The 230,686-nt window shown below is 45.4% G+C and carries 214 protein-coding genes and 2 tRNA genes (2 of these 216 running past the window's edge); 135 read left to right on the forward strand and 81 right to left on the reverse strand.

What is annotated here, in order from left to right; translation table 11 throughout:
* Positions 1–676: the 3' portion of a magnesium transporter gene (locus MTR11_RS18520; protein ID WP_203343389.1), read on the forward strand. 170 nt of this gene lie to the left of the window's left edge; only the last 676 of its 846 coding nucleotides appear in the window; its start codon lies beyond the left edge, outside the window; its stop codon occupies positions 674–676.
* On the opposite strand, the gene dacB is transcribed toward MTR11_RS18520, so the two are convergent.
* Positions 655–2,076 carry a serine-type D-Ala-D-Ala carboxypeptidase gene (dacB, locus tag MTR11_RS18525; protein ID WP_243328182.1) on the reverse strand — a complete coding sequence of 474 codons (1,422 nt, stop codon included), beginning with the start codon at positions 2,074–2,076 and terminating at the stop codon, positions 655–657. The two genes, MTR11_RS18520 and dacB, sit on opposite strands and share 22 nt — an antisense overlap.
* Before the next feature lie 186 nt (positions 2,077–2,262).
* Positions 2,263–3,273 (reverse strand): porin, encoded by a 1,011-nt coding sequence (locus MTR11_RS18530; protein WP_012841444.1) that lies wholly within the window; start codon positions 3,271–3,273, stop codon positions 2,263–2,265.
* 545 nt (positions 3,274–3,818) lie between these two features.
* Between MTR11_RS18530 and greA the strand changes: the two genes are divergently transcribed.
* The gene (gene greA, locus MTR11_RS18535) at positions 3,819–4,292 is read left to right on the forward strand and encodes a transcription elongation factor GreA (protein WP_005380065.1); all 474 of its coding nucleotides are present in this window, start codon (positions 3,819–3,821) and stop codon (positions 4,290–4,292) included.
* Between the two features lie 84 nt (positions 4,293–4,376).
* On the opposite strand, the gene yhbY is transcribed toward greA, so the two are convergent.
* Positions 4,377–4,673, reverse strand: a complete 297-nt coding sequence (gene yhbY, locus MTR11_RS18540) for a ribosome assembly RNA-binding protein YhbY (RefSeq protein ID WP_005380066.1) — start codon at positions 4,671–4,673, stop codon at positions 4,377–4,379.
* 138 nt (positions 4,674–4,811) lie between these two features.
* Here yhbY and rlmE point away from each other — a divergent pair, with 138 nt between their 5' ends.
* The 17 genes from rlmE (at position 4,812) to MTR11_RS18625 (ending at position 22,890) form a co-directional block, all read left to right on the forward strand.
* Positions 4,812–5,441, forward strand: a complete 630-nt coding sequence (gene rlmE / locus MTR11_RS18545; RefSeq protein ID WP_005388985.1) for a 23S rRNA (uridine(2552)-2'-O)-methyltransferase RlmE — start codon at positions 4,812–4,814, stop codon at positions 5,439–5,441.
* A 108-nt stretch (positions 5,442–5,549) separates the two neighbouring features.
* A complete protein-coding gene (gene ftsH / locus MTR11_RS18550; protein ID WP_041852890.1) occupies positions 5,550–7,523 on the forward strand; it encodes an ATP-dependent zinc metalloprotease FtsH in 1,974 nt (657 codons plus the stop codon).
* A 52-nt stretch (positions 7,524–7,575) separates the two neighbouring features.
* Positions 7,576–8,406, forward strand: coding sequence for a dihydropteroate synthase (folP, locus tag MTR11_RS18555; protein WP_065645530.1), 831 nt, complete (start codon positions 7,576–7,578; stop codon positions 8,404–8,406).
* Between the two features lie 19 nt (positions 8,407–8,425).
* Positions 8,426–9,766, forward strand: a complete 1,341-nt coding sequence (gene glmM / locus MTR11_RS18560; RefSeq protein WP_243328183.1) for a phosphoglucosamine mutase — start codon at positions 8,426–8,428, stop codon at positions 9,764–9,766.
* A gap of 221 nt (positions 9,767–9,987) precedes the next feature.
* Positions 9,988–10,326, forward strand: a complete 339-nt coding sequence (secG, locus tag MTR11_RS18565) for a preprotein translocase subunit SecG (protein WP_005380080.1) — start codon at positions 9,988–9,990, stop codon at positions 10,324–10,326.
* 16 nt (positions 10,327–10,342) lie between these two features.
* A tRNA-Leu gene (locus MTR11_RS18570) sits at positions 10,343–10,426 on the forward strand.
* 56 nt (positions 10,427–10,482) lie between these two features.
* A tRNA-Met gene (locus MTR11_RS18575) sits at positions 10,483–10,559 on the forward strand.
* Between the two features lie 225 nt (positions 10,560–10,784).
* Complete coding sequence (gene rimP / locus MTR11_RS18580) at positions 10,785–11,240, forward strand: ribosome maturation factor RimP (RefSeq protein WP_005394659.1); 456 nt, start codon at positions 10,785–10,787, stop codon at positions 11,238–11,240.
* Between the two features lie 36 nt (positions 11,241–11,276).
* Complete coding sequence (nusA, locus tag MTR11_RS18585; RefSeq protein ID WP_109169499.1) at positions 11,277–12,764, forward strand: transcription termination factor NusA; 1,488 nt, start codon at positions 11,277–11,279, stop codon at positions 12,762–12,764.
* 22 nt (positions 12,765–12,786) lie between these two features.
* A complete protein-coding gene (gene infB, locus MTR11_RS18590) occupies positions 12,787–15,495 on the forward strand; it encodes a translation initiation factor IF-2 (RefSeq protein ID WP_012841448.1) in 2,709 nt (902 codons plus the stop codon).
* A 114-nt stretch (positions 15,496–15,609) separates the two neighbouring features.
* Entirely contained in the window at positions 15,610–16,005 is a 396-nt protein-coding gene (gene rbfA / locus MTR11_RS18595) for a 30S ribosome-binding factor RbfA (RefSeq protein ID WP_005380087.1), read from the forward strand.
* Positions 16,005–16,958, forward strand: a complete 954-nt coding sequence (gene truB, locus MTR11_RS18600) for a tRNA pseudouridine(55) synthase TruB (RefSeq protein ID WP_243328184.1) — start codon at positions 16,005–16,007, stop codon at positions 16,956–16,958. Before rbfA ends, truB begins: the two co-directional genes overlap by 1 nt.
* Before the next feature lie 141 nt (positions 16,959–17,099).
* Positions 17,100–17,369 (forward strand): 30S ribosomal protein S15, encoded by a 270-nt coding sequence (gene rpsO, locus MTR11_RS18605; protein WP_005380094.1) that lies wholly within the window; start codon positions 17,100–17,102, stop codon positions 17,367–17,369.
* 292 nt (positions 17,370–17,661) lie between these two features.
* The gene (gene pnp / locus MTR11_RS18610) at positions 17,662–19,797 is read left to right on the forward strand and encodes a polyribonucleotide nucleotidyltransferase (protein WP_005394655.1); all 2,136 of its coding nucleotides are present in this window, start codon (positions 17,662–17,664) and stop codon (positions 19,795–19,797) included.
* Between the two features lie 179 nt (positions 19,798–19,976).
* Positions 19,977–20,897: a lipoprotein NlpI gene (gene nlpI / locus MTR11_RS18615; protein ID WP_150919371.1), complete on the forward strand. Its 921-nt coding sequence runs from the start codon at positions 19,977–19,979 to the stop codon at positions 20,895–20,897.
* Positions 20,898–20,995: 98 nt separating this feature from the next.
* Positions 20,996–21,418 carry a MarR family winged helix-turn-helix transcriptional regulator gene (locus tag MTR11_RS18620; protein ID WP_005394653.1) on the forward strand — a complete coding sequence of 141 codons (423 nt, stop codon included), beginning with the start codon at positions 20,996–20,998 and terminating at the stop codon, positions 21,416–21,418.
* 125 nt (positions 21,419–21,543) lie between these two features.
* Positions 21,544–22,890, forward strand: a complete 1,347-nt coding sequence (locus tag MTR11_RS18625; RefSeq protein WP_109169503.1) for an MATE family efflux transporter — start codon at positions 21,544–21,546, stop codon at positions 22,888–22,890.
* A gap of 53 nt (positions 22,891–22,943) precedes the next feature.
* On the opposite strand, the gene MTR11_RS18630 is transcribed toward MTR11_RS18625, so the two are convergent.
* The 3 genes from MTR11_RS18630 to MTR11_RS18640 all read right to left on the reverse strand — a co-directional run bounded on the left by MTR11_RS18630 (position 22,944) and on the right by MTR11_RS18640 (position 27,029).
* Positions 22,944–23,822, reverse strand: a complete 879-nt coding sequence (locus MTR11_RS18630; RefSeq protein ID WP_053809267.1) for a U32 family peptidase — start codon at positions 23,820–23,822, stop codon at positions 22,944–22,946.
* A gap of 20 nt (positions 23,823–23,842) precedes the next feature.
* Complete coding sequence (ubiU, locus tag MTR11_RS18635; RefSeq protein ID WP_243328185.1) at positions 23,843–24,856, reverse strand: ubiquinone anaerobic biosynthesis protein UbiU; 1,014 nt, start codon at positions 24,854–24,856, stop codon at positions 23,843–23,845.
* A 133-nt stretch (positions 24,857–24,989) separates the two neighbouring features.
* Positions 24,990–27,029, reverse strand: a complete 2,040-nt coding sequence (locus tag MTR11_RS18640) for a bifunctional diguanylate cyclase/phosphodiesterase (protein ID WP_005394646.1) — start codon at positions 27,027–27,029, stop codon at positions 24,990–24,992.
* 363 nt (positions 27,030–27,392) lie between these two features.
* Here MTR11_RS18640 and ubiT point away from each other — a divergent pair, with 363 nt between their 5' ends.
* Both ubiT and MTR11_RS18650 read left to right on the forward strand, forming a co-directional pair.
* Positions 27,393–27,920, forward strand: a complete 528-nt coding sequence (ubiT, locus tag MTR11_RS18645; RefSeq protein WP_005394645.1) for a ubiquinone anaerobic biosynthesis accessory factor UbiT — start codon at positions 27,393–27,395, stop codon at positions 27,918–27,920.
* Entirely contained in the window at positions 27,904–28,407 is a 504-nt protein-coding gene (locus MTR11_RS18650) for a GNAT family N-acetyltransferase (RefSeq protein ID WP_012841450.1), read from the forward strand. Before ubiT ends, MTR11_RS18650 begins: the two co-directional genes overlap by 17 nt.
* Before the next feature lie 64 nt (positions 28,408–28,471).
* Here MTR11_RS18650 and MTR11_RS18655 read toward each other — a convergent pair whose 3' ends face one another.
* Entirely contained in the window at positions 28,472–28,918 is a 447-nt protein-coding gene (locus MTR11_RS18655; RefSeq protein ID WP_243328186.1) for a hypothetical protein, read from the reverse strand.
* 150 nt (positions 28,919–29,068) lie between these two features.
* Between MTR11_RS18655 and MTR11_RS18660 the strand changes: the two genes are divergently transcribed.
* The 10 genes from MTR11_RS18660 (at position 29,069) to deoD (ending at position 39,197) form a co-directional block, all read left to right on the forward strand.
* Positions 29,069–29,479, forward strand: coding sequence for a DNA polymerase III subunit psi (locus tag MTR11_RS18660; RefSeq protein ID WP_005394642.1), 411 nt, complete (start codon positions 29,069–29,071; stop codon positions 29,477–29,479).
* Positions 29,480–29,534: 55 nt separating this feature from the next.
* Positions 29,535–29,990 (forward strand): ribosomal protein S18-alanine N-acetyltransferase, encoded by a 456-nt coding sequence (gene rimI / locus MTR11_RS18665; protein ID WP_005394641.1) that lies wholly within the window; start codon positions 29,535–29,537, stop codon positions 29,988–29,990.
* 146 nt (positions 29,991–30,136) lie between these two features.
* Positions 30,137–31,726 (forward strand): peptide chain release factor 3, encoded by a 1,590-nt coding sequence (prfC, locus tag MTR11_RS18670; RefSeq protein ID WP_012841453.1) that lies wholly within the window; start codon positions 30,137–30,139, stop codon positions 31,724–31,726.
* A 95-nt stretch (positions 31,727–31,821) separates the two neighbouring features.
* Entirely contained in the window at positions 31,822–32,019 is a 198-nt protein-coding gene (locus tag MTR11_RS18675; RefSeq protein WP_046875042.1) for a DUF5363 family protein, read from the forward strand.
* Positions 32,006–32,779: a TatD family hydrolase gene (locus MTR11_RS18680; protein ID WP_243328187.1), complete on the forward strand. Its 774-nt coding sequence runs from the start codon at positions 32,006–32,008 to the stop codon at positions 32,777–32,779. The genes MTR11_RS18675 and MTR11_RS18680 overlap by 14 nt, the downstream gene beginning before the upstream one ends.
* 204 nt (positions 32,780–32,983) lie before the next feature.
* Positions 32,984–34,267 carry a NupC/NupG family nucleoside CNT transporter gene (locus MTR11_RS18685; RefSeq protein ID WP_006742377.1) on the forward strand — a complete coding sequence of 428 codons (1,284 nt, stop codon included), beginning with the start codon at positions 32,984–32,986 and terminating at the stop codon, positions 34,265–34,267.
* Positions 34,268–34,848: 581 nt separating this feature from the next.
* Complete coding sequence (deoC, locus tag MTR11_RS18690; RefSeq protein ID WP_006742378.1) at positions 34,849–35,625, forward strand: deoxyribose-phosphate aldolase; 777 nt, start codon at positions 34,849–34,851, stop codon at positions 35,623–35,625.
* A 96-nt stretch (positions 35,626–35,721) separates the two neighbouring features.
* The gene (gene deoA, locus MTR11_RS18695) at positions 35,722–37,050 is read left to right on the forward strand and encodes a thymidine phosphorylase (RefSeq protein ID WP_243328188.1); all 1,329 of its coding nucleotides are present in this window, start codon (positions 35,722–35,724) and stop codon (positions 37,048–37,050) included.
* A 68-nt stretch (positions 37,051–37,118) separates the two neighbouring features.
* Positions 37,119–38,339 (forward strand): phosphopentomutase, encoded by a 1,221-nt coding sequence (locus MTR11_RS18700; RefSeq protein WP_243328189.1) that lies wholly within the window; start codon positions 37,119–37,121, stop codon positions 38,337–38,339.
* A gap of 138 nt (positions 38,340–38,477) precedes the next feature.
* On the forward strand, positions 38,478–39,197 hold the full coding sequence (gene deoD / locus MTR11_RS18705) for a purine-nucleoside phosphorylase (RefSeq protein WP_006742381.1): 720 nt from the start codon (positions 38,478–38,480) through the stop codon (positions 39,195–39,197).
* Between the two features lie 97 nt (positions 39,198–39,294).
* On the opposite strand, the gene MTR11_RS18710 is transcribed toward deoD, so the two are convergent.
* Positions 39,295–39,900, reverse strand: a complete 606-nt coding sequence (locus MTR11_RS18710) for a YtjB family periplasmic protein (protein ID WP_041852892.1) — start codon at positions 39,898–39,900, stop codon at positions 39,295–39,297.
* A gap of 91 nt (positions 39,901–39,991) precedes the next feature.
* On the opposite strand from MTR11_RS18710, the gene serB reads away from it, so the two are divergent.
* Positions 39,992–40,972, forward strand: a complete 981-nt coding sequence (gene serB / locus MTR11_RS18715; protein WP_006742382.1) for a phosphoserine phosphatase — start codon at positions 39,992–39,994, stop codon at positions 40,970–40,972.
* 64 nt (positions 40,973–41,036) lie between these two features.
* Here serB and MTR11_RS18720 read toward each other — a convergent pair whose 3' ends face one another.
* Positions 41,037–43,385 (reverse strand): PilZ domain-containing protein, encoded by a 2,349-nt coding sequence (locus MTR11_RS18720; protein WP_243328190.1) that lies wholly within the window; start codon positions 43,383–43,385, stop codon positions 41,037–41,039.
* 136 nt (positions 43,386–43,521) lie between these two features.
* Here MTR11_RS18720 and radA point away from each other — a divergent pair, with 136 nt between their 5' ends.
* Together radA and fusA are read left to right on the forward strand one after the other, a co-directional pair.
* Positions 43,522–44,901 (forward strand): DNA repair protein RadA, encoded by a 1,380-nt coding sequence (gene radA / locus MTR11_RS18725; RefSeq protein ID WP_012841458.1) that lies wholly within the window; start codon positions 43,522–43,524, stop codon positions 44,899–44,901.
* A gap of 215 nt (positions 44,902–45,116) precedes the next feature.
* Positions 45,117–47,207, forward strand: a complete 2,091-nt coding sequence (fusA, locus tag MTR11_RS18730) for an elongation factor G (RefSeq protein WP_012841459.1) — start codon at positions 45,117–45,119, stop codon at positions 47,205–47,207.
* Between the two features lie 118 nt (positions 47,208–47,325).
* Here the strand turns inward: fusA and MTR11_RS18735 are convergent, their stop codons facing one another.
* Positions 47,326–48,276, reverse strand: a complete 951-nt coding sequence (locus tag MTR11_RS18735; RefSeq protein ID WP_065645470.1) for a LysR substrate-binding domain-containing protein — start codon at positions 48,274–48,276, stop codon at positions 47,326–47,328.
* A gap of 98 nt (positions 48,277–48,374) precedes the next feature.
* On the opposite strand from MTR11_RS18735, the gene MTR11_RS18740 reads away from it, so the two are divergent.
* Positions 48,375–48,584, forward strand: a complete 210-nt coding sequence (locus MTR11_RS18740; protein ID WP_047008935.1) for a DUF1127 domain-containing protein — start codon at positions 48,375–48,377, stop codon at positions 48,582–48,584.
* Between the two features lie 68 nt (positions 48,585–48,652).
* On the opposite strand, the gene MTR11_RS18745 is transcribed toward MTR11_RS18740, so the two are convergent.
* Together MTR11_RS18745 and MTR11_RS18750 are read right to left on the reverse strand one after the other, a co-directional pair.
* Positions 48,653–50,344: an AMP-binding protein gene (locus MTR11_RS18745; protein ID WP_012841461.1), complete on the reverse strand. Its 1,692-nt coding sequence runs from the start codon at positions 50,342–50,344 to the stop codon at positions 48,653–48,655.
* A gap of 148 nt (positions 50,345–50,492) precedes the next feature.
* The gene (locus tag MTR11_RS18750) at positions 50,493–51,218 is read right to left on the reverse strand and encodes a helix-turn-helix domain-containing protein (RefSeq protein WP_085342678.1); all 726 of its coding nucleotides are present in this window, start codon (positions 51,216–51,218) and stop codon (positions 50,493–50,495) included.
* Positions 51,219–51,548: 330 nt separating this feature from the next.
* Between MTR11_RS18750 and MTR11_RS18755 the strand changes: the two genes are divergently transcribed.
* The 14 genes from MTR11_RS18755 (at position 51,549) to MTR11_RS18820 (ending at position 63,973) form a co-directional block, all read left to right on the forward strand.
* A complete protein-coding gene (locus tag MTR11_RS18755; RefSeq protein WP_031781043.1) occupies positions 51,549–51,722 on the forward strand; it encodes a Flp family type IVb pilin in 174 nt (57 codons plus the stop codon).
* Entirely contained in the window at positions 51,722–52,210 is a 489-nt protein-coding gene (locus tag MTR11_RS18760) for a prepilin peptidase (protein ID WP_041852894.1), read from the forward strand. Before MTR11_RS18755 ends, MTR11_RS18760 begins: the two co-directional genes overlap by 1 nt.
* 61 nt (positions 52,211–52,271) lie before the next feature.
* On the forward strand, positions 52,272–53,585 hold the full coding sequence (locus MTR11_RS18765; RefSeq protein WP_243328191.1) for an AAA family ATPase: 1,314 nt from the start codon (positions 52,272–52,274) through the stop codon (positions 53,583–53,585).
* A 13-nt stretch (positions 53,586–53,598) separates the two neighbouring features.
* The gene (cpaB, locus tag MTR11_RS18770) at positions 53,599–54,354 is read left to right on the forward strand and encodes a Flp pilus assembly protein CpaB (RefSeq protein ID WP_006742389.1); all 756 of its coding nucleotides are present in this window, start codon (positions 53,599–53,601) and stop codon (positions 54,352–54,354) included.
* A gap of 7 nt (positions 54,355–54,361) precedes the next feature.
* Positions 54,362–55,825: a type II and III secretion system protein family protein gene (locus MTR11_RS18775; protein WP_243328192.1), complete on the forward strand. Its 1,464-nt coding sequence runs from the start codon at positions 54,362–54,364 to the stop codon at positions 55,823–55,825.
* A gap of 13 nt (positions 55,826–55,838) precedes the next feature.
* On the forward strand, positions 55,839–56,063 hold the full coding sequence (locus MTR11_RS18780) for a hypothetical protein (protein WP_012841463.1): 225 nt from the start codon (positions 55,839–55,841) through the stop codon (positions 56,061–56,063).
* Between the two features lie 25 nt (positions 56,064–56,088).
* Entirely contained in the window at positions 56,089–57,357 is a 1,269-nt protein-coding gene (locus tag MTR11_RS18785; RefSeq protein WP_109169524.1) for a pilus assembly protein TadG-related protein, read from the forward strand.
* Between the two features lies 1 nt (position 57,358).
* Positions 57,359–57,823, forward strand: a complete 465-nt coding sequence (locus tag MTR11_RS18790) for a TadE/TadG family type IV pilus assembly protein (RefSeq protein WP_012841464.1) — start codon at positions 57,359–57,361, stop codon at positions 57,821–57,823.
* Positions 57,820–58,338, forward strand: coding sequence for a TadE/TadG family type IV pilus assembly protein (locus MTR11_RS18795; RefSeq protein WP_041852895.1), 519 nt, complete (start codon positions 57,820–57,822; stop codon positions 58,336–58,338). The genes MTR11_RS18790 and MTR11_RS18795 overlap by 4 nt, the downstream gene beginning before the upstream one ends.
* 12 nt (positions 58,339–58,350) lie before the next feature.
* Positions 58,351–59,559 carry an AAA family ATPase gene (locus MTR11_RS18800; RefSeq protein WP_006742392.1) on the forward strand — a complete coding sequence of 403 codons (1,209 nt, stop codon included), beginning with the start codon at positions 58,351–58,353 and terminating at the stop codon, positions 59,557–59,559.
* 12 nt (positions 59,560–59,571) lie between these two features.
* Positions 59,572–61,017, forward strand: a complete 1,446-nt coding sequence (locus MTR11_RS18805) for a CpaF family protein (protein ID WP_006742393.1) — start codon at positions 59,572–59,574, stop codon at positions 61,015–61,017.
* A gap of 9 nt (positions 61,018–61,026) precedes the next feature.
* A complete protein-coding gene (locus MTR11_RS18810) occupies positions 61,027–61,995 on the forward strand; it encodes a type II secretion system F family protein (protein ID WP_006742394.1) in 969 nt (322 codons plus the stop codon).
* Between the two features lie 2 nt (positions 61,996–61,997).
* Positions 61,998–62,939, forward strand: a complete 942-nt coding sequence (locus tag MTR11_RS18815) for a type II secretion system F family protein (RefSeq protein ID WP_047008928.1) — start codon at positions 61,998–62,000, stop codon at positions 62,937–62,939.
* Positions 62,940–62,959: 20 nt separating this feature from the next.
* Positions 62,960–63,973 (forward strand): tetratricopeptide repeat protein, encoded by a 1,014-nt coding sequence (locus MTR11_RS18820; protein ID WP_134647091.1) that lies wholly within the window; start codon positions 62,960–62,962, stop codon positions 63,971–63,973.
* Between the two features lie 120 nt (positions 63,974–64,093).
* Here the strand turns inward: MTR11_RS18820 and MTR11_RS18825 are convergent, their stop codons facing one another.
* Together MTR11_RS18825 and chrA are read right to left on the reverse strand one after the other, a co-directional pair.
* Positions 64,094–65,209 (reverse strand): phosphatase PAP2 family protein, encoded by a 1,116-nt coding sequence (locus MTR11_RS18825; RefSeq protein ID WP_243328193.1) that lies wholly within the window; start codon positions 65,207–65,209, stop codon positions 64,094–64,096.
* A 100-nt stretch (positions 65,210–65,309) separates the two neighbouring features.
* Positions 65,310–66,449, reverse strand: coding sequence for a chromate efflux transporter (chrA, locus tag MTR11_RS18830; protein ID WP_243328194.1), 1,140 nt, complete (start codon positions 66,447–66,449; stop codon positions 65,310–65,312).
* A gap of 112 nt (positions 66,450–66,561) precedes the next feature.
* Between chrA and MTR11_RS18835 the strand changes: the two genes are divergently transcribed.
* The gene (locus MTR11_RS18835) at positions 66,562–67,482 is read left to right on the forward strand and encodes a LysR family transcriptional regulator (protein WP_025534324.1); all 921 of its coding nucleotides are present in this window, start codon (positions 66,562–66,564) and stop codon (positions 67,480–67,482) included.
* A 47-nt stretch (positions 67,483–67,529) separates the two neighbouring features.
* On the opposite strand, the gene MTR11_RS18840 is transcribed toward MTR11_RS18835, so the two are convergent.
* From MTR11_RS18840 to ebgR, 4 genes are all read right to left on the reverse strand, one after another.
* A complete protein-coding gene (locus MTR11_RS18840; RefSeq protein WP_005456559.1) occupies positions 67,530–68,963 on the reverse strand; it encodes an amino acid permease in 1,434 nt (477 codons plus the stop codon).
* A gap of 78 nt (positions 68,964–69,041) precedes the next feature.
* Positions 69,042–69,494: a beta-galactosidase subunit beta gene (locus tag MTR11_RS18845; protein WP_020835434.1), complete on the reverse strand. Its 453-nt coding sequence runs from the start codon at positions 69,492–69,494 to the stop codon at positions 69,042–69,044.
* Between the two features lie 3 nt (positions 69,495–69,497).
* On the reverse strand, positions 69,498–72,596 hold the full coding sequence (gene ebgA, locus MTR11_RS18850; RefSeq protein ID WP_243328195.1) for a beta-galactosidase subunit alpha: 3,099 nt from the start codon (positions 72,594–72,596) through the stop codon (positions 69,498–69,500).
* A 346-nt stretch (positions 72,597–72,942) separates the two neighbouring features.
* Positions 72,943–73,929 carry a transcriptional regulator EbgR gene (gene ebgR, locus MTR11_RS18855; protein ID WP_005494135.1) on the reverse strand — a complete coding sequence of 329 codons (987 nt, stop codon included), beginning with the start codon at positions 73,927–73,929 and terminating at the stop codon, positions 72,943–72,945.
* A gap of 380 nt (positions 73,930–74,309) precedes the next feature.
* On the opposite strand from ebgR, the gene galE reads away from it, so the two are divergent.
* The 4 genes from galE (at position 74,310) to galM (ending at position 78,810) form a co-directional block, all read left to right on the forward strand.
* Complete coding sequence (gene galE / locus MTR11_RS18860) at positions 74,310–75,329, forward strand: UDP-glucose 4-epimerase GalE (protein WP_054390467.1); 1,020 nt, start codon at positions 74,310–74,312, stop codon at positions 75,327–75,329.
* Positions 75,330–75,413: 84 nt separating this feature from the next.
* Complete coding sequence (locus MTR11_RS18865) at positions 75,414–76,466, forward strand: UDP-glucose--hexose-1-phosphate uridylyltransferase (RefSeq protein ID WP_243328196.1); 1,053 nt, start codon at positions 75,414–75,416, stop codon at positions 76,464–76,466.
* 109 nt (positions 76,467–76,575) lie between these two features.
* A complete protein-coding gene (galK, locus tag MTR11_RS18870) occupies positions 76,576–77,736 on the forward strand; it encodes a galactokinase (RefSeq protein WP_005456582.1) in 1,161 nt (386 codons plus the stop codon).
* Positions 77,737–77,745: 9 nt separating this feature from the next.
* Positions 77,746–78,810: a galactose-1-epimerase gene (gene galM, locus MTR11_RS18875; protein ID WP_180818754.1), complete on the forward strand. Its 1,065-nt coding sequence runs from the start codon at positions 77,746–77,748 to the stop codon at positions 78,808–78,810.
* Between the two features lie 73 nt (positions 78,811–78,883).
* On the opposite strand, the gene MTR11_RS18880 is transcribed toward galM, so the two are convergent.
* Positions 78,884–79,909 carry a LacI family DNA-binding transcriptional regulator gene (locus MTR11_RS18880; RefSeq protein WP_243328197.1) on the reverse strand — a complete coding sequence of 342 codons (1,026 nt, stop codon included), beginning with the start codon at positions 79,907–79,909 and terminating at the stop codon, positions 78,884–78,886.
* A gap of 212 nt (positions 79,910–80,121) precedes the next feature.
* Here MTR11_RS18880 and MTR11_RS18885 point away from each other — a divergent pair, with 212 nt between their 5' ends.
* Positions 80,122–81,192, forward strand: coding sequence for a cellulase family glycosylhydrolase (locus MTR11_RS18885; protein WP_243328198.1), 1,071 nt, complete (start codon positions 80,122–80,124; stop codon positions 81,190–81,192).
* Positions 81,193–81,262: 70 nt separating this feature from the next.
* Entirely contained in the window at positions 81,263–82,651 is a 1,389-nt protein-coding gene (locus MTR11_RS18890) for an MFS transporter (RefSeq protein WP_109169546.1), read from the forward strand.
* A gap of 90 nt (positions 82,652–82,741) precedes the next feature.
* Here MTR11_RS18890 and MTR11_RS18895 read toward each other — a convergent pair whose 3' ends face one another.
* The gene (locus MTR11_RS18895; RefSeq protein WP_243328199.1) at positions 82,742–83,740 is read right to left on the reverse strand and encodes a substrate-binding domain-containing protein; all 999 of its coding nucleotides are present in this window, start codon (positions 83,738–83,740) and stop codon (positions 82,742–82,744) included.
* 176 nt (positions 83,741–83,916) lie between these two features.
* Between MTR11_RS18895 and MTR11_RS18900 the strand changes: the two genes are divergently transcribed.
* Complete coding sequence (locus MTR11_RS18900; RefSeq protein WP_005494151.1) at positions 83,917–84,249, forward strand: tRNA-binding protein; 333 nt, start codon at positions 83,917–83,919, stop codon at positions 84,247–84,249.
* A 145-nt stretch (positions 84,250–84,394) separates the two neighbouring features.
* Complete coding sequence (locus tag MTR11_RS18905) at positions 84,395–84,991, forward strand: outer membrane beta-barrel protein (protein WP_048625919.1); 597 nt, start codon at positions 84,395–84,397, stop codon at positions 84,989–84,991.
* A gap of 38 nt (positions 84,992–85,029) precedes the next feature.
* On the opposite strand, the gene MTR11_RS18910 is transcribed toward MTR11_RS18905, so the two are convergent.
* A complete protein-coding gene (locus MTR11_RS18910) occupies positions 85,030–85,581 on the reverse strand; it encodes a gamma-glutamylcyclotransferase family protein (protein ID WP_114323574.1) in 552 nt (183 codons plus the stop codon).
* Positions 85,582–85,765: 184 nt separating this feature from the next.
* On the opposite strand from MTR11_RS18910, the gene MTR11_RS18915 reads away from it, so the two are divergent.
* Positions 85,766–86,950, forward strand: a complete 1,185-nt coding sequence (locus tag MTR11_RS18915; RefSeq protein ID WP_243328200.1) for an NnrS family protein — start codon at positions 85,766–85,768, stop codon at positions 86,948–86,950.
* 72 nt (positions 86,951–87,022) lie between these two features.
* Here the strand turns inward: MTR11_RS18915 and MTR11_RS18920 are convergent, their stop codons facing one another.
* From MTR11_RS18920 to MTR11_RS18940, 5 genes are all read right to left on the reverse strand, one after another.
* Complete coding sequence (locus tag MTR11_RS18920) at positions 87,023–87,976, reverse strand: CorA family divalent cation transporter (protein WP_243328201.1); 954 nt, start codon at positions 87,974–87,976, stop codon at positions 87,023–87,025.
* Between the two features lie 284 nt (positions 87,977–88,260).
* A complete protein-coding gene (glpD, locus tag MTR11_RS18925) occupies positions 88,261–89,820 on the reverse strand; it encodes a glycerol-3-phosphate dehydrogenase (RefSeq protein WP_006742413.1) in 1,560 nt (519 codons plus the stop codon).
* Positions 89,821–89,996: 176 nt separating this feature from the next.
* Positions 89,997–90,788 (reverse strand): DeoR/GlpR family transcriptional regulator, encoded by a 792-nt coding sequence (locus tag MTR11_RS18930; RefSeq protein ID WP_006742414.1) that lies wholly within the window; start codon positions 90,786–90,788, stop codon positions 89,997–89,999.
* A gap of 159 nt (positions 90,789–90,947) precedes the next feature.
* A complete protein-coding gene (gene glpK, locus MTR11_RS18935; RefSeq protein ID WP_006742415.1) occupies positions 90,948–92,465 on the reverse strand; it encodes a glycerol kinase GlpK in 1,518 nt (505 codons plus the stop codon).
* Between the two features lie 59 nt (positions 92,466–92,524).
* Complete coding sequence (locus MTR11_RS18940) at positions 92,525–93,379, reverse strand: MIP/aquaporin family protein (protein ID WP_046875005.1); 855 nt, start codon at positions 93,377–93,379, stop codon at positions 92,525–92,527.
* An 897-nt stretch (positions 93,380–94,276) separates the two neighbouring features.
* Between MTR11_RS18940 and glpT the strand changes: the two genes are divergently transcribed.
* Positions 94,277–95,641, forward strand: coding sequence for a glycerol-3-phosphate transporter (gene glpT, locus MTR11_RS18945; protein WP_006742417.1), 1,365 nt, complete (start codon positions 94,277–94,279; stop codon positions 95,639–95,641).
* A gap of 56 nt (positions 95,642–95,697) precedes the next feature.
* Positions 95,698–96,753 (forward strand): glycerophosphodiester phosphodiesterase, encoded by a 1,056-nt coding sequence (glpQ, locus tag MTR11_RS18950; protein ID WP_243328202.1) that lies wholly within the window; start codon positions 95,698–95,700, stop codon positions 96,751–96,753.
* Positions 96,754–96,830: 77 nt separating this feature from the next.
* On the opposite strand, the gene dapD is transcribed toward glpQ, so the two are convergent.
* From dapD to MTR11_RS18965, 3 genes are all read right to left on the reverse strand, one after another.
* Positions 96,831–97,862, reverse strand: a complete 1,032-nt coding sequence (dapD, locus tag MTR11_RS18955) for a 2,3,4,5-tetrahydropyridine-2,6-dicarboxylate N-succinyltransferase (protein ID WP_012841475.1) — start codon at positions 97,860–97,862, stop codon at positions 96,831–96,833.
* A gap of 329 nt (positions 97,863–98,191) precedes the next feature.
* A complete protein-coding gene (locus MTR11_RS18960; RefSeq protein WP_041852896.1) occupies positions 98,192–98,488 on the reverse strand; it encodes a YebG family protein in 297 nt (98 codons plus the stop codon).
* 128 nt (positions 98,489–98,616) lie between these two features.
* A complete protein-coding gene (locus tag MTR11_RS18965; protein WP_243328203.1) occupies positions 98,617–99,543 on the reverse strand; it encodes a LysR substrate-binding domain-containing protein in 927 nt (308 codons plus the stop codon).
* A 109-nt stretch (positions 99,544–99,652) separates the two neighbouring features.
* On the opposite strand from MTR11_RS18965, the gene MTR11_RS18970 reads away from it, so the two are divergent.
* A complete protein-coding gene (locus tag MTR11_RS18970) occupies positions 99,653–100,627 on the forward strand; it encodes a TDT family transporter (RefSeq protein ID WP_025533968.1) in 975 nt (324 codons plus the stop codon).
* A 75-nt stretch (positions 100,628–100,702) separates the two neighbouring features.
* On the opposite strand, the gene MTR11_RS18975 is transcribed toward MTR11_RS18970, so the two are convergent.
* A complete protein-coding gene (locus MTR11_RS18975) occupies positions 100,703–102,526 on the reverse strand; it encodes a DUF3413 domain-containing protein (RefSeq protein ID WP_243328204.1) in 1,824 nt (607 codons plus the stop codon).
* 252 nt (positions 102,527–102,778) lie between these two features.
* On the opposite strand from MTR11_RS18975, the gene recC reads away from it, so the two are divergent.
* The 3 genes from recC to recD all read left to right on the forward strand — a co-directional run bounded on the left by recC (position 102,779) and on the right by recD (position 112,419).
* Complete coding sequence (recC, locus tag MTR11_RS18980; protein WP_243328205.1) at positions 102,779–106,270, forward strand: exodeoxyribonuclease V subunit gamma; 3,492 nt, start codon at positions 102,779–102,781, stop codon at positions 106,268–106,270.
* A gap of 327 nt (positions 106,271–106,597) precedes the next feature.
* Positions 106,598–110,272: an exodeoxyribonuclease V subunit beta gene (gene recB / locus MTR11_RS18985; protein ID WP_243328428.1), complete on the forward strand. Its 3,675-nt coding sequence runs from the start codon at positions 106,598–106,600 to the stop codon at positions 110,270–110,272.
* Positions 110,272–112,419, forward strand: coding sequence for an exodeoxyribonuclease V subunit alpha (recD, locus tag MTR11_RS18990; RefSeq protein ID WP_243328206.1), 2,148 nt, complete (start codon positions 110,272–110,274; stop codon positions 112,417–112,419). The genes recB and recD overlap by 1 nt, the downstream gene beginning before the upstream one ends.
* A gap of 34 nt (positions 112,420–112,453) precedes the next feature.
* Here recD and MTR11_RS18995 read toward each other — a convergent pair whose 3' ends face one another.
* Both MTR11_RS18995 and argA read right to left on the reverse strand, forming a co-directional pair.
* Positions 112,454–112,642 carry a hypothetical protein gene (locus tag MTR11_RS18995; protein ID WP_005380230.1) on the reverse strand — a complete coding sequence of 63 codons (189 nt, stop codon included), beginning with the start codon at positions 112,640–112,642 and terminating at the stop codon, positions 112,454–112,456.
* A 400-nt stretch (positions 112,643–113,042) separates the two neighbouring features.
* On the reverse strand, positions 113,043–114,380 hold the full coding sequence (gene argA, locus MTR11_RS19000; RefSeq protein WP_053809817.1) for an amino-acid N-acetyltransferase: 1,338 nt from the start codon (positions 114,378–114,380) through the stop codon (positions 113,043–113,045).
* A gap of 162 nt (positions 114,381–114,542) precedes the next feature.
* Between argA and MTR11_RS19005 the strand changes: the two genes are divergently transcribed.
* From MTR11_RS19005 to MTR11_RS19025, 5 genes are all read left to right on the forward strand, one after another.
* Positions 114,543–114,998, forward strand: a complete 456-nt coding sequence (locus tag MTR11_RS19005; protein WP_005380234.1) for a DUF2850 domain-containing protein — start codon at positions 114,543–114,545, stop codon at positions 114,996–114,998.
* Positions 114,999–115,271: 273 nt separating this feature from the next.
* Positions 115,272–116,375, forward strand: a complete 1,104-nt coding sequence (gene mltA / locus MTR11_RS19010; RefSeq protein ID WP_012841480.1) for a murein transglycosylase A — start codon at positions 115,272–115,274, stop codon at positions 116,373–116,375.
* A 99-nt stretch (positions 116,376–116,474) separates the two neighbouring features.
* Complete coding sequence (tcdA, locus tag MTR11_RS19015) at positions 116,475–117,284, forward strand: tRNA cyclic N6-threonylcarbamoyladenosine(37) synthase TcdA (protein WP_243328207.1); 810 nt, start codon at positions 116,475–116,477, stop codon at positions 117,282–117,284.
* Between the two features lie 19 nt (positions 117,285–117,303).
* Positions 117,304–117,732: a cysteine desulfurase sulfur acceptor subunit CsdE gene (gene csdE / locus MTR11_RS19020; protein WP_124008446.1), complete on the forward strand. Its 429-nt coding sequence runs from the start codon at positions 117,304–117,306 to the stop codon at positions 117,730–117,732.
* A 309-nt stretch (positions 117,733–118,041) separates the two neighbouring features.
* Positions 118,042–118,962: a GGDEF domain-containing protein gene (locus tag MTR11_RS19025; RefSeq protein WP_243328208.1), complete on the forward strand. Its 921-nt coding sequence runs from the start codon at positions 118,042–118,044 to the stop codon at positions 118,960–118,962.
* Between the two features lie 33 nt (positions 118,963–118,995).
* Here MTR11_RS19025 and csdA read toward each other — a convergent pair whose 3' ends face one another.
* The 4 genes from csdA to MTR11_RS19045 form a co-directional block, all read right to left on the reverse strand.
* On the reverse strand, positions 118,996–120,207 hold the full coding sequence (gene csdA, locus MTR11_RS19030) for a cysteine desulfurase CsdA (RefSeq protein WP_243328209.1): 1,212 nt from the start codon (positions 120,205–120,207) through the stop codon (positions 118,996–118,998).
* Entirely contained in the window at positions 120,207–120,806 is a 600-nt protein-coding gene (locus tag MTR11_RS19035; protein WP_006742560.1) for a DJ-1 family glyoxalase III, read from the reverse strand. Before MTR11_RS19035 ends, csdA begins: the two co-directional genes overlap by 1 nt.
* Complete coding sequence (panE, locus tag MTR11_RS19040) at positions 120,803–121,693, reverse strand: 2-dehydropantoate 2-reductase (RefSeq protein WP_243328210.1); 891 nt, start codon at positions 121,691–121,693, stop codon at positions 120,803–120,805. The genes MTR11_RS19035 and panE overlap by 4 nt, the downstream gene beginning before the upstream one ends.
* A gap of 108 nt (positions 121,694–121,801) precedes the next feature.
* Positions 121,802–122,599 (reverse strand): outer membrane protein OmpK, encoded by a 798-nt coding sequence (locus MTR11_RS19045; protein ID WP_005385292.1) that lies wholly within the window; start codon positions 122,597–122,599, stop codon positions 121,802–121,804.
* A 323-nt stretch (positions 122,600–122,922) separates the two neighbouring features.
* Between MTR11_RS19045 and MTR11_RS19050 the strand changes: the two genes are divergently transcribed.
* Genes MTR11_RS19050 through MTR11_RS19065 form a run of 4 tightly spaced genes read left to right on the forward strand, consistent with a single transcriptional unit; the run spans position 122,923 to position 126,159 of the window.
* Positions 122,923–123,519 carry an LON peptidase substrate-binding domain-containing protein gene (locus MTR11_RS19050; protein WP_005380253.1) on the forward strand — a complete coding sequence of 199 codons (597 nt, stop codon included), beginning with the start codon at positions 122,923–122,925 and terminating at the stop codon, positions 123,517–123,519.
* The gene (locus tag MTR11_RS19055; protein WP_243328211.1) at positions 123,516–124,874 is read left to right on the forward strand and encodes a DUF4397 domain-containing protein; all 1,359 of its coding nucleotides are present in this window, start codon (positions 123,516–123,518) and stop codon (positions 124,872–124,874) included. Before MTR11_RS19050 ends, MTR11_RS19055 begins: the two co-directional genes overlap by 4 nt.
* Before the next feature lie 44 nt (positions 124,875–124,918).
* Positions 124,919–125,503, forward strand: coding sequence for an RNA polymerase sigma factor (locus tag MTR11_RS19060; RefSeq protein ID WP_005380255.1), 585 nt, complete (start codon positions 124,919–124,921; stop codon positions 125,501–125,503).
* Complete coding sequence (locus tag MTR11_RS19065) at positions 125,500–126,159, forward strand: ChrR family anti-sigma-E factor (protein WP_048625904.1); 660 nt, start codon at positions 125,500–125,502, stop codon at positions 126,157–126,159. The genes MTR11_RS19060 and MTR11_RS19065 overlap by 4 nt, the downstream gene beginning before the upstream one ends.
* 63 nt (positions 126,160–126,222) lie before the next feature.
* Here MTR11_RS19065 and MTR11_RS19070 read toward each other — a convergent pair whose 3' ends face one another.
* The 4 genes from MTR11_RS19070 to MTR11_RS19085 form a co-directional block, all read right to left on the reverse strand.
* Positions 126,223–127,575 carry an AmpG family muropeptide MFS transporter gene (locus tag MTR11_RS19070; RefSeq protein ID WP_006742554.1) on the reverse strand — a complete coding sequence of 451 codons (1,353 nt, stop codon included), beginning with the start codon at positions 127,573–127,575 and terminating at the stop codon, positions 126,223–126,225.
* A 72-nt stretch (positions 127,576–127,647) separates the two neighbouring features.
* Positions 127,648–128,193, reverse strand: coding sequence for a peptidylprolyl isomerase (locus tag MTR11_RS19075; protein WP_176320099.1), 546 nt, complete (start codon positions 128,191–128,193; stop codon positions 127,648–127,650).
* Positions 128,193–128,762 carry a YajG family lipoprotein gene (locus MTR11_RS19080; protein ID WP_012841484.1) on the reverse strand — a complete coding sequence of 190 codons (570 nt, stop codon included), beginning with the start codon at positions 128,760–128,762 and terminating at the stop codon, positions 128,193–128,195. The genes MTR11_RS19075 and MTR11_RS19080 overlap by 1 nt, the downstream gene beginning before the upstream one ends.
* Positions 128,763–128,794: 32 nt before the next feature.
* Positions 128,795–129,949, reverse strand: coding sequence for a methyltransferase (locus tag MTR11_RS19085; protein WP_243328212.1), 1,155 nt, complete (start codon positions 129,947–129,949; stop codon positions 128,795–128,797).
* A 243-nt stretch (positions 129,950–130,192) separates the two neighbouring features.
* Here MTR11_RS19085 and bolA point away from each other — a divergent pair, with 243 nt between their 5' ends.
* The 11 genes from bolA (at position 130,193) to dinB (ending at position 139,839) form a co-directional block, all read left to right on the forward strand.
* Positions 130,193–130,501, forward strand: a complete 309-nt coding sequence (bolA, locus tag MTR11_RS19090; RefSeq protein ID WP_145473557.1) for a transcriptional regulator BolA — start codon at positions 130,193–130,195, stop codon at positions 130,499–130,501.
* Between the two features lie 473 nt (positions 130,502–130,974).
* On the forward strand, positions 130,975–132,315 hold the full coding sequence (locus tag MTR11_RS19095; RefSeq protein WP_041853022.1) for a Na(+)-translocating NADH-quinone reductase subunit A: 1,341 nt from the start codon (positions 130,975–130,977) through the stop codon (positions 132,313–132,315).
* Positions 132,316–132,320: 5 nt separating this feature from the next.
* Positions 132,321–133,565, forward strand: coding sequence for an NADH:ubiquinone reductase (Na(+)-transporting) subunit B (locus tag MTR11_RS19100; RefSeq protein WP_006742551.1), 1,245 nt, complete (start codon positions 132,321–132,323; stop codon positions 133,563–133,565).
* A complete protein-coding gene (locus tag MTR11_RS19105; RefSeq protein ID WP_006742550.1) occupies positions 133,555–134,325 on the forward strand; it encodes a Na(+)-translocating NADH-quinone reductase subunit C in 771 nt (256 codons plus the stop codon). The genes MTR11_RS19100 and MTR11_RS19105 overlap by 11 nt, the downstream gene beginning before the upstream one ends.
* Positions 134,325–134,957 (forward strand): NADH:ubiquinone reductase (Na(+)-transporting) subunit D, encoded by a 633-nt coding sequence (locus MTR11_RS19110; protein ID WP_005380269.1) that lies wholly within the window; start codon positions 134,325–134,327, stop codon positions 134,955–134,957. Before MTR11_RS19105 ends, MTR11_RS19110 begins: the two co-directional genes overlap by 1 nt.
* Before the next feature lie 7 nt (positions 134,958–134,964).
* Complete coding sequence (nqrE, locus tag MTR11_RS19115; protein ID WP_005380270.1) at positions 134,965–135,561, forward strand: NADH:ubiquinone reductase (Na(+)-transporting) subunit E; 597 nt, start codon at positions 134,965–134,967, stop codon at positions 135,559–135,561.
* A gap of 33 nt (positions 135,562–135,594) precedes the next feature.
* Entirely contained in the window at positions 135,595–136,818 is a 1,224-nt protein-coding gene (gene nqrF / locus MTR11_RS19120) for an NADH:ubiquinone reductase (Na(+)-transporting) subunit F (RefSeq protein WP_005380271.1), read from the forward strand.
* A gap of 155 nt (positions 136,819–136,973) precedes the next feature.
* On the forward strand, positions 136,974–137,978 hold the full coding sequence (locus MTR11_RS19125; protein WP_065645499.1) for an FAD:protein FMN transferase: 1,005 nt from the start codon (positions 136,974–136,976) through the stop codon (positions 137,976–137,978).
* Between the two features lie 22 nt (positions 137,979–138,000).
* Complete coding sequence (gene nqrM, locus MTR11_RS19130; protein ID WP_005436655.1) at positions 138,001–138,234, forward strand: (Na+)-NQR maturation NqrM; 234 nt, start codon at positions 138,001–138,003, stop codon at positions 138,232–138,234.
* 231 nt (positions 138,235–138,465) lie between these two features.
* Complete coding sequence (locus MTR11_RS19135) at positions 138,466–138,699, forward strand: DUF2789 domain-containing protein (RefSeq protein WP_243328213.1); 234 nt, start codon at positions 138,466–138,468, stop codon at positions 138,697–138,699.
* 75 nt (positions 138,700–138,774) lie between these two features.
* The gene (gene dinB / locus MTR11_RS19140; protein ID WP_413777601.1) at positions 138,775–139,839 is read left to right on the forward strand and encodes a DNA polymerase IV; all 1,065 of its coding nucleotides are present in this window, start codon (positions 138,775–138,777) and stop codon (positions 139,837–139,839) included.
* On the opposite strand, the gene MTR11_RS19145 is transcribed toward dinB, so the two are convergent.
* On the reverse strand, positions 139,836–141,761 hold the full coding sequence (locus tag MTR11_RS19145; RefSeq protein ID WP_243328430.1) for an ATP-dependent DNA helicase RecQ: 1,926 nt from the start codon (positions 141,759–141,761) through the stop codon (positions 139,836–139,838). The genes dinB and MTR11_RS19145 overlap by 4 nt on opposite strands.
* Before the next feature lie 76 nt (positions 141,762–141,837).
* Here MTR11_RS19145 and MTR11_RS19150 point away from each other — a divergent pair, with 76 nt between their 5' ends.
* The gene (locus MTR11_RS19150) at positions 141,838–142,317 is read left to right on the forward strand and encodes a GreA/GreB family elongation factor (protein WP_225461942.1); all 480 of its coding nucleotides are present in this window, start codon (positions 141,838–141,840) and stop codon (positions 142,315–142,317) included.
* Positions 142,318–142,378: 61 nt separating this feature from the next.
* Positions 142,379–143,122, forward strand: coding sequence for a YggN family protein (locus MTR11_RS19155; RefSeq protein ID WP_005385316.1), 744 nt, complete (start codon positions 142,379–142,381; stop codon positions 143,120–143,122).
* 126 nt (positions 143,123–143,248) lie between these two features.
* On the opposite strand, the gene MTR11_RS19160 is transcribed toward MTR11_RS19155, so the two are convergent.
* Positions 143,249–145,795 carry an Ig-like domain-containing protein gene (locus MTR11_RS19160; protein WP_243328214.1) on the reverse strand — a complete coding sequence of 849 codons (2,547 nt, stop codon included), beginning with the start codon at positions 145,793–145,795 and terminating at the stop codon, positions 143,249–143,251.
* 377 nt (positions 145,796–146,172) lie between these two features.
* On the opposite strand from MTR11_RS19160, the gene MTR11_RS19165 reads away from it, so the two are divergent.
* The gene (locus MTR11_RS19165) at positions 146,173–147,537 is read left to right on the forward strand and encodes a sodium-dependent transporter (RefSeq protein WP_243328215.1); all 1,365 of its coding nucleotides are present in this window, start codon (positions 146,173–146,175) and stop codon (positions 147,535–147,537) included.
* 105 nt (positions 147,538–147,642) lie between these two features.
* Here MTR11_RS19165 and MTR11_RS19170 read toward each other — a convergent pair whose 3' ends face one another.
* From MTR11_RS19170 to tsaA, 5 genes are all read right to left on the reverse strand, one after another.
* Entirely contained in the window at positions 147,643–147,834 is a 192-nt protein-coding gene (locus MTR11_RS19170) for a DUF4250 domain-containing protein (RefSeq protein ID WP_243328216.1), read from the reverse strand.
* Positions 147,834–148,040, reverse strand: a complete 207-nt coding sequence (locus MTR11_RS19175; protein WP_005391765.1) for a YaeP family protein — start codon at positions 148,038–148,040, stop codon at positions 147,834–147,836. The genes MTR11_RS19170 and MTR11_RS19175 overlap by 1 nt, the downstream gene beginning before the upstream one ends.
* A 111-nt stretch (positions 148,041–148,151) precedes the next feature.
* Entirely contained in the window at positions 148,152–148,820 is a 669-nt protein-coding gene (locus MTR11_RS19180) for a tellurite resistance TerB family protein (RefSeq protein WP_243328217.1), read from the reverse strand.
* Positions 148,821–148,996: 176 nt separating this feature from the next.
* The gene (locus MTR11_RS19185; protein WP_006742543.1) at positions 148,997–150,712 is read right to left on the reverse strand and encodes a proline--tRNA ligase; all 1,716 of its coding nucleotides are present in this window, start codon (positions 150,710–150,712) and stop codon (positions 148,997–148,999) included.
* Between the two features lie 111 nt (positions 150,713–150,823).
* Positions 150,824–151,519 carry a tRNA (N6-threonylcarbamoyladenosine(37)-N6)-methyltransferase TrmO gene (gene tsaA / locus MTR11_RS19190; protein WP_053809825.1) on the reverse strand — a complete coding sequence of 232 codons (696 nt, stop codon included), beginning with the start codon at positions 151,517–151,519 and terminating at the stop codon, positions 150,824–150,826.
* 123 nt (positions 151,520–151,642) lie between these two features.
* On the opposite strand from tsaA, the gene MTR11_RS19195 reads away from it, so the two are divergent.
* From MTR11_RS19195 to MTR11_RS19205, 3 genes are all read left to right on the forward strand, one after another.
* Positions 151,643–151,903: a type B 50S ribosomal protein L31 gene (locus MTR11_RS19195; protein WP_012841491.1), complete on the forward strand. Its 261-nt coding sequence runs from the start codon at positions 151,643–151,645 to the stop codon at positions 151,901–151,903.
* Positions 151,904–151,906: 3 nt separating this feature from the next.
* Positions 151,907–152,032 carry a type B 50S ribosomal protein L36 gene (ykgO, locus tag MTR11_RS19200; RefSeq protein WP_005593337.1) on the forward strand — a complete coding sequence of 42 codons (126 nt, stop codon included), beginning with the start codon at positions 151,907–151,909 and terminating at the stop codon, positions 152,030–152,032.
* 230 nt (positions 152,033–152,262) lie between these two features.
* Complete coding sequence (locus tag MTR11_RS19205; protein ID WP_006742541.1) at positions 152,263–153,849, forward strand: AbgT family transporter; 1,587 nt, start codon at positions 152,263–152,265, stop codon at positions 153,847–153,849.
* A gap of 108 nt (positions 153,850–153,957) precedes the next feature.
* Here the strand turns inward: MTR11_RS19205 and MTR11_RS19210 are convergent, their stop codons facing one another.
* From MTR11_RS19210 to MTR11_RS19245, 8 genes are all read right to left on the reverse strand, one after another.
* The gene (locus MTR11_RS19210) at positions 153,958–155,031 is read right to left on the reverse strand and encodes a hypothetical protein (RefSeq protein ID WP_243328218.1); all 1,074 of its coding nucleotides are present in this window, start codon (positions 155,029–155,031) and stop codon (positions 153,958–153,960) included.
* Positions 155,028–156,140, reverse strand: coding sequence for an ATP-grasp domain-containing protein (locus MTR11_RS19215; RefSeq protein WP_243328219.1), 1,113 nt, complete (start codon positions 156,138–156,140; stop codon positions 155,028–155,030). The genes MTR11_RS19210 and MTR11_RS19215 overlap by 4 nt, the downstream gene beginning before the upstream one ends.
* Complete coding sequence (locus MTR11_RS19220) at positions 156,128–157,387, reverse strand: F390 synthetase-related protein (RefSeq protein WP_243328220.1); 1,260 nt, start codon at positions 157,385–157,387, stop codon at positions 156,128–156,130. The genes MTR11_RS19215 and MTR11_RS19220 overlap by 13 nt, the downstream gene beginning before the upstream one ends.
* On the reverse strand, positions 157,384–158,247 hold the full coding sequence (locus MTR11_RS19225; RefSeq protein WP_243328221.1) for an MBL fold metallo-hydrolase: 864 nt from the start codon (positions 158,245–158,247) through the stop codon (positions 157,384–157,386). Before MTR11_RS19225 ends, MTR11_RS19220 begins: the two co-directional genes overlap by 4 nt.
* Complete coding sequence (locus tag MTR11_RS19230; protein ID WP_243328222.1) at positions 158,216–159,202, reverse strand: NAD-dependent epimerase/dehydratase family protein; 987 nt, start codon at positions 159,200–159,202, stop codon at positions 158,216–158,218. The genes MTR11_RS19225 and MTR11_RS19230 overlap by 32 nt, the downstream gene beginning before the upstream one ends.
* The gene (locus tag MTR11_RS19235) at positions 159,199–160,188 is read right to left on the reverse strand and encodes a ketoacyl-ACP synthase III (protein WP_243328223.1); all 990 of its coding nucleotides are present in this window, start codon (positions 160,186–160,188) and stop codon (positions 159,199–159,201) included. Before MTR11_RS19235 ends, MTR11_RS19230 begins: the two co-directional genes overlap by 4 nt.
* 194 nt (positions 160,189–160,382) lie before the next feature.
* Complete coding sequence (locus tag MTR11_RS19240) at positions 160,383–160,832, reverse strand: YaiI/YqxD family protein (protein WP_005380310.1); 450 nt, start codon at positions 160,830–160,832, stop codon at positions 160,383–160,385.
* Positions 160,829–161,122, reverse strand: coding sequence for a hypothetical protein (locus MTR11_RS19245; RefSeq protein ID WP_012841496.1), 294 nt, complete (start codon positions 161,120–161,122; stop codon positions 160,829–160,831). Before MTR11_RS19245 ends, MTR11_RS19240 begins: the two co-directional genes overlap by 4 nt.
* A 934-nt stretch (positions 161,123–162,056) precedes the next feature.
* Here MTR11_RS19245 and MTR11_RS19250 point away from each other — a divergent pair.
* Complete coding sequence (locus MTR11_RS19250; RefSeq protein WP_080936742.1) at positions 162,057–162,542, forward strand: GNAT family N-acetyltransferase; 486 nt, start codon at positions 162,057–162,059, stop codon at positions 162,540–162,542.
* On the opposite strand, the gene MTR11_RS19255 is transcribed toward MTR11_RS19250, so the two are convergent.
* Positions 162,502–162,801 (reverse strand): DUF3301 domain-containing protein, encoded by a 300-nt coding sequence (locus tag MTR11_RS19255; protein ID WP_012841498.1) that lies wholly within the window; start codon positions 162,799–162,801, stop codon positions 162,502–162,504. The genes MTR11_RS19250 and MTR11_RS19255 overlap by 41 nt on opposite strands.
* A 13-nt stretch (positions 162,802–162,814) precedes the next feature.
* Positions 162,815–163,852, reverse strand: coding sequence for a DUF3549 family protein (locus tag MTR11_RS19260; protein ID WP_237308253.1), 1,038 nt, complete (start codon positions 163,850–163,852; stop codon positions 162,815–162,817).
* A gap of 76 nt (positions 163,853–163,928) precedes the next feature.
* Between MTR11_RS19260 and MTR11_RS19265 the strand changes: the two genes are divergently transcribed.
* Both MTR11_RS19265 and truC read left to right on the forward strand, forming a co-directional pair.
* On the forward strand, positions 163,929–164,243 hold the full coding sequence (locus MTR11_RS19265; protein WP_005391784.1) for a YqcC family protein: 315 nt from the start codon (positions 163,929–163,931) through the stop codon (positions 164,241–164,243).
* Between the two features lie 4 nt (positions 164,244–164,247).
* The gene (gene truC, locus MTR11_RS19270; protein ID WP_171343217.1) at positions 164,248–165,018 is read left to right on the forward strand and encodes a tRNA pseudouridine(65) synthase TruC; all 771 of its coding nucleotides are present in this window, start codon (positions 164,248–164,250) and stop codon (positions 165,016–165,018) included.
* Between the two features lie 92 nt (positions 165,019–165,110).
* Here truC and MTR11_RS19275 read toward each other — a convergent pair whose 3' ends face one another.
* The 3 genes from MTR11_RS19275 to map all read right to left on the reverse strand — a co-directional run bounded on the left by MTR11_RS19275 (position 165,111) and on the right by map (position 169,248).
* Positions 165,111–165,494, reverse strand: a complete 384-nt coding sequence (locus MTR11_RS19275; RefSeq protein WP_005380322.1) for a DUF3461 family protein — start codon at positions 165,492–165,494, stop codon at positions 165,111–165,113.
* Positions 165,495–165,636: 142 nt separating this feature from the next.
* A complete protein-coding gene (glnD, locus tag MTR11_RS19280; protein WP_104974891.1) occupies positions 165,637–168,261 on the reverse strand; it encodes a bifunctional uridylyltransferase/uridylyl-removing protein GlnD in 2,625 nt (874 codons plus the stop codon).
* Between the two features lie 108 nt (positions 168,262–168,369).
* Positions 168,370–169,248, reverse strand: coding sequence for a type I methionyl aminopeptidase (map, locus tag MTR11_RS19285; protein WP_005380326.1), 879 nt, complete (start codon positions 169,246–169,248; stop codon positions 168,370–168,372).
* 384 nt (positions 169,249–169,632) lie between these two features.
* On the opposite strand from map, the gene rpsB reads away from it, so the two are divergent.
* From rpsB to MTR11_RS19390, 21 genes are all read left to right on the forward strand, one after another.
* The gene (gene rpsB, locus MTR11_RS19290) at positions 169,633–170,361 is read left to right on the forward strand and encodes a 30S ribosomal protein S2 (RefSeq protein ID WP_012841501.1); all 729 of its coding nucleotides are present in this window, start codon (positions 169,633–169,635) and stop codon (positions 170,359–170,361) included.
* Positions 170,362–170,493: 132 nt separating this feature from the next.
* Complete coding sequence (tsf, locus tag MTR11_RS19295) at positions 170,494–171,339, forward strand: translation elongation factor Ts (protein ID WP_012841502.1); 846 nt, start codon at positions 170,494–170,496, stop codon at positions 171,337–171,339.
* Positions 171,340–171,486: 147 nt separating this feature from the next.
* A complete protein-coding gene (pyrH, locus tag MTR11_RS19300) occupies positions 171,487–172,212 on the forward strand; it encodes a UMP kinase (RefSeq protein WP_005380329.1) in 726 nt (241 codons plus the stop codon).
* Positions 172,213–172,311: 99 nt separating this feature from the next.
* Entirely contained in the window at positions 172,312–172,869 is a 558-nt protein-coding gene (frr, locus tag MTR11_RS19305) for a ribosome recycling factor (protein WP_005380330.1), read from the forward strand.
* A gap of 96 nt (positions 172,870–172,965) precedes the next feature.
* Positions 172,966–173,721 (forward strand): isoprenyl transferase, encoded by a 756-nt coding sequence (locus MTR11_RS19310; RefSeq protein ID WP_006741661.1) that lies wholly within the window; start codon positions 172,966–172,968, stop codon positions 173,719–173,721.
* A gap of 12 nt (positions 173,722–173,733) precedes the next feature.
* The gene (locus tag MTR11_RS19315; RefSeq protein WP_048625888.1) at positions 173,734–174,576 is read left to right on the forward strand and encodes a phosphatidate cytidylyltransferase; all 843 of its coding nucleotides are present in this window, start codon (positions 173,734–173,736) and stop codon (positions 174,574–174,576) included.
* A gap of 50 nt (positions 174,577–174,626) precedes the next feature.
* Entirely contained in the window at positions 174,627–175,832 is a 1,206-nt protein-coding gene (gene ispC, locus MTR11_RS19320; protein ID WP_243328224.1) for a 1-deoxy-D-xylulose-5-phosphate reductoisomerase, read from the forward strand.
* Positions 175,832–177,190 carry a sigma E protease regulator RseP gene (gene rseP, locus MTR11_RS19325; RefSeq protein ID WP_085344093.1) on the forward strand — a complete coding sequence of 453 codons (1,359 nt, stop codon included), beginning with the start codon at positions 175,832–175,834 and terminating at the stop codon, positions 177,188–177,190. The genes ispC and rseP overlap by 1 nt, the downstream gene beginning before the upstream one ends.
* Positions 177,191–177,234: 44 nt before the next feature.
* Positions 177,235–179,649, forward strand: coding sequence for an outer membrane protein assembly factor BamA (gene bamA, locus MTR11_RS19330; protein ID WP_006741664.1), 2,415 nt, complete (start codon positions 177,235–177,237; stop codon positions 179,647–179,649).
* Positions 179,650–179,662: 13 nt separating this feature from the next.
* Positions 179,663–180,172: an OmpH family outer membrane protein gene (locus MTR11_RS19335; protein WP_005391804.1), complete on the forward strand. Its 510-nt coding sequence runs from the start codon at positions 179,663–179,665 to the stop codon at positions 180,170–180,172.
* Between the two features lie 6 nt (positions 180,173–180,178).
* Positions 180,179–181,210 (forward strand): UDP-3-O-(3-hydroxymyristoyl)glucosamine N-acyltransferase, encoded by a 1,032-nt coding sequence (gene lpxD, locus MTR11_RS19340; RefSeq protein ID WP_065645509.1) that lies wholly within the window; start codon positions 180,179–180,181, stop codon positions 181,208–181,210.
* A 232-nt stretch (positions 181,211–181,442) separates the two neighbouring features.
* The gene (fabZ, locus tag MTR11_RS19345; protein ID WP_005380349.1) at positions 181,443–181,895 is read left to right on the forward strand and encodes a 3-hydroxyacyl-ACP dehydratase FabZ; all 453 of its coding nucleotides are present in this window, start codon (positions 181,443–181,445) and stop codon (positions 181,893–181,895) included.
* 1 nt (position 181,896) lies between these two features.
* Entirely contained in the window at positions 181,897–182,685 is a 789-nt protein-coding gene (gene lpxA, locus MTR11_RS19350; RefSeq protein ID WP_005380357.1) for an acyl-ACP--UDP-N-acetylglucosamine O-acyltransferase, read from the forward strand.
* A gap of 119 nt (positions 182,686–182,804) precedes the next feature.
* Positions 182,805–183,944 (forward strand): lipid-A-disaccharide synthase, encoded by a 1,140-nt coding sequence (gene lpxB / locus MTR11_RS19355; protein ID WP_047008877.1) that lies wholly within the window; start codon positions 182,805–182,807, stop codon positions 183,942–183,944.
* A gap of 9 nt (positions 183,945–183,953) precedes the next feature.
* Positions 183,954–184,589 (forward strand): ribonuclease HII, encoded by a 636-nt coding sequence (rnhB, locus tag MTR11_RS19360; protein ID WP_243328225.1) that lies wholly within the window; start codon positions 183,954–183,956, stop codon positions 184,587–184,589.
* A gap of 81 nt (positions 184,590–184,670) precedes the next feature.
* Positions 184,671–188,150 carry a DNA polymerase III subunit alpha gene (gene dnaE, locus MTR11_RS19365; RefSeq protein WP_006741668.1) on the forward strand — a complete coding sequence of 1,160 codons (3,480 nt, stop codon included), beginning with the start codon at positions 184,671–184,673 and terminating at the stop codon, positions 188,148–188,150.
* Positions 188,151–188,196: 46 nt separating this feature from the next.
* Positions 188,197–189,156, forward strand: a complete 960-nt coding sequence (gene accA, locus MTR11_RS19370) for an acetyl-CoA carboxylase carboxyl transferase subunit alpha (protein WP_005380365.1) — start codon at positions 188,197–188,199, stop codon at positions 189,154–189,156.
* 106 nt (positions 189,157–189,262) lie between these two features.
* A complete protein-coding gene (gene tilS, locus MTR11_RS19375; RefSeq protein ID WP_109169619.1) occupies positions 189,263–190,573 on the forward strand; it encodes a tRNA lysidine(34) synthetase TilS in 1,311 nt (436 codons plus the stop codon).
* 70 nt (positions 190,574–190,643) lie between these two features.
* Positions 190,644–190,958: a c-type cytochrome gene (locus tag MTR11_RS19380; RefSeq protein WP_012841507.1), complete on the forward strand. Its 315-nt coding sequence runs from the start codon at positions 190,644–190,646 to the stop codon at positions 190,956–190,958.
* A 187-nt stretch (positions 190,959–191,145) separates the two neighbouring features.
* Entirely contained in the window at positions 191,146–191,484 is a 339-nt protein-coding gene (glnB, locus tag MTR11_RS19385) for a nitrogen regulatory protein P-II (protein WP_005436810.1), read from the forward strand.
* A gap of 139 nt (positions 191,485–191,623) precedes the next feature.
* On the forward strand, positions 191,624–192,469 hold the full coding sequence (locus tag MTR11_RS19390; RefSeq protein ID WP_243328226.1) for an endonuclease/exonuclease/phosphatase family protein: 846 nt from the start codon (positions 191,624–191,626) through the stop codon (positions 192,467–192,469).
* A 1-nt stretch (position 192,470) separates the two neighbouring features.
* Here the strand turns inward: MTR11_RS19390 and MTR11_RS19395 are convergent, their stop codons facing one another.
* The 3 genes from MTR11_RS19395 to gloB form a co-directional block, all read right to left on the reverse strand.
* Positions 192,471–193,157: a YIP1 family protein gene (locus MTR11_RS19395; protein WP_243328227.1), complete on the reverse strand. Its 687-nt coding sequence runs from the start codon at positions 193,155–193,157 to the stop codon at positions 192,471–192,473.
* Positions 193,154–194,737: a LysM peptidoglycan-binding domain-containing protein gene (locus MTR11_RS19400; protein WP_243328228.1), complete on the reverse strand. Its 1,584-nt coding sequence runs from the start codon at positions 194,735–194,737 to the stop codon at positions 193,154–193,156. The genes MTR11_RS19395 and MTR11_RS19400 overlap by 4 nt, the downstream gene beginning before the upstream one ends.
* Positions 194,738–194,992: 255 nt before the next feature.
* Positions 194,993–195,751 carry a hydroxyacylglutathione hydrolase gene (gloB, locus tag MTR11_RS19405; RefSeq protein ID WP_006741673.1) on the reverse strand — a complete coding sequence of 253 codons (759 nt, stop codon included), beginning with the start codon at positions 195,749–195,751 and terminating at the stop codon, positions 194,993–194,995.
* Between the two features lie 37 nt (positions 195,752–195,788).
* Between gloB and MTR11_RS19410 the strand changes: the two genes are divergently transcribed.
* Positions 195,789–196,535, forward strand: coding sequence for a class I SAM-dependent methyltransferase (locus MTR11_RS19410; RefSeq protein WP_012841508.1), 747 nt, complete (start codon positions 195,789–195,791; stop codon positions 196,533–196,535).
* On the opposite strand, the gene rnhA is transcribed toward MTR11_RS19410, so the two are convergent.
* Positions 196,532–196,996: a ribonuclease HI gene (gene rnhA, locus MTR11_RS19415; RefSeq protein ID WP_012841509.1), complete on the reverse strand. Its 465-nt coding sequence runs from the start codon at positions 196,994–196,996 to the stop codon at positions 196,532–196,534. The genes MTR11_RS19410 and rnhA overlap by 4 nt on opposite strands.
* Positions 196,997–197,055: 59 nt before the next feature.
* Between rnhA and dnaQ the strand changes: the two genes are divergently transcribed.
* The 5 genes from dnaQ to MTR11_RS19440 all read left to right on the forward strand — a co-directional run bounded on the left by dnaQ (position 197,056) and on the right by MTR11_RS19440 (position 200,736).
* Positions 197,056–197,778, forward strand: coding sequence for a DNA polymerase III subunit epsilon (dnaQ, locus tag MTR11_RS19420; RefSeq protein ID WP_243328229.1), 723 nt, complete (start codon positions 197,056–197,058; stop codon positions 197,776–197,778).
* Positions 197,779–197,786: 8 nt separating this feature from the next.
* Positions 197,787–199,037 (forward strand): TIGR03503 family protein, encoded by a 1,251-nt coding sequence (locus MTR11_RS19425; RefSeq protein WP_243328230.1) that lies wholly within the window; start codon positions 197,787–197,789, stop codon positions 199,035–199,037.
* Between the two features lie 202 nt (positions 199,038–199,239).
* Positions 199,240–199,797, forward strand: a complete 558-nt coding sequence (locus MTR11_RS19430) for a hypothetical protein (protein WP_243328231.1) — start codon at positions 199,240–199,242, stop codon at positions 199,795–199,797.
* 51 nt (positions 199,798–199,848) lie between these two features.
* Positions 199,849–200,241, forward strand: coding sequence for a DUF1353 domain-containing protein (locus tag MTR11_RS19435; RefSeq protein ID WP_243328232.1), 393 nt, complete (start codon positions 199,849–199,851; stop codon positions 200,239–200,241).
* Between the two features lie 84 nt (positions 200,242–200,325).
* Complete coding sequence (locus MTR11_RS19440; protein ID WP_114323537.1) at positions 200,326–200,736, forward strand: GNAT family N-acetyltransferase; 411 nt, start codon at positions 200,326–200,328, stop codon at positions 200,734–200,736.
* 73 nt (positions 200,737–200,809) lie between these two features.
* On the opposite strand, the gene MTR11_RS19445 is transcribed toward MTR11_RS19440, so the two are convergent.
* On the reverse strand, positions 200,810–202,585 hold the full coding sequence (locus MTR11_RS19445) for a SulP family inorganic anion transporter (protein ID WP_006741676.1): 1,776 nt from the start codon (positions 202,583–202,585) through the stop codon (positions 200,810–200,812).
* A 211-nt stretch (positions 202,586–202,796) separates the two neighbouring features.
* Positions 202,797–205,241, reverse strand: a complete 2,445-nt coding sequence (gene fadE, locus MTR11_RS19450; RefSeq protein ID WP_243328233.1) for an acyl-CoA dehydrogenase FadE — start codon at positions 205,239–205,241, stop codon at positions 202,797–202,799.
* Positions 205,242–205,616: 375 nt separating this feature from the next.
* Here fadE and lpcA point away from each other — a divergent pair, with 375 nt between their 5' ends.
* Together lpcA and MTR11_RS19460 are read left to right on the forward strand one after the other, a co-directional pair.
* Positions 205,617–206,192: a D-sedoheptulose 7-phosphate isomerase gene (gene lpcA / locus MTR11_RS19455; RefSeq protein ID WP_005380392.1), complete on the forward strand. Its 576-nt coding sequence runs from the start codon at positions 205,617–205,619 to the stop codon at positions 206,190–206,192.
* A gap of 51 nt (positions 206,193–206,243) precedes the next feature.
* On the forward strand, positions 206,244–207,089 hold the full coding sequence (locus tag MTR11_RS19460) for a class II glutamine amidotransferase (protein ID WP_243328234.1): 846 nt from the start codon (positions 206,244–206,246) through the stop codon (positions 207,087–207,089).
* Between the two features lie 372 nt (positions 207,090–207,461).
* On the opposite strand, the gene purN is transcribed toward MTR11_RS19460, so the two are convergent.
* Positions 207,462–208,118 (reverse strand): phosphoribosylglycinamide formyltransferase, encoded by a 657-nt coding sequence (gene purN / locus MTR11_RS19465; RefSeq protein ID WP_074191686.1) that lies wholly within the window; start codon positions 208,116–208,118, stop codon positions 207,462–207,464.
* Positions 208,119–208,269: 151 nt separating this feature from the next.
* Positions 208,270–209,310: a phosphoribosylformylglycinamidine cyclo-ligase gene (gene purM / locus MTR11_RS19470; protein ID WP_243328235.1), complete on the reverse strand. Its 1,041-nt coding sequence runs from the start codon at positions 209,308–209,310 to the stop codon at positions 208,270–208,272.
* A gap of 179 nt (positions 209,311–209,489) precedes the next feature.
* Here purM and upp point away from each other — a divergent pair, with 179 nt between their 5' ends.
* Positions 209,490–210,116, forward strand: a complete 627-nt coding sequence (gene upp / locus MTR11_RS19475) for a uracil phosphoribosyltransferase (RefSeq protein WP_041852906.1) — start codon at positions 209,490–209,492, stop codon at positions 210,114–210,116.
* Positions 210,117–210,237: 121 nt separating this feature from the next.
* Here the strand turns inward: upp and MTR11_RS19480 are convergent, their stop codons facing one another.
* On the reverse strand, positions 210,238–211,491 hold the full coding sequence (locus MTR11_RS19480) for a uracil-xanthine permease family protein (protein ID WP_047008859.1): 1,254 nt from the start codon (positions 211,489–211,491) through the stop codon (positions 210,238–210,240).
* A 365-nt stretch (positions 211,492–211,856) separates the two neighbouring features.
* On the opposite strand from MTR11_RS19480, the gene MTR11_RS19485 reads away from it, so the two are divergent.
* Positions 211,857–213,065, forward strand: coding sequence for a DUF2066 domain-containing protein (locus MTR11_RS19485; RefSeq protein WP_006741683.1), 1,209 nt, complete (start codon positions 211,857–211,859; stop codon positions 213,063–213,065).
* Between the two features lie 140 nt (positions 213,066–213,205).
* On the opposite strand, the gene MTR11_RS19490 is transcribed toward MTR11_RS19485, so the two are convergent.
* From MTR11_RS19490 to MTR11_RS19505, 4 genes are read right to left on the reverse strand one after another with little or no spacing between them, the layout of a single operon-like run.
* Positions 213,206–213,646 carry a DUF2069 domain-containing protein gene (locus MTR11_RS19490; RefSeq protein WP_012841511.1) on the reverse strand — a complete coding sequence of 147 codons (441 nt, stop codon included), beginning with the start codon at positions 213,644–213,646 and terminating at the stop codon, positions 213,206–213,208.
* 22 nt (positions 213,647–213,668) lie between these two features.
* Entirely contained in the window at positions 213,669–214,238 is a 570-nt protein-coding gene (gene wrbA / locus MTR11_RS19495; protein WP_012841512.1) for an NAD(P)H:quinone oxidoreductase, read from the reverse strand.
* Entirely contained in the window at positions 214,239–214,589 is a 351-nt protein-coding gene (gene arsC, locus MTR11_RS19500; protein WP_005380410.1) for an arsenate reductase (glutaredoxin), read from the reverse strand.
* A 16-nt stretch (positions 214,590–214,605) separates the two neighbouring features.
* Positions 214,606–216,057 carry a tetratricopeptide repeat protein gene (locus MTR11_RS19505; protein ID WP_012841513.1) on the reverse strand — a complete coding sequence of 484 codons (1,452 nt, stop codon included), beginning with the start codon at positions 216,055–216,057 and terminating at the stop codon, positions 214,606–214,608.
* 257 nt (positions 216,058–216,314) lie between these two features.
* Here MTR11_RS19505 and MTR11_RS19510 point away from each other — a divergent pair, with 257 nt between their 5' ends.
* Together MTR11_RS19510 and MTR11_RS19515 are read left to right on the forward strand one after the other, a co-directional pair.
* Complete coding sequence (locus MTR11_RS19510; protein ID WP_046875522.1) at positions 216,315–216,551, forward strand: sulfurtransferase TusA family protein; 237 nt, start codon at positions 216,315–216,317, stop codon at positions 216,549–216,551.
* 1 nt (position 216,552) lies between these two features.
* The gene (locus tag MTR11_RS19515) at positions 216,553–217,626 is read left to right on the forward strand and encodes an AI-2E family transporter (RefSeq protein WP_006741685.1); all 1,074 of its coding nucleotides are present in this window, start codon (positions 216,553–216,555) and stop codon (positions 217,624–217,626) included.
* Positions 217,627–217,703: 77 nt separating this feature from the next.
* On the opposite strand, the gene bcp is transcribed toward MTR11_RS19515, so the two are convergent.
* Positions 217,704–218,174 carry a thioredoxin-dependent thiol peroxidase gene (gene bcp / locus MTR11_RS19520; protein WP_005380418.1) on the reverse strand — a complete coding sequence of 157 codons (471 nt, stop codon included), beginning with the start codon at positions 218,172–218,174 and terminating at the stop codon, positions 217,704–217,706.
* A gap of 16 nt (positions 218,175–218,190) precedes the next feature.
* On the reverse strand, positions 218,191–218,733 hold the full coding sequence (locus tag MTR11_RS19525) for a glycine cleavage system protein R (protein WP_012841515.1): 543 nt from the start codon (positions 218,731–218,733) through the stop codon (positions 218,191–218,193).
* 477 nt (positions 218,734–219,210) lie between these two features.
* Between MTR11_RS19525 and dapA the strand changes: the two genes are divergently transcribed.
* Entirely contained in the window at positions 219,211–220,089 is an 879-nt protein-coding gene (dapA, locus tag MTR11_RS19530) for a 4-hydroxy-tetrahydrodipicolinate synthase (protein WP_012841516.1), read from the forward strand.
* An 80-nt stretch (positions 220,090–220,169) separates the two neighbouring features.
* Entirely contained in the window at positions 220,170–221,189 is a 1,020-nt protein-coding gene (bamC, locus tag MTR11_RS19535; RefSeq protein WP_006741687.1) for an outer membrane protein assembly factor BamC, read from the forward strand.
* A gap of 106 nt (positions 221,190–221,295) precedes the next feature.
* On the opposite strand, the gene MTR11_RS19540 is transcribed toward bamC, so the two are convergent.
* Genes MTR11_RS19540 through MTR11_RS19555 form a run of 4 tightly spaced genes read right to left on the reverse strand, consistent with a single transcriptional unit; the run spans position 221,296 to position 223,714 of the window.
* On the reverse strand, positions 221,296–221,499 hold the full coding sequence (locus MTR11_RS19540; protein WP_243328236.1) for a DUF2897 family protein: 204 nt from the start codon (positions 221,497–221,499) through the stop codon (positions 221,296–221,298).
* Complete coding sequence (locus MTR11_RS19545; protein WP_243328237.1) at positions 221,496–222,194, reverse strand: M15 family metallopeptidase; 699 nt, start codon at positions 222,192–222,194, stop codon at positions 221,496–221,498. The genes MTR11_RS19540 and MTR11_RS19545 overlap by 4 nt, the downstream gene beginning before the upstream one ends.
* 14 nt (positions 222,195–222,208) lie before the next feature.
* Complete coding sequence (dapE, locus tag MTR11_RS19550) at positions 222,209–223,345, reverse strand: succinyl-diaminopimelate desuccinylase (RefSeq protein ID WP_047008854.1); 1,137 nt, start codon at positions 223,343–223,345, stop codon at positions 222,209–222,211.
* An 18-nt stretch (positions 223,346–223,363) separates the two neighbouring features.
* Positions 223,364–223,714 (reverse strand): ArsC family reductase, encoded by a 351-nt coding sequence (locus MTR11_RS19555; protein WP_047008853.1) that lies wholly within the window; start codon positions 223,712–223,714, stop codon positions 223,364–223,366.
* 292 nt (positions 223,715–224,006) lie between these two features.
* Between MTR11_RS19555 and MTR11_RS19560 the strand changes: the two genes are divergently transcribed.
* Positions 224,007–224,294 (forward strand): winged helix-turn-helix domain-containing protein, encoded by a 288-nt coding sequence (locus MTR11_RS19560; protein ID WP_005380433.1) that lies wholly within the window; start codon positions 224,007–224,009, stop codon positions 224,292–224,294.
* A gap of 34 nt (positions 224,295–224,328) precedes the next feature.
* On the opposite strand, the gene MTR11_RS19565 is transcribed toward MTR11_RS19560, so the two are convergent.
* A complete protein-coding gene (locus tag MTR11_RS19565) occupies positions 224,329–224,661 on the reverse strand; it encodes a DUF4156 domain-containing protein (RefSeq protein WP_243328238.1) in 333 nt (110 codons plus the stop codon).
* Between the two features lie 3 nt (positions 224,662–224,664).
* Positions 224,665–225,018 (reverse strand): DUF2956 domain-containing protein, encoded by a 354-nt coding sequence (locus MTR11_RS19570; protein ID WP_243328239.1) that lies wholly within the window; start codon positions 225,016–225,018, stop codon positions 224,665–224,667.
* Positions 225,019–225,161: 143 nt separating this feature from the next.
* Between MTR11_RS19570 and MTR11_RS19575 the strand changes: the two genes are divergently transcribed.
* The 5 genes from MTR11_RS19575 to MTR11_RS19595 all read left to right on the forward strand — a co-directional run.
* Positions 225,162–225,647 carry a DUF2919 domain-containing protein gene (locus tag MTR11_RS19575; RefSeq protein WP_012841521.1) on the forward strand — a complete coding sequence of 162 codons (486 nt, stop codon included), beginning with the start codon at positions 225,162–225,164 and terminating at the stop codon, positions 225,645–225,647.
* A 45-nt stretch (positions 225,648–225,692) separates the two neighbouring features.
* Complete coding sequence (locus MTR11_RS19580; protein ID WP_243328240.1) at positions 225,693–226,595, forward strand: Dyp-type peroxidase; 903 nt, start codon at positions 225,693–225,695, stop codon at positions 226,593–226,595.
* 148 nt (positions 226,596–226,743) lie between these two features.
* A complete protein-coding gene (locus MTR11_RS19585; RefSeq protein ID WP_046875529.1) occupies positions 226,744–227,877 on the forward strand; it encodes a flagellin in 1,134 nt (377 codons plus the stop codon).
* A 263-nt stretch (positions 227,878–228,140) separates the two neighbouring features.
* Positions 228,141–229,274, forward strand: a complete 1,134-nt coding sequence (locus MTR11_RS19590; RefSeq protein ID WP_005393103.1) for a flagellin — start codon at positions 228,141–228,143, stop codon at positions 229,272–229,274.
* A 288-nt stretch (positions 229,275–229,562) separates the two neighbouring features.
* Positions 229,563–230,686 carry the 5' portion of a flagellin gene (locus tag MTR11_RS19595; RefSeq protein WP_006741693.1) on the forward strand. 7 nt of this gene lie beyond the right edge of the window, so the window shows 1,124 of its 1,131 coding nt (coding positions 1–1,124); it begins with the start codon at positions 229,563–229,565; its stop codon lies off the right edge, out of view.

The following is a 230,686-nucleotide window of genomic DNA, read 5'->3' on the forward strand; positions in this document are numbered from 1 at the left end:
TTATGTGAATAGTCTTATTGCTCAACTTGAGCAAGCAGGCCATGACAAACGCGCACGTCATTATGCTCACCAATTGGGTTTGCATATGTCTGAAGTTGATACACCTGATGGTTATTTATCGACTAGTGTTTTGGGGCACGTGAAGCAGCGTATTGGGTGGATCATTGCACTGGCCCTTTTAGGGATTGTGTCGGGTTTGATCATTGCTCAGTATGAAGACACCCTTAGCCAGCTCGTTTTGCTTGCGGTGTACATGCCTGTGATCGCTGCGGCTGGTGGTAATACAGGAACACAAGCTGCAACTTTGGTGATTCGTGCTCTTGCAACTGGAGAGCTAAAAAAACGCCAATGGTTAGAAGTTTTGTGGAAAGAGAGCCGCGTTGCTCTATTTATTGCGTTAGCTATCGCTATCGTGATGATTGGACGCATTATGTTATTTAGTGCCGGTCAATCAACAGGGGGCTTTGAACTTACCGATATCGCATTGGCAATAGCGGTTGCGTTATTCATCCAAGTAACAATTTCTACAACATTAGGTGGGCTGCTACCAATTATTGCACGAGCTTGCAAGATGGACCCAGCGGTATTGGTGAGTCCAGTTCTTGCGTCTATCGTCGATATTTCAGGAATGTGGATTTACTTTAACGTGGTGAACTATTTCTTAGGTATTGCCTGACTAAAGTTCACTATATCATTGTAAAAAAGCTGCTCAAAATGTGTGATTGGGGCGATGACAGGCGTGTTATCGTCCCTTTTTTCTGGGAAGTAGTCTGAAACAAACTGAACAAAAATGGTGTTAGGTTGACCATTTTTATCCAAGCCATATCCAGCCATATTGTAAGTCCCGTAGAGAGAGCCACTTTTCGCGATCAGCTGTCCTTTAATTGGCAGTTTTCGCATACTTTGTCGGTACTTTAATGTGCCGGATTCACCTGATTTCGGCATGATGGCGATCAGTTTAAGCTCGTCTTCGTGCTGCCAAATATAACGAAGAATTTCCGCCATTTTGGTGGCGGAGATACGATTGTTTCGCGAAAGTCCTGAGCCGTCTTCTAGGCGCGCATTACGAATATCAATACCAGTGTTGGCGAAAATGATCTGCTTGATCGCCTCTGTACCGTTGGCAAAGCTACCTGACTGAACAAAAAACTTAGCGCCAAGTGTTTTGGTTAATGTATCTGCAATCAAGTTATCAGAGTTTTTAAGCATCTCTTCCAGAATGTCTGGTAATGCCTCTGATTGATGCATGGCGATTAGCTTGCGCTGTTTTTCCGGAGCCGAACCGATCCGAATCTTTCCTGATAACTCAATATTGAGCTGCTTAAGCAAAGCTGCCAATCTATGGCTGGTATAAAGTTCGGGATCTTGAACGGCAAATTTAAGTGGCAATGGTTTCTCCCTCTCAACTAAGCATCCAGTTAGCTTGTAGTTGTTATCAGGGTTTGCGACTAAGCCTAAATCGCAATGACGACTTTTCTTAATCGTTTTAGAAACTGTTTCTACGGTACTTGTGACACGAATAGGTTGATGCTCAGGTACGTAGACTCGAGTCCCACCGTCTTTTTGCGTATAGATAGAAGCCTGCACACAGTTGTTATTGAGTGTGATGGTCGATGCCGGAGCGCTGTAGCAAACTCCCAAGATATCCCACGGCCAGCCCACTGCACGGTTGTAACCAGTGAATGCGCTGTTATCGAGCCATAAGTCACCGTCAATACGCTTTAAGCCATTTTTCTTGGCTAGGGTAAGAAGTGATTTTAAATCGTTGGTTTGGAGCGTTGGATCGCCGACAAAGTAAATCACTGCGTCTGAGCTCGACGCTTCTAGTTTGGTTCGAAAGCGGAAGTTATCACCCAGCTCTAACTTTGCCGCTAATGCTGTGACGATTTTTAATGTACTGGCTGGTGGGAATAATTGTTCGGTAGGATGAACACCGTCAAGTTCAGCATTCTCACTGAGTTTTTCCGCGACTAAACTGATGCGAGAGCCTTCCGGCAACACTTCTTGATGAGGGTACGCTTGTGAAAAAGCAGAAAGTAATGAAGAGAATATGAGCAAGGGCCAACGTAAACGCATAATGATACTTTCTAAGGTGAGTTATGTGATTGAGTATACGCAAGTCCTTTCAATATGCTAGGTAACTAAAGAAATGCTTTATATGTCATCAGGAATGAGACATGAGAGAAAGGCGCGCGGCTTAAAATGGAGTATAAAAAATGCCCGCTTGAAGCGGGCATTCGATATTCTAATCAAAGACCGGAATTAGAAGTCGTAACGTAGACCTAGAGCTAGCTCGTCTTCAGCATCGATCTTGTTCGCAACTGTCTTACCGCTAGTTGAGCCGAACTTATCGCCAGCGTCAATTAGGTTGAAGTTGTAAGAAACGTAACCGCGGAAGTTAGGTTTGAAGTAGTAAGAAGCATCAACAGCGAAGTTGTTTGCAGAAGTTTCATTGTCAGTTTCTGCATTGTTGTACGTCGTTGTGAATACTGTTTGACCTAGCGTGTAAGCACCCGCTAATTCGTAACCAGTGTAATCAACAGTGTTGTTGAATGTGTCAGTCATTTTTTCGCCATCTGTGAAGATACCAGCGAAGTAAAGATCAGACATTGTGTAAGATGCAGCTAGCATGTACTCGTTTGCATCGTATTGGTCTGCGTAACCAGCACCAAGCTCAAGACCAGTGTCTGCTACAGCGTAGATAGCTGATAGAGAGTAGCCGTCTTGTTTGTTATCAGAGTATTCACCGTTTTGTTCTACACGGTCAGCGAAGCGGTAGCTTGCTTTAACACTTAGGTTTTCGAATTGACCTTTGTAAGCCATCATGTTGTCTGTACGGTCTGCTACAGCTAGTTTGTCTGCTGCAGAGTTACCGTGGTAAGCCATGATATCTGTGAAGTCAGTGATAACGCCTAGTGCACCTTCAGTTTTACCGTATGCGAACTCACCGTAAGCACCGCCAAGACCAGCGTAAGCAAGACGAGTTTCTAGATCGCTCTTGTCGTCGCCGTCTACAGTACCGTTTTGAGCAGTCTCAAATTCACCTTCCCAGAAACCAACACCGTATAGGTTGTCATTGATCTCTTGTTTACCAAGGAAGTTTAGACGGATGCGAGATTTGTCTTGAGCGTCGCCATCTTTCATAGATAGACGTGCTTCAGCACGGCCGCCCATTTCTAGAGAAGTGCCGTCTTGGTTGTAAAGTTCAGCTGCGTTTACGCCAGTTGCCATAGCTGCTGCAGATACAGAAAGAGCAATTAGAGTCTTTTTCATCTTATTTGTCCTAGTTAGCTGTCCATAATCATTGTTGTATGGGGGAGAGGTAATCTCTCACAAGTTGTTGGTCTATAATCGGCCAATGAGCGGTATAATTCGCCCTTGTAAGCCTTTGATCTAACAACTCGCTGGACATGTTTTACTGCTAAAGTTTCCGTATGAGTTAGTAAAATGATATAAATCGTATCGATGAACACTGTTCGATTGCTCTGGTTTTTGGTTTAACTTTTTGTTTTAAATAAGGTTTTGTGGCTATAACATTCGTCTGACATTGATTAGTTTTTATCTTTTTTGATGTTTTTTGTGTAATGAACAGTGTTGTTTTTCAACAAATTGCGACAGTGATGCACTCTAGAATCGTTCTAAAAGTGACTTATATCATTATGCCGAAAGGGCATAGTCTTACAGCCTTTCGAATTAAGATGATTTCGTCCGGGAGTTTGTTTACACTAAATGAAATACATCTTTAAGCGCACTACCCAGCCCTATGGCAGGGTGGGCTTTTTTTTGTCCAAAGACCCATTTGGGCTTGAGGTTATAAAATGGAAAAAGTTCCAATGACACTACGTGGCGAGCAAAAGCTACGTGCAGAACTCGATCGTCTACTTAAACTACGTCCTCAAATTTCAGAGGCAATTGCTGAAGCTCGTGAGTTAGGTGATTTAAAAGAGAACGCAGAATATCACGCCGCTCGAGAAGAGCAGGGTATCTGTGAAGCACAAATCCGTGACATTGAATACAAACTGTCAGTTGCTCAAGTAATTGATGTAACGAAGATGGAGAACACGGGTAAAGTTATTTTTGGTTCAACCGTAACCTTGATTGACATCGACACCGAAGAAGAAAAAACATACCAAATTGTTGGTGATGACGAAGCAGACATTAAAGCTGGCCGTATTTCAGTAAGCTCACCAATTGCTCGTGGCTTGATCGGTAAGATGGAAGGCGATGAGGTTGCTATTCAAACTCCGGGTGGCGCGAAAGACTTCGAAATCGATCGAGTAGAATACATCTAAGTCGTTGAGAGTAATTTTGTTACTCCAATAAAACGCAAAAAGGTCGCCAATGGCGACCTTTTTTCTTCAGCAACGTAAGTAGAATTACTTACGAGGGATTTCGATTTTACGCTCTTCAGACTGGCGGTATAGCACAAGCACTTTACCAATAGTCTGAACTTTTTCTGCGCCCGTCTCACGTACGATAGCGTCGATGATTAGCTGTTTTGTTTCACGATCTTCTGAAGCAACTTTTACTTTGATCAGTTCGTGATGGTTAAGAGCGATTTCAATTTCTGCTAGCACGGCTTCTGTAAGTCCATTTGCGCCCATTAGCACGACAGGTTTTAAACTGTGAGCTAGGCCTTTAAGGTGCTGCTTTTGTTTGGTGCTTAGGTTCATTACGCGGCCAATTTTCTTTAAAATAAGGGTTGAAAAAAGCTATTTTAACGCCATCTATTGCTGAAGACTATAATTTATTGAGTAATAGGTAGCGCCTATTAAAACAATAGCTCCAATTTGCGCCTTGTTGGGATTAAAATGAGTAAACAAAAACATTCGGCTAGTTCTGGTCGTTGGTTGAAAGAACACTTTGATGATAAATACGCGAATGAGGCTCGTAAAAAAGGCTATCGCTCACGTGCTTATTTCAAGATCGATGAGATTCAAACGAAAGATAAATTGTTAAAGCCTGGGATGACAGTCGTCGATTTGGGTGCGGCACCGGGCGGGTGGTCTCAATATGCTGCTAAGATAGTAGGAGACAGTGGTCAGATCATTGCGTGTGATTTGCTTCCTATGGACCCGATTGCGGGTGTCAGCTTTTTACAAGGCGACTTTCGCGATGATGCAGTATTGGAAGCTTTGCTAGAAAGAATCCAACCTTCAATGGTAGACGTAGTAATGTCTGACATGGCACCTAATATTGCGGGAAATAACTCTGTTGACCAACCTCGTGCTATGTATTTAGTTGAATTGGCTTTAGATATGTGTCGACAAGTTCTAGCGCCTAATGGTAGCTTTGTCGTAAAGGTTTTCCAGGGGGAAGGCTTCGATCAGTATGTGAAAGAAGTCCGAGACATGTTTAAAGCCGTAAAAATTAGAAAACCAGACTCATCGCGAGCTCGCTCTCGAGAAGTCTTTGTTGTAGCCACTGGTTACAAAGGTTAACCATTTTGCTCTCTTGAGAGCGTGTTAACACTATAGCTACAGTGAATGAACTGTAGTACCCTACCTTTAATTACAATTAGTTATCGAGAGGCTTACACCTTGAGTGACATGGCAAAAAATTTAATTCTGTGGCTTGTTATCGCCGTCGTATTGATGTCGGTATTCCAGAGCTTTGGCCCTGGAGAAAGCAATGGCAGAACCGTGGATTACACCACGTTTGTACAGGAAGTTGGCCAAGGCCAGATTCAAGAAGCAACTTTTAAAGACGGTGAAATTAGCTTTGTTCGTCGTGGCGGCGGTGCCAAAATGGTCACTTACATGCCAGTGTATGACCAAAAGCTTCTAGATGACCTAATTAACCAAAACGTGAAAGTACAGGGCACGCCTCCAGAAGAGCAAAGCTTGCTTGGTACTATTTTCATTTCTTGGTTCCCAATGATCTTACTGATTGGTGTATGGATTTTCTTCATGCGTCAAATGCAAGGCGGCGGCGGTAAAGGCGCTATGTCTTTTGGTAAGAGCAAAGCTCGAATGATGAGCGAAGAACAAATCAAGACAACTTTTGCTGACGTCGCTGGTTGTGACGAAGCAAAAGAAGACGTGAAAGAGCTGGTGGACTACTTGCGTGATCCAAGCCGCTTCCAAAAACTGGGCGGTAAGATTCCTACTGGTGTGTTAATGGTTGGTCCTCCTGGTACTGGTAAAACGCTTCTAGCGAAAGCCATTGCTGGTGAAGCAAAAGTACCGTTTTTTACCATCTCGGGTTCAGATTTCGTAGAAATGTTTGTGGGTGTCGGTGCATCTCGTGTACGTGACATGTTCGAACAAGCTAAGAAAGCAGCGCCTTGTATTATCTTCATCGATGAAATCGATGCGGTAGGTCGTCAGCGTGGTGCTGGTGTTGGTGGTGGTCACGATGAACGTGAGCAAACACTAAACCAAATGCTAGTAGAGATGGATGGTTTCGAAGGTAACGAAGGTATCATCGTAATCGCTGCAACTAACCGTCCAGACGTTCTTGACCCAGCGTTGCTACGTCCTGGTCGTTTTGACCGCCAAGTAGTGGTTGGATTGCCAGATGTACGTGGTCGTGAGCAGATTCTAAAAGTACACATGCGTAAAGTCCCTCTAGCAGGTGACGTAGAGCCTTCTCTAATCGCTCGTGGTACACCAGGCTTCTCTGGTGCTGATTTAGCAAACCTAGTCAACGAAGCGGCGCTATTTGCTGCGCGTGGTAACAAGCGTAACGTTTCTATGGTTGAATTCGAATTAGCGAAAGACAAAATCATGATGGGTGCCGAGCGCCGTTCAATGGTGATGTCTGAAGAGACAAAAGAGTCAACGGCTTATCACGAAGCAGGTCACGCAATTGTTGGTCGTTTAGTACCTGAGCACGATCCAGTGTACAAAGTGTCGATCATTCCACGCGGTCGCGCGTTGGGTGTGACTATGTACCTACCGGAGCAAGACCGTGTCAGCATGTCTCGCCAGCATCTAGAGTCTATGATCTCTAGCTTGTACGGTGGTCGTCTAGCGGAAGAACTCATCTACGGTGCTGATAAAGTCTCAACAGGCGCGTCAAACGATATTGAACGTGCAACTGATATTGCTCGTAAGATGGTTACTCAATGGGGTTTCTCTGAAAAGCTTGGTCCTCTACTGTATGCAGAAGATGAAGGTGAGGTGTTCCTTGGTCGTAGCGTGACTCAGACTAAGCATGTATCTGATGATACGGCGAAGCTGATTGATGATGAAGTTCGTCAAATCATTGACCGCAACTATGACCGTGCGAAGAAGATTCTTCAAGAAAACATGGATATCATGCATGCGATGAAAGATGCGCTGATGAAGTATGAAACCATTGATGCTCGTCAAATTGATGATTTAATGGAGCGCAAAGCTGAAATTCGTGAGCCTGCGGGTTGGAGTGATAACTCAACTAGCAAACCTGAAGACAGCGAGAAGCCTCAAGCAAAGCCAGAAGTTAAAGAAGAAGCAACGGACGCTGCGAAAGATGCAGAAAAGTCTAGCTCTCCAGAAGCGACTTCTAGCGAAGCGCCTGAAAAGAAAGACTCTGAATAAAGAGTGTTGATAATAATAAACCCCGAGTTATCTCGGGGTTTTTGTGTTTATGATGATGATTACAGCAAATAACAAATCTTTAGATCTTTCCCGTCCACATGTTATGGCCATTCTAAATGTGACTCCGGATTCCTTTTCGGATGGTGGTAAATACAACTCGATTGAACTCGCCCTTGCTCAAGTTGATAAAATGATAAAGGCTGGTGTAAGCATTGTTGATGTTGGTGGGGAGTCGACAAGGCCTGGCGCGCCAGATGTGTCTTTAGAAGAAGAACTTCGACGTGTTGTCCCAGTAATCAAGGCCATTCGTGAAAAGTACGATGTGTGGATTTCGGTCGATACCAGTAAAGCGGAAGTTATGCGTCAAGCTATTGATGCTGGTGCAGATTTGATCAATGACATTCGATCTTTGCAAGAACCTGGTGCTCTCGAAGTCGCAGCAGAAGCAAAGCTTCCAATTTGTCTGATGCATATGAAAGGTCAACCTAGAACCATGCAAGTTGCACCTCATTATGATGATTTGATGAGCGACGTATCTGCCTTTCTAGAAGAACGTATCGCGGCATGTGAAGCAGCAGGGATTGATAAATCTCAACTGATTCTCGATCCTGGGTTTGGCTTTGGCAAAACGATAGAACACAATTATCATATGCTCGCTCATCTTGAAAAGTTTCATGAATTCGGCCTGCCAATTTTGGCTGGCATGTCTCGTAAGTCAATGATTTTTAAGTTGTTGGATAAGCCGGCGGCTGAATGTACAAATGCGAGTGTCGTTTGCGCTACGATTGCAGCAATGAAAGGCGCGCAGATCATTCGTGTGCATGACTTTGAAGAGACAATCGAAGCAATGAAAGTTGTTGAGATGACGAAAAACAATATTTAAAAATAATAAAGGAAAGTTTATGTCGAATAAAAGACGTTACTTTGGTACTGACGGTGTGCGCGGTAAAGTAGGACAATACCCAATCACTCCGGACTTCGTACTTAAGCTTGGCTGGGCTGCTGGTCGTGTACTAGCAAAACAAGGCACAAAGAAAGTTATTATAGGTAAAGATACGCGTATCTCCGGTTATATGCTTGAATCTGCATTAGAAGCAGGCCTTGCTGCAGCGGGACTTAAAGCAACATTTACTGGTCCAATGCCAACCCCAGCAGTGGCATATTTAACTCAAACTTTCCGCGCAGAGGCGGGGATTGTGATTTCTGCATCGCATAACCCATATTACGACAACGGCATTAAATTCTTTTCTTCTGAAGGTACTAAGCTACCTGACGATATCGAGTTGGCGATTGAAGCTGAGCTGGATAAAGACATTGAATGTGTTGAGTCTGCAGAACTTGGTAAAGCCACTCGTCTAAATGACGCTGCAGGCCGTTACATCGAATTCTGTAAGAGTACTTTCCCATCTGAATTGAGTCTTGCAAACTTTAAAATCGTGGTAGATTGTGCGCACGGTGCAACGTACCACATTGCTCCAAATGTCTTCAAAGAACTTGGTGCAGATGTAATCGCGATGGGTGTTGAGCCAAATGGTATCAACATCAATGAAGAAGTCGGTGCTACAGACGTTCGCACGCTACAAAAACGCGTTGTAGAAGAGCAAGCTCATCTTGGTCTTGCATTTGATGGTGACGGCGACCGTATCATCATGGTTGACCATTTAGGTAATAAAGTCGATGGTGACCAAATTGCTTACATCATCGCACGTGATGCTCTGCGTCGTGGTGAACTAAAAGGTGGCGTGGTTGGTACATTGATGACTAACCTAGGTATGGAAAATGGCCTGAAGCAATTAGGTATTCCATTTGTTCGTGCTGCTGTCGGTGACCGCTATGTAATGGAGCAATTGCTGGCTAAAGGCTGGAAGATCGGTGCCGAAAACTCTGGTCACGTTATCTTGCTAGATAAAGTAACAACGGGAGACGCGATTGTTGCAGCTCTACAAGTGCTTGCTTCTGTTGTTGGTAGTGACATGTCACTGCACGACTTGTCGCAAGGCATGACGCTTTACCCACAAGTTTTAGAAAATGTACGTTTCGCTGGTGAAAACAACCCTCTAGAAGCGCAAGCAGTATTGGCTGCTGTAGAAGAAGTTGAAGCTGAGCTAGGCGATAAAGGACGTGTATTGCTGCGTAAATCTGGCACAGAGCCTTTGATTCGCGTTATGGTGGAAGGTGAGGATGGAGAGCTAGTTCAAAGCTCTGCATTGAAAATTGCCGAAGCTGTAAAAGCAAGTTGTTAATCATTGCGTTAAAGTATGCAGTGAATGAAAAGGGCATCTTTTGCCCTTTTTTTGAGCGCTTAGCGCATTGGCATTGATTTTTTACTAATTTTCCCTTGTCAGCGTTACCGGCTTTCGCTAGTATTGCTCCGCCTCCCGTTAGGAGGTCGCTAGCCTTGTTCAATTATGATTTATTCTCTTGAACGGCGCTGGCTCAACAATTTGGAACATAGGTGGAAAAAATGTTTTCAGTTCTACTTGTGATTTACCTGTTGGCAGCGCTTGGTGTGATTGGCCTTGTGTTGATTCAACAAGGTAAAGGCGCAGATATGGGAGCCTCGTTCGGTGCTGGTGCTTCAAACACAGTGTTTGGTGCTGGCGGCTCAGGTAATTTCTTAACCCGAACAACTGCTATTTTAGCAACCGTATTCTTTATCGTTAGCTTGTTGCTTGGTCGTATGTCTACGCACCAGACTGAATCACAATGGGTAGACCCAACATTAGGTCAACCAGTTGTTGAACAAGTTAAGGATGCAGCGAGTGAAGTTCCAGCCCCTGCGGGTGATGAAATTCCTCAATAAGCTGTAAGGTTTTGATGCCGAGATGGTGAAATTGGTAGACACGCTAGCATGAGGTGCTAGTGCCTTAGGTGTGAGGGTTCGAGTCCCTCTCTCGGCACCATGTATTTACAAACTTGTAAATCACTTGTTTGCGAGTATAATGCTCAGCAAGTCGGACGCGGGGTGGAGCAGCTTGGTAGCTCGTCGGGCTCATAACCCGAAGGTCGTCGGTTCAAATCCGGCCCCCGCAACCAATCTCTTTCTTTAAGAAGAAATCGTAGATTGGCAAGTTTGCGTAGTGCTAACCACACTACGAGTTAAGAGAAGCATTTGTTGGCTATTCTTAACGTATCAGGGTCCAGCAGCATAAAACCCCGACTATCGGGGTTTTTTGTTATCTGAGCTTTTTGAAATAGCTCAGAGACTGCTTGGTTTTTTGATTGGGCTCTGAGCCCTTTTTTTGTTTCTGGAGTGGTTAAATGACTGGTTTAGAAAGACAACTTACTGAAATGCTTGAAGCACCAGTAGAGGCATCAGGCTATGAGTTGGTTGGATTAGAATTCATTCGTGCAGGCGCGCACTCAACGTTACGCATCTACATTGACCATGAAAATGGTATTAACGTGGACGACTGTGCAGAAGTTAGCCACCAAGTTAGTGCGGTTTTAGACGTTGAAGATCCAATTTCTGTTGCTTACAGCCTAGAAGTGTCTTCTCCAGGTTTAGAAAGACCACTTTTTAAAGCAGCACATTACGAGCAATTTATTGGTCACGAGGTCAGCATCGTATTGAAAATGGCTGTAGCAAACCGTCGTAAGTGGAAAGGTATTATCCACGGCGTTGATGGCGAAACAGTGACAATTACTGTAGACGGTCAGCAAGAAGAGTTTGCTCTAAGTAACATTTCCAAAGCTAACCTGATCCCTAAATTTTAGTTCCCTAAAAAAGTTTAAGCTTAGAGGCTAAATACAATGAGTAAAGAAATTTTAGCGGTAGCAGAAGCGGTATCGAACGAAAAAGCGGTACCTCGTGAGCGTATCTTTGAGGCTCTTGAGATTGCTCTAGCAACTTCTACAAAGAAAAAATACGAAATCGAAATCGACGTACGTGTTGCCATTGACCGTAAAACTGGTGAGTTTGTGACTTACCGTCGTTGGTTAGTTGTTGATGATGTTGAGAACCCTACAAAAGAGATCTCACTAGAAGCAGCACAGTACGAAGATGACTCAATCGAGCTTGGCGACTACGTAGAAGACGAAATCGAATCAGTAACGTTTGACCGTATTACGACTCAAACGGCTAAGCAAGTTATCGTACAAAAAGTTCGTGAAGCTGAACGTGCACAAATCGTTGAGCAGTTCATCGACAATGAAGGTGATCTAATCACTGGCGTTGTGAAAAAAGTAAACCGCGACACAATCGTACTTGACCTTGGTAACAACGCTGAAGCGGTAATCCTACGTGATGACCAACTTCCTCGTGAAAACTTCCGTCCAGGCGACCGCGTTCGTGGTCTTCTTTACAAAGTTGCGCCAGAAGCACGTGGTTTCCAACTGTTCATCACTCGTTCTAAGCCTGAAATGCTGGCAGAACTATTCCGTGTTGAAGTGCCTGAAATCGCTGAAGATATTATCGAGTTGAAAGGCGCGGCACGTGATCCTGGTTCTCGCGCTAAGATCGCTGTCAAAACAAATGACAAACGTATCGACCCTGTAGGTGCGTGTGTTGGTATGCGTGGTGCACGTGTACAAGCTGTTTCTGGCGAACTTGGTGGTGAGCGTATCGATATTGTGCTTTGGGATGATAACCCAGCTCAATTCGTTATCAACGCAATGGCGCCAGCTGATGTTGCTTCTATCATCGTTGATGAGGATGCACACTCAATGGACATCGCAGTTGAAGCTGACAACCTAGCGCAAGCTATCGGTCGTAATGGTCAAAACGTGCGTCTAGCATCTCAACTAACAGGTTGGGAACTGAATGTTATGACAGTTGCTGATCTTCAGAAGAAACACGCTGAAGAATCACAAGCATCTATTGAAAACTTCATGAAGTACCTAGATATTGAAGAAGACTTCGCTCAACTTCTTGTTGAAGAAGGTTTCTCAACGCTAGAAGAAGTCGCATATGTGCCAGTTAACGAGCTACTAGAAATCGATGGTTTGAATGAAGAACTAATCGAAGAGCTTCGTGGACGTGCAAAAGATGCACTAACGACGATCGCACTAGCACAAGAAGAGTCTTTTGAAGGTCTAGAACCGGCTGAAGATCTGCTTGCACTTGAAGGTCTTGAGCGTGAGATGGCATTTAAATTGGCAGCGAAAGGTGTAGCGACACTGGAAGATCTTGCTGACCAAGGTATTGACGATTTAGAAGGTATCGAAGGCCTGACCGAAGAACGTGCAGGTGAGCTAATTATGGCCGCACGTAACATCTGTTGGTTCGGCGAAGAAGCATAATTTTCGGCAAGGAGGAAGCGGCATGACACAATTAACAGTTAAAGCACTGAGTGATGAGATTGGTACGCCAGTCGACCGCTTGATTGAACAACTTGCTGACGCTGGCATTAAAAAGGCGAGCTCTGACAATGTTACTGATGAAGAGAAGCAGAAGCTTCTCTCTCATTTAAAGAAAGAACACGGTGATAAATCAGGTGATTCAGAGCCGACTCGCCTTACGCTTCAGCGTAAAACTCGTAGTACACTTAGTGTGAACGCGGGTGGTGGCAAGAGTAAGAATGTTCAGGTTGAGGTGCGCAAAAAACGTACATACGTGAAGCGCAGCACAATTGAAGATGAAGCGAAACGTGAAGCTGAAGAAGCAGCACAACGTGAAGCAGAAGAAGCAGCAAAACGTGCAGCAGAAGAAGCTGCAAAACGTGAAGCTGAAGAAGCTGCAAAACGTGAAGCTGAAGAAGCTGCAAAACGTGAAGCGGAAGAAAAAGCGAAACGTGAAGCTGAAGAAAAAGCGAAGCGAGACGTAGATACGAATGCACAACGTAATGCTGAAGAAAAAGCAAAGCGTGATGCTGAAGAGAAAATTAAGCAAGAAGCAGCGCGAAAAGAGGCCGACGAGCTTAAACGTCGTCAGGAAGAAGAAGCTAAGCGTAAGGCTGAAGAGGAAAGTCAGCGCAAGCTTGAAGAAGCTCGCGAATTGGCTGAAAAGAATAAAGAGCGTTGGTCTGCTGCAGAAGAGAAAAAGGGTGATATGGAAGATACAGATTACCATGTAACGACTTCACAATACGCACGTGAAGCCGAAGATGAAGCAGATCGCAAAGTAGAGAGCGGTCGTCGTAAGAAGAAAAAAGCTTCAGGTAAAGACGACCAAGCTCGCGGTGGCCGTAACAACCAACGTGGCGGTAGAGGTCGTAAAGGCAAACTTGCTAAACCGACTTCAATGCAGCATGGCTTTGATAAGTCAGCAACGGTTGCTAAGCAAGACGTTGTAATTGGCGAAACGATCGTTCTATCAGAACTTGCTAACAAGATGTCGGTTAAAGCGACAGAAGTTATCAAAGTAATGATGAAGATGGGCGCTATGGCGACTATCAACCAAGTGATCGACCAAGAAACAGCACAACTTGTTGCTGAAGAAATGGGCCATAAAGTAGTTCTTCGTAAAGAGAACGAACTGGAAGAAGCGGTACTATCTGACCGTGACACTAACGCGGAAGCAGTTCCACGTGCTCCAGTTGTTACTATCATGGGTCACGTTGACCACGGTAAAACGTCAACACTTGACTACATCCGTCGCACACACGTTGCTTCTGGCGAAGCGGGTGGTATTACTCAGCACATTGGTGCGTACCACGTTGAAACAGACAACGGCATGATCACGTTCCTTGATACTCCTGGACACGCAGCGTTTACTGCAATGCGTGCTCGTGGTGCTCAAGCAACAGATATCGTTGTTCTTGTAGTTGCAGCAGACGATGGCGTAATGCCACAAACAGTAGAAGCGATTCAGCACGCGAAAGCGGCAGGCGTTCCTCTAATTGTTGCTGTGAACAAGATCGATAAAGAAGACGCGAACCCAGATAACGTTAAGAACGAGCTTGCTCAATACGACGTTATTCCTGAAGAGTGGGGCGGTGAGAACATGTTCGTTCACATCTCTGCTAAACAGGGTACAAACATCGATGGTCTTCTAGAAGCAATCCTTCTTCAGTCTGAAGTTCTTGAACTTACAGCTGTAGCTGAAGGCATGGCATCTGGTGTTGTTGTTGAATCTCGCCTAGATAAAGGTCGTGGTCCAGTTGCAACAGTACTTGTTCAATCAGGTACACTAAACAAAGGCGACATCGTTCTTTGTGGTCAAGAATACGGCCGTGTTCGTGCAATGCGTGATGAGCTAGGTAAAGAAATCACTTCGGCTGGCCCATCTATCCCTGTAGAGATCCTAGGTCTTTCAGGTGTACCATCTTCAGGTGATGAAGCAACAGTAGTTCGTGACGAGCGTAAAGCGCGTGAAGTAGCTAACTACCGTGCTGGTAAGTTCCGTGAAGTGAAACTTGCTCGTCAGCAGAAATCTAAACTAGAGAACATGTTCTCTAACATGACTGCTGGTGAAGTTGCTGAACTTAACGTTGTACTTAAAGCAGACGTTCAAGGTTCTGTAGAAGCAATCGCAGACTCACTAGTTAAGCTATCTACTGACGAAGTTAAAGTGAACATCGTTGGTTCTGGTGTTGGTGGTATTACGGAAACTGACGTAGTACTAGCGGAAGCTTCAAACGCAATCATCCTTGGCTTTAACGTTCGTGCAGATGCTTCTGCTCGCCGTGCTGTTGAAGCCGCAGCTGTTGACTTACGTTACTACTCAATCATTTACCAATTGATTGACGAAGTGAAACAAGCAATGGGCGGTATGCTTGCTCCAGAATTCAAGCAAGAGATCATTGGTCTTGCTGAAGTTCGTGACGTGTTTAAGTCACCGAAACTGGGCGCTATCGCTGGTTGTATGGTTACAGAAGGTGTGATCAAGCGTAACAACCCAATCCGTGTACTGCGTGATAACGTTGTTATTTACGAAGGTGAACTAGAGTCACTACGTCGTTTCAAAGATGACGTTCAAGAAGTTAAGAATGGCTACGAATGTGGTATCGGCGTTAAGAACTACAATGATGTTCGCGTTGGTGACCAAATCGAAGTCTTCGAAATCGTTGAAATTAAACGTACTCTAGACTAATTGACTAAAATTACTAATATTGTCTTTGAAAGATAAGTAGTAATTGGTTGTTGAATACACCATGGGGGGCTGGCTTTGACCAACCCCCCATTCTTTCTATATAAGAGTAAAGATATGTCAAAAGAATTTAGCCGCACGCAGCGCGTTGCACAGCAGCTGCAAAAAGAACTAGCGATGATCCTTCAACGTGAAGTTCGTGACTCTCGCCTTGGCATGGTGACGATCTCAGACGTAGAAGTTTCTCGTGACCTTGCTTACGCAAAAGTATTTGTAACCTTCCTATGTGTGGGTGAGCAAACACCAGAATCATGTCTAGCTGCACTACGCGAGCACGAAGTGCACATTCGCATGATGTTAGGTAAGCGCATTCGCCTACGTCTAACGCCAGAAATCCGCTTCCACTATGACAATACGCTTGTTGAAGGTATGCGTATGTCTAACCTAGTGTCTGAAGTCGTTAGTTCAGACAAACAAAAGCAAAAAGATTCTGGTCGTGAGGACGAAGAATAATGGCTCGTCGTCGTAAAGGTCGTCCAATTAATGGCGTTATACTGTTGGACAAACCAACAGGTATCTCTTCCAATGATGCACTGCAAAAAGTAAAGCGAATCTACTTTGCTGAGAAAGCAGGCCACACTGGAGCCTTGGACCCATTAGCGACAGGCATGCTGCCAATTTGCTTGGGTGAAGCGACGAAGTTTTCTCAGTTTCTTCTAGATTCTGATAAACGCTACCGTGTGATCGCAAAGCTTGGTGAACGTACCAACACGTCTGACTCGGATGGTGAAGTTGTAGAGACGCGTCCAGTCGATGTTACGTTAGACAAGCTAGAAGCGTGCATCGATAAGTTCCGTGGTGAATCTGAACAAGTGCCTTCCATGTTCTCTGCGTTGAAGTATCAAGGTAAACCCTTGTATGAATACGCTCGTAAAGGCATCGAAGTTCCGCGTGAATCTCGTAAGATCACGGTATATGAGATTGTTCTTCACCGTTTTGAAGGCGATGAAGTCGAGATGGAAGTGCATTGCTCAAAAGGCACCTACATTCGTACCATCGTGGATGACCTAGGCGAAATGTTAGGTTGTGGTGCGCACGTAACTATGCTTCGACGCACTGGTGTTGCGAAATACCCTTACGAGAAGATGGTGACACTTGAGCAACTGAATGAGTTACTAGAGCAAGCACACCGTGAAGAACTCGCTCCTCGAGAACTACTGGACCCATTGCTGTTACCAATGGATACAGCGGTAGAAGACTTACCAGAAGTCAACTTAGTGCCTGAACTGGCGGATATGGTTCAGCATGGGCAACCTGTTCAAGTATTTGGTGCGCCCACCGAAGGCTCACTTCGCCTTACCATGGGTGAAGAGCGTTTGTTTATTGGCGTAGGCGAAATGAATGAAGATGGCAAAATTGCTCCTAAGCGATTGGTCGTGTTTCGAGATGACGTCGCATCCAAGTAAATGATTGAAAATACCGACCTGAGTGTCGGTATTTTTATATTGCACGAGATAGGAAATTTCCCTATAATCCGCGCTTCGCGTAGCGGCTGAATCAGAGATTGGCTGCTACAACTTTAAACCTACTCTTATTAGGAGAGAATTATGTCTCTGAATGCAGAAACTAAAGCAGCAATCGTTGCAGAATACGCACAAGGCGAAGGCGACACTGGTTCACCAGAAGTTCAAGTAGCTCTACTTACAGCTTCTATCAACCACCTACAAGGTCACTTCAAAGCGCACAAAGGCGATCACCACAGCCGTCGTGGTCTTCTACGCATGGTTTCTCGTCGTCGTAAGCTTCTAGATTACCTAAAAGGTAAAAACCTAGCTCGCTACCAAGACCTAATCAAACGTCTAGGCCTACGTCGCTAATCAGCGACTGCATAGCAGTTTGTCTAAAAAGGGGCTTTATGCCCCTTTTTTGTTGCCTAAATTTAGCCAAATTAGACTTATGCCGTTATAATACTGGCGGCTAAACCTCGTAAGAGGTTTTCTCAAAAGCTCATAGCATTACAGTCAACCACGTCGACCAAAAGGTCGCGACTATTCAAAAGGAATTTCCGAGTTTCTTTTTACTAGTCGCGATTCGTAATGCCTTGAGTGTCAATTAACACATCTAAGATTTCTTTAAGCACTAAAGGAAGATTAGAAACAAGGAATAACAATGTTCGAAAAACCAGTTGTTAAAACGTTCCAGTACGGTAACCACACAGTTACTTTAGAAACTGGCGTTATTGCACGTCAAGCTACAGCAGCAGTTATGGTCACAATGGATGATACGTCTGTATTCGTATCTGTTGTAGGTAAAAAAGAAGCCGTTGCAGGTCAAGACTTCTTCCCACTAACGGTTAACTACCAAGAGCGTACTTACGCTGCGGGTAAAATCCCAGGCGGTTTCTTCAAGCGTGAAGGTCGTCCTTCTGAAGGCGAAACGCTAACAGCTCGTCTAATCGACCGTCCAATCCGTCCGCTATTCCCAGACGCGTTTAAAAACGAAGTTCAGGTTATCGCGACAGTAATGTCTGTAAACCCAGATGTTCAGCCAGATATCGTTACAATGATCGGTACTTCTGCTGCTCTTGCTATCTCTGGCATTCCATTCAACGGCCCTATCGGTGCGGCGCGTGTTGGTCATATCGATGGTCAGCTTGTACTTAACCCTAGCCAAACTGAACTAGAAACTTCTAAGCTTGACCTTGTTGTTGCAGGTACAGAGTCAGCAGTACTGATGGTTGAATCAGAAGCGGACAACCTAACTGAAGAAGAAATGCTAGCAGCGGTTGTTTACGGTCATGATCAACAACAAGTTGCTATCAAAGCTATCAACGAATTCAAAGCAGAAGTAGCAACTCCTGCTTGGGATTGGGTTGCTCCTGAAGAAAACACAGCACTTAAAGATAAGATTGCAGAGCTAGCAGAAGCGAAGCTTGTTGAGGCTTACAAAATCACTGAGAAGATGGCTCGTTACGACCGTATCAATGAGATCGCTGCGGAAGTAAATGAAGTTCTTCTTGCTGAAGATCCTGAAGCGGATACAAAAGAAATCCACACTATCTTCCATGATCTAGAGAAAACAGTCGTACGTCGTAGCATCATCGCGGGTAACCCTCGTATTGATGGCCGTGAAAAAGACATGGTTCGTGCACTAGATGTACGCACTGGTGTTCTTCCTCGCACACACGGTAGCGCGCTATTCACTCGTGGTGAAACTCAGGCTATCGTGACGGCAACTCTAGGTACTCAGCGTGATGCTCAAATCATTGATGAGCTAACAGGCGAGCGTAAAGATCACTTCCTACTGCACTACAACTTCCCTCCATACTGTGTAGGTGAGACTGGTTTTGTAGGTTCTCCTAAGCGTCGTGAAATCGGTCACGGTAAACTGGCTAAACGCGGTATCGCAGCAGTAATGCCTTCTGTTGATGAATTCCCATACACAGTACGTGTTGTATCGGAAATCACTGAATCTAACGGTTCTTCTTCAATGGCTTCTGTATGTGGTACTTCTCTTGCTCTTATGGATGCAGGTGTGCCAATCAAGTCTTCTGTTGCGGGTATCGCAATGGGTCTTGTTAAAGAAGGCGACGACTTCGTTGTTCTTTCTGACATCCTTGGTGACGAAGACCACCTAGGTGACATGGACTTTAAAGTAGCGGGTACTAACACTGGTATCACAGCACTTCAAATGGACATCAAGATCGAAGGTATCACTAAAGAGATCATGCAAATTGCGCTTAACCAAGCTCAAGGTGCACGTAAGCACATCCTATCTGTAATGGATGAAGCTATCTCTGGTGCTCGTGAAGACATCTCTGAATTTGCTCCTCGTATTCATACAATGAAGATCAGCGCAGAGAAGATCAAAGACGTTATCGGTAAAGGTGGTGCAGTTATCCGTGCTCTAACTGAAGAGACTGGTACAACTATCGAAATCGAAGACGACGGTACTATCAAGATTGCTGCAACTGAAGGCACTGCTGCGAAAGAAGCTATCCGCCGTATCGAAGAGATCACTGCTGAAGTTGAAGTTGGCCGTATCTACACGGGTAAAGTTGCACGTCTAGCTGACTTCGGTGCATTCGTAACGGTTCTTCCAGGCAAAGATGGTCTGGTACACATTTCTCAAATCGCAGAAAAACGTGTTGAGAAAGTGTCTGACTACCTAGCTGAAGGCCAAGAAGTTCAAGTTAAAGTTCTTGAAATCGACCGCCAAGGCCGTGTACGTCTAAGCATGAAAGAAGCGGTAGAAAAGCCAGCTGAAGAAGCTGCTGCTGAAGCACCAGCTGCGAAAGACGAGTAAGACAAAATGAGACTTTCAGCCTTTTATTAGATTAAGGGCCTGAAAGCATGTTATAAAAGGGGAGCATTTTCGCTCCCCTTTTTTTGGTTTATTTCGACGCATTAACCTCAAACGAGGTTATCGCCTATATTGCATTAAGAGAAATAAATTTTGAGCGGTCCAAACAGGAGTATCAATTAGTGAAATGGTTTCAAACCGCAAGTTTATGTGTTGCTATCGCGCTGACCGGTTGTGCAAATACTTCTCAGCAATCAGCACAAAAGTGGCTATATCCACCGATGGCGGTGCCACTTCAGCCTAGCGTTCAACAAGAAGTACAAATCGCGCGTTTATCGCAGTTGCTACAACGTCCTGATCTCAGTGATGAAGTACGCGCTAAAATGCATTATGAGCGCGGTAGCTACTACGATAGCGTTGGTTTGCGTGATCTTGCCCGTTTGGACTTTAACCAGTCTTTGCAGTTGAATCCTGCTCAACCGGATATCTTCAATCTTTTGGGGGTGTATTTCACCCAAGTGGGTGAGTTTGACGCGGCTTATGAAGCGTTTGACTCGACCATAGAGTTGGCTCCGGATAATACCTATGCTGAGCGCAACCGTGCGATTGCACTGTATTATGGTGGCCGAATCGATCTCGCTTTAGAAGATATGACCAAGCACTATCAAGAAATGCCAACGGATCCTTTTCGTTCATTATGGCTGTACATCATCGAAGCTGAGCAAAATCCAGAGCAAGCAAAAGCCAATCTTCAACAGCGTTATTTACGAGATCGTAGTGAAGAGTGGGGATGGGTTCTTGTTGCTATCATGTTGCGAGACGTCTCGGACGAAGACGCTCTTAAAGCCATTATGGATGGAACGAGAGAGAATTATCGCCTAGCTGAACGATTGACGGAAACGTATTTCTACCTTGGAAAGCGTAATCAGCTTGAAGGTGACATCGCAAGTGCCATCTCACTTTATAAGCTCGCGATTTCGTTCAACGTTTATGATTATGTTGAGCACCGGTATTCCTTCTTGGAATTGGCGCAAATCTACGATCAATTACAGCAAGATAGATTGGCCAAGCTAAAGGCTGCTAAGAAGCAGAAAATTGAATGATTTAGAGCCGCTCGATGAGAGCGGCTTTTTTATGATTGAACTTGATGAGTGACTCATTTAAAATAGTTAGCCTTGCTAACTAAGTGGTGGTGGATTTTATGGCACTAGAAGAAAGCTTGATTGATTTAGAGCGTTTTTGCGCCAAAGCTTGGCGTGTTTATGCCAAAGAAGATCCGTTATCACATCTAAGCTTTAATGAGTTCGATTATTTACGTGTGATTCAGGTTTACCCTGAGGGTGTACGAATAACCGATCTTGCAGAAGAGTTGCAAGTGACTAAGCCTTCCGCATCGACAATGGTTGTTCGTTTGGAAAAAAAGGGTTTAGTGAAACGCATCGCATGTAATGAGGATGCCCGTGCTAAGCGTGTATTGCTGACAGAAGAAGTCGCAGAAAAAATGTCTTTGGAGCAGGTGGTTTACAAAGATATCTCTGAACAAATGATGCAACAATTAAATCAGCAAGAAGCTGAGCAGTTACAAGCTTTACTGAATAAAGCATTGAGCAATAAGTCATTTTAAATTAAACCAAAGGCCTCCGCTGTACGCATTAGCCTTTGGTGTTTCATTTTTTCTTTTATTTAATTTAACCATTTAGTTAGTCTTGCTAATTAAATGGTTAGCTTTGCTAACTACTGGTGGCAGTCATGCAAAACTCAATTTATAGACAGTTTTGGAAATATACGATTCCAACCGTCGCAGCAATGCTCGTGAATGGTTTATATCAAATAGTTGATGGCATTTTTATTGGCCGTTATGTTGGTGCTGACGGATTAGCAGGGATCAATGTTGCGTGGCCGATCATCGGTTCTATCCTCGGTATAGGGATGATGATTGGGGTGGGGACTGGTGCGCTAACGTCGATTAAGCAAGGAGAAAACGATCATGAGGGCGCGAAGCGTATTTTAACGACCGGATTGGGGTTGTTAGCGATATTGATGCCGGTCGTTGCTACCATATTGTTCTATTTTGCCGATGAATTTATTCGCTGGCAGGGTGCGGAAGGGCGAGTGTTTGAACTCGCGCTGCAATATCTGCATATTCTGATTGTCGCGTGCGTATTTACGCTAGGCTCTATCGCGGTTCCATTTCTTTTACGCAATGACGACAGCCCGAACTTAGCAACGATGCTGATGGTCATCGGTGCTGTCATTAATATTGTATTAGACTACGTATTTATTGCTTGGTTGGGGTGGGAGTTAACCGGAGCGGCCATTGCTACAGCGCTGGCACAATTGGTGGTAACCGTGCTTGGTATCGGTTACTTCTTTACTTCAAAAGCGACCTTACGCCTTCGAATCAGTGACTTTAAGGTTCAAGTCGATGTTGCACCAAAGATTATAATGATCGGTACATCTAGCTTCTTTATGTACGCTTACGGTTCTGTGATGGTGGCAATGCACAACGCATTATTTGCTCAGTACGGAAGTGCAATGTTAATAGGGGCGTATGCCATTTTGGGATATATCGTGACGGTTTACTATCTGATTGCAGAGGGAATCGCGAACGGTATGCAACCTCTAGTGAGTTTCAATCACGGGGCGCGCAACCAGGCGAACGTCAGAAAATTACTGCAAGTCGCAATGGGGACATCTGTGCTTGGTGGTGTAGCGTTTGTGGGTTTGATGAACCTTTTCCCGTACGAGTTGGTCTCGGTGTTTAACAATGCTGATCAACAGTTGATTGATAGCACGGTGATCGGGATTCGTTTACACATGTTTGCGTTGTTCCTAGATGGCTTTTTAGTCGTGGCGGCTGCGTACTACCAATCGGTAAACAAAGGCAGCAAAGCCATGTTTGTGACACTAGGCAACATGTTGGTTCAACTGCCGTTTTTGTTCGTTATGCCGAAACTGTTTGGCGTGACAGGCATTTGGCTGGCTTTCCCATTGTCCAATATTGCGCTGAGTTTAGTTGTGGTCAGTATGTTGTGGAGGGACGTGAAAAAGCTGCTAAACGAAACTTCGGCTGAGCCAACAGTGCAAGCCTGTTAACAATGGCTGATAGAGAAAAGCGAGGTTGGGCCTCGCTTTTCTTTTTTGGAGAGCTAAATGTTTTTTACTTCTAAGCCAGCTAGCTGATGCCAATAGCCATTGCATTGGCGGCTTTCAAGTTTTTCAGGGTTGTCGCCGTGCTCGTTTGAGCGAAAATGCTCTAACTCAGAAAGTGTACTCACACCGAGAGGGCTTAAGCGGACCACATCAACCAGCCCTTGCATGCTTGGTAAGTCATTGATCAGGTTATAACAATACCCTGATTGCGTTTGAATGCCGTTAAGGTTGAAGACTTCTTGCCCTTCTTGGCTGCTGACCTGGATACCCGTAGGGTATTTGATACAGCAGGTTTCGCAATCGTCTTTCGCTCGGTTTTCAGCTCGGGCTGTGAAACAGCGAGCGGAATACGCTAAAGGTAAATAACCGTGGCTAAATACCTCAACTTCAAACTTGTTACGAATACCCAGCTCGTCACACTGAACTAAAGTATCGTTTAACCATTCGCGAGAGAGCTCGACAGGCATGCACCAACGCATCATACCTTGCTTCAAAAATAAGTTGAGCGTGTGTGCGTTATAAGTATTGATTGCAGGACCAACGACGAAAGGCACTTTATGCTCTGATGCTAATTGAACCGCCGATACGTCATTAGCCTCAATGGCGAAGTCACCGTTATTGATGTACTTCTTCATGATGTTTACTTCACTCGGTGCTTCCAGTAGCGCCATCGTAGAGATAACGACTTGCTTGCCAGAGGCAGATAAGTCTTTAGCGATTTCCAACCAGTGGGCTGATTTCATTTCTCTGCGTTTAGAGCAAACCGATTCACCCAGGTAAATAATGTCTGCAGAGCTTTGTTTTGCTTGTTGGTAGAAGGCTTCTACATCTTGTTTTGGCCAAAAATAGAGTAGTGGGCCAAGTGCGTATTTCATTGAGTTATCCATCTTAACCTCTACTGCCATTTACGGTGGTAAGCACCTAGGGTGGTTTGCGTTCCTTCCGACACATTTGCGAGCGTCGCATCCCATGCGGCCTCAACTTGGTAAGCTTCTGGGTTGGCTTGGTAGCGATCAATCGCGGCTCGCCATGTTCGAGTGACTTGCTCTACGTAAGCTGGGCTGCGTTGGCGCCCTTCAATTTTTACAGATGCGACATTAGCGGCAAACAGTTCTGGCAGCATCGAAAGGGTGTTCAAACTGGTTGGCTCTTCCAGAGCATGATAGCGTTTTTTCTCACCATCAATTTCTGTTTCAAAACGACCTTTACAGAGCGTAGGGTAGCCTGCGTTTTCTCCTGCGCAGTAGCGGTCAATTAGGATATTGTTTAGACGAGACTCAAGACCTTGATCAGTTTCTTGCCAACGAACGTATTTGGCAGGAGAACAGGCACCCACAGTGTTTGGTGACTCACCCGTCATGTATGATGACAAATAACAACGGCCTTCGGACATAATACAAAGGCTACCAAAAGCAAAGACTTCTAATTCGACATCGCTAATGATGTTGCGCGAAAGCTGTTTGACCTGATGAATCGATAAGACGCGAGGTAGTACCACACGTTTTACGTTGAAGTTCTGTTTATAAAAATCAATGGCTGCGACGTTGGTCGCTGATGCTTGCACTGAAAGGTGTAGCTCCAGAGCGGGATATTTGCGAGCTGCATACTCCAGCACGGCAATGTCTGCAACAATCAACGCGTCCACACCCAGTGCCGCTGCATTGTCTACCGCGTTCGTCCAGCGCTCAAAGCCATTGGGATGAGCGAAGGTATTCAACGCGACATGAATTTTTTTGTCGCGGTCGTGAACGTATTGCACCGCTTTTTCTAACTTTTTGCCGTTAAAGTTGAGGCCAGCAAAGTGACGGGCGTTGGTATCATCTTTGAAGCCAATGTAGACGGCATCGGCACCGCAATCAATCGCAGTTTTTAACGCAGGCAGGTTACCCGCGGGACACAAGAGTTCCATATGCTCACAATCATTGAGAATAAAAAGGTGTCCGCATTTTATGAAGAATTATGAATAGCGAAATTGACCTAAGTTAGGTTTAGCTCAATAAAGTCGATATTTACCCCTTGAGAGTAAGGATATCGAGTCGGGGTTAGTTCTTGTGACGACGATTCTGTACAAACAGCTCTTCAATTTCATGTTTTGGCTGTGGGCGATAAAAATGGAATCCTTGAATCGCATTACATTGAAGGTTAGAGAGCAAAGTAGCTTGCTGGTGGGTTTCCACCCCCTCGGCAACGACCGTCAAGTCGAGTGACTTACCCAGATTAATGATGTTTTCAATCACAGTGACCTGTTTGGGTAGCGTGTCGATATCGTTAATAAACGCGCGGTCGATTTTCAGCTCGTCGATAGGGAAGCGCGCTAAGTAGGAAAGGGAAGAGTAACCGGTACCAAAGTCATCGATAGAGAGGGCGAAGCCTAGTTTCTTAATCGCATTCAGCATTTGCAGTGTATGTTCGCTATCACTCATCACGGCACTTTCGGTTAGCTCGAAGGTAATGCAGCTTGGATCAAGCTCGGTAGTGCGAAGCAACTTTTCCATAAAGTCGATCAGCTGTGGGTTACCAAATTGCTCGGGAGAGAGGTTGATAGCGACACGACCTGGCAGTATGCCTTGTTGTTTCCAACGTTTTACCGTATTGAAAACATCACGCATCACGACGCGTCCAAGGTGTTCGATTAACCCTGCACGCTCGGCGACAGGAATGAATGAACCTGGGCTAATGTAACCTTCGACAGGGTGTTTCCAACGAACGAGCGCTTCGGCGCCGTTGATACTGAAGTCACGCGCGTTAACCTTTGGTTGATACCACACTTCTAAACCGTTCTGCTGCAATGCTTTTTGCAGTTCGATTTCAAGCCACAAACGCATGCGCGCTTCTTTGTTCATCTGGTCGTTAAATTTGATCAGGCGATTTCGGCCACGATCTTTGGCTTCATACATCGCCGTATCAGCATTTTGTAGCAGGATTCTCGCATCTTGCCCGTCTTCAGGGTAACGAACGCTACCAATTGAGCACGCAAGGCGTTTGCTGAAGTGGTGTAAATCGAAAGGCTGGTTGATCAACGAGATAATGCGATCTGACAAAATTTCAGCCATGCGGGTATTTTCTGGTTCTGGCAGAATGACGCCAAACTCATCGCCACCCAAATGACCAATAATCGCTTGATTTGGCAGTAATCGTTTAAGACGGGCCGATACCTCTTGAATCACTTTATCGCCAATGTGGTGACCAAGTGAGTCATTAATATTTTTGAAGTTATCGATATCCAAATAGAACACCAGAAGCGGTGTTTGCTTTTTGATCAGCTGTTCCAAACGTTTGGTGAAGCCAAAGCGGTTGTAGAGTTTGGTGAGCGAATCAATGTGTATGTCTTCATTCGATGCAGAAGACAAATTCTTGGGTGTATCGTCAGCGTCTTGGATCAAGATGATTTGAGACTCGCTGCCTAATATCGCCGTAGAATCTGCGTGTAACTGAACTTTTCGTTCAAAGCCACATCTCGCGCTGGTTAAGCAAACAAACGGCTTGTCAGAAATTAATGCACTCAAACGATGACTAAACACTTTCTTGCTGTTTTCATCGATGAATAGACGGCTGAGCTCCTCGCCTAGCAACTCATGGGGAGAGTTCAGTCCCAGAAGGCGTGCTGATGCAGGGTTGGCAGAGATGATAATGTCATCTTCGATAAGCAGCAGACCGTCAGGCAGTAGTTGTGTCAATTTCGCAAATTTACTTTCGGACTCCTCTAAGGAGCGTACGAGGATCTGCTTTTCTGAAGTATCCACGGCGTGAAAAACGACAAAGCGAATTTCGTTACCTTCAAAAACCGGTGACAGACTAAAGTGCAGGCTGGTTTCAAGGTCGGTTTCATCGAGGGTGATTTCGGCTTCGACATGCGTTCCTTTGAATGCACGCTGATAGTAAGGGGCCAGCTTTTTATAAAACTGCTCACCCAGTACCTGGCAATCGTTTAAGCCGATGATTTCCTCATGACTTAAACCTGCGATATCGCAGTAACGGTCACTTACCATTCGATAATTGTGTTTTTTATCAAGAATGGCAAAGAAGAAAGGGCTATTTGAGGTTAGCGTGGCAAACCAATGTTTTAATTGCTGGGAAGGCATTAGGGTATTACCGATCTCCAATGAGCCAGATTATTCGTCCGTGTATAAAAAGCGACACCCTGATAAGCCTGCGGCGGTCTACTATCAAGTCACAGTATCGCTTGCCATTAAAGGGCTCGCGGTTTTAACTTTACAGTCGACAATCACATGGATACGCTCAGATAACTATAACTTTGAAAATACGGTTGTAAAAGTGTTTATCCACCTGTTCGCATCAATAATACACGTAACTTCAAAAAAAGAAGCGTTAGTGAACAATAATCCACCAATCTAAAATAAGCACTTTATTGATACATAACAGTAATCTCATTGCCACGATTGCTTAATATGGGCAACCTAATGACAAAGTAACGGATAATGAACGTGTTAAACAAGATTCGCAGTCAACTAGTAAAGAACGCAGCTAACATTTTGCGTTCTCCAGTCCAGTTATTACCACAGCCAATTCAGCAAAAAGCATTGCTGGAAGGGCTAAAAATGGTGTTTAAAGAAGCCTTGGAAGATGGTGACTTTGAGTTCCTTGAAGACAAGTGGTTAAAAGTTGCGATTAAAGACTTGAACTTAGCATGGTACATCAGCTATCAAGACGAAAAATTAGTGGTAGCTGAAAAACCAGTTCAGGAAGATGTGAGTTTTAGTGGTAATCTAAACGACCTAGTACTGATTGCTGGTCGTAAAGAAGACCCTGACACACTGTTCTTCCAACGTCGCCTTTCAATTGAAGGCGATACTGAGCTTGGCTTAGAAGTGAAAAACTTAATGGACAGTGTCGACTTAGAGCAGTTACCGAAAGCAATGCAAGTCGCTTTGAATCAATTGGCTGATTTTGTTCAGAAAGGAGTTCAAGCGCCTGCACAACCAACCGGAGTAGCGAATGCTTATTCGAACTGAAGCCCCTGCGGACATTCTTACCATTGACCGCTTATTGAAACACGCCTTCCCGACGGAAGCTGAAGCTAAGCTTGTGATGCGTTTGCGCGAAAACAGCAAATTCACACTTTCCTTAGTCGCGTGTACAGATGAGGGAGAGGTGATAGGCCATGCTTTATTTAGCCCAGTGACCTTAAATGGTGAAGATTTGTCGTGGCAAGGGCTGGCGCCATTGGCTGTTCATGAAGATTACCGTCGCCAAGGCATCGCTGCAGAGTTGATCAAAGAAGGTTTTGATTCACTGCGTGATTTTGGCTATCCAGTGTGTGTGGTGTTGGGTGATCCTGATTATTACGCGCGCCAGGGTTTTCAATCATGCGACGAGATGGGATTCGAATGCGCTTGGGATGTTCCTAAAGGTGCATTTCGTATCGCAGAGTTGGTCGAAGGTCAATGTGCCGGACGCTCCGGACGCATAGATTACGCGCCAGAGTTCTCTGAACTGTAAATGAAAGAAGCCCACTAACTCAGTGGGCTTCTTTCTTAGTTCATTGAAAACTGAGATAGGGAGATTAAGACGACTGGTCACTTTTCTTCTTACCCCAAACCTCTATTTTTGCTTTCTTACTTAGCCCTAAAACATTGAGTTTTCTGCTGCCCCAACTGCTGTAAGTCATTTCAATCTGTTTTAGCTTCGCTTCTTTTGAGCCAGGAAGGCTCCATGCACGAGTCGATAATCCACTTGTTAGCACACCCATAGAGGTTAGCTTTTTCTCACTACCGTCCGTCATCACGACTTTTAAGTCGTTAATGTCTACCGTGCCCTGCACACATTTCAGTTTAATTTTACTGAAGCTGCGATTTCGGAATAGGCTATTTGGTGTCACGGTATCCGTTTCTGTTTGGAATTTGACGGTTTTCGTTGCAATCAGCTCCCACTCATCGCTGCCATTAGCAAAAACACTCATGCTGGTGGCGGCTACCAGTGCGCAAAGCAGCAGTGTAGGTAAGAATTTCATAATGTACCTCATATGTTATACCTACGGTATGGCCATTGTCATAGGCAGAACAGTTCAATCATTCCAATGTATTGAGGTGTTCCTTGAAGTCCTTTAGGTATAATCACGATTATTTGTTAGGATTGCCCTCGTTTAAATAGGTGACGGAAAATGTCAATTAACGAGAAACAGTATTTACACGAAATGGGCATCAGCACATGGGAGCTGGTACACCCAGATAGATTGGCAGGTTACCAATCGCCAAAAATCGATTTGCAAAGTTCTTGCAAACTCCTGTTGATCTCTCCGGTATGTCCAGAGAATGAGACGGCGGTTTTGTTTGAAAACATCCTAAAGAGTATGAAGTTAACGCTTGACCAAGCGTTACATATTGAGCCAGAGCGATTTCCATTACTTGGCCAGCACGAGCTTGAGTGGGTTTGGTTTGCTGGGTGTGAAGCCGAAGTATTGCCTGACACTAAACCGCTGACATCGCCATTGTTGCAAGATGTGGATGGGAATACCCAACAAAAACGTGCACTTTGGCAACAGATTTGTTCTTACAACAATTCGAGCAAATAAGCATTAATCCCCGTTTTACTGCAATTGGTATTGCACATGAACCCCTAGGTAAATAATGACAACTAAAATCTTACCAATGTGCGCTGAGCACTTAGATCAAGTTTGGCAAATTGAGCAGCAAGCACACTCGCATCCGTGGGCAGAGTCTTTGGTACGTGATTTATCCAGCCGTGGAGCATGTCATCATGTGATGCTCGATGGCGAGATGGTGATTGGCTACTTCTATGCGCAGAATATTGTCGGTGAAGTTACGTTGCTGAATATTGCTATCGCGCCGCATCTTCAGGGTAAAGGCTATGGTCAAAAACTGTTGGATGCGTTCTTAGAACATTGTGAGCAATCAAAAGCGGAGAGTGCTTGGCTTGAGGTGCGAGAGAGTAATAAGCCTGCTATTTATATTTATGAACAAGCTGGATTCAATGAAGTTGATCGACGTCATAACTATTACCCTGCGAAAACTGGCACGGGAAAAGAAGATGCGATCATCATGAGTTATCTCTTCTTTCACTAACGTTAACGCATCCCATTAGGGAAGTCGCCCCTAAAGCGATCAGTTGCCCCTGAGGCAATAATAAGCGAGAATACCGCGCAATATTGAATCTAAAAAGCGTGTTTGCTTTTCGAGCAAGCATTCAGACATCAAAGAAGACCAGTTTCATGTCAAATACACCTTTTCTAAGCGAAGTGTCTAAACGTAGAACGTTCGCTATTATTTCTCACCCGGATGCGGGTAAAACCACCATTACTGAAAAAGTCCTTTTATTCGGAAACGCGATTCAAAAAGCAGGTACGGTTAAAGGTCGTGGTAATGCACAGCACGCAAAATCAGACTGGATGGAAATGGAAAAGGAACGTGGTATCTCGGTAACCACGTCTGTGATGCAGTTCCCTTACAATGATTGCCTGGTAAACCTACTTGATACTCCTGGACACGAAGACTTCTCGGAAGATACATATCGTACTCTAACGGCAGTCGACTCGTGTTTGATGGTTATCGATGCAGCGAAAGGTGTCGAGGATCGTACTCGTAAGTTGATGGAAGTAACCCGTCTACGTGATACGCCAATCGTGACCTTCATGAACAAACTTGACCGTGACGTTCGTGATCCAATGGAAGTATTGGACGAAGTAGAAAACGAATTGGGCATGATGTGTGCGCCTATCACGTGGCCAATCGGCTGTGGTAAAGAATTTAAAGGTGTGTACCACATTCACCGTGATGAAACGATTTTATACGAATCTGGTCACGGTCATGAGATTCAAGAAGTTCGAATCATCAAAGGTCTAGATAACCCAGAGCTTGATGAAAAAGTCGGTGCAGGCCTTGCGGAAAGTGTTCGAGAAGAGCTTGAGCTTGTTATGGGGGCTTGCCCTGAGTTTGATTTGGAAATGTTCTTAACAGGTGACCTGACGCCAGTTTACTTCGGTACCGCATTAGGTAACTTCGGTGTAGACCACATGCTAGACGGTCTAACAGAGTGGGCACCAGCACCGAAAACGCGTCAAGCGGTTGAGCGTGAAGTTGAAGCGACAGAAGAGAAGTTCTCTGGTTTCGTATTCAAGATCCAAGCAAACATGGACCCGAAACACCGTGACCGTATCGCATTCATGCGTATTGTATCGGGTACTTACACGCAGGGTATGAAGATGAACCACGTTCGTCTTGGCAAGCAGGTGAGTATCTCTGATGCAGTAACCTTTATGGCTGGTGATCGTTCACGTGCAGAACACGCTTACGCGGGTGACATCATTGGTCTGCATAACCACGGTACTATCCAGATTGGTGATACCTTTACTCAAGGTGAGTCATTGAAGTTCTCTGGTATTCCGAACTTTGCCCCGGAACTATTCCGTCGTATTCGCCTGAAAGATCCACTAAAGCAGAAACAGCTACTAAAAGGCTTGGTGCAACTATCAGAAGAAGGTGCGGTGCAGGTATTCCGTCCACTACAAAACAACGACCTGATCGTTGGTGCCGTTGGTGTACTTCAGTTCGATGTTGTTGTGGCTCGTTTGAAGTCTGAATATAACGTTGAAGCGATTTATGAAGGCATTAACGTTGCAACTGCGCGTTGGGTTGAGTGTGATGATGCGAAGAAACTGGATGAGTTCCAACGTAAGAACCAAGCAAACTTAGCATTGGATGGTGGTGATAACCTAACGTATATTGCACCAACAATGGTTAACTTAAACTTGGCGAAAGAGCGTTTCCCTGATATTGATTTCCGTGCGACGCGTGAGCACTAATCAAAAAGCGGTTTGGGTAAGCTTTAACGCAAGCTAGATTTTAAAACGCCCTTGGCTATAAACTTAGCCAAGGGCGTTTTTTATAAGGATGAGATATGAACTGGTTTAAACGAGGATTGAAGCGTTACGACGACTGGTGCAAGGAGATGGGGCTAACCCCCGATCAAAAACGCAGCTGCGTTCCGTATCGAAAAGATCCTGCCCATCAAAATGAAGAGAACAGTGAAGCTCTGCTATTTTCTGATTCTCAGTTTGTCGGTACAGATAAAAAGTCTCAAGATGAAGCTCTTTGATACCCATTGTCACTTTGACTTTGATGTATTCCAAGATGACTTTGCACATCAACTTCAGCTAGCTCAGACGCAAGACGTGACAAGAATTCTGATTCCTTCAGTGGGACCTCAAAACTGGGCTCGTATTCAAACCTTGGCAGATCAACATGCCAATTTGTATTACGCCCTTGGGTTTCATCCGTATTTTCTTGAAGATAACGTCGAGCAGCACTTTGCTGAATTGGAACATTATCTAAAACAAAATGCTCCCCAGTGCGTGGCAATAGGAGAGTGTGGGCTAGATTTTGCCATTGATGTTGACCCACAGTTGCAAGAAGAGACACTTGAAGTTCAATTTGAACTGGCTAGATGCTTCGAACTCCCAGTTATTTTACATAGCCGAAAAGCGCACAATCGCCTTATTCAAATGGTTAAAGCGGCGAAGCTCCCTCGGGGCGGTGTGCTACATGCTTTCTCTGGGAGTTATCAGCAAGCAATGGAGTGGGTCAAATTAGGTTTTTTTATCGGAGTAGGAGGAACCATCACCTACCCAAGAGCGAAGAAAACGCGCGACGCAATTCAAAAATTACCACTCAAACATCTCGTGATCGAAACAGATGCACCGGATATGCCTATACTTGGGTATCAAGGGGAGTCGAATCACCCAGCCAAACTCATTCACGTCTTTAATGAGCTCGTAGAGTTGCATAACGGCTCAAAGCAATCGATTGCCTCTCAGTTATGGAAAAATAGCAATTTTGCTTTCTCGATATGTGAATAAAATCTAAAGATGTGGTTTGAAATAGAAAACGTTTTCCTGCTTATTGTGAATTAACTCACAAAGCTGGCTGAATCAATCATGAATCTTATAGGAAAGTGTGAGGCTGGCATTACTTTAATTGATTCTGCATGAGTATAATTGCTCCCGCTTTATAGCTCCATTTTGTAACACGCCAATAAATAACTTATAAGGAAGTCATAAACTATGAGCCTGTTTATGAGCCTAATCGGTATGGTAGTGCTTCTTGCGATTGCAGTGGCATTTTCTAATAACCGAAAAGCTATCAATCTAAGAACTGTGGGTGGCGCATTCGCTATCCAATTCGCATTAGGTGCATTTGTTCTGTATGTGCCTTGGGGCCGTGATCTACTAAACGGTTTCTCTTCAGGTGTTTCTAACGTTATCAACTACGGTAACGATGGTTCATCATTCCTGTTCGGTGGTCTTGTTTCTGACAAGATGTTCGAAGTATTCGGCGGCGGCGGTTTCATCTTCGCATTCCGTGTTCTTCCTACACTGATCTTCTTCTCTGCACTGATTTCAGTTCTTTACTACATTGGCGTTATGCAATGGGTTATCAAGATTCTTGGTGGCGCACTACAAAAAGCGCTGGGCACTTCACGTGCGGAATCAATGTCAGCAGCAGCAAACATTTTCGTAGGTCAAACAGAAGCACCTCTAGTTGTTCGTCCATTCGTTCCAAAAATGACTCAATCAGAGCTATTCGCGGTAATGTGTGGTGGTCTAGCTTCTGTTGCTGGTGGTGTACTAGCGGGCTACGCTTCAATGGGTGTTCCACTAGAGTACCTAGTAGCAGCATCATTCATGGCGGCACCAGGTGGTCTACTATTCGCTAAAATCCTTCACCCAGAGACTGACCAGCCTCACGAAAGTATTGAAGAAGCGATGGACGGCGGCGACGACAAACCAGTAAACGTAATCGACGCAGCAGCGGGCGGTGCGGCTTCTGGTCTACAACTTGCGCTTAACGTAGGTGCAATGCTAATCGCATTCGTTGGTCTAATCGCGCTGATCAACGGTATGCTAGGTGGCATCGGTGGTTGGTTCGGCATGCCAGAACTAACGCTAGAGCTAATCCTAGGTTACGCATTCTCTCCACTAGCATTCCTAATCGGTGTTCCATGGGCTGAAGCAGTAACTGCTGGTTCATTCATCGGTCAGAAAATCGTAGTGAACGAATTCGTTGCTTACTTGAACTTCACACCATACCTAGGTGAAAACGCTCAAGTAATCGCGGCAACTGGTGAAGTAATGTCTGAGAAGACAACAGCTATCATCTCATTCGCACTATGTGGTTTCGCGAACCTTTCTTCTATCGCGATTCTACTTGGTGGTCTAGGTAGCCTTGCACCAAACCGTCGTAGTGACATCGCTCGCATGGGTGTTAAAGCTGTGCTTGCAGGTACGTTGTCTAACCTTATGGCAGCGACAATTGCAGGCTTCTGCTTAAGCCTTGCAGCACTATAATTAGAATCGGTTCTTAATATATAGACGCCGTTTTACATCATGCCCTGTAGCAAGAGATTGCTGCGGGGCATTTTTCGTTTTTCGGGCTCTAAAATCTCACCGGATGCCGGACTCAGTCTATGAGTTACGCAGCCGATGGAATAGGGGCTAGGAAATTTTGAGATACAAACCGTTTGCGCTCTATTTGGTGCTACAGTTTTGCGGTGAAACTCTATAATGTATTAATCACAGGATAGTGGTTAAGGTTGATACTTAATCACGTAATGAATATTACATAATCGATGGGCAAATGACTTGCCCAGCAATATCAGATCTAATAGGCGTTTTGCTGTGTGATGTGATATTAAAGACACCGCAATCATAGATTGTTGTGCCATAGGCCAAACTGGTACTGTGCGGTGACAAGGATAGCAATTGGCATATGAAATTTTCGCTGTATATGCCGAGTCTTCAGGGAACCAAGTCCGTTCATTAATAGACTGTTTAGCCATTTACTCACATTGTCTCGACTTGTTGATTATAGTTAGAGACGTGATGTAAGGCTGAGTAGTGAATTTTTTGAATATTGATCGGAGATAGAAATGAGCGATTTAAAAGCAGCAGCGCTACGTGCACTTAAACTTATGGACCTAACTACGTTGAATGACGATGACACTGATGCAAAAGTGATCTCATTGTGTCATGACGCGAAAACAGCAGTAGGCAACACAGCTGCAATTTGTATTTACCCTCGCTTTATTCCTATTGCTAAGAAGACACTTCGTGAGCAAGGTACGCCAGAGGTTCGCATTGCAACAGTAACGAACTTCCCACACGGTAACGACGACATTGAAATCGCAGTTGCTGAAACAAAAGCGGCGGTTGCTTACGGTGCAGACGAAGTTGACGTAGTTTTCCCTTACCGCGCGCTAATGGCAGGTGATGAGAAAGTAGGCTTCGAGCTAGTTAAGCAATGTAAAGAAGCTTGTGGTGACATTCTTCTTAAAGTGATCATCGAAACAGGTGAACTAAAAGAAGAAGCACTAATCAAGAAAGCATCTCAAATCTGTATTGAAGCAGGTGCTGACTTCATTAAAACTTCAACTGGTAAAGTGCCAGTAAACGCAACACCAGAATATGCACGCATGATGCTTGAAGTGATTCGCGACATGGGTGTTGCAGAAACTGTTGGTTTCAAACCAGCAGGTGGTGTGCGCACTGCTGAAGACGCAGCTGCATACCTAGCAATGGCTGACGAAATCCTAGGTGACAACTGGGTTGATGCCCGTCACTACCGTTTCGGTGCGTCTAGCCTGCTAACTAACCTACTAAATACATTAGAAGTGACAGACGAAACCGCTGATCCAGCAGCGTACTAATCCCAATAATATGTCTGAACGGTAGCACCTAAACGGGTGCTACCAAACCTCTTCTATCCTACTTAACCATGGCTCACGAGAGCATGGGAGGCACTAATGTATTTACCACAAGAAATCATTCGTAAAAAACGTGACGGTGAAGTACTTACCGCAGACGAAATCAACTTCTTTATTCAAGGCGTAGCAAATAACACCGTATCTGAAGGTCAGATCGCGGCGTTTGCTATGACGATTTTCTTCAATGAAATGACCATGGATGAGCGCATCGCCCTAACGTGTGCAATGCGTGATTCGGGCATGGTTATCGACTGGAGCCACATGAACTTTGGTGGCCCAATTGTCGACAAACACTCTACCGGCGGTGTGGGTGACGTAACGTCTTTGATGCTTGGCCCTATGGTGGCAGCATGTGGCGGTTTCGTACCAATGATCTCTGGCCGTGGTCTTGGCCACACAGGCGGTACTCTAGATAAGCTTGAGTCTATTCCTGGCTACAACATCACACCAAGCAACGATGTGTTTGGGCAAGTAACTAAAGACGCTGGTGTGGCGATCATCGGTCAAACCGGTGACCTAGCTCCTGCGGATAAGCGTGTTTACGCGACTCGTGATATTACCGCAACCGTAGACAACATTTCTCTGATCACGGCTTCCATTCTTTCTAAGAAATTGGCGGCGGGTCTGGAGTCGCTAGTGATGGACGTTAAAGTCGGCTCTGGTGCATTCATGCCAACTTACGAAGCGTCTGAAGAGCTAGCGAAATCAATCGTTGCAGTAGCAAACGGTGCGGGTACTAAGACCACTGCAATCCTGACAGACATGAACCAAGTATTGGCCTCTTCGGCAGGTAATGCGGTGGAGGTTCGTGAAGCAGTTCGTTTCCTAACGGGTGAATACCGTAACCCACGCCTACTTGAAGTCACCATGGCTTCTTGTGCAGAAATGCTGGTACTTGGCAAACTGGCTGAGAACACAGAAGACGCACGTGTGAAGTTGATGGAAGCGCTAGACAACGGTAAAGCAGCAGCATGCTTCGGCAAGATGGTTGCGGGTCTTGGCGGCCCAGCAGACTTCGTAGAAAACTACGATAACTACCTAGAAAAAGCGGAAATCATCAAGCCTGTTTACGCGACGGAAACGGGCATTGTTTCAGCAATGGACACGCGTGCGATTGGCATGGCTGTCGTTGCTATGGGTGGTGGTCGCCGTGTTGCTACTGATGAAATCGACTATGCCGTAGGTTGCGACGAGTTCATCCGCTTGGGTGAAGTTGCAGATAGCGATAAACCTCTTGCCGTTATCCACGCTCGCAGCGAAGAGCAGTGGGAAGAAGCGGCAAAAGCACTGCGCAGTGCAATCAAAGTAGGTGGTGAGTACACACCAACTCCAGAGGTTTACCGCCAAATTCGTGCAGAAGATATTTAACAGAACAAGTAATTACACAAGGCCTACTCAACCATAATAAAAAGCCGAGTGGGCCTAAGGAACGAGCAATGAAAAGAGCATTTATTTTAGTACTAGACTCATTCGGTATTGGTGCAACCGCTGACGCTGAGAAATTTGGTGATGTAGGTTCAGACACACTAGGCCACATCGCAGAACAATGCGAAAAAGGCTTAGCAGATAACGACCAACGTCAAGGCGCACTTCGCCTTCCAAACCTATCTAAGTTAGGTTTGGCAATGGCACACAAAGAATCAACAGGTCGCTTTGCTCCTGGCCTAGACGCAGAAGCAGAAATTATCGGTGCGTACGGCCACGCCGCAGAGCTTTCTTCTGGTAAAGATACGCCGTCTGGTCACTGGGAAATCGCAGGTGTTCCTGTTCTGTTTGACTGGGGTTACTTCACAGACAAATCAAACAGCTTCCCTAAAGAGCTGACGGATCGCATCCTTGAGCGCGCGGGTCTTGACGGTTTCCTAGGTAACTGCCACGCATCTGGTACTCAAGTTCTTGATGACTTGGGTGAAGAGCATATGAAGACTGGGCAGCCAATCTTCTACACCTCTGCGGACTCTGTATTCCAAATCGCCTGTCACGAAGAGACATTCGGTCTAGACCGTTTACTAGAGCTTTGCCAAATTGCGCGTGAAGAACTAGAAGATTACAACATCGGCCGTGTAATCGCGCGCCCATTCATTGGCCCGGGTAAAGGTCAATTTGAGCGTACGGGTAACCGTCGTGACCTATCTGTAGAGCCACCATCAGCGACTATCCTACAAAAGTTAGTTGATGAGAAGGGCGGTCAGGTTCATTCCATCGGTAAGATTTCAGATATTTATGCTGGTTGTGGGATCACTAAGAAAACCAAAGCAACAGGCATTCCAGCACTATTTGAAGCAACGAAAGAAGCGATCAAAGAAGCGGGTGATAACACCATCGTATTCACTAACTTCGTCGACTTCGATTCAGCTTACGGTCACCGTCGTGATGTGGCGGGTTACGCTGCAGCGCTTGAGTACTTTGATGGTCGCATCAATGAAGTGCTAGAACTGATGGGTGAAGATGACGTGCTTATCCTAACAGCAGACCACGGCTGTGATCCAACATGGCCAGGTACTGACCATACTCGTGAGCACATCCCAGTATTGGTTTACGGTCAAAAAGTGCCAGCAGGCTCTCTTGGCTGCCGCGAAACATTCGCAGACATTGGCCAAACATTGGCGAGCTACTTCGGTACTTCTTCAATGGATTACGGTAAGAATTTCCTATAATTAGGATATTGAAAACTAGGAGCTGAATGCTCCTAGTTTTATGTTTGCAGTATGCAAGTACTGCTTGTCGGAAATGAGAATACTCTGGCTTATATCGCCTTAAGCGCGGAGCGCTAGAGAAAGGTTAAGGAAAAGAAAATGGCAACTCCACATATCAATGCTGAAATGGGCGCATTCGCAGACGTCGTACTGATGCCGGGTGACCCGCTACGTGCAAAATACATCGCAGAAACTTTCCTTGAAGACGTTGTGCAAGTGTGTGATGTGCGTAATATGTTCGGTTACACAGGCACATACAAAGGCCGTAAGATCTCGGTTATGGGCCACGGTATGGGTATCCCATCATGCTCGATTTACGCAACGGAGCTAATTAAAGACTTCGGCGTGAAGAAAATCATCCGTGTTGGTAGCTGTGGCGCAGTAAACGAAGACATCAAAGTGCGTGATGTTGTGATCGGCATGGGCGCGTGTACGGATTCTAAAGTGAACCGTATCCGTTTTAAAGGTCATGACTTTGCAGCAATCGCAGACTATAAAATGGTTCGCGCGGCAGAAGACGCAGCAAAAGCACGTGGCATTGATGTGAAAGTCGGGAACCTATTTTCAGCGGAGCTTTTCTACACGCCAGATCCAGAAATGTTCGACGTAATGGACAAGTACGGCATTGTTGGTGTTGAAATGGAAGCGGCGGGTATTTACGGCGTAGCGGCAGAATACGGTGCAAAAGCTCTGACAATCTGTACGGTTTCAGATCACATCAAAACGGGTGAGCAAACAACTTCTGATGAGCGTCAAACAACATTCAACGACATGATGCTAATCGCACTAGATTCAGTATTGCTAGGCGACGAAGAATAAGCGACAAAGAGTCATCTTAGTTTCTTGACATTAAGAACTAAAAGAACAGCCCGCACAATGCGGGCTGTTTTTGTATTAGATGTTGATTACCGACTGACTATTTGGTTAGCAGTAGGTTTTGCGCTTTTTTACGGCGGATAGGCTGTCTACGTAAAATCATAATGAATAACATGCCGCACACAAAACTCATTAGCACCATCATGTACATGTAGCGATCACTCTTACGATAGTGGTGGTCAGAAATCGCGGTTACACGACCTGTCTCAAAGGTAACGCGAACAAAACCGATGAGTGCTTCATCGGCAAATACTGGTTCAACCAACTGCTGGCGGCCAATGGAAGCTGTTGCCAAGGGCGTGTCTAAGCCTAAAACTTCGCGTACCGATAGCGCATCTTCACTAGACGCTAAACGTACGCCTTGTGCATCATATATTGTCGCATCAAACACCAAACGGTCTTGTGCTAGCTGGTTTGTCAGCTTAAGTAAGCGTTCTTGATCTTTGGTCAAAATCATTTCACTGGCAGAAAGAGACGCCTGTGAAATCAAAACTTTGGTGAGTGTCTCAAGCTGCTGTGCTTGAATTTTCTCGTTGCCCTTACTGATCACAACACTGTTTTTGATCGTGATAAACAACATCACACACAGTAGGATTAGTGCCAGAATTCTTAGGGCATTCCTTACTGAGAACAAGGATTCACTCATGCTCTTTACTCATCCATTTAAAATAAAACAAAGACTTGCCTTTTTAGTTTGTTGAGGTAACGTTTTAGCAAAGTCATAAGGGATTATATACATGGACGCGTCAAAAAGCTTGCCTATCAGAAAACATACGACACTTTTAAAACGATTACCCGAGACTCGATTTGCCTCCCAACTAGATAAAGCAAAAGCAAACTGGATAGTGTTTGCAGAATACCTTTCGCCACGTCATTTTGAAGACATTGATTTCTTCACAGGTGTCTACAACCCCGTGTTAGAAACGTGGAAAGTTGGCCAATATGAAGTCGCCTTGATGGCAGGAGAGTTGACCCCTCAACACGAAACGATCTTACAAAGCCTCAACTTGGATTACGCCTCGCTTAATGAAGTTCCAGATCTTTCAACCCAAGGTTTGATTGTATTTGACATGGACTCAACGGCAATCCAGATAGAGTGTATTGATGAAATCGCAAAATTGGCCGGAGTCGGGGATGAGGTGGCAGAAGTTACTGAACGTGCGATGCAAGGAGAACTGGATTTTGAGCAAAGTTTGCGTCAACGCGTAGGCAAGCTCAAAGGTGCTGATGAATCAATTCTTGAACAAGTTCGTTCCCAATTGCCATTTATGCCGGACTTTGAAGCGTTAATCGCAACGTTAAAAGCACTAGGCTGGAAAACAGCGATTGCTTCCGGTGGTTTTACTTACTTCTCGGACTATATCAAAGATAAAGTCGATTTAGATTTTGCTCGCTCTAATCAGTTGGAAATCATTAATGGTAAGCTCACGGGGAACGTACTTGGCGATGTGGTTACCGCGCAGATGAAGTCAGATATCCTGGTGGAGTTGGCGGATGAATACGAAATTGAGCAGCACAACACGGTTGCTGTCGGTGATGGCGCTAACGATCTTGTGATGATGTCGGTGGCGGGCTTAGGTATCGCGTACCACGCAAAACCTAAAGTGGAAGCTCAAGCGCAATCTGCGATTCGCTTTGCAGGCTTAGGCGGTGTGCTCTGTATTTTATCTGGTGCACTGGTGAAGCAGCAAAAGGTCAGCTGGAAAGCAAAACCTTAATTTATCCATTCAAAAACACCGCCTTTCTGGCGGTGTTTTTCGTTGACTTAATATGGCTCTAAATTTACTCGGTTAACTCCAACCTAATTACAACTTCTTCCGTAATGTCTTCAAACTCACTGTAACCGACCAAAGCGGTCAGCTCCTTTTCTAATTTGCTCGCTTGATGTACACCAAATTGGGTTAAGTCACTTAAATCTTGTTGCAGCAACGATGTCATCGGATCGAAAATTGGGGCTGTAGATAAGCGAATCACGTAGAAGTCCCCCATCATTCGCGCTTTCTTTATAAATTGAATCCGTTCTTTTACGCTGTTGAACTCTTGATGAAGCTTAGACTCAATGCCTGTAATTTTATTGCCGACTTTGGCTGCGCTAATGTAGATATCCTGATGTCTTGCTTGAGCACCTTCTACACGCTTTATCGGCTCTGCGATTAATGTGCTTGTTCGACCTTTAAAGATAGGTTCAAGTGACAACAGTTGATCGTGTCCAAGGCGGGCAAAAAGCTCAATGTGCTTAGGTAGCGGCAAATTCACCCCAATAACGGGGGTTTTGATTGAAGACGACGCAGTTTTACTAATAAAAATGGGTGTGCTCAGAGTTCGAGAGAGCAACATGCTGTGCAGTCTTTCAAGTAACGCATTACTCGGTAGCATTTCTTTTTGCGGGATCAACTTATCTTGATTGTGCTCGATAATGCTGTTGAAAAAGGCGATCACTTTAATGGTGTGGCTGCTTTCATCAATAACTAACTGTACGCTACAGCCATCTGGGCTAACACGAATTACCCGGTATGGCACCGACGTTAAAGGCAGCTTTTTGTCGTAGAGTTGTAACTCTCGGAAGTTGATCTGAACCTCTTGCCCAGAGCGCAACATGGTAGGTTCGTCCAGTTTAATGCCGAGCCCTCGCTTTGAAATATCGACGGTGCTGCCGATCGCTGTGACGGGCCCAGAACGTAGTTCTATTGGGGTCTTAAATCGGTAACGTGGCTCTTTACGACGAGACTTGGCATCAAAATAAATGCCTTTCGGGTTGCCTATAATTCTTCTCGGATGGCGAAATGCATTTAACGTATTTGCGGGTAAGCGCGGCTTTTCAGTGAGCAGATAATCCTGCCCTGATTTTTCGTCAGCAATTTCTTGCAAGATGCCAATGTGAGTCAATGATTGGGACGTTTCAGCTAACTCCGGAGAGAAAGTGGCTAAGTCTTCCTGTTCTTGCTCTGACAGTTCAAATATCGAAATTCTAAACGCGCGCCAACTTTCACGTTTAGCACCTAAATGCCAAAATAGCTGGCGTTGTTCACGAGTGGCCTCAGGACGAAGCATCGAATAGAAATAGGTTCGGTTTTCGTGCTCGTGAGTAAATGAATAAAGGACATTGGTGGTGCCTTTAACGCCAGGTTTAATGAGTGACGCGACTCGCTTCTCATTAAATAAGGACCCAAACATTTGCTGGTTCCTTTCATCATGCCAGTACTGCCAAAGCTTTTGATTGTTTGGCGTCAACATAGCGAGTTTCAGCTCACTGCCATCAAAGAATAGGGGTAAGCTGCTGGTGTGCTTGAGCGCGATGTGCTCATAACCACGAGTTCGAGCTCGAATGATCTTATCTTGATTATCGTGACGAGCTCTTTTAGCTGCGCTGTTGAGCGCTTCGTCGATCACTCGAGTAACGACATTGGTTTCAGTTAAACGTATGGTTCTGAGGTATCGAACTGAGTCATTCTCGTAACAGTCATCAACCGCAAGTATGCGGTACGCCAGCGGTTTCTCTATACCGGCAACCTGAGATTTGCTGGCAAACTCAGTAAACGTGACCTGAATAATCTCCCCAAGGTTATATTTAAACGCACTTGGGACTTTGAACTTTGCGCCAGAGCAGGATAAGTCAATGCTTAACCCATGCAGAAGTTGCCCTTTAGATCGGCAAATCTCGACTTGAGATTGGACTTTCAAGCGCTTTTCTTGGCGCTTTAAGTCATAGCCGAGGTGAACAGGCTCCGCTAAGAAAGGGCTTTTAGGATCCGTTAACGATTGCGTTTTTTGTTGAGTAAGACGTTTGCTCATTACGCGAAAGTTATTCCGTGTGTTGACCAAAGCTTCCCACATTCCCTCAGTGTAGCCGCCAAACTTTTTGATGTTTTTATGGTAAGCGTTGAAAGCAACGTCATCTAACCAATGTGGAATACCATCCAAAATATACTCGCGACATTCACCTTGGACGCGACCGCGCAGATCGATGCTTTTTTTGCACGGAGCCATCAAGCGGTTAAGTTCCATTTTCACTAAGATTTTGGCCGAAGGCGGCTCTTCCTCGGTCAATTGGCCAAGGACAAAGTCAAAGTCATCCGAACCGTAAACGGGAATGAGTCGTTCTGCGATCGAGAGAATTTCAGATTGCTGCATTATTTCTGTTAGAGTATGTCGTTACTTTAAATTGTATCGGCTAAGCGAAGTAAAACTTAAGTATATCAATAGTTCATTTCAGTTAAGGTCTGACTTGGCTGTGCTTAGTCACATTTGTAGAAAAAATCGAGGCATCATGGCGAAAGCAAAACGAGCGTATGTTTGTAATGATTGTGGCGCGGATTTTCCCCGTTGGCAGGGGCAGTGTAACGCATGTGGTTCGTGGAATACGATAACAGAAGTCCGTATCGCTGCATCGCCAACGGTTGCTCGTAATGAACGTTTATCCGGCTACGCGGGCTCCGCAACAGAAGCTACAGTTCAAACGTTATCCGAAATTGATCTGCAGGAAGTGCCACGCTTCACCAGTGGGTTTAAAGAACTTGACCGCGTATTAGGTGGGGGCGTTGTACCCGGCGCCGCTATTTTGATTGGTGGTAACCCTGGCGCGGGTAAATCCACCTTGCTGCTGCAAACCATGTGTAGTTTGTCTGCGCAAATGCCAACGCTCTATGTAACCGGTGAAGAATCGTTGCAGCAGGTAGCAATGCGAGCTTCTCGACTAGGCTTGCCAAAAGATCATTTAAAAATGCTATCGGAAACGAACGTCGACAAAATTTGCCAAATCGCCGAAAAAGAGCAACCTCGCATTATGGTGATTGACTCGATTCAGGTAATGCACGTTTCAGATGTTCAATCGTCACCGGGCAGTGTTGCTCAAGTACGTGAATCTGCGACTGCTCTGACACGATACGCAAAACAGAATAACGTCGCGGTATTTATTGTTGGTCACGTAACAAAAGATGGTACCCTTGCGGGCCCTAAAGTTCTTGAGCACATTATAGACTGTTCAGTGCTGCTTGATGGTGGTACTGATAGCCGCTTTCGCACATTGCGTAGTCATAAAAACCGCTTTGGCGCTGTGAATGAGCTCGGTGTTTTTGCAATGACAGGCCAAGGGTTGAAAGAAGTGAGTAACCCATCCGCGATTTTCCTTTCTCGTGGTGAAGAAGAAACATCAGGTTCTTCTGTTATGGTGGTTTGGGAAGGTACGCGTCCTCTATTAGTAGAGATTCAAGCGTTGGTGGATTACTCGCAATTGGCAAACCCTCGCCGTGTTGCGGTCGGTTTGGAGCAGAACCGCTTATCACTTTTGCTCGCTGTGTTACATAAGCATGGTGGCTTACAAATGGCAGACCAAGATGTCTTTGTTAATGTGGTTGGCGGTGTTAAGGTGACGGAGACGAGTGCCGATCTTGCGTTAGTTATGGCGCTTTTATCGAGTTTTCGTGACCGTCCACTACCCAAAGATGTGGTGATTTTTGGTGAGGTCGGGCTTGCAGGCGAAATCCGTCCTGTGCCAAGTGGGCAAGAACGTTTGAATGAAGCGTTCAAACATGGTTTCAAGAAAGCCATTGTGCCTGCAGCCAACATGCCGAAAGGCGGCATTCCTGGCATGCAAATTCACGGCGTTAAGAAATTGTCGGAAGCTATAGAGGCTTTTGACGAGCTGTAATGCTCATAAGAATGGTATTTGTGTAATCACAAACTGTTCTATCCGTCCTCAATAAAATGCGAATAAAGTACATAAATTGCTGTGTTTGACTATGCTTTGGGGACGGAAATTTCACGTTAAAATTTTTTTTCTTCCATCCGCACGCAAGGGTATCAGTATTGACAGAATGTGATATACTCTGCGCGCACTTTATACCTTATTAACAGAGTAAGACAATGACTGATTTATCAAAATACAGAAACATTGGTATTTTTGCTCACGTAGACGCGGGTAAAACTACCTCTACAGAGCGTATCCTAAAGCTAACTGGTAAGATCCATAAGATCGGTGATACACACGACGGTTCAACTACAACTGACTTCATGGAGCAGGAAGCTGAACGTGGTATCACAATCCAGTCTGCAGCAACAACTTGTTTCTGGAACGATCACCGTCTAAACATCATCGATACTCCTGGACACGTTGACTTCACTATCGAAGTTTACCGTTCTCTAAAAGTACTTGACGGTGGTATCGGTGTATTCTGTGGTTCTGGTGGTGTTGAGCCTCAGTCAGAAACTAACTGGCGTTACGCTGACGAATCACACGTATCACGTCTGATCTTCGTTAACAAACTAGACCGTATGGGCGCAGATTTCTACAAAGTTGTAGATCAAGTACAAAACGTACTAGGTGCTACACCTCTAGTTATGACTCTACCTATCGGTATCGAAGAAGATTTCGTAGGTGTTGTAGACGTACTAAGCCAACAAGCTTACGTATGGGATGAGTCTGGCCAGCCAGAGAACTACGAAGTTCAAGATATTCCAGCAGACATGGTAGAAAAAGCTGCTGAATACCGTGAAATGCTAATCGAAACTGCTCTAGAGCAAGACGAAGATCTAATGATGGCTTACCTAGAAGAAGGCGAAGAGCCATCTCTAGAAGACATCAAACGTTGTATCCGTAAAGGTACTCGTGATCTAGCATTCTTCCCAACTTACTGTGGTTCAGCGTACAAGAACAAAGGTATCCAACTTATTCTTGACGCGGTAATTGATTACCTACCATCTCCAACAGAAGTTGATCCACAGCCTCTAACTGATTCAGAGACTGGTGAGCCAACTGGTGAAGTTGCGACTGTATCTGCAGACGAGCCACTACGTGCGCTTGCATTTAAGATCATGGACGACCGTTTTGGTGCTCTAACCTTTATCCGCATCTACTCTGGTAAGATGAAGAAAGGTGACACAGTACTTAACTCTGCAACTGGTAAAACAGAGCGTATCGGCCGTATGGTTGAGATGCACGCAGACGAGCGTAACGAGATCGATTCAGCACAAGCTGGTGACATCATCGCTGTAGTTGGTATGAAGAACGTTCAAACTGGTCACACTCTATGTGATCCTAAGCACGAATGTACTCTTGAGCCAATGATCTTCCCAGATCCAGTAATCTCTATCGCAGTTAAGCCTAAAGATAAAGGCGGTTCTGAGAAGATGGGTATCGCGATCGGTAAAATGGTTGCAGAAGATCCATCATTCCAAGTTGAGACTGATGAAGATTCAGGCGAAACTATCCTGAAAGGTATGGGTGAACTTCACCTAGACATCAAGGTAGATATCCTTAAGCGTACTTACGGCGTTGAGCTAGAAGTTGGTGCTCCACAGGTTGCTTACCGTGAAACTATCACTCAAGCAATCGAAGACAGCTACACGCACAAGAAACAGTCTGGTGGTTCTGGTCAGTTCGGTAAGATCGATTACCGCATCAAACCAGGTGAGCCAAACTCTGGCTTCACGTTCAAATCAACAGTTGTTGGTGGTAACGTACCTAAAGAATTCTGGCCTGCAGTTGAGAAAGGCTTTGCGTCAATGATGGAGCACGGTGTTCTAGCTGGCTTCCCTACTCTAGACGTTGAAGTTGAACTATTCGACGGTGGTTTCCACGCAGTTGACTCTTCAGCAATCGCTTACGAAATCGCTGCTAAAGGCGCATTCCGTCAGTCTATGCCTAAAGCTGGCGCGCAACTTCTTGAACCAATCATGAAAGTTGACGTGTTCACTCCAGAAGATCACGTTGGTGACGTAATCGGTGACCTTAACCGTCGTCGTGGTATGATCAAAGACCAACAAGCTGCGTCTACTGGCGTACGTATCAAGGGTGATGTACCTCTATCAGAAATGTTTGGTTACATCGGTACTCTACGTACAATGACTTCTGGTCGTGGTCAGTTCTCTATGGAGTTCTCACACTACGCACCATGTCCAGCAAACGTTGCTGAGCAAGTAATTGCTGACGTTAAAGAGCGTAACGCTAAGAAGTAATTCTTAAGTTAACTCTATAACTTGAAAGCCCCGCCTAGTGCGGGGCTTTTTGTATCTAACCGCTTATACACAGCGCGTTTTTGTTTCGCTGATATACGTCTTTGGTGTTGTTTACCGACTATTCTGAAGCTGAGCCAGTATTACTAACATTGAGGTCGATGGTTTTAAAATCTGGTATCACTGACTTTTCAAATGTTTCTATTTCTTCTCTCAACCATTGTGCAAACAATTGGGCTTTAGGTCGCTTTAAGTAGCCTTTTGGAGCGCACAGGTAATATGCAAATTTGGGTTTAATGGCTATATCACCAATTCGGACCAGTTTGCCTGAACGGAAATATTGATGAGCTAAACTGTGTTTGACGAGCGCTACGCCTTGTAGTGATAACGCAGCTTCTAACACTAAGTGTGAGCCACTGTATTTTAAAGCAGGCTTTGCCGCTGAATGACCAAGTCTCGCTAACCACATGTTCCAGTCCAGATCTGGCCAAACGTCTTCGATGAGCTCTGCTTTGCTTAAATCTTCAATGCGATAGATGCCGTGCTCTTTCTGATATACCGGATGACAGGCAGGATAAAAAGCTTCATCCATCAGCCATTGTGATTCTAAATTAGGGTATTTTCCTAAACCGTAACGGACACACAAATCGATCTGACTATCTTGAAAAGACACCAAATCATTGGTTGGTTCTAATAGTAAGGCGATATCAGGGTGACGCTGACGAAAAGCCGTAATTTTCGGGACTAACCAATGGTGAGCGAAAGAGGGGAGTGTTGATATCGAAAGGTGGTTAGGATTAGGATCTTGATTAACCAATCTCACCCCTTGCTGCAAATGAGCAAACCCTCTTTCTGCCTGAGTAAACAGCAGCTCTCCCTCAGGTGTGAGCACGATTTTTCTGTGCTGGCGAACAAATAAGTCCGTTCCTAAAAACTCTTCAAGATGACGAATTTGCTGACTGATGGCAGCTGGCGTAACAAACAATTCTTTTGCCGCTGTTTTAAAGCTACCTTCCTTTGCTGCAACGAAGAAGTAATACAAGCCCTGTAAGGGAGGCATTCGATCTTTCACATTAGTTTTCCTTAACTCAATGGCAGATTCTATCGTTTGAGGATATCAGCCTAGTCGCTGATTATTAAGTGGTCAACATTGTTATAGGAGTTGGTTACATGGAAAACATGACACACACTTGTGAGCGCACTTTATCAGCTGACCATCAGACCGGATTACAGTTAATTTATTCTAAACTTGCTAGTTGGAGAAGAAACTACAAGACACGTCGTCACTTGAGAGAGTTACCAGAACATCTTTGGGACGATATAGGATTAGATGAAAAGGAGATTAATAGTGAAGTGAGGAAGCCGTTTTGGAGAGAGTAGTTTATGAGTTTGATTCAAGCTCAGAATTAAACTGCACTCCCCAATGATATTGAGGAGTGCAGACAAGGCTATAAGTCTTCTTCCCACACAACCAATTCACCTTTCGGCCAGTTGTGACCAATTTCATGATACTTTTGCTCAAGCACATGACGTTTAATTTTGAGTGTTGGCGTCAATACGCCATTTTCAATGCTCCAAGGCTCTTTAATCATTAATACGCCTTTGATTTGCTCATGAGAGGCGAGTTCTTGATTCATTTTTGCAATGACTTTGCGGGTGGTTCGTGCGTACCGCTCTCGATCAAAGTTAGGAAAATCATGTGGCACAACCAAAAGAATCGGGGCTGGTAGCCCTAAACCGATTAGACACATCATCTCTACGCGACTGTATTCGAAAAGTTTTTTCTCGATAGGAACTGGAGAGACAAACTTACCTTTGGCGGTTTTAAAGTTATCTTTTTTACGGCCTTGAATGGTTAGGTAACCATCTGAGTCGATAGAGCCGATATCGCCTGTGTGTAGCCAGCCCTCTGAATCAAAAGACTCTTGGGTGGCAATGTCATTTTTGTAGTAGCCAGAAAATAGCCCTTTGCCACGCACCATGATTTCATCATCGTCAGCGATTTTTAACTCAATACCTGGTCCAGCATTACCGACACTACCAATTTTGTCAGCTCTAAATGGGTAGTTGAGCGTGCTATAGGCAAATGATTCAGTCATGCCCCAAGCTTCAGTAATATTGAGTCCTACAGAGTGGTACCATTCCAGCAGTGCTGGTGATACCGGGGCAGAGCCACAGCCTAATACTCGAGCCTGATCCAACCCCAATCCTTCTGCGAGCTTTTTCTTGATCAGAGAATTGACGAATGGGATTTTCAATAGAATGTTGAGCTTCTTCTGTGGAAGTTTGTCTTGAATACGTTGTTGGAATAGCGTCCATAATCGCGGGACTGAGATAAACAGAGTCGGGCGGTGCATTTTTACATCTTCGATAAAGGTATCCAATGATTCTGGAAATGCTGTTGGTACACCACCCATGATGGATGAGCCAAAAATGTAGACGCGCTCTGTAATATGAGCCAAAGGTAAGTAAGAAAATAGACGATCATTTTCTTGAATACCGATATGGTTTATCAGTTGTTGTACGGACCAGTTAAACGCTCCGTAGGTCAGCATCGCACCTTTCGGTAATCCTGACGTACCTGAGGTATACACCAAAGACATTAGCTTATCGTCGTAGTGCTGTGGACGCTCTTCACTTGGCATTGCATCAGCAATGAGCGCTTGGTATTCGTACTGACATTTTGGCGCAGTATCGTAGGGGAGCGCGATACTAATGAGCTCCGGCATTGCATCAATGACTTGTTGGGTTGCTTTAGGATCATCGAGTTTTCCGCCAATGAGCGCTTTACTTTCACTATGAGTCACACAGTATTCGATGGTGTCCGCGCCGGCGGTAGGAAAGATTGGCACACTGACATAATCGCCAAGCATCATCGCAAGATCGCAAATAAACCACTCTGCACAGTTTTTAGACACTAACGCCACTTTGTCGCCAGGCTGTACTCCGAGGTTGCGTAGTGCACTGACGAGTTTTAAGGCTTGATCGGCAACATCAGCGAACGTGTATTCAACAAATTGTCGGTTAATAATTTGCTTTAGGTAGACCTCATTTGGGCGCTCTTGAGCCCATTTGAGAATCATTTCATTTGGTGGTGGGAGAGCGCAACCAGCAGCGCTGTTTAGATTCGGCTGATTCATTTTTAGTGACTCCATGTCTTCTCGTTGTATTTATAATTGTTAACGCATTGTTAACTTTAGCATGTTAAATAACGACACGGGAATGCATTTTGATGAAATATGTGGGGAGGATAGCGTTAGTTACCCCTAAAGTCGGTACTAATAGCGTCTAAAACTGTTGCCGATAATTCGCTGGGGACAGGCCTGTTTTTTTCTTAAAAATTCGAGAAAAGTAAGAGACATCTCGGTATCCACATTGATAAGCAATATAGGCAATTTTCATGGATTCATTTTCAACGAGCATTTTCTTTGCTAATGAAATGCGTTTCGCAGTGACATAATCACGAAAGCACATACCAACTTTGCGATGAAATACTTTGGAAAAGTAGTTCGGTGAGTAGTGACAAAGCGCAGCTGCTTCCTCTTCCCTTAGGTCTTTATGGACGTTATTGGCGATGTAATGAACCACGTCAGAAAAATTCGACTTTCCGCTTCGAGAAAAGAGTTTATCGACCGAAATTTGTTCTTCGTCGACCTTGCTATGCAAAAAGTATTTCAATTTTATCTGTGATAGCCAAATCGGGAGGGTGATTTCATTCAACGTATAATATTCCGCACAAATATGCTTTGGCGGTAAGTGAGGCTCGATACCGGTTGGATGTATAACGATCAGTTTTTTGTCGAGATTTTCACAGAGCGTGATGACGCCTTTCAGGTGCTCTCGATGATCGCAAGTCATGTAGTAGAAGAAATAGCTGTGTTCTTTATCGCTAAGCACAGAGATATCTTTGCTACAGTCCATAATCTCAAAGTTCTTATCAAACTCACAGCGAAGTGATTCCGGCAGCGAGCAAAGAGTCTCTCCAATCCAATAAGCTTTGGTCAGTCTATCCATATGAATCCCGCTCAGTACGTACTACACCAACGTTAGTATGTATTGAGGTCAGTCGAGCCTCATTCCTTGAGCTTCAGACCTCACTCTTTCGTTTATTAAGCTTAGGCTTATATAGTCATACTGCAAGTGTGAAAGGTGTCACATAGCTGGTGGTGATGTGTCTCGTTATTGATACATTTTGATTCTGAAGCGCAGGTAGGCAAGAAAGTACCAACCTTTGGCAAAAAAGTCCTAACCCCCCTAATTCTCGGTGACTAATGTTTAAGCATGATTCAGGTGCACATGAGACCTGTATCATTAATAGCGAGATACGTTAAAGGGGATAATCATATGGATAACTTTCGCAATCTAATCAAGGACTTCATGGAAGATGAAGAGGGGCTAACACTTTTAGAGTACATTCTAGGTGCGGCGTTAATTGTTACAGCGTTCTTGACTTCAGGCTTCTGGACGACTTTGTCTAACAAGTTTACTTCAGTAGCTGGTCGTATCAGCAGCTCGTAATGGTTAGCGAGTTAGTTATTTGGTCATTGCTTATTGCGATTGGAGTATCAGACGCTCAGAAACACAGAATACCAAACAAAGCGGTGCTTATGCTTTTGGTTGCTGTTACTGCAAACGTAATTTACAACCCAGCAACAAGTGGCTTGGATCATTTATATGGTGGGTTGGTTGCGTTTGCAGTGTGTTTCGCGCTGTATCTGTTCAAAGTAATGGCTGGAGGAGACGTTAAGTTACTCGCCGTCATAGGGGCATGGCTGGGTCTGAGTAACCTTGGGGAAGCGTCTACTGGAATAATACTTGCTGGAGGCATCGTGGGCATTTTTTATCTAATGTTACACGTGTCATCGACTAGTGTTGCTCTATCACACCAGATAAAAGGGTATTGCTTAGAAAAAGTAACACCAGGCTTTAGGTCTAATAAGCCGTTAGTCATTCCTTTCGCGCCGATAATCGTAATTGGATTAGCTTATTTCTCCTACACCCATTAAATAATAATAAAAAATGGCATGCAGCATCAGTTGACTAGGCAACTTCAAGAGGGGAAGTGTGATGGGCTCTGTGTATTGGGAAAAACTCGTGCCACAAATAAATCCACCAAAGGTGCCTTCGTCTGTCGAGGGTCTTGGCGTGCCGTCTTCAGTTGTTGAAAACCTAGTGTTGAAACATCTGTCTGCCTATCCCAAATGTGACTTAATCGAATTAACGCAACGGCTTTGTATTGTTTCGAATATTGTCGAGCTTGCTTTGGCGCAGTTAAGAAAGCGAAGTTGGGTAGAAGTTTATCAGCCAGCATCAGACAAGTTGAGTACATCGTATTCCAACGTACGCTACAGTTTAACTGAGCTTGGGCTTGCAGAAGCAGACATTGCGTATAGAAAAGATCCGTATATCGGTCCTGTTCCCGTCTCTTTGGAAGAATATTGGACGGTTGTTGAGGGACAAGATCTTCGCAAGCATCCTATTAATCGCAATGATGTTGAGCGAGCGCTGTCTGACGTGTTTGGTTCGGATCATTTGATACCCGTTTTAGGGCCGGCTATTAACTCGGGGCGTGCTTTGTTGCTGTATGGTCATGCGGGTACCGGTAAAAGTTACGTCGCATCAAGAGTGCTCAATGCAATGAACACTTCGGTATTCATTCCTTATGCCGTATATGCCGATGGCAACATCATCAAAGTGTTCTCAGAGCATCATCACCGTCGTTTAGACAACTCCCATTCTCAGGTTTTCGTTAAGTTGGAAACGCATTACGACAAACGCTGGGTTCTTTGTGAAAGACCAAACATTCAAGTGGGCGGTGAGCTGACATTGGATATGCTTGAGGTAAACCACAGCGAGCATAATCGTGTATGGATTGCGCCACTGCAAATGATGGCTAACAACGGAATCTTGGTGATTGATGACCTTGGTCGTCAGTCAATGCCTGTTGATGCCCTGCTAAACAGATGGATCGTTCCAATGGAGTACTTATTTGACCACCTAGCTTTGCCAAATGGTCAACAAGTCACGGTGCCGTTTATGCTCACTCTGGCATTCTCCTCCAACTTTGCACCAAGCAAAATTGCAGACCCCGCTTTTTTACGTCGTTTGGGCTACAAGATCGAGTTTACACCGCTTGGTTTGACAGATTATCAAGCGCTTTGGGTTTCGCTTGCTAGAGATTACCAAATGACGCTTGTGCCTGAGTTTTTCGATACGTTAAGTCAGTTACATCGCGACAATGATGTCGCCAACTACCCTTGTTTACCAAAAGACTTACTCGGTATTAGCCGCGATATTTTGGTGTTCGAAGGGAAAGAGAAGGTCGTCTCATCAGACATTTTAACCCGTGCCTGGGGACTGTACTTCACAGTGGATGAATAGGGAGATCTAAATTATGAGTCGGACTCAAGTCATCATGTTGCTGTTGCTCTCCATTGTTTTCGGCCTTGCCGCCGTTTTGATAGCTAAACAATGGATGGATGGCAGAAACCAACCAACTGTCGAGTTAGAAGAGGTCGAAAGACACCCAGTTTTAGTTGCCGCCATGGAACTAGAGCCAGGAACGATTCTATCTGAGAAACATTTGTCTACTAAGCTCATGGAAGTGGATTGGATAGACGATGAAACGCTAAAAGTACAAGAACAGGCATTGGGAAGAATTGTTGCCAATACCATTTATGCGGGCGAGCTGGTTAATTCGAATCGTCTTGCATTGCCCGGTGAGGGCGCGACACTTGCTGCTTTAATCCCTGAAAACAAACGAGCAATCACCATTCGTGTTAATGACGTTATCGGTGTGGCTGGGTTCTTGTTACCGGGCAATAAGGTCGATGTATTGAATACCGTGAGTTATGGACAAGGTAAAAACGCCACAACAAAAACGGTGCTTAAAAACATCAACGTTCTTGCGGTCGACCAAACAGCCAAAACCAATGATAACAAACCCGTTATTGTGCGTGCGGTGACTTTAGAAGTAACACCGAAAGAGGCAGAAAAGCTCTTATCGGCGAACAGCAAAGGCGACATTCAACTTGCTCTACGCAACCCTCATGAAGTGGATAAACCTGTTGTAGCAAGAAAATACACGCCACGACCTAGTGTGACCATTATTAAGGGATCTCAGGCATCCAGTGTCCGAGTCAGCAATTAGGTGAATTATGAAAACAATAATATTACTCGTTAGCCAGTTACTTTTTGTCAGCTTGTCTGTTAACGCAGCCACGGTGCAGTCAGGAAAAGTCGTGACCGTTGCGCATCACCAATCAACCCAATTGATGATATCCGGCCAAGCGAAGAAAGTGACATTAGGGGATCCAGAAGTCTTGGATATTTTAGTGCTCAGATCGAACGAGCTGTTTCTTATTGGTAAGAAGTTAGGTACTACGAATGTGTCGGTGTGGGATCGCCGAGGCCGGTTAATTGAGCAGTTTAACGTGGAAGTCACGCATGATCTAAACACGCTTAAGTCGAAGCTTTATCAGTTCTTGCCGGATGAAAATATCGAAGTGCACAGTGCGCAAGAAAAAGTGGTACTTAGAGGCTTGGTCAGCAGTCAGCAAAACATGGACACTGCGGTCAAAATTGCTGAAACCTTCGCTTTGGGTGAAGCGGCAGATGAAGAAGATGACAGCTCTAAAGATGATGACAGCATGGTGATCAATCTACTTGCTATTGGCGGGGCTCAACAGGTGACGCTAGAAGTGACCGTTGCCGAAGTGCAGCGCACACTAGTAAGACGCTTTGATTCAAACTTCCACTTTTTCCAAAGAAGTGGAGACTTTACCTGGGGCGGTACGACGGCTGGTGGCGGTATTGATGGCATTGGACCGATTTTGAACGTCCCAACAGTCGAAGATTTCGGTTTTCTAGGGTCGTTTATCGATAGCAATACCTTGTTTACCTTCGCGCTTGATGTGGCGAAACAAAATGGCGTGGCGAAAGTGTTGGCAGAGCCTAGCCTTACCGCATTAAGTGGTACGCAAGCCGAGTTTGTCGCTGGTGGTGAATTCCCAATTCCAGTACCAAATGAAGATGGTATTACCATCGATTATAAAGAGTACGGTGTTCAACTCGACTTCGTTCCGTTTATTTTGAGTGATAAGAGAATCAACCTCAAATTGAACGTCAATGTGAGTGAAATCTCCAACTCAGGTGTGCTGACGTTTAATCCAAACGAAGTGAATGCCACGTTCTTTATTCCGCCAATCACTAAACGAAGTGCTGGCACCACGATTGAGCTGGCTGATGGCCAAACCATTGGTATTGCAGGCTTATTGAGTGAAAACGCCCGTAACGTTGCGAATGGTATACCTGGTGCGAGTGATCTACCTGTGCTAGGTCGCTTGTTTAAGAGTGAAGAATTTACCTCTGGGGAAACAGAACTTGTCATTCTGGTCACCCCTCGATTAGCAACCCCAATCGATCGACGTCGAATCACACTGCCAACGGATGGCTTTGTGGCTCCGAACGATGTGGAGTTCTATTTGCTTGGTAAAGGTGCTGAGTTGGATTTCGATAGATACCAGCTAAACGACATCAGCGAAGAAGATACTAACAACAACTTTATTCAATACGGTTCGTCAGAAGGTGGCTCTGAGGGCAAGTTTGGGCACAGTCTATAAGTGGGAGAGCAAGATGAAAAGCATAATGATAATGACCATTTGTTTCACATCATTCGGCTTGTTTGGCTGTGCGAATGACCCCGAGCTTGGTATCTCGGTTAGCCAGTTGCGCGCTGAACAAACTCTTAATCCAGAAGCGTGGTATGAGAATTTGGGTTATTTACCGGAAGGTAGTGGTGAGCGTACACAAGTTAGCTTAGAGGTATATAACAACAACGGGGTAGCCAAAGATGAGTAAGTGATGTGTTCACTTAGGAGGGGCTATGCGAAGGAATATGCATATAGCACCAAGGCGAACCCAGAAAGGGATTACCTTAGTGTTGATAAGCTTGGTTTTGTTGATTCTGCTAGGCGTTGCGGCGTTTGGTATTGATTTAAATCACCAAGTTCTTAATAAAACACGTTTACAGAATGCGGTCGATACTGCGGCCCTTGCAGGTGCTGTCGTTGCCGATAAGACAGAGGATGTGAATCAGGCTGAAACCGCAGTGAGAACAACGCTTAGTGGAATATCAACCGAGCCTGGAAATTCTGAGCTGACGTTTAGTGACAGTAATACAGCAGTGACATTCTCGCATGATATGCAGACGTTTGTAAGTGCAGCAAGTTTTACACCGCCATTGGGGGAGTACGATATTTATGTCCGCGTAGCGGTCACCGATATTAGCCTAACGCAGTATCTGAGTGGTTTGTTTGGGATTGATAAAGAGGTGTCTGCGAGTGCGGTTGCAGGGCGGAGTGCGGCTATTGCATATACGTGTAATTTAACGCCAATCGCCATGTGTGGTGATCCTGCTGGTGATGTGAGTGATGCATGGGGGTATCGTCCGCCGGGTTACGACCCTAATGTAGATATGGATCCTTCTCTAGTGCATGAGCTGAAAGTCGGGGATCAGAATAACACCGATATGGGGCCCGGGAACTTTCAGTTACTCGATTTTGGGCAAGGAACGGGTAATAGTGGTGCAGCCTTAGTTCGTGATGCATTGTCTGGTGCTTACAACGGTTGCGCCTCAATTGGCGATACCGTTACGACTAAACCAGGTAATAGTGCAGGTCCAGTTGCACAGGGACTGAATGTGAGGCTCAACGACTTTTCGGGACCGATTAAAAATGACGGAACGGTTTTACCAGACAAATACGTGAGAGAGCCCGATGTTTTGGCTGAGACCGATGCGGAGTACGCAGGCGATCTGTATTACGCCAACTATCGTCAGGAGCTAAGCTCTTGTGAAAGCGGAGGAGCTTGTGATGGCAGTAGTTATACAGGTGATGGTGGTCTGAACGGACGCCGGATTTTACGTATCCCTATCGTAGATTGTACGGCTTCTACTGGTAAGTCTGATTTTGATGTTTTGGGCTTTGGTTGCTTCTTTTTACTACAAAAAGTCAGTAACTCAGGTCAATCATCAGTATTTGGGCAATTTCTTTATGATTGTTTAATTAATAACGGTTCGACTGGCACGGATCCGACAGATAAAGGCTTCTACCGTATCCAGCTATACAAAGATCCGTTTAGCGGGGCCTCTTGATATGTTGTATTCAAATAGAAAGCATCAAAGGCCAAATATTTGCAGTCAACAAGGGCTGGCAATCATAGAGTTTATTCTCGCCTTGCCAGTGCTATTGATGCTCACCGTGTTAGTGATCGATGTGAGCCGAGCTTTTATTCAGTATACCGAGGTTAATAAAGCGCTGCAGAATGGGGCAAGGTATGCGGTCGTTGATACGTACGGCACGTTGAACTTTGAGTCAATTGCTGACGAAACCAGTATCAAGAATGTCGTTGTGTATGGAAGCCCAATTGCCTCTACTACACCTGTGATAGACCATATCAGTGTGGACGATATTGTCATTACCCAACCAACGAGTACCAATAAGGTGGTCACTCTATCGGCGACTTACAATTACGTGCCGATATTCTCGACTTTACCTTTTTCGAGCACTTCTTTGCAATTTAGCATTGGGGCGACCACGTCTATGAGGACAGGCCCATGAAACGATTGATAACGAAACAAAAAGGAGTGACTCAGCTTGAGTTCTCGGTAATCGCTTTGGCCGTTATATTAGTCCTGTTTTTGATCATCGAGTTTGCGATCTATTTCTTTTCGGTGCAAATGGTCAATGAGGTAACACGAAGAGCTGCGAGGCTTGCTACCGTGTGCTATATCGCTGATAGGGATGACATTCCTAACTTACCAGCTGTATCAGATCTCTATCCATCAGGCTTTTCTGCGAGTAATTTACAGATAGATTATCTTGATGAAGCTGGTGCAAGTGTTGATGTATCAGGCTTTCTTTCTACCCCTCCAGCGTCTAATGACGTATTAAATGCGCAGTTTTCTCAAATTAAATATGTTCGAGCAAGAGCGGTAAATTATACTTTTCAGTTTTTTGTTTTAGCTGCTTTAATTAATGCAGTAGGGAGTACTCCAGCTTTTGAAACTATATTGCCTGCAGAGAGTTTAGGAATACTTAGACCCGAAGGGACCAATGTCATTACGGATTGCTAATGGAGTAGCTTTATGTTGAAACCAGTTAAAATAAATGAAGAAACATATAAAAGTTTAAAAACTAACTTGATTGTTTGGATAGTTTATTCTACGTCAAACTTTAAAATTCATATTGCTGATGAATTATCCGAATGTGTCAATCTAAATATTGATTGGATAGAGCTAGAGTCTTTTAATTTAGACTTTGTTAAAAATAAGCAAATTCCCGATCTTATTTATATTGAAACCGGTGAAAGTTGGGCGCAGAAAGTGGCTCATGTGTACTCTAGTGACAGTAGCTTACAGCATAATCACACCGCTTTGATTGTCTTTGGTGATGAAAACGATACGGCATCTCTCAAAATGGCATTGAGGCTTGGCGCAACAGACTATTTGTCGCGTTCTGTTGATCTTGGTGAGCTTTATCCGCTATTAAAATCGACCGCGGATGAAAAGATTGCCAATAAACAAATGGGCGATTTAACTTTATTTATCAATACAAAAGGTGGTTCGGGTGCAACAACACTGGCGATCAACACCGCGATAGAACTGTCAAGTTACGCGAAGAGTAAAGTATTGCTCATTGACTTAGATATGCAGTTTAGTGATGCGGCCGATTATTTAAACTGTAAGCCAAAATACAATATTAATGATGTTATTGATTCTGTTAATGATTTGGATGAGTTATCACTAGAAGGTCTCGTATATCAACATCCTTCAGGTTTGAATTATTTATGTTTTAACCAAAATGATACCAAGGATAATCATAAACACGCAGTTCAAGTCAGTAAGTTATTACCTATTCTGAGACAGTTTTACTCACATATTATTGTGGATTTGTCTCATGGTGTTGAGCATGTTTATCAACAAATTGTTTCTCCGGCTACGCATATCTTTTTAATTATGCAGCAGAATGTTACTTCGGTTAAGCATGCTGTCAGCTATATACGTTCTTTAGAATTAGACTATGGTTTAAGTAGTCATCAGGTTGAACTGATTGTTAATCGTTTTGAAAAGAAATCAACAATATCTTTGAAAGACATTGAAAATGCAGTTAGTGGACATGCGATACATTTAGTACCTAATAATTTTGCTATTGCTATCGAGAGCGCTAATTTGGGTAACCCAATTGTTCAATCTAAGAAAAATAGTGCGCTGAAAGCTTCTTTGGCTGAAATATCGCACTTATTAGAAAGTCCGACCAAAGAGAATCAAAGTTGGATCAAAAAACTATTTTCTTAGTAAGGGGGAGTTATGTTTTTCAAACGGAAAGGCGTCGGGAGTTCTTTCAATTCCGTAGATGAAACAAAAGAATCCAAAGTTGTGAATGTCGAGTTGGCAAAATCTGACGAAGATACGTCAGATGAGCAAAGGGCTTTATCGCCTGTTGAAGCCAAGATGAAAGCGATCGAGGAGCAGAAAAAACAGCTAGAACAAGATCTCTCGATCAAACACTACTATCACAAAAAGCTACTGGATACCTTGGATCTCGGGCTTCTATCGCACTTGCAAGAAGATCGCGCGAAAGAGGAGTTACGCGAAGCGGTCGTTCAGCTCATTGCTGAAGATCAAACACACCCGTTGAGCTCTGAAGCTCGCAATCGCGTAATCCATCAAATTGAAGATGAAGTGTTTGGTCTAGGGCCGCTGGAACCGCTGCTTGAAGACCCAACGATCTCAGATATCTTGGTCAATGGTCCGAAAAATATCTTTGTCGAACGTTTTGGTAAGCTCGAGAAAACGCCACATACCTTCTTAGATGAGCGCCATCTGCGCAACATCATTGACCGCATTGTTAGCCAGGTTGGACGAAGAATCGATGAAGCATCACCAATGGTGGATGCTCGACTCAAAGACGGTTCGCGTTTCAATGCGATTATTCCTCCTCTTGCCATTGATGGCCCTTCCGTTTCTATTCGACGTTTTGCAGTTGAACGTTTGAATATGGATAACCTATTAGAGCTTGGTTCGTTATCTCCAGAGATGGCGAAGTTTCTCAATGCTGCGGTTGTGGGGGAAATGAATATCCTTATTTCTGGTGGTACAGGCTCTGGTAAAACAACCACGCTGAATATTTTGTCGGGCTTCATTCCAAGTGATCAACGTATTGTGACCATTGAGGATTCGGCAGAGTTACAACTCCAACAACCACATATTATTCGCTTAGAAACACGTCCTTCTAACATCGAGGGTAAAGGCGAAATATCTCAGCGCGATTTAGTGAAAAACTCGCTACGTATGCGTCCTGACCGGATAGTTGTTGGTGAGGTTCGTGGCTCAGAAGCGGTGGATATGTTATCGGCAATGAACACGGGTCATGATGGGTCGCTGGCCACCATTCACGCGAACACACCAAGGGATGCGTTGAGCCGTATTGAGAATATGTTCTCGATGGCGGGTTGGAACGTGTCGACCAAAAACTTGAGAGCGCAGATTGCCTCCGCCATCAATATTGTCGTGCAAATGGATCGCCAAGAAGATGGTAAACGCCGCATGGTCAGCGTACAAGAAATCAATGGCATGGAAGGCGACGTTATCACCATGTCGGAGATCTTCACCTTCCAAAGAAGAGGGGTCGATCAAGAAGGCAATGTGCTAGGTGATTACATGGCAACAGGGATTGTACCAAGCTGTCATGACCAATTAGTAAAACGAGGCTTAGACGTACCATTTGAAATATTCAATGAAAAAGCCCGTTAGGAGATTGCTATGGATAGTCAATTCCCCCTTTTTCTTGTGCTGCTTTTTTTGTCCGTATTCTTTATTAGCCAGGCGTTAATTCTGCCTTCTGCGGGTAAAAAGGTTAAGCATAAGCAGTTAATTAAGCGGATACACGAAAGCCATAAACACATCGATCAAGAGAGTATTTCTCTACTAAGGGAAAACTCGCTCAAAAACCTTTCTCCATTAGAGCGATGGCTTGTGAGGTTCAGCCTATTCGATAACTTTAAGAAGAAATTGGAATTGGCTGGGATACACATGGGGTTCAGTCGGTTTATTTTTCTCACCTTCCTCGGTGGGGTTGCGGTTGGGCTATTTCTGTTCTTATTCGGGCAAGTTTGGTACCTCTGCGCCGGTGTTGCTGTCGCTTGTTGGGTGTCGGTTTACTTCTACCTACAGAAAAGAATTGCAGATCGTTTAATGAAGTTCGAAGAGCAACTGCCAGAGGCGCTCGATATCATTAAGCGAGTACTACAGGCCGGTCAGCCAATTACACAGGCGTTTGGGGAAGTAGGCAGAGAGGTCAGTGCGCCGCTTGGCCCTGAGTTCATGAATACCTTTAACTTACTCAACTATGGTTATGACCTCCGCTTGGCGATTATGCAAATGTCAGAAAGAACCCCTACGGTATCCATGCTTGCTTTCTCGAGTGCGGTGTTACTGCAAAAAGAAACGGGTGGTAACTTAGTCGAAAACATTGAAAAGCTCTCTCATATCCTACGTGCTCGTTTCAAACTCGCTCGAAAAATCAAAACCATTTCTGCGGAATCTCGAATGTCGGCATGGGTATTAGTATTAGCGCCGTTTGGGTTGTACGTCATCATTTCACTCGTTCGGCCTGAGTATATTGAGCTGCTTCATACGCACCCTATGGGGATCAAAATGGTGATTGGTGGGATGGTGGCCTTATTTATCGGCACGCTGTGGATTCGTAAAATCGTCAATATTGAGGTGTAGCTATGGAAAGCATTCAAGGATGGTTAAACGGTTTTGCTGTCGGCCAAGAGACGTTACTCATGGGGTTGATCCTCATCACCACCGTGTTGGTGGTGATGACGCTGGGCTCGATAATTATCGGGGTCAACTCGCCAATTAAAAGAAAGTTAGCCGAACTGTCTGGTGATAAAAAAGAAGTCTCTCACCACAACAAAAAAATGGCTGACACATTGGAGTCGTTAGCGCCTTTAACTTCGCCAACCAGTGAAAAAGAGCGCCAAACGACACGCAATAAACTGATGCATGCTGGGTTTCATGAAAGCAATGCATTGTCGATGTTTTATGCCATTAAATCGGTCACAACAATACTAGGTGTGATGGTGGCAGCACTGGTGTATTTCTCTATTCCGGAATCTAAATATCTGTACACCTACATGGCGTTATCCGTATTTATTGGGCTTCTGATTCCTGATTTTATTTTGCGCCGAATGGTCAACAAGCGTCAGCAAGCGATTCGTGCAGGTGTGCCCGACATGCTCGATTTGCTGGTGGTTTGTACCGAGTCAGGGCTTGGCTTTAATGCGGCTTTGCGCCGCGTTGCAGATGAGTTGGTTATCTCTCACCCAGAGCTTGCCGATGAAATTGACACGGTGTGCAATAAAATTAAAGCGGGTAAACCAATGCCTGAAGCCTTAAGAGAGCTAGTATTAAGGACAGGGTTAGAAGAATTGATGGGGCTGGTGAGCATGCTTAGCCACGCCTCTCGAATAGGTGGGAGCTTAGTCAACTCCTTGCGTGAGTATACCGAAGACTATAGGGATAAGCGTCAACAAGCAGCAGAAGAAATTGCTGCAAAAATCCCAGTCAAAATGATGTTTCCAATGGTGCTGTTTATTTGGCCATGTTTTTTCATCGTGGCTATTGGACCTGCGTTAATTTCATTGGCTGAGGCATTTTCTAATTAAAAAGCAAAATAGGGATCGTTATGTGGATTAAGAAATACGTCATCATCTCGTTGTTGGTGCTTACCGCATGTTCAACAACTGAACAGTCATCAGACTTCGATTCAACGCTGTACTCAGGTAAGCCCGTTGAGTCACTCACCAATGATGAACCTCCAAAAACAGAGGAGGAGGCAATCTCTCGAGGGGATATTGCATTAAGCAATAAAAATGTCGACTTAGCGTTATATGAATACATTCGCTCGCTCTCTTTTCCTAACGCGGTCCATAAAGACAAAACCTTATACACCGTGGGGCGCATCCATTTGGCAAGAGAGAATTCAGAACTTGCGGATAAATCATTTCGAGCATCTTTAGCAGAGAACCCTGATCACATTGGTTCCCTCACAGAACTTGGCACTCTGTATACGAAACGTGGCGAAAAGGATGTCGGGAAGAGTTACTACATCCGCGCTTTGAATGCTGACCAAATTCGCATGGATGGCAATCCTATTATTACCAAAGACAATATTACAGCTGAGAGCGTTGCAACGTATCGCTATGATGATAAATCACCGGTTTCTGCTTACTCTGGTCTAGGTGTACTTTACGACATTCGTGGCGACCACGATATTGCGCAGGCATTAATTCGAAAAGCGTTGGATATTGATTCAAGAAACGTCAATGCTTTAGTCAGCCTAGGCTATTCCTACTACATGGAAAAAGCTTATTCAAAAGCGGCGCACTTTACTCAAGCTGCGCTGAGCATTAAGCCGGGGGATGAAAAGGGAATCAATAACTTGGGTCTCATTGCACTGGCAAAAGATCAACCACGACAAGCTCTGAGTATTTTTAGTCGACACATGACAGAGCCGGAAGCACTCAACAATGTTGGTTACTTCTTGATCCTTCAAGGCAAACCAGGCGAGGCGATTCCTTATCTACAACAGGCTATTGATAAGAACCCTGCCTATTATGAACTGGCAAATAAAAACTTAGAGCGAGCATTAGCAATGGTAAGAGAGCGAGGGGATACCTCTACCGCGCTTCTCCAATAACTTCACAGTCTATTTAAAAATAAAGCCACTCAGCAAGATGGAGTGGCTTTTTCATTTTTGGGGACTTTTTCATTTCTGGGGGAGTAGTGCCGTTGTAAAATTGTTTGTTCAATTAGCCGTTCATTCGCTTCTTTCAGGGTAAGAAGCATAGCGCCGCAAAGCCCAACCAACTATCTTCCATAACATCACCGTCAAGAGTGTTGCGAGGTAGCCATCAATAGCATAATGCCAGGCTAAATGTACCGAACCGATTTGAATGATGACGGCGAAAGCGTAAGCAAAGTAGCCGGTGGTTTTGTTGAGTCTATAAATTGATAGCGCCATCAAAACAGCAATGGAAACGTGCAAACTCGGCATTGCCGAAATGCCAGAGCCAATACCATTGGCATTCGCGATGTACTCATCCCAAAGATATTGCTGTGTAGGCAATGCCCACAATTGCCCAGCGTCCACATTGGTAAGATATTGGCTTTGGGCTTCGAGCGTTTTCATCAGAGGAACAAACTGTTCATCTCCGGTGATAAGCTCCACGTAGCAAGGACCTGCTGAAGAGAGTAACGTGGCGAAGAAGACACCAAAAATCATCCAAGACAATGCGAACGTGAGTAAAAATTGTTGCCTTACCAACGGGTATTTTTTGTAGATAAGGAAAAAGATGAGTATACCCCACATACAAAAAAACCATGCGTTGTAGGCAACGTTTAGCGTCAGTGAGGCCCAAGCATTGGAGAATAATGCATGGGTCAATTCCCAAGGTGCAACGCCGAAGTGCAACAGCGTATCAATATTCGCAAAGGTTAGATCCCATTTAAAAGGATTGATGATTGGAATAAGCGATTTCAAAAACGTGTGGTTAGAGAAAATCAGGTTAAGTGCCATCATCGAAACAAACACTGATACAGGGCGGTGGAGTGGAAAAATAAGATGCTTCAGTTTTCGTATGAAGCACTTTGCTGGCTGTTTTTCTTTGCGCAGTATGAGATAGAAATAATAATAGATACACCAGCTTAAACCTGTGACATACAAAGCTTGCATGAGCGTTTCAAGGTAAGTGGTAAAAGAGTAATCAATAGGGAAGTCGAGGTATAAAGAACAAAGATAAATGACAGCAGTCGAGATAAAGCAATAGGTGTAGAAAATCTTATCGTTCAATAACTCGTTCTTCATAGACTGGAGCCAAGTCGCTGCTTTTTGCTGCCAACTTACGTTGATCTGGTAATTGTTGTCTTGTTCCATCGACGATCCGTCATCTCTATCCTTCCAATGTCATTAAGCTTAGTTGAGAAAACGGGCACTTGTCTTTAAGTGCCCGCTAAGAGTTTGTCGTTTAAGATTTTTACATCATGCCCGTGACAAGGCCTGCCGCCACAAAAAACACGATCATCCACAGCACCGAAAGGTTGATCTTTTTGTGTAGATAGAAACCCGCAATCACTAACGCCATGTCGATGGGAGCAACAACTGCGCTGCTAAATACTGGCTGGTAAAGTGCCGCGAGTAGCAACCCTACAACTGAGGCATTTACACCGTTGATGGCGCCGGAGACCAGCGGTTTGCCTGCCAGTGCTTGCCAGTTTTTAAGAACGCCAAGCAGTAAAAGAAACCCTGGGAGGAATACGCCAAGCGTTGCGATCAGCGCACCTAAAATTGGCGTATCCGAAAGCTCATAACCGATAAAAGTCGCAAAGGTGAACATTGGCCCCGGTACAGCTTGTGCAGCGGCGTAGCCTGTTAAAAATGCATCTTGGCTGAGCTGGTCGCCAACAATGTTTTGTAGAAGCGGCAGCACCACATGACCGCCACCAAACACTAAACTACCAGCTTGGAAAAAATCACTAAACAGTCCAAGCAAAGGTAACGTATGAGCCACTAACGGTAAGCCGAGCAAAAGCACCGTAAATAGAGCCAATGGTGCGATAGACGGTTTAAACGGCTCGGCTGATGGCGCGGAGTCTTTCTTCAGATATCGCATGCCGACAAAACCTGCTGCGAGCAACACGAGCATTTGCGTCATGATGCTTGGTGCCACCAGCAACGCAATCGCAGTCGCGACGCACAAACCCGCGGTCAGTTTGCCTTGGCAGAAGTTTTTGTACATGCCCCAAGCCGCATCCGCCACGACGACGACTGCGAGCAGTTTTAGGCCGTGAACGATGTTTTGGAACACTGCTGTGTCGGTGATTTGGCTGCTCACCATTGCCAGCGCCAACATGATGATCACCGAAGGAAGCGTGAATCCGACAAATGCTGCGCATGCGCCACCTAAACCGCCACGTTTATAGCCTAAAGCAAAGCCAACTTGGCTTGAGCCCGGTCCCGGCAAAAACTGACTGAGCGCGACAATTTGCGCGTACTCGCTGTCATCAAGCCATTTCAGTTTCTCAACAAAGGTTTGGCGAAAATAACCAATATGAGCCGCAGGGCCGCCGAAGCTGAACCAACCCAGCCAGAAAAAAGTTTTGAAGATGGTGAACATGTCGAGCCTGTTTATCTAAAAAGCATTGTTGCTAATTTATCGGATGCTCTAAAATGACTCAAATTGATAGATTTAATTTCATTTATGAATGAAATGGGATGAAGGTATTGAGGTGAAAGAGGACATTCAGTGGCGCAACATTGACTTGAACTTATTGGTGACGTTTTCCTACTTGTATCGACATCGAAGCGTTAGCGTCGCTGCAGAGAAAAGTTACGTTAGCCAGTCGGCGATGAGTCATAGTTTGTCTCGTTTAAGGTTGTTGTTTGACGACCCGCTTTTTGAGCGAAAAGGACACAAGATGGAGCCCACCGAGCACGCTCACCACATCGCGCCAACTGTGCATCACTTGTTGGATTCTATCGCCAAAGACTTGCTCACTAAGTCTGCCTTTCAACCTGAAAATTACGCGGGTGTATGTCGCATTGGGTTAACGGATTATGCCGAGTTTATTTTTGCTCCTCGGCTTTATGACGAAATACGCCAGCGCGCACCAGAGGCGCAGATCAGTTTTATTAACGTCAATCGTAGCAACTACGTGGCATTAACTGAGCACGAAAAGCTCGATGTCATTATTGGCAGCATGCCGGTGTTGGATGACAACTTTGAGAGCTTGTACTTGTACACGGAAAAACACGTGTGTATGTGTGATAAACAGGTATTGAAAGGGGAAACACAGCTCTCTCTGGAAGCGTTCGCGAACATAGAGCAAGCTCTGGTAAGTCCCGATGGGAGCTTAAAGACACAAGTAGACCAAAAGCTCGCAGAACATGGCTTGAGCCGTCAAGTCACCGTGGCGTCGCGCAACTTTCTCACCATTCGGCATTTATTGAAAAAGCGCGATCTCATTGCCATCGTGCCAGAAAAAATGGCGTTGGCGGAGGGCTTTTCGGACGATCTCATTACTGTTAAGCCGCCGATCGCCGTTGCGGATTTTGATATTGCCATGCTGTGGCATTCCAGCCGAAACAATGAAGACAAAGGCATTTGGCTACGCGAGTTGGTTTCTTCGACCATCACCTCTCACATATAAAAAGGGCACCAAAGGGTGCCCAGAATGTTTGTCATTGAGAGTCTGTGTTATACCGCTTGCGAAGCTGGCGCGGCCTCTTTTATACGTTCTTCCTGATTCAATGATTTTTCGTATTGGCTGTACTTCCACCAAGCAAAGCCAAGGAAAATCACGATACCGCCAACGTTGTAGAAAATGATGGTCATGATGTCGGCCCCAGTAGGGAAGGTCGATGCTAAGAAACCAACCGTAAAGATAGCGATCAGTACCGATACGGTAGCGATGCCCATTTTGCGTGAGCCCATTTTGAAATCACGCTCGACGTGATCCAGTTTTAAGCGCAGATTCAGGTACGCCAACATGATGAACAGTGGTGGGAGCATGGATGCCGCCGCGGTCATGTTGATCACGGTGTTCATCAGATCTTGAGCGGTGTTAGAACCTAATGTTGGGATGATCATCAGTGGGATAACGATAAGGAATTGATACCAAGCTGCGCGAGCTGGTACGCCGTTTTCGTTCAGCTCTACGGTTTTCTTACCAAAAATGCCTTCTGGAATCTCAGAGAAGAAGATTTTCACTGGCGTTGCTGTCCACATCAGTAGAGAGCCAAACATAGCGGTGAAGGATACCAAGCCTACGAAGCGGTTCATCAATATTTCTGGCAAACCAAAGTACGCAGCCAAACCTTCAAATACTTGAACCGATCCGCCCGTGTATTTTAGGGTTTCGCTAGGAACAAAAACGTTAATCAAAACAGACGCGACTGAGTAAAGCACACCGATAAAGATACCTGCGATGATGATGACTTTAACGAACGATTTCGAGCCGCCTTTCACATCGTTTACGTAAACCGCGACCGATTCCGCACCGCCTGCCGCCATAAAGATCCATGTAGTAATGCCTAAAAATGCCCAGCTGAAATCAGGGATCATCGCTTCTACGGTAATTGGATCAGCCGGTTCTACGCCGCCGATCAACGCAGCGCCAGCCAGTAAAATGTACGACATTGTCAGTAGCAGCATGAGGGAGGAGGTCACCGACGTAATTGGCCCCAACATTTTCGCGCCGTTTGTCGATACGTAGGTCGCAAACGCAAACAAAATCATACTGAGCACGGTAGTGGTGAATGGCGTCAGAATGTATTCATAGCCCAAGAACGCGTAAGACGCATAAGCGATAACACGCGGCAGCAAGGACGTGAAGAAGAATAGGTTAACGAACCAGTAAGTGTAGGCAGAGATAAACGCCCAGCGACCGCCGAGTGAGCTTTTTACCCATGCGTAGACCCCCGCTTCAGAATCTTTATTCAGAGATACGAATTCTGCGATGATCAAACAGAAAGGGATGAAATAAAAAATGGTCGCCAGAAAGAACATTGGCGCAGAAGCTAGACCGATCTCGATGTTGTTATTGATTACGTTATTAAAGCTAAATACTGCGGCAAAGGTGAGGGACAACAACCCGAATTTGCCTATCGTATTACGTTTGGATTCAGACATGTTCTATCTCCGGTGAATCACGTTGGAATTGTAGGGAGGAAGGGCTTGTAATGCTGTGACCACAGCCCTTCTCTTGTTTTATTTATTTAGGAAGTAGCCATCTTCTATGGTCACTTTGAGCACCACTTTTCTTACGCGGTTGTCTCCATGGAAGCGGTACGCTTCACTGTTTTCAAAAATCGCCACTTGGCCTTCGCAAAGCTCACGTGTTTCACCCTGACCAGAAAAAAATTCGCGGTCGGTTTCATCACGATAAGCTTGTTCTAGTGTCAAAGCGGTTTTATCCGCGAACTCAACGGTTTCTCGGCCTTCGAGGTAGTAATGCACATCGAAGTAACGACGGTTACCGATAAACGTTTCGGTTTGTTTCGCGATGCCATCTTCAACCATGTAAACCAGTGAATCGCCAATCGAGTGCATCACGCCATCTTTGATGTTGCCGATGTTGCCAATGGCTTCCACACAGCGGTTCCATTTACGACCGTTGCGATATACCTGTTTGAATTGCTCTAAGCTGTCTAACACGATCATGGATTACCCCTCGTTGACTGATTGAGTATTGGTTTGAGTGAAAAACGCGTTGTCGAAATCATGGTTTGCCATCACGTGTGCGTTGCAATCGCCTGCTTGCAGTGGCATCAGCGTCAAACCGTAACGGAACTCGTCCATGTACACGCGGTAAGAGTCGAGCACTTCGCTGCCCCATGAGTTCGAGCCTAACCCCATCACTTGATGGTCAAGGTTAAGGGTGATGTAGCCACTCTTTTCTAGCTCGATCGTATGTTGCGCTTGATGCAGGTTTTGGTTGGTGTAGAACCACGCGCTGAAGTTGATTTCTTGCTGAGGTTTCACCAATAACCCTGTGCCATGACGGTTGGTGAGCGATGCCCAGCGCACGTGTTGGCGGTTGCCGTTGTTTTGCGGGAACGGGTAGTTCTCGAACATGTCCGCCACATTGGTGTGGTAAACATCAATGAGGTTGGCTTGGCAACTGTCTTGGTAGTTTTCTTCTGGGCCGCGACCGTAGTAACTCACTTGATCAAAGCTGCCGTTGATGCCCAAATCCAAGCCGATGACCGGAATCACGTGAGGGTAGTCGCCGTAGCGCTCGCCACTCAGTTCCACGTTCAAATGGCCGTGAGCATTGATTTGATAACGATAGGTACAACGCATGCCAAAATCAAAGACCGGCGGCGCAATGATGCTGGTGGTCGTAATCAAGACGGAATCATCAGTTGCTTCCACAGCAAGTGTGCGGAAGTGCTCCTGCATGATTTGCAGGTGCGCTGGGTGCCACAAACCTTCATACTCTTGTTTGTGGTTATCAATCATCGGTTTGAAGAAGTTCAGTCTCGGCTCTGATTGAATGATCTCTTCGCCATTTACGCGCCAAGAAGTCAGCTTGCCGTTTACTTTCGAGAAAGTAAGCGCGAAGTTATAGCCTTCAATTACGTGTTCCAAACGGCTTTCGTTAATCACCAAAGGTTGTGCGTTGCGATTGATGAACGCAGATGCAGACGCGGTCTTTTCTTTCAGTTGGAACTGATACACCGCAATTTCATGGTTGGCTTCGCTGTAAAGCGTGCGACTGTCTTTGCGTACGGTGAAGTTGATGAAGGCTTCGCGCTCATCCAATTCTGGCAAGTCGATGGTCACTTCACGTTCGCTGTTGGCGACCAAAGCTTCGACTTTGAATTGCACGCTTCGCAAGGTTTCACCTTCGGCACGCACATCAGCAGTAATGGTGTAATCATCGAGGCTGGTGAACCACAATTTGTTCTCAACGATAAAGCGGTCATGGCAACCTTCAACGGCGCGGATTTTCACTGGCGCAATCACTTGTTTGTATTCTTTCAGGCCTGGGCCTGGGGTTTGATCTGGGTAAATCAAACCATCCATACAAAAGTTGTAATTGTTTGGGTAGTCGCCATAATCGCCGCCGTATTTGTAGAACTCTTGGCCGTGTTCATCACGCGCTAGAATGCCGTGATCACACCATTCCCAAACGTAGTGACCTTGAATGTGGTCGTGCGCATAGAACACATTTTGATATTCCGTCAGGCCACCTGGTCCATTGCCCATCGCGTGTGCGTATTCGCAGATAATGCGTGGCTTCTCGTGTGGGTGTTCGCCAAAGTAATTCATCAGTTGAGCGCGTGAGTACATAGTGGAAATCACATCGACCACTTCAGCATCGCGGTCTTCTTCGTAGTGAACCAAACGGGTATCATCAATTGCTTTGGTCGCTGCATACATCGCACGGATGTTACAGCCATAACCCGATTCGTTACCGAGTGACCACATGATGATCGAAGGGTGGTTCTTTTGCGCATGAACATGACGCACTGCGCGATCAACAAACACCGCTTCCCATGCTGGATCATTGGTGATACGGCTCAGGTCGCCAACGTTGGCAAAGCCGTGGGTTTCCACATCGGTTTCTGCCATCACAAACAGGCCGTAAATATCACACAGCTCGTAGAAGCGTGGGTCGTTCGGGTAGTGTGCGGTGCGAACCGAGTTGATGTTGTGTTGCTTCATCAAAATCAGATCTTTTTCCACGCGGTCCATGCCCACTGCGCGACCTTTTAGGTGGTCGTTGTCATGACGGTTTACACCATGCAGCATCACGTATTGATTGTTGATGTAAAATAGGCCATCACGCACCTTGATATCACGGAAACCCACGCGTTGTGGGATCACTTCCACTACGTTGCCTTGGTGATCTTTTAAGGTGATGAACAAGTGGTAAAGGTAAGGGGTTTCAGCCGTCCAATGCGTTGGATTCACCATATCAATCGCAAAGCTTGTTGAGTGGTGGTTTTGGATAGTCAGTGAATCGCATTGACCACTGGCTACGACAGTGCCTTTGTCATGCAGCGCGTATTCCAGCGTATAGCCAGACGCGATAGCGGTGGAAAGGTTTTCCAATTCGATTTGAGCACTGAGCGTCGCACTTTGGTAATCGTCGGCGAAATCGGTACGAATGGTGAGATCTTGGACGTGAACCTGCTCTTTGCCCACAAGGTAAGCATCGCGGAAGATCCCTGCCGTCCACCACATGTCTTGGTCTTCAATGTAAGTGGAATCGGCCCACTGCATCACGCGTACAGACAGCAAGTTTTCGCCTTGTTGGACGAACTTGGAAATGTCGAATTCCGCTGTGAGTCGGCTGCCTTTACTAAAGCCGACGTACTCGCCGTTTACGTACACTTCAAAGTAGGTTTCCACGCCATCGAACTTGATGATAGTTTGTTGGTTATCCCACTGTGGACCAAGTGTAAATGTGCGTTGATAAGCGCCCGTTGGGTTGTCGGTTGGTACAAACGGGACGTCGATCGGGAATGGGAAGCCTTCATCGGTGTATTGCAGATCGCCGTGGCCTTCCATTTGCCACATGTTTGGGACGGTAATGTGTCCCCAGTCGTTCATTGTTTGTGAGTAAAACGCATCAGGCACCAACATTGGGTTGGTGAAATAACGGAATGTCCATTGGCCGCTGAGCAACATAAAGCGGCGACTCAGTTCACGTTGAAAGGTTTGTGCGCTCTGAACTGAGTCGTAGGAGAAAAAGTACGCACGTGGTGCCATACGATTCTCGTGTAAGTGTTGGAAGTTTTCCCAATTGTTCACGTTTTGATCTCCCCTCGGCTTGGTGCGCTTATGTTGGAGTGCGGATTGGTTTCATCGCGGCTCAACATCAGTGCAAAAACAACGGCCGATGTATTGTGAAAAATGCTTATGAATAATCTGAGAAAGATATTAGTAAAAGTTTTACTAAAATAAATTAGTGAAAACGTTTTACTTTAACTTGATCACGTTTTAAATGACCAATGTTGAGCAAGATGTGATCAGAGTAAAGGAATGCGTTCTAGATTGTTTTGGAAAGTAAAAACAGTAAAAATTCGGTAGAAAATAAAAGAAGAAATAAAAAGCACTGAAAATTCAGTGCCTTATTTGAGCAGTTTTGAGGGTGTTTTTATCGAGTTGTGCCGCGTAGCTTGAGCTTGCTTGGAACGTACACTTGAAGGGGCAGTGCGCGTCCGTCACGGTATTTTTCTACTAACAAGTTCACGCCTTGAATCCCCATCATTTCAGAATGAATACGAACGGTAGATAGAGGAGGGAAGGTAAAGCGCGCGGTAGGAATGTCGTTCACGCTGATCAGCGCAATATCATCAGGAATGTTTAAACCAAACTCATGCACTGCTCGTAACACACCAATCGCAATGGAGTCCGAAGCAATGAACATCGCTTTTGGGAAATCGCCTTTAGCCAGCATCTCTTTCGCTAAGTCATAACCGGACAAGCTAGAGAAATCGCCACGATAAATGTCGTCTTCAGAAACCACACCTTTTAGACTGCCGTAGTCCACAAACGCATTTTCACGAATGTCTGCGGTGTTGGGCTCGTCTTGTCCACCAATAAAGCCGATGCGTTCGTAGCCTTGTTGTACAAAGAAATCAACCACTTGCTTGCTGATTCTTACAAGGTCGATATCAACGCAATCGTAAGGGCTAGTTGGATCTGAAAAGTCGATGTAACAGATGCTATCGGCTAGGCGTTTAGGTAACTTATTGACCACCTTTTGGTCGACTTTCCCGACTAAAAGGACACCCGTAATCTTTTGCGTTTCAACATCAATTTCGCTGTTGTAGCAATTGGTTAGCGTAATGCCGAGTTTGTCGCACTGAGTTTCAATCCCATGACGAATCGACAAGTAGTACGGGTCATTCACTTCTGCTTCTTGTTTGTAATTATACAAGGCCAAAAAGTGATGTTTTTGCTTGGCTTCTTTGGTGGCTTTCTTCGAACTGCTGGTGCGGTATTCCAGCTTTTCTGCGATTTCTAAAATGCGGCGTTTGGTTTCTTCTTTAACGCTCAACGTCGGATCGTCATTCAAAACTCGCGATACAGTTGCAAGTGAGACGCCCGCTTCTGTAGCGATATCTTTTAGTGTTGCCATGTACATTTCCCGTTGGCATTGCTCACAGTCCAAGTGAGAACTCAATAATCTGGCTATTGTAAACAGCTACTTAGGGATGCACAAACTTTTAGTAAAATCGTGCGATCCACGAAAGAGAGCGGTATCTGCTCGACTCATCTTCACAGCTCATCATCTTCTTGGTTTAATTTAACTAAAGTTAGCATCTAAAATAAAGCTTTTGTGTAATTTTGTGGAAACGTTTACACAATTTGAATTCGATCACGGATCTGGATCGAGATTGGTTGCTAGACTTTTAGCCAGTTAAGAAATGGGCGTACTGATTCGATGCAATGGCGATTGGCTTTTAGCGCATCAGAGTGAGGTATGAACAGAAAGCAGCAAACGTGGAGAAGCAAAAAGTGAAAGTTCTTGTCACAGGCGGTATGGGATACATCGGTAGTCACACTTGCGTTCAGATGATTGAAGCGGGAATGGAACCTATCATCGTTGATAACTTGTGTAACGCCAAACTGGAAGTGTTAAACCGTATTGAAGCGCTGACTGGCAAACAGCCTGCGTTCCACCAAGGTGACATCCGTGACGAAGCCTTTTTGGATACGGTATTCGCGCAGCACGACATCCAAGCCGTGATCCACTTTGCTGGCCTCAAAGCGGTTGGCGAATCGGTGGCAAAACCACTTGAGTACTACGACAACAACGTCAATGGCTCATTGGTGTTAGCGCGCAGCATGCGTAAAGCGGGCGTGAAAAGCATCGTATTCAGTTCATCGGCAACGGTTTACGGTGACCCTGAAATAGTGCCGATTACGGAAGATTCACCAACAGGCGCAACCACCAATCCATACGGACGCAGCAAATATATGGTGGAGCAGTGCTTAAGCGATCTGTTCCATGCTGAAAACGACTGGAGCATCACCTTACTGCGTTACTTCAACCCAGTTGGCGCGCACTCATCGGGCTGCATGGGGGAAGACCCACAAGGCATTCCCAATAACCTGATGCCATTTATCGCCCAAGTCGCTGTTGGTCGCCGAGAAAAACTCTCGGTATTCGGTAGCGACTATCCAACCCCTGACGGCACTGGCGTGCGTGATTACATCCATGTGATGGATCTGGCCGACGGCCACATCGCCGCATTGAAATCGGTGGGTGAGAAATCGGGTTTGCACATTTACAACTTAGGTACAGGTAAAGGCTCGAGCGTACTTGAGATGGTGGATGCGTTCGCGGCCGCTTGCGGTAAACCAGTGCCTTACGAGTTATGCCCGCGTCGTCCTGGGGATATTGCTGAATGTTGGGCAAGCACGGAAAAAGCTGAGCGTGAACTAGGCTGGAAAGCAACACGCACGGTAGCTGAAATGACTGCCGATACGTGGCACTGGCAGTCAAATAACCCTAGTGGCTATTCCCCTGCGTAGTTTACGTCGCCGCATTATTGTCTGCACTTTCCAATTCCATTGAGAAATGCAGATGAAAGAATTCTTAAAAGTTGAGTAAGTAACATGTCGAATGTCGAATTTAACCCAGTGGATCATCCACACCGCCGTTACAACCCTCTGACTGGGCAATGGATTTTGGTTTCACCTCACCGTGCAAAACGCCCTTGGAGCGGCGCAGATGAAAAGCCCGCATTGGATGAGCTACCAAGCTATGACGGTAAATGTTTCCTTTGTCCAACCAACGAACGTATCTCTGGCGATGTTAATCCAGATTACCAAGGCACCTATGTGTTCAATAACGATTTTGCTGCGCTGATGGTGGATTCACCAGATGCACCAGAGTCAAACAACCCGCTATTCAAAACGCAAGGCGTGCGTGGTTTGAGCCGAGTGATTTGCTTCTCGCCAGATCACAGCAAAACCTTACCGGAGCTGCCAGTGGATAAAATTCGTGGCGTGATTGATACATGGAATGAGCAAATTGAAGAGCTCGGCAAAGAGTACGTTTGGGTTCAGGCGTTCGAAAACAAAGGCGAAACCATGGGCTGTTCTCAGCCGCATCCACACGGTCAAATCTGGGCGAACAGCTTCTTACCAAATGAAATCGAGCGTAAAGAGCACAACCTAAAAGCCTACTACCAAGAACACTGCAGCAACTTGCTGGTGGATTACGTACAAGCGGAACTCAAAGACGGTTCACGCATTGTGGTGGAAACCGAACACTGGCTGGCGGTGGTGCCTTACTGGGCTGCTTGGCCGTTCGAAACCATGTTGTTGCCGAAAACGCACATTCGTCGCATGAGCGAACTCAGCGATGAGCAACGAGACGATTTAGCGCGAGCGATTAAGAAGCTGACCAGCCGTTACGACAATTTATTCCAATGCTCTTTCCCTTACTCGATGGGGTGGCACTACGCGCCGTTTTTTGACGAAGGCACAGACATCGACCATTGGCAGCTTCATGCACTTTTTTATCCGCCACTACTGCGCAGTGCCACGGTTCGTAAGTTCATGGTGGGCTACGAAATGCTGGCAGAAAGCCAACGTGACCTCACTGCAGAGCAAGCGGCGCAGCGTCTGCGTGATGTGAGTGATGTCCACTACAAAGAATGCTAAGTCTTTAAATTGGACTGATTACGAATAACGGGATAGCGCGACTTTACAGATAGAAAGTTAGGCTCAACGCGCTATCCCACACAAATTACTATTTTAAGAGAACGTCCCTATGTCTGAACTTATCCAAAATGTGAAAGCGTCATTTGAGCAAGTGTTGGGCTACGCACCTAGCCATATTATCCAAGCGCCTGGTCGTGTGAACTTGATTGGTGAGCACACCGATTACAACGATGGTTTTGTCCTACCGTGTGCCATTAACTACCAAACGGTCGTGGCGGCGGCAAAGCGTGAAGACAATATCGTGCGTGTGGTCTCGGTCGATTACGGCAACGCAGTGGACGAATTCGATATCACGCAAGCCATTACTTTCCAGCAAGATAAAATGTGGGCGAACTACATTCGCGGCGTGGTGAAGTGTCTTCTGGCGCGTGGCTACCAGTTTACTGGGGCGGATATTTCAGTCAGCGGCAACGTACCTCAAGGCGCGGGTTTGAGCTCATCGGCGGCATTGGAAGTGGTGATCGGTCAAACGTTTAAAGTGTTGTTTAACCTTGAAATCAGCCAAGCCGAAATTGCGTTAAACGGTCAGCAAGCTGAGAATGAATTCGTCGGTTGCAACTGCGGCATCATGGATCAAATGATTTCAGCGGAAGGGCGTGAAAATCATGCGATGCTATTAGATTGCCGTAGCCTTGAAACTGAAGCAGTCTCAATGCCAGAAGACATGGCTGTCGTGATCATCAACTCGAATAAAAAACGTGGTTTGGTCGACAGCGAATACAACACTCGTCGTCAGCAATGTGAAGAAGCTGCGCGTATTTTCGGTGTGAAAGCTTTGCGTGATGTGACGATTGAGCAGTTCAACGAGAAAGTCGCTGAGCTGGATGAAATGGTGGCCAAGCGTGCCCGTCACGTCATCACAGAAAATGATCGTACTGTGGAAGCGGCACAAGCGCTACGAGCACACGACATGAAGCGTATGGGCGAGCTGATGGCCGAGTCTCATGCCTCGATGCGCGATGATTTCGAAATCACGGTAAAAGAAATCGATACGCTGGTGGAGATAGTCAAAGAGGTGATCGGCGATCAAGGCGGCGTGCGCATGACTGGCGGTGGCTTTGGTGGTTGCATCGTGGCACTTGTACCGCCAGCACTGGTTGATGACGTGAAAGCGGAAGTTGAAGCGAAGTACCAAGCGGCTACGGGCTTAAAAGAGTCGATTTATGTTTGCCAAGCCCAAAATGGTGCGGGTTTGGTTGAAGTGCTGTAAGGAATGATGATGAAAGCCTATTTTCAACAACTAGAACAAGCGATGGCGCAAACGCCGTCGTTTGATGGCCAAACTGCGACTCTGATTCATTTGACCAACGCGAATGGTATGACGGCGTCGTTTATGGATATCGGTGCGACATGGTTGAGTTGCAAATTACCGGTAAATGGTGAAAACCGTGAAGTGTTGTTGCGCTCACCAAATATGGCTGAACACATGAAGCAAGACGCTTACTTCGGTTCCATTGTTGGCCGCTTTGCTAACCGAATTGCGAAGGGGCAGTTTGAGATAGACGGAGAGAAGTATCAACTTGGTATCAATAACGGTGAAAACTCACTGCACGGTGGCCTAGAAGGGTTTGATAAACGCCGCTGGAAGGTTGAAGAGCAAAATGATCAACAGGTCACTTTTTCACTTCGCTCACCGGACGGTGACCAAGGCTATCCGGGAAACCTCTATGTGAAGGTGACGTACACGCTCACTGACGAGAATGAACTAGCTATCGCCTATGATGCTAAGACCGACAAAACATCACCAGTGAATTTAACCAATCACGCCTACTTTAACTTGGCTGGTGAGGCGAGCCGCGCGAAAAGTTTGGATCATACTTTACAGCTCAATGCTGGGCATTACTTGCCAACGGATGCGGGGTTAATTCCTACCGGTGAACAAAAACCAGTTTCGGGCACCAGTTTCGACTTCACCGAGCCAAAATCGATTGGCCAAGAATTTCTTGCTGAGCAAGATCAGAAAACTGCTGGTGGCTACGATCACGCCTTTGTCTTCATGCCTGAAGTGACCGATGGCGTGTCTGTCGCTGCGGTTTTAATTGCACCAAAAGAAGATGTGGTGATGAAAGTGAAAACCACCAAGCCTGCCATCCAGTTTTATTCAGGTAATTTCTTAGCCGGTACGCCAGGTGCAAGTAAAACTTACGAACGCTATGACGGCCTTGCGTTGGAAACGCAGTACTTTCCAGACGGGCCAAACAAACCAGAATGGGGACTCAACAATGGGGTGTTGAGCTCTGGGGATTGCTATCAGCATCAAACTACTTATCAGTTTGAATTTTAGATAGCACTTCTACCCTTTGAACTTGCAGCGGCAGCGATGCTGCAACTCCAACGACTTTGGGTGTTATGGTGGGCTACATGCCCACCTTTTTTGTTTTTGTCGAAGAGGTTCGAACGATGAGCTCACCCTCTACTTTGCGTTTGTTAGAAAGCAACGGTTGCCCTTCAATCAGTGCCATCAACGATTCGATTGCGAGTTTACCCATGTCTGAGTAGGGCAGTTCAACCGACGTTAATGCTGGGAAGCTTTCAGAGGCGATTTGCTGATTATCGTAACCGACAACGGCAACATCCTGAGGAATCTTCAACCCCAACTCCGCTATCGCTTGGTAGCACCCCATTGCCATATAGTCGCTGCCACAGAAAATCGCTTCTGGCGGCTGCTCCATATTCAGTAGTGCCAGTGTTTGCTGGTGCGCTTTTTTTAGCGACCAGTTTGCATCGACTAAATACTCTGAGTTAGGAATGATGTCTGCATCAATGAGAGCCTGACGATAACCATCGGCACGTTGCTTACTGGCTAGCATCCAACTTTCACCAGACAGCATGGCAATGCGACGATAACCTTGCGTCGTGAGGTGTGAAACTGCTTTGTAAGCTCCAATCATATCGGCTGGCAAAATACTTGGCGTTTCGGTGTGTTCTTCGTTGGTGCAGTTCAGCAGTACAGTCGGTAAGGAAGTTGTGACGCGTTGCTGCTCCAACTCTCGCGTCATACTAGATGCGTAAACCAAGCCTGCGTAATCACCGCCGTTGATCTCCGACTCAATCTTGCTTGCCAACACTTCATCATGGCTGTAATTGAACGTCACCAATATGTAGTCGTTCGACCACGCTTCTTCTCTCGCTGCATTGATGGCATCGATAAATGGGTCATAACTGGTTAAGCCGTTGATCACCAATGCGATCTTTTTAGGGCGTCCCAAAGCATGGGTAACCTTTTTGTTTTTGTAGCCAAGTGATTCTGCGGTTTCGAGCACTTTACGTTTGGTCGCTTCCGCGATTTTTACGGAAGTTGAGCCATTCAATACCAGCGATACGGTCGACTGAGAGACGCCAGCCGCCGCCGCAATGTCACTCATGGTGATTTTTTTAGCCATTCTGCTCTTTTACGTAATTTCGTTAGCTAAAGATATTAGCTAAAGATTAAGTTCGGATCACCCTTTAAAGATAAAGATCACAAAAGTAAGTCAGAGCAACTTAAAAGCTGTGATTTTCACCACGTTTATTCTTTGAGCACCTAGTCATTAAATTATTAATTAATATATTAGCTAATATTATTAGTTAATAATTTAGTTTTAAGGTGAGTAAGATGAAAAGATGGTCGGAAGAGAAAGCGTGGCAATGGCAAAAAGAGCATGGCTGGCTACGTGGCTTTAACTATTTACCGCGCACAGCGGTTAACTGGAATGAGATGTGGCAAGCGGAATCTTTTGCACCTGAGGTGATGGAACAAGAGTTAGCTTGGGCGCATGATGTGGGTTACAACACTTTACGTACCAACTTACCATTTATAGTTTGGCAAGCGGATCGCGATGGTTTACATGCGCGAATTGAGCGCTTTCTGGATATTTGCGAACGCAATCAAATCAAAGTGATGCTCACGCCGATGGATGACTGCGGTTTCTCGGGCGACCATCCTTATCTTGGTGAACAAAAAGCGCCAGTACCGGATTTGCACAACAGCCAAGCAGCAGCAAGTCCTGGTCGCAATGTGGTGATGGACAAATCTATGTGGGGTGAGGTCGAAGCGTATATTCGCGACATCATCTCTACCTACAAAAATGACCCTCGAATCGTTATTTGGGATCTCTATAACGAGCCAACCAACCGCATGATTTTCACCATCACGGGTGAGATTGCTTACGACGAAGAAATGGAAACCTTTAGTCATGAGCTGATGGAACAAGCGTTTGAGTGGGCACGTGAAGAAAACCCAACTCAGCCTCTTACTGTCGGCGCTTGGCATGCGCCAAGCATTCTTGACCGAAGCCTGCCGATTTATGAACACCCAACCGATTGCAAAGCGATGGATCTGTCGGACATCATTACTTTCCACGCTTACTTACCACTCGATCTGTTCCATAAAGCCGTTGAAATTGTAGAAAGCTACAACCGACCAATGATGTGTACTGAGTGGCTTGCTCGTCATGCGCAATCGTACATGCACGAACAGCTTCCGGTCTTTAAACAGAAAAACATTGGCTGCTACCAGTGGGGATTAGTGAAAGGAAAAACACAAACGCATCTGCCTTGGCCAGAGATAAAACGTAGCGATGCAAACTATGCGAGTCAATGGTTCCACGATCTGCTTGATGAGCAAGGACAGCCGTATGACGCAAGCGAAGTGCAATTGATCAAAACACTCGCAGAAGTGGATTAATTGCCTGTGAGCCGACTCTGAGAAATGGGTCGGTTTCTTATTTACAATAAAATCAATTGAGACGTGAACAATGACTACTCTACAAAACAAACTCACTAATAAGGAGCTGATGTCTTACTTCGGCTATGGAGTAGGCCAGTGCTTTAGCTTTGGTCTAGTCGGCTCTTTTATTCTTTATTTCTATACCGATATTTTGGGCATTTCTCCAATTGCGGCGAGTACGATTTTTTTGATTGCTCGTGTGTGGGATGCGGTGAATGATCCGCTCATTGCCGGATACATGGACACGTTAGACTCTCGCTTTGGTAAATTCCGCCCTTACATGCTGTTTACGCCGGTTCTGATTGTTCTGGTCACGGTTGCCGCTTTCTATAACATCGATGCTGATACATCGACAAAAGTGATGTATGCCGGTATCACTTACATTCTTTGGGGTACGCTTTACACAATTTCTGATGTGCCGTTTTGGTCTATGTCTTCTGTTATGACGGATGAACCGCAAGAGCGAGCAAAAGCGGCAACTTGTGCCATGTTAGGGGTGAATGCAGGTATTGGTGCAACTTTGGTTGTGTTCCCGAAACTGAGCGCTTACTTCGCTGATGGCCGAGCAGATCAGGGTTACTTACCAGCTGTGATTGTGTTGATGATCGCGGGTTTGTTCTTCATGCTGAACGGTTTTTATAACACCAAAGAACGCATCTCGACGAAGAGCTGTGAAAAAGTCACGCTAAAACAAACCTTTCAAGCCGTTCGTAAAAACAAGCCGTTGTTTTTTATTCTGGCAGCGTTTTTCATGAATGTGTTCTTCAATCTGGTGAATGGCTTATACATTTTCTTCTTCACATACAACATGGGTGACGCAGGGTTAGTCTCTCTGATTGGTACCATCACTTTGGTAAGTGCGATTGCGTGTTTGGCTACGCCTGTGCTGACAAAGCGTTTCAAAAAACGTGACATCTTTATTGCGCTGTGTGTTTTAGAGATCATCGCTCGCATTGGGTTCTATTTTACTGGCTATGATAATCCAACGGTCGTGATGGCGTGGTTAGCGGTGATTACAGGTATCTTTATGATGACCAACCCTCTTATCTCGGCCATGATTGCAGACACAGTAGAGTACTCGTACTACCACAGTGGCAAACGTACCGCGGCGATCACGTTCTCGGGACAAACCTTTACAGGCAAACTTTCTGTTGCGGTAGCGGGCGGCTTAACGGGGGTAATCTTGACGATGATTGGCTATGTACCAAATGCGGCGCAAACGGAAACCGCGCTCAGTGGCATGTTCTTCTGTATTGCGTTGCTACCCGCATTGGGAGCTTTAGTGCGCATCTTTATTATGTCTCGCTACACATTTACCGAAGACCAACATGCGATTTTACGAGAAAAATTACAGCGTGGTGAGTTTGCGGAAGGCGTTGACGTGAAGTCTGCAAAACCGAACGAAGCCTTGAGCTAGAATCCATATCGTCTCGACAAGTGCTCAAAGAAAAAGCCCGCTCAATAACCTGAGCGGGCTTTTCGTTTTCAATTTACAGGTTATCCACCATCAACAACGCTCAACAGAATTTCTTCGTACTAAAGTTGGGCTAAAAATAATGGTTTCGTCTTCAACTTTTTCGTCACGAGATAGCGCCAAAGCCAAACGGGCGGCGCGTTCTGCCATCATCTCGATTGGGTAGCGAATAGTGGTCAGGCTAGGGTGAACAAAGCGGGCGATCAAGCCATCATCGAACCCGACCATAGAAACCTTACTTGGTACGTCAATGCCATTTTGATCTAACGCTGCCAGTGCGCCAGCGGCCATGTAGTCGTTGTAGGCCACCACTCCAGTAATCTCCAAAGATTTGGTTAACAGGTTGGTCATCGCAACTTCGCCACCATCACTGTTGGGTTCACCGTATTCGATGTAGCTTTTGGAGAGTTCAATACCATGTTCTTTCAATGCTGCTTGGTAACCTTGCAATCGCTCATCGGTATCTTCGATATCGTGGGATGAGGCAATGCAAGCGATTTTGTGATGCCCGTGACGAATTAAATATTCTGTCGCGAGGAATGCTCCTTTGCGGTTATCAAGGGAAATACAGCGTTCAGCCAGCTCTGGGATATGACGATTGATAAGCACCATACCTTTTACTTCTTGGGCGTAGCCAATTAGATCCTCATCAGATAAGCCTTTCGAGTGGATGACTATTGCATCGCAACGGCTGTTGATCAGCAATTCTAGGGCTTGACGCTCATCATCTGGATTGTGATACCCGTTGCCAATCAAGATATGTTTGCCATTTTCGCGCGCGATATTATCGACGGATTTGACCAGCGTGCCGAAGAAAGGATCGGACACATCACTCACCAACACACCCATGGTATTTGTGCTTTGACTCACCAGTGCGCGAGCTGCGGCATTGGGTCTGTAACCCAATTTGCTCATTGCTTTGGTGACCGACTCTACCGATGATTGACTGGCTTTTGGGGACTTGTTGATCACGCGAGAAACCGTTGCGACCGAAACACCGGCTTCTTTCGCGACATCCTTGATCGTTGCCATATAGAACCTTTAGTGGCTAAAAATTTTGACTGGAAGTATTAAACACCCATTGTGTAATAAGTGCAATTTGATAGGGAATTTGCTTTCGGAAATGAGATCTTTACCACTTGTATTTATTAAGCTTACTGATAGTGTAAACGTTATCTTTTTAGTAAAACTTTACTGAGGTTTTAATTATGGAAACTATTGCTTACTCTGATTTTGCCAAACTGGAAATTCGTACCGGAAAAATCATTGAAGTGGCTCGTCATCAAAATGCAGACAAGCTGTACATTGTGCAAATTGATATTGGTGAAAAAACACTGCAAACCGTAACCAGCTTAGTACCTTATTACACCGAGGAAGAGTTGATGGGCAAACAAGTGGTCGTGTTGTGTAATCTTGCCAAAGCCAAAATGCGCGGCGAAACCTCAGAATGTATGTTGTTGTGCGCAGAAACGGATGATGAATCCGAAAGTGTGTTGCTTACGCCAGAAAGAGCGATGCCGACTGGGGTGAGAATTGTTTAGAGTTTAATCAAGCAAACGTTTTATTGTTCGTGTTTATGTTTCGTGTCTCATTTTATAAATAAATCAATAGGAATATATTCAACTCTATTTATAATCTCCGCGCTTTAAAAACTGTTTAACAGTATGAAAAAAATAGGAAATTATAATGAAAAAAGTATTGCCATTATTGGCTTTAGGTGCAGTGGTTGCTTCAGCGTCAGTTCAAGCAAAAGGTAACTGGTATGTTGGCGCAGATATTCTTAACTCTGATCTTGAAGTTGAAGGTCACTCTTACAGCTCTTCAGCTACAGGTTTGGGTATTGCGGTAGGTAAAGAGCTGCAATATTCAGAAAACTTCAAATTGGCTTTAGAAGGTGAGTACATTTACTACGGTAGCTTCGAAGAAAAAGCATCGGGCGCGGGTAATTGGTTAGAAGCTACTGTTGAAGGTTATTCATTCAACCTTAATGCTAAACCTAAGTACCAATTCTCTGGCACTGGTTTTTATGTTGGTGCTGTTGTTGGTCTAGGTGTAACGGGGGTTGATTTAGAGGCAAAATCAAACCTTTCTGGTCTCACTGGTAAGACTGATGGTAGCGATGCTGGCTTTAATTATGGTGCTGAAGTGGGTTATGAATTTGCTTCAGGTCTGGTTGTTTCTGGTGGCTACCGTGCTTCTACAGTAACCATCGATGTTGAAGGTGGTGGCGATCTTGAATTTGATTTTGACAGCCTGTACGTTGGCGTTGATTACAAGTTTTAAGCTCGCATAAGCAAAACATAGATACTAAAAAGGAGCCGTTAGGCTCCTTTTTTGATTAGATTATCAATCAACTCGTAATGATGCTCTTGCACGCCTGCAAGGTTGCCATATTTAGGTTGGTGGCGGTCATTTTCTTTTGCGTGTTGCCAGCCAATGGTGTGACGCACAAAATGCTCTGCAAACGCATGAGATACTTCTAAGCAACCTGCTAGCACGGTATCGACATAGCTTTGCATGATTGGGCTTTTTACGCACGGTGGTAATGGCTCGTCTTTTACGTAAACCCAGATGCTATGTTCTTGGTTAAAGTTCGCGTCCGATTCGATTTGATCTGGCTGAATTTGAATACGATGATAACCACGCTCACGGCGATCGAATTCTGCGAGAGCTTCTTCATTCACTTCGAGTAAAACGCCGTTGACCTGCCCATCGCCTTGGTTCACAACCAGAGGAGACAGAGTATAGCTGTCATCAATCTTTCCCCAGTAGCGCACCAGTCCATGAGCAATGACGGGAATGGCTTCTCCCGTTTGTCCGGTTAACTTACGTGACGCAGAATTAATCAAACTGCCATAGCCAAATATGTACATTGTCGTTGCATCCCTTAACTGATGGTTGTGTCTCTCACCGTTTATACCTAACCCTCCTCTGAAGCACAACTTTACCTCTTAAGTATAATCTTAACTCTTAACATGTATTTTTTATGCATGTTTATGGTAGCATCAATATTGTAGTTGAGTTAACCAGCATCGAGAGACGCTTGAGGGCAAGATAATGCTGAATATCACCGATAAAAAAGTGGAAGAAAAAATCCCTGCATGGCTGCGACTAGGCTTTCGGCCGTTTTTTCTGTTTGGGTCGATTTACGCCATTGTTGTGATCGCGTTGTGGGTGTGGATATTCCAGAGCGGACAGCCAAACGCATTAGCTGTACCGGCATTATGGTGGCACGTACATGAAATGTTGTTCGGCTTTTCGATGGCGATTGTGGTTGGTTTTGTACTGACCGCGGTACAAAACTGGACTGGCATTAATGGCACCAAGCATTACACGCTTTTGGTCTTATTTGGCTTATGGCTCGCGCCCCGAATATTGCTTTGGACGTCAGCGCCGTTATGGTTAACCAGCAGCATTGAAGCGGTATTTTTGTTGTTTGTTGCCTATGAGGTAGGCATTCGTGTTTATCGAGCCAAAGGTTGGCGTAATCTGTTTTTTGTACCGCTGTTTCTTTTGGCCATTTTTGCGAACTTTGCAAGCTACGCAACAATAAAAGGCATGCCGCCGTTTAGCTCTTCTGCTGTATGGCAGGCGATGTTGTGGTGGTTTACGCTGTTATTGTCGGTCATGGGCGGACGTGTGATTCCATTCTTTACTGCGCGTCGATTTAATTTCGAAAAAGCGCAACCACTGGCTTGGTTAGAATGGTTCGCGAACTTGCCGTTGGTAATGCTATTTGTGCTGAGCTTTTTCCCTGTGACGTTTGCAGAATTAGGCAATCCGTTGATGCTGTTTGCAGGAGTTGCTCAGCTGGTGCGTTTTGTTCGCTGGAAACCTTGGTTAACCCTGAGCGAGCCTTTAGTGTGGTCGCTGCATGCTGCGTATTTGTGTTTGCCACTAAGCTTAATTTTGCGAGGCACTTGGGGAGATGCATTTGCCAGCCATAACCTCATTCACCTGTTTGCGATAGGTGCATTAGGCGGCTTGATTTTAGCGATGATCGCACGGGTGACGATGGGACATACTGGTCGCATGATCTACAAAGGTCCGAACATGAGCCTTGCGTTTGCGGCGATTACCGCGGCAGCTTTGGTTCGCAGTTTTGCCGTGATATTTGATCCTGCCAATATGATGCTGTGGATTAATATCAGTGGCGGATTGTGGATTGTCGCATTTGGCCTGTTTGTGTGGCGCTTTGGCGTGATGCTTATTACCCCTCGCGTTGATGGTCATCCCGGATAGGGCTCTAATGTGAGTAGAGAAAGAGGAGCCGCGCGCTCCTCTTTTGATTTTTGTTCTTTATAGGATTAGCGCTTATTCGTCTTCGTCGTCCATTTTATTCGTGAACCCCAAACGTTTGAATAGCCACCACTCTAGAGCAAAGATGACAATTAAAACGATACAGAACCAGGTGAACGCCATGGCAGATTCCACGCCTGGCATACCGCCAATGTTGATGCCAAGCAAACCTGTTAGGAAGCTGGTTGGCAAGAAAATAGTCGCCACCAAGGTAAATAGATAACTGTTTTTATTAGTTTTCTCGTCACGATGATGTTTGATTTCTTCTTGAAAGAGAGCGACTTCTCCAAGATAAAACTCAAGTGTTTCATTTATGCGCGTAATATTATTGTGGGCGAAGCGATATTGATGGGGCCTTAAAGCCACCAACTCGGACTCTGATTCAACGAGATCTCGAATAGCATATTGCTGAGGGCGAATAAAACGTTTGATGGAGATAAGCGCTTTTTGAGTCGCCATATGCTTGTACGTCGATTCATCATTCACATCAAACTGGTTTAACGTCTCTTCAATCGTATCGAGGTAAACGTCTATTTTGCTATTTAATCCTTCAATAATCTGATGAAGTAAACCAGCAAGGCTTTTCGGGCCTTTATGTTCCGCCAATGCTTGACGAATTTCCATGATGGCACGCGATGGGATCTTACGTGTTGAAATCAGTGCCCCTTGAAAATAGAGAATTCGAATACTGAGCATGTCTTCTGGTGAAGCATCGCCATTCATATTGACGCCTCGTAAAATCAACATGAAGTTCTCGTCATCCAAAGGGTGGAAAGACGGTCGGCTTTCGTCGGCTAACAGGTGATCAACAGTGGCACGTGGTACTTGGTTTTGCTCTAGCCAGCCACGAATATCGGGATGCAGCCGTTCACAATGGTACCAATGTTTGGCTTGAATCTGCTCCGCCGTTGTGGATTGCTGAGTTGCTTCTGGGGTTGAAAAATCCCAATGTTCAATCATAAAACCCATTTTCTTTTCCTTGTCTGAGCCTTTCCCCAAATAACTCGGAAAGAGCCTGTTCTTCCACTGCATTATTTTCCGGGAAGTGCATCAGTGATAACGTTCTGAACCTAGCGCCATAAAGTTATTCAGGGGTAATTATTTAAATGAGTATGATTGCATTTAACGCTAAATGTCTATGAATAGTTGCTCTTATTTGTAATCAAGTGAAGCAAGCCAAAGTGTGGTGTAAAAACAGCAAAATAAAAAAGCCTGCAGCGAGGCAGGCTTTCTAGTGGGGAGGGGAGGAGCAGTTAGCCAACTTGAGAAAGATTAACCACTTTTTGCTGTAGCTTTTCTTTTAAATAGTCCGATAAAGCCAGCTTTTCTTCGTCGTTCATGTACAGACCAAGCTTGGTACGACGCCACAAAATGTCTTCATCGGTCATTGCCATTTCATGGTTCATTAAGTAGTCGATCTCACGTTGGTAAACACCGCCGGCTTGTGATGAGAACGCGTGTCCAAGGTCAGCTTCGCTTGCTGTGCCCTCCATTAAGTTCCACGTTTGGGTACCAAACTGTGTGACGTAACGAAGAATCAATGCTTCTGGCGCCCAAGCGTATTTAGCATGAATTTGTTTAGCTAATTGTTCACGACTACAGCTGAAGTTACCACCAGGTAGGGTCTGATTTGCCGTCCAGTCGCTTCCCATCTCTGGTAGGAAAGGAGCCAGCTTTTTCATTGCCGCTTCACCTAGCTTACGGTAGGTCGTCAGCTTACCACCAAAGACAGAAAGCAGAGGTGCATGGTCGTATTCCGCATCGAGTTCTAGCGTGTAGTCTCGTGTGATCGCTTGCGGAGAGTCAGATTCATCGTCACATAAAGGGCGAACACCGCTATATGTCCAAACCACATCTTCGCGAGTCAGCTGGTGGACAAAGTGTTGGTTTACGATATCGATGAGGTAATCGACTTCGTCATCTGAGATCGCCACTTCGCGTGGGTCACCTTTGTATTCCACATCTGTTGTACCAATGATTGAGAACTTGTCTAAGTAAGGAATCATAAATACGATGCGGTTGTCTTTGTTTTGAAGAATGTAGGCTTGCGGTTCGTTGTGGATACGAGGAACAACGATGTGCGAGCCTTTGATTAAGCGAATGTTACGAGGAGAGGCTTGCTCTAATCCATCATCAAAGAACTGTTTTACCCAAGGGCCAGCTGCGTTTACTAGTGCTTTTGCTTTGCGTTCGAAACGTTGGTCTGTCATCACGTCATGAATTGTGACATGCCAGATACCACCTTCACGGTGTGCTTTTTCTACGCGGCAGTAGTTACGTACTTCTGCATGGTTTTCACGAGCAGCCAGAACGTTAAGTAATACTAAACGCGCGTCATCAACCCAACAGTCAGAGTATTCGAAACCGGTTTTCATTTCTGGTTTTAGCAAGCCCGATTTCGCTAAGTTGACTGTTTTGCTGCCTGGCAGAGTCGTACGTTTACCCAAGTTATCGTAAAGGAACAGACCACAGCGAATCATCCAAGCTGGACGTAGGAATGGGCGATGAGGCAAACGGAAACGCATTGGTAGGGCAACGTGAGGCGCTTTGCGAAGAATAACTTCACGCTCTGCGAGCGCTTCCGAAACCAAACGAAACTCGTAGTGTTCAAGGTAGCGTAAACCGCCGTGGATCAGTTTAGAACTTGCCGAAGAAGTAGCGGACGCAAAGTCACTTGCTTCGTATAAGCCAACACTCAAACCGCGGCCAGCTGCGTCTGCCGCAATACCAGCCCCGTTAATGCCGCCACCAATTACGATCAAGTCTAAGGTAGTGGATGAGCTAGTAGTGGAAGCATTTTTTTGTATACTCATAAATTTGACCTCTTGGTGAGCGAACGAGCATTTTAGAACATGATCTAATCCTAGCTTAGGTTTCGTTTGTGATCATCTATTATTTTCGTTTGTGAGCGTTTTGTGTGATTTAGGCACAAAAAAACCTCTGCCTAATTAAGACAGAGGTCATTTGAGAGGCAAATTAATGATTGAAACTACTCGTTTTCGAAGTTTGTCTCGTTCGCTTCAACGACTTCAAGTGGAATTGAAGCTTCTTTTAAAATCGACAGGATTTCTTCTGGTGGCTGCTTGTTGGTAAAGATCATGTTGAGCTGAGCGATATTGCCTAGCTTCACCATAGCATTGCGCCCGAACTTGGTGTGGTCGACGGCAAGAAATACACTGCGGCTGTTGTCGATGATCGCTTGTTTGACCCTGACTTCGTGATAATCAAAATCCAGCAGTGAACCATCGAAGTCGATACCACTGATGCCAAGAATGCCAAAGTCGAGACGGAACTGTTTAACGAAGTCGAGAGTAGCCTCGCCAACAATGCCGCCATCGCGACTTCGAACTTCACCGCCTGCTAAGATGACTTTGATCTCTGGGTTGGGGAAGAGAATGGTTGCCACGTTGATATTGTTGGTAACCACGCGTAGCTGTTTATGGTTTTTATTGAGCGCTCGCGCAACCGCTTCTGGTGTGGTGCCGATATCAATAAATAGAGTCGCGCCATCAGGAATGTGCTTGACCACCTCGTCTGCAATGACATCTTTTTCATTGAAGTTGAGCGCTTTACGCGTGTTGTAAGATGTGTTTTCAGAACTGAGAGGGATGGTTGCACCACCGTGATAACGACGAATTTTGTTGTCGTCGGCGAGTTCATTAAGATCGCGTCGGATGGTTTGTGGGCTGACATTGAATCTTTCTACCAACTCATCCGTGCTGACATAGCCTTGTTTTTTCACCAACTCAACAATCTGTTGGTGTCGAGGTATTTGCTTCACTTACCACTCCCTTGTGCATTGGTAACGGCCAATGCTTCAAATTCGAAGCTCTATTGTGCTCGAATTTGCGCGTTGTGAGAAGTAAGCGAGTTCAGGAATCAGGGGCAAAGCGCAAAAAAGAGCGCACAAATGGCGCTCTTTTTTCGTGTGGAGGTGAGATTAATCTTCTTCGTCGTGAAGCTCAGACCAGGTTTGCGCACATTTCACTGCGCGTTTCCAACCCTTGTAACGACGATTGCGCTTTTCTTCATCATCGTGCGGCTCAAACGTGCGATCAAGCACCGCTTTATTCTGCAACTCGTCAATGCTGTCCCAGTAACCCACGGCAAGGCCTGCAAGGTAGGCTGCACCAAGAGCCGTCACTTCTGTTACTTGAGGGCGGTGTACTTCTGTATTCAATACATCTGATTGGAACTGCATTAGGAAGTTGTTCGCTACCGCACCGCCATCGACGCGAAGATTCGCAAGTTTAATACCTGAGTCGGCTTGCATCGCATCCAGTACGTCACGAGTTTGGTAAGCGATGCCTTCCAAAGTCGCACGGATAATGTGGTTTGAGTTCACACCGCGAGTAAGGCCGACAATCGTGCCACGTGCGTAGGCATCCCAGTATGGTGCGCCTAAACCAGTAAAGGCAGGCACGACATAAACGCCGTTTGAGGTATCCACTTTGGTTGCGAAGTATTCAGAGTCTTCTGCACCGTTTAGGATTTTTAATTCATCACGTAGCCATTGGATAGAAGCACCACCCATGAATACGGCACCTTCAAGCGCATAAGCAGGCTCACCTTTCGGACCACAAGCCAAAGTTGTCAGTAGGCCGTGCGTCGAAGTGACTTTTTCTTGGCCCGTATTCATTAGCAAGAAACAACCCGTGCCGTAAGTGTTTTTCGCCTGACCCGCTTCAACACACATTTGGCCGTAAAGCGCAGCTTGTTGGTCACCAGCAATACCAGAAATAGGAATACGAGTACCGCCTTTACCACCAATGTTGGTCTTACCGTAAACTTCCGATGAACGTTTTACTTCTGGCATCATAGATGCTGGGATACCAAGCTCATCTAACATTTTCTGATCCCAACATAGATCGTTGATGTTAAATAGCATGGTACGCGATGCGTTAGTGTAGTCGGTCACGTGAACGCGGCCTTGAGTCATCTTCCAAACTAACCAAGTATCGACGGTACCGAACAACAATTTGCCTGCTTCTGCGTCTTCGCGCGCGCCTTCAACATTGTCCAGAATCCATTTCACTTTGGTTCCTGAGAAGTAAGGGTCAAGCACCAAACCTGTGTTGTCACGTACGTAGTTTTCTAGACCACGCGCTTTTAAATCTTCACAGATGTCAGCAGTACGGCGACATTGCCATACGATCGCATTGTAAACGGGTTTGCCTGTTTCTTTATTCCAGACGATGGTAGTTTCACGCTGGTTAGTAATACCGATAGCCGCCAATTGGTCGCTACGGATGCCAGACTTAGCTAGAGCTTCTACCAACGTAGAGCTTTGTGTTGCCCAGATTTCCATTGGGTCATGTTCTACCCAACCTGCCTCTGGATAAATCTGAGTAAATTCGCGCTGTGCGACGCTTACGATGTTCGCGTCATGATCAAGAATTACTGCGCGAGAGCTTGTCGTACCTTGGTCTAGGGCAACAATGTATTTTTGCTCAGTCATGGTAAGAATCCTTTTGTTTCGTTATTTATATTTTAGTAAATGTTCGAGTTGCGTCAGTTTTAAGCTCTAGCTTCTTCTGTTTCTTCTTCCGTCTCACATTGGTTTGGAATTGTACAGCCGTGGCCTTGTTGTGGAAGGTAAGCCGCAATCGCTTTTGGATACAACCAACCACCAAAACACGCGCCTGCAATCGGAGCAAGTAAAGGCACGATAAAGTAAGGAATGTCTTTAGCACCTGTCAGAGCGTAATCCCAGCCTGCGAAGTAAGCGAACAGTTTCGGTCCAAAGTCGCGCGCAGGGTTCATCGCGAAGCCAGTTAGTGGGCCAAGAGAACCACCGATCACGGCAATCAAAATACCGATTAACAGCGGGTTCATTGCACCTCGTGCAGCGCCGTTATTTTCATCGCCCAAAGCCAAAATCGCAAACATCAGCACGGCAGTGATAACGAATTCCACAGCAAAAGCGCCAAAGAAAGAGAGGGAAGCATGTGGATAGGTTGAGAAGATACCAGCGGTTGCTAGTGCATCTTGGCTACTGCGGACGAAGTTATGTGCGATTTCGTAGTCGGTGAAAAGGTTGCTGTATAAGCTGTAAACCAACGCAGCAGAGCAGAATGCGCCAAGCATTTGGGCGATGATGTATGGCACCACTTTCGCCTTATCAAAACCATGGAACATAGCGAGTGCGATGGTTACCGCTGGGTTGATGTGCGCGCCTGAAACGCCGGCAGTACAGTAAATAGCGATGGCGACACCTAGGCCCCATACAATACTGATTTCCCATTGTCCAAATGATGCGCCTGTTAGAACTAAGGCTGCGACACAGCCTACGCCGAAGAAGATAAGTAGTCCTGTACCGATAAACTCGGCCAAACATTCTCCGAGCAGAGAGGGGTGTTTGTTCGTTGTCATGTTAAAAGTCCTTTGATCATTTTTGCCTGTCTAGCACGATACTATTGTGCACATATAAACGTTTGCGAAAACAAACGCGCGTTAAAAATGAGCGTTTGAGCATAAAATTGTTAATCAAAGTCTTCGTTTTTGTTAAATGGCGCATCTTTTAATCGAAAAAGAAAACAACGAAAAGAATTTCTTTGCTACGAAGTGTGTTTTGGAAGCGCTCAAATTACCGATGTGAAAAAGAATGCACAACTGGTAAGAGGAGTTTTGTGAAGCTGCTACGTGCTTGGGGATTTATTACTCAGATTTTGCGTAGTAATTAACCCTAAAGAGGTAAGGCGAGGCCAAGTACATCAAGGACTAGCGGTGATATCAGAAAATGCGTTGCTATGTTTATATCTCGAGAGGAGCTTGTTATCCAAATTAGTGTTAATTATGAAAATGGAGAGGAAAATAAACATGGTTTATGTCTTGTGTTCGTAAATCACTGTCTAGGTTTGAGTTCTGATAACATTAGTTTTGTTATTTCGTTTGATACTAAGCGCGAACATTTTTCATCTTTTTAGTTATTTAGTGGTTTCGCGTAACAAGGATGGATGTGAAACACCCTTTTTACGGTTAATTTGTGTTCTTATTCGAGCCTTTGTTTCATTGGTTTCGAATTGGAATGCTCAAATGAGAGGTTGAAACATCAGTTTCATATTAACTAATTATGAGTAAAGTTGAACGATGGTCTAATTAATGTGCTCTAATTTACTGTATTTACTTATATTTAATTCATGTGCAACATTTGTCACAGAAATAAAATCCTAACTCAATACAATTCATGAACTTTCGAACGAATATTTTTTTTGTTTCGTTCGCTCCTTTTGTGTTTTTTACCATCGCATACAAAATAATGAGGTTCCTATGTTTGGAATATTCAAACCTAAGGCGCACATTGATCGTCTGTCCCCAGGCAGTATCGATAGCACCTACTCTCGCCTCCGTTGGCAACTCTTTATCGGTATATTTGTTGGCTACGCCGGTTACTATCTGGTTCGTAAAAACTTCAGTTTGGCGATGCCTTATCTTATCGAGCAAGGCTTTAGCCGCGGTGACTTAGGTGTCGCGCTGGCAGCTGTTTCCATTGCATATGGTCTCTCTAAATTTCTAATGGGCAGCGTTTCTGACCGCTCCAACCCTCGCTATTTCCTTAGTGGCGGCCTACTGATGTCTGCATTAGTGATGTTTTGCTTTGGCTTTATGCCATGGGCGACTGGCAGCGTCACTGCGATGTTCATTTTGCTTTTCTTGAACGGTTGGTTCCAAGGCATGGGGTGGCCCGCATGTGGACGAACCATGGTGCACTGGTGGTCACGTAAAGAGCGTGGTGAGATCGTTTCGGTTTGGAACGTGGCACACAACGTGGGTGGCGGTTTGATTGGTCCACTATTTATTCTTGGCCTGTGGGCATTTAACGATGATTGGCGCACTGCATTTTATGTTCCTGCATTTTTCGCCACGTTGGTTGCTGTGTTTGTTTGGATGACGGTTCGCGATACGCCTCAATCTTGTGGTTTGCCACCGATCGAAGAGTATAAAGACGATTATCCTGATGACTATGACAAGTCGCACGAACAAGAAATGACAGCCAAGGAAATCTTCTTTAAGTATGTATTCAACAACAAGCTGCTTTGGTCGATTGCAATTGCAAACGCATTTGTTTATCTAATTCGTTACGGCGTACTGGATTGGGCACCAGTTTATCTAAAAGAAGCGAAGGATTTCTCGGTAGATAAATCGTCATGGGCTTACTTCTTATACGAATGGGCCGGCATTCCAGGCACGTTATTGTGTGGTTGGATTTCAGACAAATTGTTCAAAGGTCGTCGTGCACCTGCTGGCATCTTATTTATGGTGCTAGTGACCGTTGCAGTGATGGTTTACTGGTTTAACCCTGCTGGTAACCCAATGGTGGACATGATGGCGCTGATTGCAATTGGCTTCCTAATCTATGGTCCGGTTATGCTGATTGGCTTGTACGCACTTGAGCTCGCTCCGAAGAAAGCCGCTGGTACTGCTGCTGGTCTTACTGGTTTATTTGGGTACTTAGGTGGGGCAGTTGCCGCAAACGCGATTCTTGGCTACACGGTAGACCACTTTGGCTGGGATGGTGGCTTTATCATCTTGGTTGGTTCTTGTATTACTTCTATTGTGTGTTTGATGTACGCCTTCTTAGGTGAGCGTGCGCACCACGAGCAAAAAGAGCGCGAAAAGGAAGCGCTAGCGTAATATTTATTTAAAGAGGCAGTGGAATACTGCCTCTTCGCTTTATCAAGGAAATAACAATGAAAACAAAGTCAGTATGTCTTACTTTTTTAGCACTTAGCCTCTCAGCTGGTGCGATTGCAAAACCACTTGTAATTGCACACCGTGGCGCATCGGGTTACTTGCCTGAACACACGCTAGAAGCCAAAGCGCTTGCTTACGCAATGAAACCTGACTACATAGAGCAAGATGTGGTAATGACGAAAGACGACCAGTTGGTCGTATTGCATGACCATTACTTGGATCGCGTAACGGATGTTGCGGAGCGTTTTCCTGATCGTGCACGCAAAGACGGTCGCTACTACGCGATTGATTTCACACTGGCGGAAATCAAATCCTTGCGAGTAACTGAAGGCTTTAATATCGATGACAAAGGTAATAAGGTCGCTGGTTATCCGACACGATTCCCTATGTGGAAATCGGATTTCACTGTGCCGACGTTTGCTGAAGAGATAGAGTTGATCCAAGGCCTTAACAAGACGTTGGGCTACGACATCGGTATTTACCCAGAAATTAAAGCGCCTTGGTTCCATCGACATGAAGGTAAGGACATTTCTAAAGCGGTACTTAAAGTATTAAAGCATTACGGTTACGGCTCGCAAGACGACAAAGTTTACCTGCAGTGTTTTGATGCGAACGAACTGCAACGCATTAACAGTGAGTTGATGCCCGCAATGGACATGGATTTAAAGCTCGTTCAGCTCATGGCTTACACCGATTGGAACGAAACTATGGTGTACAAAGGCGATACAGCAACGCCATACAGCTATGATTGGATGTTCGAAGCCAACGGCATGAAGAAAGTGGCGAGTTACGCCGAAGGTATTGGACCTTGGAAGCCGATGCTGGTGGATGATAAGTCAACCAAAGACAATATCATCATCAAGCCGTTGATGAAGGCTGCAAAAGACGCTGGCTTGCAAGTACATCCATACACGTTCCGCGCCGATCCAGGACGCATTCCAGCGTACACGGACAGCTTTGAAGGCATGATGGATGTGTACTACAACCAAGTAAAAGTGGATGGTTTGTTTACTGATTTCCCAGATAAAGCGGTCAGCTTTTTAAATCAGTAATCAGCACACACGCATTTTGCTTTAAGCTAAAAAATCCCCCAACAGTTTCCTGCTGGGGGATTTTTCTTAACTATTTATTAGTTGTTTTTATGCAGTTCGCTGTTCAGTTCAACCGCGCTCTTGTTTGCAAGACACTCGATTTGACCTGTCACAGAGTTACGACGGAACAGTAGGTCAGAAACACCAGCAAGGTCGCGTGCTTTCACCACTTCGACTTCTTGACCAGCAGAATCTAGCATGCGCACTTTAGAACCAGCAGTCACGTACAGACCTGATTCGATAGTACAACGGTCACCCATTGGGAACCCAAGACCTGCGTTTGCGCCTAGTAGAGAGTTTTCACCGATGGAAACCACCACTTTACCGCCGCCAGATAGTGTACCCATGATAGATGCACCGCCACCGATGTCTGAACCGTTACCAACAACAACGCCAGCAGAAATACGGCCTTCAACCATGCTTACGCCAGTAGTTCCCGCGTTAAAGTTGATGAAGCCTTCGTGCATTACCGTTGTGCCTTCGCCAACGTGTGCGCCAAGACGAACGCGAGAAGTGTCTGCGATACGAACACCAGTTGGTACCACGTAGTCCACCATTTTAGGGAACTTGTCTACGCAATCTACGCTTAGCGTACGGCCAGCTAGGCGAGCTTCGATTTGACGCTCAGCCAGCTCAGGTAGGTCGATTGGGCCTTCGTTAGTCCATGCGATGTTGTGTAGTAGACCGAAGATGCCATCCAGTACTGTGCCGTGTGGCTTAACTAGACGGTTGGAGATAAGTTGAAGTTTTAGGAAGCCTTCAGCAACAGATTGTGGTTGTTCATCCGTAGCTAGGATAACCAGTACAAGCGGCTGTGCTGATTCTGCTGCTTTGGTTGCGAAAGATGCGTTTGCTGCATCGCCGTTTGCTTCGAAAGCCGCCGCAAGTTCTGCGCTTTGTGCTGCAGAGATCTCGATAGCTTGGTTGCCTTGTTCGTAACCTGCTACTGCTGCTAGTGCGTTAACAAGCTCTTCATTTGGGTTAAGAACAGGGTTTGGAAAAAACGCTTCAATGATTTTGCCATCGCGGTTTTTAGTCGCTGTACCAAAGGCTAGAGAAAAGAAAGCCATAGTTGATCTCCATGTGTTGAGTCTTGTGTCTCGTCTGTTCACTGACAAGAAATAATTAAGTTGTCAGCCATCATAATGAGAGTGCTAGGGAGTTTAAAGAGGGGAAATAGATAAAGTCTGTAGATGGATACCTTTTGTCTTTTGGGAGATATGTCTGTCTGATGAGAAATGTGGTTGTGAGGTGGTCAATTAGCAGGTGTTTGTTGAAATGAAAGAAGGCGATTTGTCGTATCTGTGCTCGAAAGAAAGGGCGATCTTTCCATGATGATGTGTGCCTTCAGATACAAAAAACGCCACATGATGCGGCGTTTCTTTAACAAATGAGAGGCTTATGCAGCGTCTTCTTGCTTATCTTCTTCTACAGATTCAAGCTTTTTTGCTTTCTTTGGTGCCGGTTTGCGTTTTGCACCCAGTGCGTAAAGCACTTCTTCTTTGTTTTGAGCGAGGTACATCGCAAGATCTTCTTGCTTACCTTCGTCTTCTAGAAGTTCACTTTTACCTAGCAGCGTGAATAGTTCGTCTGCCATGTCTAGCATTTTATCGTATGCGTCAGCTTCCGCTTTAGAGGTAAAAGTCATTTTCTCTTCTCCATTGCGTTCTACCACGTACTTGACGATTACAGCCATGGTTGGTCCCCTAACTTGGTGTATTGATACTGGCTTTTTATACAGTTTTTGACCAGTTAAGTCTAGCGACAAGCCTAAGAATGAGAGACACGTACAACTAACTGACCAGCATTTAAACTATCTCCGTTTCACTTGGAGGGTGTATCCTCTAGATAAAGGTTATTTGGTCGTTCCCAGTCTTGGCAAAATTCGATAAACGTTCTGAGTAGTGGGCTTTGGTATTTCTCTTTGTGAACCAGTAGCCAGAAGCGACGTTTCATATCTAAAGGCATGTCGAGCAGTTTTACGCGACCGTCACGAATAGCAGGTTCTGCAGACAAACGTGACAAGCAACCTAAGCCCAGCCCAGCAGATACTGAGTTGATCAACGCTTCGGTGGTATTGAGCTGAAAAGCTTCATGCCAATGTTCCAAGCGCGGCGCGACAACGCGCATAAAAAATTCGCGTGAACCAGATCCCGCCTCTCGCAATATCCATTCACTGTTTTCTAGCTCGGTTAAGTTTACTGGCCCTTCGTGCGCGGCTGGATAATCGGGCGCGCAAATCACGCACATTTCATCTTCGCTAAACTGGGTGGACTGCAATTCAGGGTGAAGTGTTTTGCCTTCAATGAGGGCTATGTCTAACTCGTAATCGGTCAGCATGTCGCAGATTTGTGCAGAGTTAGAAATGAACAGGCTTTGAGAACGATGATTCGTTTGCTGACGAAATTCGCTAAGCAAATAGGGCGCGACTTGGTTGCCAATGGTGTCGCTGGCACCAATGCGAAGTTGGCCCGATAGCGCTTGGTCACCATCGAAAATGCTCTCGATGTCCTTGGCTCGGTTGAGTAATTCATCCGCCAGTGGCAGTAGCTTTTGACCTTCTTGGTTCAAAATCAGTCGGTTATTAACACGATCAAACAAGTGATGGCCGATCTGCTTTTCTAATTCTGAGAGTGCCATGCTCACAGCGGCTTTTGATAAAAAGAGACTATCAGAAGCTGCTGTGAGCGTTTTGTGTTGCGTGATCGTCGTAAACACTTTCAGTTGTTTAATAGAAATGTGACTTGCCATACCCCACCGTTAAGTAATTTTGAACGTTTGTTTTAAATAATTAGATATATCGGAACGAAGTGCAAGCGTATTATACGCTCCATCAAGAGTGAGTCTGGTTGAGGTCATCATGATTCAAAGAACAAAAGCAAAAGTAATGGGAGCACCAACTCCGATGGCGGGTTTGGCTCTTGGTATTGCAAGCTTAGGCTGGAGTTGGGAAAACTTCGCCGAATTACATGGCTACGGACAGTGGATTAGTGCGGGTATTGCGAGCGTATTGTTGGTTATATTGGCAACCAAGTTTTTGCTACATAACCATCTATTGAGAGAAGATCTTGCTCATCCGGTTGTGGGCAGCGTGGTTCCGACATTTGCGATGGGCACTATGGTGGTATCGAACTCTCTAGGCCATTTTTACCCATTGGCTGGTGATGTACTTTGGCTGATTGCAGTGGTTCTGCACATCGTGTTCTTGGTGAGCTTTGTTTACCATCGCGCCAAAGATTTTGAATTGCACCACATGGTTCCTAGTTGGTTTGTACCGCCAGTGGGTATCATCGTTGCGGATGTGTCTTTCTCTGGCAACCCGATGTTAGCACCAGTGGCACAAGGTGCATTGATGTTTGGTATGGTGGCGTACGCGATCATGTTGCCGATGATGATTTACCGTTTCATGTTTACCCATGAAATTCCGGATGCAGCGAAACCAACAATGGCAATCATGGCAGCGCCAGCAAGTCTATCATTGGCAGGGTACTTAACGGTCACTGCGACACCATCACCGGTGATCATCGCTATGCTATTTGGTATCGCGGTATTGATGACAGCCATCATTTACCTCGCATTCTTTAAATTGCTTAGACTGCCATTTAGCCCAGGCTATGCGGCGTTCACTTTCCCGATGGTGATCGGTGCGACGGCGCTGTTTAAAATGGCGAATTGGATGGAATTGCAAGGATTGGCTGCGCACTATGTTCAACAAGTGCGAGGCTTAGCTGGTCTTGAGTTGATTGTGGCAACATTTGTTGTCTCTTATGTGGCTTTACAATACATCAACAACTTATTGATTCAGCCACGCTTGATGCACGCTCATCACGCTTAAATAGCAGATAGGAAAAAGCCTCTTGGTCTTACAACCAAGAGGCTTTTTTATTTCAATCGGCGTCGATGTTGGACACTAGCCTTTTTTGTAAAATCGCGACATCTCATCCAGAGAATGACGAATGATATCGACAGGAACTTTCTGTTCTTTCACGACTTTTAACTGGCGATTCAGTTGCTGAGAGTGCCCGCCAGGATTGACCACAAGCATCAGTTCTTTGCCGACCAATGCATAGTTGTAGTAGCTGCCAGCAATATACCAATCGCGAGGGGCAGAGCTATCAAACAAGTTATGACCAACGCTGTATGAACTCGTTGTGCCTTGAACGTCAAACAGCGTATTCATCATGGTTGGCACGACGTCGAAATGGGTCGTGCGGTAATCAATTTGGTCTGGTTGACGATTTGGTATGTACACGTAAAGAGGCACATGCACTTGTACGTCACTGTAGTTACCCGTGTGGCCCCAATAGTTCATCTTATGGTCGTTAAACTCTTCACCATGATCAGATGAAATCACCACAATGGTGTTGTCTAAGTCGACGTTTTTCAGTACATCGCCAATCAAGCTATCGATGTAGTACAACGAGTTCTTGTATCGATTGTGGTAAAGCGAAGCGTCAAAATCGTTGTTGAGCAAAATGTGGTCAACGCGTTCCCAGTATGGTTTGAATTTCGCAAATTCAGGTTCGGGAAATACTGTGCCGTGGGCGGCATCGTAGAACAGAAAACCAAAGTACGGCTTATCGCTGTCCTGCTTTTGGAACTCGATGAACTTGTCTGTTATCTGCTGATCGCGCTCGACAGCTGTTTCCCCAGTTTGTTTCAAGGTCAAGTCCGACACTTTTTTGAATACCGTGCGAGAAAGTGGCGGGCTGGTGAGCGGTGCCGAGCCAAAAATGCCCATGCGGTAGCCTTCTGCTTGCAGCGTATCCATAAAAACAGGAGAGCGTTGGCTTGCGTAAAAGCTTTCCCAGTAGGTCGCGGGCAAGCTGTAAAACAGGCTGAAAATACCCGCTTGAGTTGAGTTGCCGCCGCTCATATGTTGTGTGAAATTCACTGTTTTTTCGGCGAACTTGCTGACATTTGGCATGACTTCCGGCGTCGCATCACTGTAGCGCCACGCGTCAACCAAGATAAACAAAACATTGGGCTGCTTCTCTTTGCTTTGCACTTGAATGGGCGCAAGCGGGTAGTTGAGTGAGCTACGTTCAATGTTGGTTAACTCTACGCGGTTCTTCGATGCAATGTTCTCATCCACTAGGTCGTGTTTGTAAATAAATTTACGAGCCGTCAGCGGGTAGTAAAGTGGCCAGTTATTCGAAAACTGACTGACTTCATCGTCGTAAAGCGCGTTTTTGTACGCATGAATCATCTGCGTGCTAAGCAATACAGCAAACCAGACGCTGAGCAAAACGAACTTAGCTCGGCTTTCTGCCAGTTGATTACTCATCCAAACGGTACAGGCGAGCCCGATCACCAGAACGGCAACTTCACTGATGAAGATTAGCCAACTCATCCAAGAAATATCGAAGACATCACCGCCACCTTCGAAAAACATACGGATTAATAGGGCGTTGATGTGAAGTTTGTATTGCTGAAAAACGAGGATATCGACTTTAAACATGATCAATAGACAGATCGCGATAGCGATCACGATGCCTTTGAATGCTCGATTCGGTAGAAAAGAGAGCAATAAACTCAACAACATAAATGGAAGAGCGATCAAGCCCAGCCAGCCATATTGAGTCGAAACTAAATAGTAACCTTGCAACAAGGTTAGTGGTTCATTCTGATTGTTAGACAACACAAAAGGATAACAAGCGATCGACAGATACACTGCAAAGCAAGCAAAAAAAGCAATCAGCCAAGCGCTGTTGGAAGACAGTTTGCGAAACATACTTTTTGTTTGTTTATAAATTATGGGTAGTGGGAGTATAAAACAGTGTTTTTTATTATGGAATAGTTGCGACGAATGTCACATTTTGTATGGAAGTGTCAGACTTGATTGACATGTGAAAATTAAGAAGATTCATACTCTATTTGAGTGATATATAACCTTTTGTTTTTTCCGAACGCGAGATCACTGCGGGTTTAAATGGGGCTGTGCTAAGCTAGCTAACAGTTTCAATCGGCGCTCGGTATTCCCAATTTGTTTACTGTTTATCATTCCAACCAAGTTGACGTTCTCAAATCACTCCTTGTCGAACTGATTCGAATCAGTCCGCTGGAAAACCCGTTCGAAAAAGAACAAATTCTGGTTCAAAGTCCGGGCATGTCCCAGTGGCTAAAAATGGAATTGGCCAAAGAGTTTGGTGTTGCCGCCAACATTGATTTTCCGCTTCCTGCTACCTTCATTTGGGATATGTTTACGCAGGTGTTGCCAGACGTGCCAAAACGCAGTGCGTTTAACAAAGAAGCGATGACGTGGAAGTTGATGCATCTGCTTCCGGGGCTTCTCAACCAAGAGGTGTTTTCGCCGTTAGCGCAGTACCTCAAAGATGACAGTGACCACTCTAAGCTGTATCAGCTGGCTGAGAAAATTGCCGATATTTTCGATGGTTACTTGGTGTATCGTCCGGAATGGATCGCAAGTTGGGAAGCTGGGCAGAGTGTGCCAGAGCTGGAAGATGAGCATCCGTGGCAGCCGATCCTGTGGCAAGCGTTGTACGATCACACTGTGTCATTAGGACAGTCTCCTTATCACCGTGCCAACCTTTATGAGCACTTTATCGACACATTAGCGAGTTTTAACGGCAATTTTGACCATTTACCCAAGCGTTTGTTTGTTTTTGGTATTTCTTCGTTGCCGCCTCGCTATATGGATGCGCTAAAAGCAATTGGTGAACACATCGACGTGCATCTGATGTTCACCAACCCGTGTCGTTATTACTGGGGTGAAGTTCGAGATCGCAAATATCTGGCTCGTTTGGCGGCGAAACATCGTCAGCACGTTGTGTGGCAGGACGATCACTCGGAAGTGCAAGGTGAAACTGAGCAACTGAAAGGCTCATTGGAAGATAATGTGATCGATGAGCTGCACACCGATGTGGTTGGAAACAGTCTGTTGGCGTCCATGGGTAAACTCGGGCGTGACAATATGTATCTGTTGTCTCAGCTGGAATCTCATGAAATTGAAGCCTTTGTTGATGTTGAGCGCGACAGTCTGCTCCATCAATTGCAAGCGGATATTCTCAATCTTGAAGAACATCAAGATGACCAACAGATTGAAAACAGTCATCACAAACAAGTGGTTAGCTTGGGTGATAAATCACTGAGCCTACACGCTTGTCACAGCCCGATGCGTGAAGTGGAAGTGCTGCATGATCAACTATTGGCGATGTTCGATGCTGACCCAACGTTAAAACCGCGCGATATTATCGTGATGGTCGCGGACATCAACGCTTACAGCCCTGCGATTCAGGCGGTCTTTGGTAACGCACCGGGTGAGCGTTTTATTCCATATTCGATTTCTGACCGAACCGCCGATCAAGAGAGCCCAATTCTGGCCGCATTTATGCAGTTGGTGAACTTACCCAATACGCGCTGTTTGGCATCAGAACTACTCGAACTTCTGGAAACTCCAGCGATATTAAAGCGTTTTGAACTCAGCGAAGATGATTTCTTACAAGCCAAACAATGGGTTGAGGAATCGGGAATTCGCTGGGGGTTGGATGCCAATACCGGACGCGAATTTGAACTGCCGGAAACCCGTCAAAACACGTGGCAATTTGGTATTCAACGCATGTTGCTTGGCTACGCGATGCCAGAATCCGCAGGTTTGTTTGAAACCGAGCAAGGCAGTTTATCTCCGTACAACGAAGTGCAAGGCATGGGCGCAGAGCTGGCGGGCAAGTTGGCACACTTTATCCAACAAATTAGCACTTATCGAAGCAAACTTTCTCATGTTCAGACTATTGATGGTTGGCGAGAGACTTTGGTTTCACTGCTGGATGACTTCTTCTCAGTTGAGTTAGAGGGCGAAATGGCGCTCAAATCCATTCGCGATACGCTCAGCCAACTCAAAGAGCAATTAGCTGATGCCGCATTTGATGATGCGTTGTCGCCGTCGATCATCAGCCAATACCTTCAAAACAAATTATCTGGCACACGAGTCAGCCAGCGCTTCCTGGCTGGTCAAGTGAACTTTTGTACCCTGATGCCGATGCGCTCTATTCCGTTTAGAACCGTTTGTCTACTGGGGATGAATGACGGCGTGTATCCACGCTCCATGCCGCCAGAAGGCTTTGACTTGATGACGGGAAGAACCAAGCCGGGCGACCGTTCACGCCGAGATGATGACCGTTACCTATTCCTCGAAGCGATGTTGTCTGCACAGCAAACGCTCTACATCAGTTATGTTGGCCGTTCAATCCAAGACAACACCGAGCGAGTGCCTTCGGTTCTGGTTTCTGAGCTGATGGAATACTGCCACCAAAACTATTGTTTAAGTGGTGATGAAGCGTTGCCCGTTGATGAGTCTGGCGACAACTTATTAAATGCGTTGGTGAATACCCACGCCATGGTGCCGTTTAGCCCAAGTGCGTTCCAAGGCACGCACGCCAGCTACGCGAAAGAGTGGATTCCAGCGGCATTGACTCAAAGTAGTCAATCGCAAGGCTATGTTCGTCGTGATTTTAATCGTGCATTAGACGACTATCTGTTAGGAGCGACGTTCCCACTTGAGCTCGACTTAGTCGAGTTGCAACGTTTCTGGCGCTTACCGGTGCAGTATTTTTTCAATCGTCGCTTAAAAGTAATCTTTGAGCCGCCACTGCCGGTGATGGAAGACGACGAACCCTTTGTTTTAGGTGGTTTGGAAAGTTATCAAATGCGTGATGAGCTGTTAGAAACCTTGCTTGAAACGACATTGATGCAGCCAGAGAAAAAAACAGAGGTGCTTAAACACTTTATGAGTCAACAGCGCGCGCAAGGCAAACTGCCGGTGGGGGCGTTTGGTGATATCGAGTTTGAAACCAACCGAGTTCAGGCGGAAGAGCTGGTGGACAAACTGGCGTTTTTATCTGGTGCGCCTCAAGACGATCTGGAAATCGACCTGACGTTTGATTCCTTGTTTGAGCGAAATGAAGGCGAAGAGAAAAACGTTCGCCTGACTGGTTGGCTGACTCAATGCTACCAATCCGGTTTGATTCGCTACCGAAGCGGTAAGATTCGAGCGCAAGATTACCTTGCAGCGTGGATCGATCACCTTGCCATGTCGGCGTCGGGTTATGCCAAGAAAACTCATCTGATTGGCTACGATCGTAAAGAAGGCGCGCTGCATTTGATCTACCCAGACATTGCCGATGCGCAGTATGCCAAACAGCTACTGACTGAATTAGTTCGCTTGTTCTTCGAAGGCATGACTAAGCCTTTGTCTTACTTCCCGAAAACGGCGTTGGCTTGTGTTGAAGCGGGCTTTAGCCGTGGTCAGTGGGTCGATGACGAAGAGAAATCTTTGAAGAAAATGGCTGACGCATTCAATGATGGCTTCATGAGCCCGGGCGAAGGCAATAATGCGTACATCTCTCGAATTTGGCCAGCTTGGAATGATGAGTTGGCCTCAGAAGTTCGTTTGCTGACAGCATTAGTTTTGCAAGGTGCGCGCTTAGCGATTCAAGACGCTGATGACGTAAAAGCGTAATAAAGACAGTTGGATAAAGAGAAGGAAGAGTAGGGTGGCCGCCAGAAAATCATTATTTTTTGTAGGGCGTTCGCTGTACGGCCACAAGGTCAGAGGGACCATGATACTTTTGTTTAATTCATTTGAGTTGTGCCGCCAAAAAGGTTTGGCTTATCTCGTGGGGCGCATACTAACGGTACGTCTTATGGATAACCGTGAGAAAGATCTCACAAAGCTCTAAATTATCCAACTTGTTAAACATATTAATAGAATTTTTAACTATAGATCACATTTATTAGGTGATACGTCCTAGTAAATAATCCGGAGAGATTCAGCGTTATGGATCAAATGTCAGGTGCAGAGTGTCCTCTACATACGTTAGACCGCACAGAGCAACCTCAACCAACGCCACTAGAACCGATGACGTTTCCTCTGCATGGTGCGAGGTTAATCGAGGCATCAGCAGGTACAGGTAAAACCTTCACTATTGCAGGTTTATATCTGCGCCTTTTGCTTGGTCACGGCAGCGCGGAAACTCGACATCGCGTACCGCTTACGGTCGACCAAATTCTGGTCGTAACCTTTACCGAAGCGGCAACTGCGGAATTACGCGATCGTATCAGGGCAAGAATCCATGATGCGCGAATCGCGTTTGCGCGTGGACAGAGTTCCGATCCGGTGATCCAACCTTTGCTTAATGAGTTTGACGATCACAAGCAAGCCGCAGAAATTTTATTGCAGGCAGAGCGTCAGATGGACGAGGCGGCGGTCTACACCATTCACGGTTTTTGCCAACGTATGCTAACGCAAAATGCGTTTGAATCTGGCAGCCGATTTAATAACGAGTTTGTGACCGATGAAAGTCACCTAAAAGCGCAAGTTGTAGCCGATTACTGGCGTCGCAATTTCTACCCGTTACCATTTACCTTGGCTGGGGAAATTCGCCAGCTATGGAGCTCTCCATCTGCGTTGTTGTCTGACATCAGCAATTACTTAACCGGTGCGCCGTTAAGCCTTTCTGTTCCTGCAATGAAAGGTAGTTTGGCTGATCTTCATACTGAAAATTTGAAAAAAATTGATGAATTAAAAGCACAGTGGCGAGAAAGCCAAGATGACTTCTTCACGCTGATTTCAGATTCAGATATTAACAAACGCAGCTACACCAAAAAGTCTCTGCCGACGTGGTTGGAGGCGGTGAATGCTTGGGCGGCAACGGAAACCACAGGTTACGATTATCCAGACAAGCTGGAGAAATTCGCGCAAAACGTCTTGTTGGAAAAAACACCGAAAGGCAGTGCGCCGCAGCATGCGGTATTTGAAGCCATTGAAACATTTCTTGCCAATCCAATCAGCTTAAAAGCGCCACTGCTTGCTCATGCGATTGAGCAATGTCGTGTGATGCTGGCCAACGCGAAAAATCAAAAACAGTGGCTCTCTTTCGATGATTTGCTGACGCAACTTTCTGCTTCTATCGATACGGACGAAAGCGAGCTTTTAGCGGCGCGTATTCGTACTTTGTACCCTGTCGCAATGATTGACGAGTTCCAAGATACCGATCCGCTTCAATACAGTATTTTCAGCCGTATTTATCTGAACAACCCGGAATGTGGTTTGTTTATGATCGGTGACCCCAAGCAGGCGATTTATGGCTTTCGTGGCGCAGACATTTTCACTTATATCAAAGCACGTAACCAAGTAAGTGCCCACTACACGTTAGGAACCAACTGGCGTTCTAGCGCAGATATGGTGCAGGCGGTAAACCAAGTATTTGCTTTGCCAGACAGTCCATTTATCTATGATTCGGATATTCCGTTCTTACCCGTTAAGTACAGTCCCAATGCCGAAAAACGCATTTGGACTATGGGTGGCCAAAAGCAACCCGCGCTGACCTATTGGTTGCAAGAAGCGGACGATAAACCGCTACCCAAAGGCGAGTATTTGACTCGAATGGCAGAGGCGACCGCAAGCCAAATCCAAACTATTTTGACGCAGGCTCAACAGGGGCAAGCGTGTCTGGTGAATGGCGAAAAACAGAAAGCGGTTCAAGCGGGCGATATCGCGGTGTTGGTTCGAACAGGTAGTGAAGGTCGAATGATCAAACAAGCGTTGGCTGATCAAGGCATTGCTAGTGTGTATCTGTCTAACCGAGACAGTGTGTTTACCAGTTCGGTGGCGCAGGATTTACAGCGCCTGCTGCAAGCGGTGCTGACGCCAGAAAATGACCGTGCACTGCGTGCAAGTCTTGCTTCTGAGCTGTTTGCCCTCGACGCAGCAAGTTTGGATGCACTTAATAACGATGAAATTGTGTGGGAAAACGCCGTTAACGAATTCAAAGAATATCGCAAACTTTGGGTTCAGCGTGGTGTGCTGCCGATGCTGCGCGCGGTGATCAGCAAACGCCATATTGCCGAGCGATTACTAGAAGAAGGCGCGAGTTCACAGGGTGAGAATGGTGAGCGAGTGCTTACCGATTTAATGCACATCGGTGAACTGCTTCAACAAGCCAGTAATGAACTGGACAGCGATCACGGTCTGCTGCGTTGGATCGCTCAGTCTATCAGTGATGCGGAAAATGGTTTGGGTGGCTGTGATGACCAAATCCAACGTTTAGAATCGGAACGTAACTTAGTGCAGATCGTGACTATTCACAAATCAAAAGGCTTGGAGTATGACCTCGTATTTCTGCCGTTTGTGTTCAGCTATCGAGAAGCCAGTGAAGCCAAATATTACGATGCAGCCAATGACCGCACGGTACTGGATATCACTGGCAACGATGCGTCCATGAAGCAAGCGGATAAAGAGCGTTTGGCGGAAGACTTACGCTTGATATACGTGGCACTAACGCGAGCTGTGTATGCGTGTTTTATCGGTGCCTCGCCTTTGCGCAATGGCCGTTCGACCAAAGAGCCAACTGGCGTACACCGCTGTGCGATTGGCTATTTGATTCAAAATGGTCAAGAAGGTGGTATTAACGATTTGCACCAAGGTTTAACAAAGCAACAAGACGAGCTTGATTGTGTCGTTGTGGCCGAACCGCCGCAGCAACTCGAAGAGAAGTACGTAGCGCCACAAGAAGAAATACACGATCTTAGCGCGAAAGAACTGCAAAACCCTATCGACAGAAACTGGCGCATCACCAGTTATTCTGGCTTGGTCAAGCAAGGCTCTCATCACGCCGAGCATGATGCCACGATTGAGATTACGGGTTTTGATATCGACTCATCTGAAGAGCAAGACGAAGCCGATTTGGTGGAGCCAGAGCGCTCTATTTTTACCTTCCCTCGTGGTGCGCGTCCGGGTACGTTCCTGCACAGCTTGTTTGAGGAAATTGAATTTACTCAGCCAGCCACTACTGAAGAGAATACACAAATCATCCTTGGTTTGATGGAAAGCGAACAGCTCGATGAAGAGTGGTTGCCCATTTTACAACAATTGATTGATACCGTACTCGCAACGCCGTTGGATGGTAAGTCTTTGCTGCTGAATCAAAAAGCACCGTCGCAACGTTTGGTGGAGATGGAATTTTTGTTGCCGATTGAAGTGTTGTCTGCACCGGCGTTAAACCGAGTCATTCAACGTCACGATCCGTTGTCGGCGAAAGCGGGGGATTTAGGTTTCCAAACCGTGCAAGGCATGCTCAAAGGTTTTATCGACTTGGTGTTTGAACATCAAGGTAAATACTACGTGCTTGACTGGAAATCGAATCATCTTGGCGACGATGTAACGAGCTACCATGGTGAGGCTCTGAAATCGGCCATGGCGGATCACCGCTACGATTTGCAGTATCAGATTTATGCGTTAGCACTGCATCGTTTCCTACGCAGCCGATTGGCGAATTATCAATATGAGCAGCACTTCGGTGGCGTGTATTACTTGTTCTTGCGCGGCATGGATGGGCAGAGTGACCACGGCATTTTTGCCGCGAAACCAACCTTAGAGTTCTTACAAGAGATGGATCGTTTGATTGATGGTCAAGTACTTGAAACGCGCTCAACTCAAGCCGGGCAGATGGAGCTACTTTAATGACGACAAATCACAATCTTCATTCTGACCAAGATAGCCTATTGGTAGTGTTGGAACGCTTGGCGCACAAAGGCGCGCTTCGTCAGCTCGACTACCAATTCGCCTGCTTTATTGATTCTCAAACTAATGATGAACAGCCTGACAACCAAGCATTGGCGTTTATCGCGGGTGTTGTCAGTAGTGAGCTTGGCAAAGGACATATCTGTCTGTCTCTGTTCGATGCACAAGGGCAATCTACGGATTTAGCCAGTAAGCTAGGGCTGTTTGGTGAGTCGGCATTGGCGCTCAACACACAGTTGCAAGGCATAGACTGGATTGAAGTATTACAAAATTCCAGCGTGGTTGGCGCGCAAGGAGAAGCCTTGCCGCTGATGTTCGATGGTGAGCGTCTGTATCTGCACCGCTATTGGCATTATGAAGTGACATTGGCGGAAAAGCTCAATCAGTTGGGCGCCGCAGTTAACTTGCAACCACAAGAGTTTGCGCGATTATCCGCGTTGCTCAACCATTTGTTTGCACGCCAATACCATTTTCTGTTTAACGCGTTGGGCAAAGCAGTAGAAGCGGGAAGCAGCAACCAAGTGTTGCGTCAACAATTGGTGTGTGACCACCTTGATGTGGTCGCAAGCGAATCGTTGGATTGGCCTGCGATTGATTCCGTGCTTAGCAATGCGCGCAAGGTTCAAGATTTGCAAATACTGGATGAACTCGCACCACTCTCGGCTTGCGTGAACTGGCAAAAAGTCGCGGCGGCAGTTGCGTTAACCCGTCGATTTGCTGTGATTTCTGGTGGTCCAGGCACGGGTAAAACGACGACAGTAACCAAATTGCTTGCCGCTTTGATTGAACAGGCGACGCACGAGAAAAAACTAACCATCAAGCTGGTGGCCCCGACGGGGAAAGCGGCGGCGCGATTAACCGAGTCCATTGGTAAAGCGGTGCAAGAGCTGCCAGTTTCTCCGGAGCTAAAAGCCAAAATTCCGACTGAATCAAGCACCTTACATCGGTTGCTGGGCGCGATTTCTAATAGCGCAGAATTCCGTCACAACAAGCAAAATCCACTGCATTTGGATATTTTAGTTATCGACGAAGCGTCGATGGTCGATTTGCCAATGATGTACAAAGTGGTCGATGCCTTACCGAAACATGCGCGGCTGATTTTGCTAGGTGATAAAGACCAACTTGCTTCAGTTGAAGCTGGGGCTGTGTTGGGTGATATCTGTTCGTTCCATGCATTGGGCTATGGCAAAGAGCAGGCATCAGCCATCGCAAAACTGACGGGTTTCGATACTTTAGCGCATACGGGTAACAGTGCATCTAGCATTGCCGATAGTTTATGTATGCTGCAAAAGAGCTACCGATTTGATGCTCGCTCAGGCATTGGTCAGTTGGCAAAAGCGGTTAACTCAGGTTCTGCTGCGAGCGTAGATAATATCTGGGCGAAAGATTTTTCTGACATCGAACATTTCGCGCTAAGTAGCCAACATTACAACCAAATGATGCAGACGTTGGTGCAGGAATACGGTCGTTACCTCAAACGCATTGGACAACAGGAAACTGATCCTAAAACCGGAGAGCCAGAGTCGCTAACGCACAAAGCCAAAGCGGTGTTAGATACCTTCAACCAATGCCGACTGCTGTGCGCGATCCGTGAAGGTGACTTCGGTGTGGCTGGGCTAAACCAACGCATCGAGAAAGCGCTCGCGGCGCGCAAGTTAATTCAGGTTCACGATGAAATTTGGTATCACGGCAGACCCGTCATGGTTACGCGTAATGATCACGGTTTAGGTTTGTATAACGGTGATATTGGTATTTGTATGCGAGATGACAGTGAAGATGAACCGCGTTTGAAAGTCTTTTTCGAGTTACCTGACGGCAGTGTGAAATCGGTCTTGCCAAGCCGAGTACCTGAACATGAAACGGCTTACGCCATGACCATCCATAAATCGCAAGGCAGTGAATTTGATTACACCCTGATGATTTTGCCACCAGACTTTAGCCCGATATTAACCCGTGAGTTGATTTACACAGGCATTACCCGCGCGAAAAAGCGTTTAGCTCTTTACGCCGAACTCAATGTTCTGAAGCGAGGTATTAAAGTGAAAACCACTCGTGCGAGTGGGTTAGTAAAGCGGCTTACCAACTAAAACAAGAAGACCGAGCTTATGGCTCGGTCTTCTTTTATGCATGTTTTGCAAACGCATTGGTAAAAGATACGCTGCGTATTTTGTATTGCTGTTGATAAGCAAGAATAAAATCTCGGATAGCGTCATTTACGGGGAAAACACAGTGGACGTCTAGGCCTTCTAAAAACTGATTGTCAGCCATATCCCAGAAGCTTTGAAGCGAATTACAAATGATTGTTCTCATAACAGTGCTCGTCTCGGCTTATTTAAAGTCAGATTAACAACTGTCCTTGGTACGCAATACGGAGCTAACTAGTTTTTCAATTGCCCAGTATTTTAGGGTGAAGGCTACATTACATCACCTAGATCCATTCGTGTTGGTTAAAAACCAATCACTAGCGAGCAGAGTATAGCCAACCAAATGTATATTTAAAAGATAAAATTGGAACAAAAATTAAGCAATGGTTTGCGCATTTCTAAGTTGGTGTTCATATGATGACTCGCTAGCTCGAAGCAGGATTTATGTGAGGCCTTACTCCAAAACAAACTTGATGTGCAGGATTGAGCGTCAATGAGCTGAATCCCGCACCTTGAGGTGTTGGTATACCGGAACCTTAAATTTCTCTTCCTGATTTAAGGTTAAGCTACAAATCTAGCGCTAAGATTTTTGACTTACGTTGGAAGTTATATAGCCCTTGTTTGGCTCCGGGCAAATAGTCGACACTGACTTCGTAAAAACCTTGCTCTCTGAACCAATGCAAACTGTGTGTCGTGAGGACAAAGATTTGATCAATGGTTTCGGATTTAGAACGATGCTTCATGTAGTTGAGCAGTAACAAACCTCGGTTTCCATCACGATAGTCAGGGTGAATCGCTACGCAAGCCATCTCAGCTTTGCGCTCTTCTGGGTATGGATAAAGGGCAGCACAGCCAATAATCAGACCGTCCTTTTCGATAATGGTAAACTTTCCAATCTCTTGCTCTAGCTGCTCTCGAGAGCGCCTAACGAGTACACCTTGTTCTTCTAAAGGGCGAATGAGGTCTAAGATGCCACCAATATCGTCAATATTAGCTTGTCTCACTTGCTCAGCGCTCGCCATAACAACTTGGGTTCCGATACCGTCGAAAGAGAACAACTCCTGAATTAAGGCTCCATCCACTTTATAGCTGATCAAGTGGCTACGAGGTACTCCGGCACGACAAGCGGCAATAGAGCCTTTAAGAAAGCGCAGTGTCCCAGTGTTGTAATCTAGGTCAGGAGACGTATTTTCAGAGAGCGTTTTGATGACATGCTCCGCCTCAATTGGCAGCAACTCGGCGACAGCATTACCGTTGTCATCAATGACACCTTGTTCTGAACAGAAACCAATCAGTTTGTCTGCGCCTAATTTGATCGCCAGTTGTGTCGCAACTTCTTCAGAAAGTAAGTTAAAACACTCGCCAGTCACAGAGCTCGCAATGGGGCCAAGTAGCACAATAGAGCCTTGATCAAGAGTGCGGTTGATAGCATCGGTGTCAATGCGGCGAATACGTCCACTATGGCAATAGTCCACCCCGTCATCAACGCCGAGTGGCTGAGCAATGATGTAGTTGCCGCTAACGACATTGAGCTGGGTACCTGCCATCGGAGTATTGTTGAGGCTCATTGATAGGCGCGCAGTAATCGCAAGCTGAAGTTGTCCGGCAGCTTGCATAACAACAGATAAAGCCGATTCATCTGTAATGCGGATATTTTTGTGGTAAGGCGTAGTGAGGTCTTGTTTTTTTAGCAGCTGATTAATTTGAGGACGTGCACCATACACCACCACGACTTTGATTCCGAGGCTGTGCATGAGTGCGATATCATTAATAATATTGCCAAAATTTTTGTGTGCGACGGCTTCTCCGCCCAGCATGATCACCATGGTTTTTCCGCGGTGAGCATTGACATAAGGTGTTGATTGACGGAATCCTTTTACGAGAGCAGTACTACGAATTTTCACTACAGCCATTCCTTTGTTTAATTATGTTAAAATAATGCCTTTTTATTCACTTGGTGGCAAGGTGAAATTTTGGAATAAAGCACAAACATATTGAGGTAGGTTCTTGGTCCCGTTGAAGGGGAGAGTTACAATGAGCGCGTCTTTTCTCAATACGTGAACCTCATGTCTTCTGCTGTTAATAAGAATGCTGCGATCACTGCTTCAAATCTGTCAAAAACGTCATCTAAATCAATGCTTCGTAAGTGGCTAGAGCGTTCTCTCATGCTTATAGCGATAGTTGGAACCGTTGTCGTGTGCATGCTGTATAGTGATTTGATTACACGAACCATTAATCCGCCCATTCCTAAATCGACTATTTATGGCCGCTGGGTTGAGCAAGATGTTGCGCCTTATGCTCGTGAAGAATTTGTGTTGAGTGAGCGCGGTGTTACTGTAAATGGTTCTACAGTGGCGACCAGTTTTGAATTCGATGGGGATTCGTTTTCGTATCGAGTGGGTTCAAATGAGCGGCACTTCAATTTTGTGGGTAAGCAGCATGCAGAAATGAAGCTGGATGCCAATGCACATTATCTACCTGTATTCCGTTTAGAGGGGCGTGCAAGGATTGCGGTAAGATAGTCGTTTTTATCATTGTCTTTTAAGCAGAGATCTCTTGCGTCTGTGAGTCACATGGATGATCACAATTTCATCTCTCAATAGGTAAATCTTACTTTCAAACATAATCCGGACAATTCCGTAATTCTTCCGCTGTTATCATGTTGCATTAACTGAATGAATTTACAACGAGTAAACGGATTGGCTTAGCGTTGAAACATTTTGTCGTTGCTTTTCAATTGCGTCGTATTCATTTGTTTGCCATCCTTTTGCTATTCTCTTTTACGGAAAAGACACGTGTTAAAAAAACTCCTTCCTATTATCTCTTTGAGCCTACTCTTTGGCTGTGCTCAACAAAATGATCGCGCTCAGCAATATCTTGATGGTGAGTTTCCTCAGATCCTCAATCAAGTGGATGTGGTTGAGTCTAACAAACCACGCGATTTTACTGAATTTAACAAGCAAGCTGAGCAAGTGGTGATAAAGTCACCATCCATGGCGAAGATGTACCAACCGCTATATCAACGATTAAGTGAGTGGGCGCAACAGAGCGGAGATACCAGTGCGTTGAGTGCGTTTGGCATTCAAGCCGCGCAATTGGGTGGTGGTGATAAAAAAGGTAATGTGTTGTTTACCGGATACTTCTCTCCCGTGATGGAACTGCGTCATACACCAAACGACATTTTTAAGTACCCAGTTTATGGCAAGCCAAACTGCTCATCAGATTGTCCGACTCGCGCGGAGATTTACAATGGAGCACTAGATGGACAAGGTTTGGTGCTAGGTTACGCGCCTAATCGTATCGACCCATTTATGATGGAAGTGCAAGGCAGTGGCTACGTGCATTTTGAAGATGATGATACGTTGGAGTACTTTGCGTACGCGGGTAAAAACAACAAAGCTTACGTCAGCATTGGCCGCATTTTGATTGAACGTGGTGAAGTGCCGCGTGAAAAAATGTCCCTCAAAGCAATCAAAGAGTGGGTGATGGACAACGACGATGCAACAGTACGCGAGTTGTTGGAGCAAAATCCTTCTTACGTTTTCTTTGCGCCAAAAGCAGAAGCGCCAGTAACAGGCTCGGCTGGTATTCCGTTGTTGCCAATGGCCGCTGTCGCGGGTGACCGTTCTATCTTACCAATGGGTACGCCAATCTTGGCGGAAGTGCCACTGTTGAATGCTGATGGTACGTGGAGTGGTGCGCATCAACTGCGAATGCTGATCGTTTTAGACACTGGTGGTGCGGTAAAACAGAACCATTTGGATCTGTATCATGGCATTGGTGCGAGAGCAGGAACGGAAGCAGGGCACTACAAGCATTTTGGTCGAGTGTGGAAACTTGGGTTAGAAAACTCACCAACTCAAGCGCCTTGGGCTTTACCGCCAGAAAAGCTACAATAGTCGTCCAAGAGAGAGGAACACTCTCTTATCTAGACATTTCATCAAAGAGTGCGTATAAATCGCACTCTTTGTTTTTCTATCGATCATCTGGACTTCAATATGCGTGAACTCGATACCCCAGCATCTGACAGCTACAATCAACGCTTTGGCGGCACTCGTCGTCTTTATGGCAACAGCGAAGTGGACATTCTTCGCGCTGCACACGTTTGTGTGATTGGTATTGGTGGCGTAGGTTCATGGGCGGTGGAAGCGCTGGCTCGTACGGGGATCGGTGAGCTAACTCTGATTGATATGGACGATGTTTGTGTCACGAACATTAACCGCCAAATTCATGCGATGACGGGCACCGTTGGCCAAAGCAAGATTGAAGTGATGGCCGAGCGTGTCAAATTGATCAACCCAGAGTGTAACGTCAATCTGATTGATGATTTCATCACGCCAGACAATCAACATGAGTACTTAAGCAAAGAGTTTGATTACGTGTTGGATGCCATTGACAGCGTAAAAGCGAAGGCGTCTTTGTTGGCGTATTGCCGCAGCAACAAGATCAAAGTGATCACTACGGGGGGCGCTGGTGGTCAGGTTGACCCAACGCAGATCATGGTCGCTGATTTAACGAAAACGATCCAAGATCCTCTAGCGAAGAAAATCAAAGACACTCTGCGTCGTCATCATAACTTCCCTAAGAACCCGGCTCGTAAGTTTGGTATTGATTGCGTATTTTCAACCGAGCAGCTGAAGTATCCTCAAGCAGATGGTTCAGTGTGTGGTGTAAAGTCGACAGCGGAAGGTCCAAAACGTATGGATTGTGCTAGCGGCTTTGGGGCGGCGACTGTCGTAACTGCAACGTTTGGCTTTGTCGCGGTATCGCGAATCGTTGAGAAGTTGATTTCAAAATATAAGCAGTAAACTAGAAGAAGAGCGCATCATGACAGATTTTCCCGTTTCTCCATTTGGTACAGATATCACCAGCGAAGACATTGTCGCGACTATGCAGCAATTTAAAGGCTGGGAAGATCGTTACCGTCAGGTTATTCAGTGGGGTAAAAAGCTGCCACAAATGCCAGAAGAGCTGAAATCAGAACAAGTTACCGTTTCGGGTTGTGAAAGCTTGGTGTGGTTAGTGAGCCAAGAGCAAGATGGCGTTTGGCATTTTTGTGCGGACTCCGATGCGCGTATCGTCCGTGGATTGATTGCCTTGGTGATGGCGGCTTATGACGGAAAAAAGGCCGATCAAATTCAAGCATTTGACATCGATGCTTATTTTGATCAACTGGGGCTTATTGCACATTTAAGCCCGTCACGTGGTAATGGCTTGAAAGCTATTGTAGAGCAGATTAAGCAAACCGCCGTGTAATGAGTCATTTTCCCAATTCTTAAAAAACGCCGAATAGCCTAGCTGTTTGGCGTTTTTTGTATCTGAGTTGAGACATCTTTTGCATATGGGTAAAAAATATGCAAATGGTCGACTATTTTAGCGCTAATTAACCATTCTATTGATCCTGGTTCATTATATTGCCCACTTGGTTTTTATAAACTCAATTGTATTTAAAATTTGTCTATATTAGATAATAGACATATGCCCCATTCGCTCCTATTCCCCAATGTGGAAACACACTTGGAAGCGATTGGGTTACTTAGATACAAATGCTAGGAACCTCCCTATATGCAATTCACCTTGGAACATGCGCAAGACGTGTTATCCGGAATGCCAGACCCCACTTTTATTCTGAGTGAAGATGGTATCTATATTGATGTTTTTGGAGGAACAGATAAAAAAGCCTATCACGATGGAAGTAATTTGATAGGTGAGACGCTGCACAGCGTACTTGAGAAAGATAAAGCTGACTGGTTTATCGAACAGATAAATCGGTCACTGAAACAAGACAGTATTGTGACGATCGAGTACAAGATGTGCGCCGACAGCATTCAGGGAATAGATGCTAACAGTGGGCCAAGAGGCGACCTATACTACGAAGGCAAGATCTGCCCACTCGCTATAAAATACCGAGGTCGTCGCGTTGTCCTTATTCTTACACGCAACATCTCCAATCGCCACCGAGTTGAAACCCTTCTTCGCCATCAAAGCCAAATTGATGCTCTTACCAACATCTACAATCGACGTGTCTTTTTCGAAAAGCTCACAGAAGAAGTTATTAAATCCCAAGCTCCGGATTATCACTCCGCGTTGTTATTATTTGATTTGGATTTTTTTAAAGTCATCAATGATAAACGTGGTCATGATGCGGGGGATTATGTCTTAGAGACGTTAGCTGATTTGGTTTCTCACTTACTCGTCAAAGACGAAATTTTTGCAAGAGTCGGAGGGGAGGAGTTTGCGATTATTTTGCCAGAAACTTCTCTGTCGGCGGCGAAAGAGGTAGGAGAGGAAGTACGTTCCCACATTCAAAATTGTCAGTTCGAATTTGAAAAGATTGAAATTCCGGTCACGGTGAGTGTAGGCGTGGTGGAAATAGGCAGAAATGAAACCACCAAACGTTTGTATGCGTATGCAGATAAAGCGCTTTATGCTGCGAAAAGAAATGGCAGAAATTGCGTGGCGACTCTGGATAGGCAGATGGAGTAACCTTGTTGGTTACTCCAAATCAAAACGTTGGCGTTATAGCATGTCGACGGCTTTTTCTACGGCGGCGATGAGTCTATCCACATCTTCAGCCGTGTTATAAATACCAAAAGAAACGCGTACCGTGCCTTTCACATTTAGTGCATCCATCAATGGGTGAGCGCAATGGTGCCCTGCTCGTACCGCAATGCCTTGTTGATCGAGCAGCGTCGCAATATCTTGGTGATGAACGCCGTCCATGACGAACGTTAGTACAGAAGCGTTCGGTTGGTAGCCTAGAATATGGATGTCATCCAAAGCGCTTAGTGCTTGATAGGCCTTATCCTGAAGCACATGGAGATGCTCCTCTACTTCGTGATGGTCAAAACCTTGGTACCACTCAATGGCTTTCGCTAGAGCAATCGCGCCCGCAACGTTTGGTGTGCCCGCTTCAAATTTACCAGGAAGTGCAGAAAACGTCGTTTTCTCGAACGAAACGCGTTCAACCATTTTACCACCGCCGTGCCATGGTGGCATGGCTTCCAAAAGTTCAAGCTTGCCGTATAAAACGCCAATACCTGCTGGCGCATAAAGTTTGTGACCTGAGAAAACGTAAAAATCGATATCTGATACCGATAAATCAAGCTGCTCATGGACGATGCCTTGAGCGCCATCAATCACAACAACCGCGCCAACGCTGTGCGCTAGTTCAGTGATTTTTTCGATAGGTTGTCGTGTGCCCGTGACGTTGGTGATTTGCGCACAAGCAACAATTTTACAGCGGTCAGACAGAAGCACCTTAAATGCGCTGATGTCGAACTGGCAATCTGATGTCATTGGAACTTTTATGACTTTGGCGCCCGTTTGCTCTGCCACGATTTGCCAAGGCACGATGTTAGCGTGGTGCTCCATCTCGCTAATCAAGATCTCATCACCCGGTTGTAACGTGCTGCGGGCGTAAGTCTGAGCAATTAAGTTCAGTGCTTCGGTTGCACCCCGTGTCCAAATGATCTCTTTAGAGCTGTTTGCACCAATAAAGTTTGCCACTCGTTCTCGTGCCGCTTCAAATTGGCTGGTGGCATTAGCCGTTAAACTATGACTGCCACGGTGAACATTGGCATTTTGCGCACTGTAGTAATGACTGATGACATCAATCACACATTGCGGTTTTTGCGTTGTCGCTGCGCTATCTAGATACACTAAGGGCGTATCGTTGACGGATTGGTTTAGAGCAGGAAATTGCTCACGTACAGCATTTACGTCAAACATTATTCTTCACCAAGCTTATGGTAATGCAGAGTAGGCAGAGGGATCATTGGTTCAGCAACTGACCATGCGTGTTTTTTACCTGAGAGTTGAATGATTACTTCCATTGCGAACTCTAAAGCAGTGCCCGGACCTTGACTGGTGATAAGGTTGTGGTTGATATCAAAGGTCACGCGTTTGCTGCGCCACTTCTCTTCCGGGATATGTGACTGAAAGCTCGGGTGACAGGTCATCAGTGATTGTGGGAAAAGATCATGGTGTTGCAATACTAACGCCGGTGCTGCGCAGATAGCAGCGACCAATTTTCCCTCATAGATGTGCTGCTTAAGGATTTCTATCATCACCGTGCTATCACGAAAAATTTCTGCACCACCAACACCACCAGAAAGCGCTATGGCGTCAAACTCATCATCAGCGATATCGACCAGCTTACAATCGGCTGTTAGTGTGACTCCGCGAGAAGCTTTCATCGTCAATGAGCCATCAAAAGCAGCACTCGCTACCGTAACGTCATAACCCGCGCGAACCATCATGTCGATAACGGTGACGGCTTCCATTTCTTCGGTGCCCGGAGCGATTGGCACTAAGATTTTCTTACTCATTGTTCTGTCCAGCTTTGTTCTATTTGTTTGATGCGTTGGTAAAGTTTTAAATTCTCAGGCGTATTGATGCGATGTTTCTCGGCAGCCTTTAACAAGTATCCGGTTATAAAATCAATTTCCGTTCGACGCTGATGGAATACGTCTTGTCTCATTGAAGAATAGTTCTCAGCTGTGGCGTTCACCACTTGCATTACCGTATCGAAAAGAGAGCGAAACTCGATAGCAATACCTTCTTTACTCATTACTTCAACCAGTTCTTGAGTGATGCTTTCGAGTTGTATCTTAAACTCGGGCTGCGCAAGCTCACCATTCTTACACTGGTGAATCGCAGTCAGTGGGTTAATCGCGCAGTTGATCGCTAACTTAGTCCATAACGCAGATTGGATGTGTGGATTCCAAATGGCCTCTGGAAGGGCATGATGCATAACATCTTGCAGAAAAGCGCACTGCATTCCTTTGTCATTATAACCACCCACTTGCGTTGTTCCGTGACCGGTATGCAGTACGTGTTGGTTATCTGGTTTGTATGCGCCGTGCGTCGTTGTGGCGAGCACTATCGGATTGTTTGGCAGAGCCTTCTCCACGCCAGCGGCGGTACCCATACCATTGTGCATCAGCATGATAATCGTGTCTGCGTTGATATGAGGCAGTAAAGGTTGAATGGCGTCTTCCAATTGCCAAGCTTTTACCGTGATCAAAATGAGATCCGCTTGATTTACGGAGGAAATATCTTGATTACTGAATACGATTGCGGGTGTATCATCCAACTGAAGTGATTGTTGGCTTTCAGAGCTTCTTCCCCACAATGAAACATTGTGCCCGGCAAGCTTAAATTTTGTTGCCCAGAGTGAGCCAACCGCACCTGGACCGAGGATAAGGATATTCACCAAACGCTCTCATTAAAAAGGTTTGCTGCAAGGATAATGAGGGAAAAAAGGAAAGCAAATAAAAATGGCGCCAAAAGGCGCCATTTTTGAGCAAACTTAGTGGTTCAATTAGAACTTGTAAGTTACAGCTAGGTAGTGGCCAAAGCCAGTTGACTTAAACCCATCAGTATCTTTGATACCGTACACGTCTTTGTAGCCTTTTAGACCGTAACCCACTGCGAAGCGGTCTGAGTGCCAGTAGATACCGTTGAACATTGCACCACCGTTTGACGCGGTTGAACCAAATTTGTTACCTGCATCATCATCCATACCGAATTGGTAATCGATGTAGCCTTGGTAAGAAATGAATGAACCGTTCTCGAAGAAGTAGAATGGTTTGAACCAGTTAGTCGAGATTTGGAAACCGTTCCAATCCTTTTTGTTGCCGTCGTAAGTGCCGTATAGGTTAACACCAACTTTACCAAACCAAGGAACCATTACGTCAGAACCTAGACCGATTTTTTGAGAGTTAACACCAGAGTTACCACCCCACTCGATTAGAGTTGCAACGTATAGTTCTTGAACAGGACCGAAAGATAGGTCTTTACCAGTTACCGCATCTAGAGACATACGTGGAGCGAATTTCATAAAGATCTTCTCTGCGCCAGCTTTGTCGCTACCTGGATCAGAAGTTAGGTTGAATACATCAACGTAGCCGTAAAGGTCGAAGATACCAGAGCGGCCGCCGAATTCCATTTCTAGGTAGTCGTGTGAAGACTCACCTGGAAGTTCGTCAAATGCACCCATTAGGTTAAATTGCATCCACTTGTAATCGTTTTTGTGGATATCGCCGTCAGAGTAATCTGCCGCCATAACTGGAGCTGAAGTAGCCGCTAGAAGGCTAAGAGCTAAAAGTGATTTACGCATAAGGGGACTCTCTATGTTTGTAATGATTCAGAACACGCAATCTGTGCTGCGCTTTCCAATTGGCGGGAATAATAGCGATAAAAATCCCAAATGAAAGTGATAAAGGGTGCAAAATTGAACGTTTTTGGTGAGTTGCATCACGAAATTATCTTTATTTACGGAACTTTTTGTTTGTTGCATTTGATTGCAATAAATGTGTGATTTAGATCGTTTGCGTAAGCGATTTTATGACTTTTTAAGCCAGTCGATTAACCAACATAAATCGTTAGTGATCGGAGTGATAAGGGATTCGTATGTATCGGTGAATCAAAGAGGACGTTTGAATGAAAGAAGTCATGTTATTCCCACTCACTTCAGTTGTACTCCCTGAAGGTAAAATGAATCTGCGCATTTTTGAGCCACGATATAAGCGAATGGTAAAGGAATGCAGCCTACAAAATGTGGGTTTTGGAGTTTGCCTAGTAGGTAGTGAAGGTGACCCTAAAGACGTGGGAAATGTTTCATCTATCGGAACTTTGGTCAGGATCGTTGATTTTGAAACACTTAGTGATGGTCTTCTTGGTATTACAGTCGCTGGTGAGAAACGCTTTGTTGTCAAACGAGTTCGTGCAGATGCGGACGGCTTACGCCATGCAGAGGTCGAATGGTTAGACAATTGGCAACATCCAGACAACTCACCAGATTTCTTCTATTTAAGCCAGCAGTTATCCCATGTTTATGAAGAGTTTCCTCAACTTGGAAACCTCTACCAGCATCGTTTTTACGATGACTCAGCTTGGGTGACCCAGCGCTGGCTTGAATTACTTCCTTTAGACTGCAATCTGTTCGAACAGCTCGTTGGCGCAGAGAACTGCATTCCTGCGTTGCAATTTCTGACAGAAGCCATAGAAGCCCCGACTAACAAAGAGGCAAGGATATGAAAGGATTTAGCAGAGCTGCGCTAACTATGGTGGCGGCATTAGGACTGGCGGCGTGTGGCTCCGACAGCGACACCATCGAGTATTCCAATTTGCAAGCAGTACATGCGTCTTCTGATGCGCCGCTTGCAAATGTGTGGATAAACGATAAATCATCATTGACAGGTGTTGATTATGGTATGGGTTCTGGTTACATGAAGTTACGTGAGGGCATGAACTCAATTCAAGTTGATGTTCAACTTCCAGGCGATGAAACCGCGACCGTAATACCTAAAACAGAACTAGACCTTGATTCAGACCTCAATTACAACGTGTTCGTTGTTGGTGATGCCAATGGTTCACCAAACCCAGTAGAACCTTTAGTTGTGACTCGCAGCGCCGATTCAATGGCTGATGCCAATAGTTTAGATGTTCAAGTTGTTCATGCAGCGTCTGGCGTTCCTGCCGTTGATCTCTACGTCACTGAGCCAGGGGCTGATCTTGCTAGCGCGACACCGCTTATGAATCTTGCATATAAAGCATCTACAGACGTATTGAACATCCCCGCTGGTGAGTACCAAGTTCGACTTGCTGTTGGGGATAGCGTTGCTTTTGACTCGGGCATAATATCTCTTGCTGCTAATTCAAACTTGACGATTGCCGCTATCAGTACCGGAGATTCAAATAGCACGTCACCGGTTAAGCTGTTGGTATTGGATGGTTCAGGATCTTCTATAATCGAGGATATGGGCAGTCAAGCTGAAGTAAGAGTTGGACATCTTGTCGATGGAGCGCCAATCGTCGATGTCAACGTTAACGGGGCGGCCTTCGGTCCTCTTGCCGACTTAGCGTTCAAAGAGATTCGTGGTTATTTGGATCTCGATGCTGGCGCTTACGATATTGACGTTTACGTGGATGGCACAACAACCAACCCTATTATCGATGTTGACGGATTAATGGTTGCGGGCGGAATGGATTACAGTGTTTACGCAGTCGGTGTTGTTAGCCCAGCGATTGATATCGAACCTCTAGTTGTTGAAGACATGAGACGTGCAGTGGCAACTAGCGCGACGCTGAATGTGACACATGCGGCGGCGAGTCCCGTAGCGGAAATGGTGGATATTTATCTCACTACAAGCGCTGGAATAGATGGAAGTGATCCAACTATTGCTAATTTTGCGTACAAAGATAGCGTTCAGGGATTATATGTCGCTGAAGGTACCTATTATGTAACCATGACAGTGGCAGGCGATCCAAGGACGGTTGCTGTTGATTCAGCACCTGTCAATGTGATGAATGGTGTTGTGTATCAGGTGGTTGCCATTGATGATGGGAACAACGGTGGCTTCAACTTGTTGGTTGATGACGTTACCGATTAGGACGAATGGGAGGAGATGACTCCTCCCTAAAATTAAGGCCGATTATGATGAGTGATAGCCCAAAAAAACTGGGGCGCAGTGATTGGAACGATTACATGGACAAAGTGAAGGCTCGAGATAAAGACGCGTTTGCTTTTGTATTCCGTTTTTACGCACCCAAGCTGAAGCAATTCGCTTACAAACATGTTGGTAATGAGCAAGTTGCTATGGAGATGGTGCAAGAGACCATGGCGACAGTTTGGCAGAAAGCGCACCTCTATGATGGGGAAAAGAGCGCGTTATCGACTTGGATATACACCATAATCCGAAACCTATGCTTTGATCTGTTAAGAAAGCAGAAAGGTAAGGAGTTGCACATTCATTCTGATGACATTTGGCCGTCAGAATATTATCCACCAGATCTTGTTGATCACTATTCACCAGAGCAAGACATGTTGAAAGAACAGGTGGTTAAATTTTTAGATATTTTACCGAAAAATCAGAGAGACGTTTTACAAGCGGTGTATCTTGAAGAGCTACCTCATCAGCAGGTCGCTGAATTATTTGATATACCCCTCGGTACCGTAAAATCCAGGCTGAGGCTTGCAGTAGAAAAGCTAAGGCATTCAATGCATACGGAGCAACTATGAACAAACACCCAGATAACAGCTTGTTAGAAGCATACGCTTCGGGAAGCATTGATGCAGTTTCTGGTCTTGTGGTCGCAACCCATTTAGAAACATGCACCAAGTGCCGAGCTTATGTGAACCAAGTCGAAGCCAGCCAAGCGAATATCGTGAGCGACATCCCCTCTGAATATGTCCCTGAATTCGATGATATGTTCAATGATATTATCAATGCGGAGCCAGCGACAGATAACATCGTTATCCGAGATCCTGCCGCAGTGAATGTTGCAGGAAAGAGCTTTGAGCTTCCCAAAACCTTAGCGCGTTTCTCTGACCTTGTAGGGTCATGGAGAAGTTACGGAGGCAAGGTTTTCAGTGCTCAGATTGATCTAGGGGAAGATGCTCGTGTTAGCTTAATGTACATCGGAGAAGATGTGCAAATCCCTCAACATACGCACAAAGGCTTAGAATCTACATTGATCCTACATGGTGGGTTTAGTGATGAGGATGGCCAATATGAAGAGGGCGATTTGATGATTAGAGACGCGTCAGTGAAGCACAGCCCTTACACTAAGGCCGGAGAAGATTGCTTGTGTTTAACCGTACTGACTGAGCCGATGATCTTTACTCAAGGTGTGGCACGTATATTTAATATGTTTGGCAAAGGGCTATACCCATAGACCTCTTATCTTATATCTCGCAAAACAAAAACCACCGAATTCGGTGGTTTTTTGATGCGCTTCTTAGTGCTTGTGACGTGCCTTTTCCAATAGAGCATCAAAGTAATGTCGTAGCGAGTACAACATAATCAAGCTTGGCACGACCATTACAGCGGTAAGCACAAAGAACGTGCTCCAGTCATTGAGGTAGTCCACCAGTTCTCCACTGAAAGAAGCAAGAGTCGTTCGTCCGAAGTTGCCCAAAGATGCAAGCAACGCATACTGAGTTGCCGAGAATGCTTGTCCGGTTAGAATCGTCAAAAATGAAACAAAAGCGACAGTTGAGAAAGCAGTCGTAAAGTTATCGACAATAATGGTTGCTAAATACAGGTGCTCATTTGGGCCTACCGATGCAATCCAAGCAAACATCAAGTTGCTGGCAGACATAGCAATACCACCGATCATTAATCCACGTACAATACCAAACCTGACGTTGAACATGCTTCCGACAAAGGTAAAGAAGATAGTGGCTCCCCATCCGATCAGTTTGGAGTAATAACCAATTTGTTCGTTACTAAAACCAATATCTTTATAGAACGCGATCGACATCCTGCCTAAAAACGCTTCGCCAATTTTGAATAGGAAAACGAACAGCAAAAGAGTAATCGCGACACGGACGCCATTGCGATTAAAGAAGTCAAGGAAAGGTTCTACAACAGTCACAGTAAACCAAGCCACGACTTTTGAACCAACCACTTCTTTGTGGCGTTGTTCAGCGGCAGATTGAAGTTGTTCGCGTTGAGTCTTAGGCTCTCCGACTAAAATCGTAAAGACCATTAGAATACCGACTATCACCGCCATCCCGTAATACACGCCATTCCAACCGACACTATCAGCATTAACAAACGCTAAATAACCTGGTAATGAATAACCTGTCCACCAGCCAATAACTGCCATTGCAGAAGCTTGTGGCAGCTTAGATTCTTCTGATTTTGGGAAAGTATCAATACGAAAAGCATCAATCGCAATGTCTTGTGTGGCTGATGCGGTTGCAATACACAAGGCGAGTAGAGACGCAAACACCAAGTTCTCTGCTGGATTCACGCCCGCAATAAATACCGTCGCGACGAGTACAATACTTTGACAGAAGAAAATCCAGCTACGCCTTTGTCCAAGTAGTCGATAGAGCACTGGTAGCTTCACCCGGTCTACGAGTGGCGCCCAGAGAAAGTTAATTGCATAAACCGCAAAGACACTACCAAAGTAGCCTATTGCGGATAGGGTCAAACCAGCGTCTTTTAGCCAGCCAGACATATTTGAACCGATAAGTACCCACGGAAAGCCGCTAGAGCAGCCCAACATGAAAACCCACATGAGTCGTTTATCGAGGTAACTTTTTACCGTTTCCAACCAAGTGATGGAAGGTAATGAAGACATAAATCAATCCAATAAAATGAAGCCGTTGAAAGAGAAAGCCCTTCGATTATTCAAAAGGGCTTATCGTTTTGGCTATTTAAGTAGTGTTGCTTTAGTGATGACGATTTGAGTCTCGGGAACATCACGCATACCGCGAGTCGTCTTAGTTGGCTGTTTTGCCATTTTTTGGATAATGTCGAATCCTTCCGTGACCTCGCCAAATACCGCATAACCCGGTGGACGAGCGCCGTAGTTTAGAAAATCATTGTCGACTAAATTGATAAAAAACTGACGAGTAGCAGAGTCAGGCGCGTTGGTGCGCGCCATTGCAATCGTCGCACGGTCGTTATTTAAACCGTTATTACCCTCGTTTTTGATTGGAGCGTAAGTCTTCACCATTTGCATATCTTGGTTAAAGCCACCACCTTGCGCCATAAAGCCTGGAATAACGCGGTGAAAAATAGTGCCTTCATAGCTACCGTCTTCTACATATTTTAGGAAGTTCGCTACCGTAATCGGCGCTTTCTCTTCATTCAGTTCGACAGTAAATGAACCTAACGTTGTTTCAAACGCCACTTTTGGTCCAGCCCAAACGCTGCAGCTGAGTAGCGCGAGAGAAAGAATTGCCTTGCGTAACATTAGAAACGCTCCTGCATGTATTGACGAAGCTCAGGATCATTGGCAATTTCTTTAAGTGTTAATGTCACTACATCATTCAGTGTTTGCTCAATGTCGGCATCAGACGCACTCAATGTGCCAGAACGCTTCGCAGTGCCTGTGTAAGTTTTGACCAGTTTACCTTCTGGTGTTTCTGCGGTGATTTCAAGCACGACTTTCGCATCCATCTCATTTTCCATCACCGAATGTTTTACGTTAACTAATGCTTCTTGAACGTTTAATTCAATTGCATTGTTGCTGTTTAGATCGGCATGGAAGCCTTGAGATGAAAACTGCTTCTCTAATGCTTCTTCTAACGCAATACGTAAATTCTGTTTAGCATGAAGAGGAAGAATGTTCGAACGGCCGTTATCCACCAACGCCACGTACTGCGCTGCACGTACATCTTTGCTGGTCAAACTGTAAGTCTTGCCTTGAACAATTGGATTGGTGCTCAGTGTGCTTTCTGGCATCAAATTCAGCTGAGGCTGTTGAGGCGCTGAACACGCAGCAAGCAACGCAACCGAAGCCGCAAGTACCAATTTTCTCATTTTATTATTCCTTTTAACTATTTTGCTAAAGCTTATTTTGCGCTTAATTTAGCAGGATTTTTTGTGGCCTGTAAAATCACAAACTTATTGTTGGAAGCGATAAGTTTCACATTCTTATCGCCAAACAGCCGTTTTAGTTTTGCGTCGTAACCAAGATGACGATTTCCAATCACCAGTAACTTACCACCTTCACTTAATACTTGCTTTGCATCACAGAACATTTGCCAAGCAATATGATCGGTGATTGCCTGCTGTTGGTGAAAGGGTGGGTTACACATAATCATAGAGCAGCTGTTGTGTTTAAAACCGTCCAAACAATTGTTTGCAACACACTGTATGTCTCTATCTTCACCAAGGTTATCTAGCAGGTTCTGCTTCGCGGACTCAAGCGCCATAAAGCTTTCATCAACACATGTTAATCGAGCATTCGGATTCAGCTGACCAAACTTCACAGACAGAACACCATTACCGCAACCGAGATCGATAACATTATCTATCAATGGGTCTTGAGGTAGGTGCTGCAGCATAAAACGCGCACCTAAATCTAAGCTTTCTCCTGAATAGACATTTGGCATGTTCTTGAGTTCGATATCTTCGCCATCAACGCGCCAAGTCGTGAAAGGGCTTACTTCAATTGTTGGGTCAACCGTTGCTTGAGCAAATACCAATCGGTGCTTTTTCCAGGCCAGAGATGTTTTTGTCTCACCCAAATATTTTTCAAACAGTTTTAGCGTTGAAGTATGAATGTCTTTCGCTTTATTAACTGCAATGACGGGGCAGGATGCAGGCAGTGCTTTTCTTAACTGACTGAGTATCCAAACGAGGTGACGGTTACTTTTTGGCAGTTGCAGCAATACGAGTTCAGTATTGGAAGGTACGGGGTCCATCGTGGTTGCAAACGCTACCTTATTGCACTGGTTTTGCTCAAGGTTCTGCTGCACACCTTTATGAGAAATGAATGAATCACTCATTAGCGTTACATGGTGCTTTTCTGAAAACCAGCAGGAGAGGGCACCAAAGCTGTCATTAATCACGAGGATGTTTTGATTGTCTGGCAAAGCAAGTTCTTCAACATGATTAATAAGATACTCATCACCGGCATCCCACGCTTGTAGAGTTTCATTGCTGCGTTTTGGGAAACGATGAAGTGTTAAGCTTCGCTCGTGAAGATTCAGTTCGGTTTTCATAGCTAAATGTAAGTTGATTTAGAAATTAAGTGTTATTGTCGCAAATGATGACGTGTCGAGATACAAAAAGCTGTCAAATTTTACGTGTTCAGTGGTGGTCGCTCTCTAGGCATGTTCATAGCGTCAAGCGCTTTGAAATCAGTTGAACGTAAAATGCATCAATAATGAGAGTGATGTTTGAGTGATACACGTCTGCTTTACTTAGGTATATACTTATGGAATTCGCATCAATGAGGAACGAATATGATCCAAGAAATCATAGAGAAGAAACTACACAGTGAGCTGCAACCAAGCTATCTCAAAGTGATTAATGAGAGCTACATGCATAATGTGCCACCAAGCTCGGAGAGTCACTTCAAAGTGATTGTTGTGAGTGATTCGTTCGCGGGACAGCGTTTGATTGGACGCCATCGCCAAGTTCATCAAATTTTGGCAGATGAGCTAGATAACCACATTCATGCACTAGCTATTCATACATACACTGATGAAGAGTGGAAGCGTGAACAAGATGGCGCTCCTGATAGCCCTATGTGTATGGGTGGCGGTCACTAAAGACGCAAAATATAAAGGTGCAGAGAAAAGGTGGCTAAGGCCATCTTTTTTCGTTTTACATTCTTTAGGGGCATTGATGTGGCACAAATTCTGGTTAAAAAATGTGTTAACAGTGTTTCAACAAATGAATGGAAATTGCAGGATATTTCAGGCGATGAATATGACTTTTCCATAAGATATGTATGGAATATGGCATTTGTGCGATCGGTCAAAGTTATGACTATTCTTTGACCTTTTAGACCTGATTCTACCGAAATAACCCCTCTATTCTAATGATTGGTCATGGCATCAAGTTCCTAAAAAATGCTAGACTACGGCACCTGATAAATCTCGCGTATTCCTTGTGACGAGATTTTTAATAGGATGTTGCGATTTTGATGTTTAAAACAACATCAAAACCGGACACTGATGTCGTGTCTAAAAGTTACGCAATCAAAAGAATCTTTTTCCCGATAAAAGTAGTGCAAGTGCGTATGATTACAATAAAGAAGGGCTTGGATCTTCCTATCGCAGGAACTCCATCCCAGGTGATTAATGATGGTAAGACCATCAAAAAAGTCGCCTTGCTTGGCGAAGAGTACGTTGGCATGCGTCCTACCATGCATGTCCGCGTTGGTGATGAAGTGAAAAAAGCGCAAGTTCTTTTTGAAGATAAAAAGAACCCTGGCGTGAAATTTACTGCACCAGCAGCCGGTAAAGTGATCGAAGTTAACCGTGGCGCTAAACGTGTCCTTCAATCTGTAGTGATTGAAGTGGCAGGTGAAGAGCAGGTGACATTTGATAAGTTCGAAGCCGCTCAACTTTCAGGTCTAGATCGTGAAGTGATCAAGACTCAGTTGGTTGACTCTGGCCTATGGACCGCTTTACGTACTCGTCCGTTTAGCAAGGTTCCTGCAATCGAGTCTTCTACTAAGGCTATTTTCGTAACTGCAATGGATACTAATCCACTAGCAGCTAAGCCTGAGTTGATCATTAATGAGCAACAAGAAGCATTCATTGCTGGTCTAGACATTCTTTCAGCCCTGACAGAAGGCAAGGTTTACGTATGTAAATCTGGCACTAGTTTGCCACGCTCTTCACAGTCTAACGTAGAAGAACACGTCTTCGATGGCCCTCACCCAGCAGGTCTTGCTGGCACCCACATGCATTTCCTATACCCAGTGAATGCAGAAAATGTGGCATGGAGCATCAACTACCAAGACGTTATCGCGTTCGGTAAGCTGTTCCTAACTGGTGAGCTATACACAGATCGTGTTGTGTCTCTAGCTGGTCCAGTTGTGAATAACCCTCGTCTAGTTCGTACCGTAATCGGTGCAAGCTTGGATGACCTAACAGATAACGAGCTGATGCCTGGCGAAGTTCGTGTGATTTCTGGTTCTGTACTGACAGGTACACATGCAACTGGTCCACACGCATACCTTGGCCGTTACCATCAACAGGTTTCTGTATTACGTGAAGGCCGTGAGAAAGAACTATTTGGCTGGGCAATGCCTGGTAAGAATAAGTTCTCGGTAACTCGCTCTTTCCTTGGTCACGTATTCAAAGGTCAGTTGTTCAATATGACAACGACGACCAATGGTAGTGATCGTTCAATGGTTCCAATTGGCAACTACGAACGCGTAATGCCTCTAGATATGGAGCCTACTCTGCTGCTTCGTGATCTATGTGCAGGTGATACAGACAGTGCTCAAGCACTGGGTGCGCTTGAACTGGATGAAGAAGATCTAGCATTGTGTACCTTTGTATGTCCAGGTAAGTACGAGTACGGTACGTTACTTCGTGAATGCCTAGATACTATCGAGAAGGAAGGGTAATTTTCATGGCTCTTAAAAAGTTTCTTGAAGACATCGAGCATCATTTTGAGCCTGGTGGTAAACACGAAAAATGGTTTGCCCTGTACGAAGCTGTAGCAACAGTTTTTTACACTCCAGGTATCGTAACAAATAAAAGCTCGCACGTTCGTGATAGCGTTGACCTAAAACGTATCATGATCATGGTTTGGTTTGCGGTATTCCCAGCAATGTTCTGGGGTATGTACAACGCAGGTGGCCAAGCTATTGCAGCGCTTAACCACATGTACGCTGGTGATCAACTAGCGACAGTTATCTCTGGTAACTGGCACTACTGGCTAACTGAAATGCTGGGCGGAACGATTGCCGCTGATGCAGGGGTTGGCAGTAAGATGCTACTAGGTGCGACCTACTTCCTACCTATCTACGCAACAGTATTCCTTGTTGGTGGTTTCTGGGAAGTGCTTTTCTGTATGGTGCGTAAGCACGAAGTAAACGAAGGCTTCTTTGTTACTTCTATCTTGTTCGCACTTATCGTTCCACCAACGCTACCTCTATGGCAAGCGGCACTAGGTATCACATTTGGTGTTGTTGTTGCGAAGGAGATCTTCGGTGGTACAGGTCGTAACTTCCTTAACCCTGCACTTGCAGGTCGTGCATTCCTATTCTTCGCTTACCCAGCGCAAATCTCGGGTGACGTAGTATGGACTGCAGCTGACGGCTTCTCTGGTGCAACTGCTCTTAGCCAATGGGCTCAAGGTGGTAACGGTGCTCTAGTTAACACAGTAACTGGTTCTCCTATCACTTGGATGGACGCTTTCATCGGTAACATCCCAGGCTCTATTGGTGAAGTATCGACTCTAGCTCTAATGATCGGTGCAGCGATGATCGTTTACATGCGAATCGCTTCATGGCGCATCATTGCGGGCGTAATGATCGGTATGATTGCAGTATCGACTCTGTTTAACGTGATCGGTTCTGACACTAACCCAATGTTCAACATGCCATGGCACTGGCACCTAGTTCTAGGTGGTTTTGCATTCGGTATGTTCTTCATGGCAACGGACCCAGTATCAGCGTCATTTACTAACAAAGGTAAATGGTGGTACGGCATCCTGATTGGTGCAATGTGTGTGATGATCCGTGTAGTTAACCCGGCGTACCCAGAAGGTATGATGCTGGCGATTCTATTCGCGAACCTATTCGCACCTCTGTTCGACCATGTAGTGATTGAGAAGAACATCAAGCGGAGACTAGCACGCTATGGCAAGTAATAACGACAGCATTAAAAAGACGCTGGGTGTTGTTATCGGGTTGAGCCTTGTTTGTTCAATCATCGTATCAACAGCAGCAGTAGGTCTGCGTGATAAGCAAAAAGCTAACGCTGTCCTAGATAAGCAATCAAAGATCGTTGAAGTTGCAGGCATTGACGCGAACGGTAAGAAAGTACCAGAGCTATTTGCTGAGTACATCGAACCTCGTCTGGTAGACCTTGAAACAGGTAACTTTACTGAGGGTAATGCATCTACGTACGATCAGCGTGAAGCATCAAAAGATGCAGAACGTTCAATCGCATTGACACCAGAAGAAGACGTCGCTGATATCCGTCGTCGTGCGAATACAGCAGTGGTGTACTTAGTAAAAGACCAAGATGAAGTCCAAAAAGTTATCTTGCCTATGCACGGTAAAGGACTATGGTCGATGATGTATGCCTTTGTAGCCGTTGAAACTGATGGTAACACTGTGTCTGCTATTACTTACTACGAGCAAGGTGAAACTCCTGGACTTGGTGGTGAAGTAGAGAACCCTTCATGGCGCGATCAATTCATTGGCAAGAAATTGTACAATGAAGATCATCAGCCAGCGATTAAGGTCGTGAAAGGCGGCGCACCGCAAGGTTCTGAGCACGGTGTTGATGGTCTATCAGGAGCAACGCTCACTAGTAATGGTGTTCAACACACATTTGACTTCTGGTTAGGTGACAAGGGCTTTGGTCCTTTCCTAGCAAAAGTTCGTGACGGAGAACTTAACTAATGTCTAGTGCACAAAACGTTAAAAAGAGCATTCTAGCGCCAGTATTGGATAACAACCCAATCGCGCTACAAGTTCTTGGTGTATGTTCTGCTCTTGCAGTAACAACTAAACTAGAAACAGCTTTTGTAATGACGCTAGCGGTAACATTTGTAACTGCGCTGTCTAACTTCTCTGTTTCATTGATCCGTAACCACATTCCTAACAGTGTGCGTATCATCGTTCAGATGGCAATTATCGCATCGCTAGTAATCGTGGTAGACCAGGTGCTAAAAGCTTACCTATACGATATCTCTAAACAGCTATCTGTATTCGTTGGTCTGATTATCACTAACTGTATCGTAATGGGTCGTGCTGAAGCATTCGCAATGAAGTCTGCGCCAGTACCATCTCTTATTGACGGTATTGGTAACGGTCTAGGTTACGGTTTCGTTCTTATCACTGTAGGTTTCTTCCGTGAGCTATTTGGCTCAGGCAAACTATTTGGCCTAGAAGTTCTACCTCTAGTGAGCAACGGTGGTTGGTACCAGCCTAACGGCCTAATGCTACTAGCACCATCAGCATTCTTCCTAATCGGCTTCCTTATCTGGGTAATCCGTATTCTGAAACCAGAACAAGTAGAAGCGAAGGAGTAAGGACGTCATGGAACATTACATTAGTCTGTTAGTTAAATCGATTTTCATCGAAAACATGGCTCTGTCTTTCTTCCTAGGTATGTGTACTTTCCTTGCCGTATCTAAGAAGGTTAAGACCTCTTTCGGCCTAGGTGTTGCAGTTGTGGTAGTACTGACTATCGCTGTTCCTGTGAACAACCTAGTATACAACCTAGTTCTGAGAGAGAACGCGTTAGTTGAGGGCGTGGACCTTAGCTTCCTAAACTTCATCACCTTTATCGGTGTAATTGCAGCACTTGTACAGATTCTAGAGATGGTTCTAGACCGTTTCTTCCCACCTTTGTACAACGCGCTAGGCATCTTCCTACCGCTGATCACAGTAAACTGTGCAATCTTCGGTGGTGTATCTTTCATGGTACAACGTGACTACAACTTTGCTGAATCTATCGTTTACGGTTTCGGCTCTGGTGTGGGCTGGATGCTGGCAATCGTTGCTCTTGCAGGTATCCGTGAGAAGATGAAGTACTCTGACGTACCTCCAGGTCTACGTGGTCTTGGTATCACATTTATCACTGTAGGTCTTATGGCGTTAGGCTTTATGTCTTTCTCTGGTGTTCAACTGTAAGTCGGGTAAACCGCAACAATTAAGGAATAGTCAATGGACATTATTCTTGGTGTAGTGATGTTTACTCTGATCGTACTTGCACTAGTACTAGTGATTCTTTTCGCTAAGTCTAAGCTTGTACCAACAGGTGACATTACAATTTCTGTGAACGATGACCCTTCTCTGGCGATCGTTACACAACCAGGTGGTAAGCTACTGAGTGCTCTAGCCGGTGCTGGCGTATTCGTATCTTCTGCTTGTGGTGGCGGTGGCTCATGTGGTCAGTGTCGCGTAAAAGTTAAATCAGGTGGTGGCGACATCCTACCAACCGAGCTTGACCATATTACTAAAGGTGAAGCACGTGAAGGTGAGCGTCTAGCGTGTCAGGTTGCTATGAAAACTGACATGGACATCGAGCTTCCTGAAGAAATCTTCGGCGTTAAGAAGTGGGAATGTACCGTTATCTCTAACGATAACAAAGCGACATTCATCAAAGAGCTTAAGCTACAAATTCCAGATGGCGAATCAGTACCTTTCCGTGCTGGTGGTTACATCCAGATTGAAGCACCTGCTCACCACGTGAAATACGCAGACTACGATATTCCTGAGGAATACCGTGAAGACTGGGAGAAGTTCAACCTTTTCCGTTACGAGTCTAAAGTTAACGAAGAGACCATCCGTGCATACTCAATGGCTAACTACCCAGAAGAGCACGGTATCATCATGCTTAACGTTCGTATCGCGACTCCGCCGCCGAACAACCCAGACGTACCACCAGGTATCATGTCTTCGTACATCTGGTCTCTAAAAGAAGGCGACAAGTGTACTATTTCTGGTCCATTTGGTGAGTTCTTTGCGAAAGATACAGATGCAGAAATGGTATTCGTTGGTGGTGGTGCTGGTATGGCTCCGATGCGCTCACACATCTTCGACCAACTTAAGCGTCTACACTCTAAGCGTAAGATGTCTTTCTGGTACGGCGCACGTTCTAAGCGTGAAATGTTCTACGTAGAAGACTTCGATATGCTACAAGCTGAGAATGACAACTTCGTATGGCACTGTGCACTGTCTGATCCACTTCCAGAAGATAACTGGGATGGTTACACTGGCTTTATTCACAACGTTCTTTACGAGAACTATCTACGTGATCACGAAGCGCCAGAAGACTGTGAATACTACATGTGTGGTCCACCTATGATGAACGCTGCTGTTATCGGCATGCTAAAAGATCTAGGTGTAGAGGATGAAAACATCCTACTAGATGACTTCGGTGGTTAATCCCTCCAAGTGATTGAATCTATGGCTAGCTCTCTAAGAGCTAGCCATTATTTTTTGTAGAAGTAAAAATAATATTCAACAGTTGATATAGGTAATTGGATTTAAGTAATCGGTCCCATTCCCCATATCAATTCAACAACATTGGGAGTTAACAAGTGAAAACGTGGCTTGTTGCATTCGCTTCTCTATTGATTTTGGCTGGCTGTGAGCAGCCAGCAGATCAAATTCATCTAAGTGGCCCTACCATGGGGACTTCTTATAACATCAAATATATCGAGCAAGATGGTATTCCAACGCCAAAAGCGATGCAGACGGAAATTGATCGCTTATTGGAAGAGGTTAATGACCAAATGTCGACCTACCGTGATGATTCAGAATTAAGTCGCTTTAACCAGCATCAAACGAGTGAGCCATTTACTGTATCGACACAAACAGCAACTGTAGTCAAAGAGGCGATTCGTCTCAACGGCCTTACTTTAGGCGCATTGGATGTGACAGTCGGTCCTTTAGTTAACCTGTGGGGCTTTGGCCCAGAAGCTCGCCCTGATGTCGTTCCTACAGATGAAGAGCTAGCGGCACGCAAAGCCAATACTGGCATTCATCATCTATCTATTGATGGCAATAAATTGTCCAAAGATATTCCTAACTTGTATGTCGATTTATCAACTATTGCTAAAGGTTGGGGGGTTGACGTGGTTGCTGACTACCTTCAATCTGAAGGGGTTCATAACTTCATGGTAGAAGTGGGCGGTGAAATGCGCCTCAAAGGCGTGAATCGTGAAGGCGTGCCTTGGCGCATTGCGATTGAAAAGCCGACTATTGATGAGCGCTCAATTCAAGAAATTATTGAGCCAGGGGACATGGCAATTGCAACAAGTGGTGACTATCGTAATTACTTTGAGAGTAATGGTGTGAGATACTCTCATATTATTAATCCAAGAACAGGCAAACCTATTCATCATAAAGTGGTGTCTGTAACGGTATTAGATAAATCGTCGATGACTGCTGATGGTCTTGCAACTGGTCTTATGGTGCTAGGTGAAGACAAAGGCATGGCAATTGCGAACGAAAATAATATTCCTGTTTTCATGATTGTGAAGACGGAAAATGGTTTTAAAGAGCTGGCTTCGGAAGCATACAAGCCGTTCATGAAGAAATAACAACAGAAGTGAGCATGTTCTTATGAGTACATTTCTAATTACGTTTGCAGTTTTTGTTGCGGTAATCGCAGCGATGGCTGTTGGCTACATCTTCCAGAAGAAAGTAGTGAAGGGTAGCTGTGGCGGTCTTGGTGCAGTAGGTATTGAGAAAGTATGTAACTGTCCAGAACCATGTGACGCGCGTAAGAAACGTGAAGCACGTGAAGCGGCGCGAGCTGAGAAATTGGCTGCATGGGAAAAAGATCGAATTGCTTAAGTATCGATCATCCAAATAGTAATACAAAATAACCCAGCCAAAGCTGGGTTTTTTTATATTTCTCGCTCTACTTCTCTGAGAGTTTATACTTTGCTTGCTACGTTTAATCTAGGATGACCGGAAGCTTAAGTCGGTGCAGACTTCACAGCCAAGTCATTTCCCTTTAATCACCGTACTTAACTGTTATTTGGTTATATACTCAAACTAAAGCGCGTTAACTTAGGAGGAAATATGGAAATGCATCAACACGGTATGGCTGAATTGTTTCAACAACTAGGCCTCGGCAGCTCTCCTCAAGATATAAAGGACTTTATTAACGAACATCGGCACAAAAGAGCTTCAGCCCCTCTGCATGAAGCCAGCTTTTGGACAAGTTCGCAGGCCACATTTCTCAAACAAGCCATTGAAGAAGACGCAGACTGGGCAGAGTTGGTCGATCAGCTTGATGTGATGTTACGAGATTAAAGCACGTTTACAAACTCTCATTTCTATCAAGGCAGATTTAATTTATACTGTGTTTTTGAACAGTATTTAATGGCTATGTCAGACCGAATCAGAAAAATCATTCACGTCGATATGGATTGTTTTTATGCTGCCGTTGAGATGAGAGATAATCCTAGTTACCGTGGCATTGCACTCGCCGTTGGCGGTCATGAAAAACAGCGTGGCGTGATTAGCACCTGTAATTATGAGGCGCGCAAATATGGCGTTCGTAGTGCAATGTCAACGGCGCGTGCATTACAACTCTGCCCCCATTTACTAGTCGTTCCCGGTCGAATGCACGTGTACAAACAAGTCTCTCAGCAGATTCGTGCTATTTTTGAGCGTTATACGCCTATCATTGAACCTATATCATTAGATGAAGCATACCTCGATGTCACGGACTCGACAGCTTGTCGTGGCTCCGCAACGTTGATCGCAGAGTCTATTCGACGCGACATTTGGAATGAGCTTGGACTGACGGCATCGGCGGGCATTGCACCGATTAAGTTTCTTGCCAAAGTCGCCTCTGATATGAATAAACCCAACGGTCAGTTTGTTATCCCGCCAGATAAGGTTCAGGAAGTTATCGATACACTTCCGCTGGAAAACATTCCTGGCGTTGGGAAGGTGAGTCTTGAGAAGCTACATCAAGCGGGCTTTTATCGATGTGAGGATATTAAAAACAGCGACTATCGTGAATTGCTGAGACAGTTTGGTCGTCAGGGAGCATCTTTATGGCAGCGTAGCCATGGAATTGATAATCGAGAGGTCGTCGTTGAGCGAGAGAGAAAATCCGTCGGTGTGGAACGAACATTCAGCCAGAATATCTCGAGCTATGATGAATGTTGGCAAGTGATCGAGGATAAACTTTATCCTGAACTCGAGAAACGCTTAGAGCGTGCAAGCCCAGATAAATCGATTATTAAACAAGGTATTAAAGTTAAATTTGCCGACTTTCAACTGACAACAATTGAGCATATCCATCCGCAATTAGAGCTTGAGGACTTCAAGATCTTGTTAAGAGATATTCTTAAGCGCCAAAACGGACGGGAAATACGCCTTTTAGGCTTGAACGTGATGCTCAAGCCCGAGAACCAAGCGCGTCAATTGAGCTTTTTCTAGGCTCTTACTGCTTCTACCTGATCTAATACTTGCTCAAAGCTTGTGTTGGCCATCGCACCATAACCTGACAGTTTTGAAGCTTTTAGCTGGCTAATTAAAGGGGTACTAATGCCACACAAGAAGCGGGCGACAGCATCATTGCTGATAGCTGAAGGGGAGAGCTGAATAAATTCCTGCACCCACATTGCTACTTGAGGTGGCTCAATATCCTTACCTTGTGGTGTTGGGAACGAAGCGACTTGACCACGACACACGGAGCAGTGACCACATTGCTCTGGTGCATTGTGATCAGCAAAGTAGTTCGCCAATTGTGAGCTCAAACAGTGCTCTGACTGGAACAAGCGCAGCATGGTGTGAATTCTTTCGATATCTTTGCTTTCTTTGGATTGGAACAGTTCATACAGTTGTTGGATTAAAACATCAGAACTCTGTGTGGTTGGCAAAACAGAGTACACGTCGGTCAGTTGTTTGCTCTCTAGCTCTATCCAACCATTCTGGTGAAAATAGTCGAGGGCTGCGACAACTCGGCTGCGTTCCGATTGATAGTTCATCCATAACGCTTCTAGGTCAACTTGGCACCACACTTTGGCTTTTTGCGAGCAGGAGAAAATAGCCTCCACGAATTGACGTCGCTCGCCTTGAAATTGATTCACAATAAATTGCTGATCGTGCAAAAACTTAAAGCGATATTCCGCAAAGTAACTGTATTTTGCTTCAATGAGTTTATGTAGCTCCAAATAAACCAACAAGGTTTTGAGTGGCAATTGGCGGATATTACTTTCACGCGATAAACGCAGTGGCACTACCTCCCATTGTGGAGCATGTTCTTTCGCTTGCTCGACTACATAGTTAATCGAGGTTAGTTCAGGTGTGTCACCATAGACAAAGTTTTCCAACACCGTTAAGCCGGACGTATTGCCCAGCAGAATGCACTCAGAACGTTGCCCGTCCCTGCCTGCACGTCCAATCTCTTGTGCGTAGTTCTCGATCGATTTGGGTAAGTCGAAGTGAATGACGCGGCGGATATCAGATTTATCGACCCCCATACCAAATGCAATCGTGGCAACAATACAGTCAATTTGGCTATCCATAAACTGCTGTTGGATTTGTTCACGGATGTCGCTTTTCATACCTGCATGGTACGCGTGAGCATTAATGCCAATATGGATTAGTGATTTTGCTACTTGCTCTGCTGTCTGCTGTTGTGTCACGTATACGATAGTCGGAAGCTTAGGAGAAGAGGCGATGAGCTCACTTAGCACTTCTTGTTTCGTTGCTTCCTCGCATGGGATCACCGAGATATCCAGATTGGGGCGGTAGAAGCCTGTAACGGTAATATGTTCACTGGCAATATCGAACTTTTGTTTCATGTCTTCAATAACTGCGGGCGTTGCTGTTGCAGTGAGAAGCAAAGATTGTGGAATGTTCAGTTCACGTTGATATTGCGGTAGCTTGAGATAATCAGGGCGGAAGTTATGTCCCCATTCGGAAATACAGTGCGCTTCATCAACCACCATCAAAGAGATCGGTACTTGGCGAATGAACTCACGAAAACGCTCGTTTTTTAGGCGCTCAACAGAAATCATCAATATTTTGATCTGTCCATTTTTTACCCCTGCCATGACGCGTTGTGACTCTTCTCTGCTTTGACTGCTATCGATAGAAGCGGCCGGGATCCCTTTACTTTGCAAAAAGTTCAGCTGATCTTTCATTAGCGCCAACAACGGCGAGATCACCAACGTAAGATTGGGCAATACGGTTGCTGGCAATTGGTAACAGAGAGACTTACCCGAACCTGTAGGAAAGATGGCCGCAGCAGAGTAACCATTCATAACCGCTTCAATAACGGGTTGTTGACCTTGGCGTAATGAGTCAAAACCAAATACGGATTGAAGTGTTTGATGCAGCGAGTCACTTTGCATAATAGGGAAACCTTTCTTTGATGGTAAACTTAGGTACATTAACACACCCTGAGTGCCAAACGCGCGTCCTAAAAGTATGAACAAAGCTGACTTAGTCCAAATTATCATCCAACATCTGGAAGAAAAACTTCAAGTGGCCCATGCATCGGCTCAGCTAGCCATTGATGCCGCGACAGATGAAGAAACTGTTCCCGAGCATAAGTACGATACGTTAGCACTTGAAGCCGCGTATCTTGCTCATGGACAAGCTATGCGAATCCAAGAGAGTGAAGACGAGCTGCGTCAATATCGCGCTCTAGTGACTCGCGACTTTAAAGGAGCACCTGTTGGTGTAGGTGCTTACGTCGTTCTCGCAGATGAGAATTTGCTTGAAAAACACTTCTTTGTAGGCCCTTGTTCTGGTGGTCTGACTGTTAAATATCAGGCTCAGGAAGTCTTTGTCTTAACAGCAAAATCTCCTCTTGGTCGAGCGTTATTCGGGAAAGAAGAAGGCGATGAGATTGATGTAAAAATAGGAGATAAAACAACTTGTTATGAAGTCGTGACGATTTGCTGACATCTCATGTATCACTCAGTGTTATGTTTAACACGAGTAATGTTAAATAAAAGAGAATGACATGAAAAAGCTTTTTACACTCTCATTGCTGATGGTCAGTGCTACTGGTTATGCAGCGCAGTGTCGTGTAGACATTAATAATGAAGTTCGTATGGATGGACAAAGCTTGGAGATTCGCCAAACGACGGGTGACAAAGCGGTTGTGGATGAAGATAACAACCTTTTCATCAAAGGTGAGCTAATTGAACTCAATGCCGACCAAAAAGCGGCGATTGAAGATTATCGCGAAAAAATGAACGCGTATATTCCACAAGCAAAGCAATTGGCGAGTGATGGTTTAGCGCTTGCAAATGACATCATCGATGATGTTGCGGAAAGCCTAGACGCACCTGGCGCGTTTGATAACGTCAAAGTCGCAGTACAGGACTTTTTCGCTGATGTTGAATCACGTTACTACAAAGATGGCGATTTCATTCTACCAGCGGAAAGTTTTGAGTCCATGACACAAGGGTGGACTGAAGACTTTGCAAAAGCACAAGAGATCTTCAATAAAGAGTTTTTAGCCAGTTCGTTGGATGCTTTATCGAAAAAAATGAAGGAAGAGGGAGGGATAAACCTCACTGCATTATCAGAGAGTATGGCTGAGCTCAGCGCGAAAGTAGAAGAGCGTTTAGCTGAGCATTCGAAAGAGGTAGAACAACAAGCAGAAGACTTGTGCGATTCGCTGGATGACATGGCAGGGCAAGAAGACGATCTGTTGAAGAAAATCCCTGAGCTAAAAGATTACCGAGTATTTACGATTTAATTACCCTTCAAAAAGTAGAACTCAATGGTATAAAGAAAGAGAGCACAATTGTGCTCTCTTTTCGTTTTTACATACTTGAACAAGTAATGAAAGCAAGACGATGTTATTCGTTTGCTCATTAACAACTTACTGCGCGTTCATCTGAGTGAGTTTATCGCCGACAGGTTTTGAGAAATTAAAACCATCATGCTGATCCCAGTTGATAGACCACGTCATTACCCCTGCATAATTCGGGTAATTGAACGCTGGTTTAACGGTGCCACATGAAGTGCCTTTGGTTAAACAATCTAGTGCGCTGATAATATTCTGTGTCGGAGCCTGACCTGAATTTGCCGAGCTAGGACCTGAAGGTAAGCCGATTGCGACTTGATCATCACGTAGTGGTGCAAACTGAGTGCCGTCGGCCAATTCAAAGCCTTCGATAAGCATTTTAGATTGCGCTACCATCATATCCACAGAGCCTTCTGGTGCACTGCCTGGCAGATATGGGTTTGGTAAACCACCGTTGTTATATAGCTGGACGTGAAGTAGGTCGAGCGTGCTGCGTGTCTCGTTAATCACAGGAATGTAAGCTCCCCAAATACCGCTGTAAGCCACATAGCCGCCTTGAACATAAGGATGCTCAGGTGCCATGGTTAGGTACATATCGCCACCCATGTTTTGCTCTATTTGAAGCAAAGCACGACCAAGGCGAGCTTGAATTTGCGAGCCATGAACCAAGTTAGATCCACTCTCTAAATCCACATCAAGACCATCAAAGCCCCACTCAGCGATAAGACCTGTTAGGCTAGAGACAAAGTTGGCTTCGTCTTGATCGGTATTCAGCGTAATCGTGCCTTCTGCGCCGCCAAGAGAGAGAACAAACTTCTTACCTTTAGCCTGAAGTGCTGCCATGTCCTGCTTGAATTGTGTAGGATCGAGTGCTGGACAATCGCTGTAAATATCGCCTGAATATAGATTAAAGTGCACGGTACCATCACTGTTGCGGTCATTTTCGGCAAAGGCAATATCAATCACATCCCACGCATCAGCCATATCCGCTAGACGAATTGGACAGCCAGCCCCATTTACAAAATTGTGCCAGTAACCGATGAGTTTATGACGTTTCTCTGCTTGCTCAACCACCGTTATTGCTGCGGCGTCAGACAATGCATTGCCTCCTGACAAATCCACAGCTTGGGCGTTAACTGTAAAGTTACCAAGTGCAGTTGGTGTCCAGTTAGCTGTGTAAGGTGCCGTGGTATCGGTTGCAACAATAGAGCCGTTGATCATGAAATCAACGTGTTTAATGCCTGAGGTTAAAGACGTTGCATCGGCACTTAATGCGAGGTTTTTGCCTAAGCCGACGGTTTGACCGCTACTTGGTGAAGTCAGTGAGACGACCAAATCTTTATCGCTGACTTCCACACCAACCAAGGACTCTGACGTGTTGTTATCATTATCGGTTGCGACGGCTTTAAGCTGGTTAGCGCCAATAAGTGTGGCGTTCCAAGTAACGGAATATGGTGCTTGAGTGGTGACTCCTAAGCTGGTGTTGTTCGCAAAAAACTCAACTTGCGTGACTGTGCCATCAGCATCGCTTGCGTTAGCCGTGATTTCGTTATTGCTGCCAGCGAGCACGACTTGTCCATCCGTTGGTGCCGTAATGGTAACTTGCGGTGGCGTCGAACAAGCACCTAGGCCACTCCAAGCATCTTGCCAGTATAGCCCTTCACCTGGCTCGTAAGCCCATGTCGCATCCGAGGAACACCAACCCGCAACGTCACAACGATATTTTTGGTTGAGGTGAGAAACTAGGTCGCCAACTTGATAACTCGTGCCCGCCGCGTAAGGCACTGCATCTGCACATCCGCCCGTCCCTGTTTCTGAATTACTAACAACAAGCGTTACTTCTTGGCTCATGGTTGCGAGGTTTGTGTCATCAGTCGCTTGTGCTTTAAACGAATGTGTACCAGCACTCGCGGTCCATTGATATTCGTAAGGTACGCTGGTATCAATCGCGACGGATTGATTGTTCACGAAGAACTCAACTTGTGTGACCACACCATCAATATCATCAGCTTGAGCGGCCACCGTGAGGTTCCCACCCACGTTAAGCGCTTCCGTTCCCGATGGGCTTGTCAGTGAAATGCTAGGTGGTGGCAACTCGACTTGTGGTTGAACTTGGATAGAAATCGTCGTGGTGGTAACGGCTCCCTCATTATCGGTCGCAATCGCGGTCAATTGCGAGACACCTTCAATAGCGGTCCAAGATGCTTCGAATGGTGCTTGAGTTACCACAGCAACCGTTTGGTTGCCTGCAACAAACTCAACTTGTGCGATTTGGCCATCTTCGTCGGCTGCGTTGGCTAGCAAGGTGATCGCACTGCCTTCGGGAATTTGTGCGTTGTTTGTTGGAGAGGAGAATGACACTGTTGGCTCTAGATTGTTGCTTCCACCATCACATTGCCCTAACGCTTTCCATGCCTCCCAAGCCCCTGAATTGGTAACAGGGTCATTGCCTTGCGTCCAATACGCGGCCTCGTAAGCAGCTCCTTGCGTTTTTACTAAAGTGCCCGATGTATAAGTCGCAGTGCTGTCCCAGTCGGGTAAGCTTTGGCAGTTATAGGCTTGAGCTTGGTAGCTGACGCTGAGTGCTGCAACCATCGCTCCGTGAAGTAGAGTGACCTTCATTTTCCTCTCCTTGAGTCATAGATATAAATGAGAACAGAGTAATAACTAGCTGATAAATAGACATTAGGGGGAAAAAGCGAAGCACAATATTCTGCTTTTCGACACAGTATCACGAGGAACAGTTCGTCCCTTACACCAGAGCTCATTATTTTTCGGCTCACTTCACGGCAGAAGGATTCGTAAAATTCAGCCACGTGAAACGAGCAACAGTCGCGAGGCTTTTGAGCGATGAATATGAGATGTACGTTAAAATTTACAAGCTGAATGACTGTGAATTGTTTCAACTGTCGAGTATTTAACCGGAGCGCTCTTGTTGAATAGTGAATATTGCTATAGTGTACTAGTTAGCTAGTTCAATGATATTTTGTGTGAGTAGTATGACACAGCAAACCTCTTCTCAGCCTCGTGAGCATTTTGGCTCTCGTCTCGGATTCATCTTAGCAGCCGCAGGTGCCGCAGTTGGCCTTGGCAATATTTGGGGCTTTCCAACCCAAGCTGCCAGTAATGGCGGCGGAGCTTTCCTGTTGGTTTATTTGGTGATGATTCTTATCGTCGCATTTCCGATGCTGGTGGTTGAAATGGCGATTGGTCGTCATGGTCAAGCCAACCCGGTGGATAGTATGCGTTCGCTTACCAATCATCCGGTAGGTAAAAAGCTCGGCGGTATTGTGGGCTGGATTGGTTTAAGCGTACCAAGCGCTGTTTTAGCGTTTTACTCTATTGTCGGTGGTTGGTTGATCTGCTTTTTACTGGGTGCAATCACAGATCTAATAGGGTTAGAAGCTGCAACTCAATGGCTAAAGGGCTTTAGCGTTGAACGTAACTTGTTCGGAACTATTACTTTTTATGTGCTAACAATTCTTATCGTACAAGGTGGAGTAAAACAAGGTATTGAGAAGTGGTCAACACGCTTGATGCCAGCATTGTTTGTTCTGTTTGCCCTGCTGTTTGCTTACATCATGACGCAAAACGGTGCGATGGAAGGGCTAAAGCATTACTTGGTACCGGATTTCGAAAAGGTATGGGACCGCAAGTTGATTCTTGCTGCAATGGGGCAGGGCTTCTTCTCGCTTACGATCGGTGGCTGTTCAATGCTGATTTATGGCTCTTACTTGAGTAAGAAAGAGAACCTACCAAAGATGGCGATGAACGTGACCATGGTAGATACTGCTGTTGCTTTCATTGCAGGGTTAGTGGTGATGCCAGCGATGTTTGTTGCGATGCAAAAAGGCGTTCAAATCTATGCTGAAGATGGCTCTCTATTAAGCTCTGATACGTTGGTATTTACCGTATTGCCATTGATGTTTGATAGCTTAGGTTTGCTTGGTCAATTGTTCTCTATTGTGTTCTTTTTATTGCTGACGATTGCGGCGCTAACGTCTTCCATTTCAATGTTAGAGTGTCCAGTGGCGTTAGTGAGTGAGCGTTTCAACACCAAGCGTAGCGCAACGAGCTGGGTTTTAGGTGGTATCATTGCCTTGTTCAGTGTGGTGATTGTTTATAACTTTGGTGCTCTATTTGGTATGGTCGCGACGGTTGCTACTCAGTATCTACAACCAACCGCTGCGCTCTTATTCTGCTTATTTGGTGGTTGGGTATGGAATCGCAACTCAAAAATCAAAGAGCTTGAGCAAGGTTGCCCGGAGTTTACGCAAGGTTGGTTTGGTAAGTTATGGCCTGCGTATGTGAAGTTTGTATGTCCAATTCTTGTGGCTACGGTCATCTGGGCTTCATTCGGCTAACCGAAACGTCTATTGGACAAAAGAAAAGGGCTTGATGAGTGATCATCAAGCCCTTTTTCATGTTGATTATTCCCCGTTTCAGTTACCCGCGGTGATTGCTGCGGGTTAACGGAATTGTCCTGCTTCTGGAAGAAAGTCAAAACCAGCAGAAGCCAGTTTTGCTTCTAGTGCCGCGCGATCGATATCGAAGAAAGCTACCAGTTTATCTAAGTCACCACCGAAGTCGTCGCGTAGCTTCATATTTACAATGCTCATGAGCATGACAGGATCCATGGATTCAAAGTTCGCTAGATTCATTACTTGTCCTCAAAATCTGAAATCAGTAGGTTTGCCGCAGCAAATGCCGCTTTTTCACGCACTTCTTTAGGCAGAGACTCATCCGCCGCAACATCGTTCAGCGCTTTAACAGCACATGAAATTGCTTGGGGAATGTAAGCTTGATCGCCACTACCAATTTGAGCATAAAGCTCACGAACCAGTTCACAACAGCCGTATACTTGCATGTTTTCTTTCCACTAAATGATAACTTATCTCAATATACACACAGCAGATTTGAAACTCAAAGTGCAGAGTTGTTTTGGCTCAAGTTGAGGAGTTGCTTGAGCGAGATTTAATCACTGCATTTGTACTTCTAACTGCTGAGTGACTTCTGGTGAAAGCTGAAGCTGTTTTGCCAGTTCTTGCAAATACGTTTTTTCCATGAAGTTTTGCTCATTAGCAACAATCAAAGATGCGAGATAAATTTCTGACGCTTGTTGGGGAGAGGTCGCCTGATTTGCAATTTCAGCAGGATCAAGCGGTTTGTTTAGTTCTTGCTGAACGAGCTGACGTACGTGCTCATCTGCGCCCATATCCACGAGGGCTTGCTCGATGCGGGCCATTTCCTCTTCATCGACATGGCCATCGGCTTTTGCGGCTCCAATCATTGCTTTTAAAATTAGTACACTGTGTTTGCTGTCATCGGGGTCAAAGGTCTCATGAACACCTTGACCGGACTGTTTGGCTTGCCAGTCGTTATAAACTTTGTAGGCTAATGCTCCAAGCGCAGCAGCGCCACCGACTTTTAATGCGCCCGAGCCTATTTTCTTAGTCATTTTTTTACTTTTCTTCGAGCCCATCAGCATGCCGATAAGGCCTCCGCCAACGGCACCTGCTCCTAGCGTTTTCAGGCTACTTGAGTTTGATGAGGATTTGATGTTGTTAGTTTGTTTACCTAACGCATCAGCCCCTTGCTTGAGTAAGTCTGATTTGAGTGCTTGGTTTAGAAGACTTTTTAAATCCATAGCTGACCTCCTTTAGATGATGAAATCAGTTTAATAGCAAGAAGCTGAACCAAAGATTAACAAAGTGAATAGTTCTAAAGGGAAGTAGTAAGGTTGCCCAGTAATAAAAAAGGGCTGACCGAAGTCAACCCTTTCTAATTATTTTGAAATTACTTCAAATGAGAACCGTCGAGCGCTTACTTTAGTTGAGCCTTTACGTGCTCGATAATATCAGTCATTGCGACTGGCGTTTTCTCACCAGTAGCACGGTTCTTGTATTCGAAGTTGCCTTCTTTCATTGAGCGGTCACCGATAATAATTGTATGCGGTACACCAATAAGCTCCATGTCAGAGAACATTACGCCTGGGCGTTCTTTACGATCATCAAATAGTACTTCGATGCCCATTGCCGTTAGCTCAGCGTACAACTTCTCAGCGGCTTCTTTTACTTCTTCTGACTTGTGCATGTTCATTGGAACGATCGCAACCTGGAATGGTGCGATTGCATCTGGCCAGATGATGCCGTATTTGTCATGGTTTTGCTCAATAGCAGCCGCTACGACGCGAGTGATACCGATGCCGTAACAGCCCATTTCTAGGATGACGTTCTTACCATCAGGACCAAGTACACCACAGTTCATCGCTGCGGAGTAAGCGTTGCCAAGTTGGAAGATATGGCCAACTTCGATACCACGCTTAAGCTGGATAATGCCTTTACCACATGGGCTTGGATCGCCTTCAACCACGTTGCGTAGGTCTTCAACTTGACCAAGCTCTGCGTCACGACCCCAGTTAATGCCGAAGTAGTGTTTGCCATCGATGTTCGCACCCGCACCGAAATCACTCATTACCGCTACGCTGCGGTCAACGATGAACGGCAGTTTAAGACCAACAGGGCCTAGAGAACCAGGACCAGCACCGATAAGCTCACGAATTTCTTCTTCAGATGCCATTTCCAGTGGAGCTGCAACTTGAGGAAGGTTCTCTGCTTTCACTTCGTTCAGTTCATGATCGCCACGAATGATAAGCGCGATGATTGGTGCATCAACTTCGTCAGACGCTTTCACAAACAAAGTTTTCACTGTTTTTTCAATTGGCAGCTCGAACTGTTCAACCAATTCAGCGATTGTTTTTGCGTTTGGCGTATCTACCAACGTCATTTCTTGCGTTGGTGCCGCTGCTTCAGAGGCTGGAGCTAGTGCTTCTGCTTTTTCGATGTTTGCCGCGTAATCTGACTCGGTAGAGAATGCGATGATGTCTTCGCCACTTTCAGCCAGTACGTGGAACTCTTGAGAGCCGCTACCACCGATAGCACCGCTATCTGCTAGTACAGGACGGTAATCCAGACCCATGCGATCGAATGCTTTGCAGTAAGCATCGTGCATTGCGTCGTATGACTTTTGTAGTCCGTCTTTATCAATGTCAAAGCTGTACGCATCCATCATTGAGAATTCACGTGAACGCATTACGCCAAAACGTGGGCGTCGTTCGTCACGGAATTTAGTTTGGATTTGGTACAGGTTTAGTGGAAGCTGTTTGTAAGAGCTCACTTCATTGCGAACAAGGCTAGTGATCACTTCTTCAGCGGTTGGGCTAAGTACAAACGGACGAACATGACGGTCAGTAAAGCGAAGTAGCTCAGGGCCCATCTTTTCGCTGCGGCCTGTCTCTTCCCATAGTTCAAACGGCTGAACAACGGGCATCAAAGTTTCGACTGCGCCTGCATTGTCGATTTCTTGACGAACGATGTTTTCGACTTTACGCAGTACACGTAGACCAGTAGGTAGCCAGGTGTATAAACCTGAAGCCAGCTTACGGATCATACCTGCACGTAGCATGAGCTGGTGGCTCACTACTTCTGCGTCGTTTGGAGTCTCCTTCAGAGTAGAAAGAAGATAATTACTGGTACGCATTAAATTTATCCGTTTATTTAAGTTAGATACTCAAGCTTGAATAAGCAGGAGTATGGGAGTTCCCTAAAGGGAAATTTGTTAGCCGTCTATAATATCAGCCAATTGCGTTTGTCAAAAGCTTTCAATAGCGGTAACCGTTATTAAGTTGCTTGTTGCTGTGAACTTTACGTTCAAGTCGAACAAATTTACCGCATATTCTTTATCGTCCGGCTTGTTTTTCTTGTATGCAGGACGAGGATCTTGGGCCAGAACTTGTTCAATGACTGATCTTACATAGTCAGTATCGGATCGATTTTCTATCGTTGCTAATGCTTGAGCAGAAAAGTTGACTTGTGACTTTTCTGGTTCTTGGTCTGCGTATCCGCCTTGTGCTTCTGGAATAGAATCTGAATAGGGTATATAGGGCTTAATGTCCACAATCGGTGTGCCATCTACGAGATCTACACTGCCTAAATCAAGATAGATTTGATCGCCTTGCTTAGTGACTCCTTTTACTTCAACGGCTGACATTCCGATTCCGTTTGGGCGGAAAGTCGAGCGTGAGGCAAAGACACCTATTCGTTCATTGCCGCCTAGTCGTGGCGGACGGACGGTTGGCTTCCAACCTGCTCCCAAATTCTGATCAAACAAAAATAACAGCCAAACGTGAGAGAACTGTTCTAGCCCGCGTACTGCTTCGGGGCTATTCGCTGCACCTAACAGTTTTACGCGTGCTTTCGCAGTTGGAACTAAGCGAGGCTGGCGCGGTACTGCAAACTTTTCTTTGTACGGTGTCTCAATGACACCGATGGGTTCAATGGAATACATGGTGGACGTCTTTAAGAATTCATTGAGATGAAAAGTATCACAAATTTCTCTTGCTTTTCTTGTTGATAATGATTATTAATTATAACGTTATAACATAACATTTTAATTAAGAGGAAAAGTATTATGAAACCAGGAATCCACCCTGAATATCGTCCAGTGGTGTTCCACGACACCAGCGTAGATGAATACTTCGTTGTTGGTTCTACGTTGAAAACAGAGAGAACCATCGAATGGAAAGATGGCAAAACCTACCCTTACTTTACGTTAGATGTGTCGTCAGCATCCCATCCGTACTACACCGGTAAACAGCGAGTGGTTCAAACAGAAGGTCGTATTGCGAACTTCAACCGTCGTTTTGGTCAATTTAAGAGCGAAAAGGAATAAATCATGAAGGTATTGAAATCATTAAAAAGTGCAAAAAGTCGTCATCCGGATTGCCAGATCGTAAAACGAAGAGGGCGTCTATATGTCATTTGTAAGGCGAACCCGAGGTTTAAAGCAGTGCAGAAGTAATCGTTCTGCATATTTCTGGCTTATGGTTTTGTTTAATTGATAATTTTGACTTAACTGTTTTACATGGATGAAATATCTACGTTTTTGTTTATTATTGGTTATAAAACTCTCTAATGGTCACAGTTTGTAACATTTAGGGCTTTTCTTTAACCTTCTACTCAAGTACCCTTCGCTCGCTTTTTTGACATTTTTGTCACATTTGCACAGGAATAAAAACAAGGAGGGAACAGATGAGTTCATCTGATTCAATTAAACAAAACTCGCCTAAGAAGCCGCTGTTTACGCGCTTTTTGGATACTGTCGAATATTTGGGGAACTTATTACCTCACCCGATCACACTATTTGCCATTTTCTGTTTAGCCATTCTGGTGATGTCGGGCATTGCAGGATACTTCGAAGTTTCCGTTGTAGACCCTCGTCCTGAGGGCGCAAAAGGTCGTGCCGCAGATGGCATGATTCATGTCGTCAGCTTACTTAACGCTGATGGACTCGAACTTATCGTTACTAACTTAGTGAAAAACTTTGTTGGCTTTGCACCTTTAGGCACGGTTTTGGTTGCGATGTTGGGTGTTGCTATTGCTGAGTACTCTGGTTTGCTATCTGCAGCTATGCGTGGCTTGGTCATGGGCGCATCTCAACGCATGGTAACAGTGACTGTTGTTTTCGCTGGTATCATTTCAAATACGGCATCAGAGCTGGGGTATGTGGTACTTATTCCACTGGCAGCAATGCTGTTCCATTCTCTAGGTCGTCACCCACTTGCAGGCCTCGCTGCGGCATTCGCTGGTGTATCTGGTGGTTATTCAGCAAACCTACTTATCGGTACGGTTGACCCGCTACTGTCAGGTATTACTGAAACAGCAGCGCAAATGATTGACCCAACTTACACTGTTGGTCCAGAAGTTAACTGGTACTTCATGTTTGTTTCGACGTTCTTCATTGCAATCACTGGTGCGTTTGTTACTGAAAAAATTGTTGAGCCAAAGCTTGGCAAATACAGTGAAGAAGAAGCCTCAGAAGATTTGTCGAACGACAAAATGGGCGGCTTAACAGACATTGAGAAGAAAGGTCTAAAACTAGCAGGTGTTGCTGTACTGGTTGTTTCCGCGTTGCTTGCTTGGACGGTTGTTCCAGCAGACGGCATTCTACGTTCTGATGCAGGTACAATTGCAGGTTCTCCATTCCTGAAAAGTATCGTGGCATTCATCTTTGTGTTCTTTGCTATCCCAGGCTTTGTGTTTGGTAAAGTTGTTGGCACGATGAAGACGGATCGCGATGTGATTGATGCAATGGCGAAATCTATGTCTTCTATGGGCATGTACATTGTATTGGTTTTCTTTGCTGCTCAGTTCGTTGCTTTCTTTAAATGGACTAACTTCGGTCAGGTATTTGCGGTTGCTGGTGCAAGCTTCCTGCAAGAAATTGGTTTAACTGGCCCGATGTTGTTCTTTGCCTTCATCCTCATGTGTGGCTTTATCAACCTAATGATTGGTTCGGCATCGGCACAGTGGGCAGTGACGGCACCGATTTTTGTTCCTATGTTGATGCTTGTTGGTTATGCACCGGAAACGATTCAGGCTGCTTACCGAATTGGTGACTCGACGACAAACATCATTACTCCAATGATGAGCTACTTTGGTTTGATTCTTGCTGTAGCGACTCGTTACATGAAGAACTTAGGTATCGGTACGCTGATCGCGACCATGCTACCTTACTCAATCTGCTTCATTGTAGGTTGGAGTGTGCTGTTCTACCTATGGGTATTCGTATTTGGCTTACCAGTAGGCCCTGGCGCAGCAACATACTACACACCGTAAAAAACGGTTACCTCACACAGCTCCATTACAAAAGCCTGCGAACGTCGCAGGCTTTTTTTATCGATCCAGATTGTGTGCAAGCAGGTTTGCTTGGTTATCGATGTCGTTTTATAGCTGAAAACGCATCAACAAAGGGCGATAAAAGTGCTGAGTGAGCCAGCACAAGCTTTGCCAAATTACGCGTTTGTACCAAGGTAAGTGCGCAATATAAACATAGCTAAATTCAATTTCTGGCTGGGCTTTTCGGTTGCGTTTAAAAGCTGGAGCCCCTGAGCTCATATTAAAGCGACGCTGGCATATCATTGCGTGGCGGATGGTATAAGCAGATATTCTTCTATACAGCGCAAAACTCTGCGGCTTATTGGTATCGTAGCCAAAAATTGGGCAAGTCATGTCGTTATCAATTTCTACTATGCCTAACGTAGCCAGCATCTCTCCTTGATAAAATAGTCCCACTAAATGCACTAAGTTATTCTGGCTAGCCTGTTTTAAATATTGGGTTGAAAACTGGATGTTATTCCGGCTGTATTTATCAAGGTAAAGCATGTCATATAACGCTTTGGCACGCTGAAACTCTTCATCAGTAGCCAGTGGCTTAAACTGCCAATCTTTATCATTAAACAGCTTGAAGTCTTTCGTTAAATCTCGGTTGAAGCTGAATGCTTGCCAATCCTCAAGTAAATACACTTGTCGCGTTACTAAGCTTTGCCATTGTTGCTGTTCTAATCGCTGAATTAAGTGTGAGTGCTGAAGTTGGTTGAGGGAGCGAAGCACCAAGGGAAAGGTGGGGTATTGATCGAGTGCCACGCGACGCAGTTCATCAAGGTTTAAGGATTCCCATTGTTCGCTATACATATTGGTGGACAAGCACTGATTGTTGAGCGTTTGGACTTGATCCAATCCAGCCAATGATAAGATTGGTTTAGTCATATTAATAAGTAGCTTACATACCCATCGAACAGCCACATTTTTGACTTTGTGAAGCTCTTCTTCGGCGTAGCCACTAAGCAGTGTCATAGGGGACACGGCATAACAGTTGTTTGGTATTTTTGGTGTTACGGAGTAGGGAATGGCAACATCATTGATATAGTAGCAACCAAAGCTTGCTGTGCATTCATCAATAAGATTCGACTGCATAAGAGTGATAAAGGTTTTATGCCATTCTTGAGAGGAAAGCGTCATGATCTCAACGCCTCTCCATTCCACTCAATATCAACGGTAGAAGCGGCGCTCCATTTTGCCTTGTTCTGCCTAGCTAACCGGAGTAATTCAAACACACTCCGGATTTGGCTCCCTACCGGCAAGTTATGCTGTTGCATTACATTCACTCCAGACCACCAATCTTGCCAAGTTCGAGCCTTGAACAGGGATAACCCACCTTCAGCGATGAGTGTTATTGGCCCTAAATGATGCAATCGCTGTTTGGAAGGACTGGTAAACTCCATATTAGGGAGCAGTTGAGTGCATCGAGAGGAGAGCAGGTGCAAACCACTTGTGGCTCTTGGGTTGCATTCAATCACGTAGAGTTCATTTTGTGATTGGATGAAGTCAAACGAAACTTGCCCATGATAAGTATGACGTTTACCAAAAGCGGCGATAAATGTATCTAGTCGATCGCATGAGATCGGCTGAAAAGCACTGGCGGCCGATCCGTTTACACAGTATTTCGGCACATAAGCTTGGTGTGCTTTAAGGTCACCATGTTCAAAAATCACATAGTTACACACCGGAGTCCCATGGATTTTTTGTTGCTGAACCCAAGGATAAAGTGGCGATATCGTGACGGCAGAAATAGACTGAGTTGTCACATCTCTTATTACTTGCCCGCCAAACCGAGAGTAAACTGGTTTTAGAACGGTTCTTTCATTAGTTTCAACCTCACTTTTATCAGCGACCAAACGAGTTTTTGGAAGTGTAATTTCTGGCAAGCCTTGAAGCTGTTCAAAGACGGTCAACTTGTTGTGTAGGGCATTGAGTAGTCCCATATTGGGCAGAAAAAAATCTACTTCTGGGCATTGCTTGGCAACATGGGCCAAGTAATAAACTTCTTCACAAGTGGGTATCACCATATCAATACGCATCTGAGTAATGGTTTTTAGGATCTGCTGTTGATAGGTGGGAAACGCAAATCGAGGTGAAGCGGTGGGGATATAAGACTCGATGCCTCGCAAAAATGACCCCAAAGGCCTTTTTAGTGAATCGGTGAGAATGACTTCATGCCCATGATGCATACACATGGTTGCCCACTCTAGTGCAACTGGTGCCCGGGCTCCGGTGATTAAGACCCGCATATGTTCACCACACGTCGTTGTTTATTCATTGGCGTCCAAATAGGCGTAGGGCGGTAACTAAATCTGACAGGATCAAGCTGCAATTGGTCAAACAACGTTATCAAGGCTTGATGTATAACCCTATGGTGGTGAACATCCGCTTCAATTTGAATGGTTTGTGACCCTGTTTGGGTGATTCGGTAATCCACGCGACCTTTGGCAGATAGTGTTATAGCGCGGTAGATGAGATCTGGTAACACCGTCACTGGGACGTGGTTTGCGTTTAGCGTGAGGCGATCACCACATCGTCCGGCAATCGCGCCAAGAGGTTCAAATACGCCATTATCCTGTTTATTCTCAATAATATCGTCGAGCTGATAACGAATAATTGGCTGAGTTTTACGACGAAAATCGGTGATGATTGGGCTGTAGTGAGTACGTTCGGTATTCAGCCAATGTTTTTCGATGTAAACAACATCTTGATTCCAGCGCATTTGTCCATGCTGATCCGTACATGCAAGAAAACCTTCAGTACATTGATAGACTTCATGGAGTTCGCTGTCGAACCGTTGAGAAATAAAGTGACGGTCACTCTCGGTTAGGACTTCTGCACCAGAAATGATCCGCTGTGGTTGAATTGCGGGTTGACCAAATTGACCGCTGAACTGGGCGCAGAGCTGAAGAGCTTGCGCACTACCAACCAAAAGCGTGGGTTGGAACTCATCCAGCTCTTTTATCCATTCTTGGTAAGGTTTGGTTAAATCGGCATAAAAAAATGTTACAGGCCCTTTCGCGACGGATTTATACAGTGGGCTGTTGGCGCGCAAGGCTAGAGCAATTCGGTGTTTTTGCCATAGGTTGGGCAACAGGCGAGCCAATATATTGCCAGCCCACAGTTGTGTTTCCTGCTTGTCAGCAAGAAACAGCCCGCGCATGCCTGATGTGCCCGAAGAAAGCCCAACCGTAACATCGCCAACTTTCGAAGCGGCAAAGTTGCGTGACTGCTCTGCTTTGAGTGCCTGCTGTATTAACTGTTCAGCATCTAAGCCCTTCGTATTTAACTCTGAAAGGTTCTCCATCATGGTTTGCTTATTCATGATAGGGAAATCACTGAGTGGTGCACCTTGAAAAGAGCGGTAATACGGTGAATGACGGCATACCCAATCCAAGTGTTGCGTTAAGTGTTGTTGCTGCCATGTTTCGACTTGTTCCCTTGAGCCGAAAGGGCGGTAGCGGGTTCGCCAGAATTCTGAGATAAGCGTTCTCACTTAATCCATCCTTCTTTGATTAGCTGCTGGATAGTTTCCTGACAATGTGAAGGTACGAAGCGAACAACGTGGTGGGCTTGTTGGTAGCAACTTCTCAACTCGGAGAGGGTGTTTTTATAGGCTTTTGTATCATCGCAAAGCATGTTCGCCAGCCAATGCTGATCGATATTTTCACTCAAGCTCTCGATTAACCAGCATGCATCGGCAAGTAAGAACAGCCAACCTTGCTCTCTTTTAACCAGCAAGCCCACTTGGCCAGCTGCATGGCCTGGCAAGCTAACCATATAAATAAGTCCATCGTCGAACATGTCTTTACAGAGCAAGTTAACCCCTTGGCACTGAGGAAGAATTTGGCTGATTGGCACAGAAAAATCACCATGAATGATGAAGTTAGATTCTAGTTGTTGAGGGAGCAGAGCTTTTAGGTAGCCTTTTCTTACGCCTCCAATTCGACCACTTTTAGTTATCGCATCTACCCCTTTTTGTTGGCAATGCAATTGAGAGTGAGAAAACTCAGACACGGCGGCAATGTGATCCGCGTGAAAATGGGAGAGCACTAAATGCTTAATATCATGAGGTTTGAGATTTTCTTTTGCTAACTGCGCAACAATCCCATGTTCTTGTTGATAGCGGCAAGGTGTTGTCCAAGCATAAAAGCGTTCAGGGAAGGGACGAGTCGCGCTAAAAAAGTGCTCGTGATATCCCGTATCAAACAGGATGTTGCCTTGTGTCGGGTGCTGAATTAACGCAACGGCTGCAGGAAATGCTATAGGCTTAATACCAGAACCTGGTTTGACAACAAAGCCTGGGTGTACGCAGTGTCCAGCCTCAAAGATTTTTATTTTTAGACCAGTTTGCATACTGCTGTATTCCTTCTTGAATTGAAAAAAGCGGTTGGTAATTCAGGTTTTTTATCGCCTTGCTGATATCCAGAGTTTGATGATAGTTAAACAATCCTGCGCTGTATGAAGTGAGCCTTGGCTCTGGCTGATGTGGTAAGCGCCTTCGTATTTGCTCACTGAGCTTTAATAATGGTGATACCACACCGTATGGTAATGATTGTAACGTTACTTTTAGGTTCAACCCCACACATAAAGCTTGTAGAACAGTCTCAATTGGCATTGGTTCGTTGTTGGAAATATTGAAGACATCACCATGCTGAAGCCGGTCTGCCTGAGTGCAAGCGAGCATCGCCGCATGGGCAACGTTGTCGACATAAGTTAGATCAACCACTGGGTTTCTACCCGATGGTAGAAGCAGAGTGTTGTTTTTTATCGCCTTAAGCACTCTTGGGATAATCGCGCGATCGTTGGGACCAAAAATGCCACGCGGTCTTAAAATGATCGCTTTGCTTTGGCCTTTTATGGCTTCAAGTTCAGATAGGTATTTGGTGTGTGCGTAATCATTACACCAGTGTGAAGCAATGGCGTCGGTTTCTCGAATATTCCAACGGTCTTGATGGTCAAAGTAGACGCTGGTGGAGGAAATATGGATAAAACGCGAGATTTGATGCGTATTAGCCGCATTGACGAGGTTTTTGGTGGCATCTACATTGGCTTGATAAAACGCTTCCCACTTGCCCCATGGGCTTGAGAGAGCGGCACAATGGATGATTGCATCCATACCTTGGCATACCGCATGAACTGCTGAGTGGTCTCTTAAATCGACTATATGTGGGATAACATCGAATTGCTCGGCTAGTTGTTTAGCGATGACTGTGTTTCGTGCTGTAAAATGCAGTTCATGCTGCTGGTGAAACATTCTTAGAATTGCGCTACCCAACATCCCACTGCCGCCAGTGACTAATATCTTCATAGTTTTAGCACTCCCATACCTAGTGACAACCCTGCGGCGGTACCAGCTAATAACACATGTTTTCCTGCTGTTTCTGGCTGATTACGCAGCCAGTGTAAGTTAATCGGGAGTGAGGCGGCGACTTGGTTTCCCAAAGTCGAAAAGTGATTAACTGTTTTCTCGGTTGGTAACCCGGTGAGTGATGGCAGTTTTTTTAATCCGTGCGCACTGGCTTGATGCGGAAGAAAGTAATCAATATCGCTGAGTGTTACCGGAGAGGCGTCAAAGCCTTTTTTTAGAAACGCCGGTAAGGTTTTACGCACATGTTTAAAGAGTGCTTTGCCCTCCATCTCAAACTGGCAGCTTTTTAAATAGGCTTGACGCTCTGAGGTGTGAGGGTTGACATGACTACCTCCGCCCTTAATTTGACAAAATGAATACCCGGTATGATGCGTTTCAAAGTGACTGGTGAGCAATCCATCATCGTTGTGTTCTTCGAGCAAAAATGCGGCGGCACCGTCTGCGAATAGGGTTGCAACTTCTGGTTTGAGCGTAAAATTTCGATTCAGTGTGATGCCAGTAGCGAGTTCGCTGGTAACAATGAGAATCCGACGGTATCGTTTTGCGAAGAATAGACTCTGAGCAAGATCAAGCGCAGAAAGAAATGATAAACAGGTGCTGTTCAAATCAAAACTTTCTAGCCATGTTGGAGCGTCTAACGCGGCGAGAACCGCTGAGGCGTCGTAGGGCAGAGACTGGTGGTGAGTGCCACTGGCGTAGATAAGGAGATCAACGGAGCTCAGGGTATGTATGTTTCCTAAACACTGCTTTATCGCCTGCACCGCCATGTAAATAGCGGTCTCTTTTGTATTGGCTACATGACGATATTCAACGTCGAATTTATTTCGGCAGGTCCCTGGCGCCAATTTTAGGAAGCGATCCATCTCTCGATCTGACCATTGATTCGTTGGCAGGTAGCTTCCACTAGAAACGATGTTAAAGCCCATTATTCTCTATACATTTATTAAAAACGTCGTTCAAAATAAACCACGTTGCATATTGAAGCTATGGCGAGCGAGATGAAAAATAAACAGAACAAAACAAATGGGAGTAAGAGCACGCTTTGGGTGCAATGCTGAAAATGAATTTTCAGTAATGAGCCAGGCTTTGATTTGCTGGCTCAATATGAATAGAGTGAGTATTACTTCTTAAATTTAGCCAAAATACGATCTAAATGGTTCGCAAATTCGCGGCGATCGGTTTGGGAAAGCGCAGCGGGTCCACCTGTCTGAATTCCGCTTGAACGCATGGTTTCCATGAAGTCGCGGATATTTAGACGTGCTTTGATGGTGTCTTTCGTATAAAGCTCGCCACGTGAACTGAGGGCTTGAGCACCTTTAGAGATGACCTCATCTGCAAGCGGAATGTCTGATGTGATCACCAAATCGTTGGCCTCCACACGCTTAACGATTTCGTTGTCAGCGATGTCAAATCCAGCTGGAACTTGCAGCGAGTGGATGTTGTCTCTTTTGGGCACCGGGACAACGTGGTTGGCGACAAACGTACATTCAATCCCCGTGCGTTCGGCGGCACGCACAATAGTTTCGCGGATGACTTTCGGACATGCGTCTGCATCTACCCATAACTTCATGATGACTTCTCACTTAGCTTGGCTTCTAGCTCTTCAATGCGAGCGACTAGTTTTTTCACCGTGCTTTCTAGCGCTGCAAGACGATCATTATCGGTATGCGCTTGCGCTGCGACTTCAACCTTGGGAACACGCTGAGCACTTTTCCAACTTTTTATTGCGGTGATTAATGCAGGCATTGGGACGGGCGTTTTTAAGCGTGCTTTCACTAACGCTACGGTTGGTTCTTTTCCTTGTTGTTGCAGTTGTTCCATTACCGCTTCTAATTCTTTAGTAACGTCTTGAGTTAACATTTTTAATCCTTAACAACGATATATCTATCATCATACGTTGAGTCCCCTAATTTGGCGAATAGCAATTTGGAATGTGTGGTGTGAGAGATCTCTTACATGGGTTGTGAGAGAAAACGATTTTGTGAGCGGAAAAATAGAAGTTACAATCATCAAGTTATTGATAAATAATGATTTAACAACTATTTAACCAATGTGGCGTATAAATATTTATCTAGGATAGATTGTCAATTTTTAGGAAAGGCGTAAATTGAGAGTTGTCAGCAGGAAGCAGACATGGAACAGGAAAGCACCAAGGATTTGGTTATCGTCAGGAAGACGATTTGGTTGGTCAGGATGATTAATCAAGCATGGAGCGTAGGACATTGTAAGGACACTATCATCAATAGGATGTTGATGACTAAGGATAGACAATGGACCCCTCTAGGATAGAGGTTATGGACAGCGTCAGGAAGATGCAAGGGACACCGCTCAAGGAACAAGTGATGTGTGCTAACGGGGAATGTTAGCTATCAGGATGATAAGGACACCGCTAGGACGGCGACGTAAGGAATAAGCTGACGGAATCAGCCACTATTATGGATGATGCATGGAGCACTTTTAGTAGCCGGACTGCTGCGAGTAAGACCATGACCCCGATACTTATGTGTCGGGGTCTTTCTTATATAAAAAGATACCTAGTCGTTCTCATTGAATTAAGCACCTTGAGGTGACTTGGGTATATCAATATCACAAAATTTATAAATTCCTAATAACACTTAATAAAAAACAATCCAGATCAATATCCTTTCCAATCAGTTGGTTTAACTTTCGGCTTCTCTACAAGGTGTTATGCCCCGCAGTTATTGAGCATATTCAAGCTCATCGAGTTTGCGATCTGCGGATAAATAAAGTTTGTTGTAATCAAGGAACAGATGTGGCCATAGTAACCAGAAGAATGCTTCTTCTACCCTACAATGAGTCGTTGCAACTAGAGTTCGTCATGCTGAATTGCTGTGCGAAAAACCGTGCTGAAATGAACGGTCCGTATACTGTCGCGTCTGCCAAACAGATGTTTGAGAAAATACTGGATGATGAAAATATTTATAGTATGGCGGTGCTAGAAAGCACCAGTCGTGACTATATGGGGCACGTGTTCATTTCCCATCTCGATTCCGAGCCTGAGTTAGGGTTTATTTTTGATAAATCTTATTGGGGTAAAGGGTTAGCGACAGAAGCTCTAAAAGCATTTTTCCCCAAGGCGTGCCGTGAGCTGGGGCTACATAAGGTTAAAGCTAACGTGAATAGCAACCATCAAGCTTCTATGGCGGTGCTGAAAAAACTGGGATTTGTTGAAACAAAAGAAAGTAAGGATCTATATGGCCCTTACTTTGAAATGGAATTTACAAGCGATGCGGTGGTAGGTGAAAGTTCTGCGGCCTGAAACCGACCATAGTTAGCTCCCCTTGGTAGCAATCGTCACCAAGCGATGAAAACTCAAATTGATACACCGTATGCCAACGCCAGACTCCGTCTGGCGTTTTTAGTTTATGGGCACCAAAGGCGATGCTGATTAATTGGAGATCCAATTGCTCACATTTACGCGTGATTGCCACTTTTGCGAGTTCGGCTTGACGACGTTGTTGCCAAAACAGATAACAGAAAAAGCATAGCCCTAAAATTGCTAAAAGATCACCAATCATCCCTGAACCTTTATTATCCCTTTGTTGCTTGTTGTAAGCTTACTAGCGCGTTTGCTAGTTCTTCAGATGGATTTGAATGTAGCAAGGGCAATAGCACCATTCTTAACTCTGGTAGCATCACTAAATCGGCAAATAACTGATTAAATAGGGCTTGATTACCGGTTTGAGCTAAACGCAGCAAAAACTGCTCTGCTACCTTTTCATTGGCTAGTAAGTGCCAAGCTCGGCCAGCCACGCCAATCAGTACTTCCTGATGGCTTAAACGAGAGCTTTGTAATATCGCTTCTAACACTGGAGAGGCAATGGCTGTTGGTGCGCCAGCCAAAGCTCGGATAAGCGCTGAAAGTAGGAAGAGATCAGGCTCGCTACTTGCGATTTCTTGTTGTGCTTTTTCCGCGATACGTTCTGCTAAACGCTCTTGTAACTCTACATGCTCAAGCGCACCCAACAGAGCATAAAGTGGTTCATTCGGTAGGTGGTTCAACGCCTTGCGTATCATTACCCCGTTTTGCTCTTTGTCCAAACGAGCGGCCATGTCGGTGATCCCTTGCAGACCTACGGTTTGCCAATTATCCCAGCCTAAACCACCTGAAAAGTAATGCTGAGTGTGCTCATAATATTGGCTGGTAGGAAGATCGAGGTTCGCGCGGACCTGGCTATGAAACACGGCCATTTTGTCTTCGGAAGGTTTGAACGTATATGGGTTATTAGACAGCTTTTGCTGTTGCTCTTCAGAGATATCATCATTGAGGCGTGTTCCCATGGCTTCCACTACGTATTTAATGAAATTGCCGATATCCGCTTGCTTTAACAAACCGCGCTCGTCCAATTCAAACTTTAGAAACCAAATCCAAGGTTGCTTTTGTTCATTCCAATAAGCGATGGCAAGGTGTGCTTTACGCTGCATTGGGAATGGGTACGGTGCTTGACCTTTTTCTACATCGGCAAACTCTTTCTTAGCGATGGTTTTGATACGACGACCAAGATCGAAGATTTGATAATCACAGCGGCTGTTGTTCAACAGTTGAGTGAGGGTTTGAATGTTTTCCATTAAATACGACGTCCTAACGTTCTTTTCACAAGAAATGGTATCATTCTCGGCTAATTCAAGGTTCGAGATAGAATTAATGGTAACAAATACTCAATTGGTCGACTTACTTCACCAACTTGAAACGCAGCTTAAAGAACATAAGTTGTGGCAACACACTAGGCCTTCAGAGCAAGCCTTACAAAGCGTGGAGCCATTTGCGATTGATACGTTGCATCCTCATGAGTGGTTGCAGTGGATCTTTATAGACAGAATGCACGTGCTAGTGGAAAACAACCAACCATTGCCAAGAGGGTTTTCTCTCGAGCCCTATTTTTCAGAAGCGTGGAAGCAGGAACCGCAGTTCGCAGAGCTGCTTGTTACAATCCGAACCATTGACGAACTGTGTAAGTAAACGAATGCTAGAACAAGAAATAGCGCGATCTTCAGAACCAGTTGAGCTGGAGATCGTTTATCAGGATGAATATTTTGTAGCGGTCAACAAGCCTGCAGGCATGTTAGTGCATCGCAGTTGGTTAGATAAACACGAAACTCAGTTTGTCATGCAAACTTTGCGCGACCAAATTGGTCAGCATGTGTTCCCACTGCATCGTCTGGACCGTCCAACATCGGGTGTGCTCGTGTTTGCGTTGTCGAGTGAAGTCGCGTCACAAGTCATGCCGATGTTTGCTGAACATAAAATGGAAAAGACGTACCACGCGATAGTACGCGGTTGGATTGAGGAAGAGGGCGTCTTGGATTACGCGCTCAAAGTCGAGTTAGACAAGATTGCGGATAAGTTCGCTTCACAAGAAAAAGAAGCGCAAGAAGCGGTGACGGAATATAAACCGTTGGCTAAAGTGGAAGTTCCCTATTCGACGGGTAAATTTCCTACAACGCGTTATTGCTTAGTTGAGATGAAACCTAAAACGGGGCGTAAGCACCAACTTCGTCGTCATATGGCGCATCTACGCCATCCGATCGTGGGTGATACAACGCACGGAGATGGCAAGCACAACAAGCTATATCGCACAGAGTTTGATTCTCATCGTTTGCTACTGCACGCTTCAGAGTTACGGTTTGTCCATCCATTTACCGATCAAGAGATTGTCATGACGGCCAATCTTGATGAGACTTGGCAGCAATTGTTTACTCGATTTGAGTGGGATGAATCAATGATCAACCGATAATGGGATTAGTTAGATCTAGATAATGATTGGGTACAAATAAAAAGGGTTAGCATCAATGCTAACCCTTTTTTTAGTATTTAAGACTTAACGTTTTACTTGAGTTTTTCGAGATCTGCTTCGATCTCTGCGATCTTGCTCGAAACGACTTTTTCTAAATGACGAAGGTCTGAAAGAATTTTCTCTTTTACATCAACTTCAGGTTGTTTCGTTGGCTTAGTGATCTTATTCAGTTCATCAATGACCAATGTGAGGTTACGGTTGATTTCCGTTACTTCTTTATATTTGTGACTGCCACTGTCCACAAGAACATTTTTGATTTGGCGCGGGTATTTGAATTTAACGCTTTTGGCGAACAGCTCGCCTTTTTGCTTGTGGAAATAGATCTTGAGCACGTCTTTGTGTGCTTCTTGGCGTAGGGAATAACGTTCAATCTGCTTAGGGTCGTGAATACCCAAACCAGTGAGGTGGGGATACATAGGCTACCTCTATTACATCGAATTGATATTGATATAACTGTAGCAGCCAATGTATGAGCTAGATAGCTGATATTTAGCCAAAATGCTTAACTTGTGGGCAAGATCGCTCTCGCCCTGAACCGAAAAGATTGGCAGGTTTGATCTAAGCTGCGACCTCATCAGATAACTTTTCGATCAATCTCTCTCTTAGCTCATCTTGCTGTTCTTCACTTAATCTTCCCCCTGCATCACTGGTTAAAATAAACAAGTCTTCTGCTCGCTCACCAATGGTGGTGATTTTGGCACCGTGAAGGTTGATATTTAAATCAGCAAACGTACGGCCTACTTTGGCCAACAGCCCCGGTGTGTCTAGCGCGACAAACTCCATTAAAGTGTGTTTTTTACCTTTGGTTGGTAAGAAGTCGACTTTGGTTTTCACATTAAAGTGCTGAAGTTTGTTCGGAGTACGGCGCGTTTTAATCTTGGTTGGTCGGCCCGCCTCCAGTACATGGGTGAGGTGCTTAATCACCGCGGCATGACGGGACTCATCAATCGCTTCGCCATGTTGATCGAGCACCATAAAGGTATCAATCACGTGCCCATCTTTGCTGGTCATGATTTGCGCGTCGTGTACATTAAAATTACGCCTATCTAACTCCGCCACGACCGTCGCAAATAAAGCTGGCTGGTCTTTCGTATATACAAACACCTCAGTGCCGCCGCGAGTGGCTTTTTTGCTGATCAAGACCAAAGGCTTAGTTGGATCTTCCATGCGAAGTAAGTGTTCGCAGTGCCACGCGATTTGCGTATGGGTATGACGAAGGAAATAGTCAGCTTTGAAGCGTTGCCACAATACTTCAATTTCGCGCGCGGCAAACCCCTCTTTGCGCAGCATTGCAGAGGCCATTTGTTGGTTGTGGCGAATTCGCTCACGCACATCGACAGGATTCTCTAGCCCTCTACGTAAAGCACGTTGTGTAGAGTAATACAGCTCTGCGAGTAAGGTTCGTTTCCAAGCATTCCAAAGTTCTGGGTTGGTTGCACAAATATCTGCAACTGTCAGGCACACAAGATAATCGAGAGATTCTTCGTCTCTGACTTTTTTGGCAAATTCGGTAATCACATCGGGATCATAAATGTCTCGGCGCTGTGCGGTGACGGACATTAATAGATGATGCCTTACCAACCAAGCGACAAGTTTGGCCTCGGGCTTTGATAAGCCATGCTCAATACAGAAGTCGTAAGCCTCACCTTCGCCTATAACAGAGTGATCGCCGCCACGTCCTTTACCGATATCGTGGAAAATAGCGGCAATAATCAGCAGCTCTTTCTTTTGCATCCGTGGGTAGACGTCACAACAAATAGGGTGCTTCGCATGATTGTCTGGGTCACTAAAGGTATTAATGTGTTTCAGTAAGCGAATACTGTGCTCATCAACCGTGTAGGCGTGGAATAAGTCAAACTGCATTTGACCAACAATTTGGCTCCATTGCGGTAAATAGGCCGCCATAACCCCCAATCTGTGCATCAGGCTGAATGCTTTATGCAGAGCATTAGGGTGACGACATAACGCCATGAACTTTTCACGCGCAGCAGGAATGGTGTGCAAAAATTTGTTGAGTCGACGGCGCGCGGTGCGCAGCTGACGTAGTGTTGGTGGGCTCACCCCTTCAATGGTTGAGTCGTTCGCGATATGTAAGAACATATCCAGAATAGTTTCTGGGCGAGCTTGAAACAATGCGGGTTTCCGCGCTTCAATCAAAGAGCCACGACGTTGGAAGTCGGCATCGAGAATCTCGGCACTTTCTGTCGCACCACCATTAATGATCGCTTGATCAAAAAGTTTGAGTAGCATTTTATTGAGCTCTGCCACACGACGAAGTGTGCGATAAAACTCTTTCATCATCATTTCTACGCCTCGGTTGCCTTCCCCGACGTAGCCTAGATTTTCCGCAACTTGTGCTTGATGGGCAAAGGTCAAGCGGTTGTCATAGCGGCGAAGCTCCATGTGCAGAGCGAAACGCACTCGCCAAAGGAAGTCCTGACATTCAACCAATTCTCGGTATTCTGCGTCAGTTAAAAATCCGTATCGGCTCATTTCCAGCAATGACGTGGCACCAAAGTGACGCCGGGCGACCCAGCTTAATGTATGAATATCGCGCAGCCCGCCAGGGGTCGACTTAATGTCTGGTTCTAAGTTGTAGGTCGTATCGTGGTAACGGGCATGGCGTTCTCGCTGCTCTTGAATTTTAGCGCGATAAAACGTTTCACTTGGCCAAAAGGAGTCTGATAACACGACTTTCTTCAGTGCCTGAAAGGTGTCCTCGCTTCCACACAGCAGTCGCGCTTCTTGCAGGTTTGTCGCGACCGTTAGATCGGCTTTACCAATTTCAGCACATTCAGTAACGGTGCGAACAGCGTGTCCGACCTCGAGTTTTAAATCCCACAACAGCGTAATGAATTCGCTGATTTTTGCTTCTAACGCGGTTGGCAGTTTATTGTTCGACAGAATCAAAATATCGATATCGGAGAGCGGATGCAGCTCGCCACGCCCATAGCCACCCACGGCAACTAGAGAAATGTTGTAAATATCTTTGAAGCCAAAATGTTGCCACAAACGATTCAGAAGCAGATCCATGTATTCTGCCCTAGCTAAAACCAAGCTTGTTACCGGATGATGATTGAGAAACTCTTGGTTTTGATCGGAGCTAAATTTCTCTAACTCTTGTTTGAGTTCTCCGATATTGATTTGTTCATCGGAAAAGGTAAGAGGGGACTGAAGTGTCATATTTGCCATCCGTGCAAGCTAATCTAGTTACAATCTAACAAATTTGTGGCAGATAAAAAATATCCCCGCCGAAGCAGGGATATAGTAAACAACGGGTGGTCGTAAGCTTTACGCGTTTTTCATTAGGCGAGGAATCGTATCGTCGCTACGAAGCGTCAGTACTTCACAACCTTCTTTTGTTACAACAATGGTATGTTCCCATTGCGCAGAGTTCTTGCCGTCGCCTGTGTAAACGGTCCAATCGTCTTGAGCGTCAACAGAGCAACCAAATTTACCTGCGTTAATCATCGGCTCAATAGTAAAGCACATGCCTTCTTTTAGTACGCGGCGGTCTTTGTTCTTGTAATGAACCACTTGTGGTTCTTCATGGAACTCATCGCCGATACCGTGGCCACAGAAGTCTTTCACAATAGAAAACTTGTTGCGAGGGTTGTTTTTGTTGTTCTCTTTGATGTATTTCTCGATAGCTGTACCGATGTCACCAACTGTTGAACCTGGCTTAACGGTACGCATACCAACATACAGTGCTTCTTGAGCAACCATGCATAGACGTTTGTTTGCAGGTGAAACATCACCGACTAGGAACATCTTAGAAGTGTCACCATGGTAACCTTGAGGACGCACGCTCAGATCCGCATTTTCGTCATTTGGAACGATTACGGTAATATCAACGTTTAAGATGTCGCCATCTTTTAGTACCGCCGGCTTCATTTGACCGTTGCTACCGATTTCGTCTTTTTCTGCTGGAATACCGTGGCATACGATATGGTTGATTGAAGTACAAATCGACTTAGGGAAACCATGGTAATCAAGCGGAGCAGAGTATGCGCCTTTTTCTAGAGCGTACTCATGACAGATTTTGTTCAACTCTTCTGTCGTCACACCAACTTTGATGTGTGGTTCGATCATTTCTAGAATCTCTGCGGCCAGTTTGCCCGCAATGCGCATGCGTTCTATTTCTTCAGCAGTTTTAATCTTGATTGACATTGGCTTTCTCTACTTATTCCTAAGCACGTAAACGTGCGAATGGCCGCATTCTATCAGACATCGGGGCGTTAACCCAAGTCAGATAGGAATATGCATCATTCTTAATTCGATCGTATGTTTAAAGTTTTGCTTATAAATAGGAGAAAGTGGCACGGTGAAGAAATAATTTTTACTAGCCACAGTGAGCTAAAATATGGTATAAAGCGCGCCGGAATAGAGGACTGTTCTCTTCGTTTAGCAAAGCTAAGCGGCGAAGCAAGCTTCATCCGAATAACCTTTTATCTTTAAATCACACACATTCCGTCACATATTCCGGGGTGCTGAGCAGAAGCTTGGTCGGAGTTATGGGGAATGTGGAGGCCTAACCCCATAGAGGAATTTAAAATGGCAACTGTATCAATGCGCGATATGCTAAAAGCTGGTGTTCACTTCGGTCACCAGACTCGTTACTGGAACCCAAAAATGAAGCCATTCATCTTTGGCGCTCGTAACAAAGTTCATATCATCAACCTAGAAAAAACTGTACCAATGTTCAACGACGCTCTAGCTGAACTAGCTAAAGTTGGCGAGAAGAAAGGTAAAGTTCTATTCGTAGGTACTAAGCGCGCTGCATCTGAAGCTGTTAAAGAAGCTGCAATCGCAAGCAACCAGTTTTACGTAAACAACCGCTGGTTAGGCGGTATGCTTACAAACTACAAAACAGTTCGTCAGTCTATCAAGCGTCTAAAAGATCTAGAGACTCAATCTCAAGACGGTACTTTTGACAAACTAACTAAGAAAGAAGCTCTAATGCGTACTCGCGAAATGGAGAAGCTAGAGAAATCTCTTGGTGGTATCAAAGACATGGGCGGCCTACCAGACGCTCTATTCGTAATCGACGCTGATCACGAACACATTGCAATTAAAGAAGCTAACAACCTAGGTATTCCAGTATACGCTGTGGTAGATACTAACTCTAACCCAGACGGCGTTGACTACGTAATCCCAGGTAACGACGACGCGATCCGCGCTGTACAGCTATACCTGAACGCTGCTGCTTCAGCAGTATCTGAAGGTCGTAACAAAGACGTAGCTGCAGTTGCTGAAAAAGACGGTTTCGTAGAAGCTGAATAATAGCGGCTCTGTGTCACACTTGGTCTATGTGAAACCTTTGTGTAGCATAAACTAAGTTATAGTTAGCAATGGGGGCCGACAATGTTAGGCCCCTGTTTTTTACCTTATTTCGAATCAAACGAGGAATACAGAATGGCAACTGTAACTGCTGCTCTAGTTAAAGAACTTCGCGAGCGTACTGGCGCTGGCATGATGGAATGTAAGAAAGCGCTTGTAGAAGCAAACGCTGACATCGAACTAGCAATTGAAAACATGCGTAAATCTGGCGCAGCGAAAGCAGCTAAGAAAGCTGGTAACGTTGCAGCTGAAGGCGCAATCATCATCAAAGAAGAAAACGGCGTTGCTGTTCTTCTTGAAGTTAACTGCCAAACTGACTTCGTTGCTAAAGACGGTAACTTCACTGCATTCGCAGAAGAAGTTGCAGCTGCAGCTCTAGCTTCAAAAGCGACTGTTGAAGAGCTACAAGCACAATTCGAAGACGCACGTGTAGCTCTTGTAGCTAAAATCGGTGAAAACATCACTATCCGTCGCGTAGAATACGTTCAAGGCACTGCAATTGCTTCTTACCGTCACGGTGAGAAAATCGGTGTTGTTGTTGCTGGTGAAGGCGACGCAGAAACTCTTAAGCACGTTGCAATGCACGTTGCTGCTTCTAAGCCTGAGTTCGTTAACCCAGAAGACGTACCAGCTGACGTAGTAGAAAAAGAGAAAGCGGTTCAAGTTGAAATCGCAATGAACGAAGGCAAGCCTGCTGAAATCGCTGAGAAGATGGTTGTTGGCCGCATGAAGAAATTCACTGGCGAGATCTCTCTAACAGGTCAAGCTTTCATCATGGAACCTAAGAAAACTGTAGGTGAAATGCTGAAAGAAAAAGGCGCTTCAGTTTCTACATTCGTTCGCCTAGAAGTAGGTGAAGGTATCGAGAAGAAAGAAGAAATGAGCTTCGCTGAAGAAGTTGCTGCAGCTCAAAAAGGTTAATCCTTAGAGACTGTATAAAGATTAGACCGTAGCCTTGGCTGCGGTCTTTTTATGAGCAGTGAACGATTAGCCGTGATGAATAGCCATAACTGAATTTGTGTCTATTCATGACTGTTAATCAACAACTCTCTTTGGAAGGTAAACTCCATGACTACGAACCCTAAACCAGCGTATCAACGTATTCTATTAAAACTGAGTGGTGAAGCTCTTCAAGGTGAAGACGGTTTTGGTATTGATCCTGCGGTCCTTGATCGCATGGCACAAGAAGTTAAAGAACTGGTTGAACTGGGTGTTCAGGTTGGTGTAGTTATCGGTGGCGGTAACTTGTTCCGTGGTGCAGGCCTTGCTGAAGCTGGTATGAACCGCGTAGTTGGTGACCACATGGGTATGCTTGCTACAGTAATGAATGGCCTAGCGATGCGCGATGCTCTTCACCGTGCATACGTGAATGCGCGCGTTATGTCTGCCATTCCTCTAAAAGGCGTATGTGACGACTATAATTGGGCTGATGCGATCCGTGAGCTTCGCCAAGGCCGTGTTGTCATCTTCTCTGCTGGTACGGGTAACCCGTTCTTTACAACGGATTCTGCTGCTTGCCTACGTGGTATTGAAATCGAAGCGGATGTTGTACTAAAAGCGACGAAAGTTGATGGTGTATTTACTGCTGACCCTGTAGCAAACCCAGACGCAGAGCTGTATGATAAGCTATCTTACGCAGAAGTTCTGGATAAAGAGCTGAAAGTGATGGACTTGGCGGCGTTTACGCTAGCTCGTGACCACAAAATGCCAATCCGCGTATTTAACATGAACAAGCCAGGCGCACTACGTCGCGTGGTTATGGGCGAAGCAGAAGGCACGCTAATCAACGAATAAGCTTGTCCCAAGGTGCCACCCAAAGCGTTAGGGTGGCGTTTGCTTTGCTCAACCGTTTTAGGCTTTCTTCAGGAAAGATGACATTTTTAAGGTGAAACTGTGATTAACGAAATCAAAAAAGACGCGCAAGAGCGCATGGATAAAAGCGTTGAAGCGCTTAAGAACAACCTTTCTAAAATTCGTACAGGTCGTGCACACCCAAGCCTACTATCTGGTATTTCTGTAGAATACTACGGTGCAGCAACACCTCTAAACCAAGTAGCAAACGTTATTGCTGAAGATGCACGTACACTTGCAATCACGGTTTTCGATAAAGAGCTGACTCCGAAAGTAGAAAAAGCGATCATGACGTCTGATCTTGGTCTAAATCCTATGTCTGCTGGTACTATCATCCGTGTTCCACTTCCACCACTAACGGAAGAGCGTCGTAAAGACCTAGTTAAGATTGTTCGTGGTGAAGCTGAAGGTGGTCGTGTTGCTGTTCGTAACATCCGTCGTGACGCAAACAACGATCTAAAAGCGCTTCTAAAAGATAAAGAAATCTCTGAAGATGAAGATCGTAAAGCACAAGACGAAATTCAAAAACTAACTGACGTTGCAGTTAAGAAGATCGATGAAGTTCTTGCTGCAAAAGAAAAAGAGTTGATGGAAGTTTAATACTCCCACACACATCACTGTTGGAAAACGCTGTGCTCACAGCTCAGCGTTTTTTTATGTTAGTCTATCCAACTGATGGAACTCAATTAACTCCCTATGCAAAATTCTCAAGCCTTCTCTGATTCCCTTCCTAAGCATATTGCCATCATTATGGACGGTAATGGCCGTTGGGCTAAGTCCAAAGGAAAACCTCGCGTATTTGGTCACAAAAAAGGCGTTAATGCCGTTCGTAAGACCGTGGCTGCTGCTTCAAAGCTTGGCATTAAAGCCATGACGCTATTTGCTTTTAGTAGTGAAAACTGGCGTCGTCCGGAGGAAGAAGTGGGTCTTTTGATGGAACTGTTTATCACGGTCCTGTCTAGTGAAGTAAAAAAACTACACAAAAATAATTTACGGTTGCGCGTGATCGGTGATACCAGTCGATTTAGTGAGCGTCTACAAAAGAAGATTGTAGAAGCTGAAAATCTAACGGCAGGTAACACGGGGATGGTGATCAACATTGCAGCCAATTATGGCGGTAAGTGGGACATCACAGAAGCGGCCAAAACGTTAGCGTTAAAAGCACGTAACGGTGAGATTCGTGTAGAGGATATCAATGAGCAGCTAATCACTGAGCATTTGACCATGGCAGACTTACCTGAAGTGGATCTTTTGATTCGTACCAGTGGAGAGTGTCGCATCAGCAACTTTATGTTGTGGCAAATGGCTTATGCAGAAATGTACTTTACACCCGAGTATTGGCCGGAATTCGACGAAGACAGCTTAGTTGAAGCTGTAACTTGGTTTATCAATCGAGAACGTCGTTTTGGCTGTACAGGTGAACAAATAAAGGCATTGATGGCAGCTCAATAAGGACTAGTTAGTTTGAAACAGAGAATAATAACAGCACTAATTTTAGCTCCCCTGGTTATTTTAGGCATTTTTAAATTACCCCTAATGGGCTTTATTGCCGCTTTAACTGCAATTACCCTATTAGGTTTTTGGGAGTGGACTCAATTTACAGGAAGCAACTCTCGCTTTGCTGCCCTCGTTCCGGCAGTCATTGTTACCGGACTTAGTTTTCTATATATTTCGCCTGACGCACATAGCCTCAACCATTTAGCAACGCCTCATTATGTTGTGCTGGGCCTTGGTTTTGTTTGGTGGATTATTGCTAGCTTAATGGCGATTACTTATCCCAAAACGACGAAATCTTGGCAAAATAATTTTGTTTTACGCCATGTGTTTGGTTTTCTGACATTAATTCCATTCCTTTGGAGTGTAGTTATTCTTAGAGCTCATGACATTACGGTAGATCCATACCACGGAGCAAAGCTCGTGTTATACGTTTGTTTCTTGGTATGGGCTGCAGATAGCGGTGCTTACTTTGCAGGCAAAAGCTTAGGCAAACGTAAAATGGCGCCACATGTCAGTCCGAATAAAACCATTGAAGGGCTTATTGGCGGCATTATCACGGCATTGATCGTGGCGTGGGCATTTGCTGATTGGTTTGATATCCAGTTCTCCAGTCCTGTCCATATGGTGTTGATTACGTTGGTTACTGTTGTTATATCAGTGCTCGGCGATCTGGTGGAAAGTATGTTCAAGCGTGTCTCAGGCATTAAAGACAGCAGCAACATTATCCCAGGACATGGCGGTGTGCTCGATCGTATTGACAGCCTAACCGCAGCATTCCCAGTTTTTGCTCTTCTTTACTACGTATTCTAATTTATCAGGAGCGGCATTGTCGCTCCTGAGCTTTCTAACGGTCTTACAACATGCAAAAGTTAACGATTCTTGGTGCTACTGGATCCATTGGTGCAAGCACGCTTAAAGTGGTCGAACAAAACCCAGAGCTGTTTTCTGTCGTTGCCTTAGCGGCAAGCACCAACGTTGAAAAGATGATCGGGCTATGTCGTCAGTGGCAACCTAAATACGCGGTCATGGCGGACAAAGCCGCAGCGGTTCAACTCCAATCTGAGTTACATTTGGTTTCTCCAAGCACCGAAGTATTAGGTGGTGTGGATGCTCTATGCCATATTGCTTCATTGGACGAAGTTGACAGTGTGATGGCCGCTATTGTCGGAGCAGCTGGTCTACTACCTACCATGGCTGCCGTGAAAGCTGGTAAGCGAGTATTGTTGGCAAATAAAGAAGCATTGGTCATGTCAGGCCAGTTATTTATTGATGCCGTAGAAGAGTTTGGTGCGGAGCTACTTCCCGTCGATAGTGAACACAATGCTATTTTCCAATGCTTACCACAGCAAGTACAAACCAATTTAGGTCGTTGTAATTTACAAGAACATGGCATTTCTCATATTTTGCTGACTGGTTCTGGTGGTCCTTTCCGTTACACTGACATCGCAGAACTGGAAAAGGTGACTCCTGAACAGGCGATCGCCCATCCGAACTGGTCGATGGGACCAAAGATTTCCGTTGACTCAGCCACGATGATGAACAAAGGCTTGGAGTATATCGAAGCTAAATGGTTGTTTAATGCGGCTCGCGAGCAGCTAAAGGTTATTATTCATCCGCAGTCTGTTATTCATTCAATGGTTCAATACCGCGATGGTTCGGTTTTGGCACAAATGGGTGAGCCGGATATGGCGACCCCTATTGCACTGACTATGTCATACCCATCAAGAGTTGAAGCTGGGGTTAAGCCACTAGACTTCACGAAAATTGGTGAATTGACGTTTTTGCAACCTGATTTTGCTCGTTACCCATGTTTAAAACTAGCAATTGACGCTTGTTATGAAGGTCAACATGCAACAACGGCACTGAATGCAGCGAATGAAGTCGCTGTTGATGCATTTTTAAATAACAGCCTAGGTTTTACGGATATCGCTCGCATCAATGAGTCTGTGTTGAATAACATCAATGCAAGCTGCAAAGCTGAGAATGCGAATAGCTTGGAAAGCTTGTTAGAGCTAGATAGAATGGCACGAACTATTGCCCTAGAAACCATACGCGAGCGTAGCTGATGACTGGTATATTGTGGAATCTCATTTCTTTTATCGTCGCACTGGGCATTCTTGTCGCTGTGCACGAGTTTGGGCACTTTTGGGTTGCTCGCCGTTGCGGCGTGAAAGTTGAAAAGTTTTCAATCGGTTTCGGCAAGTCTATCTGGAGTAAGGTAGGCAAAGACGGAACGGAGTACAGCATCTCAATGATCCCTCTCGGCGGCTATGTAAAAATGGTTGATAGCCGTGTTGATGAGGTGCCAGAACATGAGAAGCATTTAGCGTTTGATAAGAAGCCGCTATGGAAGCGAACGTCTATTGTTGCTGCAGGCCCTATCTTTAATTTCCTTTTCGCAATTTTCGCCTATTGGCTCGTATTTCTTATTGGTATCCCAGCAGTTAAGCCAGTAATTGGTGAAGTTACGCCCAATTCGATCGTCGCAGAAGCCGGAATTGAATCTGGAATGGAACTTAAATCGATATCTGGTATCAAAACTCCGGATTGGGAATCGGTAAATATGGGATTGATTTCTCATATTGGCGATGATTTGATGACAGTAACACTGACGTCAGCGAATGAAGTTGGTTCAGAAGTAACGAAAACGCTCGATCTGCGCGAATGGGAGTTCGACCCTGAAACTCAGTCTGCGATGCAGTCATTAGGTTTTGCGCCGTATACACCGGAGGTGTATCGCGTTATCGAACAGGTTTCGCAAGGTGGAGCGGCGGAAAAAGCAGGTGTGCTTCCAGGTGATGAGATTGTCGCTATTGGTGAACAACGCATCACGGAGTGGAAGCAAGTTGTTGAAGCGGTTCGCTCTAATCCTGATACACCGATTGAATTAACGGTATTGCGTCAGGGCTATGAGCAAACATTAACGCTGACGCCTGGTAGCCGTGAGCTAGCTAACAAAGAAGTCGTTGGTTTTGCAGGTATTGCACCTAAAGTCGCAGAATGGCCAGAAAGTTATCGCTTCGACCTTCAGTTTGGTGTATTCGAGTCAGTAGGTAAGGCGGTAGACAAAACCGGCCAAGTCATTGGCTTGACAATCAGCATGCTTAAGAAATTGATTGTTGGTGACGTTGGTCTGAATAATCTGAGTGGTCCAATATCAATAGCCAAAGGCGCAGGTGCGACGGCTGATTATGGCTTGGTCTACTTTTTAGGTTTTCTCGCTCTAATTAGTGTTAACCTAGGTATTATTAATCTCGTTCCTTTACCAATGTTGGATGGCGGTCATTTGTTATTTTTTGCAATTGAAGCAGTCATTCGACGTCCCGTTCCTGAGAGAGTGCAGGAAATGGGCTTTAGAATTGGTGGTGCGATCATCTTCTCGCTCATGGCGTTAGCGCTATTTAATGATTTTACTCGTCTGTGATAGTTCAGAGACAAAAGCAGTAGCAAGGAATAATTAGAACAAGTATGGCGATTAAGCGAATTCTATTTGCAAGTTTACTGGCTACCAGTGTATCTGCAAATGGAGCAGAGAACTTCGTAGTTCAAGATATTGAAATCGATGGATTGCAGCGTGTAGCACTGGGTGCTGCGTTGTTGAAAATGCCTGTACGTGTCGGTGATACCATTGGCCAAGGCGATGTTGCAGAGATTATCCGTGCACTGTATGCATCTGGTAACTTTGAAGATGTGAAAGTGTTACGTGACGGCGGCGTTCTGATGGTTCAAGTCAAAGAGCGTCCTACCATTGCCAGCATCTCATTTTCTGGTAACAAAGCAATCAAGGACGAGCAGCTACAAGAAAACCTGAACGCATCTGGTGTTCGTGAAGGCGAAGCGCTTGACCGCACCACGCTAAGCAACATTGAAAAAGGCTTAGAAGACTTTTACTACAGCGTAGGTAAATACAACGCCACAGTAAAAGCTGTGGTAACTCCACTGCCACGTAACCGTTCTGACCTAAAGTTTGTCTTTACTGAAGGCGTGTCGGCAAAAATTCAGCAAATCAATTTTATCGGCAATGAAGTTTTCAGCGATGAGGACCTTCTTTCTCGTTTTAACTTGAATGTTGATGTGCCGTGGTGGAATTTCCTGTCTGACGAAAAGTACCAAAAACAAGTGCTTGCAGGTGATATTGAAGCGCTCAAATCATTCTATCTGGACCGCGGTTACTTAAAATTTAACGTTGATTCGACACAAGTTGCAATCTCTCCTGACAAGAAAGGGGTATACATTACTCTTGGCTTAGAAGAGGGAGAGGTTTATACCGTCAAGGACGTAAAGTTCCGTGGTGATTTGATTGGTGAGGAAGCGACGTTCGAACGACTTGTACCATTTGAAGACAATGAGACATACAACGGCTCGTTGGTTACTTCAATGGAAGAAGGGATTAAGCGTGTGCTTGGTGAGTCCGGTTATGCTTATCCTCAAGTGAATACCATTCCTGAGTTTGACGACGAGAATCAAGAAGTTTCTTTGGTCGTTAACGTAGACCCGGGTAACCGAATTTATGTCCGTGATATTCGCTTCACGGGTAATAACTCAACCAAAGATGAAGTCCTTCGTCGTGAAATGCGTCAGATGGAAGGCAGTTGGTTGAACTCGAAATCGATTGAAACGGGTAAAACTCGTCTAAATCGTTTGGGCTACTTTGAAAATGTTGAAGTACAGACGGTTCGAGTTCCTGGTAGTGATGATCAAGTTGACCTAGTTTACTCTGTCAAAGAAGCGAACTCTGGTAGCGTTAACTTCGGTGTTGGCTACGGTACAGAATCGGGTGTGAGCTTCCAGGTTGGCCTGCAACAAGATAACTTTATTGGTAGCGGTAACCGTGTTGGTATCAACGCGATGATGAATGACTACCAGAAAAATATCAGTCTAGATTACCGTGATCCGTACTGGAACTTAGACGGTGTAAGCTTAGGTGGTAAGGTTTTCTATAACGAATTTGAAGCTAAAGAAGCCAATATCGTTGACTATACCAACGAAAGCTATGGCGCGAGCTTAACGTGGGGCTTCCCATTCGATGAGTTGAACCGTTTTGAATTCGGTGTCGGTTATACGCACAACAAGATCGGTAACTTATCGCCTTACTTGCAGGTAGAGCAGTTCTTACGAGCACAAGCAGACAACATTGATTCTAGTGGAGCGTTGAACACAAACGACTTCGACTTCAATATCTCTTGGACACGTAATAACTTAAACCGTGGCTATTTCCCTACGGCAGGTAACCATCAGCGTGCATTCTATAAAATGACCGTACCTGGCTCTGACGTTCAATACTTCAAAATGCAGTACGATGTTCGCCAGTATGTGCCATTGACTAAAAAGCACGAGTTTACCCTCTTGTTCCGTGGTCGCTTAGGTTACGGCAACGGTTACGGCCAAACGGATGGTAACGATAACTTGTTCCCATTCTACGAAAACTACTACGCAGGTGGCTTTACATCACTTCGTGGCTTTGGTTCAAACTCTGTTGGCCCTAAAGCGGTTTACCGTGATACATCAGGCTCAAACAATGGTGCAGATACAGCAACAGATGACTCTGTCGGTGGTAACGCCGTGGCGCTAGCGAGTGTCGAGTTGATTGTTCCAACGCCGTTCGCATCAGAGGAAGTACAAAACCAAATTCGTACCAGTATCTTCTTTGATATGGCAAGTGTTTGGGATACTGAGTTTGACTATCGCGATTCAGGTGCGGAATATGGTGACCGTTACTATTACGATTACTCAGATCCAACCAACTACCGCTCTTCTTACGGTGCGGCGTTGCAGTGGATGTCTCCAATGGGGCCACTAGTATTCTCACTAGCGAAACCAATTAAGAAATTTGATGGCGATGATGAAGAGTTCTTCACATTCACTATCGGTAGAACTTTCTAAAGAGGAAAATATTTTGAATAAAATGATCAAAGCGGCTGGGATTGGCCTTCTTGTACTGAGCTCTTCAATGTTTGCAAATGCGGCAGAAGCTGCACAGAAAATTGCTTACGTAAATACAGCTCAAGTTTTTCAAGCTCTTCCTCAACGTGAAGTTGTACTACAAAAAATGCAGAAAGACTTCAAAAGCAAAGCTGATGAACTGAAGTCAATCCAAGCACAAGCTAAAACAAAGATTGAGAAGCTACAACGTGACGGCGAGCTTTTGGGTCAAGACGAAGTTGAAAAGCTACGTATCGATATCGCGAAGCTAGACAGCGAGTACAAAGTGAAAGCACAAGCACTTGAAAAAGCAAGTGCGCGTCGTGAAGCTGAAGAAAAAGCGAAGCTTTTCAAAACGATTCAAGATGCAGTTAAGAAAGTCGCAGACAAAAATGGTTACGATCTTGTGATTGATATCTCTGCTTTACAGTACGGCAAGCCAGAATACAATATCTCTGAAGACGTAATTAAAGCTCTAAAATAAGAAGTTATGAAGACATTAACATTAGCCGAATTGGCGACAATTACCGGGGGTGAGCTGTTTGGTGACGAGTCTCTCGTTGTAAGCCGTGTTGCCCCAATGGATAAAGCACAAGAAGGTGATGTAACCTTCTTGTCTAACCCAAAATACGCAAAACACCTTTCTGAGTGCCAAGCTACCGTTGTTATGGTAAAGGCTGAGCATAAAGAGCAATGCGTTGGAAACGCGCTAGTGGTTTCGGACCCTTATGTCGCATTTGCTCGTGTGGTCCAAGCGATGGATACCACACCAAAACCGGCAGACGATATTGCACCAAGTGCTGTGATTGCCGCTGACGTTAAGATGGGTGAGAACGTTACAATCGGCGCTAACGCCGTGATTGAAACGGGCGTGGAACTCGGCGACAACGTAAGCGTTGGCGCTGGTTGTTTTATCGGTAAGAACGCCAAGCTAGGGAATAACACCAAGCTTTGGGCTAATGTCACTATCTATCATGAAGTGTCATTGGGTGATGACTGTCTTGTTCAATCGGGCACCGTCATTGGCTCTGATGGCTTCGGTTATGCGAATGACAAAGGCGAGTGGATTAAAATTCCTCAGCTTGGTTCAGTGCGTATCGGTAACCGCGTTGAGATTGGTGCTTGTACTACGATTGACCGCGGTGCACTCGAAGATACTATCATTGAAGACAATGTCATTCTGGATAACCAACTTCAAATCGCGCACAACGTGCAGATCGGATATGGTACCGTGATGCCTGGTGGTACTATTGTCGCGGGCAGTACAAAAATTGGTAAGTACTGCCAGATTGGCGGCGCGTCTGTTCTGAATGGCCATATCACTATCGCAGATGGTGTGGCGATTACAGGTATGGGCATGGTAATGCGCAGTATCGAAGAAAAAGGCCTTTACTCATCAGGTATTCCACTACAAACGAACAGAGAGTGGCGTAAAACTGCAACTCGAGTTCACCGTATTGATGAGATGAATAAGCGCCTGAAAGCGGTTGAAAAACAGCTGGAACAGAAAGAAGAAATTTAGAACAAGTTATCTTTCGCTCTGTATTTAACGTGAAAGCTAACAGGCTCTAGTTCCATATTCTGTACGAAGACTCGCGAAATGCGGGTCTTTTTCTTCTATAATGACGCGCTCTAAGTAGATTTAACTCCAAGATGGTGCGTATTTTGCTAGTATATTGCAAAGCGATTCGGCTTTACGACCTGTTGCCACGTTTGCCATCTTGGCGGCAAAAAATTGATATAGGAAGACGACTTTGACTACTGAAAAGAAAACGATGAACATCTCTGAAATTCAAGAGCTACTACCTCATCGCTACCCATTCTTATTGATCGACCGAGTGATAGACTTCCAAGAAGAGAAGTACCTTCACGCGATTAAAAACGTGTCGGTTAACGAACCTCAGTTCACAGGTCACTTTCCTCAACTACCAGTATTCCCAGGTGTTTTGATTTTAGAAGCAATGGCTCAGGCAACAGGCTTACTTGCATTTAAATCATTTGGTGCACCAACAGAAAATGAACTGTACTACTTTGCAAGCGTAGACGGCGCGAAATTCCGTAAACCAGTGGTTCCGGGCGACCAATTGGTTATTGAGGTAGAATTTCTGAAAGAACGTCGCGGCATTGCTGCATTTAGCGGTGTAGCAAAAGTTGACGGCGAAGTGGTATGTTCTGCAGAACTGAAGTGTGCTCGTCGAGAGTTTTAATATGATTCATGAAACCGCTAAAATCCACCCGGCAGCGGTGGTAGAAGAGGGCGCCAAAATTGGTGCTAACGTAACAGTAGGTCCTTTTACGTACATCACCTCTACGGTTGAAATTGGTGAAGGCACAGAAGTGATGTCTCACGTTGTGATCAAAGGTCACACGACTATTGGCAAAGATAACCGTATTTTCCCGCATGCTGTCATTGGCGAAGAAAACCAAGACAAAAAATACGGTGGTGAAGACACAACTGTGGTTATCGGTGATCGTAACGTCATTCGTGAAGCGGTCCAAGTTCACCGCGGCACAGTGCAGGACAAAGCAACCACGATCATTGGTGATGATAACTTATTGTGTGTGAATGCACACGTTGCGCATGATGTTGTTATTGGTAACCACACTCATATCGGTAATAACTCGATTCTTGGTGGTCACGTTACTGTTGATGATTATGCTGGTGTGATGGCACTGTCTGCGATTCACCCGTTTTGTACAGTGGGCGCTTACGCGTACATTGGCGGCTGCTCAGCAGTGGTGCAAGATGTCCCTGCTTACGTACTCGCGCAAGGCAACCACGCGACTCCTTTCGGCTTGAACCTTGTTGGCTTGAAGCGTAACGGCTTTGAGAAACCAGAGATTCGTGCGCTGCAAAAAGCGTATAAAGAAATCTATCGTTCAGGTAAGACGCTAGAAGAAGTGAAGCCTATTCTGGCTGAAATGGCTCAAGAGTGGCCGGCTGTGAAGCGTTTCTCAGATATTCTGGAAACGACGGAACGTGGCATTATTCGTTAATTGGCGAATGAAGCAATAAATAAAAAGATCGTGACCGAATTTGAGGTTACGATCTTTTTGTGTTTTATGGATAAGGCAAACCGTTATCCATAGCGCACAGGAAAAATAGCGAAGTAGATATGGAAAGACCATTACGTATTGGCATCATTGCCGGAGAATTGTCTGGCGATACGCTAGGTGAAGGCTTTATCAAAGCAGTAAAGCAGCAATATCCAGACGCAGAGTTCGTAGGTATTGGCGGTCCGAAAATGATAGCCCAAGGTTGCGAGTCTCTGTTTGATATGGAAGAGCTTGCGGTGATGGGGTTAGTCGAGGTTTTAGGCCGCTTACCGAGACTTCTTAAAGTGAAAGCTGAGCTCGTTCAGTATTTTACTCAGAATCCGCCTGATGTTTTCATCGGGATCGATGCTCCTGACTTCAACTTACGCCTAGAGCTTGACCTCAAGCAAGCGGGCATTAAAACCGTTCATTACGTGAGTCCGTCTGTTTGGGCTTGGCGTCAGAAGCGCATCTTTAAAATAGAAGCGGCAACGAACTTGGTGCTAGCATTTCTTCCGTTTGAGAAAGCGTTCTACGACAAATTTAATGTACCTTGCGAGTTCATTGGTCATACCTTGGCTGATTCCATCCCACTAGAATCAGAACAAGCGCCTGCACGTGAGTTGCTTGGTTTAGAACAAGATAAAAAGTGGCTTGCTGTCCTGCCAGGCAGTCGTGGTAGCGAGTTAAAAATGCTCTCTGAGCCATTTATTGAAACCTGCAAGTTACTCCATAAAAAATTTCCAGAACTGGGGTTTGTTGTCGCGCTTGTTAATCAAAAACGCCGTGAGCAGTTTGAACAAGCCTGGAAAGAACTCGCACCAGAGTTGGACTTCAAGTTAGTTGATGACACCGCACGCAACGTCATCACCGCATCCGATGCCGTGATGCTGGCCTCTGGTACCGTAGCGTTGGAGTGTATGCTTCTCAAGCGTCCAATGGTGGTGGGTTATCGTGTGAATGCATTTACTGCTTTCTTAGCTAAACGCCTATTGAAAACGAAGTATGTGTCATTGCCGAATATCTTAGCGGATGATGAGCTCGTCAAAGAATATCTACAAGATGAGTGCACACCAGACAATTTGTTTACTGAGGTTTCTCGCTTATTGGAAAGCGACAATAAACTGATGTTAGATAAGTTTACGGAAATGCATCATTGGATTCGTAAAGATGCGGACCAACAAGCCGCAAACGCGGTTCTAAAACTGATTGAAAAATAGAGATTTATCATGGCTGTTAAACCAAAAGCGACCAAAACCAAAGTTGAACTCCCTCCGTTTGAATATCCGCAAGGTTACCAGCTTGTGGCCGGAGTCGACGAGGTCGGACGTGGCCCTTTGGTGGGAGACGTCGTCACCGCTGCGGTTATCCTTGATCCTAACAATCCTATTGAAGGGTTGAACGATTCGAAAAAATTGACCGAAAAGAAACGCATGGCGCTGCTTCCTGAAATCAAAGAAAAAGCATTGGCGTGGGCGGTCGGGCGTTGTTCTCCTGAAGAAATCGATCAACTGAATATTTTGCAGGCGACTATGGTTGCGATGCAGCGTGCAGTGGTGGGGTTACAGGTTCAACCTGATTTGGTGTTGATTGATGGTAACCGTTGTCCGGAGCTGCCAATGGATGCTCAAGCTATAGTAAAAGGCGATCTACGTGTTGCCGAAATCAGTGCGGCTTCAATTATTGCCAAAGTCGTGCGTGACCAAGAGATGGAAGAGTTGGATAAACTTCATCCACAATTTGGCTTCGCGAAGCACAAAGGTTACCCAACTAAAGCGCACTTTGAAGCGATTGAGCAACACGGAGTGATCAGTGAACACCGCAAGAGTTTCAAGCCAGTAAAAAAAGCGTTAGGCATAGAATAATCAAACGATCTAATTGGTGTTATAAACCCAACCTCTTTAGGTTAGAATCCCCAACAAAATAGAGTTACACGGTACCTGTTAATGTCAGATCCCAAATTCATCCACCTGCGTGTTCATAGTGACTTCTCGATGGTGGATGGCCTCAACAAAGTTCCGCCAATCGTAAAGAAAGTTGCTGAGCTCGGTATGCCCGCAATGGCGTTGACCGACTTTACCAACCTATGTGGTTTGGTGAAGTTTTACGGTACGGCGCATGGCAGTGGTGTTAAACCGATCATTGGTGCTGACTTTAAAATGCAGTCGGACGAGTTTGGTGAAGAGCTGACACAAGTGACTTTGCTTGCGGCGGATAATGTAGGTTATAAGAACCTGACGTTATTGATATCAAAAGCGTACTTACGTGGACATGTTCAACACCACCCGGTGATTGATAAAGCCTGGTTGGCTGAAATGTCTGAAGGCCTGATTGTATTATCCGGCGGTAAAAGCGGGGAAATTGGTCGCGGCCTTTTGAAAGGCAACCGTCAAATAGTGCAAGGGTGTGTTGATTTTTATAAACAGCATTTTCCAGATCGCTTTTATCTTGAGTTACTTCGTACCGGTCGTCCAGATGAAGAGACTTATCTTCACTTTGCAGTTGAATTGGCAGAGCAGCAAGACTTGCCAGTAGTGGCGACCAATGAAGTTGTATTCCTGAGTCCAGACCTATTTGATGCTCATGAAATACGCGTAGCGATTCACGATGGTTACACATTAGAAGATCCGCGTAGGCCAAAAAACTACAGTCCGCAGCAATATCTTCGTACAGAAGAAGAAATGTGCGAGCTGTTTGCTGATATTCCTGAAGCGTTAGAAAACAGTGTCGAGATAGCGAAGCGTTGTAACGTGACTGTGCGCTTAGGGGAGTACTTCCTACCAGCCTTCCCAACTGAAGGGATGAAAGAGACTGAGTTCTTAGTCATGAAATCCCGAGAGGGCTTGGAAGAGCGTTTAGAGTTCCTATTTCCAGATGAGGAAGAGAGGAAACGTCGTCGCCCTGAATATGATGAACGTCTTCAGATAGAGCTAGATGTTATCAACCAAATGGGATTCCCTGGTTACTTCTTGATCGTAATGGAGTTCATCCAGTGGTCAAAAGATAATGGAATTCCTGTAGGTCCTGGACGTGGTTCCGGTGCCGGCTCTTTGGTGGCTTACGCATTAAAAATCACCGACCTGGATCCATTAGAATACGACTTGCTGTTCGAACGTTTCTTGAACCCAGAACGTGTCTCGATGCCCGATTTCGACGTCGATTTCTGTATGGATAAACGTGACCAGGTTATTGACCACGTTGCGGAAATGTACGGTCGCGACGCGGTGTCTCAGATCATCACGTTTGGTACCATGGCGGCAAAAGCGGTAATCCGTGACGTTGGCCGCGTATTGGGTCATCCATTTGGTTTTGTTGATCGTATTTCAAAGCTGATCCCGCCTGATCCAGGCATGACGCTAGATAAGGCGTTTAAAGCTGAACCTGCGCTACCTGAATTGTATGAGGCCGATGAGGAAGTTAAAGAACTCATCGACATGTGTCATATTTTGGAAGGTTGTACGCGAAACGCCGGTAAACACGCTGGTGGCGTTGTAATTTCACCTACAACAATTACCGATTTTGCACCAATTTATGCAGACGCTGAAGGTCACTTTCCGGTTACTCAATTTGATAAAAACGATGTTGAGACCGCTGGCCTAGTTAAGTTTGACTTCTTGGGTTTACGTACCTTAACCATTATTGACTGGGCGTTAGGGCTGATTAACCCACGTCTAGAGCGAGAAGGTAAAGAACCGGTTCAAATTGAATCCATACCGTTAGAAGATCCTGCCTCTTTCCGTTTGTTGCAAAACTCTGAAACGACAGCAGTATTCCAGCTTGAATCTCGGGGCATGAAAGAGCTGATCAAACGACTTCAGCCAGACTGTTTCGAAGACATTATCGCATTGGTAGCACTCTTCCGTCCGGGTCCTTTGCAATCGGGCATGGTAGATAACTTTATCGACCGTAAACATGGTCGAGAAGCGATCTCTTATCCAGATGAAAAGTGGCAACACGAGTCGCTAAAAGAGACGCTTGATCCAACCTACGGCATCATCCTGTACCAAGAGCAGGTAATGCAGATTGCGCAGATCTTAGCGGGTTACACGCTAGGTGGTGCGGACATGCTCCGCCGTGCAATGGGTAAGAAAAAGCCAGAAGAGATGGCAAAACAACGTGCTATCTTTGAAGAAGGTGCGATAAAGAACGGTATCGATGGCGAGTTGGCGATGAAAATCTTCGACTTGGTAGAGAAGTTCGCCGGTTATGGCTTTAACAAATCACACTCTGCTGCTTATGCATTGGTTTCTTATCAGACTCTTTGGCTGAAAACACATTATCCTGCCGAATTTATGGCTGCGGTAATGACAGCCGATATGGATAACACGGAAAAAGTCGTTGGCTTGGTCGATGAGTGTTTCCGTATGAAGCTCACCGTGCTGCCACCAGACATCAACTCTGGCCTATATCGCTTTAATGTTGATGAAAATGGCGCAATTGTTTACGGTATTGGTGCGATAAAAGGGGTAGGTGAAGGTCCTATCGATGCGATTCTTGAGGCGAGAAATAAAGGTGGTCACTTTAAAGACCTATTTGATTTCTGTGCTCGAGTTGATCTAAAACGCGTCAATAAACGAGTGATAGAGAAGCTGATTTACGCGGGCGCGTTGGATCGACTTGGCCCACACCGCGCGGCGATGATGGCGTCACTCAATGATGCGGTAAAAGCAGCAAGTCAACATCACCAAGCTGAGGCGTTTGGTCAAACGGATATGTTTGGTGTGCTAACGGATGCGCCTGAAGAAGTAGAGCATAAGTATACGCAGGTTCCGCCTTGGCCAGAAAAAGTGTGGTTAGAGGGCGAGCGTGATACCCTAGGCCTATATTTGACAGGGCACCCAATTAACGCCTACGTAAAGGAACTAAACAAATACACCAGTTGTCGACTAAAAGACGCAACGCCAACGCGTCGCGACCAATCTGTCACGGTGGCTGGTTTGGTTATTGCCGCTCGTGTAATGACGACTAAGCGTGGTACACGAATTGGCATTATGACACTGGATGACCGAAGTGGTCGCATGGAAGTGATGTTGTTCTCAGATGCACTGGATCGATACGCCGAACTTCTCGAAAAAGACAGAATTTTGGTCGTTTCTGGACAGGTCAGCTTTGATGACTTCAACGGTGGCCTTAAAATGTCGGCGCGTGAAGTTATGGATCTCGGCAGTGCGCGCGAGAAATACGCTCGTGGTTTGTCGGTATCGATAGATGCAACTCAGATCAACGATCAGTTTTTTGAGCAGTTCAGCCGTATTTTAGAACCGCACAAAGCCGGAACCGTACCCGTCAATGTATACTACCAGCGTGCCGACGCCAGAGCGCGGTTAACATTGGGCACCGAGTGGCGAGTAACGCCAAGTGATACATTACTCGACGATTTAAAACAGTTACTTGGCAAAAGCCAGGTAGAACTCGAATTTAACTAAAAATTCAGCGCAATATGTTAGACGCTGAGTAAACAAGGATTCATAGATGAGCCTAAACTTTCTTGAATTTGAAAAGCCAATTGCAGAACTAGAAGCGAAAATTGAAGCACTACGTGATGTCTCTCGTCATGGTGGTGATTCTGCGATTGACCTGGATAAAGAAATCGAACAGCTTGAGAAGAAAAGCTTAGAGCTGAAGAAAAAAACCTTCAGCGACCTAGGCGCATGGGAAACAGCTCAACTGGCTCGTCACCCACTACGTCCTTACACGCTGGATTACATCCAACACGCTTTTGAGGAGTTTGATGAATTAGCGGGTGACCGCGCGTTTGCAGATGACAAAGCGATTGTGGGTGGCATGGCTCGCCTTGAAGGCCGTCCAGTGATGATCATCGGTCATCAAAAAGGTCGTGAAACCAAAGAGAAAGTGAAACGTAACTTTGGTATGCCAAAACCAGAAGGTTACCGTAAAGCGCTACGTTTGATGGAAATGGCTGAGCGTTTCAACATGCCGATCATCACATTTATCGATACGGCTGGCGCGTACCCAGGTGTGGGCGCAGAAGAGCGTGGTCAATCTGAAGCTATCGCGAAAAACCTAAAAGTGATGTCTGGTCTTAAAGTGCCAGTAATCTGTAACGTTGTTGGTGAAGGTGGTTCAGGCGGCGCACTAGCAATTGGTGTAGGCGACTACGTGAACATGCTTCAGTACTCTACATACTCAGTAATCTCTCCTGAAGGTTGTGCTTCAATCCTATGGCGTGATTCTGACAAAGCGCCGCAAGCGGCAGAAGCGATGGGTCTAACTGCTCCTCGTCTTAAAGAGCTTGAACTGATCGACGAAATCATTGAAGAGCCACTAGGCGGCGCTCATCGCGATCATGTTCAAATGGCAGCGAATATGAAAGCGACACTACTTCGTCAACTAGAAGATCTAGAGCAATTGGATGAAGAGACGCTACGTGAACGTCGTTACCAGCGCCTAATGAGCTACGGTTACTGTTAATTTCGGTGATTGCTATTAAGCGTTAGCTGATATCTCAAGTGATAACAGTTAAAATAGAAAGGGTTGGATGAGAGTCCAGCCCTTTTTTGTACCTATCGGATCGCTTATGGAATCGCTGTACCCGCATTTTGCTCAAGTTCTCGGCCGCTACTATCAATCAGGCACTAAGGTTGTCTTGGCGTTTAGCGGAGGAGTGGATTCACGTCTTTTACTCGAATTACTCAGTCGCTATCAACAAGCGCATTCGATAGAGTGTCACGCTGTGTATGTGCACCATGGTTTGAGCTCGAATGCCGATGATTGGGCCGATAAATGCTTACTTTGGGCAAAACAAGTGGGCATATCATGCTCGATTGAGCGAGTGAGCTTAGACATCAGCAATGGTGAAAGTATTGAACTTCTTGCTCGTGAAGCTCGCTATCAAGCCTTAACTAAGTACATTCAAGAAGGCGATATACTGTTGACCGGCCAACATGCTGATGATCAACTAGAGACTTTTCTCCTTGCTCTTAAGCGAGGCAGCGGGCCAAAAGGGTTATCTTCGATGGCGGAGAGTATGCCGTTTTCTGGCGGATCCCTAGTTCGACCATTGCTTACTATCAAGCGGAAGACCATCGAAGACGCGGCTACTAAATTAGGCTTGGAGTGGGTGGAAGACGAAAGCAACCAAGATACCCGTTATGATCGTAACTTTCTTCGTCATTGTGTTATTCCTGAATTGTCTGGTCGCTGGCCTAGTATCCATCAAGCGGTTCAGCGCAGTGCAAGCTTATGTGCTCAACAAGAAGCGCTATTGGATGAACTATTGAGCGCGGTGTTTGAACGCGCTTTACAAACGGATCTAAGTTTGAGTATTGAAGAACTGGCTAAGCACAGTGAATTAGCGCGTGCGCGCTTGATTCGTATGTGGCTGGCTAAGCTTAATACTAGTATGCCGACTCAGGTACAACTCAATCTTATCTGGAATGAAGTCGCATTAGCTCAGCAAGATGCCAACCCCAAACTACAACTTAAACAAGGTGAAGTGCGCCGTTTTCGAAATCGTCTCTATTGGGTAACGGAAATAGCTGACGTCACTGAGTGGCAAAGTACGATTCAAGTCGATACCGTTTTATCGCTTCCAGAGCGGCTAGGGGAGCTGACCTTAACGACGAGTTCTAGCAACGCAACGATTGCGCTTCCGAGTCAGCCAGAATTGCTTCGCGTGACCTTTAATCCGGAAGGCTTATCAGCGCATCCAACCACGCGTAATCACAGTCGAAAACTGAAGAAGTTGTTCCAAGAATACAATGTGCCAAGCTGGCTGCGTCGTCAAATTCCGATTTTGATGTACCAAGACCGAGTCGTTGCTGTGGCAGATCTGTTCGTTGATCAGGCGTTTAATGGTCAAGATTGTGAACTTATTTGGCGCAGGTAATGAAAATTCATGCCACAATGTCGATTATAAAATATAAAAATCCTTAAATAATAATTGATTAGGTGAAGCAATGAAGAAAACAATCATGGGCGCAATGGTGGCGCTAACCATGCTCAGTGGGCAGGCTCTAGCTGCGGGAGATGCCACAGCAGGTCAAGCAAAGGCAGGAGTATGCGCTGCGTGTCATGGCGCCGACGGCATTGCTGTCATTCCGGGTTACCCAAACCTGAAAGGGCAAAACGAGCAATACATTATCAGTTCAATTAAAGCCTATAAAAACAAAGAGCGAACAGGTGGTCTTGCTGCTGTTATGCAAGCTCAAGCTTCACTGTTGTCTGATGAAGACATCGCTAATCTAGCGGCTTACTACGCAAGTTTGAAGTAAACGCGAGTCTGAAAAAGCTTGGACGATTGGGCATTGAGCAGTCCTTACTGGGGTTTTATCAACTCACGATATTCGCTATGTTAATTTGCTCAATCTGGATTTTCGCTGGTGGATCATAGACAAACATTGAATGTTGCGAAACGCTAAACGATAATAAGCGCAATCGATTGAAGCTTAAGGGATGAACATGAAAAAAATTGAAGCGATTATCAAGCCATTTAAATTGGATGATGTTCGAGAAGCGCTAGCTGAAGTTGGCATTACAGGGATGACCGTCTCTGAAGTGAAAGGCTTTGGTCGCCAAAAAGGTCACACCGAGCTTTACCGTGGTGCAGAGTACATGGTGGACTTTCTGCCTAAAGTGAAGCTCGAAATCGTTGTAACGGAAGATGTGGCTGATAAATGCGTAGAGACGATCATTGAAACCGCGCAAACCGGCAAAATTGGTGATGGTAAAATCTTTGTTACTGATGTTGAGCGTGTGGTTCGTATCCGTACTGGTGAAGAAGACGAAGACGCGATCTAAGGTTTCTTGTTACCTGTCTCGTATTTATTATGCTAAAAGGGAGCCAAGTGGCTCCTTTTTTGTTTTTTACTTTCAGTGAAATCCAATAACCCGAGGTTGGTTGTTCCAGTTTTAGGGTGTGTATATTCAGGTTTGTCGTATGTTTAAGCGTTTTTTTCTGGCGTTAGCTTTTCTTATTATGGCGGTATTGGTCGGCTTCCAGGTTGTTTTCACCGTACCAGATCAGCCGCAAATCATTACTCAAACAGGCTCAGAGTTGACGCAGGATATTAGGTGTATCGAATTTAGCGGCTCAAAAGCTCTGGATCAGGGCGGTGAAATCAATGTACTTGTCTGGAATATCTACAAACAGAACCGGACGAATTGGCAAAGCGCACTCAATGAATTCTCTGCTGATAAGCAGCTGCTGTTATTGCAAGAAGCCAGCATGACACCATCTTTTAAGCAATGGTTGGTGGATGGCAACTGGGTCAGCAATCAAGTGAGTGCCTTTAAGGCGCTGGGCAGCGGTGCGGGTGTGATTAGTATCGCTCAAGGGCAACCAGAAAAAGCCTGTGCTTATACGTCTAAAGAGCCTTGGCTGCGTTTACCCAAGTCTGCACTATACAGCCAATATCAATTAAGCAATGGCGAGAGACTCGCTGTGGTGAATGTACATGCGATTAACTTCACGGTTGGCACGCAAGAGTATGTCTCTCAGTTAACGGCTCTTGAAATGCTTTTAAAGCATCATACAGGGCCGATCCTATTCGCTGGAGACTTCAATAGTTGGAGTGAATCTCGCGTTAATGCGATGCGACAGGCCTTAAAAGCCGCGGACTTGCAAGAAGTGACGTTCTCGCCTGATCATCGAGTCCAGTTTATAACGGGATTACCGTTGGATCACGTATTTTACCGAGGACTGATCCTCAAATACGCGAAAGCGCCGCAGAGCGACGCTTCCGATCATAACCCATTGTTACTGTCATTTACGTTAGATGACTAGCTTAGGTCACCACAATATAAAGCGCCCAAATAACGTAGAAGAATGCCCATGGCAGGCTTGCAATCACCAAGGCTTGCCCACGTTCAAACTCAGTCCAAGTAAGCACAACACCGTAGCCGAGTACAATGTACCAAGGTAGAAGCAAAGGCAATGAGCTAGCGAACTGAGACCACTCACTGGTAAGCGGCAGTTTTAATAGACCATTGAGGCTGTTTAAATCTGCTGCGTAAGTCATCACCTGGCCATGCTTGAGCAATAGGCTCGCGTAGCTTGCTATATCGCCTAGTACTGCTGGGAATAAGATTGCACACGACGCGGCAAACCACTTCCAGTAACCATATTGTTGCTTGCTTGCCTTCGTTGCAAGAAAGAACCAAAGCGCAAGCAACAGTAAGGTGGCAAAGCGGTTGAATACATCATTGATGATCGCACTTGCCATTAGCGTGTTTGGCTCTAATAGCTCAATCTGCTTTGGGTCGATTTGTTGAAACTGCGCGGCTAGTTGGTCACTAAGCCACGTGAAATCGACATTCGAAAAGTAAGCGCCCCAGAATAAAAACGGACTAAGCATCAAGAAGATGAACGGTTGCCATCCCCATCCGCCGCGTTGGTAAAGCGCTAGAAAGCAAGATGTTGGAGAACGAAAAATGTCCAACAGCATCACAAGTGGGTTGCTTGATGGGTTCATACACTTACCTTCGTTACGTCAACGTACAACTTAAGTTTTTGACCTGGTTGTAAGTATTTTTTCTTGTGTAGCGAGTTCCATTTTACGATGTCGTTTGTTTTTACTTTGAACTTGCTTGCAATGCCGCTAATGGTGTCACCGGAGCGAACGTTGTAGAAAACGGTACGGATCACAGCACCTTTGTCTGAGTCCTTCCAAATCACGAGCTTTTGACCCACACGCAATGGATCTTTAGGGCCCATGCCATTCCATTTTGCTAACGATTTATACGACACTTTATTTTCACGTGCGATTGACCACAAACTTTCTCCAGACTGAACGACATGAGTGAGCTTGAGTTGTCCACGAGCACGTGATTGAGTCTTGCTTAATCGATTTTGTGCCGTTAGTGCGTATTTCGCATCGTCTTTTGTTGACGTCGGAATCAGTAGGTACTGGCCAATACGAATATTGTTATTCGACAGGCCGTTTGCACGTCGAATCACTTTTGTGGTTGTGCCGTATTTATTAGCTAGCACACTTAAAGAGTCACCAGACTTCACCTTGTAGCGAGCGACCTTCATCCCTTTACCACGGTTTTTCTCCACCTTAGAGAGAAAAGTCTCTTTTTTCTCTACCGGAATCAGAAGTTGGTGCGGACCTTCAGGCGCAGTTGACCATTGGTTGTATGCAGGGTTGTAACTTTGTAACTCTTTCACACCAATGCCGGCATAATCTGCAGCAATGGCCAGGTCAAGCTGTTCTTTCGGATCGACAAGCGTTAGAACAGGCTTGTTTGGAATCGCAGGAATATTAAGTCCGTACTTGTCTTGGTTTGCGATGACGTCAGCCAAGGCTAGCAGCTTAGGTACGTAACTGCTGGTCTCTTTTGGTAAGTCCAATGAGAAGAAATCGATAGGTTTACCGAGCTTTTTATTTTTACGAATTGCGCTAGAAACACGGCCACCACCACTGTTGTAAGCAGCAATTGCATGCTCCCAGCTACCATCAAAACGCTCGTTTAGTTGTACAAGGTAGTCCAGTGCGGCGTCCGTTGCTGCTGCCACATCTCGGCGACCGTCATACCAGTAGTTTTGCTCTAGTCCCATCATTTTTCCGGTGCCAGGGACAAATTGCCACAATCCAGCCGCGCTACCGTGTGAGTAGGCAAAGGCATCGAATGAGCTTTCCACCACAGGAAGCAAAGCAAGCTCCATTGGAAGTCCACGCTCTTCGATACGTTTTGTGATCATGTATAGAAAAGGAGTTGCACGCTTAGACACCGTGTAAAGGTGATTCGGGTGCTTTAGATACCACGTACGATAGTAGTCCACTTTCTTATGGTTTGGGATATCCATTTCAAGTTGCATGGCGATACGTTGCCATACATCTTCTTGTTCCTGAGGGGAAAGAACTTTAGGCGCGTCGTTAGCGGATTTTTTTGCTAAAGACGATGTGTTGCCCGGTTGAGCCTTCGCTGCATTTTGTTTTGCAGTCTGCTCAGATTTATTGGTTTCTGGTGTAGAAGACGTTGAGTCTGACTGAGTCAATTGACAGCCAGATAATAACAACGCCAACGCCCAGGTATACTTCAAACGCATGGATTCAGCCTATTTAGGGCCTTTTTATCTTCACCTGCCTGTCGCGCAACACAATGTGCGTGGCAGTCGCAAGATAATAGACATCTTTTAAACACTAACTAATTAATAGAGGCAAAGAGCTTCTAAATTATGCAATGGGGAGAAATTCAAATAGATTTATATCAACCCCAAACGTAAGAGAAGCGCCAGTGGCGCTTCTCGAAAAATCAGCCCCTGATAATACTGGGGTCTTGCAAACTTACAAGCAGAAAATGGTTAAAATTCGTTCTTCCACTCACGCAAAGCAGTAAAAACCGAGCATGGATCGCTATTTTTAATGCGACTAGCAACAGATTGAACCACGTCAGGGTTGGTGGTTCGCAAGAACGGATTAATCCACTTTTCTTTGCGTATTGTTGTTGGAAGTGTCGGAATGTTTAGGGCTCGCAGTCGGTTTACATCATCACGATATTGACGGAGCTGCTCATTATCGGGCTCAACCGCTAAAGCAAACGCCACGTTACTCGCGGTGTATTCATGCGCGCAGAAGACTTGAGTTTCTTCTGGTAGAGACGTTAGCTTGTTTAGTGACTCAAACATTTGCTCTGGCGTACCTTCAAAAATACGACCACAGCCTGCGGAAAACAACACGTCACCGCAAAACAGTTTTCCGTCTCCAACGTAACCGATATGACCTAAGGTATGGCCTGGTAAACCCAGCACCAAAAAGATTTCGCCAAATAACTCCAGTTTGTCGCCTTCTTCCATGGGGGTGGTTAGGGTTGGAATTGGCTCAGATTTCGGGCCTACAACGGCGACTTCAGGAAAGGCACGCACTAAGTCTGGAACGCCACCAATGTGATCGTTGTGGTGGTGCGTAATTAAAATCGCTTCTAAAGTTAATTCGTTAGCCTGCAAGTATTCTAACACTGGCTTCGCATCGCCCGGATCAACGACTGCGCAACGTTTATCGCTATTTTGTATCAGCCAGATGTAATTATCATTAAATGCGGGTATGCTTTTGATCTCTAACACGATTCGTTCTCCGTCACCCATTTTAGTCAGGTGGTTAATGAAACCAGCACTCAGCAACAAAACTATACCACACCCGTCGACTTGGTCAGCAATGAACAACGGTCCGTGGGTGCTTGAGTCAATCCAGACCCGACTTGATGAATGGTGCCCGAAACTCTTCGGTTACCATATGCTCAAACTGGGCGGGTTGAGCTGTGAGCTAACCAGCTGTAATTGTAACATTCAACACCAAGTCAACGTAGATATCCAGAACCCGTTGCATAATGTGATTGCAGATGGTTACGAATTGCCCTTTTTGGAAAAAAGCTTTGATGTTGTGATTCTCGCTCATCAGCTCGACTATGCAAGTGATCCACACCGTTTGCTACGGGAAGTCGATAGAGTGATGATGGATGATGGTTATTTGATAATCACTGGATTTAACCCACTAAGTTTGACTGGATTAGCGAGTTTGCTTCCTTGGCGTAAACATAATTTGCCTTGGAGTGGACGAATGTTTACGTCGAACCGCATCAACGACTGGTTAGGGTTACTTAATTATCAAGTGATTCATTGCGATCGTTACGCGCTGTTTCCGATGAAGCGCTACCGCACGATGTGGACATGGTTGGAAAACAGTCTCGGTGATTGGGCGTCACCTGCAGGGAGTTTGTATTACATTGTGGCACGGAAACGAACATACCCTCTCAAGCCTATCAAACCGCATTGGCGTTTGAAGAAAAAGCTCACACCACTAGGGGTGATGAATCGAGAGGGCAATACTATGAGGAAAGAATCTCGTTAAGAGGGTTGGTAACCGGTATCTTCCTCGGTTGGGTTTTCTGCGGCGGTACGGGCTAGCTCATCACAAATTTCATTCTCACGATGACCAGCGTGGCCTTTTACCCAGTGCCATTCAACTTGATGGCGTGCAGTTTCTTTGTCTAGAGCTTGCCATAGATCGGCATTCTTCACGGGTTTTTTATCCGCTGTTTTCCAGCCACGCTTCTTCCAGTTATGGATCCACTGAGTAATACCTTGGCGCACATATTGACTGTCAGTCGTTAAAGTGACTTTGCAAGGTTGTTTTAACGTCTGCAGCGCGACGACAGCCGCCAACATTTCCATGCGGTTGTTGGTGGTTAGCGTGTAGCCTTTGGAAAGCGTCTTTTCTACGTCTTTGTAACGCAATACAATGCCGTAACCACCTGGTCCTGGGTTACCTAAACAAGAACCGTCAGTGAAAATCTCAACGTGTTTGGTCATATTTTTTGGTACTATTAGCCGAAACATTTAATAAAGCATAGTCTGACATACATAACCTTATGAATACCAGCAGCAATTCTGAATATAACCGCATTGTCGTTCTCGATACCGAAACCACAGGTATGAACCGCGAGGGTGGTCCTCACTACATGGGACACCGCATTATTGAAATCGGTGCCGTGGAGATCATCAACCGTAAGCTGACTGGTCGTCACTTCCACGTTTATTTAAAACCCGATCGTGAAATCCAACCAGAAGCGGTTGAAGTTCACGGTATTACGGATGAATTCTTGGTTGATAAACCGGAATACGCGAGCGTGCACCAAGAGTTTCTTGAGTTTATTAAAGGCGCAGAACTTGTTGCCCACAACGCCCCCTTCGATACGGGCTTTATGGATTACGAGTTTGGCATGCTCGATCCCCACATCGGCAAAACGGACGACTACTGCAAGGTGACCGATACCCTTGCTATGGCGAAGAAAATCTTCCCTGGCAAGCGAAACAACCTTGATATCTTATGTGAACGCTACGGTATTGATAACTCGCACCGTACACTCCACGGAGCTTTGCTCGATGCGGAGATTCTAGCCGACGTTTACCTCTTTATGACGGGTGGTCAAACGAGTCTAGAATTTAACGCGAATAAACAAGAGGGTGGGGTAGAAACCATTCGCCGTATTGAAGGAAGAAAAGCGCTAAAGGTTTTGCGCGCAAGTGCCGATGAACTAGAAGCTCACCAAAAAAGATTAGAGTTGGTGAACGACTGTATTTGGCATCAATAGGAGAAGCTATGCTGAGGGCTTTGTTGGTCGCGTTTTTAGCGATATGGAGTAGTCTCTCGAGTGCATCGAGTGAATCTGCTATGTCTTTGTTAGACAATCGCTTTCGAGTGGATCCAACCATCGAGCAGATCACTTTTTTAGTTTATCGTGAGCAAAGTTCTCAGCCAGTTGTTTTAGTCCGCCCTGACGGTAAAAAGTACTATGCTTGGGACGCCTACGACAATGTACGTTGGTACCAAGAAGCCTCACTCGATATTATCTCCGTTGACAACCCTATGCCAGGCCCATGGCAGGCTGTGGGGAAAGTCACTCCTAAAAATAACATCCGCTTAATTTCTCACTTAAAGCTCAGCACGGATGTGTTCCCAAACCGATTATATAATGGGGAAGCGCTTAAGTTTACAGCTCGCCTAACCTCCGACGACAAACCTCTTGTACTGCGTGACTTCCTTGACCGCGTGAATCTGCGCGTGACATTTACCAAGTTTGTCGAAAATGAAGATGAGTTGATCAAAGAAGCACGTCCAGTGCCGATGGTTGTGGGTGAGTTTGCTGATGATGGCCGCGGCTTGGATGAAAAAGCAGGGGATGGTGTGTTCACTGTCCAACTACCAATAGACGTTGAGCCCGGTAAGTACCGTGCGCGAATCACCTCTGGTAATGGCGTATTCTTACGAGCGCAAGAGCAAGTCATCTTGGTTTATCCGAACCCAATTTCTCGTACTTTTATTCAGGCGCGCAATCCTGACAAACCACACCAATTGGTGGTGAGTGGTGAGCAAGGTATGATCGCGCCAGGCTCAATCGCAGTCACGGTGGAACAAGATGCACCCGATGGCTTCGTTAGCTACAGCCAAGGGCAGGTGTCTGAAGATGGAATGAGAACCACGCTGAACCTCAATAACGATGCTGAGCTAGGTAAGTACGCATGGCGTGGCGAGATCTTTGCCACTGATTTAGCGACGCAACGTCCACTGGTGTTTCCTATTCCAGAGCAAACCTTCAGTGTTGTTGATGAAGTTGATCTAGAAGCCGCTCGAATTGCAAAAGAAGCTGAATTAGCCGAGCAGCGCCGTATTGAAATGGAAAAGCAAATTATCGCTGAGCGGGAGGCTGAGCGTAAGCGCAGCATGATTATTATCGCGGTGGGTAACGTGATAATGCTGCTGATTGTGATCATTGCATGGATAGTCTGGCGCAAAATTAAAGCGAAACGCGATGCCATGCCAGAGATGCAGTTAGAGGTGCCAAAGAAATAGTAGTAACACATAAAGCGAGAAACGGAGCCAATCGGCTCCGTTTTTTCAGTTTAAGTTTGAGACAGAATTTGATGTTTCTCATGGTCATTAATCATTTTATTTTAAAGTAACACCATGATTTAACGTTGATTAATCATAGTAAAGCTCGCATGATACTCTTTACGTTTCGACTTGATTTTAGTGCGTATCGACGGAGTGAGTTATGACAATTGGAGCGTTAGAACTAGAGCATTTACCACGACAAAAGGCCTTGGTTGAGTCAGCTTATGATGCCTTTTATTCTGAAAAAGACGTTGTTGCCGCGGTATTGCTTGGCTCCTTGTCATCAGGACAAGGTGACCGTATTTCGGACGCTGATGTTGTTGTATTTACTCAAAACAACTTCCACAAAGCCTCAGAGCTTTGTTTTACCCAGTTTGAAGCTAATAAAGACATTTTTTATCGCCTTGAGGGAGAGCACAACGAAAATGCGTGTTTCAAAAAATACATTTTTAATGACCTAACCAGTGCAGAGATTCATTGTTTAGATCTCTGTGAGCCTTTCAAACTTTCTAAGCCGTTTAAGACTTTATTTGATAAAGCTGATGTGATTGCGGGCATGGTTACTGATGAACCTGCGCCAAAGCATGAAGATTTCCCAGTTTATACCAGTGGTGATCAAGGCCTGATCTGGGAACTCTTTGATTGTATTAAGTGGTTGAGCAGAGATAACCATGAGCTTGCTAAGTCCTACTTGAAAAAACTCTCTGAGAAACTCTAATTTGAGAGTTATCCCCGTTCCTCCCACTCAAGTTAGTTAAGCGGTTAGGTTATGAAATACAAAAAGCGTCAGAAGTACAAATATATTCTCCATTCTGAAGAAAAGATTGAGACTCGCATTTCAGTGAGTCAGGTGTATGACAGCCCTTTTCTTAGTTTGTCCAAACAAGGCGTGTTAACGATTAAAAAGGGTTATGCATGGGATGGAGCGAGTGGGCCAGCATTAGACACAAAAAACATTATGAAAGCTTCTTTAGTTCATGATGCTCTTTACCAACTCATGAGGGAAGAGGTGTTGCCTCAAAGTGCTCGAAAGCATGCGGATATGTTGCTGAGAGAAATATGTTTAGAAAAAGGAATGTCTAGCTTCAGAGCAACTTATATCTATTATGGCGTCAGAGTTGTCGGTGGCTTCTTTTCCAGACCCGATACTTTGTGTGCTTAACGGGAACATCTTTCCAATTTTTAACTGTTTATTTATACAGTTTGGTTGTGTAAGCTCCAAGATGATACAAAGGAGTCGTACATAATGACAATAAGATATGAAGAGCATGTGCCAAGCCCGAAAGAATACTGTGATATGCGTGTCAAAGCCGGGCTATCACCCAAATCGTTGAAAGCTGCTGAAATTGGTCTACCCAATTCGTTGTATGGCGTATCTGTTCGGGATGAAGGAAAGCTCATTGCAATGGGTCGGGTTGTTGGTGACGGGGCGTGTAACTTCGAAATTGTCGATGTTGCCGTTGATTCTGATTATCAAGGTAACGGTTTAGGTAGAAAAGTCATGGAATACATCGACGGTTATCTTTCTTCTGTTGCACTTGAAGGCTCTTACGTTTCTATGATTGCTGATGAGCCGGTCTTTTACGAAAAGCTTGGTTATAGGCTGGTGGCTCCTAAAAGCCAAGGGATGACAAAAAAGTTTAAGCCGAAGGTGTAACACGTATTCAGCTGTGCAAATAAGCAATAGAAAACAGGAGTTTAATTTCCTGTTTTCTATATTAAATTTCTACTTAAGCCACTTCTGGAATTGGTTTGGGTGGCTGCTCTAAATCAGGCTCTTTTTGAACAGTAGGAATTTGTCCCTCACCCACAGCACTGATGTAACAGCCACTAAGTTTAATGGCAAGGTACATATCGGCTCGCAGTAAGATGCCTCCTTCACTGGTGCTGATACCAGTAAGCTCACACCATTGCCGTAAGCGTCGTTTCCTTCCTGCGAGGATTAAGCGTACGCCTCTCTTTTTTAAAGTATTGTGAATATCTGACAGTGTTGCCATCACACTGAGATCCAAGTGAGTAAAGCTCGATACGGCGTCGATGACAACGCAACTTGCGTCTTTGTGATGTTCTACTTGCTCTAACACTCGGCGTTTAAAGTAAGGTGCGTTGAAGTAAGTCAGCGGCGAGTTAAAGCGGTAAATCACCATTCCAGGAATAGGCGAAGCTTTTCCTGAGTCGTCGATGGTCCGAATGGTGCCTTTTTCATCCAAGCCAAGTAGCTGATCACTCGGTCGCATGACAATACGTAAAAATTGAAATAGCCCTAGCAGTACCGCTAAAGTGATCCCCGGTATTACGCCTACGATCAAAACAGAAATAAAAGTGATGATTGCTAGATAGAACGCATCTTTGTCACGAGATTTTAATTTCCAAATGGCTTTGAGATCGAGCAGAGACAAGGATGCGATGATCAACACGACACCAAGTGATGCGATGGGAATAAACTGTAAAGGCTCATAAATAAATACCGCAATAATGGCAATGGTGATTGCGGCGACAATCGAAACTAATTGAGATTTACCGCCATTTGCATCATTTACCGCTGTGCGTGAGTCAGCGCCGCTTATCGCGAAACCTTGCGAAAACGCTGAGGCAATGTTGGCAAAGCCCAACGCCTGAAACTCTTTATTTGCATCAATATCATAACCGTTTTTAGCGGCGAAACTGCGCGCGGTGAGCATCATGCTAACAAAGCTGACAATCGCAAGGTTGAGCGCCGGGACCACTAGCTCACGAACTTCACCTAGCTCAAACTCCGGCGTTTGAAACTGAGGGAAACCACCTTGAGTGAGCCCAACTACGGATACGCCCATCTCTTGTAAATGGAAAAACCAAACTGACGCGGTAGTCACGAGTATCGCCAGCATGGCAGCAGGCCAAGTTGGTCGGTAGCGTTTGGTGAGTAAATAAACGACAACCGTCACGATACTCAGAGTTACGGTAGGCCAATGAAGCTCGGTTAATCGTTGTGGAGCCTCCCATAAGCGTTCCAGCAAATAACGTTGTTCGTATTTCAAACCGACCACTTTGGCAAACTGACCAACGATAATTGTGAGAGCGACACCGTTGAGTAGACCCAAAAGAATCGGGCGAGAGAGGAAGTCTGCAAACACCCCTAACTTGAAACGACTGGCCAGTACACACCAAATACCAGTCATCGCTGTCATGGTCATGACTAACTGCCAATGCTTTGTAGGATCACCCGCGGCAAGCGGCGTAACAACGGCGGCAATCACTGCACAGGTTGCTGCATCGGGTCCGACAATGAGTTGTCGAGATGTGCCCATCATGGCGTATACCAACATTGGCAGTACACACGAGTACAGACCGACAATTGCAGATACACCGGTTAGCTGTGCATAAGCTATGGCAACTGGCAGGGCAACCGCGACAACAGAAAAGGCGGCTCTAAAGTCGTTAACAAACCATTCTTTTTGATAATGCTTAAGCTGAACAAGCCCAGGGAACCACTGTGCGAATAATATTTTAGCCAACGGATTTACCATATATGTGAGTGAGTTACTTAAAAGTATACACCGCTTGCTTGGAACGTCTGTGAGTTAGTTATCACTGGAAATCGGGGGAAGGTTCGGAGTGCGTGGATTTTATTGCGCTTGCGCAGAGGTTCTTCGTGGTGTGAGGTGTTATGAACGCTATTCTGGTAGCTATAAAAAAACGGGAGTTGTTACTCCCGTTTTATGGTTTCAGATTAGAAAGTTAGGCAACGCTATCCATCTGAGGGTATAGCGGCTTTGCGGCGAGCAATTCCGGCTCAAAGTCGTCAACGTTGATTGTATCCAGACGATGCTGTTCAGCTTCTCTTAGTAGGTCGGCTTCTTCTTGCGTGATCAAGCCTTGCTCTAGCCCTTCCTGAGCAATCATATCCAAACGTAGGAATGGGCGACGCTTACCTTGCGCTTTACATACTTTGTCGAACACTGGCTCAGCTTGAAGAATGACTGACAGGGCAAGCTCAATCTTACCTGCTGCGTTGTGCTCGGTTGGTTCAAGGTACTGACCGCGACCAATGCGTGAGCGCGTTGCACTTGGCGTTTGTAGAATGCGCGCCACTTTGCTGTCTAGTTTATCGCTTGGCGCTTTGCGTACACGACCGAATGGCATGATTAACACGCGCAGTGCACGACCAATCACTTTGTTAGGGAAGTTTGCTAAGAATTCGTCTACCGCCACTTCCGCTTGTTTCAAACTGTCTTGTAGCCCCCAGTGTACTAACGGTAAATCTTCGACTGGGCGGCCATCTTGCTCAAAACGTTTCAACGTCGCAGAGCTTAAATATAGTTGGCTTAGAATGTCACCAAGACGCGCTGATAGACGCTCTTTACGCTTCAAAGAGCCACCTAGCACTGCCATCGAGATATCCGATAGCAAGGCAAGGTTTGCACTGTAGCGGTTCAACTGTTGGTAGTAACGCTTGGTTGCATCTTTGGTTGGTGATGAAGAACCTAAACCGTCGCTCAAACCAAACCAGATACTGCGAACGAGGTTACTCATGGTAAAGCTCACGTGACCCGCAAGCGCTTTATCGAACTTCTCAACTGCATCGCCAGCGTCAGAATATGCTGCGTTCATTTCTTCAAGAACGTATGGATGACAGCGAATCGCACCTTGACCAAAGATGATCATTGAGCGTGTTAAAATGTTTGCACCCTCAACCGTTACCGCGATTGGCGCACCTTGGTAACCACGCGCTAGGAAGTTAGAAGGTCCCATACAGATACCTTTACCGCCTACGATGTCCATTGCGTCGATGATGCTTTGCTGACCGCGATGAGTACAGTGGTACTTCACGATAGCTGAGATTACTGATGGCTTTTCACCTAAGTCGATACCTGCCACGGTTAAGTTGCTTGCTGCATCCATCACGTAAGCATTACCACCAAGACGTGCCAATGGCTCTTCTACGCCTTCCATGTGACCGATAGGTTGTTTGAACTGGCGACGAATGCGTGAGTAAGCGCCCGTTGCCATTGCCGCAGTTTTGATGCCACCTGTTGAGTTTGAAGGTAGCGTGATACCACGACCAACCGATAGACACTCAACCAGCATACGCCAACCTTGGCCCGCCATTTTTTCACCACCGATAATGAAATCGATAGGAACAAAGATGTCTTTACCGCGCGTTGGACCATTTTGGAATGGCACATTGAGCGGGAAGTGTCGGTTACCAATCTCAACACCTTTGACATCAGTTGGGATAAGCGCACAAGTGATGCCAAGATCTTCTTTGTCGCCTAGCAAACCTTCAGGATCGCGAAGTTTAAATGCTAAGCCTAGTACCGTTGCGACTGGCGCTAGGGTGATGTAGCGCTTGTTCCAAGTCAGGCGCATACCCAGTACTTCTTTTCCTTCCCATTCGCCTTTACAGACCACACCGTAATCTGGAATAGATCCAGCGTCAGAGCCCGCTTCTGGACTCGTTAAGGCGAAACAAGGGATTTCCTTACCTTCAGCTAGGCGCGGTAAGTAATGGTTTTTCTGATCTTCAGTACCGTAGTGTTGCAGTAGCTCACCAGGACCCAAAGAGTTAGGAACACCAACGGTAGACGATAGAACGCCAGAAACACCCGTTAGTTTTTGTAGTACTAGTGATTGAGCGTATGCTGAGAACTCAAGACCACCGTATTTTTTCTTAATGATCATGGCGAAGAATTTGTGATCTTTCAGGTATTGCCAAACTTCTGGCGGTAAGTCCGCGAGTTCATGGGTCACTTGGAAATCACTCACCATGGCGCACACTTCATTCACAGGGCCGTCTAAAAAGGCTTGTTCTTCCGCACTTAACTTAGGTGCTTGAATCGCGTGTAGCTTTTGCCACTCTGGTTTGCCTTTAAATAGTTCGGCTTCCCACCAGACGGTACCTGCGTCTAACGCTTCTTTTTCGGTTTGAGACATAGCTGGCAGCACTTTCTTGAAAAGCGCTAATGCTTTGCGGCTTATCAAAGACTGACGTACGCCAGGAACCGCGAATACAGCGGCAGCAAGAACGTAAATCGTCCAACCAGTAACGCCAACCGCGCCTGTTACTGTAAGCGCTAACATAGCTGCTGTGAGTAAACTAATAGATTTCACGAGAGACATGCGGTGGTAGAGCGTAATGCCTAACACGACCGTCATCGTGATGATTGAGAGCAAGATGTCCATATGTATTTTCCTTTTCAGACTTTATAAGTGTTGTACGTCTGTATGTTAGGTAAGAGGTCTAACCAGTTGGTTTAAGTGTAATCAAAATATTAAGGAAATGTAAAACATAAGATTGGATAAAAAGTGATCTAAGTAGAGTTAAAGTTCTAAAGTGCGATTTGAGTGATGGTTTCATGAGCAAGTTGACAAGTTTATTACCATCACCAATCTAAATCTGTTGGTTCACTATCGACACTAATTCTCGTTTGTGGGTAAACTCAGAGTAATCAAACCCGAGTTCAGGTTTATGAAATGTCCGATACCAAATTGGTATCAGAACAATTTGCTCAGTGAATCTAGGACTGACTGAAGCCGAAATAATAAAGAGAACGTCTTATGTACCATGATCTGATTAGAAGTGAATTAAACGAAGCTGCTGAAGTGCTCAACAAATTTTTAAGCGATGACCATAACATTGCGCAAATCGAAGCAGCGGCGAAAATGATTGCTGACTCATTCAAGCAAGATGGTAAAGTACTGTCATGTGGTAACGGTGGTTCTCACTGTGATTCGATGCACTTTGCCGAAGAGTTAACAGGCCGTTACCGAGAAAACCGTCCTGGCTATGCTGGTATTGCTATTTCAGATCCAAGCCACCTTTCTTGCGTGAGTAATGACTTTGGTTATGACTTCGTGTTTTCCCGTTATGTAGAAGCGGTAGGCCGAAAAGGTGACGTACTGTTTGGTCTGTCGACTTCAGGTAACTCAGGTAACATCCTGAAAGCGATTGAAGCGGCGCAAGCGAAAGGCATGAAGACGATTGCGCTAACAGGCAAAGATGGCGGCAAAATGGCAGGGCTTGCCGATATTGAAATCCGCGTGCCACACTTTGGTTATGCGGACCGCATTCAGGAAATTCATATTAAGATTATTCATATCATCATTCAGTTGATTGAAAAAGAGATGGAATAGTCGTTTCACAGCCACCTTTTCGAGCTGTGTTGTTAGGGAGTTTTTTAAATCATGTGTGAATTGCTCGGTATGAGCGCTAATGTTCCGACGGATATTTGTTTCAGTTTTACCGGGCTCATGCAGCGTGGAGGTCGAACTGGCCCACACCGTGACGGATGGGGAATTACCTTCTACGAAGGGAAAGGTTTTCGAACTTTCAAAGATCCCAAGCCAAGTTGTGAGTCGCAAATTGCAGAGTTAGTGCAAAATTATCCTATCAAGAGTCGTGCTGTCGTTAGTCATATCCGGCAGGCGAATCGTGGTGGTGTTAATTTAGAAAATACTCATCCCTTTACACGTGAGTTATGGGGTAGGTATTGGACGTTTGCGCACAACGGTCAGCTCTCAGGCTATCAAGACTTACATACGGGTCGACACCGACCTGTCGGCGAGACAGATAGCGAACTGGCCTTTTGTTGGTTGCTGAAGCAAATGGAAGATCGATATCCTGAGCCGCCAAAGGATATGGAATCGGTATTCTTATATGTTGCTAAATGTTGTGATGAGCTAAGAGAGAAGGGTGTATTTAACATGCTTCTGAGTGATGGTGAGTATGTAATGACGTATTGCACCAATCATTTGTATTGGATCACGAGACGCGCACCGTTTGGTAAAGCCGCTTTGCTTGATGAAGATGTGGAAATTAACTTCCAAGAAGAAACAACGCCACACGACATTGTGTCTGTGATCGCGACTCAACCTTTAACGGGCAATGAAGCTTGGCAGCGGATGAAGCCTGGCGAATACGGCTTGTTTCACCTAGGTGAACTTGTGAAAAACAATGCCTCTGAACTGGTGAATGTGTCGTTTGCAGCGGCGAAACCGGGCAATCAGGCGCCAACTGAGCCGTTAGAATAGCAGTTAATTCGGAACAACTCGTAAAGCTCGCTTAATCGCGAGCTTTATTTTTATACGTTTTTTAACCGAATGCGTATACTGGTGAACTCTCATACTTTCTAGGTTCCTAGTCTCGCTAAGGCTTGCCGGAAAGACGTAACTGATAGAAATTTCTCATAAAACACCACGTCATTCTGAACGGTGAGGAACGAACCAGATTCAGAATCTACTTTCCGAGTGTCGTGTTACTCAAGTGGTTATGGGATTTTTTAGAATGTTGGGTTTTAGGTTTCTAGTCTCACTACGGTTTTCTTGAATCAGTTTTATATGTTTCAAAATAACAAAAGGCAGCTCTCAGGCTGCTCTTTTGTGTTTGGAGTTTGGTATTCAGGACTACTCATCGGAGGCGTAGCCGTGTGCGCCAAGCTCTGCGCCATCTAAATAGGCTTTACCATCCTTCATGATCAAACGCTCATCTACTAACCACTTCGCCACCATAGGGTAGATTCGGTGTTCCTGAGCCTGAACACGCGCAGCAAGTACACTAGCATCATCGTCTTCGAACACCGGAACTTTTGCTTGCAGTATGACAGGGCCACCATCAAGCTCTTCCGTTACAAAGTGCACACTCGTACCATGTTCTTTGTCGCCAGCATCTATTGCTCTCTGGTGTGTGTGTAGCCCAGGATATTTTGGTAGAAGAGAAGGGTGGATATTGATCATCTTACCCATGTAATGAGAAACAAACTCGCTGCTCAGAATACGCATGTAGCCCGCCAGAATAATCACGTCTGGTTGGTATTCATCGATTTGACTCATTAGCTCTGCATCAAAGCTTTCACGCGAGTCGAATGCTTTAGGGTCGACAAAGTGACCGTCTACATCAAATTTTTTTGCACGTTCTAAACCAAAAGCATCTGCTTTGTTAGAGAACACGGCTGCCACTCGTGCGTTTGGCATGCTGTTTTCGCAAGCTTCCAAGATAGCTTGCAGGTTACTTCCGTTACCCGAGATGAGGACCACAATGTTTTTTAGGGTATGGTTTTTCATGATGTCGAGAGTGCCTTGGTATGGTAGGTTGGAGTTATGTAGCTTCTAAACTACCTACTAATAGAATGGTTTTTATTGTTCTAGATAGCAAAATGAGGACCTAGTCATCTAGTGTCCTCATTCTTTTTATCTTGTGGGCTCGATTTGCAAATTATTGGATTTCAACTTGCTCTTCATTCGCGTCTGCTTGCGCGATTTGACCAATCACCCACGCGTTTTCGCCTTCTTCTTTAAGAAGAGCAACTGCTGCGTCTGCCTGGTCTTTCGGTAGTGCGACGATTAGACCCACACCACAGTTGAATGTGCGGTACATTTCGTGTGTGTCGACATTGCCTTTCTCTTGTAGCCACTTGAAGATCACTGGCCATTCCCAGCTGTTACCATCGATAACTGCTTTTGTGCCTTCAGGCAGCACACGTGGGATGTTTTCCCAGAAACCACCACCAGTGATATGAGAAATCGCATGGATGTCGTGTTTCTCAATCATCTTAAGTGCTGATTTGATGTAAATCTTCGTTGGTTCTAGTAGGTGCTCACCGATAGTGCGACCTGCTAATTCTTCGTTCTTATCTGCGCCAGATACTTCTAGGATTTTACGGATAAGGGAGTAACCGTTTGAGTGTGGGCCGCTTGAGCCAACAGCGATAAGTGCATCACCAGCAGCGACTTTCGTGCCGTCGATCACGTCTTCTTTTTCTACTACGCCAACACAGAAACCAGCTACATCGTAGTCTTCGCCTTCATACATGCCAGGCATCTCCGCAGTTTCGCCACCAATTAGGGCGCAACCTGCTTGAACACACCCTTCAGCGATACCTGAAACAACATCCGCTGCGGTATCAACGTCTAGTTTGCCTGTTGCGTAATAATCTAGGAAGAACAGTGGCTCTGCGCCTTGCACGATAAGATCATTTACACACATCGCAACAAGGTCGATGCCGATAGTGTCGTGCTTGTTCATATCCAGTGCTAGGCGAAGCTTAGTACCTACGCCATCAGTACCAGAAACCAGTACAGGTTGTTTGTATTTGGTTGGCAATTCGCATAGCGCGCCAAAACCACCGATACCACCCATAACTTCAGGGCGACGAGTACGTTTTACCGCACCCTTAATACGATCCACAAGCGCGTTGCCTGCATCAATATCTACACCAGCGTCTTTATAGCTAAGAGAAGAGTTGTTACCACTCACAGGGAAGTCCTCGGTATTAAGTTGGATATGAAAACGGCGCTATTCTAACAGTGCTTAAACACAGATAGCAAACGTTTGCGTCTGTTTTTTTCTTTAGTGATTTATCCTGATATCCCTGTAAAAATCATGTATAATCTGAAGGTTTGTTTAAATATTGCCAACTATAGCCGGAGATGGACATGAAAGTTGTTGAAGTAAAGCACCCTCTAGTAAAACATAAAATTGGTCTAATGAGAGAAGGTGACATCAGCACAAAACGTTTTCGTGAGTTAGCGACTGAGGTCGGTAGCCTACTTACTTACGAAGCAACGTCAGACTTTGAAACAGAAAAAGTGACCATTGATGGTTGGAACGGTCCGGTAGAAGTAGACCAAATTAAAGGTAAAAAAGTAACCGTAGTACCAATCCTACGTGCAGGTCTAGGCATGATGGACGGTGTTCTTGAGCACATGCCAAGCGCACGTATCAGTGTTGTTGGTATTTACCGTGATGAAGAAACACTTGAGCCAGTTCCTTACTTCAACAAGCTTGCTTCTAACATCGATGAGCGTATTGCGCTTGTTGTTGACCCAATGCTTGCAACGGGTGGTTCTATGATTGCTACGATTGATCTTCTAAAAGAGAAAGGTTGTAACCAAATCAAAGTGTTGGTACTTGTTGCTGCACCAGAAGGTATTGAAGCGCTAGAAAAAGCACACCCAGATGTGGAGCTATACACTGCGGCCATCGATGAGAAGCTAAATGACAAAGGCTACATCGTACCGGGTCTAGGTGATGCAGGTGATAAGATCTTCGGTACTAAGTAATTCTTTAATGTATTACTACGACTGAACAGAAAAAACAAAGGCTTGGTGAAAACCAAGCCTTTTTTATATCTATAATACGAGAAGAATAAAATGCGCCACTCAGTAAAGCAGCGCGGACGCACTATTTCGCGTTCTCCTCTTCCATTTGTGCGTTATCTACAACGTGGTTTTCACCTAAATCGTTTGGTAGCACAAGGTTAAGAATAATTGCCACGATACCGCATAGGCTCACACCTTGTAGGCTGAACTCGCCAATACCGAAAGCCATACCGCCAATACCAAATACAAGTGTTACGGCAACGATCACTAGGTTACGAGACTTATGTAAATCAACGTTATTCTTGATCAGTGTATTAAGGCCTACCGTGGCGATAGAGCCGAAAAGTAGAATCATGATGCCGCCCATGACAGGCACAGGAATCGTTTGAAGAACCGCGCCTAGCTTACCTACCAATGCAAGTACGATTGCAGTGATCGCAGCCCAAGTCATGATCACAGGGTTAAATGCTTTGGTTAGCATTACCGCTCCTGTAACTTCACTGTAAGTGGTGTTTGGTGGAGCACCCACCATCGAGGCTGCGATAGTTGCCACCCCGTCACCTGCGATTGTGCGATGAAGGCCAGGTTTTTTCAGGTAGTTTTTACCTGTAACGTTTGAGATAGCAAGCATGTCACCTACGTGCTCTACCGCAGGTGCGATAGCGACAGGAATCATGAACAAGATTGCGTTTATGTTGAACTCTGGCGCGGTGAAGTTTGGCATAGCTAGCCAAGCTGCTTGTGTTACTGGAGTGAAATCAACCACCCCATAGAATAGAGAAACAGAGTAACCTGCAAGAATACCACCGACAATTGGAACGAGCTTCAAAAAGCCTTTTGCAAACACGCTTAGTACAATGGTTGTGAGCAGTGAGACCGCCGAGATGATGATCGCAGCATCACCATTAACAAGCTGTGCAGCACCATCACCGGTTTTACCTACCGCCATGTTCACTGCTGTTGGAGCAAGGCCAAGACCAATCACCATGATCACAGGGCCAACGACAACAGGCGGGAGAATTTTATGGATAAATCCAACACCACGCACTTTGATCATCGCCCCTAGAGCCACATAAACCAGGCCCGCTGCCATTAAGCCGCCCATCGTTGCGCCGATACCCCAAGTTTGGATACCGAACATAATAGGAGCAATAAACGCAAAAGAAGAGGCAAGGAAGATGGGAACAGAACGTTTAGTCATTAATTGGAAGAGGAGAGTACCGACACCGGCACCAAAGAGGGCGACATTTGGATCAAGGCCAGTTAGCAGCGGCACAAGCACCAAAGCACCAAAAGCGACAAAGAGCATTTGAGCGCCTTGTAACGCGTTTTTCATAATAATTCCCTATTTTCAAGATACGCAGACAAATCCGGCGAATACTATCATCCTGCAATCGTTTGCAACGTTGCATGGATCAAACTTTCGATTGAATCTTTCCCATAAATAGCGTTTTTGAGAGTTAGTTGCTTGCAAATTGGCCTCTTTTACGAGTCTTGCGTGACGATGAAAAATGAACTGTCTAACTTGTTGAGATAGCTGGATAAGCAATGAGTTTATTATGAAAAACAACGCTAGAGTGCTCGTTTAGACCCGAGTTAACAAAGCTGGTCATAATACAGACAATTTACTCAGTACTTACCTTGCTCAAGATTTGATAGTTGCTTATTATTCGGGTTCTTGTTCAGAGGATTATAAAAACTATGCGCTATTTAGCTCTCTTACTGATAGGTTGGTTGTCCCTACCAGTATATGCATTAACTCAGGTGGATATCTATCGTGCCGAAGTGGTTATCGACAGTGAGCAGAACGACGGTGAGTCTCTGGCTCGTCAACAAGGTATGCAGGATGTGATTGTTCGAGCGACCGGTTCTCAATCCTCTTTAAGCAATCCAGTGATTAAAAAGGCACTTGGTTCAAGTGCGCGTTACATTTCCCAACTGAGCTATGGGCAGGTTGATGGAAAAGCGAGCTTAAAAATGTTGTTTAACAGCGACCAAATCAGCTCGCTTTTAACACAAGCACAATTGCCATCTTGGTCGCCAAATCGCGCCAATATTTTGGTTTGGATGGTGGAAGAGCAGAGCTACGATCGTAATATTGCTTGGGAGCATTCCGACTCTTCAAACGTTGTAGCACTTCGCAGTGCTGCGAAATCGAGAGGCTTGCCGATCACGATCCCGGTTGGTGATTTTGATGATGTAACTGGTGTGAATGTTTCTGATCTTTGGGGCGGCTTTATTGAACCTATTGGCCAAGCCAGCCAGCGATACCCAGCGGATGCTGTTTTAGTTGTGCGCGCTCAAGGTGAACAAATTCGCTGGACGTTATACGATCAATCACCAATGAGAATTGTTGAAGCACAACGCTCTCCGCGTAACGGTTCAGCATCAGGCGCCAATGCCATTGCTGAGATGGTGGATGGCATCGCTGACTACTACGCGAGTAAGAGCGCAGTGGTAGTATCTGGAAAATCTTCAAAAGCGTTGGCGGTGAAAGTCCTTAATGTAACGTCTGCCACGGACTTCTTCCGTTTAGAGAATGCGTTAAAACAACTTAATTCGGTTGCGGGTACGGAAATTAAGCGTGTCCAAGGTGATGAGCTGACGCTCAACATCCATCTTTTGGCATCTCAACAAGCTTTTGAGAAAGAAGCTTCTTCTATTTCTCAATTAATGGTTTTTGAAGATCCTTTAGGTGAAGTTGATGCCCCAGCTTTAACTCAAGAAGCAGAGCCAATTGCTCCGATGAATGAAGCTAAAGATACAGCTATGGTAGAAAAAGTGCAGTCTGAAGTGCCTGCGGATATCGCGGCGGAAGCAAAGGACGAAACGCAACCAACTCAGCCGATGATTGTGGAGCCTGTCCGAGAACAGTATGACTTGATCTACGAGTGGCGCTCGGCATCGTAATCGCATTGATAGCTTTCCAAGCGTGAAGCGCAAGGATCAAACACCAATGTGGTAAGCGTAAAAAAGAGTCGCAATAGCGACTCTTTTTGTTTTCTAAATTCGTATTCGAACCAATGCTCAGTGATTGACTGCGATTGGCGTTATTTATTGAATTTCGCTTTTTCTTCTTTTTCTACTTGAGAGAGGCGCTTCAACTTAAGACCTAGCTCTTTGCCTCTCGCTCTAGCAAACAAAATATTGCCAGCGAAACCGAGTGAAGTCAGGAGCAACTCTACTGCCGCAAGCCAACGTTCTCCACCATCCACATAAAGGATGGTCAGCGCATGCAAGAAATACAGCATAAGAACAAAGTTAGCCCAAGCATGAGTGTAAGGCTTGCCGGCCAAAATACCAGGCAACGGAAGTAATAGCGGAATACACCAAGCAATAGCAAGTGTTGTGCTGCTGAGGTGAGGGTGAGGGGACAACGCAAGCTGCCAAATAGCGACCCAGGCCAATAAGGCTAAGTTGCCAAATAAAGCCAGGTAACGATAGGTTTTAGCCTGTGTACCGAGTGGTGTTTGGTCTAAAGAGTCAGACATCGATTAACTATCCTTGATTTTACTAACAGACTTTTAGTTTTAACGCTGCAGTTGCCAGCCTTTTGCCTAATTGTTGTGCCAGACGAATCTCTTCACTGCTGAGGGTTGCCTCATGGCCTACACTGCTGGCGCCATACGGAGTGCCTCCGGACTGCGTAGTGTGTAACTCTGGTTCGGCATAAGGAATGCCCAAAACCATCATCCCGTGATGCAATAAAGGGGTCATCATGCTTTGTAACGTTGTTTCTTGACCACCATGCATCGAAGAGGAAGAGGTAAAGACACAAGCTGGCTTATCGATTAAGTCACCACTGACCCATAAAGATGTAGTCTGATCCCAGAAGTGCTTTAAAGGCGCAGCCATGTTGCCAAACCAGACGGGACTGCCAAACGCTAGACCGTCGCACGTTTTCAGTTCCTCTAGAGTAACAATTGGATCAGAAGGGGAGTGTGAGTGAGGTGACAATTCTTCAACTGTACGCAAAATTGCTTGGCATTGAGGAGTCGATTCGACTCCTCTTGCTATCTGTCTTGCCAGTTGTTTTGTCGAGCCGTGACGGCTGAAATACAAAATAAGGATCTGGCAATCCATTTATAGAATATCCAAAACTTGCTCTGGTGGTCGACCAATTTTCGCTTTGCCGTTGGCAACTACCACCGGACGCTCAAATAATTTTGGATTTTTCGCCATTGCTTCGAACAATTGCTCATCGCTAACAGAGTCTTCGCCTAGGCCAAGTTCTTTGTATTCGCTTTCTTTGGTGCGCATCATTTCACGTACAGATGAAAAGCCAAGTTGTGCGTACAGCGCTTTTAGCTCATCTACGTTAAGTGGTGTGTCTAGGTATTTGACGACTTCCGGTGTAACACCATTTTGCTCAAGCAGTTCAAGTGTTTGACGGCTCTTTGAGCAACGAGGGTTGTGATAAATCACGACTGACATGGTTTTCTCCATTTCGTTATTGTAATGCCATGAATCGATCTCTTTGGATCATGAGTTGGTCAATACGGGCATCGTATCGAGCTTGCTCTAAGCTGCCCAACTTGGCCATTTTACTTGCTTCACTATAATATTGAATCGCTTTATTCCAGTTTGCTCGCAACGCCAAAATTTCCGCTCGCGCAGCCAACTCTTCATCACTACGTCCTAGCGCGTGGTAGCTCTTCGATATTAGGTGCCAGCCATTTGTATCTTCAGGATAATCATGAGTGTATCGCTGAAGAACTCGCGTGGCTTGATCGTTTTTATTGTCCTCAAGTAGTGCATTGGCATAGTTAATGGTCAATACTTTATTTTGAGGGTTCCGAGATAACGCTTTACGGAGCATCTCGGTTGCTTTTTCTGGCTGCTTCTTCTCGATATATAAATCCGTCATAGCATCCAAGTAGAACGGGTTACTTGGGTCCTGCTCCAGCAACTTTTTCAAAATAGGTTCCGCTTGAGACAAGCGTTTGCTGTCTAAATGTACGAGTGCTCGCCCATAGTCAAAAGCAGGTGTGATGTCCGCAGAGGCTTTCTTTTGAGTTCGCTCAAACCAGCCTAAAGCAGCTTGTCCGTCAATGCCGGCGTACCGCGCAACAATGCGCGCACGCGCTAGGTGATAGTCTATTGAAGGCACAACTCGCATTGGTGGATAGGTCCTTGCTCGCGCACGGCTATCGGTAATTCGATCTTCAGGTAGTGGGTGAGTCAGTAGCATTGGCGGCGGTTTACTCGCATAACGATATTCATCTGCAAGACGGCCAAAAAAACGTGGCATTGCTTGAACATCAAAACCAGCTTTTGCCAATGTCGAAATACCAAAGCGGTCCGCTTCTTTCTCATTTGCGCGAGTGTAGTTGATTTGGCTTTGCATGTTACCTGCGGTTGCCGCCGTAATTGCAGCCATCCCCGCTTCTGGTGAGGCTATCGAAAGCAGTAATGCGCCAGCGAGTGCAGCCAATGTGGCCGGAGAGCGACGTGCTTGCTCTTCCATGCTGCGCGCAAGGTGGCGTTGTGTGACGTGCGCAATCTCGTGAGCAACAACAGAGGCCAACTCACTTTCTGAACGCGCATGAAGAAACAACCCAGAGTGCAACGCTACGTAACCACCAAAAAACGCGAACGCGTTAATATTGCGGTCGCGAATCATAAAGAAGTGAAACGGCGTTTTCACATCGTTCGCATTGGCTACTAGTCTGTGCCCGAGAGCGTCAATATATTCATTGATAACAGGATCATTAACGATAGGTTTACTGGCTCTGAGCATACGCATATAGGCGTCGCCGTAAATCAACTCTTGGTCTATTGAGAGCGTACCACCAGCAGCCGTACCAATGTCTGGCAAGTCAATGCTATTGGCATAAGTTGTCGGCGAACTGATTGCAGCTGCAAGACATAAGCAAACTAGCGAGCGAGTGCGTTTTAACATACGTTTAAAAGGTTCTCCAAAATACATAAGCATGTGGTTAGAGGCTGAGAACCTCTCAACAGCGCCACATGCGTTTTGGTTATCCGCGAGGATATAAGCTAGCAATAAGACCGGAAATAAATGAATTGGTTTCGTAAATTATTTTATATCCGAGTCATTTCAGCATGTGGTTAAATCATGTCAGAAGTGCTAGCACCAGCTCAAAAAGCCGTTACAATACAACCCTATCATAAGTGCAGAGCAATACAATGGAATCCATGTTACTTGATTTGCGTGAACAACGTTGCCCTATGGCACTGTTACTTGCAAAGCGTCACGCTGCTGAAGTCTTTCAAGGAGAAACGCAGCAGTATCATCAACTTGTTATTCAAGTGGTGGATAACAGCTCTAAACGAGACATTGTGAACTATCTCAGTGCCCAAGGGTACTCAGTTGATTGCCAATCTACATCAGAGCACTACACATTGACTGTATTCAATAAGGAATCCGCATAAGATGTTTGAAATGGTTAGTCGTTGGTATAAACGACGTTTCTCAGACCCTCATGCAGTAAGTCTCGTCGCGATCTTGCTGTTTGGTTTTATCACCATTTACTTCTTTGGGCATTTGATTGCGCCATTGCTTGTCGCGATCGTTTTGGCTTATTTACTTGAATGGCCAGTCGTAAAAATGTGTCGCATGGGCGTGCCGCGCACTTTGTCGGTCATCATCGTGATCTTAATGTTCGTCGGATTGATGTTGATCGCTTTGTTTGGTTTGGTTCCGACGATTTGGACTCAGGTCGGTAATCTAATTAACGATATTCCAAACATGTACAACGGGTTACAAAAGTTTATTGTCACGCTACCAGAACGTCATCCTGAGTTAGCAAACTTAGAAATTGTAGAAACCGTGGTGACAAATGCCAAAAACCAAGCGTTGGGACTTGGTGAGAGTGTAGTAAAAGGCTCACTTGCGTCATTAGTCAGTATTGCGACGCTAGCGGTATACCTGATTTTAGTGCCACTACTTATCTTCTTCTTACTGAAAGACAAAGAAGAGATGCTAAGAATCGCGAGTGGTGTTTTGCCGAAAAACCGTAAACTCGCGAATAAAGTTTGGCATGAAATGAACGAGCAGATCTCCAATTACATTCGCGGTAAAGTGCTCGAGATTTTAATCGTGGGTGGCGTGAGTTACGTGACTTTTGCCATTTTAGATCTTCGCTATTCGGCGCTGCTTGCCGTAGCTGTCGGTCTATCTGTGTTAATTCCTTATATCGGCGCGGCTGCTGTAACCGTGCCTGTCGCCATCGTTGGTCTGTTCCAATGGGGTCTTGCACCTCCGTTTTATTGGTTGCTGCTTGCTTACGGTATTATCCAAGCGCTGGATGGTAATGTGTTGGTTCCTGTTCTGTTTTCCGAGGCAGTAAATTTACACCCAGTTGCCATCATTGTGGCAGTGTTAGTCTTCGGTGGCTTGTGGGGTTTTTGGGGCGTATTCTTCGCCATTCCGTTGGCGACACTAGTTAAAGCCGTATGGCATGCCTTACCAAGTACGGAAGAAAATGAACCAGTCGAACAAGAGTAGGCGTTACCAAAGTACAATGCTCAAAAGAAAGCCCAGCAGTTTGCTGGGCTTTTTGTTATTTGAAGAACGGATCGCGCTTATGCGTTTTCGTTGAGGTAATTTAATACGACTTCGTGGTGATCTTTGGTTTTGAACTTGTTGAACACGTGTTCAATCACGCCTTCTTCATTGATCAGGAAGCTAATGCGGTGAAGACCATCGTATACTTTACCCATGAATTTCTTTTCGCCCCAAACGCCAAATTGGTCTGCAACGGCATGATCTTCGTCAGAAAGCAGGGTGAAGTTTAAATCATCACGCTCGATGAATTTGCCTAGGCGTTTTACAGGGTCGATGCTTACGCCAAGTACAACCACGTTGTGCGCATCGAGTTCAGCTTTGATGTCACGTAGACCTTTTGCTTGTGTAGTACAACCCGGCGTCATCGCCTTAGGGTAAAAGTAGAAAAGTACTTTCTTGCCTTTAAAGTCTTCAAGAGAAACGGTATTTCCGTCTTGGTCGAGCAAAGAGAAGGCTGGCGCTGGCGAGCCTGCTGTCAGCGTATTCATGGTGATTTCCTTTACTTTATAGTGTGTTTTTAATGAAATTCAGAGAACCTTGTACGTTGAGCGACTGACAAAGTTCATCGAAATCTTCTTGTAATTGCATTAAGTTACAATCCGCACTTACTGATGCGGTAATCGCAATGTGGAATTGGTCCGCATCAAGTTGAATTTTCGACTTACTGATAGTTTGGGCGCTAAGAGAGTCCAAACCAATCTGTTGATCCGCGAAGAACTTAGTAAACTTTTCAGTCAGACCTGGGCGGTCTTCAGACTCAATAAACACTTCCATTGTGTAGCTGTTGTCGAGCAATTCGTGCGCCGACGTACGCTTCATAATCGTAATCAGGTCATGCTCTTGGCCAAGTAGGGGCAATTGCGTCTCTACTCGAGTCACACTGCTGGCGTTCCCAGTTAGGAGCATGATCAGGGTAAATTCACTTCCAAAGATAGCGATACGGCTATCGACTATGTTACAACCGGCTTGAGTAACGAGGTGTACGACTTGGTTACAAATGCCTGGACGGTCCGTTCCAACTGCTGTAAGTACCAGATGTTGCTTCATAAATGAGCTTCTTGTCCTTTCTTCAATAGAGAGATGTTAGCACAGATATTGCGGAGAAATATCGAGTCAGTTCTTTTTTTAGTTTACAAAAAAGCAGGTTGGCTCTTGAGGTGAACGATTGGAGGCAAGCAGTCAACGAGGGAGTTGGGGGAATAAAACGTTTGCATGATGTGCTTGCGTGTTGTTTGGTCTTTTTATTCACTCAGGTCTGACTTGGTGAGCACGACCAAAGAGTATATTTTCCTAGCTTGTGCACTTCAGTATTTTCCAAATCACTGATAGATTCTAAAGTCACTCGAAAGCCCAACACGATTATCAATATTGCCGCTAATCAAACCAAATAGAGCAATTAAGTTGCTAGACCTCTAACAACTGATAATTATTCATTCATTTGTACTTTGTAAGCGAGTTTACGCTCTTGTGTTTTTCAATCGCATTACAGTACCATGCAGAAAGAGTTAAATGAGGGAGATAAACATGTTTTCAGGAAGTATCGTAGCGCTGATTACGCCATTCAAAGCAGATGGCGAAGTAGACTTTGACAGTCTGCAAAAGCTAGTAGAGTACCACGTTGAAGCGGGTACAGACGGTATTGTGGCGGTAGGCACAACAGGTGAGTCAGCGACACTGACCATTGAAGAGCATGTAAAGGTCGTTAATAAAACTGTTGAGTTTGCCGACGGTCGCATCCCTGTGATTGCTGGCACGGGGGCAAATGCAACCCATGAGGCAGTAACATTTAGCAAATTACTGGCTGATTCTGGTATTGCTGGCTTCCTGAGTGTGACACCGTATTACAACAAACCAACTCAAGAAGGTTTGTTCTTGCACTACAAGGCAATTGCTGAAGCGAGTGATGTGCCTCTAATTTTATACAACGTACCAGGCCGTACTGCTGTTGATATGCAGCCAGAAACAGTGGCACGCTTGTCAAAGCTTGATAATATCGTGGCTTTAAAAGATGCAACGGGCGATTTGGACCGAATTGCAATTCACCGTGAACTTTGTGGCGAAGATTTTATCTTACTAAGTGGCGATGATGCGACGGGTCTCGATTTTGTGAAACTTGGCGGCAATGGTGTTATCTCGGTAACGAACAATATTGCAGCTAAAGATATGGCAGACATGTTCCATTTGGCAAGTGAAGGTAAGTACGAAGAAGCAGAAGCGATTAACCAACGCTTGATGACTCTACACAAAAACCTTTTCATTGAAGCAAGCCCTATCCCAGTAAAATGGGCAGCGCAAAAGCTTGGTTTAATTGAAGAAGGTGGTTTGCGTCTTCCTTTAACCACACTTTCTGAAAAATCGCAGCCGATCGTTGAACAGGCGTTAACCGACGCCGGTATTTATTAAAATTGAGCTATTAAGATTGAGTTACTAGGATTGAAGTTCATACTGGGGGCCAAAGCGCCCTCGGTGTTTTAGGAGTATAGATGAAGCTTTCAAGCCAGTTAGTGTTAAGTTCATTAGCTGTATTCGTATTGACTGCCTGTTCAGGTGGTGCCAATCAACGTCGTCAAGCAAAAGATGACTTCGAGTATTTGAACTCCCCCAATTTGGGTGAGTGGAATGTCCCACAAGGCGCACAGCCACAGTTTTACCCGAACTATGAGATCCCTCAGGGTAACTATGCTGGTGGTGTAGGTAAAGATGTCGACATTCGTCCACCTCAACAAGTCCTAGAGCTTATTCCTGGTGCACGTCTGGACCGCAGTAGTGATGGTGAAGTGACACTTTGGCTACTTCGTAAAGATGAACTAGACAAGGTTTGGCAAACCGTACAAAATATGGTCGCGGCCAACGAGATTCCAGTTGAAAGCCAAACAGATTCTCGCATCGAGACAGGTTGGGTGACGTGGGATTCGCCAGACGAAGAGCTGGAAATTGGCAGCCGATATGAGATCGTGCGTGCTGAAGCAAATGGTCGACACGGCTTTAAAGTGAGTCTTATTGACTGGCGTGAAGGCAATCAAGTGAAAGAAGTAACGGCGACCAACCGTGAGCGCTACAATGTGTTCATGACGAACTTGGTAACCGCTCGCTACGATCAAGAAGTACGTGAAGAAGCACAACGTAAAGCGCAAGAGTTGGTTAAACAGATCCCAATTACAATGGGTAAAGACCGCAGCGGGCTTCCTGTGATTGTCGCGCGTGCGCAATACAACATGCTTTGGCAACGTTTGCCTAATATTCTACCTAAGATGGGCTTTAAGATTGAAGAGCGTAGCCAGTCTCAGGGCACAATCACTGCGAAATATGCGTCTCCGGATGATGAATTCTGGAACGATATCGGCGTTAAACCAGTGGAGTTAGACGCTGGTAAGTACACATTCTTACTTGGTGATTTAGGCAACCGTACGTCTATCAATATTACGGATTCCTCTGGTAAGCCAGTAGAAGAAGAGTTTTTGAAATCACTAGCGCCTGTATTGGCTGCGACGGTGAAGCAGTAACCAAAGCGAACTTAACGCGACACGCTTACACAATAATTGAAAAGGGACCCAGTGGTCCCTTTTTTGATGCTTATATTCGGCGTGTCGGGATAAAGTCGGTGTTTAACTAACGAGGATCGTCTTTGTTGCTCTCCTCGTCAGCGGAGCGCTGTTTATCCAACGTGTTCAGCTTATCTAAATCGTTCTTACGGCTTTTATCCATCTGACCAAACTTCATTTTTGCGGTGTATTTGAGTGCGGCAATGTTACCAATGACCACGCTCAACACTACAATGATAATGACCCAAGGATTGGTGAGTATTTCTATCATAGAGCCTCCGGCGGCGTGATATTGTGAATAAATTTGGCAACGACGTTATCCAAATTATTCAGTATGACGTCAATCCCTGCAATGTTGTCGGTCTGATTTTGCTGAATCAGCTGGTTTCTGAGCACATCAGGCGTCAATTGCGCGAGGCACTGTTGCCCGACAGTGCGGTGGCTAATGTGCCAAGGCTCAATCGAAACGCCACCTAAATCTTGCTGATAAGGGAAGAAGAAGCCGAATCGACCAAGGTTGGCTTTTAACCATTGGTAGAATGCTTGCTGGTGGCCATCAAGGTACTCCCAAGGTTCCAGCTTGAGTTTGGTGTCAGTAGGCAATAAATTGCGCGCATAGACATCAAAATCACAACCCCAATGATGACGACTTCCTCCAGGCAGTGCCGACCAGCGCAAAATGGCCATCAACTTCTCTTCGTCATTTAACTCTGCTTTGTTTAAAGGGCGGGAGTTGACGTCGAGAATTGGCAACTCACCAGAAAACTTCCCGTTCCAGATCGCTTTTTGGCGGTTGAAGTCACGAAAACCACTGGCGATTTCCATTTTAAAACCTGCTTCTGTTGCCGCTTCAATCATCTTTAGCAGATCGTCAGCTACTTCAGGGTGGAGTAGAAACGCTTTTTGACCCACTAAAGTGGATTGCAGATGAGAATCTGTGGTGCCGGTGAGTTGCTCTGATGTCATGGTGTTCTCGCTGATTACTTCGCTAACAGGTGTTTCAACGTGTTCTCGTACATGTCAGTCAACTTTTCTAGATCGTCCACTTTCACGCATTCGTTCACTTTATGAATCGTAGCATTAACAGGGCCTAACTCTACGACTTGACCACCCATTCGAGCGATAAATCGACCATCAGACGTACCGCCAGTTGTAAGTAGGGCTGGCTTCGTATCATTCACGTCGGCAACAGCAGCAACAACCGCATCTAGCAGCGCGCCTGTATCGGTCAGGAATGGGTCGCCGTTGAATGTCCATTTTAGATCGTAGTCCAGCTCATGCTTGTCCAATGTTTCGGTAACACGCTGAACAATTGCGTCATTGTTAAGCTCAGTACTAAAACGTAGGTTGAACTGAACATGGAACTCGCCAGGAATGACGTTAGACGCACCAGTGCCAGCCGATACGTTCGGGATCTGGAAGCTGGTTGGTGGGAAATAATCATTTCCTTTGTCCCACTCTGTTGTTGCGAGTTCATGAATCGCGAGTAGAGACTCGTGCACAGGGTTATTGGCTAGGTGAGGATAGGCCACGTGGCCTTGTGTTCCTTTTACCGTTAAATCGCCCGTGATAGAACCGCGACGTCCATTTTTCACCACATCGCCAACCACTTCGGTGCTGGATGGTTCACCGACGATACACATGTCGATATTTTCGCCACGTGCCATCAACGTTTCTACAACACGAACGGTACCATTGATAAATGGTCCTTCTTCATCCGACGTAATTAGAAAGCCGATTGAGCCTTTGTGGTCTGGGTTTTCTGCAATGAAGCGTTCGACAGCAACGACCATAGCAGCTAGCGACCCTTTCATGTCCGCTGCACCGCGACCGTGTAGGTAACCATCAATAATAGTTGGTTCAAACGGATGTGTATCCCAGTGCTCCAGTTTGCCAGCAGGTACCACATCGGTGTGGCCAGCGAATGCAAATAGTGGCGCTTCTGAACCACGTCGAGCCCAGAAGTTCGTGGTATCTTCAAACACCATTACTTCAATTTCAAACCCGAGTGCTTTTAAGCGCTCGATCATCAAATCCTGACAACCTGCGTCTTCCGGCGTTACAGATTGTCTACTGATCAGATCTTTAGCAAGTGCCAATACTGGACTGTCTGTCATCCTTGAGTATTCCTTTATTTAAGAGTTGAAAATGGTAGCGTATTGATCAGCTTTAAAACCGATATGAAGTTGATCATTCACTTTTAAAATTGGGCGCTTGATCATCGCCGGATTTTCTACCAAAAGAGCGATCGCGTTTTCTTCGTTAAGCGTGTCTTTCTGTTCTTGTGTCAGTTGGCGGTAGGTCGTGCCACGTTTGTTGAGCACCTGTTCCCAACCTAAAGCGCGACAAAATTCGCTTACCATAGCTACATCAACGCCTTGCTTACGGTAGTCATGGAAGTCGTAAGCAATATCCTCAGCTTCTAACCATTTTTTGGCTTTTTTGATCGTATCGCAGTTGGGAATACCAAACATGGTAATCGACATAGTGTTTCCTTTTTTCTTTGTTCTATTTTTCACTGGCGCGGTTAAGACGCACTTAAGTGATTTGGGCTGCTATAGCATCCTATCAAGAAGCAATCAAACTGACAAAATGCGGTGGAAAATATTTTCAGATAGATTGAGATAACTGATGTTACGTAACTTATTTACGATGAATGCACTATAAATCGAATAAAAAATCGTCTAAATCAAATGGAAAAGTCGAGTTATTGATCAAACGCAACATCTCGCTGAGCAAAAACGAAATAATGAATCAGCACAATTTTAGGAGGTGTCAATGGAATTGAGTCCTGTTTTTGCAAGGCGGCTATATTTGGCCTTGTTGGTGGAAAACCTAGAAAGGCCGAATGTGCCAAAGTTGATCGAAAAAACGGGGTGGCCTCGTCGTACAATTCAAGATGTACTCAAGGCGTTACCTGGGATCGGCATTGAACTCATATTCGTTCAAGATGGCCGACGTCATAATGACGGCTATTATCAACTTTCAGATTGGGGGCCTTTTGATAGCCAATGGGTTCTAGAGCGGGAGAGAGATATCGCTAGCAGTCTTGGATTTCGTGCATAAGCCAGCAATTGCTGGCTTTTTTCATATTCAGGCGTCACCCATTACAGCGGTAAGCGGAGCCCAGTACGCTAAATGAGGTGATAAAATCTTGTGGGGAGACCATAAAAACGGTGTCCGCATCGATAGACGCGGCATTGTTTTTTAAATCATTCATCGCGCCTTGCATCATCGCGTCATTAGTCATAAAAATGTAGTTATACCAGTGACCCTCACTTCCGGTGACTTCGCCTTTGTATTCGCATCGATCAGGGTTGAACCGAGCGTCAATGCGAATATGAACATCTTGGCTTTGAGCATGAGTAAGGTGAGAAGGCATCGTGCAACCAGAGAGAAGTACGACAAAAAGTCCAAGTAACAGGCGTCTCATCAGCTATTTCCCCAATACTATGTAAGCAGCAAAGCCAATCCAGCTCAGAGCGAGCAGTATCCAAGACAGTTTGCTTGATGCATAGTTTGGCGCATCGTCGGTGATGTTGTCTTGTTCGATAGTCTCTTCATGCTGACGTTGCTTTTCACGTTGCTGTTTTTTCTTTGCTTTATCGGCTTGACGATTGCGCTCTTTCTGCTGCTTCTTATATTGAGCGATGCCTTTTTCGATACCTTGAGCGATAAGCTTGGTTTGCTCTTTGGTTTGCCCCGGTTTCTGCGTGGATTTGGCAATTCTCATCGCTTCGGCTTGAGTTTCTTGAGAAGGCGCTGGGGTAGCTGGAGTTCTTTTTTTCATGTTTCTCATCAACGTCATTGTAAATCTTTGTTTAGTTTACCTGTGTAAGATGATGAAATGAACTTTAGTTCTCATCTTTGCTGGCTTGCAACTCTGAAATGATAGGTTAAAGTGGCGTTTTATCATATTAAGAAGAAGATGTTGTGCGCTACTCGTTTGACCAATATGACGCCCATGGATTTTTAAAAGCGCCGATTATTTTATGGTTTGGATGGATGTTTCTTGTACGTTCATGGGTTGTGTTTGCGATGGCAGGCGTAAGTCGTGATAGTGGCAGTAAGCTACTCGCTATTGTTTATCCAGACTCAAGTACGCTGTATTTGGGTTTGGCTATGGGCATTCCAAGCCTGCTTCTCATGTGGTTGATGGGGCTCCGTCACCCCGATAGAGGATGGGTAAACAGAATTACTCGCTATGGTCGAGAGATCACTTTGATCTTGTGCGGTATCCAACTGGCTCAGACCATGTATCATGTGTATCTGGAACATGGTGTATTCAATTGGGCAAACGCCCTTACCATTACCTTATTAGCTTGGTTTATGATCTATCTTCTAAATGGAAGATGGGTAAAAGACTGTTTTCATGTGCCACAATTGGAGCGCAATGAAGAGCAGCCTTCGAAGAATTAAAAACAATAACTTCCCACACCGGGGCAAAGTATAGAGGAAACCTCAATGTCACAAGCTCAAACGGCGATCGTGCCAGAAGCAGGGCCATTTGCACTGTACACTCAACTTAAAGTGAACCAAAACCGTGAAAACGTATTGGATAAGCTGAAAGCACTACCAAAGTTAGTGGAAGAGTTAAATATTACCCAGCCAGGCGCGGCGCTGACCCTTTCTATCGCATTCACAAAATCGTTTTGGCAACACCTCAATGTAGACGCGCCAGAAGAGCTTATTGATTTTACTCAACTTGGCGAAGGAGACATCGTAGCGCCTGCAACGGATGTTGATGTGCTGATTCACTGTCACTCTACTCGTCACGACTTGCACTTTTATGTTCTGCGTAAGTTTCTAGAAGAGACGGCAGAAGATGTCACCATTGTGGACGAAACGTATGGGTACCGTTACCTTGATGCTCGTGATATGACAGACTTTATTGATGGGACAGAAAACCCGAAAGGGGAGGCTCGCGCTGATGTGGCTCTAGTAAAAGAGGGCCCATTTGCTGGAGGTAGTTATGTCATGGCTCAACGCTTCGAACATAACCTTGCCGCTTGGAATCGCTTGAATGTCAAAGCGCAAGAAAAAGTGATTGGTCGTACCAAACCAGATTCTATCGAGCTAGAAGACGTTCCTGCTGCATCACACGTTGGTCGCGTTGATATTAAAGAAGAAGGAAAAGGTCTCAAGATTGTTCGTCATAGCTTGCCATACGGGACGGTAACAGGGCCTCATGGCCTGCTGTTTATCTCTTACTGTAATACACTTCATACCATTAAAGTGATGCTAGAAAGTATGTACGGCGTGACAGATGGTAAAACAGACCAAATGCTTCGTTTCACAAAAGCGGTAACTGGTGCGTACTTCTTCGCTCCTTCACAAGAAATGCTCGCAGAGCTAGCCATCAAGTAAGTTCTCAGACTTTATTTCTTAAGCCCTCCAATTGGAGGGCTTTTATTTTCTACTTTTCTATTCCACAGACTTTTTCAAAAAGACTAAACCTTTCGATTATTTGGTCGATAAGTATCCAACGCCTTAATTTATTTGGAGTCTGTGTCTCTTGGCTATCACCGTTAATACCAATGTGGCAGCACTTGTCGCACAACGTCATTTGACCAGTGCAACGGATATGCTGAATCAATCCATGGAGCGTTTGTCTTCAGGGAAGCGTATTAACAGCGCAAAGGATGACGCTGCGGGTCTGCAAATCTCCAACCGCTTGCAATCACAAATGCGTGGTTTGGATGTTGCGGTTCGCAACGCGAATGACGGCATTTCCATCATGCAAACTGCGGAAGGCGCGATGAATGAGGTGACTAATATCATGCAACGTATGCGTGATTTGTCGCTACAGTCAGCCAATGGTTCAAACAGCAAAGCGGAACGCACTGCACTGCAAGAAGAAGTGACGGCACTTAACGATGAGCTAAACCGCATTGCCGAAACGACCTCCTTTGGTGGGCGTAAACTGCTCAATGGCAGCTTTGGTAAGTCGGCATTTCAAATCGGTGCAGCGTCAGGTGAAGCTGTGCAGGTTGAATTAAAGTCGATGCGCAGTGATGGCATTGATATGGGCGGCTTTAGTTACATTGCAAACGGACGTGCAAGCTCTGATTGGAAAGTAAAAGACGGTGCGAATGATCTTAGTATGTCATTTACGAATCGTTTTGGTGAGACGGAAACCATTCAAATTAATGCCAAAGCTGGCGATGATATCGAAGAGCTTGCGACTTATATCAATGGTCAAACTGACAAAGTCACGGCATCGGTGAATGAAGAAGGTCAGTTACAGCTATTTATGGCTGGAGAAGAAACTTCAGGCACTTTATCGTTTTCAGGTGACTTAGCGAGTGAACTGGGGTTACAGCTAAAAGGTTACGATGCGGTTGATAACATCGACATTACGTCTGTCGGTGGTGCGCAACAAGCCGTGGCCGTCCTAGATACTGCGATGAAGTACGTTGATAGCCATCGTGCTGAGTTAGGCGCGTATCAAAACCGCTTTAATCACGCGATCAATAATCTCGATAACATCCACGAAAACTTAGCCGCTTCCAACAGTCGTATCCAAGACACTGACTACGCGAAAGAAACCACGCAAATGGTGAAGCAGCAGATCTTGCAGCAGGTCAGTACTTCTATTCTTGCACAAGCAAAACAAGCGCCCAACCTAGCATTAACCTTACTTGGCTAATGATCGGTCTCGCTCGAATTTAACGTAAAACCTGCCTGTATCGACAACTCGAAAAGAAGCTTTAGCGAAAATTTGACGTTTTTTTGCTTTTTTATCTGCTTCATCACGATTCCTTCTCCAAATGAACTTTTTCCAAAAAAATCCAAAAAAATTCCTAAAGAAATCAGTTTGAGCGCCGTTAATAAAAGTAACTTTGAGAGAACTACTTGGTTTTCCGAGACGTCGGAAACCGCTATACCGGAAAATCAATTGGAGAAATCACCATGGCAGTGAATGTAAACACTAACGTATCAGCGATGACGGCTCAGCGTTACCTAAACAACGCAAACTCAGCTCAACAAACTTCTATGGAGCGTTTGTCTTCGGGGTTCAAAATCAACAGCGCAAAAGATGACGCTGCGGGTCTTCAAATTTCGAACCGTTTGAACGTACAAAGCCGTGGCCTGGATGTGGCGGTTCGCAACGCGAACGACGGTATCTCAATTGCACAAACCGCTGAAGGTGCAATGAACGAGACCACTAACATTCTTCAACGTATGCGTGACTTGTCTCTACAATCAGCAAACGGCTCAAACTCGAAATCAGAGCGTGTGGCGATTCAAGAAGAAGTGACCGCGCTAAATGACGAACTAAACCGTATCGCAGAAACCACGTCTTTCGGTGGTAACAAGCTACTAAACGGCACACACGGTGCGAAATCGTTCCAAATCGGTGCGGATAACGGTGAAGCAGTGATGCTTGAGCTAAAAGACATGCGTTCAGACAACAAAATGATGGGCGGTGTGAGCTACCAAGCTGAAAGTGGTAAAGGTAAAGACTGGAACGTTGCTGAAGGTAAAAACGACCTAAAAATCAACCTAACGGACAGCTACGGTCAAGAGCAAGAAATCAACATCAGCGCAAAAGCAGGTGACGATATCGAAGAGCTTGCGACTTACATTAACGGTCAAACTGACCTAGTGAAAGCCTCAGTAGATCAAGACGGTAAACTGCAAATCTTTGCTGGCAACAACAAAGTCGAAGGCGAAGTCGAGTTTTCAGGCGGCCTATCTGGCGAGCTAGGTTTGGGCGAAGGTAAAAAAGTAACGGTAGATACTATCGACGTAACCTCAGTTGGTGGCGCACAAGAATCTGTGGCTATCATCGATGCGGCACTGAAATACGTAGACAGCCACCGCGCAGAGCTGGGTGCATTCCAGAACCGTTTCAACCATGCAATCAGCAACTTGGATAACATCAACGAGAACGTGAACGCGTCGAAGAGCCGTATCAAAGATACTGACTTCGCGAAAGAAACGACTCAAATGACCAAGTCACAAATTCTATCGCAAGCGTCAAGCTCAATCCTTGCGCAAGCGAAACAAGCGCCAAACTCAGCGCTAAGTCTGCTAGGTTAATTTCAAACCTAAGACGAGAACCTCATTGGCTCGTGGTGAGAGATGAGCGAGTAAACCCAGCTTCGGCTGGGTTTTTTTCTGTCTTTTGGGGACTCAGGATTTCTGCGAATCACGACATTAGAGCTTCATCACATTTCAGTAAGCCAAAGAAAATAATCGCAAAAAATTGAAAATTTCTTCTAAAGGATATTCATCGGTCGCCGTTAAAGGGACTGAGAGAAATGAGATGTACCTAAGTGAGGTGAGAGACACGACGGTACATTCACTAAAGCCTTAAGGAGATCAATTATGGCGATTAACGTTAATACTAACGTTTCTGCGATGACTGCACAGCGTTACCTAAACCAGGCAGCTGACGGTCAACAAAAATCAATGGAGCGTTTGTCTTCGGGTTATAAAATCAATAGCGCGAAAGACGATGCTGCAGGTCTACAGATTTCAAACCGCTTGAATGCACAAAGCCGTGGCCTAGACATGGCGGTGAAAAACGCAAACGACGGTATTTCTATTGCACAGGTTGCTGAAGGTGCAATGAATGAATCTACCAACATCCTACAACGTATGCGTGACCTATCGCTTCAATCTGCGAACGGTTCTAACTCAAAAGCAGAACGTGTTGCGATCCAAGAAGAAGTAACAGCGCTAAATGACGAGCTAAACCGTATTGCTGAAACTACCTCTTTCGGTGGTAACAAGTTGCTGAACGGTACATACGGTACGCAATCTTTCCAAATCGGTGCAGACTCAGGTGAAGCAGTGATGCTTTCTATGGGTAGCTTGCGCTCAGACACTTCTGCAATGGGTGGCAAGAGCTACGCAGCAGAAGAGGGTAAAGATGCATCTTGGACTGTTGGTGAGAAAACTGAGTTCAAAATGAGCTACACCAACAAACAAGGTGAAGAGAAAGAGCTATCGATCAGCGCAAAACAAGGCGACGACATTGAGCAGCTAGCAACGTACATCAACGGTCAAAACGATGATGTAAAAGCGTCTGTTGGTGAAGATGGCAAGCTACAAGTATTTGCTTCTTCTCAAAAAGTTCAAGGTGATGTTGAGTTCTCTGGCAACCTAGCGGACGAGATCGGCTTTGGCGGCCCGAAAGACGTAACAGTGAAAGACATCGACGTAACAACAGTAGCAGGCTCTCAAGAAGCCGTGGCTGTTATCGACGGTGCGCTTAAGTCAGTAGACAGCCAACGTGCGTCACTTGGTGCTTTCCAAAACCGCTTCAACCACGCAATCAGCAACCTAGACAACATTAACGAGAACGTTAATGCGTCTAACAGCCGTATTAAAGATACTGATTACGCGAAAGAAACCACTGCGATGACTAAGTCGCAAATTCTTCAGCAAGCAAGTACTTCAATCCTGGCTCAAGCGAAGCAGTCTCCATCTGCAGCGCTAAGCTTGTT

The sequence above is a fragment of the Vibrio sp. CCB-PB317 genome (assembly GCF_022808245.1).
Taxonomy (GTDB): Bacteria; Pseudomonadota; Gammaproteobacteria; order Enterobacterales; family Vibrionaceae; genus Vibrio; species Vibrio diabolicus.

Excerpts from the sequence above, each read along its gene's own strand:
- MTR11_RS19485 (WP_006741683.1), top strand. The coding sequence starts at position 211,857 with ATGCGCTATTTAGCTCTCTTACTGATAGGTTGGTTGTCCCTACCAGTA.
- MTR11_RS18530 (WP_012841444.1), bottom strand. The coding sequence starts at position 3,273 with ATGAAAAAGACTCTAATTGCTCTTTCTGTATCTGCAGCAGCTATGGCA.
- MTR11_RS18915 (WP_243328200.1), top strand. The coding sequence starts at position 85,766 with ATGCTGAATATCACCGATAAAAAAGTGGAAGAAAAAATCCCTGCATGG.
- deoC (WP_006742378.1), top strand. The coding sequence starts at position 34,849 with ATGAGCGATTTAAAAGCAGCAGCGCTACGTGCACTTAAACTTATGGAC.
- MTR11_RS18700 (WP_243328189.1), top strand. The coding sequence starts at position 37,119 with ATGAAAAGAGCATTTATTTTAGTACTAGACTCATTCGGTATTGGTGCA.
- rimI (WP_005394641.1), top strand. The coding sequence starts at position 29,535 with ATGACAACTAAAATCTTACCAATGTGCGCTGAGCACTTAGATCAAGTT.
- MTR11_RS18820 (WP_134647091.1), top strand. The coding sequence starts at position 62,960 with ATGTGGATTAAGAAATACGTCATCATCTCGTTGTTGGTGCTTACCGCA.
- MTR11_RS19525 (WP_012841515.1), bottom strand. The coding sequence starts at position 218,733 with ATGAAGCAACATCTGGTACTTACAGCAGTTGGAACGGACCGTCCAGGC.
- MTR11_RS18745 (WP_012841461.1), bottom strand. The coding sequence starts at position 50,344 with ATGAATCAGCCGAATCTAAACAGCGCTGCTGGTTGCGCTCTCCCACCA.
- MTR11_RS19265 (WP_005391784.1), top strand. The coding sequence starts at position 163,929 with ATGGTAACAAATACTCAATTGGTCGACTTACTTCACCAACTTGAAACG.
- MTR11_RS18810 (WP_006742394.1), top strand. The coding sequence starts at position 61,027 with ATGGATAGTCAATTCCCCCTTTTTCTTGTGCTGCTTTTTTTGTCCGTA.
- glmM (WP_243328183.1), top strand. The coding sequence starts at position 8,426 with ATGTCGAATAAAAGACGTTACTTTGGTACTGACGGTGTGCGCGGTAAA.
- MTR11_RS19170 (WP_243328216.1), bottom strand. The coding sequence starts at position 147,834 with ATGAATCTAGCGAACTTTGAATCCATGGATCCTGTCATGCTCATGAGC.
- MTR11_RS18920 (WP_243328201.1), bottom strand. The coding sequence starts at position 87,976 with ATGGGTTTTATGATTGAACATTGGGATTTTTCAACCCCAGAAGCAACT.
- MTR11_RS19070 (WP_006742554.1), bottom strand. The coding sequence starts at position 127,575 with ATGTCTTCATTACCTTCCATCACTTGGTTGGAAACGGTAAAAAGTTAC.
- ispC (WP_243328224.1), top strand. The coding sequence starts at position 174,627 with ATGCAAAAGTTAACGATTCTTGGTGCTACTGGATCCATTGGTGCAAGC.
- folP (WP_065645530.1), top strand. The coding sequence starts at position 7,576 with ATGATGATTACAGCAAATAACAAATCTTTAGATCTTTCCCGTCCACAT.
- dapE (WP_047008854.1), bottom strand. The coding sequence starts at position 223,345 with ATGACAGACAGTCCAGTATTGGCACTTGCTAAAGATCTGATCAGTAGA.
- rnhB (WP_243328225.1), top strand. The coding sequence starts at position 183,954 with ATGGCTGTTAAACCAAAAGCGACCAAAACCAAAGTTGAACTCCCTCCG.
- MTR11_RS18780 (WP_012841463.1), top strand. The coding sequence starts at position 55,839 with ATGAAAAGCATAATGATAATGACCATTTGTTTCACATCATTCGGCTTG.
- MTR11_RS18775 (WP_243328192.1), top strand. The coding sequence starts at position 54,362 with ATGAAAACAATAATATTACTCGTTAGCCAGTTACTTTTTGTCAGCTTG.
- nusA (WP_109169499.1), top strand. The coding sequence starts at position 11,277 with ATGAGTAAAGAAATTTTAGCGGTAGCAGAAGCGGTATCGAACGAAAAA.
- truB (WP_243328184.1), top strand. The coding sequence starts at position 16,005 with ATGGCTCGTCGTCGTAAAGGTCGTCCAATTAATGGCGTTATACTGTTG.
- MTR11_RS18755 (WP_031781043.1), top strand. The coding sequence starts at position 51,549 with ATGGATAACTTTCGCAATCTAATCAAGGACTTCATGGAAGATGAAGAG.
- MTR11_RS18720 (WP_243328190.1), bottom strand. The coding sequence starts at position 43,385 with ATGCAGCAATCTGAAATTCTCTCGATCGCAGAACGACTCATTCCCGTT.
- rbfA (WP_005380087.1), top strand. The coding sequence starts at position 15,610 with ATGTCAAAAGAATTTAGCCGCACGCAGCGCGTTGCACAGCAGCTGCAA.
- MTR11_RS19250 (WP_080936742.1), top strand. The coding sequence starts at position 162,057 with ATGCTTCTTCTACCCTACAATGAGTCGTTGCAACTAGAGTTCGTCATG.
- recD (WP_243328206.1), top strand. The coding sequence starts at position 110,272 with ATGACGACAAATCACAATCTTCATTCTGACCAAGATAGCCTATTGGTA.
- prfC (WP_012841453.1), top strand. The coding sequence starts at position 30,137 with ATGTCAAATACACCTTTTCTAAGCGAAGTGTCTAAACGTAGAACGTTC.
- bolA (WP_145473557.1), top strand. The coding sequence starts at position 130,193 with ATGATCCAAGAAATCATAGAGAAGAAACTACACAGTGAGCTGCAACCA.
- MTR11_RS19045 (WP_005385292.1), bottom strand. The coding sequence starts at position 122,599 with ATGCGTAAATCACTTTTAGCTCTTAGCCTTCTAGCGGCTACTTCAGCT.
- MTR11_RS19035 (WP_006742560.1), bottom strand. The coding sequence starts at position 120,806 with ATGAGTAAGAAAATCTTAGTGCCAATCGCTCCGGGCACCGAAGAAATG.
- MTR11_RS18625 (WP_109169503.1), top strand. The coding sequence starts at position 21,544 with ATGCAAAACTCAATTTATAGACAGTTTTGGAAATATACGATTCCAACC.
- wrbA (WP_012841512.1), bottom strand. The coding sequence starts at position 214,238 with ATGGATTGCCAGATCCTTATTTTGTATTTCAGCCGTCACGGCTCGACA.
- MTR11_RS19025 (WP_243328208.1), top strand. The coding sequence starts at position 118,042 with ATGCAATTCACCTTGGAACATGCGCAAGACGTGTTATCCGGAATGCCA.
- MTR11_RS18825 (WP_243328193.1), bottom strand. The coding sequence starts at position 65,209 with ATGGAACAAGACAACAATTACCAGATCAACGTAAGTTGGCAGCAAAAA.
- tsaA (WP_053809825.1), bottom strand. The coding sequence starts at position 151,519 with ATGTATTCCATTGAACCCATCGGTGTCATTGAGACACCGTACAAAGAA.
- MTR11_RS19480 (WP_047008859.1), bottom strand. The coding sequence starts at position 211,491 with ATGAAAAACGCGTTACAAGGCGCTCAAATGCTCTTTGTCGCTTTTGGT.
- fusA (WP_012841459.1), top strand. The coding sequence starts at position 45,117 with ATGACTGATTTATCAAAATACAGAAACATTGGTATTTTTGCTCACGTA.
- bcp (WP_005380418.1), bottom strand. The coding sequence starts at position 218,174 with ATGAATACGCTGACAGCAGGCTCGCCAGCGCCAGCCTTCTCTTTGCTC.
- purN (WP_074191686.1), bottom strand. The coding sequence starts at position 208,118 with ATGAAAAACCATACCCTAAAAAACATTGTGGTCCTCATCTCGGGTAAC.
- MTR11_RS18970 (WP_025533968.1), top strand. The coding sequence starts at position 99,653 with ATGATTCAAAGAACAAAAGCAAAAGTAATGGGAGCACCAACTCCGATG.
- lpxD (WP_065645509.1), top strand. The coding sequence starts at position 180,179 with ATGAAGACATTAACATTAGCCGAATTGGCGACAATTACCGGGGGTGAG.
- MTR11_RS18995 (WP_005380230.1), bottom strand. The coding sequence starts at position 112,642 with ATGAGAACAATCATTTGTAATTCGCTTCAAAGCTTCTGGGATATGGCT.
- MTR11_RS19390 (WP_243328226.1), top strand. The coding sequence starts at position 191,624 with ATGTTTAAGCGTTTTTTTCTGGCGTTAGCTTTTCTTATTATGGCGGTA.
- MTR11_RS18800 (WP_006742392.1), top strand. The coding sequence starts at position 58,351 with ATGTTGAAACCAGTTAAAATAAATGAAGAAACATATAAAAGTTTAAAA.
- MTR11_RS18640 (WP_005394646.1), bottom strand. The coding sequence starts at position 27,029 with ATGCCTTCCCAGCAATTAAAACATTGGTTTGCCACGCTAACCTCAAAT.
- galM (WP_180818754.1), top strand. The coding sequence starts at position 77,746 with ATGAAAGCCTATTTTCAACAACTAGAACAAGCGATGGCGCAAACGCCG.
- dapA (WP_012841516.1), top strand. The coding sequence starts at position 219,211 with ATGTTTTCAGGAAGTATCGTAGCGCTGATTACGCCATTCAAAGCAGAT.
- MTR11_RS19260 (WP_237308253.1), bottom strand. The coding sequence starts at position 163,852 with ATGGAAAACATTCAAACCCTCACTCAACTGTTGAACAACAGCCGCTGT.
- MTR11_RS18740 (WP_047008935.1), top strand. The coding sequence starts at position 48,375 with ATGGAAAACATGACACACACTTGTGAGCGCACTTTATCAGCTGACCAT.
- csdA (WP_243328209.1), bottom strand. The coding sequence starts at position 120,207 with ATGTTTGACGTAAATGCTGTACGTGAGCAATTTCCTGCTCTAAACCAA.
- MTR11_RS19540 (WP_243328236.1), bottom strand. The coding sequence starts at position 221,499 with ATGATAGAAATACTCACCAATCCTTGGGTCATTATCATTGTAGTGTTG.
- MTR11_RS19590 (WP_005393103.1), top strand. The coding sequence starts at position 228,141 with ATGGCAGTGAATGTAAACACTAACGTATCAGCGATGACGGCTCAGCGT.
- MTR11_RS18890 (WP_109169546.1), top strand. The coding sequence starts at position 81,263 with ATGACTACTCTACAAAACAAACTCACTAATAAGGAGCTGATGTCTTAC.
- MTR11_RS19180 (WP_243328217.1), bottom strand. The coding sequence starts at position 148,820 with ATGGATTTAAAAAGTCTTCTAAACCAAGCACTCAAATCAGACTTACTC.
- glnB (WP_005436810.1), top strand. The coding sequence starts at position 191,146 with ATGAAAAAAATTGAAGCGATTATCAAGCCATTTAAATTGGATGATGTT.
- MTR11_RS18765 (WP_243328191.1), top strand. The coding sequence starts at position 52,272 with ATGGGCTCTGTGTATTGGGAAAAACTCGTGCCACAAATAAATCCACCA.
- MTR11_RS19110 (WP_005380269.1), top strand. The coding sequence starts at position 134,325 with ATGTCTAGTGCACAAAACGTTAAAAAGAGCATTCTAGCGCCAGTATTG.
- MTR11_RS18760 (WP_041852894.1), top strand. The coding sequence starts at position 51,722 with ATGGTTAGCGAGTTAGTTATTTGGTCATTGCTTATTGCGATTGGAGTA.
- MTR11_RS19570 (WP_243328239.1), bottom strand. The coding sequence starts at position 225,018 with ATGAAAAAAAGAACTCCAGCTACCCCAGCGCCTTCTCAAGAAACTCAA.
- rseP (WP_085344093.1), top strand. The coding sequence starts at position 175,832 with ATGACTGGTATATTGTGGAATCTCATTTCTTTTATCGTCGCACTGGGC.
- MTR11_RS18885 (WP_243328198.1), top strand. The coding sequence starts at position 80,122 with ATGAAAAGATGGTCGGAAGAGAAAGCGTGGCAATGGCAAAAAGAGCAT.
- MTR11_RS19410 (WP_012841508.1), top strand. The coding sequence starts at position 195,789 with ATGAAACCAGCACTCAGCAACAAAACTATACCACACCCGTCGACTTGG.
- MTR11_RS18865 (WP_243328196.1), top strand. The coding sequence starts at position 75,414 with ATGTCGAATGTCGAATTTAACCCAGTGGATCATCCACACCGCCGTTAC.
- MTR11_RS19275 (WP_005380322.1), bottom strand. The coding sequence starts at position 165,494 with ATGTATCCCCACCTCACTGGTTTGGGTATTCACGACCCTAAGCAGATT.
- MTR11_RS18790 (WP_012841464.1), top strand. The coding sequence starts at position 57,359 with ATGTTGTATTCAAATAGAAAGCATCAAAGGCCAAATATTTGCAGTCAA.
- MTR11_RS18675 (WP_046875042.1), top strand. The coding sequence starts at position 31,822 with ATGAACTGGTTTAAACGAGGATTGAAGCGTTACGACGACTGGTGCAAG.
- truC (WP_171343217.1), top strand. The coding sequence starts at position 164,248 with ATGCTAGAACAAGAAATAGCGCGATCTTCAGAACCAGTTGAGCTGGAG.
- radA (WP_012841458.1), top strand. The coding sequence starts at position 43,522 with ATGGCGAAAGCAAAACGAGCGTATGTTTGTAATGATTGTGGCGCGGAT.
- tsf (WP_012841502.1), top strand. The coding sequence starts at position 170,494 with ATGGCAACTGTAACTGCTGCTCTAGTTAAAGAACTTCGCGAGCGTACT.
- MTR11_RS19095 (WP_041853022.1), top strand. The coding sequence starts at position 130,975 with ATGATTACAATAAAGAAGGGCTTGGATCTTCCTATCGCAGGAACTCCA.
- MTR11_RS19255 (WP_012841498.1), bottom strand. The coding sequence starts at position 162,801 with ATGATTGGTGATCTTTTAGCAATTTTAGGGCTATGCTTTTTCTGTTAT.
- MTR11_RS19185 (WP_006742543.1), bottom strand. The coding sequence starts at position 150,712 with ATGCGTACCAGTAATTATCTTCTTTCTACTCTGAAGGAGACTCCAAAC.
- MTR11_RS18805 (WP_006742393.1), top strand. The coding sequence starts at position 59,572 with ATGTTTTTCAAACGGAAAGGCGTCGGGAGTTCTTTCAATTCCGTAGAT.
- MTR11_RS18960 (WP_041852896.1), bottom strand. The coding sequence starts at position 98,488 with ATGGCTGTAATCGTCAAGTACGTGGTAGAACGCAATGGAGAAGAGAAA.
- upp (WP_041852906.1), top strand. The coding sequence starts at position 209,490 with ATGAAAGTTGTTGAAGTAAAGCACCCTCTAGTAAAACATAAAATTGGT.
- MTR11_RS18965 (WP_243328203.1), bottom strand. The coding sequence starts at position 99,543 with ATGGCAAGTCACATTTCTATTAAACAACTGAAAGTGTTTACGACGATC.
- accA (WP_005380365.1), top strand. The coding sequence starts at position 188,197 with ATGAGCCTAAACTTTCTTGAATTTGAAAAGCCAATTGCAGAACTAGAA.
- MTR11_RS19165 (WP_243328215.1), top strand. The coding sequence starts at position 146,173 with ATGACACAGCAAACCTCTTCTCAGCCTCGTGAGCATTTTGGCTCTCGT.
- MTR11_RS19065 (WP_048625904.1), top strand. The coding sequence starts at position 125,500 with ATGAACAAACACCCAGATAACAGCTTGTTAGAAGCATACGCTTCGGGA.
- MTR11_RS19175 (WP_005391765.1), bottom strand. The coding sequence starts at position 148,040 with ATGCAAGTATACGGCTGTTGTGAACTGGTTCGTGAGCTTTATGCTCAA.
- MTR11_RS18910 (WP_114323574.1), bottom strand. The coding sequence starts at position 85,581 with ATGTACATATTTGGCTATGGCAGTTTGATTAATTCTGCGTCACGTAAG.
- MTR11_RS19105 (WP_006742550.1), top strand. The coding sequence starts at position 133,555 with ATGGCAAGTAATAACGACAGCATTAAAAAGACGCTGGGTGTTGTTATC.
- lpxB (WP_047008877.1), top strand. The coding sequence starts at position 182,805 with ATGGAAAGACCATTACGTATTGGCATCATTGCCGGAGAATTGTCTGGC.
- serB (WP_006742382.1), top strand. The coding sequence starts at position 39,992 with ATGGACGCGTCAAAAAGCTTGCCTATCAGAAAACATACGACACTTTTA.
- rpsO (WP_005380094.1), top strand. The coding sequence starts at position 17,100 with ATGTCTCTGAATGCAGAAACTAAAGCAGCAATCGTTGCAGAATACGCA.
- MTR11_RS19210 (WP_243328218.1), bottom strand. The coding sequence starts at position 155,031 with ATGACGCTTTCCTCTCAAGAATGGCATAAAACCTTTATCACTCTTATG.
- map (WP_005380326.1), bottom strand. The coding sequence starts at position 169,248 with ATGTCAATCAAGATTAAAACTGCTGAAGAAATAGAACGCATGCGCATT.
- nqrM (WP_005436655.1), top strand. The coding sequence starts at position 138,001 with ATGAGTACATTTCTAATTACGTTTGCAGTTTTTGTTGCGGTAATCGCA.
- dacB (WP_243328182.1), bottom strand. The coding sequence starts at position 2,076 with ATGCGTTTACGTTGGCCCTTGCTCATATTCTCTTCATTACTTTCTGCT.
- nqrE (WP_005380270.1), top strand. The coding sequence starts at position 134,965 with ATGGAACATTACATTAGTCTGTTAGTTAAATCGATTTTCATCGAAAAC.
- glpK (WP_006742415.1), bottom strand. The coding sequence starts at position 92,465 with ATGACTGAGCAAAAATACATTGTTGCCCTAGACCAAGGTACGACAAGC.
- MTR11_RS19235 (WP_243328223.1), bottom strand. The coding sequence starts at position 160,188 with ATGGGCTTTAACATCGTTTCTAGTGGAAGCTACCTGCCAACGAATCAA.
- dnaQ (WP_243328229.1), top strand. The coding sequence starts at position 197,056 with ATGAATACCAGCAGCAATTCTGAATATAACCGCATTGTCGTTCTCGAT.
- rnhA (WP_012841509.1), bottom strand. The coding sequence starts at position 196,996 with ATGACCAAACACGTTGAGATTTTCACTGACGGTTCTTGTTTAGGTAAC.
- deoA (WP_243328188.1), top strand. The coding sequence starts at position 35,722 with ATGTATTTACCACAAGAAATCATTCGTAAAAAACGTGACGGTGAAGTA.
- nqrF (WP_005380271.1), top strand. The coding sequence starts at position 135,595 with ATGGACATTATTCTTGGTGTAGTGATGTTTACTCTGATCGTACTTGCA.
- ebgR (WP_005494135.1), bottom strand. The coding sequence starts at position 73,929 with ATGGCAACACTAAAAGATATCGCTACAGAAGCGGGCGTCTCACTTGCA.
- MTR11_RS18840 (WP_005456559.1), bottom strand. The coding sequence starts at position 68,963 with ATGTCTGAATCCAAACGTAATACGATAGGCAAATTCGGGTTGTTGTCC.
- MTR11_RS19050 (WP_005380253.1), top strand. The coding sequence starts at position 122,923 with ATGAAAGAAGTCATGTTATTCCCACTCACTTCAGTTGTACTCCCTGAA.
- MTR11_RS18650 (WP_012841450.1), top strand. The coding sequence starts at position 27,904 with ATGCTTATTCGAACTGAAGCCCCTGCGGACATTCTTACCATTGACCGC.
- MTR11_RS19430 (WP_243328231.1), top strand. The coding sequence starts at position 199,240 with ATGACAATTGGAGCGTTAGAACTAGAGCATTTACCACGACAAAAGGCC.
- MTR11_RS19215 (WP_243328219.1), bottom strand. The coding sequence starts at position 156,140 with ATGCGGGTCTTAATCACCGGAGCCCGGGCACCAGTTGCACTAGAGTGG.
- MTR11_RS19060 (WP_005380255.1), top strand. The coding sequence starts at position 124,919 with ATGATGAGTGATAGCCCAAAAAAACTGGGGCGCAGTGATTGGAACGAT.
- MTR11_RS19225 (WP_243328221.1), bottom strand. The coding sequence starts at position 158,247 with ATGCAAACTGGTCTAAAAATAAAAATCTTTGAGGCTGGACACTGCGTA.
- rlmE (WP_005388985.1), top strand. The coding sequence starts at position 4,812 with ATGAGTAAACAAAAACATTCGGCTAGTTCTGGTCGTTGGTTGAAAGAA.
- MTR11_RS19515 (WP_006741685.1), top strand. The coding sequence starts at position 216,553 with ATGTTTGAAATGGTTAGTCGTTGGTATAAACGACGTTTCTCAGACCCT.
- MTR11_RS18680 (WP_243328187.1), top strand. The coding sequence starts at position 32,006 with ATGAAGCTCTTTGATACCCATTGTCACTTTGACTTTGATGTATTCCAA.
- galK (WP_005456582.1), top strand. The coding sequence starts at position 76,576 with ATGTCTGAACTTATCCAAAATGTGAAAGCGTCATTTGAGCAAGTGTTG.
- MTR11_RS18655 (WP_243328186.1), bottom strand. The coding sequence starts at position 28,918 with ATGAAATTCTTACCTACACTGCTGCTTTGCGCACTGGTAGCCGCCACC.
- ftsH (WP_041852890.1), top strand. The coding sequence starts at position 5,550 with ATGGCAAAAAATTTAATTCTGTGGCTTGTTATCGCCGTCGTATTGATG.
- dapD (WP_012841475.1), bottom strand. The coding sequence starts at position 97,862 with ATGGCTTTCTTTTCTCTAGCCTTTGGTACAGCGACTAAAAACCGCGAT.
- MTR11_RS18795 (WP_041852895.1), top strand. The coding sequence starts at position 57,820 with ATGAAACGATTGATAACGAAACAAAAAGGAGTGACTCAGCTTGAGTTC.
- MTR11_RS19085 (WP_243328212.1), bottom strand. The coding sequence starts at position 129,949 with ATGAAAACCGAACTGAATCTTCACGAGCGAAGCTTAACACTTCATCGT.
- secG (WP_005380080.1), top strand. The coding sequence starts at position 9,988 with ATGTTTTCAGTTCTACTTGTGATTTACCTGTTGGCAGCGCTTGGTGTG.
- MTR11_RS19240 (WP_005380310.1), bottom strand. The coding sequence starts at position 160,832 with ATGAAGTTATGGGTAGATGCAGACGCATGTCCGAAAGTCATCCGCGAA.
- MTR11_RS18940 (WP_046875005.1), bottom strand. The coding sequence starts at position 93,379 with ATGACAACGAACAAACACCCCTCTCTGCTCGGAGAATGTTTGGCCGAG.
- pnp (WP_005394655.1), top strand. The coding sequence starts at position 17,662 with ATGTTCGAAAAACCAGTTGTTAAAACGTTCCAGTACGGTAACCACACA.
- csdE (WP_124008446.1), top strand. The coding sequence starts at position 117,304 with ATGACAGATTTTCCCGTTTCTCCATTTGGTACAGATATCACCAGCGAA.
- MTR11_RS19145 (WP_243328430.1), bottom strand. The coding sequence starts at position 141,761 with ATGCAAAGTGACTCGCTGCATCAAACACTTCAATCCGTATTTGGTTTT.
- MTR11_RS18880 (WP_243328197.1), bottom strand. The coding sequence starts at position 79,909 with ATGGCTAAAAAAATCACCATGAGTGACATTGCGGCGGCGGCTGGCGTC.
- MTR11_RS18815 (WP_047008928.1), top strand. The coding sequence starts at position 61,998 with ATGGAAAGCATTCAAGGATGGTTAAACGGTTTTGCTGTCGGCCAAGAG.
- MTR11_RS19080 (WP_012841484.1), bottom strand. The coding sequence starts at position 128,762 with ATGAGAAAATTGGTACTTGCGGCTTCGGTTGCGTTGCTTGCTGCGTGT.
- chrA (WP_243328194.1), bottom strand. The coding sequence starts at position 66,449 with ATGTTCACCATCTTCAAAACTTTTTTCTGGCTGGGTTGGTTCAGCTTC.
- ubiU (WP_243328185.1), bottom strand. The coding sequence starts at position 24,856 with ATGGAACTCTTGTGTCCCGCGGGTAACCTGCCTGCGTTAAAAACTGCG.
- pyrH (WP_005380329.1), top strand. The coding sequence starts at position 171,487 with ATGACTACGAACCCTAAACCAGCGTATCAACGTATTCTATTAAAACTG.
- MTR11_RS18785 (WP_109169524.1), top strand. The coding sequence starts at position 56,089 with ATGCGAAGGAATATGCATATAGCACCAAGGCGAACCCAGAAAGGGATT.
- lpcA (WP_005380392.1), top strand. The coding sequence starts at position 205,617 with ATGTACCATGATCTGATTAGAAGTGAATTAAACGAAGCTGCTGAAGTG.
- dinB (WP_413777601.1), top strand. The coding sequence starts at position 138,775 with ATGTCAGACCGAATCAGAAAAATCATTCACGTCGATATGGATTGTTTT.
- MTR11_RS19380 (WP_012841507.1), top strand. The coding sequence starts at position 190,644 with ATGAAGAAAACAATCATGGGCGCAATGGTGGCGCTAACCATGCTCAGT.
- yhbY (WP_005380066.1), bottom strand. The coding sequence starts at position 4,673 with ATGAACCTAAGCACCAAACAAAAGCAGCACCTTAAAGGCCTAGCTCAC.
- MTR11_RS19560 (WP_005380433.1), top strand. The coding sequence starts at position 224,007 with ATGGAATTGAGTCCTGTTTTTGCAAGGCGGCTATATTTGGCCTTGTTG.
- glpD (WP_006742413.1), bottom strand. The coding sequence starts at position 89,820 with ATGAGTATACAAAAAAATGCTTCCACTACTAGCTCATCCACTACCTTA.
- bamC (WP_006741687.1), top strand. The coding sequence starts at position 220,170 with ATGAAGCTTTCAAGCCAGTTAGTGTTAAGTTCATTAGCTGTATTCGTA.
- rpsB (WP_012841501.1), top strand. The coding sequence starts at position 169,633 with ATGGCAACTGTATCAATGCGCGATATGCTAAAAGCTGGTGTTCACTTC.
- MTR11_RS19205 (WP_006742541.1), top strand. The coding sequence starts at position 152,263 with ATGAGTTCATCTGATTCAATTAAACAAAACTCGCCTAAGAAGCCGCTG.
- MTR11_RS19440 (WP_114323537.1), top strand. The coding sequence starts at position 200,326 with ATGACAATAAGATATGAAGAGCATGTGCCAAGCCCGAAAGAATACTGT.
- dnaE (WP_006741668.1), top strand. The coding sequence starts at position 184,671 with ATGTCAGATCCCAAATTCATCCACCTGCGTGTTCATAGTGACTTCTCG.
- rimP (WP_005394659.1), top strand. The coding sequence starts at position 10,785 with ATGACTGGTTTAGAAAGACAACTTACTGAAATGCTTGAAGCACCAGTA.
- recB (WP_243328428.1), top strand. The coding sequence starts at position 106,598 with ATGTCAGGTGCAGAGTGTCCTCTACATACGTTAGACCGCACAGAGCAA.
- bamA (WP_006741664.1), top strand. The coding sequence starts at position 177,235 with ATGGCGATTAAGCGAATTCTATTTGCAAGTTTACTGGCTACCAGTGTA.
- MTR11_RS19150 (WP_225461942.1), top strand. The coding sequence starts at position 141,838 with ATGAACAAAGCTGACTTAGTCCAAATTATCATCCAACATCTGGAAGAA.
- MTR11_RS19460 (WP_243328234.1), top strand. The coding sequence starts at position 206,244 with ATGTGTGAATTGCTCGGTATGAGCGCTAATGTTCCGACGGATATTTGT.
- MTR11_RS19135 (WP_243328213.1), top strand. The coding sequence starts at position 138,466 with ATGGAAATGCATCAACACGGTATGGCTGAATTGTTTCAACAACTAGGC.
- MTR11_RS19055 (WP_243328211.1), top strand. The coding sequence starts at position 123,516 with ATGAAAGGATTTAGCAGAGCTGCGCTAACTATGGTGGCGGCATTAGGA.
- ykgO (WP_005593337.1), top strand. The coding sequence starts at position 151,907 with ATGAAGGTATTGAAATCATTAAAAAGTGCAAAAAGTCGTCATCCGGAT.
- MTR11_RS18905 (WP_048625919.1), top strand. The coding sequence starts at position 84,395 with ATGAAAAAAGTATTGCCATTATTGGCTTTAGGTGCAGTGGTTGCTTCA.
- MTR11_RS19510 (WP_046875522.1), top strand. The coding sequence starts at position 216,315 with ATGTTACTTGATTTGCGTGAACAACGTTGCCCTATGGCACTGTTACTT.
- MTR11_RS19100 (WP_006742551.1), top strand. The coding sequence starts at position 132,321 with ATGGCTCTTAAAAAGTTTCTTGAAGACATCGAGCATCATTTTGAGCCT.
- MTR11_RS18660 (WP_005394642.1), top strand. The coding sequence starts at position 29,069 with ATGTCAATTAACGAGAAACAGTATTTACACGAAATGGGCATCAGCACA.
- MTR11_RS19425 (WP_243328230.1), top strand. The coding sequence starts at position 197,787 with ATGCTGAGGGCTTTGTTGGTCGCGTTTTTAGCGATATGGAGTAGTCTC.
- cpaB (WP_006742389.1), top strand. The coding sequence starts at position 53,599 with ATGAGTCGGACTCAAGTCATCATGTTGCTGTTGCTCTCCATTGTTTTC.
- MTR11_RS19075 (WP_176320099.1), bottom strand. The coding sequence starts at position 128,193 with ATGTTACGCAAGGCAATTCTTTCTCTCGCGCTACTCAGCTGCAGCGTT.
- MTR11_RS18630 (WP_053809267.1), bottom strand. The coding sequence starts at position 23,822 with ATGAAATACGCACTTGGCCCACTACTCTATTTTTGGCCAAAACAAGAT.
- glpT (WP_006742417.1), top strand. The coding sequence starts at position 94,277 with ATGTTTGGAATATTCAAACCTAAGGCGCACATTGATCGTCTGTCCCCA.
- MTR11_RS18750 (WP_085342678.1), bottom strand. The coding sequence starts at position 51,218 with ATGGATAGACTGACCAAAGCTTATTGGATTGGAGAGACTCTTTGCTCG.
- MTR11_RS19155 (WP_005385316.1), top strand. The coding sequence starts at position 142,379 with ATGAAAAAGCTTTTTACACTCTCATTGCTGATGGTCAGTGCTACTGGT.
- MTR11_RS19245 (WP_012841496.1), bottom strand. The coding sequence starts at position 161,122 with ATGTTAACTCAAGACGTTACTAAAGAATTAGAAGCGGTAATGGAACAA.
- MTR11_RS19230 (WP_243328222.1), bottom strand. The coding sequence starts at position 159,202 with ATGAAGATATTAGTCACTGGCGGCAGTGGGATGTTGGGTAGCGCAATT.
- MTR11_RS19555 (WP_047008853.1), bottom strand. The coding sequence starts at position 223,714 with ATGTCGATTACCATGTTTGGTATTCCCAACTGCGATACGATCAAAAAA.
- MTR11_RS19445 (WP_006741676.1), bottom strand. The coding sequence starts at position 202,585 with ATGGTAAATCCGTTGGCTAAAATATTATTCGCACAGTGGTTCCCTGGG.
- MTR11_RS19160 (WP_243328214.1), bottom strand. The coding sequence starts at position 145,795 with ATGAAGGTCACTCTACTTCACGGAGCGATGGTTGCAGCACTCAGCGTC.
- MTR11_RS19505 (WP_012841513.1), bottom strand. The coding sequence starts at position 216,057 with ATGTTAAAACGCACTCGCTCGCTAGTTTGCTTATGTCTTGCAGCTGCA.
- MTR11_RS19435 (WP_243328232.1), top strand. The coding sequence starts at position 199,849 with ATGAAATACAAAAAGCGTCAGAAGTACAAATATATTCTCCATTCTGAA.
- tilS (WP_109169619.1), top strand. The coding sequence starts at position 189,263 with ATGGAATCGCTGTACCCGCATTTTGCTCAAGTTCTCGGCCGCTACTAT.
- glnD (WP_104974891.1), bottom strand. The coding sequence starts at position 168,261 with ATGACACTTCAGTCCCCTCTTACCTTTTCCGATGAACAAATCAATATC.
- MTR11_RS19400 (WP_243328228.1), bottom strand. The coding sequence starts at position 194,737 with ATGCGTTTGAAGTATACCTGGGCGTTGGCGTTGTTATTATCTGGCTGT.
- greA (WP_005380065.1), top strand. The coding sequence starts at position 3,819 with ATGGAAAAAGTTCCAATGACACTACGTGGCGAGCAAAAGCTACGTGCA.
- MTR11_RS18845 (WP_020835434.1), bottom strand. The coding sequence starts at position 69,494 with ATGATCGTGTTAGACAGCTTAGAGCAATTCAAACAGGTATATCGCAAC.
- MTR11_RS19490 (WP_012841511.1), bottom strand. The coding sequence starts at position 213,646 with ATGTCTGACTCTTTAGACCAAACACCACTCGGTACACAGGCTAAAACC.
- deoD (WP_006742381.1), top strand. The coding sequence starts at position 38,478 with ATGGCAACTCCACATATCAATGCTGAAATGGGCGCATTCGCAGACGTC.
- MTR11_RS18620 (WP_005394653.1), top strand. The coding sequence starts at position 20,996 with ATGGCACTAGAAGAAAGCTTGATTGATTTAGAGCGTTTTTGCGCCAAA.
- fadE (WP_243328233.1), bottom strand. The coding sequence starts at position 205,241 with ATGGACATCTTGCTCTCAATCATCACGATGACGGTCGTGTTAGGCATT.
- tcdA (WP_243328207.1), top strand. The coding sequence starts at position 116,475 with ATGCGTGAACTCGATACCCCAGCATCTGACAGCTACAATCAACGCTTT.
- MTR11_RS19395 (WP_243328227.1), bottom strand. The coding sequence starts at position 193,157 with ATGAACCCATCAAGCAACCCACTTGTGATGCTGTTGGACATTTTTCGT.
- MTR11_RS19005 (WP_005380234.1), top strand. The coding sequence starts at position 114,543 with ATGTCTTCTGCTGTTAATAAGAATGCTGCGATCACTGCTTCAAATCTG.
- arsC (WP_005380410.1), bottom strand. The coding sequence starts at position 214,589 with ATGTCAGTCGTGATTTATCACAACCCTCGTTGCTCAAAGAGCCGTCAA.
- MTR11_RS18710 (WP_041852892.1), bottom strand. The coding sequence starts at position 39,900 with ATGAGTGAATCCTTGTTCTCAGTAAGGAATGCCCTAAGAATTCTGGCA.
- MTR11_RS18900 (WP_005494151.1), top strand. The coding sequence starts at position 83,917 with ATGGAAACTATTGCTTACTCTGATTTTGCCAAACTGGAAATTCGTACC.
- lpxA (WP_005380357.1), top strand. The coding sequence starts at position 181,897 with ATGATTCATGAAACCGCTAAAATCCACCCGGCAGCGGTGGTAGAAGAG.
- MTR11_RS18975 (WP_243328204.1), bottom strand. The coding sequence starts at position 102,526 with ATGTTTCGCAAACTGTCTTCCAACAGCGCTTGGCTGATTGCTTTTTTT.
- MTR11_RS19565 (WP_243328238.1), bottom strand. The coding sequence starts at position 224,661 with ATGAGACGCCTGTTACTTGGACTTTTTGTCGTACTTCTCTCTGGTTGC.
- MTR11_RS18685 (WP_006742377.1), top strand. The coding sequence starts at position 32,984 with ATGAGCCTGTTTATGAGCCTAATCGGTATGGTAGTGCTTCTTGCGATT.
- glpQ (WP_243328202.1), top strand. The coding sequence starts at position 95,698 with ATGAAAACAAAGTCAGTATGTCTTACTTTTTTAGCACTTAGCCTCTCA.
- MTR11_RS19545 (WP_243328237.1), bottom strand. The coding sequence starts at position 222,194 with ATGACATCAGAGCAACTCACCGGCACCACAGATTCTCATCTGCAATCC.
- MTR11_RS19195 (WP_012841491.1), top strand. The coding sequence starts at position 151,643 with ATGAAACCAGGAATCCACCCTGAATATCGTCCAGTGGTGTTCCACGAC.
- MTR11_RS19310 (WP_006741661.1), top strand. The coding sequence starts at position 172,966 with ATGCAAAATTCTCAAGCCTTCTCTGATTCCCTTCCTAAGCATATTGCC.
- infB (WP_012841448.1), top strand. The coding sequence starts at position 12,787 with ATGACACAATTAACAGTTAAAGCACTGAGTGATGAGATTGGTACGCCA.
- MTR11_RS19580 (WP_243328240.1), top strand. The coding sequence starts at position 225,693 with ATGTCACAAGCTCAAACGGCGATCGTGCCAGAAGCAGGGCCATTTGCA.
- MTR11_RS18895 (WP_243328199.1), bottom strand. The coding sequence starts at position 83,740 with ATGGCAACGATCAAGGATGTCGCGAAAGAAGCCGGTGTTTCGGTCGCA.